Below are 190979 nucleotides of genomic sequence, written 5' to 3'. Positions count from 1 at the left end.
AGAACGGGGAGCATGAAGAGGCACTGTCGTTTCACTCGGCGATTCCCAACAACCCTGACCATAGCCGGCGAGTGCTGGCCTATGACGTGGCGATTGGGGCGGGAGAGAGCGTGGATGATGTGACGTTCTATGCGTATTTGTGTCGGGTGGCGGATTGGCGGTTGGATTGGGAGAGTACGGATGGTGGAGGGTATGAGGGAAAGAGTTCGGAGCAAGACCTGCCGGATGAGGCGGTAGAGATACTTTATCGTCATGAGGAGCCCAGGAATCTTGACCTGATTGACTCGACAGCAATGTATCGCACGAATGGTGAATTGCCGGCTGCTGTAAAGGACAAAATGCCCTCCCTGGTAGCTACTCAGTCTCTGGCGGGACGCAGAGCGGGCAACCCCGTCCGCTTTGGAGGGCCCGTCTGATGCGCAGCATGCTTAGGTACTGGTCTCTCTCCGGCTTGCTACTGACCAGCCCACTGATTCAGGCCGCCGAATCCCCACTGACATCCATTCGCTGCTTTGCCAGTTCGGCCACGCCCGTGACTGCTTATAGCTCGGCCAAGAAGGCTTCCACTATGACCGTTGAAACTCGCTACCGTGCACCCACTACTTCGCCTCGCTTGGAAACTTTGGATGTGCTCAGCATCGGCATGAGCCTGGATGTATTTCGGCAGGGGCAGACCTGGCAGGCTTTGCAAGAGCAGAGTGCGAAGCAAACGGAGTCACTGCATGTCGGCAGTATCCTGCCCATGGATCCAAAGAAGTACCCGGTAACTGCCAGTGATAAGGATATGGCTTGGGATAAACGCAAGGCGGATGCCTTGGAAATGGGATTGCGAGATTTTTTGGAAAAGTGGCCGATCCCCACCATCACTGTAGTAGGTGATTGGAGCCCTGAGACGCCGAATTTACGTTTTACGCCTGAAAGAACTCGGCGCAGTTTGTCGGTCATGGTTAATAACATGCGAACACCTGCTGGGCTGCATTGGCACCGTATTCGTAATTTCTCTGATGGAGTTGTCTGTAGTAATACCTCTGAGGAGTTGCTTGAAAAGCTTTTCCTAATATTCGAGCGTAATCCAGACTTGCCGGCAATATTGGTTTATAGCGCTGAAGGTCATAACATGACTTTTGCTCTTGCAAACAAGGATAAAAATACTTGGCCAATTGGTCAGGGAAATGGTCCTCGCTTACCTGACGAACTCACCGATTCAATGGTCGCCCTGGTCATCGGCCGCCCCGAGCGTGTCGAATGGCTGCGTTACTACGCACCCTTCACCAAGATCAACAAGAACAAGATCGATCCCGAGTTCACCGGCTGGGGTTGGCGTAAACCGGCCGTGGAGTTCCAACCTTCAGAGTTCATCCCCCAGCCCTGGACCGAACGCGCCTTCGAACAATGGGACGCCTTGCCGGTCCTGGCCCAGATCCATCGCCCGGTCACCGTTTCCCTGCAGCGCCCGGACAATGGCGAACGTCTCAAGCGCGAAGCCCTGAGTGCGCAACTGGCCGCAGGTTGGAAAAAAGCCATCGACGGGATTACCCCAACACCGGCCCGGCTGTTCTACGACGGCGGTTTGAACAGCGTGCCACTGGCCGAACTGATGCCGGCGCTCACCATTGCCCATAGCGCCCTGGACCTGCTGGACTCCCGTGAAAGCTACGACCTGACCCAACGCCTGGGCGATACCGGCGCAGCCTCACCTTTCGTCGGCATTGCCTTGGCCACCATGGCCAGTTACCAGAACGCCGACACCAGCGTGGTGATGCCCCTGCGTCGCAAGGACCAGGCAACGATCATTGCGGTCACCTCACCGACGCCGGGGAAAAAACCGCTCGACAACAGGTTCGGCGTCAACCTGATGCCACAAACCGCCAGCACTGACACTAAGCAACCCGCGCCCGCAAGCAAACCGGCAGCCCCTTCATTGGCGAAATTTGAGAACGACGATTACGCAATCGAAGAATTCGTGGCCAGCCTGAAACCCAAGGGTGACTGGATGGATGATTTGTAAGCCTCGGCCCCAGCACGCCAATACCCGGACGGCAAATGCCGTCCGCTCAGGACAAACGGACAGGCATGGCCATGGATAGCATTCGATTCGGCGACTCCACCACTCAAGGCAGAACGGTGATGCGTTCGGTATTCACCTGTTTGTCCATGGCTGGTTTGCTGTTGAGCAGTGGCGTGACTCTGGCCACAGAAGATCCGCTCACGCCTATTCGCTGCTTTGCCAGCCAGGCAACGCCTGTAGCTGCTTATCCTCTTGGCAAGAAGACGTCTGACATGTCAGCTGATACCCGCTACCGAGCTCCGACCACTTCGCCTCGATTGGAAACCCTGGATGTGCTCAGCATCGGCATGAGCCTGGATGTATTTCGTCAAGGGCAGACCTGGCAGGCTTTGCAAGAGCAGAGTGCGAAGCAAACGGAGTCACTGCATGTCGGCAGTATCTTGCCCATGGACCCGAAGAAGTATCCCCAGACTGCCGATGATAAGGATATGGCCTATGACAAGCGTAAGGCGGATGCTCTGGAGCTGGGGTTGCGGGATTTTATAGAGAAGTGGCCAATCCCCACTATCACAGTGGTTCGTGGTTGGAACTCTCAAACTCCTAACTTGCGTTTTAGGCCTGAAAGAACTCAGGAGATGTTGACCAGCATGGTGAACAGTTATCGTACGGACGCGGGTTTGCATTGGCATAGAATCCGTAATGTGCAGGATGGCACTGTTTGCAATGACACTCCCGAGGGCTTGGTAGAAAACCTGTTCCAATTGTTCGAGCTCAATCCAGACCTTCCTGCTGTGCTGATTTATAACGTCGAAGGCATCAGTATGTTAGGTGCGCTATCAAGTAAGGACGTTACTCTGAGATCGCTCGGGGCCGTTGCTGGGCCGCGTCAACCTGACAAATTAACTGATGCGATGGTCGCCCTGGTCATCGGCCGCCCCGAACGCGTCGAGTGGCTGCGCTACTACGCCCCTTTTACCAAGGTCAACAAGAACAAGATCGATCCCGAGTTCACCGGCTGGGGTTGGCGTAAACCGGCCGTGGACTTTCAGTCATCGGAGTTCATCCCCCAGCCCTGGACCGAACGCGCCCTTGAGCAATGGGACGCCTTGCCGGTGCTGGCCCAGATCCATCGCCCGGTCACCGTTTCCCTGCAGCGCCCGGACAACGGCGAACGTCTCAAGCGCGAAGCCCTGAGTGCGCAACTGGCCGCAGGTTGGAAAAAAGCCATCGACGGGATTGCCCCAGCACCGGCCCGGTTGTTCTACGACGGCGGTTTGAACAGTGTGCCACTGGCCGAACTGATGCCGGCCCTCACCATTGCCCATAGCGCCCTGGACCTGCTGGACTCCCGTGAAAGCTACGACCTGACCCAGCGCTTGGGCGATACCGGAGCTGCCTCACCCTTCGTCGGCATTGCCTTGGCCACCATGGCCAGTTACCAGAACGCCGACACCAGCGTGGTGATGCCCATGCGTCGCAAGGACCAGGCAACGATCATTGCGGTTACCTCTCCGACGCCGGGTAAAAAGCCTGTCGGTAATAATCCTTTCCGGGTGACGCTGATGCCGTAAACCCTCGGCAGTAGCAGTTGCAACTCAGTAAAACCAGCTCTGTGCTTACTGCCGCATCGCAGATGCCGTTCATGGAGGACCACACGCTGGAAGCGTTTCAGGTTGAGCTGCAACTGAAACAGAATTGGCTGGATGATTTGTAAGTGTGCAAAGGAGAGGTTATGGACATCGTTCGACTTGGCGACAGTACCAGCCACGGCGGCACGGTCATTGAAGCATTCAACCAGACCGACTTGAACGGCAAGCCCATGGCGGGAGTAGGGCACAAGGTCGTGTGCCCCTTGTGCAAGGGCGTGTTTGCTATTTCAGAGGGCAGTGCCCTGTTGGATGTAGGCGGTATTGCGGTGGCGCTTGATGGGATGAAAACCGCCTGTGGCGCCAGCCTGATCGCCAGTGGTCCCAAAGGCAGCGCGGCAAGTTAGTCAGGTGAAGGATGCTTCGCGTCACCCATCAACAACTGAACGACGAGCGAGGCCAAGGGGGCTGATGAACAGGTTTCATCGCGCCATGCTTGCCTGGCTCTGTCTGTACCTGGCTGTTCTGGCTCAGGCTGCTCCGCCTCAGTTCACCGACTGTGGTGATTTTTACTGATCGTTAGGAGGCGATTTGTTCGTTGGCCCTAAGGCCCGAGCGGGAGCCCCATCCGACCGGCTTGCCAGTGGATTATCTGCTGCCTGACGGCAAGTCATCCGTTGCTCGCTATCTCTTGCACTGCACGAACCCGGGTGATCCGTTTTTGTTCGAGTCGATGCGCCAGCACGGTGTCAATGTGCTACGGGAGGCAATCTATCAGCAGGCGATTTTCCGGCGGAGTACTGAAGCATGAAGAGTCGGATGTTTATCCGGTCTCCAGCACCCTCCTGGAGTTCTGCGAAATAGAGGAGGGCGGTGTGCGGCAAGTCGAGGATCCGGCGCTGTGCCTGGCTCGAAGAAATGCTCAAGATTGCCAGTCTCGCCCCCGAGTGGATTGGCCGACCATGCAGGTTGCTGGCCAGGCAAACCTACTGTCGATGAGTAAGGACCGGGCCGGGAGTATGGGGTGGCGAGCGCAGTCGGCATTTGAATAATCTCGGGAATAATGCTGTGATTGCGCCCGTGACGCCCCCGAGTTACTGGTCTAATCCGGCAAGCAAGGCCGGCGAGCAGTCCTGCCTTTTTCAGAGATACGCCGAAATGGATAGCCAAGAAACGACAACCCGGATGTCGCTGTCGCCGCACCGCGATGACAGGCTCAAGTGCCTGGAGAGGATTGCCGCCAATACTGCGCTGGTGCTGGAGACCAACAATCTGCGCGGCGGCAGTGATGCCGTGGCGGCTTTGAACAGCCTCGAACGGCTGATCGCCCGGTTGGCCCGCCAGAGTGTGCCAGCACCAGCCTTTGCCCAGTGGGTCATTACCCACGACGGCCTCGACCTGCAGGCGCGCCAGGCGCTGTGTACGTTGGCCGGGCGGGCGCTGGACTTCGTCGAAATCGATGCGCGCACCGGCTACTACGATGCCAAGAATGTCGGCTTCGACTGTGTCGACCAGGCGCGCTGCGAGTATGTGGTTTTCGCCGATGCCGATTGCATCCCCTGTGCCCAGTGGCTGGAGCAATTGCTCGCGCCGTTCGCCCAAGCCGATGCCCCGGTGGCGGTCGCTGGGCGTACCAGTTATGCGCCAAGCGTCACCGGCAGTGCCCTGACCGCCATCGACTTCATGTATTTCCCCAGCCCGTTGCGCCACGGCGCCACGCGTAACTTTTATGCCAACAACGTGGCTTTTCGCTGTGACACGTTCGAGCAGTACCGCTATGAGCCGCTCGATGGCGTTTACCGCGCCCATTGCCAGGTCATGGGCCTGCGTCTGCAAGCCGCCGGCGTGGCGGTTGCCTATGCACCGGGCGCGCATACCGAGCATCGCCTGCCCGACAGCCATGGCGAAGTGGTCAAGCTGCGCTGGCTCCGCGGCGGCGACAGTGTCGACCTGACGCCTTACCTGGTTCGCGCCTATATGCCGGGCTGGCTGCAATGGCTCGGGCGCAGCGGGCCACTCGGGCCGTTGTGCGTGATGGTCGGGCGACTGGGCTACAGCCTGCGCGCCCTCAACCATCAAGACTTGCCGCCGCTGCGCGGACTGCGGCGCCTTGGGGCGACGGCCATCGTCATCGGCATGTCGTTGCTCGATACTGCCGGCGCGGTGGTTCGTGGCTGCGGCCTATCCGTCGGTCGCAGCAGCGCCCGGCACAGTGAAGCTCTGTCCTATCACCGCAACCTGGATTGATCCGTGTCGCGCCGCATCGTCGCACGCCAGTTGCGTGCCTACAGGAAGTTCCCATGAAAACATCTTCGTTCGCCTCGTTCGGTTACTCCATGGCGTGCCTGGCGTTGCTGGCCCTGAGTGGCCAGGCCAGCGCCGCGGCCGCCGAGTTCAGCGGCCGCGGGGTGTATCACTTCGCCTCGACCAGTGGTTGCGCTGAAGCGCTCACCCGCAGTGCCGACAGTAACTGCAACCGCATCGCCCTGGACGTGGCGGATGCTTCGGCCAGTGTCGATCCGCAAGCCCACGCCATCGTGATTGGCAGCGACGCCAACCACGGCAGCAAGACCGTGATCGGCGACGTGCTGCTACACGGCAGTGGCATCGCCGCCGATGGCCAGCGTGTGCCTCTGAGCTTGCAGGTGCTGCTGCGGCGTTCGGGCAAAGAGTGGAAGTCCGATACCTATGTGCACGCACCCGTGCGTGGCAAGTTCAGTGACATTGTCCTTGACCCTTATCAGATCAGTGTTCGCGAAGGCCACGGCGAGCGCGTGCTGTTCAGCGCCGAGCAGGCGCGCAAGGTCTTGGCGCAGCCGTCCATGGCTGCACGGGTGGCCAGCTATTTCGTCGTGGTCCGCCCCAGCGATGAGCAGAACCCTAGCGCCGATGACATCACCATCGCCCTGGGCGTTGGCCGGGTGTCGAAGGCGTTGATGCGCGCCAGCTTCACCTCGGCACAAGCGGACAATACCGAGTTGGATCAACTGCTGGCCAAGGGCACCTGGAACCTCGATCTGCAGGCCCTGAGCAGTCAGATCCCGGTGTGGGTGGTGCAGCGCCAACTGTTTGTGTTTGGCCTTGAGCACAGCCCGCTGCTGCAGGACGTGCGCCAGCGCGGTTTGAACAAGCACGACAGCCTGGAGTTGGGTGCGGTCAACGGTAAGGGTTACCTGCGTTACAACGGTCGTGAAGAGGCCTTTGCCACGGCTCCGGCCGCCGGCTCTGCGTTCATGCGCGACAGCTTCATCGGCCTGATCCTGGCCTGGCACCGTAGCTCACAGGCGGCACCGGCCTCCGTTGTGACCGACTCTACCCAGCAGCCGCGGCAATGAGTGTGAGCGAGCACCACGCGAGCGCGGTGGATTTCAGTTGCCTGAGCATGCCCAAGGCCCAGGGCCTGGGTGCCGTGCAAGCGCGCCTGGTGGACCGCATCAAGCGCGCCGCGCTGCAGCGCCTGCACCGCAGTCCGCGCGGCGAGCGGTTGTTATTGCGCATGTACCTGGCGGGCGAAGACGCCACCGAGCGCGCGTTGCTGGAGCAGTTGCTGCCGCAGTCGCCGTCCTGGCTCGAACGCCAGGTTGAACAGCACCTGGCCGATGAGCGTCGGCACGTGGCGATGTTTGCCGAGGCCTTGCAGCTCCTGGGCGATGATGGCGCAATCCGCCTGCAGCCGGACTGGCTCAGCCGGCGCAAGATCCTGCGTTGGCAACGCCTGGCACGTCGCTACGCGGCGCATTTCGAGCACGGCCTGCTGGTGCCGGCCTACGCGACGGGGCTGTGTGCCGAGCAGATGGCCGAGCGGGTATTGAGCCGCCACTGTGCGGTCATCGGCGCCGGGCATGGGCTGTATCCGTTGTTGTCACGGGTGCTGAACGATGAGAAAGCCCACGTCCGCCTGTGCGAGAACACCCTGCGGCGCATCGTGGCGCCGCATGAAACGGTGCACCTGGCCCCGTTGCTCAAGGACATTCGCCGCGTCGATGCGAGTTTTGGCGTGACCGGTGCACTGGCGATGTACCTCGCCGGCTGGGTGTTTGGCGGCCTGGGTGGCACTGCCCGATGAGTTCACGGATTCTCTACCTGGCCACGGCCGATGCGCGTGGCCACTTGATGCGCGCGCAACTGCTGGTGCATGCACTGCGTGAGGCCGGGGCACAGGTCGAGGTACTGACCACCTCGGAGCAGGGACAGCGTTTTCTCCAGCCCTTCGGCATTGAGGCCGAGTTGCTCTCGCCGCACTATGCGGTGCAGTTCGACAGCGAGCAGAACATGTTGCGCAAGGCCACCAATCGGAATGTCGCGCATTACCTGTTTCGCCCAAGCCGGATGCTGCGGGACATCCTGCGCCTGGGGCGCCGACTGCGCAGCGCCGACCTGGTGATCAATGACTCCTTCCACCCGGCGTTGCTGTACATGGGCATGCTGCCCGGTTGGCGGCGCAAGGTCGTGCATGTGTACGGGGCGAGCCTCAAGGTCGCGCTGCTGAACAATTTTGATGGCATGTGGCCGCGCCAGTTCGGGCGGCTGTTCGGCTGGATCGTCGGCCGCCAGATAGGCGCGGCGCGTGCCTGCATCGAGCATGATTTCGCCTATGAGGTCGATGATGCCAACGCCCCGGCCTTGTATCGCCTGCCCACCCCGGTGGCCTTGGCCTCCACGTTGCCGGCAGCCGCCGATGGCGCTGCGGTGTACCTCAACCCGCATTTCAGTGAGCCCAGCCTGGCCGCTGCCTTGAGCGCCGGCCTGACGGATGCCGGCCTGGCCGCGCATTTGGTGGGGGAGGGCTACGCCGGGCGCAGTGGCTGGCTTGCGGTTGATCCGCTCTGGGCCAGTCGCGCGGCGCAGGCGCAACTGCTGGTGTCGGCACCGGGCATGGCTGCACTGTCGATCGCCCAGGTCTATCGGCGACCGATCATCCTGGTCCTCAGCGATCAGCCCGAACAGGCCAGCAATGCCGCGCGCGCCGCCCAGTTGCAGCTGTTGCACCGGGTGGTGACCTGGCGCGGCGACGCCGCTGATTTTCGCCGTCAGGTGGCCCAGGCGGCGATGCAGTTGAGCGCAGTTGCCGCGCCTGAGCCCACCGGCGCGCCGGGCAGGGCGTGCGCCCAGGCGCGGATCGACGCCTGGGTCAGCCGCTTGCTCAGCCTGTGAGTGCGCCGACATTCATCCACCCGACAAGCGAGCCGCCATGGGCAAGCCCTTGCAGCACCTGACCCCGGGCCCCAATTATCGGCAGGCGCTGGTTGCGCTGCTGGGGCTGTTGCTGGGCCTGAGTATTTTCATTGGCCTGCAACGCCTGATTACGCCGCGCTACAACTGGGTCACGCCGCTGGATCAGCTGATCCCGTTCATTGCCCAGTCGTGGTGGGTGTATGTGCTGTTTTTTCCCTTGGTGCCGCTGGCGGCGGCCTACGCCAGCGCCGATGCCTTCAGGGCTTTCAGGAACGCCACCGGGATCGCTTTTGCAGTGGCGATCCTGTGTTTTTGGCTGTTTCCCGAGTTCATTCCCAGGCCGGACATCGGCTCGCTCGACAACGCCTTTGTGCAACAACGCCTGAGCCGCCTATGGCAGTTGGACCGGGCGTCCAATGGCTGCCCCAGCCTGCATGTGGCAGTGACTTGCCTGGCCTGTCGGGCACTCTGGCGTGTTCGCTACCGCTGGTTGGTCGGCCTCGGCGGCTTGCTGATCTGCCTGTCGACCCTGACCCTCAAGCAACACACGCTGATCGATGTCGCAGGCGGCGTGCTGCTGGCCCTGGCCTGCGCCCTGGCCACCCAAACACAAGGAAGCAGTGCCCGTGCCCCAGCCTAGATCTCGCGCCGGTGACAACCGGGGGTTGAATGCCTTTGTTCCCGCCGCCGAGCTGTTTGCCCTCAAACCCTGGATCAGCCTGCTGGCGCTGCTGGCCGACTGGATCTTGATCGCCGCCGCGTTCACCTGTGCCGCGCTCTGGCCGCATCCCGTGACCTACCTGTTGGCGGCACTGATCATTGCCCGCAGCCAGTTGGCGCTGGCGGTGATCATGCATGAGAGCGCCCATGGCGTGCTGCTGCACTCGCAGAAGCTCAATGACCTGGTCGGCCAATGGTGTGCCGCAGGCCCACTGTTTCTGTCGCTGCAAACCTACCGTGCCGGGCACCTGAAGCATCATCGCCACCCCATGGAGCATGACGACCCGGTGGTCGGGGTGTTTGGCCTGGGGGATTACCCGCTGCCCCGGGGCAAGCTGGCCACCCGGCTACTGGCGGACTTGTGTGGCGTGGGCTACTTCATCAGCGCTTTCAGGTTCGCCCGGGGCGACTATCGCGCAATCATGCCCAGGGTCGATAAAACCCGTGGCCAGGTGCTGGGGGAAGTCTTGTCGATGGTGGCTGGCAACGGATTGCTGTTCGGCCTGCTGAGCTGGAGCGGGCACCCCTGGTTCTACCTGGGGTTGTGGCTGCTGCCGGCGATCACCCTGCTGCCGCTGCTGGGCCGGGTGCGGGCAATCATGGAGCACGCCGGCATGCCTGTCAGCGCAGACCAGAGCCAGAATGCCCGCAGCATTGTGCGGGCGAACTGGCAGACCTTTGTGTTCGGCCCGCACGCCATCCACTACCACATCGAGCACCACCTCTATGTGCGCATGCCGTTCTACCACTTGCGCAGCGTGCATGAGCAATTGGCGGCCCGGCAGTTGCTGCCAGCCGCCAATCTCTACAACGGCTACGTTGGGGTACTGCGGGACGTTAGTTACCCGACGCGCAAAGCGCCCGCAGCCTGACGTCGGCCCGGCGTTTCAAGGCGCCGGGCGAGGCGTTGGCTCAGAAGGATCGCCGGCGCATCAGGCGATAGGCGGCCGGAAGGACAAACAGAGAAAGCAGTGGGGCGGTGATCATGCCGCCGACCATGGGGGCCGCGATACGGCTCATCACCTCGCTACCGGTACCGCTGCCCAACAGGATGGGCAAGAGTCCTGCAAGGATCACCGCCACAGTCATGGCCTTGGGGCGAACACGCTGTACCGCCCCTTCACGAATCGCCGCCAGCAGTCCGCTTTCAGTGCTGTCGCCGAGGTCTTCCCGTGCGGCCCAGGCGTTCTTCAAGTAGAGCAGCATGATCACGCCAAACTCGGCAGAAACACCGGCCAGGGCGATAAAACCGACCGCCGTGGCGACGGATAGGTTGAAGCCCAGGAGATATAGAAACCACGCTCCGCCAGCGAGTGCAAACGGCAGCGTGGCCATGATCAACAACGCCTCATCGAAGCGCGCGAAGGTCAGGTAGAGCAGCACGAAGATAATCAGCAGAGTGGCAGGCACCACCTGTTTCAGGCGTGCGTTGGCCCGTTCGAGAAACTCGAACTGTCCGGAGTAGCTCAGGCTCATGCCGGGTTGCAAGGTGACCTGCTCACTGACAACGCGACGCAGGTCGGCGACCACAGAGGCAATGTCCCGACCGCGCACATCGATGTACACCCAGCCTGAAGGTCGCGCATTCTCGCTTTTGAGCATTGGCGTTCCGTCGCTGACCTTGATCCTGGCCACCATGCCCAGGGTGATCTGGCTACCCAGCGGGGTATAGATCGGTAGTTGCTCCAGGGCCGTGAGCGAATCACGCCACTCACGAGGGTAACGCAGGTTGATCGGGAAGCGCGCAAGCCCTTCAATGGTCTCCCCGATGTTTTCACCGCCGATAGCCCCGGCCACGATGGATTGCACGTCAGCGATGTTCAGCCCATAGCGGGCGGCGGCCTGGCGGTCGATGTCTATGTCGATGTAACGGCCTCCGGTCAGTCGCTCGGCCAGAGCCGAACTGACCCCAGGCACGTCCTTGGCTGCTCGTTCGATGGCCTGGGTGACGGTATCTATATCCATGAGTTGAGTACCGGCAACCTTCACGCCGATGGGGCTCTTTATGCCCGTGGCCAGCATGTCGATGCGGTTACGAATCGGCGGTATCCAGATGTTGCTCAATCCAGGCACGCGCACCACCCGGTCCAGCTCTTGCACCAGCTTTTCCTGGGTCATGCCGGGACGCCATTGTTCATGTGGCTTGAACTGGATGGTGGTTTCGAACATCTCCAACGGTGCCGGATCAGTCGCGGACTCTGCGCGACCGGCTTTACCGAAGACGTGCTCAACCTCGGGTACGGTCTTGATCATCCTGTCGGTCTGTTGCAGCAGTTGTGCGGCTTTCTGTGCTGACAATCCCGGCAAGGCGGATGGCATGTAGAGCAGGTCTCCCTCATCCAGTGGCGGCAGAAATTCACCACCCAGCCGTGAGATCGGCCACAACGCACTGATGCAGACAAGTAACGCGACCAGCAGGGTGACTCCGGGCCGGCGCAGCACGGCGTCCAGGGCCGGCTGGTAGAGGCGGATCAACCAGCGGTTGAGTGGGTTCTGCTGTTCATTGGGGATCCGCCCTCGAATCCAATACCCCATCAGCACCGGCACCAGGGTCACCGACAGTCCGGCCGCCGCAGCCATGGCATAGGTTTTGGTGAACGCCAACGGACCGAACAGGCGTCCTTCCTGGGCTTGCAGAGTGAACACGGGGATAAACGACAAGGTGATGATCAAGAGGCAGAAGAACAGTGCAGGTCCCACTTCGGTCGCGGCCTCGGTCATTACGTGCCAGTGCTGCTCACCCTTCAGTACCGCTCCAGGATGGGCCAGATGCCAGGCCTCGACCTTCTTGTGGGCGTTCTCGATCATCACCACTGCCGCGTCCACCATGGCCCCGATGGCAATTGCGATGCCACCCAGGGACATGATGTTGGCGTTGAGCCCTTGCTGGCGCATGACGATGAAGGCGATCAGCACACCTACCGGCAAGGAGATGATCGCCACCAGCGACGAGCGCAAGTGCCAGAGGAAGATCCCGCACACCAACGCAACCACGATGAATTCTTCAAGCAACTTGTGGCTGAGGTTTTCCACCGCGCGGTCAATGAGCTTGCTGCGATCGTAGGTCGTGACGATTTCCACGCCCGCCGGCAGGCTGCTTTTCAGTTCATCGAGCTTGGCCTTTACCGCGGCGATGGTTTCACGAGCATTCTTGCCGCTGCGCAGGACGATCACACCGCCGACGGTCTCACCTTCACCATCAAGTTCGCTGATGCCACGGCGCATTTCCGGACCCAGCTGGACAGTGGCGACGTCACCCAGGGTGACCGGTACCCCCGCGCTGCCCAGCTTGAGCGGGATCGCTCGAAAGTCATTGAGGGTCTTCAGGTAGCCAGAGGCTCGCACAATGAACTCGGTCTCGGCCATTTCCAGCACCGCCCCTCCGGTTTCCTGGTTGGCCCTGCCGATAGCATTGCTTACCTCCGACTGGGTGATCCCCAGGTTGGCCAACTTCAGCGGGTCGAGTTGCACCTGATACTGCTTGACCATGCCGCCTATGGTTGCCACTTCCGCAACGTTCGGCAGGGTCTTCAGCTCGAACTTGAGAAACCAGTCCTGCAGCGCCCGCAGTTGCGCCAGGTCATGCCCACCGCTGCGATCCACCAAGGCGTATTGGAAAATCCAGCCAACGCCGGTGGCGTCCGGGCCCAAGGCGGGTTTGGCACTGGCTGGAAGACGACTTTGTACCTGGCTCAGGTACTCCAGCACCCGCGAGCGCGCCCAGTACATATCGGTACCGTCTTCGAACAGCACGTACACGAAGCTGTCGCCGAAAAACGAATAGCCGCGCACGGTTTTCGCTCCTGGCACCGAGAGCATGGTGCTGGCCAACGGGTAGGTCACCTGGTTTTCAACGATCTGCGGAGCTTGACCGGCGTAGGGAGTGCGGATGATCACCTGCACATCGGAGAGATCCGGCAGTGCATCGATGGGCGTGCTCTGCACCGACCAGACGCCCCAGGCGCTGAGGAACAGCGTGGCCAGCAGCACCAGAAAGCGATTGGCCACCGACCAGCGAATAAGGGCGGCAATCATGGTTGGCTCCCAGAACGCTGCAAGCGCTCGACACGCAAACCGTCATCGGTTTGACTGACCGCGATCCGCACCTTATCGCCCGCCTTGAGATCCTGGGCCAGGGCTGGATTGGCCAGGGGCAAGGTCATGGTCATGCCAGGCATGCCCAAGGTTCTGAAAGGGCCATGGGCGAGAGTGACTTGTCTGTCGTCGATCGCGACAATCTGACCCTGCGCCTCATGCAGGGAAGGGGCGGCTGCAACGGACGGCAAGACTTCCAGCGAGTTTGCAACAATGCCTTTGAGACTTGCCTGCGAGTCGAGCAGGAACTGGCCGGAGCTCACCACCTGCTGGCCTTCTTCCAGGCCTTTCAAAATCACCGTCTTGCCGTCGTTGTCGGGCCCTGGCTGCACCTCTACCGGGCGATAGCGGCCAGCGTCTTCGGCCAGCATCACCAAGCTCCGCCGGCCCGTGCGAATGACAGCCTCACTGGGCACCCACAACACACTTTGCTCGGTTGAACGATGCAGACTGACCTGCGCGGTCATTCCCGGCCGTAGACGACCTTGTGGATTGGGCAGTTCGATACGCACGCGAAGTGTTCGGCTGTCAGGGTTGGTATCCGGGAGAATCGCACTGATGACACCCTTGATGGACTCTCCTGGAAACGCCGGGAAATGGGCTTCGGCGGTTTCTCCCATGGCGATGGATCCCGCTTGCGCTTGCGCAACGGCCACGGCCAGCCAGACACTGCTCAAGCCATTGACGCGGGCCAGTGTCGCTCCTGGGGCCACGGTCATGCCTTGTCGCACGTTCAGCTCCTGAAGCGCTCCCCCGATAGGGCTGGCAAGGGTCAGGATCGGTTGGACTCTGCCGCTGCGCTCGACCTGGGCGATCAGTGCTGCAGGCATCCCGCTAAGCTGCAATCGCTGGCGTGCCGCCGCCAGCAAAGCAGCATCGCCATGGCGCTTCAGGGCCAGGAACTCTTCCTGCGCCGCCGCCCACTCTGGTACCAGAATATCCGCCAAGGCGGCATTGGCCTTGAGTACATCGCCAGGGGCACGGGCATAGACCCGCTCAACAAAACCTGCAGCGCGGGCCTGAATGACGGCAACGTCTCGCTCGTTGAAGGTCAATACACCGGCCACCTCCAGGCTTGAGGAAAACCCGCCACGGGTGACACTCGCGCGGCGCATACCGAGATTCTGAGTCAGGCTCGGATCAATCTGCAGCGCCGCAGTGTCCGCCTTGGCGTCGGCGTACTGCGCAACCAATTGCATGTCCATGAACGGCGACTTGCCCGGCTTGTCGAATTTTTGCTGCGGGTACATGGGGTCATACCAATACAACGGCATGCGAGCGTTTGAGGGGAGTGGATTCGGTGCTTGTTCGCCCATTCGCGACGCTGCCCACCAGAGCCCCCCGGCGACTCCCAAGGCCGCCGAGAGCATGCACAGCGCAGCGCTTTGCCATTTTGCTGTGCTCATTGAGTGGGCTCTCCATAGGTGTAATACAGGCGAGCGCTGCTAAGCGCCTGCTGTTCTTCGACGTCAACCAGCTTGAGGCGCGTTTCGATGAGTTCGCGGCGGGCCGCGACCACTGCAATCAAGTCGCCTTTGCCGGCACGGTAGCTGGCCATGCTCAGTGCGACCTTTTCCCTGGCCAGCGGTACCAGGCTCTCCTGGCCTCTGCGCACGGCACGCTTGAGGCGTTCACTGTCCGCCAGTTGTTCCTCAAGTTGCTGGGTATGCTCGCGTAACAGGGTTTCGCGCTCGGCCTCAATCTGCCTGAGCTCGGCGTGCTTGGCGGCAATCCTGGGGTTCTGGCGGGAGCCGGGAAACAGCGGTAGATCCCATGAAAGCTGAACGCTGACCATATCGCCGAACTGCCGGTCTCGATGCTGATAGTCGAGCTCCCAACTCCAGTCAGACTGTTTTTCCGCCTCGGCTTCGCGAACCTTGGCCTGTGCTTCGCGGGTCATCGGAGCAAACGCTGCCAGTTCAGGGTGATGCTGCAGCTTATGTGCGTAGCCGGATGCTTCGACAGGCCACTCAGGCAGTCGGCCTTCAGGTCGATCATTGGCGGCCGGGCCAATCCAGCGCTTGAGAGCGGCCCGGGCTTGAGCTCGCTGGCGGCTCAGATCATCCTGCTGCTCCGCTAGTCGGGCCGCTTCCTGCCTGGGTGCAACCGCATCGGCAGGTTGCGCGCGACCCCCGGCAATCTGCGCGCGAACGGTATCGTTCAGTAGACGGTTTTCTTGGTAGAAGTCCTGGAACAGTGCATCTTTACGCTCAACGAAGTAACTGCTGATCCACGCCAAGGCCGCCGACTGGCGGACTTTCAAGCGTTCGACTTGCCGCTCGGCTGTCGCTCGATCAACGGCCGCATCGGCGACCTCGACGCGGGCTTTGCGCTTGTCACTGTTGGGCATCTCTTGCCGAACGCCGACCATCTGCATGGTCATGAAATCCTGGTTGATACTCCAGCGCTCGGGTCCGCCAATCGGATAATTCTGGACGCCCAATAACAACTTCGGATCAGGCAGTTCCCCGGCGGGAATGGCCGCGCTGCTGGCCGCCTGGATTTTTGCGTCTTGTGCGCTGAGCGACGGTGCATCGTTTTCGGCCAGCCGCAATGCTTCATTGAGTGTCAGCGCGGCGGCGAGTGTCGGCAATGCCAGCACGCTAGCCGCCAAGCCAGCCACGAGGGACCAGCCTGTGCAACAGCACTTGGAGTTCATGTCTACGATTCCTGTGATGAGCCACTGCGCGCGTCATGAGACAGGCGCACAGCCATGCCATCCCGCTGACGCGGAATGAGGTTCAGGGCGGTACAGGAATCAAACCCGCGGCGGTCGCCACACCCCTGGAGGGGTTTGCACGGGGAGGGCGTCGCTGAGTAGCGGCAACACGATTGGGCTGAACAGGCTGATGGGGGGCTTGATGAGGGAGACCTGAAGCATGCCACCGGTCTTGCATTCCTGGCCCGGCTTACAAGGCTTGCCGTGATCGGCAAGGCTTTTCATCTCATGGCAGCAGTCCATGCCCATGCCGTCCATCATCGACATACCCAGGGTTTTCATCGGGCACGGCTCTGTCGGTGCTTGCACGCCCGCCATCCCGCTGAGGGGAAGCGCCAGGCTGAGCATGAAGATCAGGCATAACCGCAGAATGCGTTTCATGGGCTGGAGTGTAGTCGTTGAAAGTGACTCTTGGCATGTGACATGAGTCGTGGATGGCGTGTCGAAGGGCTCAGTTCGTGTAATCAGGCTGAACTTGCATTAAGTCAGGATTATCGACCCGGAATATAGGCTTCCAACCCGCCGATTCCAAGGCTGCTCGTCGTCCGGAGCTGACCTCTGTGCCGTCAACCGAACGGCCTGTTCGATCTCGCCACCGATCAACTCGCTCAACGAAGCGGACCCGCCAGCACGGCGGGTCCGAGCGTGAATCAGAGCTTGGGCAACTGCCCGATACGGCCCATCATCTCGGTGACGATCTGCAGGTCGAGGAGGAACTGGTCGACGGTCTTGAACTCGCTGTCGGTGTGGCCGGTGTACTTGACCTCAGGCCGAGCCAGGCCGAACTGCACGCCATTGGGCAGTTGATGCACCGAGGTGGCGCCGGCGGAGGTGCCGAACTTGTGCGCCATGTCCAGGTTTTCACTGGCCACGGCCAGCAGCGCCTTGACCCATTCACCCTCGGGGTTGCGGTACATCGGCTCGGCGATGGAGGTGTCGAAGTTCACGGCGACGTGGGTCTGCTTGCTCCAGGCATCCAGCTTGTCGGTGATCTCGGTCTTGAGCACTTGCGGGGTCTTGCCTTTTGGCACCCGCAGGTTGACTGCCAGTTTGAACGCTTTGTCGTCCATGCCGACATAGGTCAGGGAAGTGGTCAGCGGGCCCATGAAGGTGTCGGAGAAGCCGATGCCCAATTTGCCACCCAGGTAGTCCAGGCCCCAGTTGTCGGCGGCGTAGCGGGCGGCGTCGGTGATTTCGTTGTGCTTGAGGGCAACCTTGCCGTCGAGGCTGTTGATCAGGTCCAGCGCACGGGCCACCGGGTTGACCCCAGTCTCGGGCTCGGAGGAGTGGGCGGAGACGCCGGTGACGGTCAGCTTGACCTCCTTGCCCACCACCTTGGCGCTGACTTCGAAGTTGCCGCCATTGCGCTTGGCATAGTCGCTGCCGGCTTTCTGCAGGCTGGCGGCGAGTGCGGCGGGCTGGTCGGTGACCAGGGTGGCCACCGAGGCCGACGGAATCTGGTTGGTGGCCAGGCCGCCGGTCAGCGCGGTGATCTCCGCGCCTTTACCTTCTGCGGGACGCCGGGCAAAGCTCGCCATCACCGTGCCGTAGCCTTTCTCGGCAATCACTACCGGGTAGCCGCCATCCAGCGCCAGGTTGTAGTTGGGGGTCGGGTTGTGTTCGAAGTAGTAGGGGATCGCGTCGCCGCTGGTTTCCTCGGTGGTGTCCACCAGCAGCTTGAAGTTGCGTGCCAAGGGCAGCTTTTCTTCCTTGATCACCTTCATGGCGTACAGGGTCACCACGATGCCGTTCTTGTCGTCCTCGGTGCCGCGGCCATACATGCGGTCGCCGATCAGCGTGACCTTGAACGGGTCGAGGCGGGTGCCGTCCTTCAGCACCCAGTTCTCCGGGGTTACCGGCACGACGTCGGCATGGGCATGGATGCCGACCAGCTCATCGCCTTTGCCGTCCAGGGCGATTTCATAGACGCGGTTGTCGATGTTGCGAAACTTCAGGTCGAAGGCCTGGGCCAGGTCCTTGATCTTGTCGGCGATCTTGATGAACTCGGGGTTTTCGTGCTGGGGCACACCCTCCACCTGGAAGGTCGGGATGGCCACCATTTCGCTCAGGGTCTGGGTGGCCGCCTTGCCGTACTTGATCCGGGTATACAGGCCCAGCAGGCGATGGATCTCGTTCTGCTGTTCGGCGGACAGGCTCTGGTCGGCGAGGAAGGCGTTGATCGTCGGCGCGAGATTGTTGGTCTTGGCCAGTGGGCTTTTGCCCAGGTCGCCGAGGAACTGGCGGAAGTCGCTGACCGAGGCGTCACTGAAGGTCTTGAGGATGGCCGCGCTCTGTTGCGGGGTGATGTTGGCCTGGGCGGTGCTGGTGAAGGACGACAGGCTGGCGAGCACCAGGGTGGCCGCAGCCAGTTGCTTGAGTGAGAAATCCATTGTAGAGGGCATTCCTTTGCAGGCAGTGGGTAGGAAGTGTCTGAGGAATCAGACAGAAACTTTCCCAAGCTAACACTACGAAGGAGTACTGCGGGAGACCCTGAAGTGGCAACTGTCGCACAGAAATGCAAAAGCGACGCACAAACGAAAAACTGCCCCGGGGCGGGGGAAGCCAGAGCGGTTCTGCAAGGCGCGAGAGCCCTGTGAAATGGCTGCAGTGAGCCGGGCAGGGGGTACCTGGAGCGGGGCGCGCCGATTCAGGCACGCCCCGCTGTGGCGGCTAGATCAAGGCGCGACGTCCCACGGACGGTCGCCGTGTTGGTCCTTGATCCGGGTTGGCAGGCCCATGAGGTCCAGTGCCTTGAGGAACGGCTTGGCCGCCAGTTCCTCGACGTTGACCATGCGCTGCACGTCCCACTCGCCACGGGCTACCAGCAAGGCGGCCGCGACTGGCGGCACGCCGGCCGTGTAGGAAATGCCCTGGCTGTCGGTTTCGGCGTAGGCTTCTTCGTGGTCGGCCACGTTGTAGATGAAGACTTCGCGCGGCTGACCATCCTTGGTGCCTTTGACCAGGTCACCGATGCAGGTCTTGCCGGTGTAGCCCGGGGCCAGTGACGCCGGGTCAGGCAGCACGGCCTTGACCAGTTTGAGTGGCACCACTTCCAGGCCTTCGGCGGTCTTCACCGGCTGCTCGGAAAGCAGGCCCAGGTTCCTCAGCACGTTGAACACATTGATGTAGTGTTCGCCGAAGCTCATCCAGAAGCGCACGTTGGGCACGTCGAGGTGCTTCGACAGCGAGTGCACTTCATCGTGGCCGGTCAGGTACAGGTTCTGCGAGCCTACGACCGGCAGGTCGTCGGTGCGCTTGACTTCGAACATGCTGTTGCTGGTCCACTGGCTGTTCTGCCAGCTCCACACCTGTCCGGTGAATTCGCGGAAGTTGATTTCCGGGTCGAAATTGGTCGAGAAATATTTGCCATGGGAACCGGCATTGACATCGAGGATGTCGATCGAATCAATGCGGTCGAAATGTTCTTGCTTGGCCAGGGCCGCATAGGCGTTGACCACGCCCGGATCGAAGCCCACGCCGAGAATGGCGGTGACGTTCTTCTGCTGGCACTCCTCGAGGTGTTTCCACTCGTAGTTGCCGTACCACGGCGGAGTTTCGCAGACCTTGCCCGGCTCTTCGTGAATCGCGGTGTCCAGGTAGGCCGCACCGGTATCGACGCAGGCACGCAGCACCGACATGTTGAGGAACGGCGAACCGACGTTGATGACGATCTGCGATTGGGTCTCGCGGATCAGCGTCTTGGTCGCTTCGATGTCCAGCGCGTCGAGGGCGAACGCGTTGATTGCTGTGGGCTGTTTGAGGCTGCCCTTGGCCTTGACGCTATCGATGATGGCCTGGCATTTGGAGATGTTGCGCGACGCGATAGCAATACGACCGAGTTCGTCGTTGTGCTGCGCGCACTTGTGGGCCACCACCTTGGCGACACCTCCTGCACCAATGATAAGAACATTCTTCTTCAATTTATTTACTTCTCCTCGTGTCTGCCCGCTCAGGAAAGGCTGGACAGATAGTCTTCGAAACCAAACTCGCGAACCACTTCGACACTACCATCGAGTTGTTTCACGACGATGGACGGCATTTTCAGACCGTTGAACCAGTTTTTCTTGACCATGGTGTAACCCGCCGCATCGACGAACGACAGTCGATCGCCGATCGCCAGCGGACGTTCGAATTGATACTCACCGAAGATGTCGCCGGCGAGGCAGGATTTGCCACAAATCATGTAGCTGTGCTCGCCGCTGCTCGGGGCCAGCTTGGCGTTCAGGCGGTAGATCAGCAGATCCAGCATGTGCGCTTCGATGGAGCTGTCCACCACCGCCAGGTGCTTGCCGTTGTACAGGGTGTCGAGCACGGTCACTTCCAGGGATGCGCTCTGGGTGATCGCCGCTTCGCCCGGTTCCAGGTAGACCTGCACGCCGTACTTCTCGGAGAAGCCCTTGAGGCGCGCGCAGAACGCGTCGACGTCGTAGTCATCACCGGTGAAGTGGATGCCGCCGCCGAGGCTGACCCACTCGACCTGGTGCAGCAGGTGGCCGAAGCGTTCCTCGATGGTGGACAGCATCTGGTCGAACAGAGCGAAGTCGTCGTTCTCGCAGTTGTTGTGGAACATGAAGCCGCTGATCTGCTCGATGACCGCTTCGACCTTGGCCGGGTCCCATTCGCCGAGGCGGCTGAACGGCCGGGCCGGGTCGGCCAGCAGGTAGTCCGAGCTGCTCACCTGGGGGTTGACCCGCAGGCCGCGGACCTTGCCGGCGCTGGCATCGGCGAAGCGCTGCAGCTGGCTGATGGAGTTGAAGATGATCTTGTCGCAGTTATCGAGCATGTCCTCGATTTCATCGTCAGCCCAGGCCACGCTGTAGGCATGGGCTTCACCGGCGAACTTCTGCCGGCCGAGCTTGAGTTCGTACAGCGACGACGAGGTGGTGCCGTCCATGTACTGCTGCATCAGGTCGAACACCGACCAGGTGGCGAAGCACTTGAGCGCCAGCAGGGCCTTGGCGCCCGACTGCTCGCGCACGTAGGCAATCTTCTGCATGTTGCCCAGCAGCTTCTGTTTGTCGATGAGGTAGTACGGCGTTTTGATCATTTCAGGACTCCGGCAGGGCCAGCCAAAAAGGTACGCATTGTGCCTTCAGTGCCTGCAGATCGAAAGGTCGGAAATGGATTTTCGCCCGCTAACCGTCTGCTTCCTTGTTTTCGCGGCCGATGCGTGGCCAGTGTTTGAGGGGCGCACCGCCCGGATACAGGCGGTGCGGCTGGGTTACACCGGTGAAAGCTGCGGGTCTGTGGCAGCCCCGGTCATGGGGGCCTGCGGATGGGGTGTCGCAAATGCGCGCTCGTAGGCCCGGCATACGCGCAGTACCTGATCGTCGGCGAATCGCGCGCCTACCACCTGCAGGCCGATGGGCAGTCCGGCCTTCGAGAATCCGCAGGGCAATGAAGCCGCAGGTTGCTGAGTCAGGTTGAAGGGGTAGCTGAAAGGCGACCACTTCATCCAGTCGTCGATTGCGCTGCCGGGCGGTGTGTCGTGGCCGGCCTCGAACGCGGTGATCGGCAGCATCGGGCAGACCAGCAGATCGTAGCGGCGGTGAAACATGTTCATGTGGGCCATCAAGACCGCCCGCGCTTCCTGGGCCGCGGTGAAGTCGGCGAGGGTGATGTGGCGGCATTCCTCGGTAACGCGCAGCAGGCCCGGATCGAGCAAGGCTTTCTGGGCCGCGTCCAGTTGCCCGGCAAGTGCCTGGGCGCCCGCGTAGATCAGGGTCTTGAACAGTTGCAGCGGGTCGTCGAATCCCGGGTCGATGGCTTCGACGGTCGCTCCCAGTTGCTCCAGCCGTGCAACGGCTTGTGCCACCTGGCGGGCGACTTGCGGATCGACCTGTACATAGCCGAAGTCTGCACTGAAGGCGATGCGCAGGCCCTTGAGGTCTGTGCTTTCAGGCAACCATGGGGTATGGCGCGGCGCGCCCATCAGCGCGTCTCGCGGGTCGGGGCGGGCGATGGTCTGCAGGAACAGCACGGCATCTTCCACGGTGCGGGTCATGGGCCCCAGGTGAGACACCAGGGTCGTCGCGCTGGCCGGGTATTGCGCAATGTAGCCGAAGGTCGGTTTGAAGCCGAAGGTGCCGGTGAAGCTGCTGGGGATGCGGATCGAACCACCGGCATCGCTGCCCTGGTGCAGCACGCCCAGATTGAGTGCTGCGGCCACCGCCGCGCCGCCGGAGGAGCCGCCGCTGGTCATGCGGGTGTCCCAGGGATTGCGCGTGATGCCATAGAGCGGGCTGTCGGTCACGCCTTTCCAGCCGAACTCCGGGCTGGTGGTCTTGCCTAGCACCACGGCACCGGCTTCTCGCATAAAGCTGGTGACGGGGGCGTCGACGTCCCAGGGGCCTTGCGCGCCAATCGTCAGTGATGCCTTGCGCGTGGGCATGCCCCGGGTGGGCGTCAGTTCCTTGATCGAGGTGGGCAGGCCGTCCAGCGCGCCGCAGGGCTGGCCCTTCAACCAGCGTTTTTCAGACTCGCGTGCGGTGCTCAGGGCGCCTTCGGGATCGGTGTAGCAATAGGCATTGACCAGCGGGTTGAAGCGCTCGATACGGGCCAGAGCGTCCAGGGTGACTTCCACGGGAGACAGGCGCTTGTCACGGTAATGAGTGAGCAGCTCGATGGCGCTCATGTCGGCGATGGCGGTAGCGTTTGGCATGGCAGTGTCCTGATGTGCGGGTGCAGGCCGGGCCTGCACAAAACCACGTGTGGGCGCCCGGGCCGGGCGCCCTCGACAACAACGCGCTTCAGCGCAAGTAGGCTTCGGCCAGCTCCACCCAGCACGCCGCGCCCAGGGGAATCAGTTGATCATTGAAGTCGTAGTGATCGTTGTGCACCGAGCAGCCGTTGAACTCCCCCGTGCCATTGCCCAGTCCGAAATAGCAGCCGGGTACCTCATCCAGCATCCAGGCAAAATCCTCGCTGCCCATGGCCCTGAATGACACCTGCTCCACCACGTTCTCGTCGCCCAGGGCCTTGCGCGCGGCGTCGAGCATCTGCTGAGTCTCGGCGACGGTATTGACCAGGACCGGTGCCAGCAATTGATAGTCGATCTCGGCGGTGACCCCGAATGCAGCGGCCTGGCCTGCGACGATGGTGCGGATCCGTTGCTCGACCTGTTGTCGGATCAGCGGGTCGACCGTGCGCACGCTGAGTTCCAGCATGGCCGATTCGGGAATGATGTTGGTGGCGGTGCCGGCGTGCACCCTGCCGATACTGATCACCACCGCATCGTTGACGCTGATGTTGCGCGAGACCACGCTCTGCAGGGCGCTGATGACGCCGGCCAGGGCCGGGATCGGATCGATGGCGCGCTCCGGCATGGCGCCATGTCCGCCTTTGCCGGTCAGGGTAATGCCGACCCGTTCGGACGAGGCCATGACGGCGCCGCTCTTGATGATCGCGTAGCCCACGGGAAACCCCGGCATGTTGTGGAAGGCGTACACCGCATCGCAGGGGAAGCGTCGGAACAGTCCGTCGGCCATCATTCGCTTGGCGCCGGTCAGGCCTTCTTCATCCGGTTGGAAGATCAGGTTCAGCGTGCCGTCGAACTCGCCGTGCAGGGCCAACTGTTCGGCCGCTGCCAGCAGGGTGGCGGTGTGGCCGTCATGACCGCAGGCGTGCATCACCCCGGCGCGCTGGCTGGCCCAGGGCAAACCGTTGCGCTCGATGATCGGCAAGGCATCCATGTCTGCCCGCAGGCCCAGGGTCCTGGTGCCCGAGCCGCGACGCAATACGCCGACCACGCCATTGCCGCCCACCCCGGTGTGGACTTCATAGCCCCAGCCTTCGAGCAGGCCGGTGACCAGGGCTGCGGTGTCCAGGGTGTCTTCACCCAGCTCCGGATGGGCGTGGATGGTGCGCCGGATCTTCACAAAGCGCTCGTTGCCGGCTTGCAGTTGGTCTTGCAGAGGGGTCATGTTCACAACGGATTCCTTGTTCCAGGTGGATGTACAGTTGCAGCTCGGATTCAGGGACGGCCCGGGTATTCCGGGTAGAAACGCAGGGCCACGCCACTCAGCACGATGGCGGCGCACAGATACCAGGCAGGTACCAGCGGGTTTGCGGTAACGGCGATCAGCCAGGTCACGATCAGTGGCGAGAAACCACCGAACAGGGTGACCCCGAAGCTGTAGACGATCGACAGCCCGGTGACTCGCTCGTCACGGGCAAAGGCTTCCATCAGCAGCGCCAGGCCGGCGCCGCCGCTGATGGCCATCGGCAGGATCAGCATCGACACCGCCACCAGGCACAGCAGGGTGCTTTGCAGGCCCAGCAGCATGAAGGCCGGGTAGGTCAGGATCATCTGCAGGCCACACAGCCAGTACAGCAAGGGCTTGCGCCGTGGCATGCGGTCAGCGAATCGCGAGGCCAGCGGGGGAACGACCGTCAGCAGGACGCAAGCGAAGGCCACCAGTGAAAAGGCGAAGCTGCTGGAGTAATGCAAGGTCCGGGTGAGGTAGGTCGGCATGTAGAACACCACCATGTAGGAGGTGACCGTCGAACTGGCCATGAGCAAGATGCCCAGGCCCAGCGTGCGCGCGTGCTTGCGCAGCAGGTCGCGAAGCGGCGTCGGGTTCTCCGGGTTCTGGTGGGTTTCATCCAGGTGCTTGCGGATGTACCAGCCCACTGGGCCGATCAGCAGGCCGATGATGAACGGAATGCGCCAGCCCCAGCTGTGCAGCGCCTGCTCCGACAGGACACTGGTCAGCAGCAGCCCGGAGAGCGCCCCGAGCAAGGCGGCGGCGCCCTGGCTCGCGCCTTGCCAGCAAACCATGAAGCAGCGGTTGTCAGTGCGTCCGGACTCCATCAGGAAGGCCGACGCGGCGCCGACTTCACCGCCTGCGGAAAAGCCCTGCAGCATCCGTCCGAACACCAGCATGACGGTGGCGAAGATCCCGATGCTGGAGTAGGTGGGGGTAAAGGCAATGATGCCCGTGCCCACGGTCATCAAGGCAATGGTCAGCGACAGCGCCTGCTTGCGACCGTAGCGGTCGGCCACCCGGCCAATCAGTACTGCCCCTAGCGGGCGGACGACAAAACCCAGGGCAAAGGTCACCAGCGACATCATCAACGATGCCAGTGGTGAGTCGGAGGGAAAAAACAGCTGGCCGATGATCACCGCGAAAAAGCTGTAGACGGTGAAGTCATACATTTCCAGCGCATTGCCCAGGGAGGAGGCGATGACCACCCGGCGCATGTTGCCGCGGGGTATCGCCGGCGCTTCGGACGGTGCGTATTGAAGCGGTAGCGAAGGAGCGGGGGTACTTTTCATGGCATTTTCCAAAGAGTGGCGATTGGCGCAAGGTCTGTGCCAGCCGCCAGTACGAGGTCCTGGCGCCACCTCGGCGAAGGCGCTGTGGTTCGAGCCGTTGTGACCGGCGTTCAGCGCACCCCACTCTGGCGCAAGGCGTTGGGCGTGAACTCGGCCTCCAGCGCCTTGACGCCAAACTGATAGTTGCTCTTCTCTTGGTTCTTCAGGCCCAGCACCAGATAGCGGCCGCTGACCATGTCATTCAGGGTCTCGGCGGTGTACCAGGGCACCTGGCTGTTGTAGTAGGACTGCTGATGGGCTTCGGCCACGCGCCACAGGGTATTGCGCCCGTCGTAGTGATCGATGACCGCGGCTTGCCAGGAGTCCTCGTCGATGTAGAAATCACGCTTGGCATACACATGGCGCTGGCCCGGTTTCAAGGTCGCGACCACGTGCCACACACGGTGCAGTTCATAGCGCGCCAGGTCCTGGTTGATGTGCCCGGCCTTGGTGATCTCGGCGTACTTGAGCGTGGGCGAATCGAGCTTGTAACTGTTGTACGGGATGTACAGTTCCTGCTTGCCCACCAGTTGCCAGTCATAACGATCCGGGGCGCCGTTGAACATGTCGTAGTTGTCCACCACGCGCTGGCCGTCGGTGCTGGCGGCGGGTCCGTCGTAGGCCACCTGCGGGGCACGCCGGACACGCCGCTGGCCGGCGTTGTAGATCCAGGCCTGGCGCGGTTCCTTGACCTGATCGAGGGTCTCGTGAACCAGCTCCACGTTGCCGGCCAGGCGCGCTGGCGCCACCACGGTCTGCTTGTTGTAGAACAGCACGTTGCTCGGCTTGGCCGGATCGTAGTCGGCGAGGCTCTCGCGCAACACATACTGGTGGGCAAAGGTCACGGGGGTGCCGTTGCCCTGGACATCCGGCACGATCTGCACCATCTGGCGTTTCACGCTGTCACCGCGATAACGGGTGATGTGGTTCCAGATCACCTCCAGTCCGTCCTTGGGGATCGGAAACGGAAAGGCCTTGGTGAAGTGCTCCAGGCCATTGCCGCCGGCCACCAGGGTGGTGTTCAGGGCGTTCTTGCGGGCCGCCTCGACGATGCTCGGCGGCACGTTGGCGCTGCGGTGAGTGGGGTAGATGTTCATCCGGTAATCGGGGTAGCGCTTGAACATCGCGACCTGGCCCGGGGACAGGCGGCCTTTGTACTGCTCGACGTTCTGCGGGGTAATGCTGAACAACGCGCGTTCGCTGGCATAGGGGTCGGCGAGAAAACCAGCGCTGTCGATCGCCCCGGCATTCTTCGCCAGGCCGCCCGTCCAGGCCGGGATCGTGCCTTCGGCATTGCCGGCGCGCTCCGCGCCCACCGGGGTCAACGTGGTATCGAGTGTTGCCGCCTTTTCGGGCGACACCGCGGCCATGGCCGACGTGCAAAGCAGCAGCGACAACGCACTGCCGTGAAACACCGACTTCGAAATTTTCATCGCACCTTGTCCTGTTCGATTGCTGATTGCGGATTCAAAAGCTCACGCCGAAGCTGAGGGCGACGAAGTCGCGATCAGTCGAAGTGTTGTAGGGACCATCGAAGAAATCGGTGTAGGAAAGACTCGCCGAGTAGGTATTGCTGAGGTCGGCATCCAGGGCCAGGCTGATGGCCTTGCTGCCTTGGTTGAAGTTGGGGCCGTAGCCTTCCACGTCATGCGACCAGGATAGGCTGGGCTTGAGGTTGATCCCGGCGATCAGGTTCTGATAGTCGAGGATGGCGCGGCTCCGATAACCCCAGGAATTGGCGGTGTAGAAACCCTTGTTGTTGCAGTTCTGCGGGTTGACCGGGTTGGCCATCAGCGCGCAATTGCGGTTGTCGGGCAGTTCGCCGTTGCCGAAGATACTGTCCCGGCCGAAGCGCAAGGCGTTGCTGTCGATAGCTCCCAGATGGTTGTAGCCAATCTCGGTAATCAGGGTCAGGCGCTCGGCGGCCCAGACCTGATCGATGAAATGGGTGAGGGTCATTTGCGCCTGGGTCACCGGCTTGCGCACATACCCGTGGAAACTCTCGCCGGGCACGGGCTGGGCAAAGCCGCTGGCGAAGATCGGGGCCCCGAGAGTGGCCGCCATCGGGCCGGCGAGCGCGGCAATGGTCACGTCGCTGCCATTGAGTGACAGTGGCATGTTCGGGCGGTAGCTCAGCTCACCGGAAACCGCCGTGGTGCCCAGGGTGGTGGCAAAGCTCAGGCCATAGAGGCGGATGTCTTCCGGGTATTCGATGAAGTACTCGGCGCTCGACGCCATGGTGCCGGGCTTGACCGCGAAGGGGGCGCTACCGACGGTGCCGCCCATGAACGGTGCGCGGCTGTGGTAGTTCAGGGCATACAGGCCGAATTCGGTGTTGTTCAGCGCCTCGACCTGCCAGCGCAGGGCCATCCCGAACTGGCCGCTGTTGCGTGCATCGCGGTCGCCGCCCCGGGTGAAGTGGTATTGGCCATTGGGGTCCCAGGGGGGCGAGAAACCCATGCGGGTATTGCAGCCATCGGCCATCACGTCGGAGCCGAAAAAGGTCCCGCAGTTGTCGACGACGGTCTGGTCCCACTCCAGTTGATAGAACAATTCGGCGGAGAGGTCCTCGGTCAGTCCCTGGGACAGGAACAGCATGTTGACCGGGATCAGGCCTTCCTTGATTTCCGCTCCCGGGCGCCGAAAGGCTGCGACATCCGTCGGGTTGATCACGTTGATGCCATTGCCGATAAAGGTACTTTCCCCCCAACTGACCACCTGTTTGCCCAGGCGCGCATTGCCGGGCTGATCGGCGATGAAATAGTTGTGATAGACAAAGGCGTCCAGCAGTTGCGCGCCCGCGGACTTGGCCGCCTCCTTGCGATGCTCATCACTGATCTGCACATAGCGCCGGCTTTCGTCCTTGAGCTCGAAGTCGTACCAGTACTTGCCCCTCAGGAACACTCCGCTATCGCCGTAGCTGAGCTGCAGGTCGTGTACGCCCTTGAAGATCTTCGAGAAGGTTTCGCCTTTGCGAAAGTTCAGCCGACCGTCGTCGGAGGATTGGCTTGAAGCGTGCCCTGCGTTCCACGTGCCGATGAAGGCCCGGTCCGGATTGCGCAGTGCCCAGCTGGAGCCAATGGACAGTGAAGAATCGAATTGCCCCTGGATCTCGCCGATGTCGAAGGAAGCCGCCTGGCTCGGTGCGCTGATACTCAGTGCAATCAGGGTCGGCAGGCTCAGGAAGCGAAATTGATCAAGCAGGAATTGGTGCGCCACAGAACTTCCCCATCGTTTTTTTTATTGGAGGCAGTACGTGTTGTCTGCCGGTCGATGCTGGTGGTGGAGAATCTTCTGGGAGCGTGTTAAGAGTGTCCAATGCAAAGATAGGGCTGGATTAATGCAGTGAGCGACTTAATCGATCTGAAGCGTGTGCGCCATCTGGTTTATCTGAGCGAGGAGCTGCATTTTTCTCGCGCCGCGGCTCGGGCCAATCTGTCGCAGACGGCGTTCAGCCGCAGCATCCAGTCACTGGAAAGCGACCTGGGGGTGCGACTCTTCGATCGTGATACGCGCACGGTGATGCTGACCGCTGCCGGGCAGCAACTGATCGGGCGTGCGCATGAGTTGCTCGGTTGCGCCAGGAAGCTGGTGGCGCAAGCCATCGATATTGCCGGTGCCGAAGGCGGTGAACTGCGCCTGGGCATCAACCCGATGGCGGCCACGCTCAACACTGTCGATATCCTCATCAGGTTGCGCAAACAGGTCCCCAGGCTGGTGCTCAATGTTCAGGTCGGGTACTGGAATCAGCTGTGCCACCTGCTGGAAACCGAGCAACTGGATTTCGTGGTTGCCAGCCTCAAGTCGGGCGAGGAAATCGACCCGCGCTTTTCCGTGACCCACTTGCCCCCTCAGCCGGCCTCGGTGTTCTGTCGCCGCGATCACCCGCTGGCCCTCCAGGCAGGCCCGATTTCCCGTGCACAGATCCTCGACTACCAGTGGAGCGGCGTGTCGGTTTCCAACGAAGCGTCGCTGTATGCCTTGTTCGATCTGGCGCCCGGCACATTGCTGCCCTGGACCCTGAGTTCCAACGATCTGAACCTGTTGCGTGAAACCACCCTGAGCAGCGACTCATTGCTGCTGACCTGGCGCTCGTGGCTCGACCAGGACCTGCACAACGAGCTGCTGGTGGACCTGGCACCGTTCATCCAACCGCCCTGGCCGGCGGATGTGCTGACCATCCGCTATGCGGTGGTGACCCATGCCGGACGCACGCTTTCGCCGATTGCCCAGCAAGCCATGGACATGATCGTCAGCGAGGCCCCGGGGGAGGCCGGGCTGTCGACATTCCCGGGCGCCTGAGCGGTGGGTGACGGGGCTCGCTCAGTCGGCTTGCCAGGGGCGTGCCAGGAGTTTTTGGCGACAGGCGCTGGGGCTTTGGCCGAACCAGCGATAACAGGCGCGGGTCAGCGAGCTGGGGTCACCGTAACCCAGCAGGAACGCGACTTCGGTCAGGGCAATCTGCGGGTGGGGGAGTAGCGACTCAAGGCGTTTGCGGCGCAAGTCATCGATGATCTCCTCGACGCGCAAGCCCAGGGCCAGCAGGCGGCGCTGGAGCATATGCCGGGGCATGCCCAGCTGGCCAGCCAGGACGGGCAGGTTGCAGTTGCCTGTCACCAACAGGCGCTCCGCCAGTATTTCCACCTGGCGCCCCAGGTCCAGGGGATGGCTCTGGATCAGGCGGCGGACAATCCGCTCGCTGGTCTCAAGTATTGCCGGGCTGGCGCTGGCCAGTGGTGTGCTCAGCAAGCCGGCGGGAAAGAACAGGGCGTTTTCAGCCTGGTTGACGCGCACTCGGCAGCCAAACAGGGCGCGATAGGCCTTGCTGTCGAGGGGGCTGTCATGCCTGAAGTTGATCTGCCATTGCTTGCCGGTGCTGCCGGTAACCCGACGCAGGAAGGCAAGTGCTATGCCATGCGCCAATTCGCTCAATTGCCGATCGCCCAGCCTGCTGACACTCGGGTCATGCTCCAGATGCCAGGCGGCATATTGGCCCTCGACGCTCAGGCTCATGTTCAGCCCGGGCGAGTGGTACGGCATGTAGCGAGCGACCCGCTCCAGGGCATCGGCAAGGTTGCTGGCGTGGAGCACGATCAAGGCCATCGGCCCGAGGATGGAAACGTCTTGCAGGCTCGCCAGGCGCGCGCCGAAATCCGCCATCGACAAGGTCTGCGAGGTGATCTCCAGCAGTTGCGCGACCTTCTCCAGGGGCAGGCTGAAATGGGCGTCGTCGAGCTGGGCCGGGGTCATGCCGACACGCGCCAGCAGGGCTTGGGCGTCACCGCCATGCTCGCTGACCAGTTGGCTGAAACCGGTCAGGGCCGGGGTCCTGACAAACAAGGGAGGGCGGTTCATTTTGTTCCAGGATGCCAAATGGTTGTTATCAAATGCCAAGTAACCTAACTCGCCTCATGCCAGCATCTCAAGTCAAGAAAATTCATCATTCGAGGTCTTGGAAATGCTTTGCGACTATAAGGACATTCTGCAGATCGAGGCGGGCCCTCTACCCTTTACCGACATAAACAGCACCTATGCGCTGATCGAACGCAGCGCCGGCCAATGGCCGCAGGCTCTGGCCCTGAGCTTCTTTCTGCGGGTCGAGGATCATGCGCAGCCGGTGCGCTGGACATACGCCGAACTGCTGGCGGACATCACTCGCGCCGCCAACCTGTTCCAGCGCTTGGGGGTGCGGCGTGGCGACGTGGTCGCGTTGATCCTGCCGAACTTGCCGCAAACCCATATTGCCATGTGGGGCGCGCAGACCGCGGGTATCGCCTTTGCGGTCAACGTCTTGCTGGACGGCGCGCAGATGGCCGAGCTGCTGGCGGCAGCCAAGGTCCGCTGGGTGGTCACGGTTGGCCCCGAGCCGGATGCGCAAATCTGGCAGCGGGTCGAGGGCGCGATTGCCCGTTTGCCCGGTCTGCAAGGTGTGCTGGCGATTGACCCGCTGCGGCATCTGCCGGGCCACACGCAGAGTGCGCCGCTGCCTGCCGAAGTGTCCGGGGTGCCGGTAATGGATTTCTTCGCCGAACTGGCCATTGAGCCAGGCGACCGCCTGCGGTTTGCACCGCCGGGCCTGAATGACGTGGCGGCTTACTATTGCACTGGCGGCACCACCGGCTTGCCGAAAATTGCCTGCCACAGCCAGCGCAATGAAGTGATCTTCTGCGGGCAGTTGGATACGGTGATCGGCGCGCCGGTCCTGCGGCCAGGCCGCACCGTGCTTACCTCGCTGCCACTGTTTCACGTCAATGCGCTGATCGGTTGCGGCCTGGCGGTATTTGCCCAGGGCGGTCATGTGCTGCTGGCGCCGCCGGCGGGGTTTCGCACACCGGGATTCATGTCGCGGTTCTGGGAGATCGTCGAAACCCATCAGGTCAGTAGCTATTCAGCCGTACCCACGGTCTACGCCGGCCTGCTACAGGTGCCCTGCGCCGGCTATGACACTCGCTCGCTGACGGTGGCGATCTGTGGCGCAGCGCCGATGCCAAGGGACTTGCTGCGCAAGTTCGAGCAACAGACAGGCCAGCGCGTTCTTGAAGGCTATGGCTTGACCGAGGGCTCGTGCGCGTCGTCGATCAATCCGGCGCGCGGCGAGTCGCGCATTGGCTCCGTCGGCCTGCGCCTACCCTGGCAGGACATGCGTGTGATGATCCTCGATGAGCGAGGCGCCTGGCTGCGCCATGCGCAAGTCGATGAGGTGGGGGCGATCTGTATCAGTGGTCCCAATGTCTTCATCGGTTATCTGGACAGCGCTCATGATCAGGGCATGTGGTTCGATACCGATGCTCCCGAGGGTGGGGCCGCACAGCGCTGGTTCAACACCGGGGACCTTGGACGCTGCGATGCCGAAGGTTACTTCTGGCTCACCGGGCGCAAGAAGGAGCTGATCATCCGGGGTGGCCACAACATTGAACCCCAATACATCGAGGAAGTGCTGGCCACCCACCCCGATGTCGCGCTGTGTGCAGCGGTGGGCCGACCCGACGCGCATGCCGGGGAAGTTCCGGTGGCCTATGTGCAGGTGCGTGCCGGAAGCGCTATCAGCAGCGCCGAGCTGCTGGACTACGCGACGCGGCATATCACTGAGCGTGCAGCGGTGCCCAAGGCAGTGATCCTGGCCGATGCGTTGCCCATCACCGGCGTGGGCAAGATCTTCAAGCCCGCGCTGGTCATGGCTGAAATCGAGGCTGTCATACGCCAGGAGGCGGCCTTGCTGGCCATCGAGCTGCAAGAGGTGAAGGTGGTGCAGAGGCCTAAGCAGGGCTTGGTGGCGAGCTATCGCTGCGCGGATGAAACCCAGCGACTGGCCGAGGCTCTGAGCCGCTACACCTTTGCCAGTGAGCGGAACTGAGCGTGGATTGCAGGCCGCGCACCTGAGCACCGGTTGACGATCTGCTTTGCTCCGGCGGCGTTGCACATGGCTGAACGTCGCTGGCTGCAGCGTGAGCCGGTTCTGGGTCCTGTCGATGCAGCGCCGGTGTGGTGAAATTGCACGGTCTGCGTGCTCCCGCGCTGCTTCGCTTTTTCTTATCCAGCGAGCACATTTTTAGTATTTTTCCTTCGTCGGCGTCTGTCGCACCATCTGCCCTATCCGATTCACACCCGGGTTCTGAACAGGGCGCCCAGCCCTTGGCTGGCGCCCATCGTCTCGCAGAAGGACACCGACATGACCGTAGAACAAATACAAGTGGATACCCTGGTGGTTGGCGCGGGCCAGGCCGGCGTAGCCATGAGCGAGCATCTGAGCAAGCTCGGCGTGCCGCACCTGGTGCTGGAACGCAGCCGGGTCGCCGAAGCCTGGCGCAGCGGACGCTGGGATTCGCTGGTGGCCAACGGGCCCGTCTGGCACGACCGTTTTCCTGGGCTGGAGTTTACGATCGAGCCCGATGCCTTCGCGGCCAAGGATCAGGTCGCGGATTACTTCGAAGCCTATGCACGCAAGTTCAATGCGCCGATTCGTACCGGTGTCGAAGTGCGCAAGGTGCAGCGCAATGTCGGTCGTCCAGGCTTCACCGTGGAAACCTCCGACGGGGTGATCCAGGCCAATCGTGTGGTGGCTGCCACCGGGCCTTTCCAACGCCCGGTGATCCCGCCGATTGCGCCCAAGGGCACGGCGCTTAATCAGTTGCATTCCGCCGAGTACCGCAACCCGCAGCAACTGCCCGAGGGCGCGGTGCTGGTGGTCGGCGCAGGTTCGTCCGGGGTACAGATCGCCGACGAACTGCAGCGCGCAGGCCGCCAGGTCTACCTGTCCGTGGGTGCTCATGATCGTCCGCCACGTTCCTATCGCGACCGCGACTTCTGCTGGTGGCTCGGGGTCCTCGGCGAGTGGGATGCAGAGATCGCCAAGCCAGGCCGCGAGCACGTGACCATCGCCGTCAGTGGCGCCCGCGGCGGCCAGACCATCGACTTCCGGGCCCTGGCCCAGCAGGGCATTACCCTGGTGGGGCTGACCCAGGCTTTCGACGGCGACCGGGTGACCTTCCGTGCGGACCTGGTGGACAACCTGGCCCGGGGTGACGAGAACTACCTGGCGCTGCTGGATGCTGCCGACGCCTATATCGCCCGCAACGGTCTCCACCTGCCGCTGGAGCCCGAGGCCCGCCAGCGCTTGCCCGATCCGGACTGCGTGACGCAGCCGATCCTGGCGCTGGACCTGCAGGCAGCCGGTGTCACCTCGATCATCTGGGCCACCGGCTATGCCGTGGATTTCAGCTGGCTGCAGGTCGATACCTTCACCGAACAAGGCAAGCCCCTGCATCAGCGCGGCGTGTCCCGCGAGCCGGGGGTCTACTTCCTCGGCCTGCCCTGGTTGTCGCGCCGCGGCTCGTCGTTTATCTGGGGGGTGTGGCACGACGCCAAGCACGTCGCCGATCACATCGCCACGCAGCGCAAATACCAAGCCTACAGCGACGCCCGGCAGCCTTCGGCCACGGCTGATGCGCCGGTGCTCAACCTCAGTTCCGTGGGAGCCCTCTGATGCCTACTCATACGCGTATCCGCATGTTCAACACCAAGGACACCTACCCCAACCAGTCCCTGGACAACGACCTGTGCCAGGCAGTGCGCGCCGGCAATACGGTGTATGTACGCGGCCAGGTCGGCACCGATTTCGACGGCCGGCTGATCGGCCTCGGCGACCCGCAGGCCCAGGCCGAGCAGGCGATGAAGAACGTCAAGCAACTGCTGGAAGAAGCCGGCAGCGACCTGTCCCACATCGTCAAGACCACCACCTACCTCACCGATCCACGCTACCGCGAGCCGGTGTACCAGGAAGTGGGCAAGTGGTTGAAGGGCGTGTTCCCGATTTCCACCGGTCTGGTGGTCTCGGCCCTTGGCCAGCCACAGTGGTTGATGGAGATCGATGTGATCGCAGTCATTCCTGAATGAAGCCTCTGCTGTTGATTGCGCCGGCGCCCAATCGTGCGCCCATGCGGCCCTTGTGGGCCAAGGAGTTGCCATGACTTTTTCAATCGTTGGCCGTTGTGCCGAAACCGGCCAGCTGGGCATTGCCATCAGCTCGTCGAGCATTGCCGTCGGCGCCCGTTGCCCCTGGGTGCGGGCCGGGGTCGGAGCGGTAGCGACCCAGAATGTGACCCTGCCGGCCCTCGGCCCGCAGATTCTCGACTTGCTGGAGAATCACCAGTTCGATCCCGCCGCGGCCCTGGACAAGGCCCTGGGCAGCAATGGCTGGAGCCAGTACCGCCAGGTGACCGTGATCGACGGCCAGGGGCGCACGGCGTTGTTCAGTGGCCAGCAAGCCCTGGGCACCCATAACGCAGTGGCCGGCGAGCAGTGCGTGGCCGCCGGTAATCTGCTGGCGAGCAGCGCGGTGATCGAGGCCATGGTCGCGGCCTTCGAGCGGACCCCGGGTATTCTTGTCGAGCGTTTGCTGGCGGCGATGCAGGCGGCGATGGCCGCCGGTGGCGAGGCGGGGCCGGTGCATTCGGCGGCGCTGATGGTGGTGGATGACCTGACCTGGCCCATCGTCGACCTGCGGGTGGACTGGGTCGATGAGGACCCTATCGACCAGTTGGCGGGTCTCTGGCAGGCCTATCGCCCGCAGATGCAGGACTACCTGACCCGGGCCCTGGACCCGACCGCCGCCCCCAGCTACGGAGTGCCGGGCAATGAGTGAACTCTCCAGCCGCGAGCTGCTGGCGCGGCTGGTGGGCTTTGCCACGGTCAGCCGCGATTCCAACCTGGAACTGATCGGCTTTATCCGCGATTACCTCGCCGAGCAGGGCGTGCCCTGCGAGCTGATCTACAACCCGCAGCGGACCAAGGCCAATCTGTTTGCCAGCATTGGCCCCGCGGATCGCGGCGGCGTGGTGCTGTCCGGGCACACCGACGTAGTACCGGTGGACGGCCAGGCCTGGAGCGTCGAACCGTTTGTCCTGAGTGAGCGGGAAGGGCGCCTGTATGGGCGCGGCACTGCCGACATGAAAGGTTTTATCGCCTCGGTGCTGGCCGCCGTGCCGAGCTTTACCCGATGCTCGTTGCGGCTGCCGATCCACCTGGCGTTCTCCTATGACGAAGAGGTCGGCTGCCTGGGCGTGCGGCCGATGCTTGAGCAACTGCAACAGCGCCCGCATCGGCCGGTGCTGTGCCTGATCGGCGAGCCCACCGAACTGCGCCCGGTGCTCGGCCACAAGGGCAAGCTGGCGATGCGTTGCCAGGTGCGCGGTGCCGCCTGCCATTCGGCCTATGCGCCGTATGGGGTCAATGCCATCGAGTACGCCGCGCGGCTGATCGGCAAGCTTGGGGACATTGGCCGCCAGCTGGCGCAACCGGAGAGGCATGACCCACGTTTCGACCCGCCGTTCTCCACGGTGCAGACCGGCACCATCAAGGGCGGTCGGGCGCTGAACATCGTACCGGCGGAATGTGAGTTCGATTTCGAGGTACGGACCTTGCCGGGTTACGACGCCCAGGCCGTGGTGGATGAATTGCAGCGCTACGCCGGGGAACAGTTGTTGCCGAAGATGCAGGCGATCCAGGCCGATACCGGCATCGGCCTGCAGCCCTTGAGTGCCTATCCGGGCCTGGCCACCGCGCCGGACAGCGAAGCCGCCGAGTTGCTGGCACTGCTCAGTGGCTCGCGGGAGTTCGGCACCGTGGCCTTCGGCACCGAGGGCGGCCTGTTCCATGAAGCGGGCATTGCCACGGTGGTCTGCGGCCCCGGCAGCATGGAGCAGGGGCACAAGCCGGATGAGTTCATCAGCATTGAGCAACTGGACGCCTGCGACGCGATGCTGATGCGCCTGGCGCAGTGGCTGCAGGCGCCTGCCTGATGTTTGCTGCTGGCTGATCCTGCCTCACGGCGCAGGTCACCGACCTGTGCCGCGCCTGGGCTGCTGCGCCTTGATCGCCAGCGCCAAGGCATCCTGCCTGCCCTTGGTTGAGCCTGCGCGCAACCCGGGGCGTCTGCGTTTGCACAGCCTTGTCCGCGGTATGGGTTGCAGAGCTTTTTCATGGGGTTCGAGCATATTTTTAGTATTTTTCCTCTTGCTCGCAGTGACGCACCATCCCTCCAGACCCAGAGAACAACCAGGCCGTATCAACGGTCGACGAGGGAGTGCAGCGTGTTCGATCTCAGTTACTGGCAGCAGCGAGCTGCCCGGCAAACATTCACTGACCAGGCGCTGATCGGTGGCCGTCATCTATCGGCCCTCAGCGGTGCCACCTTCGACGCCATCAATCCGGCGAACAACCAGTTGCTGGCTCGAGTCAGCGCCTGCGGCGAGGTCGAGGTCGACCTGGCCGTCGCTGCCGCGCGCCAGGCCTTCGAGCACGGGCCCTGGGCGCGCATGGCCCCGGTGGAGCGCAAGAAGGTGCTGTTGCGCCTGGCCGAGCTGATGCTCGTCCATCGCGAGGAACTGGCCCTGCTGGACTCCCTGAACATGGGCAAGCCAGTGATGGACGCCTGGAATATCGACGTTCCCGGCGCCGCCCACGTCTTCGCCTGGTACGCCGAAAGCATCGACAAGCTCTACGACCAAGTGGCCCCGGGACCGCGCAACAGCCACGCCAGTATCCGTCGTGAAGCCTTGGGGGTGATCGGCGCGGTGGTGCCTTGGAACTTCCCGCTGGACATGGCCGCCTGGAAGCTGGCACCGGCCCTGGCGGTGGGCAACTCGGTGGTGCTCAAGCCGGCCGAGCAGTCGCCGTTCTCGGCGCTGCGCCTGGCCGAACTGGCCCTGGAAGCGGGGATGCCGCAAGGTGTGCTCAACGTGGTGCCGGGCCTGGGCAGCGAGGCCGGCAAGGCGCTGGGCCTGCACCCGGACGTGGATTGCCTGGTGTTCACCGGCTCCACCGAGGTCGGCAAGTATTTCATGCAGTACTCGGCGCAATCCAATCTCAAGCAGGTCTGGCTCGAATGCGGCGGCAAGAGCCCGAACCTGGTGTTCGCCGACTGCCAGGACCTGGACCTGGCCGCCGAGAAAGCCGCCTTCGGCATCTTCTTCAACCAGGGCGAAGTGTGTTCGGCCAACTCGCGCTTGTTGGTACAGCGCAGCATTCATGACGAGTTTGTCGAGCGCCTGCTGGCCAAGGCGCGGGACTGGATGCCGGGCAACCCCCTGGACCCGGCCAGCCGTGCCGGGGCCATGGTCGACCGCCGCCAGACCACCAGCGTCATGGGCTTCATCGACGGCGCCCGGGAGCAGGGTGCCCACCTGGCTTGCGGCGGTCGGCAACTGAGCATCGATGGCAGCGACAACTACATCGAGCCGACCATCCTCACCGGCGTGCAGCCGCAGATGAGCATCGCGCGCGAAGAGGTGTTCGGCCCGGTGCTGGCGGTGACCCCGTTCGACGACGAGGACCAGGCCATCCGCCTGGCCAACGACAGTGTCTATGGCCTGGCCGCTTCGCTGTGGAGCGACGATCTCAACCGCGCCCACCGGGTCGCCCGGCAACTGCGCGCTGGCACGGTGTCGGTGAACACCGTGGATGCCCTGGATGTCACCGTGCCCTTTGGCGGTGGCCGGCAATCGGGGTTTGGTCGCGACCTGTCGCTGCACGCCTTTGATAAATACACCCAGCTCAAGACCACCTGGTTCCAACTGCGCTGAACGCTGTTGGGTGCCTGGCGAGCCGGCCTGCGGGTCAGCCACGGCGGCACGCGCCGGGATCGAGTCCGGGACGTGGCGCCGGCGTACCTGCCGAGTGAGCGGCAGGCCTACAACAATAAGAACAGGAGTGTGTGCCATGACTGCAAATGTCTCCATCGGGGCCGCAAGCCCCACACCGAACCGCGGCTTGCGCCGAGTCCTGGGCCTGGGATCGCTGGTCTCGGTGGCCGTCGGCCTGGTGGTTTCCCAGGGCGTGATGGTGCTGATGCTGCAAGGGGCGGGGATGGCCGGGCTGGGCTTCTTCATCCCGCTGCTACTGGCCTACCTGATGGCCCTGACCTACGCGCTGTCGTTTTCCGAGCTGGCGTTGATGGTGCCGCGGGCCGGTAGCCTGAGCAGTTACACCGAAGTGGCCATCGGCCATTTTCCGGCGATCCTCGCGACCTTCTCCGGCTACATGGTGGTGGCGATGTTCGCCCTGTCCGCCGAGTTGCTGCTGCTCGATCTGATCATCGGCAAGGTCTACCCCGGTGTGCTGCCGCCGATGTTGGTGGCCTATGGCGTGCTGGGCACGTTCACCGCGCTCAACCTGCTGGGCATCGACGTCTTTGCCAAACTGCAGACCGTGCTGGCGGTGGTGATGGTGGTGATCCTGCTGACCCTCGGGCTAGGGGCCATCAGCAGCCCCCAGGCGGATCTGCAATTGCCGCTGGATCAGGGCTGGAACCCCATGCAAGTCGGTGCGCTGGCCCTGGCGGCGATGGCCATCTGGGGGTTTGTCGGCGCCGAGTTCGTCTGCCCGCTGGTGGAGGAAACCCGTAACCCGGAACGCAACATCCCGCGCTCGATGATCATTGGCCTGAGCATCATCTTCCTGGTGATCACCCTGTACTGCCTCGGTGCGCTGTTGTGCATTCCCCGGGAGCAACTGGCGAGCAACCCGCTGCCGCATTTCCTCTTTGCCACCTCGGTGTTCGGTGAGGCCGGCAAGCTGTTCCTGGTGGGGGCGGTGATCACCGCTACTTGCAGTACGGTCAACTCGTCCCTGGCGGCGCTGCCGCGGATGCTCTATGGCATGGCCCAGAACGGCCAGGCCTTTCCCCAGTTCAAGCGCCTGAGCCCGCGCACCCGCACACCCTGGGTGGCGGTGCTGTTCATCGCGGCCCTGACCGGCCTGCCGATCCTGCTGCTGGGCCAGGACCCGGACTCTATCAGCCTGCTGCTGTTGGCTGCGGCCCTGGCCTGGCTGCTGGCCTACATCATCGTGCACATCGACGTGATCGCCCTGCGTCGGCGCTACCCCGATGCGCCCCGGCCGTTTCGTTCGCCGTTCTACCCCTGGCCCCAGGTGCTGGGCATGGTCGGCATGCTGTTTGCGATCTATCACGTCTCGCCGTCACCGGAGATGACCGCGCGGATTTTCGGCAGTGCCGGGGTAGTCCTCGGGGTGATCTCGGTGATCGCCGTGGTCTGGATCAAGCTGGTGATGCGCAAACCGCTGTTTGTCCCCGAACCACTGGTGCCCGCCACGGCGAGCACCAATGGCCCCGTTTCCCTTGAACCCACTTGCAGTGCAGGAGAATGACCATGAGTGCTTCCAATCGTCAGGACAACACCGCCGCGCCACGCAGCACCCAGGACTACCAGGCCCTGGATGCCAAGCACCACATTCACGCCTTTCTCGACCAGAAGGTGCTGAACGCCGAAGGCCCGCGGGTCATCGTCCGCGGTGAGGGCCTGCACCTGTGGGACAACGACGGCCAGCGCTACCTGGACGGCATGTCCGGCCTGTGGTGCACCAACCTCGGCTACGGGCGCAAGGACCTGGCGGCCGCCGCCAGCGCCCAGCTCGAACAGCTGCCGTACTACAACATGTTCTTCCACACCACTCACCCGGCGGTGGTGGAGCTGTCCGAGTTGCTGTTCAGCCTGTTGCCGGGGCACTACAGCCACGCCATCTACACCAACTCCGGCTCCGAGGCCAACGAGGTGCTGATCCGCAGCGTGCGCCGCTACTGGCAGATCCTTGGCCAACCGCAGAAGAAGGTGATGATCGGTCGCTGGAACGGCTATCACGGCTCGACCCTGGCGGCCACGGCCCTGGGCGGGATGAAGTTCATGCACGAGATGGGCGGGCTGATCCCGGACGTGGCGCACATCGACGAGCCTTACTGGTTTGGCCACGAAGGCAACCTGACGCCCGCCGAGTTCGGCCTGCGCTGCGCCCGTCAATTGGAAGAGAAGATCCTCGAACTGGGTGCCGAGAATGTCGCCGGGTTTATCGCCGAGCCGTTCCAGGGCGCAGGCGGAATGATCTTCCCGCCAGAAAGCTACTGGCCGGAAATCCAGCGCATCTGCCGCCAGTACGATGTGCTGCTGTGCGCCGACGAAGTGATCGGCGGTTTCGGCCGCACCGGCGAGTGGTTCGCCCACCAGCACTTCGGCTTCGAACCGGACACGCTGTCCATCGCCAAGGGCTTGACCTCAGGCTACATCCCCATGGGTGGCCTGGTGCTGAGCAAGCGCATCGCCCAAGTGTTGGTGGAGCAGGGCGGGGTGTTTGCCCACGGCCTGACCTATTCCGGGCACCCGGTGGCCGCCGCAGTGGCCATCGCCAACCTCAAGGCGTTGCGCGATGAAGGCGTGGTGACTCAGGTCAAGAACGACACCGGCCCTTACCTGCAGCAATGCCTGCGGGAGGTGTTCGGCAACCATCCGCTGATTGGCGAGATCCAGGGCACGGGCCTGGTGGCGGCGTTGCAATTCGCCGAGGACAAGGCCAGCCGCAAGCGTTTTGCCAATGAGAACGACATCGCCTGGCGCTGCCGCACCCTGGGCTTCGAGGAGGGCGTGATCATTCGCTCGACCCTGGGGCGGATGATCATGGCCCCGGCGCTGGTGGCGACTCGCGGCGATATCGATGAGTTGATCGACAAGACCCGGCGCGCGGTGGAGCGCACGGCGCAGGAGCTGGCGACGGGCAGCTTGCCGGTGGCCTAGAGCGCGGCACCGCGACGGAAAAAAAACACACCCCGCGAGGGCCTGGCCCTGGCGGGGGGTGTTTTTCTTGCATTGTTGGCTGACAGGGAATCCTTTCCTGCTGCAGCGTCCGGTTGGCGGCGGTTAGCCTGTGCCCAGGAGCTAGAACTTGCCGTTCAAGCCGATGCGGAACATGTCGCTGCGCTCATCGGAGCCAAGGGCTGTCTTGTAGGAGACGCCCAACTGCCAGGCACGTCCGAGGTCGAAGTCCAGGCCCAGGTCCAGGTCGGCGAAATCGCTGTCCTGGGAGTCGGGCTTGAGCCGGTACAGCAGGCCCTCGTCGCCCTGGTCGGTGTAGCGCATCTTGTAGTCGCTGGTGGTGCTGAAGTTATGGCCCCAGGCCAGGCCGACCTTGGGTGTCATCCTGCCGACCCGGGTCATGAAATCGTAGCCCGAGCGCAGGCCCAGGTACGACGTGAAGTTCTGCTGGCTTTGCTCGTCATAGGACAAACCGTAGAGGCCGCCGCCGCTCTCACGGAAGGCGTCCAGGCGGGTGCTGCTGGCATTCAAGCGGCTGTAGGGCGTCAGCGACAGTGGTCCCTGACGGTATTCGTAGCTGGCGGTGAGGGAGGCGAACAACTGGTCGGCATCCCGGGAGCCTCGGGCGTAGTCGTTGGTGCTGCCAGTGATGTAGCGGCGCGAGTCGAAACTGATGCGGTTATAGCCCAGCAGGCCGTCGATAAAGACCTGGGGCGCGAGGTTCAGGCTCAGGTAGGTGGCGATACCAATGGCATCGGCATCGCTGCGGGTCTTGTTACTGCCGATGTCGCTGCGGTCATTGCCGTAGCCGATCCCGATCCCGGCTATCACCGACGGCGACAAGCGATAGTCGGCACCGGCGCTCAGGCCCATGGTGGTGAAGCTGTTGTCCCGAGCGCCGCGGGCGTGGGTCGAGCCGACGTTGACGAAACCGTCGCTCCAGAAGGCCAGGGCCTGCTGTTTGCACTCATCTTGCTCGGCGGCTGCGGCCTCGCGCTGTTCCTGCTCGGTCTTGTGCGCCGAATCCCCGAGCTGGTTCTGCACGGCCTTGGCGATTTCTCCCAGGGGAACGTCTTGCCCTTGCTTGCGCAGGCTGGCGTTGAACGAAGTGCGGTCGCATTTCATCTGGTGCAACTGCTCCATGCGACGGTTGAAGTTGTCCATCTGCGTGCTGGCAAAGCGCTCGGCCGCGCGGGTCTGGGCGTTGAGCAGGCCGATGACTTCGGCGTCCTTGGTCGGGTCCGGGCGTTCCTGGATCATGAAGCTGACGGTGCTCGCGGCGCTGGAGCCGCTGCCGTTCTGCAGGCTGAAGCTGACGATCGCGGTGCCGGCGAAGGCGGCCGAGGGTATGAAGCGCATCGAGAAGCGGCTGATCATCATCGCCCGGCCGGCCGAGGCCGGAGTGACCGAGGCCAGGGTGGCTTGGGTGAACGGGCCGCCGGTGGCGCCCTGGGTCAGGTCGACGGTGGCGGACTGGCCGGCCGCGAGGATCTGGCTGGAGGCCGGCACGGTGATCGCCACGGCGGCGATGGTGATCGAGTAGGCCTTGGTGCCGGTGGCACCGTTGGTATCGGTGGCGGTGATGGTCAGGTTGCTGGTGCCGCTGGTGGTTGGCGTACCGCTGATCAGGCCGCTGGTGGTGTTCAGACTGAGGCCGGCCGGCAAGCTGCCGCTGCTGATGCTGTAGCTGTAGGGTGCCGTGCCGCCGGAGACACTGAGGGTTGCGCTATAGGCGCTGCCCGCCGTGCCGGCGCCCAGGGTCGCCGGTGTCACTGCCAGAGACGGAGCGCTGACGGTGATGCTCACCGTGGCCGGGCCGGACGTGCCGCTGATATTGGTCGCGGTGTAGGTGAAGCTGTCGGAACCGGAGAAGCCGGCGGTCGGGGTGTAGCTAATGCTGGTGCCGCTGGCGGTGGCGCTGCCATGACTGGCGGCGCTGGCCACGGCGACGCTGGTGGCGGCGCCACCACTGAGGTTCAGGGTAATCGGGTTGGCGCCGCTGTTGGCGGCAACTGTGGTGCTGACGGCGCTGGCGATCGGCGGCACGCCGCTGATGGTCAGATTGTAGGCCTGGGTTCCCGTGAAGTTGTTGGCGTCGGTGGCGCGCAGGGTAAAGGCGAAGGAGCCGATGGCGGTGGGTGTGCCGCTCAAGCTCCCGGTTGGGCTCAGTGTCAAGCCGGTTGGCAGGGCACCCGCGCTGACCGCGTAGCTGTAGGGTGCGGTGCCGCCCGATGCGCTGATGGTGGCGCTGTAGGCGTTGCCGAGAGTACCGCCGCTCAGGCTGCCCGGAGTGACGCTGATGCTGGGCGCCGTGACCGTAATGCTCACCGTGGCCGGGCTGGATGTGCCGCTGGCGTTGGTGGCGGTGTAGGTGAAACTGTCTGTGCCGGCAAAGCCCACAGTCGGAGTGTAAGTGATGCTGGTGCCACTCGCGGTGGCGCTGCCATGACTGGCCGCACTGGCCACGGCGACGCTGCTGGCGGCGCCACCGCTGAGGATCAAGGTGATCGGGTTGGTGCTGCTGTTGGCGGCAACCGTGGTGCTGACGGCGCTGGCCACGGGGGGCAGACCATTGATCAGCAGGCTGTAGGCGCGTGAGCCGGTGGCACTGTTGGTATCGGTGGCGGTGATGGTCAGGTTGAAGGTGCCGTTGGCGCTCGGTGTGCCGCTGATGACGCCGCTCGCACTCAAGCTCAGGCCGGTCGGCAGGGCGCCGGAGGTGACGGCGTAGCTGTAGGGCGCGGTACCACCGGAGGTGCTGAGGTTCTGGCTATAGGCGATGCCTTGAGTGCCGCTGGGCAGTGTGGTCGGGCTGAGGTTAATCGTCGGCGCGCTGACGGTAATGGTCACTGTGGCCGGGCCGGAAGTGCCGTTGGCGTTAGTCGCGGTGTAGGCGAAGGTATCGCTGCCGGAGTAACCGGCGGTTGGGGTGTAGCTGATGGTGGTGCCGCTGGCCGTGGCCGTACCGTGAGCGGCCGCGGTGGACACGGCCACACTGGTGGCCGCGCCACCGCTGAGGTTCAGGGTAATCGGGTTGGCGCTGCTGTTGGCGGCGATAGAGGCACTGACGGCGCCGGCCACGGGGGGCAGACCATTGATCAGCAGGCTGTAGGCGCGTGAGCCGGTGGCGCTGTTGGCATCGGTGGCGGTGATGGTCAGGTTGAAGGTGCCACTGGCGCTCGGCGTGCCACTGATCAGGCCGGTGCTGGTATTCAGGCTCATGCCGGTCGGCAGGGCGCCGGAAGTGACGGCGTAGCTGTAGGGCGCGGTACCACCGGAGGTGCTGAGGTTCTGGCTATAGGCGATGCCTTGAGTGCCGCTGGGCAGTGTGGTCGGGCTGAGGTTAATCGTCGGCGCGCTGACGGTAATGGTCACCGTGGCCGGGCTTGAAGTGCCGCTGGCATTGGTGGCGGTATAGGCAAAGGTGTCGCTGCCGGAGTAACCGGCGGTTGGGGTGTAGGTGATAGTGGTACCGCTGGCGGTGGCGGTGCCATGACTGGCCGCGGTGGACACGGTCACACTGCTGGCCGCGCCGCCACTGAGGCTCAGGGTAATGGGGTTGGCGCTGCTGTTGGCAGCGACCGTGGCACTGACCGGGCCGGCGGTAGGGGCTGGCACTGTGTAGGTATAACCGTTGGTCAGGGGCACGCTGCCATTGGGCGTGGTGACTACCACGTTGACCGGGCCGGCGGCATGGGCCGGGGTGGTAGCGGTGATGCTGGTGGCGTTGGTGATGCTGTAGCTGGTGGCCGCCACGCCGCCGAAAGTGACGGCGGTGGCGCCGTTCAGGTTGGTCCCGGTCAGTACCACCGAGGTGGCGCCGGCGGTGCTGCCGGAGTTGGGCGCCACCGAGGTCAGGGTCGGCGGGCTGCCCGCACTCACCACCAGGGTGTAAGTGGCGACACCGGCCTGGTTCAGGCCGTCATTCAGGGACACGGCGAAGGTGTAGGTACCGGCCGTGGTCGGTGAACCGGACAGGGTCGTGGTGGCGCTGCGGGGCGAATAACCGAGGGTCAGCCCCGGCGGCAGGCAGATCTGCGTGCCGTCATAGCTCGGATCGTCGATGTTACATTCGTACCAGCCGTCCAGAGGCAACGCGCCCCCTGTGGCGGTGATGGTGACGCTCATGAACTGGTTCACCGCCACCGGTGTCAGGGTGGTGCCCGTGGCCGGAGAGACAATCACCGGGCGTGCTGCCATCGCCTGGCTGGCCAGGGTCATCGCACAGAACAGCAGAAACAGCGAGACCAGTCTTTTTGCCAGCCAGCGACCTGAGGTGGTGAACGGTGTTCTCATTGGGGCTTCCTGCCATACGGCTACTGTTGTGAGCGTGTCCTGCTCCGTTGCGGGGCTGCGCACCGATGGAACCAAAAGGCTGACGCCAGTGGCTCCTGCGCTTCAATGTCATCTCGGGCTCAGAGGTGGCGCAGCGTCAGGGGTCCGCTGGCGTGCCGCCCAGGTGCTTGGGTTTCATGCTTCCAGGGCTTCCTTGTGCGGCGGCTGGGACCGGCCCACCGGCCGCTGCATTGGGGTATAGGGGCCGGCTTCGCCACAGACCTGAAAACCCAGGCGCTCATACAGGCGCCGGGCCGGGCTGCTGTGTTCGACGCTCAGGTGGCAGGCCAGGCCCTGGCTGTCGACCAGGTGCAGGACCGCGTGCAGCAAGCGGCTGCCGATTCCCCGGCCTTGCCACTGCGGCAGCAGGGCGATGTCGACGATGCGCACGGCGCTCGGGTCCTGGTCCACGCACAGACGGCCAATCGCAGTCCCCGCGTAGTCGACGATGAGAAAGGCCGCCTCGGGGTAATGCTGGTGGTAATGGCTGCGCTGCAGCTGTTCCTGGGACAGCAGGAACGCCCGGCGCTGCGCGTCGCTCCAGCCGGGCACGGCACTGACTTCGGCCCAGCGCCGCGACAGGTAAAGGTCGCCGAGCAGGGCCTGGTCATTGCCGGTCTGCAGGCGCAGACCGGGGTCGCTGCCCAGTGGCAGCATGGATAAAAGACCGCTGGAGACGTGCGTCATCAATATTTCATCGGGTACTCGCCATTGAGGCAGATGCAGTAGGCCAGGGTCAGGAACGGCTGCATGGTGTTGCGTATCGTGCCGCCCGCTGCGCTGGGGATACCCGCCGAAGTCAGGGTGCCGGGGGCCAGCGACGGGCTGCTGGCAGTCGGTGCAATGGTGCTGTACAGGTGCACGTTGCGCGGCTGCGCCAGGTAGGTCGCATCGCTGGGCAGGTCCACCGCGGAGGTGTTGTCGGTGCCGTCCCTGGCCTGCATTGCGTGGGTGTGTCCGGAGAAGTTGGCCGGCAGCATTTTCACCGCGTCGGCACCGTCCGTATCGCCTATCGACCTGTACGTCAGGTTCACGCCGCCCCCGGCGCCCATGGCCACCCGGCCATTGAGATTGGGCAACATGAAGTCCCTTCCCGGGTTGCCGCCATAGAGGTTGCCAATGATCGAGTAGAGGGCGGGGAACTGTTGCGTCAGCAGCACCGAGCCATCGCAATAGGCCCAGTTCTGTGGTGCGTAATTGTAGGGGAATAGCCTGATCTCGCCGGTGAATGCATCCATGATCGCTCAGTCCAGAATGAAGTAATGGGGAAAGACTAAGGCCGTGTCGGGAAGACGCCCGACAGGCAGATGATGTAGTTGATGGCCAGCGATCCCATCATGTTGTTATGGGCCAGGGGGGCTTTTTGCGCCGGTACCAGGGCCTCGGAGAGAAACAGCGGGCTCAGGCTGACCGGGCTGGCTGCCTGGGTGCTGTACAGCCCCTTGATCACGCCGGCACTGGCGAACTCACCGAAGGTCTGGCTCTTGGGCGCGGCGGGCGGATTGGGGGTGGCCGAGGTCGCCGGGTTCTTGCTGACGATGAATACATGGCTATGCGCAGGGGTGTTGGCGGCGGTCATGGTCACGGTTTCGCTGCCCGTGGTCGCCCCCAGGGTCCTGAGCCTGAGCCCGGCGCCTTGTCCTTGGCCGACGGGGACCCGCCCGCGATAGTCCGGCAGGCCGAAAGTGGTGACACCGTTGCCACCGTAGGTGGTGCCCAGCACGACGAACAAGGCCTCGTTGCTTTGAACTTGCAGCAAGCTTCCGTCACAGATGGCCCAGCCTCGCGGCGGATAATCACCTGCGAACATACGGATCTCGCCGAGGAATGCTTCAGACATATCAGTTTCCTTGCTTGAGGGTCTGTAGGGGGTGGCTACGGGCGTGGCGGATAGACGCCGCTGGTGGCAATGCAGAAACAACCGACAATCGAAGGCTGCATGTTTTCCATGGGCAGGCCCTGAGTGGGCAGCACCGAGCTGGTGTTCAGGCCAACAAGGTCGGTGGGTGGGGTCGTGGTGTTGGCGGCCACATAGGTGGGCTTGAACACCGCTCCAGCGGAGTTCGAACTGATCGCCGGAATGCCGCCTGCCGGGCCCGTGGTGCCAGCAGCGTCCGCGACATAGGCGGTATGGGTATGGGCTGGTAGCGCGTCGGGGCCCAGCGTCACCGTTTCGGTGCCCTTGGTGCTGGCCAGGGGGTGTACTTCGATGAACGGGTTGGTGGAGGCCACCGTGTTCACCCCCAGGGCTACTCGTCCGCGCAGGTCGGGCAGGCCGAAGGTGGTGCTGCCATTACCGCCAAAGCGAGTGCCCAGCAGGGAGGCCAGGGCGACATATTGTTGGAAGGGTAGAAGCTGGCCCTCGCAAACCAGCCAGCCTTGCGGAGCCCAGCCCCAAGGGAACAGGCGAATTTCACCGACAAAGGGATCCATGTTCTTTCCTCCATGAAAAAAGTTGGCGCCAGAAAGTTGTTTCCCCTCGGTTGGGGACGGCGCTGTTTGCACAATAAACAAAAGTTAATTTAGTGCGCAAATACTATTTTTTACAACTAGTCTCGCAACTACTGAAGCCTCTTGGTGGTTGCCTGGGCGCATTGCTTTCGAATGTCTTTGACGGTAACAAAAAGTCCATCTTTATCGGTAACACTCGACTAGGTAAACGGTTTTGGAATGCTGTGTGAAGCGCCGGGCCTGAACTTTTTCTTGAGGGTGGCACGGCTTTTTTTTCATAAGTCAACAGAACATGGTCATAGCCTAGACCATATTTTTACATTGGTCGGTTGCCTCGCTGAATGGTCCCCGGGGCGGCCCTGCAGAGGCCGCTGTGGCCTGTATTGGTTAGGTACAAGGTCGATGCCGGCGGGCTTTTCCGGTGCAGCTGGCTGTCCCTTGGGGGGGGGGCGCTGGCGAGCCCGGACATCGCTCGCGGCCGCTGGCCAGAGCTCTTGGTGTTTGTGTCGGGAGTATTACAACGTCGATTGGGTGATCTGGAACAAGTTTTGTGGGTTTTTTACAAGTGGCCTGGGTGGCCGTCGTCGGCCTGGCAAGGAAGTAGTTCCTGATGCTCTTAAGTTGCCCAAGTGAAAAAATATTAGGGTACTAACGAGTTGCCAGAAAAGTGCCTTTTACTGCTTCTGAAGTATGAGTTTCATGGGTGTTTTTAGAGCGGTCGAATGGGTGTTACCTGAATTCCCTCGGGTTGTTACCGGGGGTATAAGTTATTCCCAACTAAGGTGATAGGGTATTTCTTGGGGGCACGAAGTTTTGCTGTAGGACGCAGAGGTGGAAGGCGGGGCAGGTGCCGTGCCGACAAGGCACGGCGAGGGAGTTGCAGCTTGCCGCTGCAGCTCCCTGGGCAATGACTCAGAGCCCGGCGTTTTCTCCAGCCACGCTCTTCGGCTTGCCGTAATGCCACTCATAGACCACGAACTTGAAGTCCTTGAGGTCGCCTTTCTCGTCGAAGCTCAGGTCACCGGTGGGGGTCTTGAAGGTGCCCTTGTGGATCGCCTCGGCAACTTTCTCCGGGTCTTCGCTCTTCGCCGCGGCAATGCCCCCGGCAATCACTTCCACTGCCGAGTAGGACGGCAGCACGAACGGGCCGCTGGGGTTTTCCTTCTTGGCTTCGAAGGCTTCCACCAGGGCTTTGTTGGCCGGGTCCTGGTCGAAGGATTTCGGCAGGGTCACCAGCATGCCTTCGGAGGCGTCCTTGGCGATTTGCGAGATCGAATCGTTACCCACGCCTTCCGGGCCCATGAAGCGCGCGGTCAGGCCCTTTTCCTTGGCCTGGCGCAGCAGCAGGCCCATTTCCGGGTGGTAACCGCCGAAGTACACGAAGTCGACATTGGCCTGCTTGAGCTTGGCCAGGATCGACGAGTAGTCGCGTTCGCCGACGTTGATCCCTTCGAACATCGCGACCTTGATGCCTTCCTTGCCGAGGATCTCCTTGACTGAGCTGGCGATACCTTCACCGTATTGCTGCTTGTCGTGCAGCACCGCGACGTTGGCCGGCTTCAGACCGACGATGTAGCGCGCCGCCGCCGGGCCTTGGGCGTTGTCCAGGCCGATGGTGCGGAACACCATCTTGTAGCCCCGGGCAGTCAGCTCGGGGCTGGTGGCGGCTGGGGTGATCATCACAATGCCTTCGTCTTCGTAGATGTCCGACGCCGGCTGGGTGGAGCTGGAGCACAGGTGCCCGACCACGAACTTGACGCCGTCGTTGACCACCTTGTTGGCCACGGCTACCGCCTGCTTGGGGTCGCAGGCATCGTCGTATTCCACAGCCACCAGTTGCTTGCCGTCGACGCCACCCTTGGCGTTGATCTGCTCGATGGCCATGCGCGCGCCGCTGAACTGCATGTCACCGTATTGCGCCACCGGGCCGGTCTTGGCCCCGGCGATGCCGATCCGGATGCTGTCGGCTGCCAGGGAATGGCAAGCCAGGCCGGCAAGGATCATGGCGCTGAGCAGTTGGGTGGCTTTGTTATTGATACGACTCATGGGTTGTTCCACTCCTGTGGGTAACGATTCAAAGGGTATTGCGGGTGTTGCAGGTGTTGCGTAGATGCTGGCGGCGTCGCACGCAGCGCCGCAGCGGCAACTCGGGGTTGTAGACCGGGTAGGCCACGACGGTGCTGACCCAGCTCAAGGAAGGGCCTTGCCGATTCTGGCCACGGCCTCAAGGGCGGGTAGCGTTGCGGCCGGTTTGGTGCAGGCAGCCAGAGCCTGGGCGATGTCGGCCAGCAGATCGGTGATGTCTTCCAGGCCCACCGAGAGGCGCACCAGGCCTTCGGCAATGCCGTGTTCGGCGCGCTCTTGGGCGGTATAGGTGGAATGGGTCATGCTCGCCGGGTGCTGGGCCAGGGACTCGGCGTCCCCCAGGCTGACAGCCCGGCTGAACAGGCCCAGGGCATTGATGAAGCGGATGCCGGTGGCCAGGCCACCCTTGAGTTCAAAGGCGATCATGCCTCCGGACGATTTCATCTGCTGCGCGGCCAGCGCGTATTGGGCGAACGAGGGCAGGCCGGGGTAGGCCACCCAGGCCACGGCCGGGTGATCCTGCAGGTACTGGGCGATGACCAGGGCATTGCTGCAATGGCGATCCATGCGCAGCGCCAGGGTCTTGATTCCGCGCATCAGCAGGAACGCGTCCTGGGGCGACAGCACGGCACCGGTCAGGTCCTTCAAGCCTTGCAGGCGGATCCGCTGGGCCAGCGCCTGGCGGGTGACCACGATGCCGGCGATGATATCGCCGTGGCCACTGAGGTACTTGGTGGCCGAATGCAGCACCAGGTCGGCCCCCAGCTCCAGCGGGCGTTGCAGGTAGGGGGTGCAATAGGTGTTGTCCACCGCCAGGATCACATTGGGGTGCTGGCGGGCGATTTCGGCCACGGCGGCAATGTCCACCAACTGCATGTTGGGATTGGCCGGGGACTCGAAGTAGATCATCCGTGTGCTGGGGCCAATGGCGGCGCGCAGGTTGCCCAGGTCGGTCATGTCCACATGGCTGACCTTGACCCCGAACTCGGCGAGGCCGTGGTGCAACAGGGCGAAGGTGCAGCCGTACAAGGTACGGCCGACGATGATCTCGTCGCCGGGGCGCAGCAGGGTCCAGAAGGTCGCGGCGATCGCCCCCATGCCGGAGCCGAAGGCCACCGCCGCTTCGCCGTTTTCCAGGGCCGCCATGCGTGCCTCGAGCAACGCCAGGGTCGGGTTGCCGATGCGGGTGTAGAAATACCCGGGCGCTTCGCCGGCAAAGCAGCTGGCGCCGTATTCGGCGGTGGCGAAGGTGAAGGTGGATGTCAGGTAGATCGGCGGGATCAATGCACCTTGGTGCTCTTGCGGGTTGTAGCCGAAGTGGATGGCGCGGGTGGAAAAACCAAGATCATTGTTTTTATTGTTCATGGCGAATACTTCCAGATTTCCTACAATGCTATGCTCAAATTCGGCGCAATAAATTTCAATTTTCCTGGTTTCTCAGATCAAAATTGGAATAAATACCTATAAAAACAAGATAAAGAGGCAAAATATGCCCGCTGGTCTGGATCGCATCGATAGAGCCCTGTTGATCGCCCTGCAAGACAATGCCCGGCTGACCACCGCCGAGCTGGCTGACAGCGTCGCGCTGACCACTTCGCCGTGCTGGCGCCGGGTCAAGTTGCTGGAAGAGAGCGCGGTGATCACCGGTTACCAGGCGATCCTTTCGCCCAAGGCCCTGGGGTATGGGGTGACTGCTTTTGTCAGCGTGATGATGGAGTCCCACTCCCAGGAGACGGCCCGGGCGTTCGAGCAGCGGCTGCTGGAGATTCCGCAGATCATCGCCTGCCACAACGTCTCCGGACGCTACGATTTCCTCCTCGAAATATTGGCCAAGGACCTGGAGTCCTTTGGCGAGTTTGCTCGTGAAGTGCTGCAGACCCTGCCGGCGGTGAAGGAGATCTACTCCAGCTTTTCCTTCAAGTCGGTGAAGCCGGCGCGGCTGATTCCGGTGCTGCCCCCCGCCGGCTGAGTTCAGTGCAACTGCTGCGCGTCCAGGTACTGGTTCAGGCATTCGATGAACGCCTGGTGCTTGCGGGTATGGCGGCGATGGGCCGGGTAGATCACATGAATCTGCGGGCCGAACTGCTCCGGGTCGAGGGTGGCCTCGGGCAGCAACTGCACCAGCTCGCCGCGCCGCAGATAGGGGGCCGCGCTCCATTGCGGGCACAGCTGCAGGCCCAGGCCCGCCAGTAGCGCCCCGAACAGGAAATCGTAATTGTCGCTGGCCAGCCGGGGCACCGGTTGCGCCACGCGTTGGCGTTCGCCGTCCAGGGTAAAGCGCCAGAAGTGCGGGTTCAGCGCCGGGTGGCGGAAGATCAGCCAGTCATGCTCGGCGAAGGTCTCCGGGGTCACTGGCAGCGGCCGGCGCTGCAGGTAGCGCGGGCTGGCGCAGAGCAGGATGCGGTTGGCCGTCAGCGGGCGAGCAATCAGGTCCGGCAACTCTATTGGCCCGTCACGGACCGCCAGGTCATAACCGCCACCGAGCAGGTCGACGAACTCGTCGGTGAGCTGCACTTCCAGGCGCATCTGCGGGTACCGCTCGAGAAAGCCATAGCAGACGGCATTGAGAAACGCCGGGGCGAAGGAGGGCGGTGCTACCAGGCGCAGGGTCCCGCACATTTCCTGCTGCAACCGATCGATGTCCTCCTGGGCCTGTTGCAACTGGAGCAGTACCTGGCGGGCACTGGCCAGATAGATCTGCCCGGCTTCGGTCAGGGCGATGCGCCGGGTCGAGCGTTCAAACAGGCGGGTGCCCAATTGGCTTTCCAGGTGGGTTACCGCCTTGGTCAGGGCCGAGGTGGTCTTGCCCAGGCAGGCGGCAGCGCGGGTAAAACTGCCCTGGTCCGCGGTGGTCACGAACATGGTGATGGCGCCGAGCTGATCCATTTCAGTCTTGCCTCTTTGGAAAGGATGTCTTGCGCGAAGCAGTATTCTTAAGCCCTCGTGAATTGGCTAGCCTCTTGCGCATTCCGACCAAAGGGTGCGAACAACAATGAACAACGCTCTGACGATCACGCTGGCCTCGGCGCTGGCTTTGGCATCGATGCAAAGCCAGGCGGCAGTGGATTTGCTGCTGCACAACGGCAAGGTATTCACCGCCGAACAGGGCCAGCCGCTGCAGCAGGCGCTGGCGGTGGAACAGGGACGGATCGTCAAGGTCGGCAGTGATGCCCAGGTGCTGGCGCTGCAGGTCGCCGGCACCCGGGTCATCGACTTGCAGGGCAAGGTGCTGATGCCGGGATTCATCGACAGCCACAGCCATGCGATCTTCGGCGGCCTCAAGCTCAAGGCGGCGGATCTGGACAGCCAGCAGTTGCCCCTGGACGATCTGGAGCAGCGCCTGCGCGGCTGGCGCGATGACGGTAAGGCGCGCCACGGCGATGCCTTGAGCGTCGGCGGTTTTCCCTCGACCTACTGGAGCCAGGTCGATGAACTGGAGCAGCGCTTCAATCAGGGCGAATGGGCGGACACCGCGATCCTCTTCGTCGGCTGGGACTACCACACCGGTTGGGCCAACCGCGCCATGCTCAAGCGTGCAGGCATCGACGCGGCGCGGGTCAAGGCGCTGCAGGGCGAGGCCGTGGCTACGATCGGTCATCACCCCGACGGCACGCCCAACGGTTTTGTCGCCGATGCCGGGCTGTCGGCGCTGACCGCGCAATTGCCGGCACCGACCTTCGCCCAGTTGCTGGACGCCGGTCGCGCCGCCCGCGATCTCAACCACAGCCTGGGCATCACCGCGCTGATGGACCCGGCGGCCAACGCCTTGCCCAGCGATACGGTGTTTGCCATGCAGCCGACGGCGCAGACCGTCGGCGTGTTGCCGGTGTACAAGGCGCTAGCGGAGCAAGGCGAACTGGACCTGCGAGTCGCGGCGCTGATGGTCGCCAACCCCAAGAGCCGCCCGGCGGACCTTGAAGTGCTGGAGCAGGTGCGCCAGCAGTTCCTCGGGGTCGAAAACCTGAGCCTGCCGGGGATCAAGATCTTCGCCGACGGCGTGGCCGAGTTTCCAGCGCAGACCGCCGCGCTGCTCACACCTTATAAAAACTCGCAGAAGGGCGGCGAGTTGCTGATCGACCCGGCGCATTTCGGCGAGCTGGTCAGCGCCGCCGATGCCCGTGGCTGGCTGGTACACGTGCACGCCATTGGCGACCGCGCGGTGCGCGAGGCGCTGAACGGCATCGCGCAGGCGCGCCGCGACCGCCAGAGTGGCGTGGCGCATTCCATCACTCACCTACAGATGGTCAACCCCAAGGAGTTCGCCCGCTTCAAACCGCTGAACGTGATTGCCTCGATGCAACTGTACTGGGCATCGGCCGACGAATTGAGTATCGATCTGCTCAAGCCCTATATCAGCGCCATGCAGTTCCAGTTCATGTATCCGGCGCGTTCGCTGTTGAAGAACGGCGCGACCATTGCCGGGGCCAGCGATTGGCCGGTGAGCACCCCCGAGCCGTGGAAAGCGATTGCCCAGGCCATCAGCCGCAAAGGCCCAAAGGGCGTACTGAACCAGGACGAAGGCATCGACCGCGAGACCCTGTTCTACGCCTACACCCGCAATGCCGCGCAAGCCATCGGCCTGGAGCGACAGATTGGTTCCCTGGCTGTGGGCAAGCAGGCGGACCTGATCGTGCTGGACCGCGATGTGTTTGAGGTGCCTCAGGAGCAGTTGGCCGCTACCCAGGTGCTGAAGACGTATTTTGCCGGGCGCGAGGTGTACAGCCGGCCGTGATAGCGGTGTCGCCAGATCCTGGTTTTCTGCACACCACGGATTGACGCAACAGCAGTGATTCCCTATTCTTTGTCGACCGACAAAGAATAGAGAGCAACTCAATGAAAACCCTCAAGGGCCCCAGCCTGCACCTCGCACAATTCAGCGCCGCGACGGCGCCGTTCGACAGCTTGCCGGCCATTGCCCAGTGGGCCGCCGACCTGGGTTTCAAGGCACTGCAGATTCCCGCCTGGGATGAGCGGCTGTTCGACGTCGCCACGGCGGCCGAGAGCCAGGACTACTGTGATGACCTCAAGGGCCTGCTGGCCGAGAAGGGTCTGGTGATCAGCGAACTGACCAGCCACATCTTCGGCCAGTTGGTGGCGGTGCATCCGGCCTATGACGCAATGTGCGACAACTTCGCCCCCGAGGCGCTACGAGGCAATCCCCAGGCGCGCACCGCCTGGGCCATGGAACGGATGCACCTGGCCGCCAAGGCCTCGCGCCGCCTGGGGCTGGAGGACATGGGGACCTTCTCCGGATCCCTGGCCTGGCCTTACCTGTTTCCCTTTCCCCAGCGTCCTGAGGGCCTGATCGAGACCGCGTTCGCCGAGCTGGCACGGCGCTGGCGCCCGATCCTCGACACCTGCGACGAGCAAGGGGTGAACCTGTGCTACGAAATCCATCCCAGCGAAGACCTGCACGACGGCACCAGCTTCGAGCGTTTCCTGGAACTGGTGGACCACCATCCGCGCTGCAACATCCTCTTTGACCCCAGCCACTTCGTGCTGCAGCAACTGGACTACCTCAGCTACCTGGACATCTACCACCCGCGCATCCGCATGTTTCACGTCAAGGATGCCGAGTTCAATCCCACGGGCCGCCAGGGCATCTATGGCGGCTACAGCGCCTGGACTGAACGGGCCGGGCGCTTCCGTTCCCTGGGCGATGGCCAGGTGGATTTCAAGGCCATCTTTTCCAAGCTGGCGCAGTACGACTACCCAGGCTGGGCGACCCTGGAATGGGAGTGCTGCCTGAAGAACCAGGAAGACGGCGCCCGCGAAGGCGTCGAGTTCATCAACCGCCACATGATCCAGGTCACCGAACGGATCTTCGACGACTTCGCCGGTGCCCCCATCGACCGTCAGCAGATCAACGCCATGCTCGGCATCGCCTGAACCCTCCACTCGAGAACCACACCATGAATGCTTTTACCGACAACACCCTGGCCGAGGCCACGGGCCTGACCCATCGCTATGTGCGCATCGACGGCCAGCGCATCCACTGTGTCAGCGCCGGCACGGGCCGGCCGGTGCTCCTGATTCCCGGCTGGCCGCAAACCTGGTACGCCTGGCGGCAGGTGATCCAGGCCCTGGCCGCGCAAGGTTTTCAGGCAATCGCCGTGGACCCGCCGGGCACCGGGCAATCGGACCGGCCGGAACACGGCTATGACACCGGCCAGGTGGCCGAGGTGCTGCACCAGGTGATGGAACAGTTGGGGTTCAGCGAGTACGCCGTGGTTGGCCATGACGTCGGCATGTGGATCGCCTACGCCCTGGCCAGTGACCGCCCGCAAGCGGTGACGCGGCTGGCCCTCACCGAGGCAGTGATCCCGGGGCTGGCGGCGGCCCCGGAAATTTTCGTCGCCCCGGAACAGAACATCTTTCTCTGGCACTTCATGTTCAACCAGTTGCGCGATCTGCCGGAGGCGCTGATTACCGGGCGCGAAAAGGCCTACCTGAACTACATCTTCGATCACTGGTCGCACCGCCGCGAAGCGGTGGCCGCCGAGGTCTACATCGAGGCCTATGCCGCGCCGGGCGGCTTGCGCGCGGGGTTTGCCTACTACCGGGCGATCCCCGAGACCGTGCGCCAGAACCAGTTGCGTGCACTGCGGCCACTGTTGATGCCGGTGCTGGCCATTGGTGCCGAGCATGCGACCAACGATGCCCCGCTGCTGACCTTGCAAGGCCATGCCACTGACTTGCGTGGTGCCATCGTCGCGGACTGCGGTCACTTCATCATGGAGGAGGCGCCCGAGGAGTTTCTCGCGCACCTGCTGCCATTTCTGCAACAAGGGATCGACTAAAACCCCGGAGGTAGACGGCCCCGGGACACGGAAAATGGCCGGGGCCGGCTGAAATCTAATATCATTTCGTCGCGGTGCAGCTTGCCGAGCGGCAGAGCGAGCTTCACCGATCGCCTCCTTTTTCCTGACGAGATCCCTGACCCCCATGGCTGGAAGACCCCGCGAATTCGATCGCAACCAGGCGTTGCGCCAGGCACTTGAGCTGTTCTGGGCCCGTGGTTTTGAAACCACCTCCATGGCCGACCTGGTGGCCGCCCTGGGGATTGCCTCGGCGCGGATCTACGCAGCCTTCGGTTCCAAGGAAGCGCTGTTTCGCGAGGCCGTGGAACTCTACGAGGCCGATGAAGGCGGATTCGCCGACCTGGCCTTGCATGAGGCCTGTGCCCGGACCGCCATCGAACGGATGCTCAAGGACGCGGTGACGCTCTACACCCGTGCCGATCGTCCATGGGGCTGCATGGTGGTGTCTTCCGCGGTGAATTGTTCCAGTGACAACGACACTGTGCGTGAGTGGCTGGCCGAACATCGCCGTGCGCGTACCGCGAGCATCATCCAGCGCTTGGCAGCCGCGGTGCAGGCGGGCGAACTTGCGCCCGATACCGATGCAACTTCCCTGGGCGATTATTACTCTACGGTGCTTCATGGCCTGTCGGTTCAGGCCCGGGACGGAGTGACCCAGGCGCGCCTGCTCAATGGCGTGGCATTGGCCATGAGTGTGTTCGACGCCGCGGCCCGGAAAACTTGAGGGCCGTGCGCGGGTCGTGAGCCGCTGTAGCGCAAGCTGCGGATGGTGCGTGGTACGCCGCTGTTGGAGGCGACCGCCGGTTCTGGCAAGCGGTCGGCGGTCCTGGCCCAAGTTGTGCATTTTCTGTCGGGTCCTGGACCTGTTCCTTCATCGCAAGAGTAAGACGACCCTCACATGAGCAATACCGAGGCGACACCTCAAGGCAACTGGCAGCCGGTCATCGCATTGGCGCTGGCGGCCTTTGTCTTCAACACCACCGAGTTCGTGCCGGTGGGGCTGCTCAGCGCCATCGGCGCCAGCTTCGACCTGCCCACCGAGCAGGTTGGGCTGATGCTGACCATCTACGCCTGGATCGTGTCCCTGACCTCGCTGCCGGTGATGCTGCTGACCCGTAACATCGAGCGGCGCACCTTGCTCACGGTGCTGTTTGGCCTGTTCATCGTCAGCCACATCCTTTCCAGCCTGGCCAGCAGCTTCGGCCTGCTGATGCTCAGCCGCATCGGCGTGGCCCTGGCCCATGCGCTGTTCTGGTCCATCACCGCGTCGCTGGCGGTGCGCCTGGCGCCGCCGGGCAAACAGGTGCAGGCCCTCGGGCTGCTGGCCACCGGCACCTCGCTGGCGATGGTGCTGGGGATTCCCCTCGGGCGCCTGTTGGGCGAGGCCCTGGGCTGGCGCACCACCTTCAGTGTGATCGCCGGCATGGCCGGGCTGCTGGTGCTGTGGCTGATCCGCACCTTGCCGTTATTGCCCAGCCAGAACTCCGGTTCCCTGCGCAGCCTGCCGTTGCTGTTCAAGCGCCCGGCGCTGGTGGCGATCTATCTGTTGACGGCGCTGGTGGTGACCGCCCAGTTCACTGCCTACAGCTACATCGAGCCCTTTATCAAGGTCGCCGCCGGCCTTGGCGGCGACGTGGTGACCTTGATCCTGCTGGTGTTCGGTGGCGCCGGGATCATCGGTTCGCTGCTGTTCAGCTGGGTGCACCGCCACAGCCCACAAGGCTTTCTGCTGACGGCGGTGGGGTTGCTGGCGCTGTGCCTGAGTCTGCTGCTGCCGTTGAATGGCCACGTCTGGTCGCTGGTGCTGCTGAGTGTGGTCTGGGGCATGGCGATCATGGGGTTCGGCCTGGCCTTGCAGTCCAAGGTGCTGACCCTGGCGCCGGACGCCACCGACGTGGCGATGGCGATGTTCTCCGGGATCTACAACATCGGCATCGGTGGCGGTGCGCTGCTGGGCAGTTGGGTCGGCGGGCAGATCGGTTTCGCCTATGTCGGCGTGGCCGGTGGTGCACTGGCCACGGTTGCCTTGCTGCTCTATGGCTGGTCGATTTGGCGCATGGCGCGCGCTCCCGCGACCGACTGAGGCGCTCGTTGCGTGGCAACGGCGCGAGCCCTGGCCGCGGGCCGGTGTTGTGCTTTCTACTGAGTGAGCAGCGGCTTGCGGCGCTCCGGCCAGCAGGCCACCAGCAGCAATACCGCCGCTGCCAGCAGGTAGGGCAGGCGCGGTTCCACGGCATAGATCAAGGTCCCGGCCAGCGGCCCGACCACCACCCCCAAGCCTTGCGCCGCACCGATGGAACCGGCGGTCGCGCCTTGTTCGGCGGCGTCCACCGAATTGGTGGCCAGGGCGGCGAAGGACGGGAAGATCCAGCCCATGCCGGCCGCCACCACGAAGAAGCCCAGCCACAGTACCCAGGCATGCGCCGCGAGGATGCTCGCAACAAAACCCACGGCGGCCACCAGCGCGCCGAAGCGGATCATTCGCAGCGGCGGCCATTCCAGCTTGCGTACCAGCAGTTGCGAGGCGATCAGCGCCACGCCCACCAGGGTCAGGGCGATTCCGGCGGTCTGCGCCGCCTCGGCCGGGCCCATGCCCAGGCGGTCGAGGGCGAAGAAGCCCACGGTGATCTGCGCCATGGCCACGCAGAGCATCGAGACGAACGCCACCACCAACGGCCGGCGCAGGCGCGGATCGCCCAGGCTCACCGGTTTCGGCGGTTGCTTGAGGTGCAGTTCCTGGCGCGGCAGCCGGGCCCGCAGGTACAGCAAGCCCAGCAGTGGCAATACCGCCAGCACATAGAACGGCAGGCTCAGGCTATGGCGGGCCAGCAGCGCGGCAATTGCCGGGCCCAGGACCAGGGCACAGGCGTTGGCTGCCCCCAGTGAGGCCATGGCCCGGGCGCGGTGCTCGGGCTCGATGTTGTCGGCGATCAGGGCGTAGCCGCCCACTGGAATCGCCGCGTAGAACACCCCGATCAGGCCACGGCCCAGCAGCAGCCCGGCGAACGCCAGCAGCGCCGAGGGCAGGGCCTGCAGCGACAGGTCGATGAACACACTGAGGGCGAGAAACGCCAGGGTGAAGCCGCCGGTGCCCAGCAGCAGGATCCGCCGCCGGCCAAGGCGGTCGCTGGCCCGGCCCCAGGGCCGGGCCAGGAGCATCCAGATCACCCCGGAGACGGTCACCGCCATCCCGGCCTGCCAGGTGGCCAGGCCGAGAGTCCGCGCAATCGGGCCGATCAGCGAGACAAAGGCCATCATCGCCATGGTGCAGGCCAGGTTGGCCACCAGCAGTGGACGCAGGTCGAAGGCCGGGCTGGCCTGGGGCGTTTCCAGGGTATCGAGGGGCAACTGTTGAGCGTTGGTCATGGTTTATCCCAGGGCTGAGTGAAGGGGCAGGCGGCCATCGACCATCACCAGCGGTCGACCGCGCACCTGTTCCAGGCTGCCGTCAACACCATAGACGTCGCGCAGCAGATGTTCGTTGATCACCTCCAGGGCCGGTCCGGCGGCGGCCAGGCGCCCGTGGTGCAGAACCACCACCTGCTGGCTGAAACCCAGGGCCAGGTTGATGTCGTGGACCACCACCAGGGTGATCAACTGGCGCTCCTGGGTGGCCCGGGTAATGGCCTCCACCACTTGGCACTGGTGATACAGGTCCAGGGCGCTGGTGGGTTCGTCCAGCAGCAGGACCTTGGGCTGGCGCACCAGGGCCTGGGCCAGCCCCACCAGTTGCCGCTGGCCGCCGGAAAGGGCGTCGATCGGGCGGTCGGCCAGGGATGTCAGGTCGAGGTCGGCGAGCACCTGTTCGACGTTGTCGAGGACCGCCGGGCTCGGGCGCCCGGGGGCAAACCCGGCGCCGCGATGCCCGGCCATGGCGGCGCTGAGCACCGCTTCGAAGGCGCACAGCCGGGTGCGCTCCGGCAGGCTCTGCGGCAGGTAGACGATGCGCTGCGCGCGCTCGACCTGGGGCAGGCGATTGAGTTCGACGCCGTCCAGCAGCACCTGGCCAGAGGTCTTGTGCAGGCCGGCGATGCCCCGCAGCAGGGTCGACTTGCCCGCGGCATTGGGACCGATCAGCGCGGTCACGGTGCCGGCGTTCAGCGGCGGCAAGTCGACTCGGTCGAGTACCTGGCGGTTGCCGTAATGCATGCTCAGGTTGGCAGTGCTGAGCCCTGAAACAGCGCGTCCCGAAGTCGAGAGCTGCGGGGAGGATGAAGTTGCAAAGCTCACAAGGCACCTCGGCGGTTGCGCAGGACAATGGCCATGAAGAACGGAATGCCCACCAGCGCGGTGACGATCCCCACCGGCACCAGCACCCCGGGAATCAGCGCCTTGCTGGCAATGGAAGCCATGGACAGGATCAGCCCGCCGCTGAGCACACTGGCCGGCAGGAACAGGCGGTGATCCTCGCCCACCAACAGCCGGGCGATGTGCGGGGCGATCAGGCCGATAAAACCGATGGTGCCGACAAACGACACCGCCAGCGCCGACAGCAGGCTGATGCGCAGCAGCGACAGCAAGCGCAAGCGGCCGACGTCGATGCCGAAGCTGCGGGCCCGTTCCTCGCCCAGGGTCAGGGCGGTCAGGGCCCAGCTCTGGCGCAGGGAGAAGGGCAGGCACAGCAGCAGCGCCAGGGCCAGGATCGCCAGTTTTTCCCAGGAGGCCCGGGCCAGGCTGCCCAGGGTCCAGAACACCAGTTGTTGCAGGCTGTCCTGGCTGGCGACAAATTGCAGCAACGCCACCAGGGCGTTGAAGGCGAACACCAGGGCAATGCCGAACAGCACCAGGCTCTCGACGCCGAAGCCGCGCCAGCGTGCCAGCAGGTACAGCAGGGCCACCGAGGCCAGGGCAAAGAGGAAGGCGTTGGCCGAGATCAGGTACTGCGCCGGCACCCCGGGAATGCCCAGGCCGAGGACGATGGCCAGGGCCGCGCCGAACGCCGCGGCCGCTGACACGCCCAGGGTGAAGGGGCTGGCCAGGGGGTTGTCGAGCACGGTCTGCATCTCGGCCCCGGCCAGGGCCAGGGCGGCGCCCACCAGCACCGCCATCAGCGCGTAGGGCAGGCGCACGTTCCACACGATCACCGCCTCGACCCGGGGCATCGACGCCGGATCCCAGAGCACCTGCAACAGGCGCGACAGGCTCATCCCGGAGGGCCCGGTGGTGATGTCCAGCGCCAGGGACAATAGCAGGGCCAGGGCCAGCCCGGACAACAGCAGCACCCGCCGTCCATGGCGCCGGTGGTAGTGCTGCGAGGCGACGCTGCGCTCCACGTCAGTGGCCGCCTGGGTCATGGTTTCAGGCTCGTGGCGAACACGCCGCTGGCAGGAATCGGCATGAAGCGCTGGTACAGCTCGCGGCGGGTCTGGTCCGGGTCCAGGTCCTTGAACAGCTCCGGGTGCAGCCACTTGGCCAGGGCCTGGACCGCGATCAGGTGTTCCGGCGAGTCATAGAAGATGTGCCACAGGCCATGCACATTGCCTTCGCGCACCGCCCGCAGTTCGTTCAGTGGCGGGCGCTGTGCGGCCTGGCGCAGGCTGTCCCGGGCCTGTTGCGGGGTCGCCGAATAGCCCAGGGTCACGCCGCCCTGGCCGGCAGCGAAGACTCCGGTGGCCACGTACACATCCGGGTTGCTGGACAGGATGTACTCGACGTTGAGGCTGCCGATGGGCCCGGGGATGCGCCCGTCGGCGATGTTGTGGCCGCCGGCCAGCTTGATCATCTCGCCAAAGTTGCCGGTGCCGGGCGAGCCACAGCAGTCCTGCAGCCCGGCGAGCATGTCGATGAAGATCGTTGGCTGCTGGACCTTGCCGGCCTTGGCCAACGTCTGGGTGACCCGGGCCAGGGACTGCTGGTAGAAGGCGATGAACTCTTCGGCCCGCTGTTCACGGCCCAGGGCCTGGCCCAGCAGGCGCATGCTGGGCACGGTGTTGCTCAGGGGGTGGTCGCTGAAATCGACGAAGATCACCGCCACGCCGGCGGCCTCCAGTTGCTTGACCGCCTCGCTGTCCGGACTCGGGCCATGGCCACCGCTCAGGGCCATGATCGCCAGGTCCGGGTGCACCGCCAGGGCTTTCTCGACGCTGAAGGTCTCGGCGGACGTGCCGCCTACCAGCGGTACTTGTTCCGCTTCGGGGAAGGCCTTGTGAAAGGCGCTGTAACCCTGCACGTCGAGGCCGCGAAAGTCGCCCTGCCAGCCGGCGAGGCGGGTAAAGGGATTCTTGCCTTCGAGCAGCGACAGGGAATAGATCATCCGGCCTTCACCCAGCAGGATGTGCTCGACCTTGTCCGGCACCTGGACCTGGCGTCCGGCCAGGTCGGTGAGGGTCGCGGCGCTGGCCGTCGCGGCCCAGAGCAGGCTCAGGGGCAGCAGGCCGAGCAGGAGCCCGCGCTGGGCGCGGCGCAAGAAATCACGGTGTGTCATGGGCGGTTTCCTTGAACGATTGAACGGCCCGGCGGGTGACGCGCTTGCGCCACCACAACAGCAGGCCGGTGATGTACAGCAGGGGTAACGAAATGCCGCAGAGAAAAGCCAGCCACGCGCCGGGCGTGCCCAGCAGCAAGTGGCCGTGAGCGGCGGAGAACAGCGGTTTGAGCACCATTGGCTGGGCGCCGAGCCCGGTGAACAGCTCGGGGCGGGCCAGCCAGACGCCACTGCCGGCGATCAGCAGCAACGGCAGGCACAGCCAGGCCGCCGCGACGTTGTGCCATTCCCGCAGGCGCCGGTTGCCCTGGCTGCCGCGGCGCAGGCTGGCGGCCTTCCACCAACTGCGCCGGCCCGGCCACCACAGGTACAGGCCGCTGCCCAGGGAGCCCAGCAACACCAGGCCGCACAGCAGCACCAGGTTCGAACCCCAGGCCGGCGGCAGCAGCAGGCTGCGATGCAGCGCCACCAGCTTGGCCAGCCACAGCTCCTCGAAGACGAAGAAGCCCCGGGGCGCGGCGCTGTAGGGGTCGATCATGGCGATGCCGGTGCCGGGGCGGTCCTTGAGGGCACCGAACACGATCACGTTGTCCGATTCGAGAAAGCCCTGGCGTGGTGGCGCCGCGCCGAAGACTTTGTGCAACTGCGGGTAGGCACTGGCGGCGGCGCTGATCCAGGCACTCTGCTCCAGGGCCGCGCCGTGTTCGCCGGGGGCCAGTTGCAGCATCGCTGCGCCCACCTCCCAGCGCAGGATCGGCCCCTTGAGCTCCAGCAGTGAACCACTGAGGCCCAAGAGCGCCAGGAACAACCCCAGGCCCAGGGCCAGCCAGCGGTGGACCCGAAGCCAGACTTCACGCATGCGCAGCATCGGCGGCCTACCAGCGGTAGCGCAGGCTGGCGATGACGCTGCGGTCATAACCTGCACTGCAACTGGTCAGGGAACAGCCTTCGTAATAGTGCTTGTCGGTGAGGTTGGTGGCGTTCACCGCCAGGCGCAGGCCCTTGGCCGCCGGGATCAGCTTGTCGAAGTCGTAGTGCACCGCCGCGTCCAGCAGGGTGTAGGAGGGCACGCTCTGGGTGTTGGCGGCATCGGCTTCGGTGGCGCCGATGTAGCGCACCCCGGCGCCAAAGCCGAGACCGCCCAGGGGGCCTTCGGGCAAGGTGTAGTCGGCCCACAGCGAGGCCATTTTTTCCGGGGTGTCGGTGGGGCGATTGCCTTTCTCCAACGGGTTGTTGCTCTTGCTCACCTCGGCGTCGTTGTAGGTCAGCGCCGCCAGCAGGTCCAGGCCCCGTGCCAGGCTGGCCTTGCCTTCGAGCTCGATGCCGCGCACGTTGATTGCGCCGGTCTGGATCTTGTTCAGGCGTTGGGCCGGGTCGGTGGTGAGAACGTTTTCCTGGGTCAGGTCGAACAGCGACAGGGTGATGTAGCTGTCGATGCCCGGTGGCTGGTACTTGACCCCCACCTCCGACTGCTTGGCGCTGGTGGGCTTGTACGGCGTGCCGTAGAAGTTGGTGCCCAGCACCGGGTCGAACGAGGTGGAGTAGCTGATGTAGGGCGCCAGGCCGTTGTCCGCCAGGTACACCAGGCCGGTGCGGTAGGTGAACTTTTCGTCGTCCTGCTTGCTGCCCTTGTCGTTGATGCGGTCCTGGGTCCGGGCGCTGGAGCGGTCCTGGCGGCCGCCGACGGTGAGTACCCAGTGTTCGTCGAAAGTGAACTGCTGCTGGGCATAGACCCCGACCTGGTCAGCGCGCTGCACGGTGTTGGTATAGGGCGTGCTGGGATTGAACACGCCGCCGTGCACCGGGTTGTAGATGTCGATGGGCTCTGCGGCGCCACCGCGCAGGTAGTAGTCCTCGCGGGTGCGGCGGTAGTCCACCCCCATCAGCGAGACCATCTGCGTGCTGCCCAGGTTCCAGCGGGCCTGGGCGTTGTTGTCCAGGGAGTAGGTGTCGCCAACGATGCGAAAGCGATAGGCGGCGCGGTTCAGGGTGCGCAGGTCCGGGGCCAGGGACATGCCGCTGGCGGTGTTGGTCAGCAGGTTGACATGGCCATAGCGGGCGCTGGAGTTGAGGCTCCAGACATCATTGAAGCGATGCTCCAGCAGGTAGCCCAGGGAGTACTGGGTACGGTCATTGTCCAGCCCCGGTTCGTCGAGGAAGACATTGTGCTTGACCTTGCCATTGGGGTTGGACAGCAAGGTGCCACGGGCCGGCAGGAAGACGCGCGGGGCACCGAAGGAGTCCTGGGTGTAGTCGGCCAGGACGGTCAGGCTGGTGTCGTCGTTGGGTTTCCAGGTGAAGGACGGCGCAACGTATTGCTTGTCGTCCTTGATGTGGTCGAACTGGGTGCCGCTGTCGCGCTCCAGGCCCACCAGGCGGTAGAGAAACTGCCCCTGGTCGTCCAGCGGGCCGCTGAAGTCGAACTGGCCCTGGGCGCGGTCGAAGCTGCCGCCCTGGATCTGCACTTCGTGGTAGGGCTGGTCCAGCGGGCGCTTGCTGATCTGGTTGACCACGCCGCCGGGGGAGTTCTGGCCGAACAGCACCGAGGCCGGGCCCTTGAGCACGTCGATGCGTTCCAGGCCATAGGCTTCGACCTTGGGCCAGGCCTGGGCGGTGTTGCCCTTGAGGCCATCGCGGAGCATGCCGGTGGTGACGTCGAAACCGCGAATCGAGATCGTATCGAAGCGCTGGCTGGCGGCGGTGGTGTTGGCCTGGACCCCGGCGGTGTAGCGCAAGGCCTCGCTGACCGATTGCACCTGCTGGGCGTCCATCTGGTCGCGGGTGACCACGGAAATCGATTGGGGAATTTCGCTCAGGGTGGCATCGGTCTTGGTCCCGCTGAGGCTGCGCTTGGCCACGTAGCCGCTTTGCTGGCCGGTGGCGGAGTCCGGCTGCGTGGTGCTGATCACGCTGGTGTCCAGGGTCAGTGGCTGTTCCGGGTCGTGCCCGGCACCGGCGGCCAGTGCAGCGCCCGCCTGGGTCAACGACAAGCCCAGGGCCAGGCCGTGGATCAGGCCGGCCAGCGGGCTGTGGCGCAGTGCCGGACGTGGGACCACGCAATCGACTGGCCAACCTGAGGTATTTCGGTGCGCAACGCTGGTGCCCATGCTTCCACTCCATGATGGGGATTAAATGAGAATGCAAACTTATCTCATTTGAGAGGGTGGGTTGCGGGCTAAAACTTTGGCTGCAGCGACCATTTCTTTCGTTTGCGGTACGGCGGGGGAAGGGCGCCCGGTTCAGTGGGCGCAGGACTCAGCGCAGGCTCTTGGGCGAGACCCCGAAGCGTTTGCGAAAGGCCGTGGAGAAGTGCGCCGGGCTGTAGCCGACCCGATAGGCCGCGCTGGAGACATTGGTCTCGCCGCTGGCCAGCAGGCGATAGGCCTCGCCCAGGCGCTGTTCCTGCAGGTAGGCATAGACGCTGGTGCCGAATACCTGGCGAAAGCCTGCGGTGAGCTTGCGCGGGTTGAGGCCGACCTGGCGCGACAGTTCGGACAGCGACGGCGAGGCTTGCAGTGAATTGAGCAGCAGGTCGCGGGCCGCGTGGATGCGCTCGATGTCCGCCGAGTTGTAGGGGGGCTCTTGCAGCGGCCGGGATTCGGCTTGGGCAAGAATCCCCTCGACCCCCAGGGCGGTGAGCTCCAGGGCTTTGCCCCCGAGGTAGAAGGAGCGGGTGGGGCCTTGCAGCGGGCAGGTGAAAATCTGCTGGGCCAGGGCCAGCAGCGGCTTGCTCGCCGGCTGGCAGAACAGCATCGGTCCGCCACCACGTTGGTCCAGCAGGCGCTCGGGCTCCAGGCCGACCTTGCGGATCGAGGGGAAGTCCAGCTGCACCGTGGTGTAGCGCACCGGCACGCCACTGGCGAACAGGTGGTCGCCGCAGTGCTCGCCCTGGTTGGCCACGGCGCACAGGGTTGGCCCGCGAATCTCCACTTCACGCTGGCCCTCGACCCGGCAATTGAGCTGGCCGCTGAGCACCAGGATGATTTTCAGGCCTTGCCAGAGCGGTTCCTGCATCCACATCTGGCTGTCCATCAGCACGGTGCCGGTGGACAAGGTGATTTCCGGCACCACGGCCGCCGCGCCGGCGTTCTGCGGGTTGGGGAAGTGCAGGGTGGAATCCCTTCTGACAGGCTGCGGCGCAGCGTTGGGGCTGAGCATGGCGAACTCCCTGTGAACCTGAAAACGAGGGCATACGCTAGCAGGAAATTGCCTTCATGTAATTAAGAATGATTATCCTTTAGCTTTTGCAGCCGGCCTGCCGGGCCTGCGCCGCGCAATCAAAAGAAAAAGCCGCGCAAACGAATGTCCTGCCGATTGCCGGGCCCTGGAAATTGCTTATTAATAATCACTCTCATTTCCAGGTGTGGCAGCCCTCCATGGACCAACCCTCCCGCAGTAACGCCACCGGCCAGCCGGTGCGCCTTCGTACCCGCCACGCCTGACGGCGTTTTTCAGAATTTCCAGGGGGCTGATGTTTCAGCTCCGGGGCCGCTTTTTGCGTAAAAAAACTCAGGAGACAGCATGTCCACTTTCGATGATCTGCAGGATTGCCCCTCTTGGCCTGAAGCCTTTGCCGAGCGTTATCGCCAGGCCGGTTACTGGCGCGACGAGACTTTTGGCGACCTGCTGCGTGGCGCCGCCCGGGCCTTTGCCGAGCGCGAGGCCCTGACCGATGGCGAACTGCACCTGAGCTATCGCCAGTTGGACCAGCGGGTTGACCAACTGGCCGCCGGCCTGCAGCGCCTCGGGCTGCGGGCCGGCGACAACGTGGTGCTGCAACTGCCGAACTGCGCCGCCTTCGTCGAAGTCTGCTTTGCCCTGTATCGCCTCGGGGTGCGGCCGATCTTTGCCTTGCCGGCCCATCGTCACCTGGAGATCGGGCGTTTCTGCGAGTTTGCCCAGGCCCGGGCCTACCTGTGTGCCGATCACGACGGTGGCTTCGATTTCCGCACACTGGCGCGCCAGCTCAAGGCCGGCCAGGCGCATCTGCAGTGGGTGATAGTCGCCGGTGAGGCCGAAGAGTTCACGGCCCTGGAAGACCTCTATGACGAGGTTGCCGTGCAGCCGTTGGCGGTCCCCCGGGCCGATGCGGTGGCGTGTTTCCAGCTGTCCGGTGGTTCCACCGGGATTCCCAAGCTGATCCCGCGTCGGCACCACGAATACCTCTACAACCTGCGGGCCAGCGTCGAGCGCTGCGGCCTCTCCAGCGCCAGCGTGTACCTCGCGGTGCTGCCCATGGCCCACAACTTCCCCATGTGCTGCCCGGGGTTTATCGGCGCCTTGTCGGTGGGCGGGCGGGTGGTGTTGAGCCGTTCGCCAAGCCCGGAGGTGTGCTTCGAGTTGATCGAGCGTGAGGCAGTGACCCATACCGCCCTGGTGCCCCCTCTGGCCCTGGTCTGGATGGAGGCGGCCGAGGCGCGCGGGCGTGGCTTGCCGCAGTTGCAACTGCTGCAAGTGGGCGGCGCCAAGCTCAGCTACGAGGCGGCGCGGCGCATCGAGCCGGTGCTGGGCTGCCGGCTGCAACAGGTGTTCGGCATGGCCGAAGGGCTGATCTGCTACACCGACCCCGAGGACCCGCCTCAACGGGTGCTGCACACCCAGGGCCGGCCCCTGTCGCCGGCCGATGAAATCCTCGTGGTGGACGAGCAGGACCAGCCCGTGGCATCGGGGCAGGTGGGGCAGTTGCTGACCCGTGGTCCCTATACCATTCGCGGTTATTACCGCTACCCCGAACACAACGCCCAGGCCTTCACCGCTGACGGTTTCTACCGCACCGGCGACCGGGTACTGCTCACCGCCGACGGCTACCTGATGGTCGAGGGGCGGGACAAGGACCTGATCAATCGCGGAGGCGAAAAGATCGCCGCCGAAGAGGTGGAGAACCTGCTGCTCAGCCACCCGGCGGTGGCCGACATTGCTCTGGTGGCAATGCCCGATGCCTTCCTCGGCGAGCGCACTTGCGCCTTCGTCATTCCCCGGGGCGCCGCGCCTCGGGCTCCGGAGCTGCTGCGCCACCTGCGCGCCCAGGGGCTGGCGGCGTTCAAGCTGCCGGATCGTTTTGAATTCATCCCGGCGTTTCCCCAGACCGGGGTGGGCAAGGTCAGCCGCAAACACCTGCGTGAGGCGATCCAGGCCCAGTACTTCGGCGCTCAGGCCGAACCTCTGGAGGGAAGTGGCGCCCGTGGCTGAACGACAAGGATTATCCGACCTCCTGTACCCGGTGCGCGGGCGCCTGCTGGCGGCGATGCTGCTCCAGGCCCTGGCGGCCCTGATGGGCCTGCTGCCGTTCATTGCCGTGGCGGAGTTGGCGCCACTGCTGCTGGACGGCGCGCTGGATTCAAGCCGCGCGCAGTTCTGGCTGCTGGCTGGCGCAGGGGCCTTGCTCCTGCGTCTGCTGGGGCTGGCGGCGGCGTTGCAGATCACTCACCTGGCGGACAGCGACCTGCAACGGCAGCTGCGCCAGCGTATCGCCGCGCACCTGGCGCGGGTGCCCCTGGCCTGGTTCGGCCGCCAGCGGGAAACCGCCGAGCGGGTGTTGCTGGACGATGTCGGCGCCTTGCATCAATGGGTGGCTCACCTGCCCAACAACCTGGTGGCCGCGCTGGTGGTGCCCCTGGCCAGCCTGGTCTACCTGCTGACGGTGAGCGGCCCGATGACCCTGGTGGTGCTGGTGCCGCCGCTGGTAGCCCTGTGGCGCCTGCGGGTCATGCGCACGGCGGCCTATCGCGCCGAGCGCCAGCGCCTGGGCGGCGCCTTGGCAGGGCTGTCCACGGCAACCCTGAACTTTGTCCAGAGCATCGCCATGGTCAAGTCCTTTGGCCGGGTGGAGCGGGTGCAGAACGACTTCTTCAGTGCGGTGCAGGATTTCGGGCGTTTCTTCTCCCGATGGGTCGAGCGCTGGGCCGGGCTGGGCGCCAGTGTCGAGGTGTTGTTGTCGCCACTGTTGGTGCTGGCCCTGGTGCTGGTGGCCGGGGTGCCGCTGATTGCCTGGGGCGGCCTGCAGCCGGCGCAGTTGCTGCCGTTCGCCCTGTTGGGCCCGGCCCTGGCGGCGCCGGTGGCGGCCTTGGGGCACGGTGCCGATGCGCTGGTGCAAGGCCGTGCGGCGGCGCAGCGGATCAGTCAGGTGCTGGGCACCGAGGTGCTGGCGCAGCCGGCCTTCGCGCGGCAGCCCGAAGGGCACCAGGTGACCTTCGACGCGGTGGATTTCAGCTACCCCGACGGCACCCAGGTGTTGCGGGGCATCGACCTGCAGTTGCAGCCCGGCACCCTGACCGCCCTGGTGGGGGATTCCGGGGCCGGCAAGTCGACCCTGGCGACCTTGCTGGCACGTTTTGCCGATGTCAGCGGCGGGGCGATCCGCATCGGCGGCGTCGACCTGCGCGACATGGACAGCGCGACCCTGTATCGCCAGGTGGCGTTTGTCTTCCAGGAGGTGCGCCTGCTGCGCACCAGCGTCCTCGACAACCTGCGCCTGGGGCGGCCTGAAGCCAGCCTGGCCGAGGTCGAAGAGGCGGCCCGGGCGGCGCAGATCCATGAGCGCATCAGCGCCTTGCCCGAGGGCTATCACAGCGTGCTGGGGGCTGGCGTGCAGTTGTCCGGTGGCGAGGTCCAGCGCCTGGGGATTGCCCGGGCGATGCTCAGCCAGGCACCGATCCTGGTGCTCGACGAAGCCACGGCCGCCAGCGATCCCCATTCCGAGGCAGCGATCCAGCAGGCCCTGTCGCGCCTGGCGGCGGGGCGCACGGTGCTGGTGATCGCCCACCGTTTGAGCAGCATTCAGGATGCCGACCAGATCGCCGTGCTGCAGGGCGGGCAGTTGCTGGAGTGCGGTGCTCATTCGGCCTTGCTGGCACAACAGGGGGTGTATGCCGGGTTGTGGGCGGCGGAGCAGTTCAGCGCTGCGCCGCTGACGAGGGCCGAAGCATGATTGCCGCTCTGTTACGTAGCCTGCAGCCCCGGGAAGCCGGTTTGCTGCGCCGGGCCCTGGCGGCCACGGCCCTCAGCGCGCTGGTCCAGGGCGCCGCGCTGGCTCTGCTGCCGATGGCCTTTGCCGAGGTGTTCGAGGCGGCCTCGGGCAGTGCGTCCTGGCGTTGGGCCGGGGCCTTTGCCGGGCTGGCCGTGCTGTGCCTGTGGTTGCGCCGGCACGCGCAACTGGCCGGCTACCGGGCCGGTGCGGCAGCCGCGCAGTCGTTGAACCTGCGCATCGGCGAGCAGTTGGTGCGCCTGCCCCTGGAGTGGTTTGTCGAGCGGCGCAGCGCCGAACTCAATCGTTTGGTGACCCACACCGTGCTGCAGATCATGAGTGCCCCGGCGCACCTGCTGCAGCCCATGGCCAATGCCTTGCTGACGCCCCTGGCGTTGCTGGTGGCGCTGTTCTTCTATGACCGTTCGATGGCCCTGGCAGCCCTGGCCAGCGTGCCGTTGCTGCTGCTGTTCTATCACTGGGGCGTGCGTTGGGGTGGCCAGGCCGAGGCCTTGAGTGAAGCGGCGGCCAACGAGGCGGCGGCGCGGGTCCTGGAGTTCCTGCGCCAGCAGCCGCTGCTGCGTGCCAGCGGGCGCAACGGTGAAGGCTTCAGCTTGCTCACCGAGGCCTTGCAACAGCAGCGCCTGGCCCAGCGTCGGGCCCACTGGCGGACCTTTCCGGCGGCCCTGGGGCTGGCGGTGGTGCTTCAGGCCGGCTACACCGCGGTGCTTCTGTGCGGCCTGTATGCGGTGCTCGGCGGCAGCCTCGGTGCCGTGCAGTTCCTGGCCCTGGCGGTGCTCGCCACCTGCCTGGTGGAACCCATGGGCGCGCTGGTCAACCTGGGCACCACCTTGCGCCAGACCCGCCACGGCTTGAACCGCCTGCGCCAGTTGCTGCAACTGCCGGCGCTGCCGGAACCGAGCCAGCCCCGGGAGCCCGATGGCCAGCAACTGGACGTGCGCGACCTGGGGCTGATCCGCCAGGGCCAGCCGATCTTGCAGGGCATCAGTTTCACCCTGGAACCGGGCTCGCTGAACCTGCTGGTGGGGGCCTCGGGCTCCGGCAAGTCGAGCCTGCTGCGCTTGCTGGCGCGCTTCAGCGATCCCGATAGCGGCGCGATTCTGCTGGGCGGCGTCGACCTGCGCCAGCTGTCGGCCGAGCGCCGAGATGAGTCCATCGCACTGATGTTCCAGGACTGCCCGCCGCTGGCCGCCAGCCTGCTGGACAACCTGCGGCTGGGACGGCCCGAAGCCACGGACGAGCAACTGATGGCGGCCGCTCGCGCCACCGGCCTCGAGCGCCTGGCCCAGCGTTTGCCCCAGGGCTGGCAGACCCGGGTCGGCGAGGGCGGCGTCAGCCTGTCCGGTGGCGAGCGCCAGTGCCTGGCCCTGGCCCGGGTGCTGCTCAAGGACGCGACGCTGGTCCTGCTGGACGAACCCACCGCGGCCCTCGATGCCATCAGCGAAGCGCAGGTCAACCACAGCCTGTTGGCGCTGGCCCGCAAGCACACGGTGCTGCTGGTGACCCACAAGCCGACCCTGGCTCCCAGCGCCGGGCAGATCCTCCTGCTGGACCAGGGACAACTGGCCCAGCGCGGCAACCATGCCCAATTGATGGCGGCCCCGGGCCGTTATCGCGAACTGTTCCACGAGCGCGAGGCGATCAATCGCTGGCGCTTGCGACCACCCCCTTCCGTACCCCAAAGGAACGTCCACCATGACTGATAACCCAGCACTGGCACGCGCTCATCCAGCGGACGCCGGCCTGAGTGATTCCCCCCAAGGACTCTGCGAAGGCATTGCACGATTGTTGCACTACGCCGCCGAAGACCTGGAGCCAGATACCTCGTTGATCGAGCAGGGGCTCGATTCGGTGAGCATCATGCGCCTGCCGGCCCTGCTGGCCGCCGAAGGCGTGACCCTGGGCTTTGCCGAACTGATCCAGCAGCCGACCCTGCAGGCCTGGTGGGCGCTGATCGAGGCTCGGCGCGGCACACCTGCGCCGCGCCTGCAGGCCGTGGCCAGTGCCGAGCCGAGCACGGATTTCGGCCTGACCTCGTTGCAACAGGCCTACTGGTTCGGCCGCGATCCGGCCATGCCCCTGGGCGGCGTGGGCTGCCACCTGTACCAGGAACTGGATGGCCACGGCCTCGAACCCCAGCACCTGGAGCAGGCGCTGCGGCGCCTGTGCCAGCGCCACCCGATGCTGCGGGCCTGCTTCATCAGCGACACCTGCCAGCGCATCCTGCCCCAGAGCCCCTGGCCGGGGCTGACCGTGCACGACCTGCGCGAGGCTTCCTGCGTGGCCGCCGCCGAGGCCCTGGACGCGATCCGCGAACGGCTGTCCCAGCGTTGCCTGGACGTGACCCGCGGCGAAGTCTTCGATGTGCAACTGAGCCGCTTGCCCGAAGGTCGCAGCCGCTTGCACCTGAACATCGACCTGCTGGTGGCCGACGTCCTCAGCATCGGCATCCTGCTGCGCGACCTGGCGCTGATCCATGCCGGCCAGGAGCAGCAGTTACCCGCCCTGGACTGGGATTTCGCCCATTACCTGAAGGCGGAGCAGGCCGCGCGTGCGCCGCAACTGGCGGCAGCCCGGGACTACTGGCTGGCGCGCCTGGATGCATTGCCGGATGGCCCGCAACTGCCCCTGGCGCAAGATCCGCAGACTCTTGGTCGCCCGCGTTTCCAGCGCCTGGCGATGCGCCTCGACCTGTGCCAACTGCAGGCCCTGGAGGAGCGGGCCCGAGGTCACGGCCTGACCCTGGCCAGCGTTCTTGCCTGCGCCTATGCCCAGGTGCTGGGGCGCTGGAGCGCCAGCCAGCATTTTCTGCTCAATGTGCCGCTGTTCAATCGCCAGGAGCTGCACCCTTGCGTGCCCCATCTGCTGGCGGATTTTTCCAACCTGGTGCTGCTGGAAGTGGACCAGCGCCAAGCGGCGGACTTCTGCCAGCAGGCCCTGGCCTTGCAGGCCCAGTTGCACCGCGACATCGCCCACAGCGCCTGGCCTGGGGTTGAGGTACTGCGCGAACGCGCACGGTTGCGCCAGGGCGCGGGCCAGGGTGCGCCGGTGGTGTTCGCCTGCAACCTGGGCCCGGCGTTTGTCGATGAGACGTGCCGCCAGCAGTTGGGGGAACCCGGCTGGGCCCTGTCGCAAACCCCCCAGGTGTGGCTGGATCACCAGAGCTATCCGCTGGCCGATGGCCTGCTGCTGAACTGGGATGCGGTGCCGGCACTGTTCCCCGAAGGCCTGCTGGAGCAGATGTTCGATGGCTATCGGCAGTTGCTGCTGTGGCTCTGTGCCAATGACTGGCAACAGCCAGCGCCGCTGCCCTTGCCCGAGAGTCAGCAGCAGGTGCGCCAGGCGGCCAACCACACCGCCCATGCCAGCCCGGCGCAGCTGTTGCACCAGGGCTTTTTCCTCCAGGCCCGGCGGCAGCCCGAACGGGCGGCGCTGATCTGCGAGCAGGGCACCCTGAGTTACGCCGAGCTGGCCCGAGAGGCCCTGCAACTGGCAGGGGCCTTGCTGGACTGGGGCGTGCAACCCGGTGACGCCGTGGCGATCACCTTGCCCAAGGGCCGCGAACAGGTGATCGCGGTGCTGGGGATTCTCGCCGCGGGTGCGGTCTATGTACCGGTCGGGGTGGAACAGCCGGCGGCACGCCGCGACCAGATCTATCAGCGTGCCGGAGCGCGGCTGGTGATCACCGACGCGCCTCGACGCGAGGGCGGCGTGTGGCTCGCCGCACTGCAGGTGGTGACCCTGGCCCATGCCCGTACGGCAAGCGCCCTGGTCGAACCGGTGGCGCAGGCGCCGAGCGCCCTGGCCTATGTGATCTTCACCTCCGGCACCACCGGTGAACCCAAGGGCGTGGAGCTGTGCCACGGCGCGGCGATGAACACCGTCGAGGCGATCAATCGCCGTTATCGGGTCGGTGCCGAGGACCGGGTCCTGGCGGTTTCAGCCCTGGATTTCGACCTCTCGGTGTATGACCTGTTCGGCCTCCTGAGCGTCGGCGGCGCCCTGGTGCTGCCCGCCGATGAACGCCGCAAGGAGCCCCAGGAATGGCTGCGGCTGATCCGTGAACAGCAGGTGACGCTGTGGAACTCGGTGCCGGCGTTGCTGGACATGCTCACCCTGCAGGTGCGTGACGCTGGCGGGCTCGGGTCGCTGCGCCTGGCGATGGTGTCCGGCGACTGGGTCGGGCTCGACCTGCCGCGGCGCCTGCGCCAGGCCGCCGGCCGGCCGCTGCAATTCGTGGCCCTGGGCGGCGCCACCGAGGCGGCCATCTGGTCGAACGTGCAAGAGGTGGGCGAGGTCCCCGCGCACTGGCGTTCGATCCCCTATGGCCGGCCCTTGGACAATCAGTGCTTGCGGGTGGTGGACAGCCAGGGCCACGACTGCCCGGACTGGGTGCCCGGTGAACTGTGGATCGGCGGCGATGGGGTGGCCGCCGGTTATCGCGGCCTGCCGACCCTCAGCGCCCAGCGCTTTGTCGAACATGCCGGCCAGCGCTGGTACCGCACCGGCGACCAGGGCCGCTACTGGGCCGACGGCACCCTGGAGTTTCTCGGACGCCTGGACCATCAGGTCAAGGTCCGCGGCTTTCGCATCGAGCTGGCGGAAATCGACGTGGCCCTGGAACGCCACCCGGCGGTGAGCCGCGCCGTGAGCCTGATCCTGCCGGGTGCCGAGCGCCAGCTGGCGGTGGCGCTGGTGGGCTGCGAGACGTTGCCCGAGGCCAGCGCCATGCGCCAGTGGCTGGCCCAGTGGCTGCCGGAGCACATGCTGCCGGACAGCTGGCTGAACCTGCCGGAACTGCCCCTGAGCGCCAATGGCAAGGTCGACCGCGCCGCGCTGGCGTGGCTGCTGCAGGAGCAGCGCCGGGGCATCCAGCCCGACAACCAGCAACCCCCGCAAGGCCCCTGGGAAGAAGCCGTGGCCGCGCTCTGGGAAGAACTGCTGGAGGTGCCACGGGTGGGCCGGCACCAGGGCTTTTTCGCCCTGGGCGGCAACAGTTTGCTGGCGGCCCGGCTGATCGAACGCATCGCCCGGCAGTTCCAGTTGGAGCTGTCGCTCAAGGATTTTTTCAACGCGGCCACCGTGGCCCTGCAGGGGCAGTTGCTTGCCTCGCGCCGGGAGCAGCGGCCCGTCAATCAGAACGCAATGGTGGAGGGCGTGTTATGACGCTGCAAGAACTGCAACAGGACCTGCAACAACGGGGCGTGGAACTCTGGGAAGAACAGGGCCGCCTGCGCTACCGGGCCCCGGCCGGGGTGATGGACGAGGCGCGCCTGCAGCAACTGCGCGCACACAAGGACGCGCTGCTGCAGGCCCTGCAGGCGGCGCAGATGCCGACCCTGGAGGCCGACCATTCGGCCCGCGAAGAACCCTTCCCGCTGACCGACGTCCAGGCGGCCTACCTGATGGGCCGCACCAACGCTTTCAGCTACGGCGGCGTGGCGTGCCACGGCTACCTGGAATTCGCCCAGCAAGACCTCGACCCGGCACGCCTGGAGCGCGCCTGGAACCAGTTGATCGCGCGCCACGAAATGCTCCGCGCGGTGGTGCTGGAGGAGGGCTACCAGCGCATCCTGCCCCAGGTGCCGCACTACTCGATCCCGTGCCATGACCTGCGCGACGATGACGGCAGCGCCTTGCAGGCTCTGCGCGAGCGCATGGAACTGCGCCGCGCTACGCCGCAACAATGGCCCTTGATCGAATTGCGGGTGAGCCAGGGCCGCGAGCAGTCGCGCCTGCACCTTTCGGTGGACCTGCTGGTCTGCGACTACCAGAGCGTGCGCATGCTGTTGGCCGAGTTGCAGCAGCTGTATCGCGGCGAAGCCTTGCCGGCACCGGCGCAGATCAGTTTCCGCGACTACGTGCTGGGGGAGCGCCGCCTGCGTGAGCAACCGCGTTACCAGCGGGATCGGCAGTATTGGTGGGAGCGGATCGACGGCCTGCCGGGAGCACCGGAACTGCCGCTGCTGGGGGCGCCCAGCGGGCCGCGCTTCCAGCGCCGGGCCATGAGCCTGGAAGCCCGGGACTGCAACGCCCTGCGCTTGAACGCCGCGGCGGCTGGGGTCGGGGTGTCGGCGGCAATCCTCTCGGCCTACGCCGAAACCCTGGGGCGCTGGAGCCGGCGCGGGGATTTCTGCCTGAGCCTGACCTTGCTCAATCGCCTGTCGCTGCACCCCCAGGTGGATCGCCTGGTGGGCGACTTCAGTTCGGTGGAGCTGCTGCAAGTACAGACCCTGCAAGGCGGCAGTTTCGGCCAGCGCAGCCAGCAGTTGCAGGAACAGCTGTGGCAGGACATGGACCACCGGCTGTGCTCGGGCATCGAAGTGCTGCGCGAACTGGCGCGGCGCAAGGGCCAGGACGCGGCGCTGATGCCTTACGCCTTCACCAGCACCCTCGGGGCCGGTGGTGAAAGCGGCGGCGGGGCGTTCATGCCTGGCGCCGAACTGGTGTTCGGCATCAGCCAGACGCCCCAGGTGCTGATCGACTGCCAGGTCAGCGAGCGCGACAACGGCCTGGCGATCAACTGGGACATCCGCGAAGGGGTGTTCAGCGCGGCCTTGCTCGATGACCTGTTCGACACTTTCGAACGCTTGCTCAAGCGCCTGGCCCGGGAACCCTCGGCCTGGACCCTGGACGACTGCCTGGAGTTGCCGGCGGTGCAGCGCCTGCAGCGCGAACTGGTGAACCAGACCGCGCAAGCGCTGCCGAGCGGGTTGTTGCACCAGCCTTTCTGGCAACAGGCCGCCGCCGCGCCACAGCGCGTGGCGCTGATCCAGGGCGCCGCGCAGTTGAGCTACGGCGAACTGGCCGGACGCGCCGAAGCCGTGGCCGAGGCCCTGCTGGACGCCGGTTGCCAACCCGGCGAGCGGGTCGCGGTGTGCATGGACAAGGGCCTGGAACAGGTGATCGCGGTGCTTGGCATCCTCCGCGCCGGGGCCGCCTACCTGCCCCTGGACACCAACCAGCCCGAGGCCCGACGCGCGCTGATCCTCGACAACGCCGAGGTCGGCCGGGTGCTCAGCCAGTCCTGGTTGAGCGACAGCCTGGGCTGGCCGTCGCGGGTGACCCAGGTGATCGCGGTGGACCAGGGCCCGCGGGCGGCGCAACGGGCGTTGCCGAGCCTGAACAGCGACCCGCAGCAACTGGCCTACGTGATCTACACCTCGGGTTCCACCGGGGTGCCCAAGGGGGTGATGATCAGCCATCAGGCGGCCCTCAATACCATCGTCGACATCAACCAGCGCTTTGCCATCGAGGCCGATGACCGGGTGCTGGCCCTGGCCAGCCTGGGCTTTGACCTGTCGGTGTACGACATCTTCGGCCTGTTCGCGGTGGGCGGCGCCCTGGTGCTGCCGGAGCCACAACGCCGTGCCGATCCGTCGCATTGGGCCGAATGTGCCCGCGAACATGGCGTGACCCTGTGGAACTCGGTGCCGGCGCAGTTGCAGATGCTCACCCACTACCTGCAGGCGGTGCCCGCGGCGGCCCCGACGGCCTTGCGCCTGGCATTGCTGTCGGGGGACTGGATTGCCCTGAACCTGCCGGCCGAAGCCGCGCAGTGCCTGCCGGGCCTGCGCCTGATCAGCCTGGGCGGTGCCACGGAAGCAGCGATCTGGTCGATCTACTACCCGATCCAGCAGGTCAATCCCGAGTGGCGCAGCATTCCCTATGGCACGCCCCTGGCCAACCAGCGCTTCATGGTCCTCGACGAACAGGGCCGCGACCGCCCGCAAGGGGTGGCCGGCGAGCTGTATATCGCGGGCGACGGGTTGGCTCTGGGTTACCTCGGCGATGCGCAGAAAACCGCCGAGCGTTTTGTCGACCACCCGCGCAGTGGCGAACGCCTGTACCGCACCGGCGACCTGGGCCGCTACCTGGAAGACGGTTTGCTCGAGTTCCTTGGCCGCGAGGATTTCCAGGTCAAGGTGCGTGGCCACCGGATCGAACTGGCGGAAGTGGAAAGCGCGTTGCTCAGCCATCCCCATGTGGAGTCGGCGGTGGTGGTGGCCGCGGGTGAGGGCGCCTTCGACCGACGCCTGCAAGCCTGTCTGCGGGCCAGCCTGCGGGAGATGCCGATGCCTTGGCCGGCGCAACTGGAGGCGCTGACCCAGTCGGCCGCACAGGCCGTGCGCGGTGGCTTGAGCGATGCGTTGGTGAGCGAAATGTCGGCCTGCGTCGAGCGCGCCGCGTTGCTGTCCATGGGCCTGGCCCTGCAACGCCCGGGATTGTTCGAACAGCCGGGGCAGCGGCACAGCCTGGAACAGATATGGCGTCATTGCGACGTCGCCCCGCGCAACCAGCGGCTGATCCGCCGCTGGCTGCAGGCCCTGGCCCGTGAGGGGCTGGTGCACCATGACCGGGATACGGCCAGCTACTCGGACCTGCAGGTCGAGCGCGACGAATACCGCCAGCTCTGGCAGCGTATCGACAGCCTGGAAACCAGCGTCGGCTGGGGCGCCGAGGTCCTGCGCTACCTGCGCGAAAGCCAGGAGCAGTTGCCGGCGCTGATGAGCGACCAACTCGACCCGTTGCACCTGCTATTCCCCCAGGGCCGCACCGACACGGCCGAGGGTGCGTACCGCAAGAACCTCATCAGCCAGTACCTGAACCAGGCGGTGTGCGCCGCGGTGCAGGAGATCATTCGCCAGCGACCTGCGGGCCAGCGCCTGCGCCTGCTGGAAATCGGCGCCGGGGTCGGTGGCACCAGCGCCGACCTGATTCCGGCCCTCGACGGGCTGGCGGTGGATTACCAGTTCACCGACCTGTCGCAGTTTTTCCTCAACGAGGCCCGGGAGCATTTCGCCGCCTTCCCCTGGGTCAGCTACGGCCTGTTCGACCTCAACCAGGACCACTGGGCCCAGGGCGTGGCCGCCAACTCCCTGGACGTGATCCTCTGCGCCAACGTGCTGCACAACTCACGGCACGCCAGCCGGGTGCTGGCGCGGCTGCGGGAAATGCTCGCCCCGGGAGGCTGGCTGATCTTCATCGAAGCCACCCGCGACACCTACCAGATCATGGCCTCCATGGAGTTCAAGGAAGGCCTCAGCGCCTTCGAGGATTTCCGTGCTGAACTGGACACCACCTTCATCCGTCGCGAGCAGTGGCAGCAGCTGTTGCTGGAGGCCGGGGGCGAGACACCGTTGTGCCTGCCCAAGGCCGACGATGCGATGTCGCAGATCGGCCAGCACCTGTTCATCACCCGTTTCAAGAGCGAACGCCAGACCCTGGCGCCGGAGGCCCTGCGCGAGCACCTGGCCCAGCGCCTGCCGGACTACATGATCCCGGCGGACTGGCAGATCCTCGACGAGATGCCGCTGACCGCCAACGGCAAGGTCGACCGCCAGGCCCTGGCGCGCATCGGCAGTGCCGGGCCCGAGCAGCAAGTCAACAGCGGCGCGGCGCCGCTGGACGATCTGGAGCGCAGCATTGCCCAGGTCTGGCAGAGCCTGTTGCGGGTGCCGGTGGTGGGCCGGGAGCAGAGTTTCTTCGAGCTGGGCGGCGACTCCCTGCTGGTGGCGCAAGTGGTGGGCCGCTTGCGCGAAGCCTTGCCCCAGGCTCGGGACTTGCCCTGGAGCGACCTGCTGCGGCAGTTGATCAACCAGCCGACCGTGGCCGCCCTGGCCGAGTATCTGCGGGGGCAGGGAGTGGAAGCCGATTCGCCACTGGTGCGCATCAGCGCCAGGGCCCAGGGGCCGACGCGGATTTTCGTCCACGACGGCAGCGGCACCCTGGCACCGTATCGGGCGCTGTTTGCCGCCCTGGGCGAAGAGGCGGCCCTGGAAGGGCTGGTGCTCAACGATGTGCCGGCCTACCTGGCCCTGGAACCGGCCACCGCGATTCGCCAGTTGGCCGAGCGCTACGCCGACACCTTGCAGGCTGAGGGGCGACGCCAGGTGAGCATCGTCGGCTACTGCCTCGGCGGGCTGCTGGCCACGGAACTGGCGGCCTGCCTGGCGGCGCGCGCCATCGAGGTGCTGCAACTGAGCGTGATCAGCAGCTACCGGGTGCCATTCATGATCGAGGACGACTTGCTGGCCGAGTACGTGTTCGCCCGGGTGATGCAGGCCGATCCTCTGGCGTTGGGTTACCCCGCGGATGAACAGGCCATGGAACGCTGCATCGCCCGGGTCCTGGAACAGACCCCGGGCCGGGTGCCGCAGGGTTCGTTGCTGGCCCTGAGCGAGCAAGCCGACTGTGCTGCGGCCCTGGCCTGCCTGCAGCGCCTGGCGGAGAAATCTGCGGAGCAGCGTTTGCAGGCGATTGCCCAAGCCATGCGGCACGCCGGCTCCCAGCTCAGCGACCTGGACTGGCTGGGCGAGCAACTGCGGGTCTTGCGTCACAGCCTGGCGGCGGTGGCCCTGCACGAGGCCACGCCGTACCAGGGCGACATGCTGTTCATCCGGCAGAGCGGTGAAGTCCAGGTGTTGCCGGGCATGCACCGCGACATGAGTGCCTACTGGCAGGCCCTGTGCCTGGGCGAGCTGCGGGTGGTGGACGTGCCGGGGGATCACTTCAGCTGCATGCAGAGCCCGCAGGTGGAGGCTGTGGCCCAGGCCTTCGATGCGCCAATCGAGGTGGCGGCATGAGGGGCAGGGTAATTGGCTTGGTCGGCGCCTACGGCAGTGTCGGGCGCCAGGTTGCGCTGCTGCTGGCCGACGCATGCCAGCTGCGCCTGGGTGGCCGCGATGCGCGGCAGGCCGAACAGTTGAATCAACAGCAACTGCGGGGCCGGGCCGAAGTGCGCGCGGTGGATCTGTGGGACGACCAGAGCCTCACGGCGTTCTGCGCCGGTTGCCAGTTGGTGATCAATTGCGCCGGCCCCAGCTACCGGATTGTTGACCGGGTGGCCCGGGCCGCGTTGGCGGCCGGCGCCGACTACCTGGATGTGGGCGGCGACGACCCGTTGCATCAGCGCTTGCAGGGCCGGCTGCCGGCCGGCCGCCGGGTGCTGCTGTCGGCGGGCATGCTGCCGGGGCTTTCGGGGCTGTTTCCCCAGGTGCTGGCGAGCCGCTTCCAGGAGGTTCGGGCGCTGCGCTGTTACGCCGGAGGCCTGGGGCGCTTGTCGGCGACCGCGGCCGAGGACTTCCTGCTGAGCCTGGGCAACGGCTTTGGCCAGGCCCAGTTCGGCTGGTCCGCGGGGCGTGCGGTGCGGTTGGCCGCGAGTGCCGCGCACGGTCTGCAACCTGACTGGCTGCCCGGCGTTGCGGTGCAGGCCGTGCCTTACCTGAGCACCGAGCAGCAGCGACTGTTCAGTGATCTCCAGGTCGCAAGCGGGCAGGGCTTCAACCTGTTCGAAGGTGGGCAACTGGCGGCGGCCCTGCAACGCATCCAGGGTTCGGATCCCAAGACTCGCCACAGCGCGCAAAACATCGCCGCGCTGGTCCAGGCCAGTACCCTGGACGTGGCCGGGCGTACCCCGTACCAAGTGCTGGCAGTGGAAGTCGAGGGCGTGCGCGACGGACGCCTGCAGCGGGCCCGTGGCTGGCTGCGGGGCAGTGATGGCTCGCGCCTGACCGGCAGTGTTGCGGCGTTCTGCGCCCTGCACTGGGCGCAACTGCCTACGGGCCTGCATTACGCCGCCCAGGTGCTGGATGCCGCGGCGTGCCTGGAACAGGTCCGCCATTGGTTGCCGGACACCCGGGTCAGCTGGCCTTGCTCAGAACCGGCCACCGCGGCCACCGTAGAAGTAGAGGAGGGTGTGTTGTGAGAAAGGCTCCTAGCGCATGGTTGCGGCGTTATCCGCAGCCACAGCCGCCGCGTTGCCGTCTGGTGTGCTTTCCCCATGCCGGGGGCAGCGCCGGCTTCTTCAATGACTGGCGTGGATTGTTACCGACGGACGTCGAGTTGGTCAGCGTGCAGTACCCGGGGCGTGAAGAGCGGCTCGACGAAACCTGGCCCGGCAGCCTGGAATGGATGGCGGGCACCATCACCCGCGCCCTGTCGGACCTGGTGGACCGGCCACTGGTGCTGTTTGGCCACAGCATGGGCGCGGCCCTGGCCTTCGAGGTGGCTGCGCGTCTGCAGCAGCAGGGCTCGGCGCCCCAGCGGCTGATCGTCTCCGCGCACCCGGCGCCCCATCGTCAGCGTCACAGCGAGCTGCACCAGGGACCGGATGCCGGGCTGCTGGAGGAGGTGCGGCGCCTGTCCGACGGTGCGCCGTCGCCCCTCGATGACCCGGCGCTGCGGGACTTGTACCTGCCGGCGCTGCGTAACGACTATCGGCTGATCGAGTCATATTACGGCGATATCAGCCGCGCCCTGGACCTGCCGCTGAGCGTGTGCCTGGGCGCCCGGGACCCTGAAGTCGACCCGGACGAAGCCTATGCCTGGGCCGAGGTCAGTGCTCAGGTGACCGATTACCAGACGTTCCCCGGCGGGCACTTCTACCTGCGCGAACAGCAGGCCGAACTGCTCAGGCACCTGACTCGCCTGCTGGCCGGGCACGGCGAGCAGGCGTGGCAGGCCTGGCCCTCGACTCCCTGAATCTTCACTTTGGCAGACACCGACATGAAAACACCTGAGCAGTGCAGCGATCTGCAAGACATCCGCTGCGGTATCGACACCCTGGACGAGCAGATCATCCAGGCCCTTGGCCAGCGCCTGGCCTATGTCAAGGCGGCGGCGCAGTTCAAACCCACAGAGCAAAGTATCGCCGCCCCGGAGCGGGTCAGCGCGATGCTTCCCCTGCGCCATCAATGGGCCGAACAGGCAGGCTTGGACCCGCTGTTCGTGGTGCCGTTGTTCGCCCAGATCATCCACTGGAACATTGCCCAGCAAGTGCGCCACTGGCGCGCCCGGCACGGCCTGGAGCAAGGAGCACAGCATGAATGAGTCCTGTCTGTCCGGGCTGACCCGGGCCCTGCGTGAAGGCGAGGCCCGAGCCCGCGGTGATGGCCGCGCGGTGCTGGTGGTATTCAGCCTGGCCGCCGAGCGCCTGGACCCGCTGCGGCTGTTCTGCGCCAACCGCCAGGTGTTCGGCCAGAGCCTGTTCTGGTCCAGTGAACAGGGGGCCATGAGCCTGGCCGGCTTTGGCTGCACCGAGGAAATCAGCCCGCCGGCCGGCGAACGTTTTGCCGCCAGTACCCAGGCCTGGCGCCAGTTGCTGGAGCAGGCCCATCAGGTGGGACCGCGACCGGCCTACCTGTGTGGTGGCTTCGCTTTCGACCCCCAGGGGCCGCGCAGCGCCCAGTGGCAATCCTTCGCCGCCACCTCCCTGGTGTTGCCGCGCATCCTGCTGTTGGGCGAAGGCGAGCAGCAGCATTGGCTGTTCAGCGTGTGGGTCGAACCCGGTGCCGACGTCGCCCACTGCGCCGCCAGCCTTGAAGCCGAGTGGAGCTTGCTGCAGACACGCTACGCCCACGCGCCGCGCCAGGAGAGCGTGGCGGGTATTGGCAATGCCACACAGCCCCTGAGCGCCGAGCAATGGCAGGCCATGGTCGCGGCAGCCATTGGCCAGATCAATGCCGGTGAGCTGAGCAAAGTGGTGCTGGCCCGGGAAGTCTGCCTGCAGGCGCCGCGCTGCATTCCCTGTGGCCCCTTGCTGGAGCATCTGCGGGCGGCCTATCCCCAGGCGTTCCTGTTCGCCTTCAGTCGCGGTGACAGCTGTTTCCTCGGCGCCACACCCGAGCGCCTGGTGCGGGTGGCCCGGGGCACCCTGAGCACCGTGGCTCTGGCCGGCACCTGCGCCCGTGGCCTGTATGAACAACAGGACGCGGAGCTGGGCCAGGCACTGCTGGACAGTGCCAAGGACCGCCATGAACACGCGCTGGTGGTGCAGACCCTGCGCGAGGCGTTGCAGCCGTATTGCGCGATGCTGGAGATTCCAGCGCAGCCGCAACTGCATCGTCTGGCCCACGTCCAGCACCTGCTGACCCCGGTGCTGGGGCGCCTGCGGCCCCAGGTCGACCTGCTGCAAGTGGTGGACGCCCTGCACCCGACCCCGGCGGTGGGCGGCCTGCCGCGAGGCAGGGCCATGGGCTATATCCGCGAACACGAACACCTGGATCGCGGCTGGTACGCGGCCCCGGTGGGCTGGCTGAACGCCGAGGGCGATGGCGAGTTTGCCGTGGCCCTGCGCTCGGCACTGATCCGTGGCAACCAGGCACACCTGTTCGCCGGCTGCGGCATCGTCGGCGAGTCGGACCCCGAGAGCGAGTACCAGGAGACCTGCCTGAAGTTGCGCACCATCGGCGAAGCCCTGCGCCCGCAACCGGACAGCACCTACGAGAAACGCGGCCTCTCCCTGTAGGAGCCGGCTTGCCGGCGAACCGCGCAGCGGCCAGTGGGCACGGTTCATGGCGAGGGAATGCGGCGATCTTGCGGGCCTCTTCGCTGGCAAGCCAGCTCCTACACAAGCCCGCTTCAGCTGGTGGGGATGGCGTTGGGTGTCGGGCCGGCGAGGTTGTGGCCGGGCTTGGCCCGCAGCAGGGCATTGATCGCCTGGCCATAGCCCTTGCCTGCCAGGCTCATGCTGTTGTTGTGGGTGCCACCAGGCACCAGCAGCAGTTTCTTCGGCTCTTCGGCCGCGGCGAACAGTGCCTTGCTCAGGCGTGGCGGTACGTAGTCGTCCTTCAAGCCATGCACCACCAGCAATGGCATGCCGATCTCGCGGATCTTGTCGATGGAGTCGAATTTCTGCGACATCACCCAGCGCACCGGCAGTGAGGTCTTGGTCACTGCTGCCGCAGCGTCCGCCAGGGTGGTGAAGGTGGACTCGACAATCAGCCCGCGGGCGGCGACCGGCGTATGGTCGCTGACGGCCTGGCGACCCAGTTCGGCGGCCAGGTCGATGGCCACCGCGCCGCCCAGCGAGTGGCCGTAGATCAGTCGCTTGCCGGCGTCGGGTTGCAGCACCTTGAACCGCTCCCAGGCAATTCGCGCATCCTCGTAGACGCTGGTTTCGGAGGGCAGGTCGCCGTGGCTCTGGCCAAAACCGCGGTAGTCGATGGCCAGCACCGAATAGCCCAGGGCATGCAGTTGCTCGATGCGAAACAGCTGGCCGGTGAGGTTCCAGCGCACCCCGTGCAGGTAGAGGATCGCCGGGGCATCGGCGCGTTGCGCCGGCCACCACCAGGCGTGGATGTTCTGCCCGGCCTTGAAGCTTTTCGGCTTGAGTTCCAACTCCTGCACCGTGCTCGGCAGGCCGCGATACCAGCCGGCGGTGCCGGGCTCGATGCGAAACACCAGCTTGCGTTCCTGGTGCTGGAGCACCGCGCAGCTAGCCGGCAGACCGACGATCAGCGCGGCCATGCACAGCAAGGGGAACCAGCGACGGCGCAGGCGCTGGAACAGGGTTGGGGACATGGAAGGCTTCACCACACAACAGTCGAGAGCGGGTTTTACCAGATGTGCCGCGACCGCCACAGGAATTTCGGCGCAACGGTCGGCGGCAAGGGTTAGCAAATGCTACGGGGGAGGGCGGCAAGCACCGTGGCCAGCCGCTGCCGGGGCGGGCCACGACGAGGTCGGGGTTTTAGAAGTCCCAGCGGGTGGTGACCATGACGTTGCGCGGGTCGCCATAGTAGGCCGAGGTGTAGAAGCCGATATTGGTGTAGTACACCTTGTCGAACAGGTTGTTGACGTTGAGGGTCGCCGACAGGTGTTCGCTGAGCTGGTAGCGGGCCATCAGGTCCACCAGCCAGTACGGGTCCTGGGTGAACTCTTCGGAACGCCGCTTGCCGCTGTTGTAGAGCGTCTGCCAGCCAGCGCTCTGCCAGCGTGCGCCGCCGCCGAGGGTGAGTTTGTCCAGGTCGCCCTTGAGCTTGTAGCGGGTGTAGAAGCTGACCTGGTCTTGCGGCTCCCAGGTCGAGACCTTCTGGTTCTCGGCATCGCGGGCGATCTTGTGGGTGTAGCCGGCCTGCAACTGCCAACCGGGGCTGAGTTCGCCGGAGATCTCTGCCTCATAGCCTTTGGTCTTGGTTTCGGTGCCTACATAGGCGCGGTCGTTGCCCGGAATCGAGTTGAACAGCGTGTCTGCCAGCGGCCGGTTTTTTTCATGCACTTCGAAATAGGCGAGGCTGGTATTCAGGCGGCCGTCGAAGAACTCGCCCTTGAGACCCAGCTCATAGTTCTTGCCTTCGTTGGGCTCCAGCATCTTGCCGGTCCGGTCCTCGTATTCGGTATGGGGCTGGAAGATCTCGGTATAGCTGGCATAGGTGGAGAAGTTGTCGTTGAGGTCGTACACCAGGCCGGCATAGGGGATCACCTTGCCGCTTGTCTGGCTGTCACGGGTACCGGTGACCTGGTAGTTGGCGAGCCGGGCGCCGAGCAACAGGTGCAGTTCATCCATCAGGCTGAAGCGCCCGGTGACGTATGAGCCGGTCTGGCGTGTGGTCAGGTCATTGATCTTGGTGGGTTGGTTCCACCGGGGTTCGATGGCTTCACCGTGCCATTGGTAGAAGTCGTAGGTGTTATCGAAAAAGGTGGGTCTGCCGTAATCCTTGCCCTTCCACTTGGCAATGGACAGCGACTGGCCGACCACCAGTTGGTGCTCGCGGCCGAGCCATTCGAAGGGCCCCGAGGCGTAGACATCCAGGCTGTCGGCGGTGGTTTCGCCGGTGTACTTCTGCGCCCAGATCGAACTTTCGGTGGCGCTGTCCTGGGAAATGTAGCCCAGGGGCGAGTCGTAGCCGTTGATCTGATGGTTGTACTGGCCCTTGGTCACCCAGCCGTTGGCAAAGCTGTGTTCGAGGGTGGCGAAGGCGGTGCGGCTGTATTGGGCCCATGAGCTCCATTTCGGGCCGTTGTTGAACGAGCGCGGCAGGTCCAGGCGATTGCCAACGGCATCGTAGACCGTGCGCGAGCCGGTCCAGCTGGAGCCTTTCGGGTCGCTGTCCTGGTAGTCGGCACCCAGGGTCAGCAGGGTGTCTTCGTCCAGGTCGACTTCGAGGATGCCGTAGTACACGCCGGTCTTGCGCGAGTAGTGATCGAGGAAGGACTTCTTGTCCTGATAGGCCGCCACTGCCCGGCCGCGTACGTTGCCGGTTTCGGTCAAGGGTCCGCTGACGTCGATCTGTGTGCGGTAGTTGTCCCAGGTCCCGGCACCCAGTTCGATGTGGCCCTGGAAATCGGCGGTCGGCTTCTTGCGAATCAGGTTGATGGTGCCGCCAGCGCCACCGGCGCCAGTGAGCAGGCCGGTGGCGCCCTTGAGGACTTCGACGCGGTCATAAATGGCCATGTCGGTCAGGGTCTGGCCTGCCGAGTACTGGGTGTCGCGCAGAGTCGGAATGCCATCGTATTGGAAGTTGACGATGGAGAAACCGCGGGAGTAGTAGTTGGTGCGCTCGGAGTCATAGGTCGAGACGGTGATGCCCGGGGTGTGGCGCATCACGTCGTCGATGGCGTTCAGGCCGAAGTCGTCCATCACCTGGCGGGTCACCACCGAGATCGACTGCGGGGTTTCCCGGGGTGTCAGCACCAGGCGGGTGGCGGTGGCGATGGTGCCCGGCGTATAGGAGCCGCTGCCTTCGGTGATGGTGCCCAACTGGTTGGCGCTGACCGTGGTCGCCCCTAGCTCGACCCGTTCGCTGCCGCTGGCCTGGACCACCCGATACCCCGCGCCCTCGGCCAGCGCTTGCAGGCCCAGGGGCGCCAGCAGCTGGTGCAGGCCTTCGCCAATGGCAAAGCGGCCGTTCAGGCCGTTGCTGCGCTTGCCAGCGCTGAGGCTGGCATCGACGGCGATCATGGTCGCGGATTGCTGGCCGAAGGCCCCCAGCACCTGATCCAGGTTGCCCGGGGCGATGGCGTAGTCGCGTTGCTGGCTGTCGGTCACGGCGGCGCGGGCTTCGGCGGCCAGCAGCGGCAGGCTGGCGCTGGCGATCGACAGGCCGATGAGTAGCGAGCGCAGGGCCGCGGCAAGGGGCGTGAGGCGAGTGTGCATAGAGAAAGTCCGTGGGTTGGGAAGGGTTGGCGCTGAGCTGTTTTTCAGCTTCTTCCCTGGTCTTGATGCACGAGATTGAAAAAACTGCCGCCGGCCTGGAAAAAAACCAGAAAAACTCAGGCGGCTTCCACCGAGGCCCAGTAACCCATGACTCGGCGGACACGAATCGGCAGGGTTCGGGCCAGCAAGTCGAGGCTGGCATCCGGCTGGTCCAGGGAGAACGAGCCAGAGACTCGCCACCCGGCGACCTCGCTGGCGCAGCGCAGCAGGCCCGGGCGATAGCGGTCGAGCTCGGCGATCACCTCGCCCAGGGGCTGGCGTTCGGCGATCAGCAGGCCCTGGGTCCAGGCGCTGGCCGAGGCGGGCACTGCTGCCAGGGCGCCGATCCGCTGCTGGCGGATGTCCACTTGCTGGCCCGGGCTCAACGCAGGGCGCTCGGCGCTACTGAGTGAGCCGCTGCCGGCCAGCACCTGCACCCGGGTGCCGTGGTTGCCCGGCAAGCCGACGCTGATGATCAGTTGCGACTGCGGCGCCAGAAGTATTCGCGCATCGGCGGTGACGATCCGCAGCGGCGCGGCGTTGCCCAGGGTCAACAGCAGGCGGCCACTGTTGAGCCGCAGTTGCAGGCCCTGGGGGCTGGCCTGCTGGTCGAGGCTGGTGCGGGTGTCCAGTTGCAGGCTGGCGCCGGTGGCCAGTTGCAGTTGCCGGCGCTCGCCGGTGGCGGTGTGGTAGTCGCTGAACAGCTGCGGCAACAGCCATCGCTCGCGCACGCTCCAACTGCTGGCGGCCACTACGCCGAGGCCGACGATGCCCTTGAGCAGGGTGCGCCGCCCGGGGTGGCTGCGGGCCTGCAGCAGCTGCCGGGCACGGTCCGCGGGCAGGCTGCGGGTGCTGTCGCGCAGGTTCTGGCCGATGCCGGCCAGGCGCTGCCAGGCCAGTTCATGCTGCGGGTCGGCTCGCCGCCAGGCCAGGCAGGCGGCCTGCTGCTCGGGGTTGCTGATGCCCGATTGCAGCAGCACCAGCCACTCCAGGGCCTGGTCCAGCACCCGCTGGTCCACGGCGCCCTGATCGTCCACCGGCTGAAAGGCGTTCATCCCGGGTACACCGCCGCGTAGCAATGACGGTAGGCCTTGAGCATGGCTTTCTGCACCACGTTGACCGAGAGCTGCAGGCGCTCGGCAATCTGCGGGTAAGTCAGGCCTTCGAGCTGGGACAGCAAAAACACCTCGTGCACCCGTGCGCCGAGGCCGTCCAGTACCTGGCCCACGGCGTCCAGGGCTTCGAGCACTAGCAGGCGGGTTTCCGGCGAGGGTTGGTGCTGTGGCTCCAACTGCGCCAGGGATTCCAGGTACGCCCGCTCCAGGGCCTGACGGCGGAAATACTGCCCGCACAGGCGGCTGGCCACGGTATTGAGGTAGGCCCGGGGTTCGCGCAGCTGCGGCAATTGTTCGCTGCGCAGGATGCGCAGGAAAGTGTCCTGCGCCAGGTCCATGGCCTGGTCCTGGTTGCCGAGCTTGCGCCGCAGCAGTTGCACCACCCAGTTGTGATGCTGGGCGTAGAGCTCGCCTACGGCGTGCTGTAGCGAAGAGTTGGGCACCATCGATGAGGGTTCCGGAGACGAGGTGGGCGAGAAAACGTTTATGGTAATGCTTCTCATTAGTGAGTGCTTGGGTTTTTATCGCTGCCGGTCAGGGCTTGCACTTCCCGCAGGTCAGGGCCTGAGCGCATCGGGCTTGTCGGTTAAATGGTTGTAAGCTACAACTAAATACCCACTGTGCGAGGTCACCCCGATGTCGAACCCATTCGTTGGCCTTGTTCCACAGTTGCGCCAGGCTTCGCGGCAGATGGTCCGTGAGCTGGGCTTCCTGCAGAACACCCTGGCCGCCACCGACTACCCGCCCTCAGCGGTGCATGCGCTGCTGGAGATCGGCCAGGGCAATGCCTTGACCGCCAGCGATCTGGTGCTGCTGCTGGGGCTGGAAAAATCCAGCGTCAGCCGTCTGGTGCGCAAACTGGTGAAGGCCGGCGAGATCAGCGAACAGGCCGATGCGCAGGATGCCCGCTCGAAGCGCCTGCAACTCACCGCCCAGGGGGCCCAGACCCTGGGCGGCATCGACCGTTTCGCCCAGGCCCAGGTGGCCGCGGCCCTGGCGCAGCTGAGCGGGCAACAGCAGCGGGGTGCCGCGACGGGCATCGCCGACTACGCCCGGGCACTGCGTGCCGTGCGCCTGGGCGAGGTGCTCGAACCGCCCAAGCCGCCCGAGTGCTGGTCCATCGCCTGTGGCTACCGGCCCGGAGTGATTGGCCGTATTGCCGAGATGCACGCCAGCTACTACGCCGCCCGGGCCGGTTTCGGGCAGCCCTTCGAGAGCCTGGTGGCCGCGGACATGGCTGAGCTGATGGGGCGTTTGCACAACCCGCGCAACCAGGTCTGGGTGGCGCTGCGGGGCGAGCGGATTGTCGGCTCCATCGCTATTGATGGGGAGGGCGCGGGCGGCGAGGCGATCCTGCGTTGCTTCATCCTCGATGATTCGGCGCGCGGTCAGGGGTTGGGCCGGCGGCTGCTGGTCGAGGCCCTGGACTTCTGTGACCAGTGGGGTTTTGCGGCCACCCGCTTGTGGACGTTCAAGGGCCTGGATGCGGCGCGCACGCTGTATGAGCAACACGGCTTTGAGCGGGTGCAGGAGCAACCGGGCGAGCAGTGGGGCGTGGCGGTGACCGAACAGTGTTTTGTGCGGGCCGGCGCAGCTTGATCGTGGCGGCTGGCCGGGGGCTTGCTTGAACTCACGGGTTGGCGCCCCGGCGGCAGCGGCAACAGAGAGTCGGCATCGGTGTTAGGGTGAGCCCCCTGGTAGGGTCGGCGCTCTGGGCGGCGGCCCGAAGAAGATTTTTGAACCCTGGAGAAGCATCCCATGCAAGCCATCAAGCTCAGCCTTCCGGCATCCCTGGACAACCTCAACGCGGTGACGCTGGCGGACCCTGGCCAGCCCGGCGCCGGGCAGATCCGTGTGCGCATCCATGCCTGCTCCCTGAACTTCCACGACTACGCGGTGGTGACCGGCGCGCTGCCGACCGCCGACGGGCGGATTCCCATGGCCGACGGTGCCGGGGTGGTGGAAGCGGTGGGCGAGGGCGTCAGCGAGTTCAAGGTCGGCGATGCCGTGGTGTCCTGCTTCTTCCCCCATTGGCACGATGGCGCCCCGGCGATTGCCGATTTCAGCACCACCCCAGGTGATGGGGTCGACGGTTACGCCCGTGAAGTGGTGATCCAGCCCAGCCACTGGTTCACCCATGCGCCCAAGGGCTACAGCCATGCCGAAGCGGCGACCCTGACCACCGCCGGCCTGACCGCCTGGCGCGCACTGGTGGTGGACGGCGCGCTCAAGGCCGGGGAAACCGTGCTGGTGCTGGGCACCGGTGGGGTGTCGATGTTCGCCCTGCAACTGGCCAAGGCCATGGGCGCCACGGTGATTGCCACGTCCTCATCGGACGCCAAACTGGCCAAGGTCCGCGAGCTGGGGGCCGACCACACCATCAATTACCGCACCCACCCGGAGTGGGGCGCTGAAGTGCTCAAGCTGACCGGCGGCCGCGGCGTCGATCATGTGGTGGAAGTCGGTGGCCCAGGCACCTTGCCGCAGTCCATCAATGCCTGCCGCATCGGCGGGCATATCGCCCTGATCGGCGTGCTCACCGGCTGGGCCGGACCGGTGCCGACGGCAGCGCTGATGGCCAAGCAACAGCGTCTGCAGGGTCTGATTGTCGGCAGCCGCCAGCAGCAGATCGAGATGGTCCGGGGCCTGGAAGCCACCGGTATCAAACCGATCATCGACAGCACTTTCGCCCTGGCGGATATCGCCAAGGCCTTCGCCCATGAAGCCTCGGGTGCACACCTGGGAAAAATCTGCCTGAGCCTCTGAGGCGTTGACCGCGGCAACGCCCGGGTGGGGCCGGGGGTTGCCGCAGCCCCAGGCAAGGTCGCGCGAGCCGGCGTTGCCGCCCCGGCTCAATGCGCCGGTTTGAGTTGCGCAGCAGCGTCGGCGCGGGCGATGACGGTGAGGATCGACAGCGCGGCGATGACCAGGCCAGGGGAGGTGGCCAGCAGGACGCCAGCGGTGCCGGCGCCGGCGGCGAGGATCTGCCCGGCGGCCAGGGGGCCGGCAACCGAGCCCAGGCGGCCGATGGCCACAGCTGCGCCAACGCCGGTGGCACGCACCGCGGTCGGGTAGGAGGGCGGTGCCAGGGCGTAGAGCACCAATTGTGCGGCCATCACGAACAGCCCCGCAGCAAACCCGGCCACGGCCATAGGCACAATGCCCACCGACAACCCAACCCCGGCCAGCGCCGCCAGCAACCCGGCGTACACAAACAGCACCACCTTGAGCCCGTTGCAGCGGTCCAGCAGCAGGCCGCCGAGCAACGAACCGAGGGCGCCGCCGATGTTGAACAGCATCTGCACCAGCCCCGCCTGGGGTTTGCTGAAGCCTTGTTCGAGCAGCAGCGACGGCAGCCAGTTGAGCAGCATGTACATCACGGTCAGGGTGAAGAAGTAACTCAGCCACAAGGCCAGGGTGGTGCGTGCGCGACCTTCGCCGAACAGCGCCTGGGCCGTGGAAGCTCGGCTGTGGCTGGCACTGGCGGTGTGTTGGCGAAAGGCACTGGATTCCGGCAGCAACCAGGCCATCAGCGGTACCACCAGCAACGGCGCCAGGCCGCCGATGATGAAGGTGGTCTGCCAATGTTCACTGGAGAACATCGCCACCACGGCCGCCAGCGCGCCGCCCAGGGGCACGCCGCAATACATGATGCTGATGGCCGTGCCACGGCGACGCTCGCTCACCGCTTCGGCGCACAGGGCGATCAGGTTGGGCAGCGCCGCGCCAAGGCCGAGGCCGGTCATGAAGCGCACCAGCAGCAGGCTCGAATAGCCCTCGACATACGCCGTGCACAGCGAGAACAGGCCGAACAGCAGCACCGCGCCGAGCAGAATTTTCTTGCGCCCGATACGGTCGGCGACCCAGCCGCCGAAGAACGCCCCGGGCAGCAGGCCGATGATCCCGGCGCTGAACACCCAACCCATCATCTTCGGGTCCAGGGCAAAGCTCTGGCGCAACCCGGCGGCGGCGGTGCCGGCCGCTTGCAGATCGAACCCCTCGATCAGCGCAACGATAAAGCACAAAGCAATGGTCAGCGTCGAGCGACGCGATGGACTGTCCATGGGCAAACCTCATTGTTGTTTTTGTTGTGGTGGCAAGTCAGGCGTCGACACGGAATGCGCCGGAGTCGCTGGCTGACAATTAAGATAACAAAGATAACTAAAAAATGAATAGCGCCTTAACTCCATCCAAAAAATTAATATAAACCTATATTAATCAGATGGTTAACCTATCAATCCAAATGCAACTAAAAAATAGATAATATTATTAATGTTCGATTATCGGTCATTTGCGGTTGACGGAAGGCTTTGGCTGTTTCCATTCTCTGTCCGCGACGTCGGCTGCAAGGCCCTCGCTCGACACCTAAAACAACAACAAAAAATGGACATCGAACATGCCAGATCTCCCATCCAACGCCGTTGCGGCTGCGTCAGCTTCCTGTGCGTCCAGTCTTCATTCGGGCCTGGCCCTGGCCTTGCTGGGCTTGAGCGTGTTGCCCGGCCAACTCTGGGCGGCGGGTTTTATCGACGACAGCCACGGCACCCTGACCCTGCGCAACTACTACATGAATCGCGACTACCAGGACGACGGGGCGAAGACGGCCGCACGGGAATGGGCCCAGGGTTTCATCATGAACGTGGAGTCGGGCTTCACCGCGGGCACCGTCGGCTTTGGCCTGGATGTGCGCGGGCTGCTGGGGGTCAAGCTCGACTCCTCGCCGGACCGCAGCGGCACCGAGCTGCTGCCGGTGTCGGCCAGCGACAAGCGCGCCGCGGATCAATACTCGCGGCTGGCACCCACCGCCAAACTGCGGTTGGCCCAGACCACGGTGAAGACCGGCGATGTTTCGATCTTCCTGCCGTTCGCCTTTGCCAGTCCGTCGCGCCTGCTGCCGCAGACGTTTCGCGGCACCACCCTGAGCTCCAAGGACATCGACGGCCTGACCCTCAACACCGGCTATATCGACCGCATCAACAAGCGCGACTCCAGCGACTACCAGGCCATGACCATTGCCTCGCCCAACCGGCGTTTCAATGCCACTGCCAGCACTTCGCACCTGGCGTACCTGGGGGGCGATTACCAGGTCAACAAGGACCTCAGCCTGCGGGCCTATCACGCGCAAGTGGCTGACCTCTACCAGCAGGACACCCTGGCCCTGCTGCACAACCTGCCCTTGGGCGATGGTGTGCTGAGCAGCGATCTGCGCAGCTTTTTCAGCCGTGAAGACGGCAGTGCCAAGGCCGGCAAGGTCGACAACCGCAACCTCTCGGCGCTGTTTGGCTACAAGTTCGGCGGGCACCGGGTCAGCCTGGGCTACATGCACGCCAGCGGCGACACGGCCACGCCCTACATCTCCGGCACCGAGTTGATGGGCATGAGCGAGCTGACCATGAGTTCGGACTTTCTCAACGCCAAGGAGCGCACCTGGCAGGCCATCTACGACTATGACTTTGCGGCATCCGGGGTGCCCGGGCTCAAGAGTCGCCTGCGCTATGTGCGCGGCGACCATATCGAACTGGCGGCCTTCAATGCCCAGGACCGCAAGGAGCGCGAGTTCCAGATGGAGTTGGGCTATGTGATCCAGAGTGGCCCACTGAAGGATGTCGGGCTGATTGCGCGCAAGTCGATCTACCGCAATGACTTCCCCACTGGCGCGGCGTTTCGCGATGAAAACCAGACCCGTTTCCTGGTGGTCTACAGCGTGCCGATCTGGTGATCCTGCGAGTGCGTTGAAACCGGCGCCGGCCGTTCCCTGGGAGCGGCCGGCGTCTTGCGTCAGGCCTGGTAGACCTTCTTCAGCAGCCGCAGCAGCTGTTCGCGCTCCTCGGTGTCGAGGGCTGAGGTGGCGTCGAGGTCACTTTGCGCGGCGATTTGCTTGAGTTCCTTGAGCAGGGCCTCACCGGTCTTGCTGAGGAATATCCCATAGGAGCGCTTGTCCGGTTTGCAGCGCACACGGACCGCCAGCGCCCGCTCTTCCAGTTTATTCAGCAGGGGCACCACTTGCGGCGGCTCGATAGCCAGGGCCCTGGCCAGGTCGGCCTGCATCAGCCCGGGGTTCTGTTCGATGATCGCCAGCGCCGAGAATTGCGCCGGGCGCAGGTCATGGGCCGAGAGCCGGCTGATCAGGTTCTGGAACAGTTTCAACTGGGCCCGACGCATGGCGTAGCCGATCAACTCGTCGAGGGCGGAGTCCAGCGGCGCCTGGATTTCGCCGCTGTCGACGGCGGACTCAAGGGCAGCGGCGCTCTTTGAAGGCTTGGCCATTGCAGGGAAATTCCTTGGGCTGGCGGTTAATAAGGCTATCTAGTTTGCCGAGGTTGGGCGGGGATAGCTACGGGAAGTCTCACACCCTGTGGCTTTGGCGAGGTCCTTGATGATAAATAAAATGGTTAATTCTATTAATAGTTAATTGACATAACTAGTTTGCCGGTTTAGTTTTTACCCATCGTCAAGCCAAGAACAAGAGAGCATCGCCATGAGCAATTACGAAGGTCGCTGGACAACGGTCAAGGTCGAAATCGAAGAGGGCATCGCCTGGGTCATTCTCAATCGCCCGGAAAAACGCAACGCCATGAGCCCGACCCTGAACCGGGAAATGATCGACGTGCTGGAAACCCTGGAGCAGGACCCGGCCGCCGGCGTGCTGGTGCTGACCGGTGCCGGTGAAGCCTGGACCGCCGGCATGGACCTCAAGGAGTACTTTCGCGAAGTGGACGCCGGCCCGGAGATCCTCCAGGAAAAAATCCGCCGCGAAGCCTCGCAATGGCAATGGAAACTGCTGCGCATGTACGCCAAGCCGACCATCGCCATGGTCAACGGCTGGTGCTTCGGTGGCGGCTTCAGCCCGCTGGTGGCGTGCGACCTGGCGATCTGCGCCGACGAAGCGACCTTCGGTCTCTCGGAAATCAACTGGGGCATCCCGCCGGGCAACCTGGTGAGCAAGGCCATGGCCGACACCGTGGGGCATCGCCAGTCGCTGTACTACATCATGACCGGCAAGACTTTCGGTGGGCAGAAAGCCGCCGAGATGGGCCTGGTCAACGAGAGTGTGCCGCTGGCGCAACTGCGTGAAGTGACCGTCGAGTTGGCGCGCAACCTGCTGGAGAAAAACCCGGTGGTGCTGCGTGCCGCCAAGCATGGTTTCAAGCGTTGCCGCGAGCTGACCTGGGAGCAGAACGAAGACTACCTGTACGCCAAGCTCGACCAGTCGCGCCTGCTGGACACCGAAGGCGGCCGCGAGCAGGGCATGAAACAGTTCCTCGACGACAAGAGCATCAAGCCCGGCCTGCAGGCGTATAAACGCTGAGCCCGGCTGGCGAACAGCGGGCGCATCCCGCTGTTCGCTGCGCCATGGCATTACTGTTACACCGCTGCGCTGCATTCCCGATAACGACAACAAGAGGAATCACCATGCTGGACGTGCCCCTGCTGATTGGTGGCCAGTCGCGCCCCGCCGGCGACGGTCGAACCTTCGAACGCCGTAACCCGGTGACCGGCGCGGTGGTGTCGCGCGTGGCCGCCGCGACCCTGGAAGATGCCGATGCCGCCGTGGCCGCGGCCCAGGCGGCATTCCCCACCTGGGCGGCCCTGGCCCCCAACGAACGCCGCAGCCGTTTGCTCCAGGCCGCCGAGCAATTGCTGGCGCGCAGTGGCGAATTCATCGCCGCCGCTGGCGAGACCGGGGCCATGGCCAACTGGTACGCCTTCAACGTGCGCCTAGCGGCCAACATGCTGCGTGAAGCAGCGTCGATGACCACCCAGATCAACGGCGAAGTCATCCCCTCGGATGTCCCCGGCAGTTTCGCCATGGCCCTGCGCCAACCCTGCGGCGTGGTGCTGGGCATCGCCCCGTGGAACGCCCCGGTGATTCTCGCCACCCGTGCCATCGCCATGCCCCTGGCCTGCGGCAACACCGTGGTGCTCAAGGCCTCCGAGCTGAGCCCGGCGGTGCACCGCCTGATCGGCCAGGTGCTGCAAGATGCCGGCCTGGGCGATGGCGTGGTCAACGTCATCAGCAATGCCCCGGCCGATGCCGCGGCCATTGTCGCGCGCCTGATCGCCAACCCGGCGGTGCGCCGGGTCAACTTCACCGGCTCGACCCATGTCGGGCGGATTGTTGGCGAGCTCTCGGCGCGTCACCTCAAGCCGGCCCTGCTGGAGCTGGGTGGCAAGGCGCCGTTGCTGGTGCTGGACGACGCCGACCTGGATGCGGCGGTCGAGGCCGCTGCGTTTGGCGCTTACTTCAATCAGGGGCAGATCTGCATGTCCACCGAGCGCCTGATCGTCGATGCTAAGGTCGCCGACGCCTTTGTTGCCAAGCTGGCGGCCAAGGTCGAGACCCTGCGTGCCGGCGACCCGACGGCCGAAGATTCGGTGCTCGGCTCCCTGGTGGATGCCAGTGCCGGCACGCGCATCCGGGCGCTGATCGACGATGCCCTGGGCCAGGGTGCGCGGCTGGTGGTCGGCGGGCAATTGGACGGCAGCATCCTGCAGCCGACCCTGCTCGACGGTGTCACCGAGTCCATGCGCCTGTACCGTGAGGAATCCTTCGGCCCGGTGGCGGTGCTGCTGCGCGGCAGCGGTGATGAAGAGTTACTGCGTTTGGCCAACGACTCCGAGTTCGGCCTGTCGGCGGCGATTTTCAGCCGCGACACCGGGCGCGCCCTGGCCCTGGCGCAACGGCTCGAGTCGGGTATCTGCCACATCAATGGCCCGACCGTGCACGACGAGGCGCAAATGCCGTTTGGCGGCGTCAGGTCCAGTGGCTATGGCAGTTTTGGTGGCAAGGCGTCGATCGAGCACTTCACCCAGTTGCGCTGGGTGACCTTGCAAAACGGTCCGCGGCACTACCCGATCTGAGGCCCGCTGCAGTCTCGGCGAGCGACTCTGTGAGACTCGCCGCCGGAGGCCGCGGGCAGGCACAACAATAATAAGGCAGCGCATCGGCTGCCACGCTGCGCCCGCTGTCGCCTCTGCACGGCGTGGCACCAGCGTGCCTTGATGGAGAGCAGACACGTGAGTTCCGAATTCAGATCGCCATTCCCGCCTCAAGTGAGCCCGGTGCCTTATCGCCGGGTGTCCATCGGCCACTCGCCGGTTGCGGTCAGCGAAGAGCATGGGGTGTTGCACATGCGTTCCCTGGAGCCCCTGGGCGAGTTGCCGCGGCGCTTGCTGGACCGCCTGCTGCATTGGGCCGCAGTGCGCCCGCAGCAGACCTTCATTGCCGCGCGCCAGGCCGGCGGCGACTGGCGCCGGGTCAGCTATGCACAGATGCTCGACAGCGTGCGGGCCATTGCCCAAGGCCTGCTGGGTTATGGCCTGTCTGCCGAAAGGCCTCTGGCCTTGCTCTCCGGCAATGACATCGAACACCTGCAACTGGCCCTCGGCGCGATGTACGCCGGCATTCCCTATTGCCCGGTGTCGCCGGCTTATTCGCTGTTGTCCCAGGACTTCGCCAAGTTGCGTCATGTCTGCGATGTGCTGCAGCCGGGGCTGGTGTATGTCAGCGAGGCGGCGGCCTTCGAGCGGGCGATCAACGCGGTGCTGCCAGCGGACGTGCCGTTGATTACCCTGCGTGGGCAAGTTACCGGCCGCACCCAGGTCAGTTTTGCCAGCCTGCTGCAACAACCCGGTGGCGCCGAGGCCGACGCGGCGTTCGCCGCCACCGGGCCGGACAGCATCGCCAAGTTCCTCTTCACCTCGGGCTCGACCAAGTTGCCCAAGGCGGTGATCACCACCCAGCGCATGCTCTGCGCCAACCAGCAGATGCTGTTGCAGACCTTCCCGGTGTTCGCTGAGGAGCCGCCGGTGCTGGTGGACTGGCTGCCATGGAACCACACGTTTGGTGGCAGCCACAACGTTGGCATCGTGCTCTACAACGGCGGCACCTTTTATCTGGACGACGGCAAGCCGACCGCCCAGGGTTTTGCCGAAACCCTGCGCAACCTCAAGGAAATCTCGCCCACCGCCTACCTGACCGTGCCCAAGGGCTGGGAAGAACTGGTCAGTGCCCTGGAGCAGGACGCCGAGTTGCGCGAGCGCTTTTTTGCCCGCATCAGCCTGTTCTTCTTTGCCGCTGCCGGCCTGTCGCAAAGTGTCTGGGACCGCCTCGATCGGGTGGCTGAACAGCACTGCGGCGAACGCATCCGCATGATGGCCGGCCTGGGCATGACCGAGGCGTCGCCGTCCTGCACCTTCACCACCGGACCGCTGTCCATGGCCGGTTACATCGGCCTGCCGGCGCCGGGCTGCGAAGTGCGCCTGGTGCCGGTGGACGGCAAGCTCGAAGGGCGTTTTCGCGGGCCGCACATCATGCCCGGCTACTGGCGCGCGCCGCAGCAGACCGCCGAGGTCTTCGACGACCAGGGTTTCTACTGCTCGGGTGATGCCTTGAAGCTGGCCGCCCCTGACGACCCACAATTGGGCTTGATGTTCGACGGGCGCATCGCCGAGGACTTCAAGTTGTCATCCGGGGTGTTTGTCAGTGTCGGCCCGCTGCGCAATCGCGCGGTGCTTGAGGGCTCGCCCTATGTGCAGGACCTGGTGGTGGCCGCGCCGGACCGCGAATGCCTGGGGGCCTTGGTGTTTCCACGGCTCTACGAGTGCCGCCGGCTCTCCGCCTTGAACAGCGGCGCCAGTGACGCTGAAGTCCTCGCCAGCAAGCCGGTGCGCCAGTGGTTCGCTGACTGGCTGCAACGCCTCAACCGCGATGCCAGCGGTAATGCCAGCCGCCTGGAGTGGATCGCCTTGCTGGATGAGCCGGCGTCGATCGACCGGGGTGAGATCACCGACAAGGGTTCGATCAATCAGCGCGCGGTGTTGCAGTGGCGCGCTTCGAAAGTCGAAGCGCTGTATCGCGGCCTGGAACCGTCGATCCTGCGGGCCGGGCCACGGCCGTGAACAGCCCGGGACAGTATTCGGCGTTTACCGATGTCGCGATCTTCGAGGCGGTGCGCACGCCTTGGGTTGATCTTGGTGGCGCCCTGGCCCAGGTGTCACCGATTGACCTGGGGATTCAGGTCGGGCGCGAAGTGCTGGCGCGGGCCGCGATTGACCCGCGCCAGGTCGACAGCGTGCTGGCCGGCTCCATGGCCCAGGCCAGCTTCGATGCCTACTTGTTGCCGCGGCATATCGGGCTGTACAGCGGCGTGCCGCAGGCGGTGCCGGCACTGGCGGTACAGCGCATCTGCGCCACTGGTTTCGAGCTGCTGCGCCAAGCCGCCCGGCAGTTGGATGACGGCGTGCAACTGGCGCTGTGCGTGGCGGCGGAATCCATGTCGCGCAACCCGATTGCCGCCTACACCCACCGCGATGGTTTCCGTCTCGGTGCCGGGGTGCAGTTCAAGGACTTTCTCTGGGAGGCCCTGTATGACCCGGCCCCTGGCATCGACATGATCGCCACGGCCGACAACCTGGCCCGGCGCCATGGCTTGAGCCGCGAGGCGCTGGATCGCTATGCCTTCGACAGCCATCGGCTGGCGTTGCAGGCCCAGGCCGAAGGTTGGTATCAGGCGGAATTGGTGACGCTGGTCAACCAAGATTTTGAACTGCCTGGCTACGTGCCGCGCAGCCTGCAATTGCCCCGTGGGGTGGACAGCGTTTCCCGCGATAGCCACCCGCGTCCCAGCGATTTGCTGGCCTTGTCGCGGCTGCGTGCGGTGCATGCCGATGGCGTGCAAACCGCCGGCAACAGCTGCGCGGTGGTCGATGGCGCGGCCGCGGCGCTGGTGGGGCGCGCGTCGGCGGCAACGCGTCCGGTCCTGGCGCATTTGTGTGCCAGTGCGGTGGTCGGTGTGGCGCCGGAGTACATGGGCATCGGCCCGGCCCCGGCGATCCAGCTATTGCTGCAACGCAGTGGCCTGGACCTGCGGGATATCGGCCTGCTGGAAATCAACGAAGCCCAGGCTGCCCAGGTTTTGGCGGTGGCCCAGGTGCTGGAACTGGATATCCAGCGCCTCAATCGCCGCGGCGGTGCCATCGCTCTTGGCCATCCGCTGGCTGCCAGCGGCCTGCGCCTGGTGCTGACCCTGGCGCGGCAACTGCGCGAACAGCAACTGCGCTACGGCATTGTTGCGGCGTGCGTCGGTGGTGGGCAGGGCATGGCGCTGTTGATCGAGAACCAGCACGGGCGCGGTTGAAGTCCTGTTCCGGCGGCTTGGCCGGACCTGCTGCATTTTCATTTGAAGAGGTGAGCCATGTGGAGCTATCAGGCGCCGCTGCGCGATATGCAATTTGTCCTTGAACACTGGCTGCAAGCCCCTGCGGCCTGGCGCCAGGCCCCGGCGTTCGCCGAGCTGGATCTGCCCCTGGCATTGCAGGTGCTGGAGCAGGCCGGGCGCTTCAGCAGTGCGCTGCTGGCGCCGCTGAACAGCAGCGGCGATCGTCAGGGCTGCCGCTTTGCCGACGGCCGGGTGACCACCCCGGAGGGCTTTGCGCAAGCCTACCGGGCGTATGTCGAAGGTGGCTGGCCAGCGCTGGCCTGTGCCGAATCCCTGGGTGGCCAAGGCTTGCCGCAACTGCTGGACGCCGCCTTGCAGGAAATGCTCTACGCCAGCAACCACGGCTGGGCCATGTACACCGGCATCGCCCACGGTGCCTACCTGTGCCTCAAGACTCACGCCGCGCAATGGCTTCAGCAACGCTACCTGCCACCGATCATCAGCGGCGAATGCCTGCCCACCATGTGCCTGACCGAGCCCCAGGCCGGCAGTGATGTCGGCCTGCTGCGCTGTCGCGCCGAGGCGCAGGCGGACGGCAGTTACCAGCTGCATGGCAGCAAGCTGTTCATCTCCGGCGGCGACCAGGACCTGACCGAGAACATCCTGCACCTGGTGCTGGCGCGAATCCCGGGGGCGCCCTCCGGCAGCCGCGGGATTTCCCTGTTCCTGGTGCCCAAGCGCCTGGATTCGGGGCAGGCCAACGGTGTGCGCTGTGACGCGATCGAACACAAGATGGGCATCAATGGCAGCGCCACCTGTTCCCTGGTGTTCGAGGGTGCCAAGGGTTGGTTGATCGGCGAAGCCAATCGCGGCCTGGCGGCGATGTTCGTGATGATGAATTCAGCGCGCCTGCATGTCGGCCTGCAAGGCCTGGGGCACACCGAGGCGGCCTGGCAGAACGCCCTGGCCTATGCCCGCGAGCGCAAGCAGATGCGCGCCCCGCAACGCCCGCCAGGGGTGGCCGCAGCAGAGGCCGACCCGCTCACCTACCACCCGGCCATGCGCCGTGTGCTGCTGGAGTTGCGGGTATGCAGCGAGGGCATGCGGGCCATCGGCTATTGGGCTGCGCACCTGCTGGATCAGGCTGAGCATGGGAGCGAGGAAGCGGCTCGCCAGCGTGCCGGGCAACTGAGTGAATGGCTGACGCCGGTGATCAAGGCGTTTTTCACCGAGCAGGGGTTTCGTCAGGCCAGTCATGCCTTGCAGGTGTTCGGCGGCTACGGCTACGTCCGCGAATTCGCCATCGAGCAGACCCTGCGCGACAGCCGCATCGCCATGATCTACGAAGGCAGCAACGAGATTCAGGCCAACGACCTGCTGCTGCGCAAGGTGCTGGGCGATCAAGGTCGAGCCTTTGGCCTGTTCCTGGAAGAGCTGCGAGAGGAGGCCGAGCAGGGCGTGCAATGGCCCGAATGCCAACTGTTCGCGGTGCAGTTGAACAGCTTGTGCGCCGCCCTTGAGGCGTTGCTGGGCGAAGTGCGGCAGCTGGCGCAGGAAGACCCGGAGTACCCTTATCGGGCCGCCGGGGATTTTCTCTATCTCTGTGGCCTGAGTTTGCTTGCCCTGGCTTGGGCACGAGCTGCCCGGGTGTCGCGGGTACTGCCACAAAGCGACCCGTTGCGTGCGCAGAAACTGCAAAGTGCGCAGTTCTTCTTCAGCTATCTGCTGCCCCAGGTCGAGTCGCGCATGGCCGCGGTGCGTGGAGCTCGGGCACCGCTGGCGTTTGTCTGATACCGCCTAGAAAACCAGGTCCCGCTTGCGGGTAAAGGCCGAGATCCGGCTGTAGCGCCCGTTGTCCAGGCCGATGTTCAGTTCACCGTTGAAGTCGGGGTAGACCACCCGCCCGCTGGACAGCGGCAGCAGGGCGACCTTGAGCTTTTCCACCGGGGTCGAGGTGAACCGCAGTTCCTGGCTGGTGGGCGCCATGTGGGGCAGGGCGTAGCGGGCGCGTTTCAGCTCGCCGACATAGGTGTAGATCATCGGCGTCTGGTAGTTCTGGCCCCAGGGGCGGTAGGTCGACGAGTAGCCGATGATGTTCAGGGTCCGGCCCTTGATGTGGGCAAACATGAAGTCCGGGGTGCTGTCGTTGATGCGGCTGCTGTCGTCCAACAGGGCGTTGGCTTCGCTGACGCTGAGCAGGTTGTTGTCTTCATAGCCATTGCGGTCATAAGCGTGAAAGCCATTGAGCTCGGTCATGGCGCGGATCAGCAATTCCTTCGATGGGTCCGGGTGCATCAGGCGCACGTTGGGCCCGCAGGCGCTCAGCAGTAGCGGCATGCACAAGGCCAGCAGGCAGCCTCTCAGGGCGCGGGTGCTCATGTTCGGTGATTCCTTTCAGGGGGAGTGAAACGCCAGGTTGCAGCCAGGGGCGGCCATGGTCGCCGAACAGGACAGGGTTGTCAGCCCGAGCCTGGATAGGCGGATCGTCAGGCAAATGCCCGGCTCAGTGGATCCATTGCCTTGAGTCTTCCGTAGCCAGGGGCCGAGACGCTCCGGCACAACCCTCAGGATCGATGATCGCTCGATAATCGAACACTATTCAATGCTCTCTCATTTTTTGAATAACTTATTGATAAATAACCAATATAGTTAAATTCACAAGGATTTTTAGCGTTTTTTGACGCGACCTGCCCGGCCGGCGTCGAGCCCGGTCTATTGTCTGTGGATCCATTAACTGATTGATTAGCGCCCTGGCGATGGCGGGAGTGTTCCTGGCCGTCCCCCATAAAAACTACAAAAAAGGGTTTCGTCATGAATGGCCTCTCCAGGCTACGGAGCGTCTCGGCGCCTGTACGCCGCCTGCCTGTGTGCATCTTTGTCTTCGATCCTGCGCGCCGGTCCGTGACCGGCCGGGAGGATCGCCCATGAGCCAGTCTCTGCAACAGCGTGTCGACCAGGGTGCAATGAACCGCTTCCAATGGCTGGCGGTGGGCATTTGCATCGTCCTCAACATGATCGACGGCTTCGACGTGCTGGTCATGGCCTTCACCGCGGCCTCGGTCTCGGCAGAGTGGGGCTTGAATGGCGCACAGATCGGCCTGCTGCTCAGCGCCGGGCTGTTCGGCATGGCCGCCGGTTCGCTGTTCATCGCGCCCTGGGCCGATCGCTTCGGACGCCGCCCGCTGATCCTGTTCTGCCTGTTGCTATCGGGCCTCGGCATGCTGCTGTCCGCCACCAGCCAGAGCCCCTTGCAACTGGCCCTGCTGCGCGGTCTCACCGGCCTGGGCATCGGCGGCATCCTGGCCAGCAGCAACGTGATTGCCAGTGAGTATTCCAACCGCCGCTGGCGCGGCCTGGCGGTGAGCCTGCAATCCACCGGATATGCCCTGGGCGCGACCCTTGGCGGTTTGCTGGCGGTGTGGCTGTTGAGCCATTGGGGCTGGCGCTCGGTGTTTGTCTTCGGCGGTGTGGTGACCTTGCTGGTGATCCCGGTGGTGGTGCTGTGGCTGCCGGAGTCGGTGGACTTTCTGCTGGCCCGACGGCCTGCCGATGCCCTGCTGCGGATCAACCGCCTGGCCCGGCGCCTGGGGCTTGCCGAACTGACCCGGCTACCGCTGGCCACGCAGCGCGAGCCGGGTGCAGCGCAAGGCTTCGGCCAGCTGTTGACCCCCGCCATGCGCCACACCACGTTGCTGATCTGGTTGTTGTTTTTCCTGGTGATGTTCGGTTTCTACTTCGTCATGAGCTGGACTCCCAAGCTGCTAGTGGCCGCCGGGTTGTCGGCGCAGCAGGGGATTACCGGCGGGGTGCTGCTGAGCGTCGGCGGGATCTTCGGCGCGGCGTTGATCGGTGGCCTGTCGTCACGCTGGCCGCTGACCCGGGTGCTGTCGCTGTTCATGTTGATCACTGCCGGGCTGCTGGTGCTGTTCGCCAGTGCCGGCTCGTCGATGGCGGCGGCCTTGGGCCTGGGGCTGTTGATCGGGCTGTTCGCCAACGGTTGCGTGGCTGGGCTCTATGCCCTGTCACCGGTGGTGTATGACGCTTCGGTGCGGGCCACCGGCGTCGGCTGGGGCATTGGCATCGGGCGTATCGGCGCGATTGTCTCGCCGACCGTGGCCGGGGTGCTGTTGGACAGCGGCTGGCAGCCGCTGCACCTGTACGGGGTGTTTGCCGTGGTGTTCGTGATTGCTGCCGGCTGCCTGTTGCTGTTGCGGCCCCGGGTGGTGCAGGGGCAACCGGCACTGGCTCAAGGCTGACCGTCGATGATCGCTTCGGCCACGGTGCGGCAGAACCAGCGCAAGGCGGCGGAGCTGTCGCTGTTGGGGTGCCAGTGCAGGGATACGTCGAACTCGCCCACGGCGAACGGCAGTTCCAGCGTCTGCAGGCCGCCGTCCTGGGTGAACAGTCGGGCGATCTGCGCCGGCAGCACGGCCAGCAGGTCGGTGCCGGGCAAGACCTTGGGCAGCACCGAGAAGTGCGGCACATGCAGGCTGATCCGGCGTTGCACGTTCATCTGCTGCAGCACGTCCTCGACGCTGCCGTGGCCGCTGGTGCGGGTCACGGTGATATGCCGTTCGGCGAGGAACTGCTCCAGGCTCAATTGCTGGCCGATACGCGGATGACGGTCGCTGAGCAGGCACACATAGCGCTCGCGGATCAGTACCTGGCTGCGGGTGCCGCTGATGTTCTTGCGGCAGATCACTGCGTCGACCTTGCCGCTGGCCAGCCATTCGTTGACCTGGTCCACCTGCAACGGCAGGACCTCGACTTCGGCCTCGGGGGCTTCGCGGTTGAGGCGCGCCAGGATCAGCGGCAGAAAGCCCATTTCGCCAAGGTCGGAGAGGGCGATGCGAAAGCGCCGCTCGGTGCAGGCCGGGTCGAAGTGGCGACTGCCGTGCACGGCGTTTTCGATGCGCGTCAGGGACTCGCGAAAGGTCAGGTACAGCTCGTCGGCCAGGCGGGTGGGCTGGATGCCGTCGCGGGTGCGGCTGAACAGGGCGTCGTCCAGCAGTTCGCGCAGGCGCGCCAGGCCGTAGCTGACCGAGGGCTGGGTGACGAACAGGCGCTCGGCGGCCAGGGTCACGCTGCGGGCTTCGTAGAGGGTGACGAAGGTGCGGATCAGGTTCAGGTCGATGTGGCTCATAGGGCCTCAGTGATATAGACAGGTTTTATTTTTAATAGAAATAGTATCGATTTGATCAATCTGATGGCGACTGCAAGAGTACTGCAAATTCTAAAAAGCAGCGGCAAAGGTCCTTATGAAAACCGTCCATAGCGCGTCCTACGAGATTCTTCGCCAACAGGGTCTGACCACCGTGTTCGGCAACCCCGGTTCCAATGAATTGCCGTTCCTCAAGGGCTTTCCCGAGGACTTCCAATACATCCTCGGCCTGCACGAAGGCGCTGTCGTGGGCATGGCCGATGGCTTCGCCCTGGCCAGCGGCAAGCCGGCTTTCGTCAACTTGCATGCGGCCGCCGGTACCGGCAATGGCATGGGCGCGCTGACCAATGCCTGGTACTCCCACAGCCCGCTGGTGATCACCGCTGGTCAGCAGGTGCGCTCGATGATCGGCGTCGAGGCGATGCTGGCCAACGTCGATGCACCGCAACTGCCCAAGCCCCTGGTCAAGTGGAGCCACGAGCCAGCCTGCGCCGAGGACGTGCCGCGGGCCTTGAGCCAGGCAATCCACATGGCCAACCAGGCACCGAAGGGGCCGGTCTACCTGTCGATTCCCTACGACGACTGGGCCCGCGCAGCGCCGGCCGGGGTCGAGCACCTGGCCCGGCGTCAGGTGGCCAGCGCCGGGCTGCCGGCCGCCGCGCAATTGCGCTCGCTGGTGCAGCGCCTGACGGCGGCGCGCAATCCGGTGCTGGTGCTGGGGCCGGATGTCGACGGCAGCCAGAGCAACCACCTGGCGGTGCAACTGGCGGAGAAATTGCGCATGCCGGCCTGGGTCGCGCCGTCGGCTTCGCGCTGCCCGTTTCCCACGCGCCATCCGAGCTTTCGCGGGGTGTTGCCCGCGGCCATCGCCGGCATCAGCCGCTGCCTGGCCGAGCATGACCTGATCCTGGTGGTGGGCGCGCCGGTGTTCCGTTATCACCAGTTCGCCCCGGGCGACTACCTGCCGGCCGGCACCGAGTTGCTGCACATCACCTGTGACCCCGGCGAAGCCGCGCGGGCGCCGATGGGCGACGCCCTGGTGGCAGACATTGCCGAGACCTTGCAGGCGCTGGTCTGGGCCTTGCCGGACAGCGACCGAGCGATGCCCCGGGCCTTGCCATTGGCAGAGCCGGTGGTGGAGCAGGGCGGCCTGCTGCGCCCGGAAACCGTGTTCGATGTGCTCGACGAGTTGGCGCCCAAGGACGCGATCTACGTCAAGGAATCCACGTCCACCGTCGGCGCTTTCTGGCAGCGGGTGGAGATGCGCGAGCCCGGCAGTTATTTCTTCCCGGCGGCCGGCGGCCTGGGTTTTGGCCTGCCCGCAGCGGTGGGGGTGCAACTGGCCAGGCCCGAGCGCCAGGTGATCGGGATCATCGGCGACGGCTCGGCCAACTACGGCATCACCGCCCTGTGGACTGCGGCCCAGTACCAGATCCCGGTGGTGTTCATCATTCTGAAAAATGGCACCTACGGCGCCCTGCGCTGGTTCGCCGATGTGCTGCAAGTCAGCGACGCACCAGGGCTGGATGTGCCGGGCCTGGACTTCTGCGCCATCGGCCGTGGTTATGGCGTGCACTCGGTGCAGGCCAATACCCGCGAGGAATTTGCCCAAGCCCTGAGCGAGGCCCTGGCGGGCAAGCGCCCGGTGCTGATCGAGGTGCCGACCCTGACCATCGAACCTTGAGTGCTTGAACAGCGCCGGGCCACGCGCCCGGTGTTGCCTACCGCGGCTTGCGGATACACCACAACAATAAAAAGAGGTGGTTATGAACACGACGTCCGTCACTGAAGTGCTGGATGCTGCCCCGCTTCAATCACGCTCGGGTCCCGCCAGTGCCGATATCGGCAGCTTGCTGGACCAGGGGCCTTACACCGCCATGCAGAAGATCGTGGTACTGCTGGCGGCGCTGTCCATCGTGATGGACGGTTTCGACGGCCAGCTCATCGGTTTCGCCATTCCGCTGATGATCAAGGAGTGGGGCATCACCCGCGAGGCCTTTGCCCCGGCAGTGGCGGCCGGGCTGATCGGCATGGGCATCGGCAGCGCCTGTGCCGGCCTGTTCGCTGACCGTTTCGGCCGACGCATGGCGGTCATCGCCAGTGTATTGGTGTTCGGCACCGCGACCTGCGCCATCGGCCTGGCGCCGGATGCGCTGACGGTGGCGGCGTTGCGCTTCATTGCCGGGCTGGGCATCGGCGGCGCCTTGCCCAGCGCCACCACCATGACCGCAGAATTCACCCCGGCGCGGCGGCGCACCCTGGCAGTCACGGCGACCATTGTCTGCGTGCCCCTGGGGGGAATGCTCGCGGGGTTCTTCGCTTCCCACGTGTTGCCGTTGTATGGCTGGCGCACGCTGTTCTTCATGGGCGGTGCGCTGCCCATCGTGCTGGGTTTTGCGCTGTTGGCGACGTTGCCGGAATCGCCACGCTTCCTGGCGCGCCGACCGCAGCGCTGGAACGAACTCAGCGCGCTGCTCGGGCGCATGGGGCGGCCAATGCCCGAGGGCACGCGCTACACCGACGCCGTGGAGCAGGCGAGTGAGCAACAAGGCGGCTTCCGGGCACTGTTCGCCAAGGGCTACGGACGTGACACGGTGGCGGTCTGGGTGGCGTTTTTCATGTGCCTGACGGCCGTCTACAGCGCCTTCAGCTGGCTGCCGACCATGCTCCAGGCCGAAGGTTTGCCACTGGCCGTCGCCGGCTCCGGCCTGACCGCCTATAACCTGGGCGGGGTGATCGGTGCGCTGGTCTGCGCGGTGGCCATGACCCGCTGGGGTTCGTTCTGGCCGTTGCTGATCTGTTGTGCCGGCGGTGCCGCCAGCGCCTTTGCCATGCAGGTGCTGGACGTCAACCAGAACACCAACCTGCTGATCTTCGGTTTCGGTGTGCATGGGTTGTTCGTCAATGCCGTGCAATCAACCTTGTATGCGCTGTGCGCGTTTATCTATCCCACTGGAGTGCGGGCCACCGGCACCGCATCGGCCTTGGCCTTTGGTCGCCTGGGGGCGATCCTCAGTGCCTTTGCCGGTGCCACGATCATCACCCGCGGGGGGGCCGAGAGTTACCTGACACTGCTGGGCTCGGTGATGCTGCTGGCGCTGATTGCGCTGGTCGTGGTGCGCCGACATATTCCCCGGCGACTGCCGGGCCTGTGATGAATCCGGCCATAGGCTGGGAGGGCAGGGCGATGATTCACTTCATTCACGCAACAAGCCAGGAGGCTCGATGAACATCAGTATTCTAGGGGCGGGCGCCATGGGCTCGCTGTTTGGCGGGCGGCTGGCGGAGAGCGGCCAGCAGGTCACGTTGCTGGATATCAACGAGGCCCATCTTGAGGCGATCCGCAGCCAGGGTTTGCGTCTGCAGACCGACAGCGGCGACCGGCGAGTGCCCGGGCTCAGGGTTTGCCGCCCGGAGCAGGCTACCGGCCAGCCTGACCTGTTGCTGGTGTTCACCAAGACCCAGCACACCGAGCAGGCGCTGCGCAGCGTTGCCACGCACATCGGCCAGCACACGCTGGTGCTGAGTTTGCAGAACGGCCTGGGCAACGCTGAGGCACTGTGCCGGCATCTCGCCAAGGAGCAGGTGATGATCGGCATGACCACCTGGCCCGGCGACATGGCCGGGCCCGGGCACGTGCACTCCCATGGCGAGGGCGTGGTGCGCACCTTCAGCGTGGACGGCGTCGAGCGCCCGGCCCACGCCGAAGTTGCAGCGGTGCTGGATGCCGCGGGCTTGCAGTGCGCATTGGACCCGAACATCTGGACCACCATCTGGGAGAAGGTCGCATTCAACGCGGCCTTGAACAGCCTGTGCGCCGCCACGGGTTGCACGGTGGGGCAACTGGACGCCAGGCCGGAAGGCCCGGCGCTGGTACGCGCGGTGGTCCTGGAGGTGCTGGCCGTGGCCCAGGCGCAGGGGATTGCGGTCGATGCCCCGCGCTGCCTGGGGAGTGTGTCCCATGCGATTGCTCATCATCGGGCGCACAAGCCGTCGATGCTGCAAGACGTATTGGCCGGCCGGCCCACGGAAATCGGTGCGATCAATGGCGAGGTCGTGGCCAGGGCGCGCGAGGTGGGTGTCGCCGTACCGCATACCGAAACCCTGCTCGGGCTGTTACGCCTGATCGAGGCACGTGCCGCCGCAGGTGCCGATGAGTAGTGCCGTACACCGCGCTCCTGGGCGGGTCGAACCCGAGCTCAGGCTTGCCGGTCAGAAGATGATTGAGGCCCAGGGCGCAAGCCGGTGCCTTCGCCAGCACTGCGGCGCTAGCGATTTATGAATCCCGTTCCTCGAGGAGTTTTGTCATGAGTGATTGCAACGCTGTCTACACCGATCTGCACCTGCAACCGATCGCCGGCCAGTGGCGTGCCGGCGCCGCCGGCAAGACCCTGGCGGTCAGCAACCCGTTCGATGGCGCATTGCTGCTGGAAGTGGCCCAGGCCAACCGCGCCGACCTCGACGCAGCCTATCGCCAGGCTGCCGCGGTGCAGCCGCAGTGGGCGGCCCTGGGGCCGTCGGCGCGAGCGCAAGTGCTGCATGCCGCGGTGGCGATCTTCGACCGGCGCCGGGATGAAATCGTCGACTGGATCATTCGCGAGTCCGGCAGTACGCGGATCAAGGCCCTGGCTGAATGGGGCGCGGCGCGGGCGATCACCCTGGAGTCGGCGTCCTTTCCGGCGCGGGTTCATGGGCGCATTGTCGAATCCGATGTGCCGGGCAAGGAGAGCCGGGTCTATCGCAGTGCCCTGGGGGTGGTCGGGGTGATCAGCCCGTGGAACTTCCCGCTGCACCTGACCCAGCGTTCCATTGCCCCGGCCCTGGCGCTGGGCAATGCGGTGGTGGTCAAGCCGGCCAGCGATACGCCGGTCTGCGGCGGCCTGCTGCTGGCGCGGATCTTCGAGGAAGCCGGGCTGCCGGCCGGGGTCTTCAGTGTGGTGGTCGGCGCGGGCAGCGAGATTGGCGATGCCTTTGTCGAGCACCCGATTCCGTCGCTGATCACCTTTACCGGCTCGACCCCGGTGGGACGAGGCATCGGCCGCATTGCCAGCGGTGGCGAGCATCTCAAGCACGTGGCCCTGGAACTGGGCGGCAACAGCCCGTTCGTGGTGCTGGATGACGCCGACCTCGAACAGGCGGTGAACGCCGCAGTGTTCGGCAAGTTCCTGCACCAGGGGCAGATCTGCATGGCGATCAACCGGATCATCCTCGACGCCAAGGTCTATGACGCCTTCGCCGAGCGCTTTGTGGCCCGGGTCAAGCAGCTCAAGGTGGGTGATCCGCAATCGATCGAGACGGTGATTGGCCCGGTGATCAACGCCAAGCAGTTGCAGGGCCTGCAGGAGAAAATTGCCCTGGCGCGCCGCGAAGGCGCGGAACCTTTGTACGAGGGCGGCCTGCAGGGCAACCTGCTGGCGCCCCACGTGTACGGTGAAGTGCGCGCCGAGATGGACCTGGCGCGCAACGAAATCTTCGGCCCGCTGGTGGGGCTGATCCGCGCACGGGATGAAGCCCACGCCCTGGAGCTGGCGAATGACAGCGAGTTCGGCCTGTCCAGCGCGGTGTTCACCGGCAACCTGGAGCGCGGGGTGAATTTTGCCCGCCAGGTGCGTGCCGGCATGACCCACATCAACGACGTGCCGGTGAACGATGAGGCCAATGCGCCGTTTGGCGGTGAGAAGAACTCCGGCCTTGGACGCTTCAATGGCGACTGGGCGATCGACGAGTTCACCCGTGATCACTGGATCAGCCTGCAACATCAGCCGCGTCAGTATCCCTTCTGATGTAGCCCCCTGAGTCACGCCCGGCCGCCCTGGCCGGGCTTTCGAGCAACCGTTGCCAGATGCGCCGTGAATGGCCTGTCGGGGAACGGCTGCGCCTATAAAAAGCGGAGAACAATAATAATGAGCAACCGTCACTCCTTCCTTGCGCACTCGCTGCTGGGCACCTCCTTGTCATTGGTCGGCTGTGCCTCGGCCTGGGCGGACGAGGGTGGCTTCCTTGAAGGCGCCAAGACCGACCTGCTGCTGCGCAACTATTACTTCAACCGGGATTTTCGCGACCACGATGGGCCCAAGGGGCTGGTCGCGGAGTGGGCCCAGGGCTTCACCCTCAAGTTCAGCTCCGGCTATACCCCGGGCATCGTGGGTTTTGGGCTGGATGCCATCGGCATGTTCGGCATCAAGCTCGATAGCAGCCGCCGGGTCAGTGGCTCCGAGTTGTTGCCGGTGCATGACGATGGCAGCGCGGCGGACAATTTCGGGCGGGCCGGCGCGGCGTTGAAGATGCGCCTGTCGCAGACCGAGCTGAAGGTCGGCGAGCTGTTGCCGGATGTGCCGGTGCTGCGCTATGACGACGGGCGCCTGCTGCCGCAGACCTTTCGCGGGACGATGCTGGTCTCGCGAGAGATCGCCGGACTGGGACTGCAGGCCGGGCAGTACCGCGCGGTGAGCCTGCGCAACTCATCAGACATGCAGGACCTGTCGGCCTGGGCTGCACCGGGGGTGAAGTCCGACGGTTTCAACTATGCCGGTGCCGAATACCGTTTCAACCAGCAGCGCACCCTGGTGGGCGCCTGGCACTCGCAACTGGAAGACATCTACCGCCAGAGCTACTTCAACGTGCAGCACAAACAGCCGGTGGGGGACTGGGTGCTGGGGGGCAACCTTGGTTACTTCATCGACCGCGACGATGGCAGTGCGCGCATCGGCAGGGTCGACAGTCACACTGCCTATGGCCTGTTTTCCGCCTCCACGGCTGGCCACACCCTATACCTGGGGTTGCAGAAAGTCAGCGGTGACAGCCCGTGGATGTCGGTCTATGGCAGCAGTGGCCGGACCCTGGGCAATGACATGTTCAACGGCAACTTCAGCAACGCCGGCGAGCGTTCCTGGCAACTGCGTTACGACTACGATTTTGCCGCCGCCGGCGTACCCGGGTTGCTGGCCATGGTGCGCTATGGCCACGGGGACAATGCCACCACCAAGGTCGGCAACGGCGGCACCGAATGGGAGCGCGATACCGAGATTGGCTACACCTTGCAGAGTGGCAGCCTGAAAAACCTCAGCCTGCGGCTGAACAACGCCACCAACCGGCGCAGTTTCAATCGTGACTTTGACCAGACGCGGCTGATCGTCAGCTACCCGCTGTCGTTCTGACCTGGTTGGCGGCCTGCAGCGGGTGCTGCGGGCTGCACATTCATTGCCTAGCAGCGCGTGAGGCATCGCCGCTGCAGTTGCGCCGGACCTTGCGGTACTATGGCGGCCCACGTTTTCAGGAAGCTGCCTGGATGAGTAAGCCCGGTCAAACGGTGCTGGTTGCGCTGCGCAAGATGATCGCCTCGGGCGAGTTGGCGGCGGGCGAGCGACTGATGGAAGTGCCCACCGCCGAGTTGTTCGGGGTCTCGCGCATGCCGGTGCGCATGGCCTTTCGTACCCTGGAGCAGGAAGGCCTGCTGGTGCGCTTTGGTGGGCGCGGCTTCCAGGTACGTTCGGTCAGTGCCGAAGAGATTGCCGGGGCGGTGGAAGTGCGCGGGGTATTGGAAGGCCTGGCAGCGCGCCAGACCGCCGAACGCGGGCTGTCCAGTGAAGCACGGGCGATCCTTGAGCGTTGCCTGGTGCAGGGTGACGGTTTGTTCGACAAGGGTTATGTCAGCGAAGAGGACCTTGAGGTCTATCACGACCTGAACATGCGTTTTCACCAGGTGATCGTCGCGGGCAGCGGCAACCCGGCCATCGCCGACGCCCTGGCGCGCAACGACCATTTGCCGTTTGCCTCGGTGACCGCCCTGGCGGTGGATCGCCAGGACCTGGCCCGCGAGTACCGGCGTTTCAACTACGCGCACATGCAGCATCACTCGGTGTTCGATGCCCTGGTCAATGGCCAGGGCGCGCGGGCCGAAGCGCTGATGCGCGAGCATGCCAACGCGACCCTGCGTTACGCCGAGACCTTCGGTTCGGCGCTGGCCGATGAGCGCATGAAATTGATCCTGCCGGCATCCTAGGGCTTCAGATGTCCAGCACCAGCAGCGGGGTTTTCGCCCGCGAGCAGCAGGGGGTGAACTGGTCGTTGCGGGCCTGCTCATCCTCAGTGAGGTACAGGTCGCGATGCTCCGGAACGCCCTCCAGGACCCGGGTCAGGCAGGTGCCGCAGATACCTTGCTCGCAGGAAATCGCCACCTCGATGCCTTGATCCTGCAGCACCTGGACCACGCTGCGATCCGCCGGGACCTGCAACACCTGGCCGCTGCTGGCGATCTGGATGGCAAAGCTGCCGTCGGCGCTGTGGTCGCTGGGCGCGGCGCTGAAGTATTCGCGGTGTAGGCAGGCTTCCTGCCAGCCCTGTTCCCTGGCGCTGTCGAGGATGTGCTGCATGAAGCCGCCGGGGCCGCAGACGTAAAGGTGCTGGTCGGCCCGGGGGCCGGCCAGGACCTGGGCCGCATCGAGGGCGCTGGCGGGCTGCTCGTCGAAATGCAGGAATACTCGGTCGGCGAATGCCGAGTCGCGCAAGCGCTGGACAAAGGCCGCGCGCGGTGCGGAGCGAGCGCAATAGTGCAGCTCGAAATCCGCGCCGCTGTGGGCCAGGCGCTCGGCCATGCAGAGGATCGGCGTGATGCCGATCCCGCCGGCGAACAGCAGGCTGCGCCGGGCGTCCGGTTCCAGAGGGAACAGGTTGCGCGGCTCGCTGATACGCAACTGTTCACCTACCTCGATCTGTTCGTGGAGGCTGCGCGAGCCGCCCCGGGAGTGGGGATCCTTGAGCACCCCGATCAGGTAGCGATGACGCTCCTCGGGGTGGTTGCACAGCGAATATTGGCGCACCAGGCCGTTTGCCAGATGCACATCGATATGGGCGCCGGCGCTGAAGGCCGGCAAGGGGCGGCCGTCCACCGCTACCAGTTCGTAGCTGCAAATATCCTCGGCTTCGTTGTGGCGCGAAGCCACCAGCACGTTGATCATCGTCGGTCCTCGGAGGGGCGCCAGCGCAGTGTTCACTGCGCTCTATCGGCAAGGCTGGGGGCGGATTACTGAGCGCGGGCGATCAGTGTTTCCGGGGGGTGGCATTCCTCGGCGATCAAGCGCTCGAGGATGCGCCGCGATTGCACGCCGCCGGCGTCGATATTGAGCTTGAGCAGGCTGCGCTGGGGGTGGCGCAGCAGGTTCTGCTGCTGGCGTTCGAGCATCTCCAGGTCTTCGCTGAAGATCTTGCCCTGGCCTTCGCGAATGCTCGCGGTGAGGGCTGCATCCTGCGGATTGAAGTGGCGTGCCATGCCCCAGAAGTACCAGATCGAGGTGTCGCTCTCGGGGGTGATGAAGTCGACCACGATGCTCGAGGCCTTGACCTCAGGCGCCGCGTCGTAGCCGCCTTGGCCTGCATGGGCCACGCCGACTTCGATCATTACATGGCTGGGCGGGCTGAAGCGGCAGATCTGCCAGCGGTCCACCGGCACATCGTCGGCCAGGTGATTGCCGCGCAGTGCCAGGCGCCAGAACGGCGGCGGCATGACGTTGTGCATGTGCCGGGCGGTGATCACCTGGTCGCCTTCGACGGTGGTGACTGGCGGTGCTTCGTCGATTTCCTTCTGGCCGATGCTGGACGCGTGGACGTAAGTCTCGTGAGTCAGGTCCATCAGGTTGTCGATCATCAGGCGGTAGTCGCACTGGATATGGAACAGCCCGCCGCCGTAGGCCCATTGCGGGTTGTCCGCCCATTCCAGGTGATGGATCAGTGCCGGGTCGGCCAGGGCCTGCTCGCCGGGCCAGACCCAGACGAAGCCATAGCGCTCGACCACGGCGAAGGTCTTGTTGCAGGGGAAACCGCGGACCCGTTGCCCGGGCATCTCCACGGTCTTGCCGTCGCTGCCCATCACCAGGCCGTGATAGCCACATACCAGGTGGCCGTTCTCGAGGTAGCCCAGGGACAGTGGGGCGCCACGGTGAGGACAGAAGTCCTCGACGGCGACTACCCGATCCTCGGGGCCGCGATAGAACACCATCGGTTCGCCACAGATCTGGCGACCAAGGGGCTTGCCCTGCAACTCATCGGGGGTGCAGGCAACGTACCAGGCATTCTTGGGGTACATGGACTCTCTCCAGGCAGATTTTGTTTTTATTTAATGGATCCATTAAATGGTCTGTGCGATAGAAAGGTCAACGAATGTGCCAATATTTTGTGCGATTATCGGATTGTTCGTGTGTTGGCTTTTACAATGGATCCATTTGTCGATTGGAAAAGCGTATCCCGTGCGGCCTGGGGGAAGGACGATGCGCGGTTCTCGGAGGAAGGGCAGGTGGCGCGGGCAGGCGAATTGCCGTTGCCGTGGTAGCTCCGGCAGGTTGATGGCGTTGGCCTGGTTCGAGAGGTCTTGCTGGAGGCGCTAGTGGGCGTTCGGCTGGCCTGGCAGGGACTGGTCGCTCTCCTCCTCGGAACAGCGATCAGCAAGGCGTGCTGCCTGGCCGTAACCGGTCAGGCAGCCAGCGGTGTCAGGTGAACGCTTCAGCGTTGCTGCAGGCTGTTCTCAAGGCGCTGGATACCTTCCTCCAGCAAGGCCCGTGGGCAGCCGAAGTTCAGCCGCACGAACTGCTTGCAGTCATCACCGAACTCCAGCCCGGGGCTGAGGCCGACCTTGGCCTGCTCAAGGAAGAACCCATAGGGGTCTTCCAGGCCCAGGCCGCTGCAGTCGAGCCAGGCCAGGCAGGTGGCTTGTGGCAGATGCATGCGCACGCCCGGCAGGCGGGTCTGCACGGCATGCAGCAGGTAGTCGCGGTTGTCCTGCAGATAGACCAGCAGGGCCTGCAGCCAGGGGCCGCCCAGGGCCAGGGCGGCCTGGGTCGCCTCCAGGCCCAGCGGGCTGACGCTGTCCACCATGCCGGCGCGGGCATTGTTGAAGGCCTGGCGTGTGGCCGGGTCCTGGATGATCGCGAAACAGGTTTTCATCCCGGCGATGTTGTAGGCCTTGCTGGCCGACATCAGGGTAATGGTGCGCCGGGCAATCTCCGGGCTCAGGGATGCGGTGGGAATGTGCCGACGCCCGTCGAAACACAGTTCGGCATGGATTTCGTCGGAGATGATCAGTGCACCCTGATCCAGGCAGGCAGTGGCCAGTGCCAGCAGTTCTTCCTGGGGGAAGACCTTGCCCAGCGGGTTGTGCGGGTTGCTCAGGAGCATGGCGCCGGCGCCTTGCAGGGCCTGGCGCAGAGTGTCCATGGGGGTGACGTAGGTGCCCTGGTCGGTGAGCTGGAACGGCACTTCGACCTTGCGCAGCTGCCAGTTGTCCGCGGCCATGCGCAGCGGGCGGTAGTTGGGGGTTTGCACCACCACCGATTGCTGCGGCTGGACGAAGGCGTGCAGGGCCATGTTGAAGCCGGGCTCGACGCCGGGGAGGAAGATCAACTCATCGGGCTGCACACGCCAGGCGTACTTGTGCCAGAGGTCGGCGACCACCGCGTCGCGCAGTTCATCCCGGGCCACGCTGTAGCCCAGCAACGGGTGCTCCAGGCGTTGTTGCAAGGCCTGGATAATCTCTGGCGCGACGGCGAAGTCCATGTCTGCCACCCACATCGGCAGGACATCTTCGGGGTAACGGCTCCACTTGGTGCTGCCGGTGCCATGACGCGGGTGCAGGGTGTCGAAATCGAAGCTCATGAGTGGGTCTCGTCGAGTCGCATGGGAAAGGTTGCGCTGATTCTAGCGCTCCCTGGCGGAGGTGGTTAACGTCTTCATCCGGGTTTCGCGCGACACGACCTGGGAGGTAGAGGTTTCCAGCAATATGCTGCTCTCGGCGTTCCTGGGCCTGGGGATGATCTCGGGGTGTGTGGTCTTTTCGGCCTGAAGCACTCGCAACAGGGCCAGCCTGCTCATCGAGCAGGGATGAGCGTTTCCCGCAAAGCAGCTTTTCCCTTGCCTGTGCTTCACAAAAACCTCGTTTCGCAATGCCCCGGGTTATGGAAACAATGACCCCCTGCATACGCCTGCTCGACTGCCCCGAGCGCTCCAGCGATGCACTGCCGATCGATTTGTTCTTCCTACAAAAACAACAGGGAGCAAGCGATGAACCGCCATTCGAGCATGACCTCGCCCGGTAACGCCGGACAGGTTGCCAACACACCCAACGAACGGGGCCACAGAGCCCGCAACGATGACGATCCGACTACGCGGCCTGTGCTGCGCAAGTCCGCACATCGCTGACCAAGACTCGTAGCGCCTGGTGCTGTACCGCCCGTGGATACGGTCGCTTCCAGGCTCTTGCTGTGCCGGTTCGTGCGGGCGAGCCGACTTTCTTGAGGATGGGTTTCATGTCCAACACCTTGCGTTGCGGCGTTGCGTTGTCGTGGGTTCTGTTGTGCGCCGGGGCTTCGGCCCAGCCGCAGAATCTCACTGTCATTTCTTTTGGCGGAGCCACTAAGCAGGCTCAGGAAAAGGCCTACTTCCAACCGTTCAACCAGAGCGGGGCGGCCCGGGTGGTGGCCGGTGAATACAATGGCGAGCTGTCGAAGATCAAGGCCATGGTCGATGTCGGCAAGACCAGCTGGGACGTGGTCGAAGTGGAGAGCCCGGAGCTGTTGCGGGGCTGCGACGAGGGCCTGTTCGAACCCCTGGACCTGGCCCGTTTCGGTGATCCCGCGCAGTACGTGCCGGGCACCCTGAGCGAATGCGGCGTGGCCACGTATGTCTGGTCCATGGTCATGGCCTTTGCCCCGCAGAAACTGGCCAAGGCCCCGGAGTCATGGGCCGACTTCTGGAACCTCAAGGACTTCCCGGGCAAGCGCGGCTTGCGCAAGAGTGCCAAGTACACCCTGGAAATCGCCCTGTTGGCGGACGGTGTGCCGGCGGCGCAGTTGTATCAGGTGCTCAACACCCCGGAAGGCGTGACCCGGGCGTTTGCCAAGCTCGATCAGATCAAGCCCTACATCCAGTGGTGGGAGGCCGGTGCCCAGCCGCCGCAGTGGCTGGTAGCCGGGGATGTGGTGATGAGCGCAGCCTATAACGGGCGCATTGCCATGGCGCAGAAGGAGGGGATGCAACTGAGTATTCTCTGGCCCCAGAGTCTTTACGATCCGGAGTACTGGGCGGTGGTCAAGGGCTCGCCGAACAAGGCCTTGGCCGAGGACTTCATCCTGTTCGCCAGCCAGCCTCAGGCGCAGAAGGTGTTCTCGGAAAATATTCCCTACGGCCCGGTGCATCGTCAGGCACTGGGGCTGTTACCTGCGGCGGTGCAGCAGCAGTTGCCCACCTTCGACGCCAACCTGAAGGGCGCCCGGGCTGTGGACGCCGCGTTCTGGGTCGACCATGGCGAGGAACTGGAGCAGCGCTTCAACGCGTGGGCGGCGCGCTGACCATGGCCGGGGTTGCCGGCACGGGCTGAGCGTTCGGCAACCGGGCCCTCGGGCCCTGTTGCCCGTCCTGGTGGGCAGTCAGGGCAGTGGATAGCTGCCGGGAACCAGGAGTCGCTGGTCGATCTGGCTAACGTCGGTATGGCCACACAAGGCCAGGGTCAGGTCCATCTCCTTGGCAATGATCTGCAAGGCCTGGCGAACCCCCGCTTCACCCAGGGCGCCGAGTCCATACAGGTGTGCGCGTCCGATCATCGCGCCCTGGGCTCCCAGGGCCAGGGACTTGATGACGTCCTGGCCGCTGCGGATGCCGCTGTCGAGCCAGACTTCGATTTTGCCACCGACGGCATCGACGATCGCCGGCAGCATGCTGATGCTCGATGGCGCACCGTCGAGTTGGCGTCCGCCATGGTTACTGACAATCAGCGCGTCAGCGCCACTTTCCAGCGCCAGGCGGGCATCCTCGACATCCAGAATGCCCTTGAGGATCAACGTGCCGCCCCAGCGTTGCTTGATCCACTGGATGTCGTCCCAGCTCAGGCAAGGGTCGAACTGCTCATAGGTCCACTCAGCCAGTTGGCGCAGGTCGTGCACTCCTTTGACGTGGCCCATGATGTTGCCGAAATGGTGGCGTCGGGTGCCGAGCATGCCGCTGATCCAGCGCGGCTTGCTCAGCAGGTTCAGCAGGTTGGCCGGGGTCAGTCGCGGCGGTGTACTGAGGCCGTTCTTCAAGTCCTTGTGGCGTTGCCCGCTCAGTTGCAGGTCGAGGGTCAGCACCAGGGCGTCACAGCCTGCGGCCTTGGCCCGGTCGATCAGGCGGCCGACAAAATCCCGATCACGCATGACATAGAGCTGGAACCAGAAGGGTGCGCCAGTGGCTTGGGCAACATCCTCCAAGGAGCAGATGCTCACGGTGGACAAGGTATAGCGGATACCTGCCGCCGCCGCGGCACGGGCCGCGAGGATCTCGCCATCGGCGTGGACCATGCCCGCCAGGCCCGTGGGAGCGATGGCCAGGGGCATTGCCATGTCGATGCCCAGGCGGCGGACCTGCAACGAGCGGTTGTCGATGTTGCGGGCGACCCGCTGGCGCAGCTTGATCCGGGCGAAATCGGCCTGGTTGTCGTGGTAGGTGCTTTCGCTCCAGGAGCCGCCGTCGACATAGTCGTAGAACATTCGCGGTACTCGGCGTCGAGCCAGTTGGCGCAGATCTTCGATACAGGTGATGACGGGCATGGGCCGCTCCTGATTGATGGACTGCAGCAGATTAATCCTCAGGCAGCACCGCGTTGCGGAAAACAATTCCACGGGCGTGAGCGTTTTTTTCTCACGCGCAGCGCTGCTGGCGATAAGCCTGCCTACCGAGGGCGGCTAGCACGGGCAGGTGCTGTCAGGGCAAGGTGTGGGCATTGCCTTGAAGCACCGCGTCGCGACAGACCTGGTGCAGCCAGCGGGCCAGTTCCAGGGCGGCGGCTGAGGGGCTGGGCATATGCAGGGTGTAGTGAAAGGAGGGCATGCTGCGTACCTCACCCAGGGCCAGCAGTTGTCCGTGCGCCAGCCAGTTCCTGGCCAGGGAGGGCCTTGCGAGTATTACGCCCTGAGCGCTGGCGGCGGCCTCGAGCAGCATGCCCAGATCGAGCAGCGCCGGTCCCTGGTCGGGTTCCGGCATGGCCAGCCCGGCCGCTTGCAACCACGGCTGCCAGGGTTCCAGGGGCGAACGCAGCAAGGGCAGGCGGGCAAAATCCCGGGGCAACTGCAGTGGGGCGAAGCGGGCCAGCAAGGCGGGCGCGGCCATGGGCACCAGGCGTTCATCCAGCAGGCGTTGGGCGGGAGGGGCATCGGGGCTGTCGCCGCAGATCTCGAGGTCCCACTGGCCACTGCCGGTGCGGGCCATGGGCGCTGACAGTTGAATCTGCAAGTCGATTTCCGGGTGCGCCTGGCTGTGTTCGCACAGGCGCGGTATCAACACCTGCCGGGCAAAGGTCGGCGGGCTGCAAAGGGTCAGGCGTTGCTGGCGCTGGACGGTGCGGCGGTGCTGGGGGATCGCCACCAGTTGTTGCAGCAGCGGTGTCACTTGTTCCAGATAGGCCGCGCCATGGGCGGTGAGGAGCAGGCTGCCGCCCTGGCGCTCGAACAGGCTCAGCCCGAGCAACTGCTCCAGTCCGGTGATCCGTTTGCGCAGGGCGCTGCAGGTCAGTGACAGGGCTTGCGCCGCCTGCTCGAAACTCTTCAGGCGTGCCGCAGTGTCGAATGCCAGCAACGCATCCAGGGACGGCAGACGGTAGTCGTTGAAACCCTTCATGGGGCGCTCCTGTGCAGCGAACCCGGCCGCAACGGCGGCCAATGGCGGAATCTTACGGGCTGCTGCGGCTGTGGGCGAGCACCAGAGCCGTGGGAAAAAACTTCCCTCGGGGTACGCACTTTATTCCACTTCACCGCGCGTTCGGTTGGTTAGCATCGTTGTGCTGTTCAACGCTGATGAGCGCGGAGCAGCGATTGTCAGTCAAGCCTCTTCAGCCGGCCACCTGCCGCTGAACACAATAAAAAGGAAAACAGGCCATGTTCAAGTCCCTGGTTGGCACGCTGTTGCTGACAATGCTCTGCACTCAAGTCCGGGCCGAGGCGCTGACGGTGATCTCGGTTGGCGGCCTGAACAAACAGGCTCAGCAGCAAGCTTTCTACGACCCTTTTACCCAGCAGTACGGCGGCACCCTGCGAGCCGGTGAATACAACGGTGAAATGGGCAAGGTCAAGGCCATGGTCGACACCGGGAGTGTGACCTGGGACGTGGTTGAAGTGGATCATGCGGAGCTGCAGCGCGGTTGCGAGGGCGGACTCTTCGAGCGCTTGCCACGGATACCGGGCATTGAGCCGGAGGATTTCGTCGAAGACGCGGTAAGCCCTTGTGGTGTGGGTATCTTCATCTGGTCGACCGCCCTGGTCTACGATCCCAAGCGCTTGTCCCGGGCACCTGAGCAGTGGGCCGACCTGTGGAACCTGAAGGACTTTCCCGGCAAGCGCGCCTTGCGCAAGGGCGCCAAGCTGACCCTGGAGATTGCCTTGATGGCCGATGGCGTGCCTGCCGATCAGGTGTATGCGCAGCTGCGCGACCCTGCCGGGGTGGACCGGGCGTTTGCCAAGCTGGACCAGATCAAGGCGCAGATCCAGTGGTGGGAGGCCGGTGCTCAACCGTTGCAATGGCTGGCCTCCGGCGACGTCAGCATGACCTCGGTGTATACCGCCCGGGCAATCAGCGCGCACCTGGAGGGCTACGACTTTCCCCTGGTGTGGAAGGGCAGTCTCTACGACATGGACAGCTGGGCCATCGTCAAGGGCAGTCGCCAGCAAGCACGTGCCTTGCAGTTCATTGCCTTTGCCAGTCAGGCACAGCAGCAGAAGGATTTTGCCGAGATCATGCACAACGGCCCGACTCGCCTGCAAACCCTGGCCCTGATCTCGCCAGAGGTGCAGGGCAACTTTCCCACGGCGCCGGCCAACCTGGCCCAGGCATTGAAGGTGGACAGCGATTTCTGGCTCGATCACGGCGATGAATTGGAGGAGCGTTTCAACGCCTGGTCTGCACGCTGACGGCTCGGGTGAGCGCGGCCTGGCGAGCGCCGGGCTGTCGCCAGGATCAGTCGTCCGCTGGTGAGCGACTGTGGGTCAACCAGTCGATGAACAGCGCAAACAGCTCGGCCTGGGAGCTGATCTCCAGCTTGGTATAAAGGTTCTTGCGGTGCATGCGCACGGTTTCCGGAGAGATTTCCAGCACCTTGGCGGTGGACTTGACCGAGTGGCCACGCAGGATCAAGTGGGCGATTTCGCGCTCGCGGGCCGTCAGCAGCGGGGTGCCGAAGCTCATGAAGGCGGCTTCGATCTGCTGATTGAGGTTGGCTGGCGCCAGGACCAGCGGCGTGCCCTGGGTGGCTTGCCGGAACAACTGCTGCAAACCGTCGGCGGTGCCGAAGCGGCGGATCAGCTCGCGCACCAGTGGCTCCACGGCGCGCAGCAGTGCCAGCGGGTCGCAGGCGAAGCATTCGCCGCTCAGGCCCTGGAACATGCACAGGGAAATCTTGCTCTGCGGGTCGAGGTCGACAATGTAGTAACAGTCCTCGGCGCCACCGGTCTTGAGGTAGTAGGTCTTGTAGTACTCACTGCTGAAAAAGTCGTCGGGAGCGATTTCCGAGAGGTGATAGAAACCTTCGGCCAAACCGTTTTCCACTGCCAGGCAGAACGGATCGAGGAGGTAGCCGCGGGAGAAGTAGCGGTTGATGATCTCGTCGCGGTACTCGCCGACTATGCCTTGCTCAAACAGCAACTGCGGCGGCAAGCCTTTGCGTTCCAGGCTGATCATCATCGACTCGATGGGCGTCAGGGCTGTCAGCGCTGTCGCCAGGTGACGCAGGAAAATGCCGTCGTCCACGGTATTGAATGCCTTGGACAGACCGGTATGCCACGCCTGCAGGCTCTGGAGGGTGAGGGGGGCGACCAGGGGATTCGACGGTGGGTTCATGCCCGGCAGTTTAACTGCCGGGCGCAGGCCGGGTAAGACCCCGAAGCGATGTTTCCTGTGCCCCGGCCCAGGCTCATCTGCCCTGGTACTGGCCGTCACGACGCAACTCGGCGGCAGCCTCGAGGATGCATTCACGCAAGGTGTCGACTATCTCGTCGATCTGTTGGCGGGTGATGATCAACGGCGGCGACATGACGTTGAGGTGGCCGATGGGGCGCACCAGCAGTCCTTTGGCCTGTGCTCGCAAATGGATGCGTTCGGCAATGTTCAGGGCTTCCGGCAGCAGCGCCTTGCTCTGTTTGTCGGCGACGAACTCAACGCAGGCCATTAGCCGCTTGCAACGCACATTGCCTACCAGGGGCAGCTCGGCCAGGGTCTGTAGGCGTTGCTCCATATAGGTCCCTACGTCCTCGACATGGGCCAGCAGGTTTTCCCGCTCGATGATCTCGATGTTCTTCAGCGCCGCGACGCAACTCACCGGGTGCCCGCTGTAGGTGAAGCCGTGGGTGAAGCACCGGCCTTTGCCCGGTTCGCTGATGACCTGCCAGATACGCTCGGAGAAAATGCACGCACCCAGGGGCAGGTAGCCCGAGGTCAGGCCCTTGGCGGTGGTGATGATGTCCGGCTGCATGCCGAATACCTCTTGTGAGGCGAAGAAGGTCCCCAGGCGGCCGAATGAAGTCACGACTTCGTCGGCGACGTATAGCAGGTCGTAGCGCTGGCAGATTTCCCACATGCGCCGGTGATAACCCTCAGGAGGAATGATCACTCCGCCGGAGCCCATGATCGGTTCGGCGAAGAAGGCCGCGACCTTGTCGGCGCCGATGGTCAGGATCTTGTCCTCGAACTCGGCCACGAGGAATTCAAGGAACTCTGCCTCGCTCATGCCGGCTGGAGCCCGGTAGTAGTTAGGGCAGGAGATGTGGTGAAACAGGTCGCTCATGAAGTCGAATTCGGGCGCCCGGTCAGCAGCCTTGTTGCCGATGGACATGGTCAGGAACGTCGAGCCGTGGTACGCGTTGAACCGCGAGATCACGTGCTTCTTCTCATGCTTGCCGCGACTGTTCTGATAGAACTGCACCAGACGGTAGGCGGTGTCCACTGCGGTGGAGCCGCCGGTGGTGAGGAACACATGATTCAGATCCCCCGGGGCCAGGCTCGCGAGCTTCTCACAGAGTTCGATGGCGCTGACGTTGGCCATGTCGCAGAACGGGTTGGAATAGGCCAGTTGCCGTACTTGATTGGCAATCGCCTCAGCCATTTCCTCGCGGCCCAGGCCAATATTGGTGCACCACATGCCACCGACTGCGTCGAGGTAACGATTACCGGCCGTGTCATAGATGTAGGCGCCGTCACCGGCGGCAATGTTCAGCGAACCCTGCTCGCGGTGTTCGTCGAACATATGGAAGCCGTGCATGTAATGCGCCTGGTCGGCGGCCACCAGTTTCGGGTCATCGAACTGTTGGAAAAACGATTTGGGTTGGATAGCCATGGGCTTCACCTCGGGTCGAAGCATTGGGTGGAAAGTCTGTGGAATTCGCGGGTGCGGCTCACTTGCCGATCTTCACCATGTTCCAGGTACGGGTGATCAGCCGGGTGCTGGCGGGAGACTGGATCTTCTGGGTGAACAGCCGCTCGCGGGTCTGGGCATCGGGGTAGATCGCCGGGTTGTCCCGCACCTCGGCGGTCAGCAGCGGCGTGGACTTGAGGTTGGCGTTGGCGTAGCGGATGTAGTCGCTGACCTCGGCCATTACCTGGGGTTGCAACAGGTACTGGATAAAGGCATGGGCGCTGGCCACGTTCGGCGCATCGGCGGGGATATAGAAGTCGTCGAACCAGATCAGCGAGCCTTCCCGGGGAATGAAATAGTCGAGCTTCACCGGTGCCCCGGCCTCGTTGGCCCGGGCCTGAGCGGTGGCGTAGTCGCCGGACCAGGTGGCGCTGACGCAAAGGTCGCCGTTGGCCAGGCCATTGAGGTAGCTGGTGGAGTCGAACTTGCGGATGTAGGGGCGCACCGCCATCAAGGTGTCCTGCGCTGCCTTCAAGTCCTCGGGCGCGGCGCTGTTGGGATTGCGCCCCAGGTAGGCCAGCACCAGCGGCAGAATGTCGGTGGGCGAATCCTGCAGCGTCACCCCGCAGTCGGCGAAGCGCGACACCACCTTGGGGTCGAAGAGCATGGCCAGAGAACCGATGGGTGCATCCGGCATGCGCTCGCGGACCTTGTCGACGTTATAGGTCACACCATTGCTGCCCCAGGTATAGGGCGCCGAGTACTGCACCCCCGGGTCGTAGCTTTCCAGGCTCTTGAGCACCTGCGGGTCGAGGTTCTGCCAACTGGGCAGCAACTGCTTGTTCAACGGCTGGAACACCCCGGCCTTGATCAAGGGCGGCACCAGCGCCGCATTGAGCACTACCAAGTCGTAGCCGGAGCGCCCGGGCAGCAGCTTGCCCTGGACGGTTTCGTAGGAATCGAAGGTGTCGTAGATCACCTTGATTCCGGTAGCCTTCTCGAAGCTGGCGAGGGTGTTCTCGCCGATGTAGTCCGACCAGTTGTACAGACGCAGAGTCTTGTCCGTGGGCTCCCCGGCCAGGGCCCATGCCGCCGTTGCCGCCAGAACCACGCCAAACATCGCAGGGAAAGTTGTACGCATACTTCAATTCCGCCTTGAACGTGATGGAAGGAGCCCGGGTCGAGCCGTTGTTGTTACTGTCCGCGAGCGCCCGGGCGTGTGCCATAACCCGAACGGGTAGGTGGGCTAGAAGGAGGAAGAAGGCGAGGGCGAGCTATCGCCCACGGTTTGTGTAATCATCCGGCCCGTTGCAGGCTTCGAGGCTCATGAATCGGTGGATTTGCTCAGTCCTGAAACCTGTAGAAACAGCCCGCTGGAAAAAAACTCGAATAGGAGTTGCCAGGAATGGAAAACGCGTCCATAATTGCGACCATTCCTCAGTGAGGAAACGGAAAAACTCTTTAGAAATCAAAGAGTTACGAGATTAAGTGGATCTCGTTAGCCGTCCCAGTTTGTATGTGTGCAGTGTTGTATTTCAGGCACTGGACACTTGGGGCCGAGTAGCAAAATGGTTATGCAGCGGATTGCAAATCCGCCTACGCCGGTTCGATTCCGACCTCGGCCTCCACTATTGAAAACCCCGTAGATTAACGTCTACGGGGTTTTTTATTGCCTTGGATTTGGGCAATTACTTCCGAAAATTTTTGGATCGCTTCCGCAATTAGCCTGTTTTTAGCGCTGAACTGAAGAGATTTTCCCTTCCCAGAGTGCGGGCTGGCGATGGTTCTCGGCTAAGATGTTTTCCCTTCGTTCCTACGGATCTTTCTGACTTGGCGATAAGGAATCGCGCTATGAAAGCACCAGTAGCTGCCGCAGTCGTACATCTCGACGGGAAAATTCTCATCACACGCAGAGCTCCAGGCCAGAAGCTAGCGGGCATGTGGGAGTTTCCGGGCGGTAAACTTGAGCACGGCGAAACACCGCAGGACTGCATCACCCGCGAACTACTTGAAGAGCTGGGTGTTGAGTCCGTCGCCGGCGAGATTCTCACTTCTTCGATTTACACCTATCCCGGCGGCACGATCGAACTGATCGCCGTCAGCGTCGTTTTGCAATCCATCCAATTCGTCCTGCAGGTACATGACCTGATCGAGTGGGTGCGACCTCACGAGTTACTGCAATACGACCTTGCTCCTGCTGATGTTCCAATTGCTGAAGAGATCATCCGAACATATGGTTAATTTTGTTCCTCCAGTCCCAGGCTCTAATCTCAATAACGACGATCTGACGCAGTTGTTTCAATGCAGTCCGCAAGGTGGGATGCGCCGCTCAAATCGTACTAACACCCTCGTCATCGTTTCGAACCATGTGGCGTCCATTTATGACGATCGTTGGGTTAATGATGTGCTGCACTACACCGGCATGGGGCAGCAGGGTGATCAATCTCTGGAGTTTAACCAAAACAGAACGCTGAACGAGTCCCGCGCCAACGGCGTATCTGTGCATCTGTTCGAAGTATTCACTGCTAAAACCTATACCTATATCGGTGAGGTGGCGCTGGCTGATGAGCCGTATCAGGAGAGGCAGCCTGACGTTGAGGGGCAAGAGCGCTTTGTGTGGGTATTCCCGCTACGCCTCAAGTCAGGTGCTCTGCCGGCCATACCAGATTCCACGCTGCAACAGCTAAACCAGGTGAAGGAGAAGCAAGCGCGTAAATTGAGTGATGCTGAGGTGGAGGCGCTTGCTCGGCGCCAGGGGCGGGTCAGTGTTGGGAAACGTAGTGCCAAAGTTACCCAACATCAACGTTCAGCTTGGGTGGCGGAGCATGCTAAGCGCAGGTCCAGGGGGCGATGTGACTTGTGCCAAGAGGTTGCACCGTTCAAAAAGAAGGACGGGTCCCCTTTTCTGGAGACGCACCACATCGTGTGGCTTGTAAAAGGCGGGGCCGATACGGTGGAGAACACTGCTGCGCTTTGCCCTAACTGCCACCGCAGAATGCATGTGCTGGATGATGATGCAGATAGGCAACTATTGACCGCACGTTTGAACGGTCTTTAATTCGGGAGTTGTGTATGGAAGAAGAAATTAGTTTTGAGTACGAAGGTACGACGTATACCAGCCACTACATTGTTCATGGAGACGACTTGGTCGTTTATCTTCCTGATGGCAGCCAGCGGACAACTACTCTTCGTGGTCTTGATCCTCAAATGGCTGCACTGACCCACTTGCGTGGTTTTGTACTGCGTTTGAATTAGCCTCAATTGGATACTATGTGATTACCCTTGTTGCTATGTAATGTCTTGGGTCTCTGGTCAGAGCAGCGATTCAGATCGCGTTGGGTCACCTCTTGCCCAGCGTAGGAGGGGGGCGAACATCTTAACTAAGATATGTGGCAAACCCATATCAGAAGGGCGATAGATAGTACGGGGATGGAAAGTGATATGGGGAGTAAGAAAAGCCGAAGCTGAGGCGAAATAGATAAGATTCTTAAGCAGGCAGCGAGGTGCTTTAACATTGGCCGGTACCCAATATTCAGAATTGAAGTTGAGTTCCCGGCGGATTCAAAGTTATCAGGCGATCAGCCTGAGGTAGATGAAGATCTGCCCTTACGCACCCTTATAAGGTTTGTCGGGCTTACGCCTTGGAAGGGTATTGATGTTAATCCCAGGCTCTTGGCTACGCAACTGGCGATAAAACTGAGCCTCATGTGTCGAGACTCATGCACTCCAGAGCAAAGGCTCTCATGGAGTGCATGGGGCAAAAATGGGGCAATCCATACGCCAAACAATGCCAAGCGACGATCTATCAAGCTTTGTCAAAAAAAGCCCTATAGCCCTTGTTCCTCGGAGCTATAGGGCTTTTTTGCGTTAATACCCGAGCACAATCGGCGTGTGCAGTGCTAGCGTCTATACGGAACTACATCACAGTCAGGTGTAGAAAGCCGAAGAGGCCAAAGCGAAAAACTCTTGGCCCAACGCCTGAAAGCGAAATGTCTACGTGTGTGATTAAAAAAGGCGACGCCTTAGGAGAAAATTAGGGCGGAAATGGGGCTGCAATAGGCAACGTCAAGCCTAGCTTGGCCAGCCCGGCGCCTCTAGATCGCCGATCTTGAGCGTAATAAGGTGGGGCAAGGGGTGTTTATGCTTACTGAAACAGAAGTTGAGAGTTTCGAAAACGTATTTCAGCAGTTTATCAAGTTGTTTCCTGAGCGACCATGGGCGAAGCGTGTGGATGCATGGCCTAAGGCGAGCGCTAAGAATCCTTTTCGAGCAGCGTTGATCAGAAAAGCTCAGCCCGTAGTTTTTGGTATAGCTGCTTGGGAAGAACGGTTTAAAACGGAAAATCAAGAAAATCCAAGTGACGAAATGTTGATTGGTATGTCTTTTGTTGCGCAGCTCGTAGAGCTGAATAAGGGAGGGGGTGGGCGAAATTTTTTATCCAGGGTTCGAGGTGCTTTAAATAAGTCCCATGATATGCGGGCCTTGTTGTTCGAGTTGCAGGTTGCAGTTCATCTATTTAGGCAAGGTTGCGCCATAAACTGGACGAATGAAAGTTCAGGGTCGAAGGTTTATGATATGTTGGTGGCACCAAGCTCTATGGCCGAGCTTGAAATAGAATGCAAATCTTTTTCGGTCGATAAGGGGGAGGAAAATACGGTCGAGGAAAGGCTTGCAGTACTGGATAAGGTTGTTCCTGTTCTTAAGGAAGTAATGCCACTTCACGCTGGATGCATTTGTGTTCTGCAGATCGAGTTTAAGGGGAAGATATCTAGGAGTGAGACTTTTTTAAATGATGCTGCGCGACAGATTATCAGTGCTGTTGGGGCTGGGGACTCCTTTGTAGGGGAGCTCTGCAACCTTAGATTCGATGTGTACGATGTTAGTGATGTCTCCTCGAATCAGTCGCTTTCAGCGGATGAAATAGGAAGGTTCCTAGAGCGCGTTAGTGGTAAGTCTAGCTGCGTTGTAATGAAGCAGACTGAGGGGGCGGGTTGGATGGCGTTCAGCGCAGTAAATGCGCGGGCTACTAGGCTGAAAAGAGCTATTCTAAAAGACGCAAAGTACGCAATATGAGAGCAGATGTCAGGGGGGCGCCCTGGTTGCTTGGCTATCCAGCTTGATGGGCTGCTAGGTAGCGAGATGGATGAGGTTTTTTATAATAAAAATAGTATGCTTCGCGACTTGGCTGTTGAATTATTTGATAACGTCAATCATCGCCATTTGACCATTATACTTTTTGCTAGCCGTCCATCGTTGAATGTAGTTGGAGAATATTCTCTGGCTGAGCAAGGCAAGGTAGCGGTTTACGAAAATCAGAGCGGTACGTATGTTGATTCAGGCTATGGTAATTTATTTGTGAGTGGTGTGGAGTGAATTGATCCGCATACTGCATTGTTTGAAGTGTGCACTAAGTGTTGTGGGAGGGGGTAGAAGTCTGTAGATGGTGGTGATCACAGGGTACTGATCTGCTAAAGACGTCAGCAAAATCAGTTCTGCAATTAAATTCATAACTCGCGTAGGTCGTGGGCTACAGCTTTTCTATGCTGTGCCACTTGCGGAACGGATTTGTCACTAACTAACTGAAGTTCATGAAATTTTATCTGGATTGAAAATCCGCATACGCCGGTTCGATTCCAACCTCGGCCTCCACTATTGAAAACCCCGTAGATTAACGTCTACGAGTTTTTTATTGCCTGCGTGAAAGTACCGGCGTACCAAAACTTTAAGGCTCGCGTAGCAAAACTTTCCTATTTCGTCGGGTTCGCGATGGCGCCGACGCGAACATAAATCTTCTTCGTAATCTCCTGTTTTGAGTGTCCGAGAAGCCGGCTTGCATCGTCCAAATCGAGAATTTCAGATGCTGCCTTCGGTCGGATATCCCGGAACTGAAAACCTGCAATTTTCTGGGCCAAGCCCTGGTCGCCATCGCTCGATGGCCTCCGCCACGGCTTTTGACCTGGCGTCGTCCCATCTCTGGCACAGCATGCGCTCGGAGACCTTCTTTCCTGACTTGTTCACGATCAAATAGCCAGAGTTGATTTTTTCGGTCTGGCAACAATTCTCTCGATGAGCAGGCCCAGGCTGTTTTTCTGACCATCGACCTCCATAGGGATCCGGATCTTTTTGGACGTCTTGCCTTGGCCAACGCGCAGATACACTCCCTCCACATCATCAGCGCGCATTAGCCGGACATCGGCTGGGCGCTGGTCCGTCAGGTAGGCAAGGTCCATCGCCTCCTGCAATTCGATCTCCCCTTTCTGGTAGACAGCCTTCCACACCACGTCGTTTGCGGAATAGTCGTGCGGCGTTTCCTTGTTCTTGCGAACGCCCTGGCAGGGGTTCTCTCTGGCGGTCAAACCCCATGCGTGTCTTCCACCCACCATCGCCGGCAGGCTCCGATTGTTGAGTGGGGCGTTTCAGATGGTGCTGATCGCCGCCGGTGTTGCGCCGTGGCACTGTTTCTGCGTTCGCCCGGTCTACGTCCTTGCCATCAGGGAAGAAGGTGACTGCTCCCCGGGCCGGGCGGACTCTTCACTTCTTGTAGCCGTCGCTGATGCGGTCGGCGATCCATTCCAGGCGCTCAGCCATTCCCCACATGTCGTTGTTGTCGCGGCGAGATACCAGCCGTAGGTCGCTGGCCAAGCACCTGGTGTATGCAGTGGAGATGAGAGGAAAGTATCGTATCCTTGGGCAAGCAGCAGCTGCGACTTGGTTGTTATAGCTCCGTCACTCAATATTAAGGATTGATCTTGTGCCGAACTCAGTGATTATCAAGAGAAAGGTATTGTTCGGCGACTGTGATCCGGAGGGGGTTGTTTATACACCTAGGTTTTCATACTTTGTTGTTGAGGCCGTTCATGATGCGCTTACAGTTTGGTTGTCCGGTCCCGGATTAAGAACCCTGTTAGGTTTTAATTTACTGCCTCCAGCAAGGGCCTTCACGCTAGAGTTTCTTCATCCGGTTACTTGGGATGACGAACTTTCTATTAAGGTAAGTGTTTCCAGTGTCGGGCTTCACTCGTTCACATTTCTAGTCGAGGGCAATCTAACGCCAGATGTTATGGCATTTACTTCTAGCCTTACACACGTTTGCATCTCACCGGTTACCAGAGAAGTTATTGAGGTTCCTTTGCAACTGAGGGCGCTACTCCAGTCTTGAGCGTTGTAGTTGCTTGGACGAGACAGAGTGGGCCTGGCGTTCTACCACCAGCAAGGATCGCCACTGACTGAGGTAGATGCGCCTCATGCCGCCACCTGCCGTTGTTCCTGGCGTAGCGCATGCTGACCGATCTCGGCGAGCACCTGGTAGTGCTGCCGAACGTATGCGCGGTTGTGGCTCATGATTATCTCCAGCCAGGCACTGCCCTCGGTGGCCGGTGGTGGCAATTTGGTTTGGGTTGCGGTATTGCAGCGGGCTCAATCTTGAAGGGATGCAAGCAATGCGTTTTTTAGTTGGCTGCTTGGCTCTTGCGGTGTCAGCAACGGCTTTCGCAACTGAAGATCAGATGAAGCAATGGGAAAAGATGGATCGCTGCTCGAATGCGGCATTTATCGCGGTCACTGTCCTGGAGAGCAGTGCGGATGGGTTCCAGCAAGAGCTTGCTCTCCATGGATCCATCACTGGGCTCAAAAAAAATACCAAAATGGGGGAGGCGACCCCCACGGAAAACGAAGTCCGCGGTGCTTACAGCATAGCGAGCAGAGTCTCAGTTGAAATGCCGCGACCGTTTTCCAAGCGAGATCATGATTGGCTGATCGCCCAGGCCGCCTCAGCATGTTCGCTATGGATTCCTGACGAGAAAGCCTAAGAACCTCGTTCTCTTTGGCAATTTGGTTTGGGTTGGGGTATTACCGGCGACTGGCATGGACCGGATCAAGGAGGCCTATCTGTGAAACTCAACTCTAATTGGATCGGTAATGAGGGAGCCTCTGTCGAAGCTTTGGACGCTCTTCGTTCTGCAGCGCCTCGAGATCTCCCTTCCGAGTACTACCAATTGCTCGAATACAGCAATGGCGGCGAGGGACCACTTCCCGACCCACTCTTCAACTTCTGCCTCGACCCAGCTGAAACAGCCTCGGACGCCTCACAGATAGACCTGTTTGCAGAGATTGCATCTGGCTTGTTTGTTTTTGGCGGCGATGGTGGTGGGCAGTTGTTTGCGTTCGATCTGCGAGGGGCTAGCCCATGGCCGATAGTTACCTTCGACGAGGTGGATCCAAGTGGGAGCGTGCTTACGGCGGCCAGCAGTTTTGCTGAGTTCGTAGCATTAATCGGATAGGCGCCGCCCTCTGTATCCGGATGCAGCGAGCGTTGATGTGATGGCTTATTGCAATTATGATCGCGCCCTTCTCAAAGGAGTGATTTGATGTTTCCTCGATATTTTCGCTGGATTTCGGTACTGGGCATCCTTGCTGCAGTTGTCGTCTTCGTATTTGCCAGCCTGCAAATATTTACCGGTATGGCGCCAGCAACAGACCTGATTCGGCCCACTATCGCAGCTGCCGCATTTGGCTGGGCTTTCACTCAGTCCACAAAGGTCTGAGCCTGGGCAAAAGGGTTTACTCAGCTTCGTGAATGCTCCGGGTGCTGCGAGTAGGGCGGGTTATTCTTCGCCGTCGTGTTCGGCGTTCATTTGGAGTGATTCGGTGAATCCCGCTTGCCGCAATTTGCGCGCTACGTTTTGAGTTATGTCGATTACGTGGCGCGGAATCTGGAGGAAACAAGCGGACTTCTCGGCAGCCAGCGAGTGGGCCTGTGCGATCAGTCACCAGATGGTCGGGCGATCTACCTCTTCGATACCGCTGTGTGCGTCTATTCGTTAGCGTCCAGATTGCCTGGCGTTTGCCGGTGGGTACTGGAAAAGGCCTGGAAAAAGCCCGATGCCCCTGGGCCAGACTGTCTGGCAGTAGTGGTACTGTCTACGCAGCACCCCTGGAGCCTGCTAGATGAATCGTCAAAGTCCACCTCTTCGCGTCGCAACGCCTCTAGCCGCACCAAGCATTGAAAACCCTGCCGCTCACCCACCTATTTGGCATCGCGACCCGGACTTACTGACCCTTGGCAGCACTGGGGCGGCCATTTTGGGTTTCTGCTTTACGTTGCTTATATTCTTACCGGCCTTAGGGTTGATGATATTTCTCCTTATCGGGCTCGAAGCGATGCAAGGTGTGCCGCGCAGCGATGGGTCGAGTTTCACAACGTCGTTGCTCATCCTGTTCCTGCTTGGTTTTGTTGTGCTCATGGGGCTGGTCTTTGCGTGGATTTTCTCTGCGCCTAGAGTGCTGGCCTTCACGTTTGACGAAAATCAGCAACTGCTTACCCTCACTGTCACCCGTCGCGCCCGTAAACCCAAAGAGGTGCATGTGCCATTTAGCGACATCATTTGTATCAGCCCTTACGTGCTCGCTTCGTATGACCGCGATGGCCATTTTAGCGTCGTGTGCCAGGGGCCGAGGGACAAGGAGTTCGTGTATCGATTGGCTGAGGGTACTTCTCTGGAAGAAATGGAGTTTCATGCTGCGTGGTTGCGAGGAATAATAGGCGAACGGATGCACGAACTACTGAATCTGGACAAATGAACGAAGCACGTCCATCTAACCACTAATTGTCGCTCGATCAGCTTCATATCCCGGTCCTGGTTAGCGTGCTTGCTCTTGAACGTGAAGCCGGACATGAAAAAGGCAGCCTTCGCTGCCTCCAGTTCTGCTTGGCGCTGTGCGCCTACGAGGATGTGATTGTCGGTCATAGTGCCTCCACTTGATCTGTATGGCGCTTTCACCGCGCTCCAAGTGGGCCCAGGTTGGTTCTTCCAGGCGTTCCGCCTCGGCCGCTTTCCCCGCGAAATGCTCCTGTAAGTCCAGCCAAGGCACCTGCTCTGTGCGCAAAGCGCGGCGAGCCCGGCCGCCGTTTCTACTGACAGCAAAGGCCGTGCTCTTAGGGTCTCCCACCTATCATTCCCTGGATGGATGGCAAGTGCCGCCTGGCCGAGCGCCTTATTCCTAGCTTCCCTTCCTGTGAGTGCTACGTTGAAGTCTTCGCCGACAGTGCCAAGTTGAACTTCCTGCGGTCCCAGTCTGCGCCAGTTGAAGTCCTCAACGACATCAACGGCGACCTGATGACGTTACACCAAACCTATCAAAACTTAGCGGCCCCCATTCTTCTGTGGGCGGCAATAAAATCTTGAAAGCTTTTAATAAAACCTCGTCTTATGTCAGGTAGTATTTTTTTTAGAATCAGAAAGTAAAGATAGATAGGTGTTGCATCGCCCGTCCCCTCATCTATCCAGCGCTCTTCTGTTTCAAAACAAAAAAGTACACAGCGTATGAGATTCGCAAAATTTTCATCTGATTTACGGTGCTGTTTCTCTACCTCCCAGAGCTCTAGCGCAAGCTTTCTCCGGAGATCTCCATCGTTTTCTATACGTTCTCGCAGGATGCTTTCTTCGATATATGGAATCAGCACTTTCAACTTCGGCTCAGAAACGCTAGCAAGTACACCGTGGTCAATCAGACTGAGCAAATAGCGAGCGTAGTGACGTGTCATTTCACCGAAAGTCACGCTCGCTTCAAGTAACGCCTTTTCAAGGTAATCGAACTCTTGAATCTCCAGGCTATCAATCATCATACAGCTCCATCTTTTACTCTTATCGTGCAGCAGCAATCGGCCTAAAGCGGCCTGTGCAGATTCAGGAAGGGGTTCGAATCCCTATTCTCGCTATCCTGGTTGCATTTGGCGAACTGGTTATTGGCTAGGGAGGCGAGGTCGTGGGGAAAAAATGAGGCAGTCCATATGCCAAACAATGCCATTTGATGCCATGCGAGGATCTGTCTGGATTTTTCGGAATGCCCTACAGCCCTTGTTATTCGGGGCTGTAGGGCTTTTTTGCGTTAATACCTGAGTACAATCGGCGTGTGCTTAGGGCGCGTCGGAAGATTTGGGGGGGTGGACTGCCCCCGGCACCGTAAACTTCTTCAGGCTCTGCTGTCGTCAGTGTGAAGATGCATTGCTTGTTTGCAGCTGTTTCGATCTGCATTTAAAGTGTGCTCAATCAGCTACCAAGGCCTCAAGCCAGTCATTTTCTAAAGGATTGCAAGTAAAGAATTATGGAAAATCAGTTTGTCGTGCAGCGCGTTATCGTTGCGTTCCTGATCATTATCGTTGCGTTGGGCAGTATCGCTTTCATTGGTTGCCTGGCCAGTCCTCCAGGCTTCGTTTCTGGTATCAGAATGATGCTGGCAATCATGGCCTTGGGGCTTACATGCCTGCTGTGCTATCCACTGGTCATTACCTACTGGATCGTCTCAGGGCGGCCAACAGGGATACGCGACCTATTGATTGTTCATAGCATCGTATTAGGTGGTTTTGTTGTTTGGTATCTGCTGCTTTTATTTGAATGAAGGCCGTTCATCAGCGCTGGCAAGTAGGTAAGGCGCACTGGATGTCAGCTTGAAATAACGGTCCTGTTTCTTCCGCTGGACTTGGCTACGTACAAGGCTTTATCGGCTGTGTTTATCAGGTCTGCGGGCGTTTCAAATTCAGCTCCGGAAAGTGTGCTAATACCAATGCTGATAGTGACCACGCCAAGTGGCGATTCGCTGTGCGGTATCTTGCTGTTTTCCAAATCAAGACGGATTCTTTCGGCTAGCAAGAAAGCTCCAACGTAATCTGTGTCGGTAAGAACGATGGCGAACTCCTCGCCACCGTACCGGGCGGCGAGATCACCGATTCGGTTGGCATTTTTCTTGATAATGGCGCCCACCGTTTTCAGGCACTCGTCACCCTGTACATGCCCGTAATGATCATTGTAGTTTTTGAACAGGTCGACATCGATCATTATTAACGCGGTACCGTCTAGCTTGCGTTTTGTTCGAGTAACTTCTGTATCTAGAAAAAAATCAAAATGACGGCGATTGGCGAGTTGTGTCAGTGCGTCTTCGAGAGCCATCAAGCCAAGGGATTTATTGACTTCGATATAGTTGTTCTGTTGCGCCTGTAGTTCTCTTTGTGCCTGAATTTGCTGACTCATCAGCCTGATCAGTCGATAGCCTATTATGCTAAGTATTATCAGCAGTATGGAGGACATGATCAGGCTGGCAAAAGACTCTTTGCGCCAGTCGGCGAGGATCTCGTTCCTATCAAAGGCGGCGATAATGACCAGTGGGTATCCACTAATGCGTCGAAAACCAATGACCCGCTCTACGTTATCGATATAAGACCTTATGGTTGCAGTGCCTGAACTTACATCAGGTTTCAGTAAAGCGAATACTTGACCTTTTGATATGTCGGTGCCGACATCTGAGTCGCGGAAGGGTTTGCGCACTACAATATGGCCGCTTGTACTCGCCAGACTGATCAGACCATTTTCCCCCATGTCTACGCCGTCATACAGACTGAGGAAATACTTAAGATAAATTGTAGCTATCGTTACCCCGGCAAAGCTCCCGTCAGGGTGATTGATTCGACGGGATATCGTCATGATCCACTCGTTTGTTGAGCGGCTCCGTATTGATGGGCCTAGATAAGGTCCTGAGTCGGAATGATCGCGGTGGTAAATAAAATAATCACGATCTGAATTGTTTGCTCCGGCTGGAATGACTCCATTTGAGTTGAGCAACCAGCGACCTTGCTCATCATAGATAAAAAAGCCATGTATTTGAGGCAGGCGCTGTTGTTGTATTTTTAGCAATTCTTCCAGTTTCTTCAAATCTTCCGTACTACCGCCTTCGGCTTCCAGGCGTTCCTTGATCACTAAAAGTACTGTGTCAGCCTGGGTTAAAGTGGCCTCGATGTTAGATGACAAAGTCTTGGAGAGATTTGACATCTCCGTTTCTTTGTCGTGAAGGTGGTACTCCAGAGAGTTGAAAATTCCCCAGGTGCTTATTGCAATTAATGAAATACATACCACCGCCACGAACAGGATGACATGGCCCACCTTGAGCTTGGCCTCGGCCCACTCGGTGGAAAAAATGGAGGCTTTTTTTAGTAGCATCACGCCCTTTCCTATGGCTATGAGTTGTTGGTGCTCTTGGCTGAGCGCGGACAGCGGATCGAGCGCAAACGTGGACTACTAGAGGCGGCAGGATGATTTTGTCGAGCCATGTTCACAGCATGACCATGACGCTTGTTACATCGGCAATAGTAAGAGGAGGCTTCGGCAGTATCCTGGAGGGCCCCGCCAGTAACCCAAAGGGCATCCAGGCTCTTGCTTTCACTCTTGCCGTTTACGGCACGCATTTCTGAATCACCATAGACCGCGATGATGACTCAGGCTAGTCGAGGTGGAGGTAACTGACACTATTGATCTGGCAGAATTTGCAATGATTTCTGCTCGCGGCTTGGCACATCACTCACGCTCGGGTGGAGCTAAAACCACGGGAGAGTCTTGGAATACCGTCTATTCGGCCTGTTCTTTATGTTGCAGGGGGACGGTCAATTCGCCGGCGGAGTGCAATTCGAAGCGACCAACAGTATAGGAGGGGAAGGGGAGAAGCGCTGGAGGTAGAGTTGCAAAATCGGTACTGCGGCAATGCATTGAATGCAACTGGAAAGTCCTGCGTGAGCAGGGCTCGCCAGCCTTTGGCATGACATCAAGGGGTTAAGCTTTAGTGTTTATGATCTCGCCGGTTATTTGCCCGCTGCCATTTACCACTCCAGAAGCCGGTGCTGCGGTGCTTGCAGTCTGGTGGTGGTGCTTTTGTATCAAGCGTTGAGCCTGGCGATCGCCATGTCCCGCCTCTTGAGCGGTTTGCGCCGCCGTCTCGGTGGCCTCTTTCAGCGCTGCTTCAACATTGCTGGTGGCCGTGGACGTGGCCTGAGTGGCTTTCGTCGTGGGCGGGTTCTGGGCAGAGCCTTGTCCGTTAATAGTCACAGGGTTTGAAGCTGATACTGCTCCGATGGACATAGATAACTCCTGACTGAGTAGGTTGCACCAATGCGTCTTAGTCTTTGCGATTACGTTAACGTTACCCGCTGAGTCCCTGTTTTCAGGACTGTTTTATCTGCCTCCCTAGATCAACCCATAACGGGGACTAGAGTAGGCGCGCAGTTGTAGCGCCTTTGTCAGATAAAGGTGAAAGCTTTGTGGTTTTGATGACGAGACTGGCGTTTTTACTGGGCATAGTTTGAGCAAGAAGCGCTGCTTCTGATGAAGCGCGCTGCTTGCATGCCCGGTGAGGCCCGAATCTTCCACCACGTAATCCATCATGTTGAGCGCCCCGTAGCACGACGGATAGTTGATCGCGGCAAAAGACAGATGAACAGAAGCTGCGCCCAACAGGCAGCGCGAGTCAGGTGGTGTCGGGTCTAGAAAGGAGTGAGTGCAGGACCGAGTTTCAGGGCGAGGTGATCGATAGGCGAAAGTGTCACTGAGTCAGCACAGGGCATTGGCTGGAGAAAGTACCGGCAGTGGTGGAAGGCTCATGTCGCGGATGGCGGCTTCGAGCTTGTCCTGGTAGATCGTCAAAATGGAGTAATCCAGCTTTTGGCTGATGTCGGCGCCATCTGCCGAGCTCGCCAGAAGCTCGTTCAGCGCCCCCGCCACCAGCTCGGCTGTGACTTGCAGGACGTTGATTCCAAAACCGCTATCTGCAATGAGCAGGTTCGTTAAGTCGTACATACAGCCTCTGTGGTCACTGTTCACATAAATAATGGCTATGAGCCATTATCAGGATAACCAAACTGCCTACTCGCTGTCATCGAAAAAAGATCAATGGAATGGGGGGAGACCTCAATGCAGAGTAGTGCTCAATCCGGGAATTGCACTCACACACCTGGAAAGCGCTCCAGGCTGAAATTTTCAGCAGCAGTGCCTTCAGTCTGTGTACCATTTTGACCCGCGAAGATAACCAAGGCCGATTTGCATGATGAGACTGACGAAGGGCGACAACCAGGGCCTGAGAGTGGGGCCGCGTTGGCCCTCTTCAAAGGTGCTGATGGAGAGGGAAGTATTTCTTCAACTGGTCGAGGTCCAGTCACGATTGCCACGTTCGGTGCAACTGCTGGTGACTCGGGGTTATGAGAACAGAAGCAGTTACCTGGGTTTTTTCAGAAGCTTGTCACGGTGGTTGGGTATCAAGTTGTTCTGCCTGTGTTATCCGCAGCGCAAACACGAGCTGGAGGATATCTTCGGCTCCAATGGCCATGATGTGGACGGCTCTCATGTCGACGTGTCGATTGTTCTCAATGGCAAGAGATTGCGTTTTCTGCCCCTGGGCGTATTTACCTCGCTTGTTTGTCAAGAACGGTTAAAAGCTCGGTATTCGGCTGTCGTGGATGAGGTCAAGGAAACGCTGAGGCAATGCGGTTTCGAGATTCATCGCAATCACACGGAAAGCCTGCAGATTCACTGCGATTACAAGGCTTGATGGCTGAGTGTTGATTCGTGCCAGTGATTGCTGTTGTGTCGCGGTGCCTATGGCGCTCACCAATGAAAGTAACAAGGATGTTGCGTGTTGCTTAACCTGTTGTTGCTGGTGCCGCTGTTTTGTGTGAGTGGCTGCATGGCTCTGATTGTACGAACGACTCCCGAAACCTGTCCCTACATTGGCGTTCGAATGGACTGGGCACTGGCGGAAAACAACAACGGGGTGCTGTGGCCGCTGCTGGCGCTGGATGCACCATTCTCTGCCGCGGTGGACACGTTGCTGTTTCCCTTTGAGTACCAGTACAGCTGCAAACTGTGAGGATGCTGTCGGATCAGCCCGCGTAGTCGGCGGTACCCGGGAGCTTCGATTGAGCACGGTTGAGACTGCAGCTTGCCTGGGCTGGAGCCTCAACCGAGTTCGACGGCGAAAATCCGCCGGCTTATTCCCAGCGTTTGAACAGCACGCTGGCGTTGACCCCACCAAACCCGAAGCCATTGGACAGTGCGTATTGCATGGCCACTTTACGTGCCTGGCCGCGAACCAGATCCAGGCCCTCGGCGGCCGCATCCGGGTTCTCCAGGTTGAGCGTGGCGGGAGCGATCTGGTCGCGTAGGGCGAGGATGGTAAAGATCGCTTCGATCCCCCCCGCAGCTCCCAGCAGGTGACCGGTGGCGGACTTGGTGGCGCTGATGGCCAGGTCGCTAGCGGTGCCGAATACGGTCTTGATGGCCGCCAGCTCACCTTTGTCGCCCACCGGAGTGGACGTGGCGTGGGCATTCAGGTGCTGGACCTGGGAGGCCTCGATACCCGCCTGGCGCAAGGCTTGCTGCATGGCGCGGCGGGCGCCGTCGCCGTCTTCCGGGCCGGCAGTCATGTGATAGGCGTCGGCGCTGGTGCCATAACCCACCAGTTCAGCGATGGGCTGTGCGCCACGGGCCAGGGCGTGTTCCAGGGACTCGATAACCAGCAGGCCGGCACCTTCACCCATGACAAAACCATCCCGAGCCTGGTCGAAGGGGCGTGAGGCGCGCTCCGGGGAGTCGTTGTACTCGCTGGACAAGGCTCTTGCTGCGGCGAAACCGCCCAGGCTGACGCGGTGAATCGTCGCCTCTGCACCGCCACAGACGGCGATGTCGATTTCACCCGCGCGAATCATCCGTGCCGCATCACCAATGGCTTGAACCCCGGCGGCGCAAGCGGTGACCGGTGTTCCCAGTGGTCCCTTGAGGCCGTGGCGAATCGACACGTGACCTGCGGCCAGGTTGCTCAGGAAGGATGGAATGGTGAACGGCGACAGGCGTCGTGGCCCCTTGCTGTCGGTGGTTCGCACGGCCTCGGCGATGGCCGGAAATCCTCCCACGCCGGTGGCAATGATGGTGGCTGTGCGTTCCTGGGCTTCGGTGGTATCCGGCTTCCACTGGGCCTGGGCCAGGGCCTCTTCTGCCGCTGCCAGGGCGAAGAGGATGAAGCGGTCCATCTTGCGTTGTTCCTTGGGCGCCAGCAGTTGATCCGGATCGAAGCCGGCCTGCGGGTCCTGGGCCAGGTCAGGCACCTGGCCGCCGATGGTGGTCGACAGCTCGCCGATGAGCTCCTCCGGCAACTGGCGGATGCCGGACTGTCCCGCCAACAGGCGCTGCCATATCTGCTCGACCCCACAACCCAGTGGAGTAATTGCGCCCATGCCGGTGACTACGATGCGTTTGCTCATGCAGGTCCTGCTCCTTCAGCTTGTTTGGGTGGGGAACAACACAACGAAACGTGGACGATACTATCATCATGAAAGTAACATCCGAATCCATAAATATTTGAGGTGCCGCGCGGGAGCCAGCCATGCAACGAAAAAGTCTGATTGACGCCGAATGTCCGATCGCTCGCGGTCTGGAGCGAGTGGGCGAGTGGTGGAGTATTTTGATCATGCGCGATGCGTTGCATGGCTTAAGGCGCTTCGATGAGTTTTCCCGCAGCCTGGAGATCGCCCCGAATATGTTGACGCGGCGCCTGAACTCCCTTGTGGAGGCTGGGTTGCTGGAACGCCAGGCCTACAGCCAGCGACCTTTGCGCTATGAATATGTGCCCACTGCCAAGGGCGAGGATTTCCGTGTCGTGCTCATGGCTTTCGTGGCCTGGGGCAATCGCCACTTCGCGCCTGAGGGCGAGAGTGTGCAGATTGTCCAGCGCGCGACCGGGCAGCCGGTGCAGACGGTAATGGTGGCTGTCGTCAATGGCCAGCTTGTGCCGTTGGAGGAGTGCACGGTGCAGGCGGGGCCAGCCGCCAGCGCCAGCATGCGCGAACGGCTGGCGGGCGTTGCCGATTAAGGACGAGACCCGGAGGGTTTGCTGCGGCGCCAGGCAGGGTGAAAGTGCCGCCAGTGAGGATCTTGTGCCGCGGCCAGCAACTCTCGGTCCCCCCGGGTGTCGCCCCAGGCGCGCAGGCGATATTGGCTCAGCGGGCCATAGACGCTTTCCAGGCGCAGCACCTTGTTTTCACACCGACAGTTGTGGCCGAGGATTCTCCCGCTCAGGACACCGTCGATCACTTCCAGCTCAGTGCCGATCAGTCTGACGCCGAGACGCGTGGCGAAGGGCTGCAGGACCAATGCAGGAGAGGCCGAGCACAGGGTCACCAAGGCCCCGGACTGGATCTCGCTGGCCACTGCCTGCAGGCCGCTCGGACGCATCAGCCGGGTCCAGGACTGTTGGCAGAACGCTTGCGCTTGCTGCTGGACCCACGTCACCTCCACGCCTTTGAGAAAGGTCGCGATCAACTGCGCCTTGAGCTGGTCACGGTCAACCCGGCGCGCCAGAAACCCCAGGCTCGGCAAGGCCAACCTGAGCATTCGCCGATTGAACTCGCGCTGACCAAATGCAAACCGCAGAAAGGGCACGAAGCTGTCGTGTCGGGTGAGGGTGCCGTCGAAGTCAAAGACCGAGAGCACTTGGAGGGCGTCGGAGCCCGGGTTGAGCGATTGCGTTTCACCGTGTTCAACCAAGGGCGGCGAAGCTGTGTCTGCAGCGGGAACTTCTGGCTGATGCGGATGGAGCGACATGATGATCTCGGTCGTTGTACAGATGTAATGCCTGCAGCTTACGCGCTCCAGGCCTGGAGGGCGCCATGCAGAGTCTTGCGTGCATGATTCACAGGCGCAGTATGAGCAGTGGTTTCCAGGGCGGGTCAGCGTCCTTGCCGGAGCGCTTCAGGGGGCGTCCTTCAAGATCCATTGGTGGGGAGGGAATCGTTGGCGATAGGGATGGCTGCGGACGCATTTGCTCGTGCCCTCTCGACCATTGCCATGATGGTTGCGCGCAGTTCGTCCTGGGCTTGGGCGGGAGTGATTTCTTCCAGGGCTGCGGCATGGGAAACAGCCTCGGCGGCACCGAGCATCGCCCGCAGTCCCGCGGTTGCAATGACCTGGCCGGCAGCGAAAGGCTCCAGGGTGTCGCGGCATTTTTTCAGGAAGATCTTCTGATACTCACCCTTGATGGCCTCAAGCTCCGGCGAGCTTGCCAGGGCGGCGATGACCCCGGGTATTTCGCGCCCCTGGAGCAGCACGCAGTCGACATAGGCGCTGGCGATCACGGTGGCGCGAGAGGCCAGGGTCGGCTCGCTATTTTGCAGGGCCTGATCCATCCGGGCGGTCTGGCGCTGATCGAAGTCCTGATACAGCGCCGCCAAGAGTACTGCTCGGGTAGCGAAATGGTCGTAGACAACAGGCTTGGTGACGCCTGCCTGCTCGGCAAGGTTGCCCAGGGTCAGCGCCTCGGTGCCGCGCTCACGGACAATCTGCCAGGCAACAGTCATCAGCTGTTGCAGGCGCTGTTCCCGGGACATTCGGCGTCGTTGTGCCGGATGAGAAGCGGTTTTCTCGCTGCTTGACATGGCTATATACCAAAAGTAACTTATAGGTCGTAATTTACTAAAAGTATATAAGTCCCCCATCATTCAGCGCAATCCGCTCGCAGGAGTATTCGCCGTGCATGCACTTATTGTTGTCGCCCATCACGATCCCCGGTCCCTCACTCAGCACCTTGCGCGGCAGATTGCCGAGGGGCTGCAGGTGGCCGACCCTCGAAACACTTCCGAGATCGCCGATCTCTGGGCGGAAGGATTCGATCCTTGCTTTGGTGCCGCCGATATCGTGGTCCATCGCATCCAGGCGCAGCCTCCTGCCGATGTGGTGGCGGAACAGGCACGAATTGATCGTGCCGATACCCTGGTCCTGGTCTACCCGGTGTACTGGTGGTCCATGCCGGCATTGCTCAAGGGCTGGATTGACCGGGTGTTCTCCAATGGCTGGGCCTTTGATTTCCAAGCGGACGCCAAGCTTGAGAAAAAGCTCGGACGGCTTCAGGTGCATCTCGTGGGTGTCGCCGGGGCTGATGCCGGTACCTATGAGCGGCACGGTTATCTTGCAGCCATGAGGGCCCAGATCGATCATGGGATCTTCGATTACTGCGGAGCTCGTGTCGTGACTTCGCAACTGCTGTGCGACTCGGAGGCAGGGGAGGCGGCGTCTCACCTGAGCCGTGCGCGGGATATCGGGCAAGCGCTCTGGAGTGGCAACAGGCTCGTCGAGCCGGCGTGAGATCGATCTAGCAGGATGGAGGGAAGAAGAGATATGTCGGGATCGTAGGGAGCTTTACCTTCGAAGGCAGGCTTGAGCCCTTACCCCCAGCAGCACCAGGCAAAGGTGGTCACGCAGAGCAGCAAGGGCAGGGTATCGAGAAAGTCATTCATACCAGCTCATTCCATTCAGGCAAGTGCCGGCAATTTAAGGTGAGTCCCAGTATCTGTCTGTTGCGATTGTGTGAATTTTCAGTGCGCTTTCGTTTAAGGCGCAAAAGGTTGCTTGGTGCAGCAAGGCACTGTGTTGCGAATCCAGATACTGAGTCTGGAAGACGCTGCCTAGAAAAAGTCAATACCTCAAAAAAAGTGTGAATAATTAATGACTTAGGTGATTTTATTTGCACTTTTTTCCTCAAAATATCTTGTTACAGAATGTACTGTTCCGTTACTATGGCCCTGCGTTCACCCACCACGGTTTATGCATTTTTAGCCCCAAGTATCCATCAGCTGCTTGGGCTTTTTTTTGCCTGGAATTTGTCCAGGTAGCCCCTCTTTGAATGATTTTCCTGCTCTGACAGCACTCGCGAATACCTGGCCTGCCGCATACGCCTGTTGCGCGTGCAAGGTGCTCAGTGGGAGCTCCAGTGTGCACCCACAGAACTGTTACAGTACGCACCTTTGATGCGACAGCAGTTTGTGTATTCACGGCGGGATGCTGATGAGCCAACATGATGGCGAAAGGGATGACAGTGAGAGCGGATTCAGGACGCTGGTACTCTCAATCGTGGGTATTGCAGTGGTTCTCGGGATCTACATTGTCCGGTTCAACGCTGAAACCGATAGGGAAAGAGCCGAGGCATTGGATGAGATCCTGCGCTGCCGGCAGCAGAACATGCCATTGCATCTCTCGGCGAGCGATCCTAACGGCCCGGTTGGCGAGTGCCGCTATCTAGAAGACAGCTATGTCAGAAGGTTTGGTTTTTCTCGCTGATTGAACGATTCGAGTCTCTTGCTGATAGGTTTTTCCATCTTTGCTGTGTGACAGCAGTGCAGAGCACTGTCACTGCTGCCCGAGGCTCACCGGGTAGCGCGTTTCAACCGTCAACGATTTGCAGTTCTTCATTTGCCTGTGGGGGTACGAAGTAGCGGCAGATCAGTTCGAATTGTTCTTCGCTGGTGGAGAAGGGATGGTCTCCCTGACGATTGCGCTCGTGTAGTCGCTTGCGGCAAGTGTCTTCATCGACATTCAGCAGGTGCAACTGATGTTGCACCCCGGCCCGGTCGGCCAAGGATCGTAGCCATGCCCGCTGGGCGAGGGTGTTGGCTGGGAAGTCCAGAACGACACTGGTTCCTGCGCGCAATGTGTCCACCACCAAAGGCTCCAACACACTTCCAAGCCGCTGGGCATACAGCAGGTAGTCCGCAATCGAATGGATGGTGTCTGGATACAGCTGCGCCAACCATTGATCCTCGCAGATCAATACGCTGCCGGGAGTCTGTGACAGTTGTTTGGCGAGTGTGGATTTGCCCGAGGCGATCTTGCCGCACAGCAGGTGCAAAACAGCGGGGGATGGTCGGTTCATGCTGCATCTCCTTGGTTTGAGGCCTCAGAAGAGCGGTCATGAGTCTCCGCCTCTGAGGCGGGTGCTGACTGGTTGAACAGCCGCTATCCCACCCGGTCGATGAGGTGGCTAATAATCGATGGGCAGTGAGATTTAGAGGACAGGTTCATCGCTTGAAACTTACACAGATCGCCGAAAAAAGCATAGCGGCATGAACAGCAGAAGAGTTGATTGGCTCTGTCTGCAGGTACTACCCAGTTACTGTCCCGATTCCGCTGCAGAACTGTGGAGCAGTTAACAGTCCCCTGAGTTTTTTCGACGCGTAGCGAACAGAGCTGGCCTATTCTTAAAGGGAAAAATCCACAAAATCCCTCACAAGCGAGAAAGCCATGCTCTCCACCCGCGAGCTATGCCACATACTGGAATCCGGCTTTCTCCCTCTTTCCTGTACTTGCAACACGAATCCCAATGGTTCATTGACCATCAAGATCTACGACGCCGAATCGGGTCGAGTCGATTTGTTGCTGACAGGCGTATCGACCGCCCATCTCACCAGCGTGCGGGACATCTCCAATCTGATTGGCGAGTTGCGTACCGAGCTTCGGGCCGGACGCAGGGCCTTCGCCGGTGGTTTTACCAACTATGCCGGTTGAGTGGTCATCCGATCATTGCTGACAGTTGAACATGTCATCCCGAGCGCATAGCGTTGGGCTGTTCGCCCGGTATCCATGACTCTTTACCGGTTCATGGATGGCGAGGTCATGTGTGCTGGGCGAACTCTTTTTCTGTTGCTGTGCGTTATTCTGGCGCTGCCTGTACTATCCCCTGGCTGTGTCACCATCGGTTTTAATGCCTGAATTAGCTATTTACGCCTCGACCTGTGTTAGCAGTCGACTCGAAATCAAGGAGGATCCCCATGTACCTGGGAAGCACGCCACCCCCTAATTACACCTATGCCCAACTATCGAAGGTACTGGAGCAAAACCGTACGGTTGCTCAAGTCAAAGGTGCCGAGGTTGAAGCTGAAGTAGAGAGGGATTTCTCCGCCCATCTGGACGCCGCACAGGCCCAACCTCAAGATGAGACGCTCAAGCTTTCGCTGGGCTTTGTCGCTGAGGCCTGAGCTTCATGGGCCGCCCCTCAAGATCGAAGGTTCCATGGAACGTGATTGAGTCAACCTCATTCGAGGTTGACTCAAAACAATAAGTCTTTAAAAATCAGTTGGTTGGCTAATTATCGCCATGTTAGGCTTGCCGCCTTGCCCAGTGGCTACGAGGGTGAGCAGTTCACACCGCTGAGAAGTGTCCAGATATTGTAGATCCATGATTTACAATGTTTTTTACGTTCGGTCCTGAGTGAGGAAGAAGGCATTTTTGCCGGACTCGACCTTGCTTCATAAGGGTTGGATGTATATATTCCACACCCTGCTTCAAGCACTGGACGGCTGAATGCCGATGGACTGTTCCAGTGTCGCGTTATCGCGCTACCGCCCGAATGGCGAAACTGGTAGACGCATGGGACTTAAAATCCCCCGCTCGTAAGGGCGTGCCGGTTCGATTCCGGCTTCGGGCACCATCTATTTCAAGGGCTTGCACGGTTTTTTTGAGTGAGCCTTATCCTGAACTGCTCCGCAATTTCAAATACTGCTCCGCAATTCACTTTGTGGGTGAGACCTTCTTGCCTTTGCGGTTGCGGATGTACTGCTCGGTCATCACTACGGTGGTATGCCCAAGTTGATTTTTGGCCTGCATGATATCTCCGCTCGATTCCGCCTTGTCTGTGCCAGCCTTGGCGCGCAAATCACGCATCTGGAAGTCGGATTTTTCAACTCCTGCGGCCTCTCTGGCCATATCAAACCTCCTGCGTAACATCGCCGCCGTCATCGGGGTGCCATCTTCTGTCACGATCAGCCGCGTCGAGCGGACTTTGTGTCCGGACTTCTGGGCCTTGATTCGATCAATCAAAACCATCAGTTCACCAGTTACTTCGATACGCCGCTTGGCTTTCGTTTTTCCCTGAAGCACCCAGATCTGGCCATCACGCACGTCTCGCTCATCCATGAGCCTGGTGTCTGTCACCCGCTGACCGGTCAAATAGGCTAAATCCATCGCATCGCGTAGCCCTGCTTCGGCCTTGTCGTGCACGCGCTTGAACAGTTCGTCCTCGACATAGGTGTCCCGTCCTGTTTCTTTATTGCCCTTGATGCCGGAACATGGGTTGGTCAGCGATGTGTAGTCGTTCATGCTTTTCTCCACGAGTGAGCCACCCTCACCGCAGTGGCGCGTATCAAGAAGGGCGGGGTACGCTACTTTGGCCAAATAGGCGTCTGGACTACTTCAGGGGAAATCATGGAAGCGCTAAGAGCAGAGTTTGCGAGGGCAATCGAAGAGGCCATCCAGGAGTGCAATAGGATCAAGTACAACCCGACCATATGGGAAAGGATGAACAGACAGCATGGGCCAGTCGAGGCGGCCATCAAGCTTGTAACCTCAGGCGATTTCCAGACTGGTCTCAAGCGATTGCTTGCAGAGAATCGACCTGAACTGACGGTTGAGTCTCACGTGTTGCAGCCAAGATTCTCGGCCCTATTTGATAGCCGATTGAAAGAGCTGGCCCAGTGGCGACTGGACAACGCACATAGGTAGCGCTGGATGGTCAGGCCAAGTCTGCGAGAGGAAGCGAAACCTGGGTTTGATCGACCGGCCCGGCAGGGCGAATGGTGTTGAAGCCTGTCTCTACCGCAGATAGAGCCTCGATCCAGTGACTTTCCCGCTGAGTGATGTAGGCCGCTCGATTGGTACAGTTTTGGGGATAGGCGATCGCCTCGATCACTGAGAATTCCCAGTCGGTGATGTCCGAGCTGCCCAGCGCCGAATGGAACTTGCAGGCGGTTGGATTGCTTAGGTGCTGCCACCACCGTAGCGTGAATGGCTGAGTGGTCTGGCCGACGTAGACCCGTCCGGTGGACTTCTGCCGTACCTGATAGATCACCTCAGGTGACCGCCCTTCGTTAACAAGGCGGAACTCCTGCACGTCACGGAACCGTGCGGCCTGCTTGCAGGCTTCCGTGCAGTAGTCGTGGCTGGTCGTTTCAGTGTTCGGATCGTTGTACTTGTCGATCAACTTGAACACCGTGCCGCACTCTTTGCAGGCGGTGTCTTCAAAGCGGCGGAGCAGGTACGTGTCATGTTCGTGCAGTTCCTGGATGTGCAGGAGGTAGGCGTGATCGCTCATGTCTGAGCGCAGAACGCGCATCGGGAACTGGCGTTCGTACAGCTCCTCGATCAGGGCCTTTGCCTCCTTGCGGGTTTCAGCGTCGACCATGCCGCTAAACACAGGCGGCCAAGCCCACTCAGCTTCGCGGTTTGGGCCGGCAGGTTGGCGGCCCTATCTGGTAGTAAAATTTTGCCATGGCTTCTTCCACGCGTGCATCGGCCTCCGCGATCAGCTGCGGTGGCGTGAGTTTGGTTTTTGGTCTATTGCTTGATGGCCTGGCATGGAGCCGGATCAAGGAGAAGTTTATGGTGGGAATTACCGAGCTAAAGGCGTTTCACCAGTTCAACCAGAAAGCACTTGAAATCCATCGGCGGTGGGATGATTTGGACGCCCCCGAACTTCTTCCTCTAGCAGCTTCACTAAAAGAGTCTGCGCAGCCTCTGAGCGATCTGGGCGGTGAGGAATGGCATCGAAAAAAGGATATGAGTCGCCACCTCACGTGTCTTGTGAACTACCTCAAAGACGACGATAAGGATAAATGCTGGACAGATATCAAGGATTTGATCTATGCCGACCTCCCAGCCCTTGGTTATCGACTACTCACGCTGGCTGATTCCCGGCTTTAAGTGCAGCGTTTGAGCTGATTGGTGAACTGCGTTGGCAGATTGTGCAGCGTCAGCGTGTCGCCAGCTTCGTCGAACTCAACCTTGGATCCAAGCAGGTGGGCTTCGAAACTGATGGACAGCCCCTCGGCCCGGCCCGTGAAGCGGCGGAACTGGTTGAGGGTGCGTTTGTCCGTGGGGATCTCCGGCGACAGCCCGTAGTCCTTGTTGCGGATGTGATCGAAGAACGCCTTGGGGCGATCCTCGTCGATCAGTTCGGACAGTTCCTCACACCTGCGCAACCGTCAGGCCCTGTTCCGCTATCCAGGCTTTGCACTTCTCGCTGTCGCCCGCGTCGAAGTCGGGCATATCTGGGTGTTGAAACGAACCCATCTCGTCGCGCACGACAAGCGCAGGCTGTATCAGTTTGATTTCTTCAGGCATGACTTCGTCCTTGGCCGCTATAGCGCTGACTTTGAAGGGGGGGGGATGAGGTTTTTGCGGGTGGAGTACAAGTGTACTCCTGTCGGGGTTTGGCGTTCAGGCGTCCGCAGCGCTTGCGGAACTCGTAAACCATGCCGCGCAGATCTACCAGAGACTCTTGCATAGGGCTACCAAGCCCCGCTGATCGGGCGTTAGTTCGCCCACGGCGTGCACGACTGCCTGAGCATCATCCTCGACTTTTACTGTCGCGAAATGGGCATCGACCTGGGCCAGTACGAGCGGGAAGACGGTTGGTGGGAGAGGGGCGGGAATCTGTACCTGGAGAACCTGCCGGCTGCCGGCTTCACGCAAGTCAGCGCGCCGCAGCACGGCGACATCGTGCTGATGCAGATCCGGTCGAAGGTGCCGAACCACGCCGTGGTATACCTGGCCGATGGCGTGCTTAAAACAGAGCCCCAGCACTTTCCTGCGCCCGGGTCGATCCTGCATCACCTCTACAACCGGGACAGCAAGCGGGACACCTACGGTGGGTACTGGCGAGAAGTTACAGTCAGCTACTGGCGGTACAAATACGTTTCTTCATAGTTGGCCCATGGAGTAGCTTGAGAATCCACCCTTTGTAAGATGGGTGACCTGCACCGATCCGCCGATGTAAACGCGATTGCTGGTTTTGCTGCTCTCTTGCAGAGTCTGCGCCTGCATTATGGCTGGAGCAGAAAGTGGAAAAGAGTTCCAGTCTATCCCCGACTTATCCATAAGCTCCGGTTTCACGCCAAGGCCATAATCTAAACGCTCGGATTTAAAGTCCGACACTGAACGGTAAGCGAATCCATGGACTGCTCCAGTATTGTCGGAAACCCCGAAGTGATAGACGGTTGCCGTCTGTTGACGGAGGGCGGGGAATTGAGCATTCAATTCGCCCCAGAGGGATTGAAGGGCCTTGGTCGCATGAGCATCGACCGCATCTACATTGATGGAAGCACCTTGGTAATTCACAAGGCCTCCCCAGCGACTGAAAAGCACAGCGGAGCCTGTCGCTGCAATGATCATGCGCAAGTGAGGGATAGCGATTGCCTTGCTCGTAAAGCCTGGAGCCGTATCGACGGAATAATGTAGAAGGGTGTCAGTCGCCACAATTACTTCGTTTTCGTCCGTGTAGAAGAGAAGTGACGACATGGTGCCTCCTGGCCAAATACAGAAGGCAAGAGGCTACTCTCGGTCCTGCACCGGACGTTACTGGCATTCCATCCATGCTGGATGCTCGATCAAGATCAGTTGTAGTAGCTTACGCCGGTGCAGTGGAGCGGTAGCGAAAGCCAGGGTAATGCCCTGAAAAGCCCGCCTGAGATGCTGCTTCTTGATCTTTTCGGTTCACGCGATGCTACTTCGGCTGCTTCTTGATCCACTAAGCGTTCGGTAGACTGCATCGGTTGACTGGATTGGTCAGTCATATTTTCAGATTTGGAATTATGGATAAAAGTGCACCTTTGGTACGGAATGCTTCACGCCCGGCACTGGTCACCTTCGCGGTGATCTACTGCCTATTCCTCACACTTAAAATTTCCTATTGGCTGGCTAGCGAAGGCTGGGACTTGGCCAGAATGGGCGATATTTGACCGATATGGATGCTAGCTCCTGTACTGACCTGCATCCTTTTGACCGCGGGCGGCCTATTGCTGTGGTGCCGCAGTGAAAAATCCTCACGGTGCTTATTGGGCGCACTGCTTCTGGGGCCCGTGTTGATCCCGAGCATGATGCCGGAAATTTTACGGGTCCCAGCAAGCATGTATGTGCAGGTTGCCTGGTACGTACTGCCGGCTACCCTGAAAGCAGCCCTGTTGATTGGCGTCTGGTTCTACAGCCATCAACTGCGCAGAACCGGCTACTTCAATTAGGATGCCATGCTCGAAGCCCAGCCCCGCGTTGGGCTTTTTTTGTATGAGCAGGCAGCGACAGGAGAGAGTTGGGGGCTATCAGTCGTTCTTTGCCTGTCGCGGCCGCCAGAAAGAGACCAGCATCCAGCTGGGCATTCTTCCTTCCTGTTGCGTCATCCTTTCAACGAGTACATTTTCTTCAGCTGCGCCGGCGTGAGTGGACGAAGCTTCTGCCTCCTGCTTACGTCGATCCGCTTCTTCTCAGGCTTCACGCCTGGCGGATAATAATTCGCGAAATACTCAAAGTTGCCTTCACAGGTCTGTACAAGCCATGTGCCGAGGCGAACGCCGTTGCTTCCAAAGGTGGATAGGTACTCGTCCAATCGACTCACACAGCCGTCTTGGAAATCTGCTTTTATCAGACGTGCCCATTCCTGGGAGATTTCGTCATCGGCAGCGCCGGCAGTTGATGTCAGCAGAAAGGTGAGGGCAAGAGCTATTCGGCTCAGTGGGGGCATGACAGCAAGTCCTTTGCGTCTACGGGGGAGGGGCAGGTATCCATTTAACATCAGATTTCTTGCAACACAAAACCTAGCCCTGAGCTGGGCTTTTTCGTTTCCGCCCCCTGGGTGCTATCGTCTGCCGATCTCACAAGGAGCGGAATTTATGCGAGTTTTGATAGGGGCGGTGGCTTTGGCGTTGCTGGCGGGGTGCATGGCGCCGACGATGAACTAAGCTCGCAAGGAAGGGCCCTACAAGGTGCTGACCTCGAAAAAGTCCGATGCCGTGCTGGCTAAATGCGTTCAATACGAATGGCAAAACCAACCAATCTTCGGCGGTACGCCGGGTGCGACGCTTCAGTCGGGACGCGACGCCGGATACACAGTGTTCACTGAGGGTTTTCAGTACTTCGTTGATATCCAGCCAAAGAGCTCAGGCTCTGAGGCAAAGTATTACGTAGTGGTTGGCAACTGGATTGCCAGCTAACGACTGACCGCGTTACAGGGCTGCCTTTAGCGGCACATTAAATTGTTCAGGGCTCGCTTCGGCGGGCCTTTTATTACCCGGAGAAAAGAAAATGGCGGCACTTGCCATCAATTATCAGCCCATGACTACGATCCTGCTCTATAGCCAACTCCGACAGTTTGGGCGGTCCTTCCGGATGGCAGTGAGGACGCCAGCCGAGGCGGTGAAAGCCCTGCCCAAGTTGATCTTTGGCTTGCATGATATCTCCACTCGATTCAGCCTTGGCGCGCATATCACGCATCTGGAAGTCAATTTTTTCAACTCCTGCAGCCTCTCTGGCCATATCAAACCTTCTGCGTAACATCGCCTCCGTCATCGGAGTGTCATCTTCTGCCGCGATCAGCCGCGTCGAGCGGACTTTGTGTCCGGACTTCCGGGCCTTGATTCGATCAATCAAAACCTTCAGTTCACCGGTTAACTCGATACGCCGCTTGGCCTTCGTTTTTCCCAGCAGTACCTAGATCTGACCATCACGCACGTCTCGCTCATCCATGAGCTGAGTGTCTGTCACTCGCTGGCCTGTCAAATAGGCCAAATCCACCGCATCGCGTAGCCCGGCGTCGGCCTTGTCATGCACGCGCTGGAGCAGTTCGTCCTCGACAAAGGTGTCCCGGCCCGTCTCGTTGTTGCCTTTAATTCCGGAGCAGGTGGGGGCTGGGACGTGTAGCCATCCTCGTCTGGCGTTCCTGATACGCGGCCTTGATATTTGACTCTCTTGAGCAGCATTTCATGTGTCAGCGCATGTGGTTTCATGGGCGAACGCATCCTTGGCCGCTGTAGCGGCTGACTTGAAGGGGGAGGGGTCAAGTATTGCTACGCGAGTAATGCAGGTTGTGATTTGCTGTGTTTATATACAGTCTTGTTGCTCGCAAGAGGTTCGCATCAATGCTCCACCACCTTTCAATTGGCGTGAAAGATCTAGATAAATCCGGGCGGTTTTACGATGCAGCTTTGGAGGCGCTTGGGTTCCGTAGGGTCTTCGAGGATGAAACCGCTATAGGGTATGGTGTCGAGGACGGGAAAGATAAGCTTTGCTTAAAGCTCTGTCCGAATGCGGTGGCTCCAGGTCCTGGTTTCCATTTAGCGTTCTCTGCTCTATCAAGAGGTGCTGTCGACTCGTTCCATCTAAGAGCTCTTAGCGCTGGAGGTACTGACAACGGAGCTCCGGGCTTGCGTTCGCATTATGGTGAGCGCTACTTGCTGTAGGCATTGGCACCGCAAATGTTGGGTTTTGGATACCCGGGTGCGTTTTTATGATCATTGGCTGGACGCAAGGATCTAAGGGTTGAGGCGTGCCGTCTCGTCGATGCAGGCATCAATAGCCGGGCCCAGATTCTTGCCGTACTTCATGATCCGATAGGGAGAGTGATATGGCTTGCGATGAATGTGAGGCGCTCAAGGGGCCAGGCGCAGAGGGCTACCCATATCCGCATTGGCATTTGACTGAACTCGATAGCTCAACCGTCAATTCCAGCGGACACCCGAAGATAATCATCACGCACTATCGATGCTCCGTGTGCCAAACATCATGGGTGTATACGGATGATCGAAACGACAGATTCAAATTCTGGGTTATGGCGTTGTAAGTGCAATAGGTGAGGGTGGGTCAGGCGATATCGCTATGACGATATCGGTCATGCGACTCGCTCAACCTTCACTGGAGTCCACTCCGAGAACCCAACCTTCGGTGCCTTCGTCTTCGGTTTTATGATCGGCTCGCCTTTGGCGTCGACCATCACTGACTTCGCCCCGATGTGCATGTTGCGGAACCTTAGGGGCTTGCGGGCCAGCTCAATGAACTGCTCGGCGTACTGCGGGGCGTCGAACATGGGCGAGAGCTGGCGAATCGTCCGCCCCATGATCTTCCCGGTGCGCTTTGCGAGCAGCTCCAGTCATTCAGCCTCTGGGATTGGCTCGATTCCGCCAGGGGCTTTTCTGGGTTCTTCCGGGTGCTGGCCGTTTTCTTGCGAGCCTCGGTCTTGGCGACATCGAGGGTCATACCAAACACTGCAAAGGTGCTCATGGTTTATCTCCGTGCAGCCTCTGGCCTCGCCAGGGTGGCGTGATATGGGTTTGTGGGCTAATGCTTAAGGGCAGATATAGAGCCGGATCCAAGGAGAAACTAATGACAGTTAATGCGAAAATCGACGCACTAGAACACTTGGTCGTAGCGCTGCTAAGAGAAGGGAAAAAGCGGCATGGAATAGAGCCGGACTCGATTTTTGAAAAAGCAGAAAGCTCCATCATGGGAAGCAACGGACCAGGGACAACTCATAAGGCGGAAGCAATGAAGGAGCTTAAGCATCTGAGATCGCTTCTCAGCTGATTTCTTTCGTCGCCTGCGGCGCTTGATGGCTGTGGTCGTTAGTGATCAGCCTTCAGCGCAATAGGTGAGGGCAGGTCAGGCTCGGCGAACTTCAAAGAAGCATGGCCTTGGCGCTGTCGAAATACTCTTCCGGGCGTTTAAAGGCCTGGTACTTCGCCTGGCTTCTGGTTGCGGCCCATACATTCTCAACGTGGTGTCTGGCGTCTCCGATATCGTGCGTCACGTCTAACCAGTCGTAGTAATTGACGGTCATGGCCCGCCATTGCTTCAGCGGCGAGTCTCGGCCAGCTCGCCGCACTGCATTTCGTGCGTCGGGTGGTAGTTGCTGATCCGCTTCTTCGAGTCTTCGTCCAGCACCACGCCGATGTAATGGTCGTGATCTGCCAGGATGACGCCAGGCTTAGCGTAGGCGATGACGTGGCGACCTACTTCGGCGAGCACCTGATAGTGCTGCCGGATGTATGCGCAGTTGTGGCTCATGAGGTGTTTCCAGTAAGGCGCCGCCCTCCAGACTGGATGCGACAAGGGGGGAGTGCTTTGTGGCTGGTCTTCGGGTCACGCAACTGGTGCGGACCCGAAGTGCTTCAGGTGTTTAAACTCGGATAATCTGCGTGACGTGCGGCTTGCCTTTAGTCGGTGCGTAGATTTCTACGATGGCTTTCCAGGATCCTGGCGAGCCCGGTAGCGTTGCTTCTGTTTGATAACGATAGTTGGTGCCATTTACGACTTGGCTCGAAACTTCTTTAGGGGTGTATTTCACACCAACGATTCCAGCTATCGCTTCCTCGAATACCTTCTTGTCCTCGGAAGTCAGTGGGTGGTAAGGGGTCCATCCACCAACGAAATGCTCTTGAGCTGTCATGAATTAAATCTCCATATTTAAATTCCTACTCGTCTGGCTTTTCGGAGTTCGCCCCGTTTATTCAATGGTTTCCGGAATCCATTTCCTGAAAAGTTTTCCGAGCATCCCTACTCCTATCTATTGTGAAACCGGGTGCTTGGGAAAACACCGATACGAGCCTACTGCCGGTCCGGGGGAGTGTAGATCAGGAGTTAGGAGGATCAAGTCAAGGAAGCGCAGAAACAAAAAATGGCCTTGATCTAGATACAGAGCATCGGCCCGATGCTATGGCTTTACTGCAGTTTCAATCTGGGGGGGGGCAGGCTATGAAGGCAAATCAGGTCAGTATCATTGGGCGGGGAACCATCACTGCTGCACTAGCATTCGCGGCGCTTGTGGTGGTTGCATCACGCTCGAGTCTGAGCGCGCCCATCCCCTCATACACAAAACTCTCCCCGCCTTCATCTCATCTGTCCAAGCATCACCAAGACTGTCCATAGATATGGCTCAGTGTCATCAGCTCAAGCACCACCACCATCACGCAGAATGCTACGAAGCCGCGAGTGAAGACACGACGAGGCTTTTCATAGGGCTGTAGATTACTGAGCCCGCTGCAAAGATTGCCCAGGAACTCTAGAAACTCCATCAAGTATCGGCCTTTGTTCGGGTGATTCGCTGAGCCTTCACCTCATCTGCATAGCGCGCCAGCTTGTCATCGGCTTCCTGAAAGCTCACCACGATCTTCATCATGTGGCGCACGTCATCCTCAAACCCGGCCTCAGAGACGCGAACAGCCATCTGCATGGCGCCTACGCCTGGTGACTTGAATTGGGCGGCAACGTTTTGTTGGTGCAGATTGGCGATGGGCATGGATAGGCTTCTATGCAGACTGTCTAGTCACTGGTCATACCGCTTGCCACCTGTGGACATCAGATAAAGCCACTCTGAGTAGGGAAGACGAGCGATGATTTTGGTTTTCTCAACCACCGCAGCCATCGTCATCCCTCGGCATAATAAGCTCACTCCACCCTGTATGCGTTCGCACATAGCGTCTGGACTGTCCACAAAATTGGTCTTGTTCAACCGAAGCATTACCACTGTACGACCTTCTGGTACCGCGCCTATTGGCGGCACGACGAACACCGTTAACTGGGTATAGATGGCAATTACGACTAGAGCGACTACTCCAGCAAGCACTAGTTTTTTCATGGATTCCATTCCTGTTTTTCTGGATTTGGTTAGTCGGGTTTGTCAGCGCGAGTACATCGCCCACCAGAACACATGGCCCAGGATCGAGATCTGTTGTTCCTGGATCTCGGCGAATGTGTAGTCCTCATCCGGGTGCTCATCCCGATTGAAGCTACGCAGGCGCAGGCCAGTGGGCAAACGGTAGGCCTGCTTCACGCGCAGCTGGCCATTGTGGTTGATCGCGTACATCTCACCGTCGACGACGTCCTTTAGGGCATTCTTCCCGACGTTCACGCCCACGGTAGCGCCATCGCGTAGCACTGGAATCATGCTGTTACCGCTGACGGCCACGCAGCTCGCGTTGCTGAACTGAACGCCGTTTTGGCGCAGGTCCTTTTTGAAGAAGCGCAGCCGAGCAGTGCCGCTCTCTTCGATCGCGAATCGGCCTGATCCAGCAGCCAACTCCACTTCCTGGAGGAAAGGAACATAGACCTCGTCGTCATCGAGCGGGGTTGTGTCGTCCCACGTCTCGATATTGCCTAATTTGATGCTGGGTTGGATGCGATCTTGCTGAACGTTGGCGACAGTGGAAATCAGTCGAGAACTAACCTCATTTGCGTCGAAGTTCAGCGCCTTTGCGAGCTTCAGCAGCGCCTCTACGTTCAGCGGCACCTTCCCGGTGGCGTATTGGCTGAACGCACTCTGTCCAGACCATCCGCATGCTTCGGCAACGTCCGCCTGGGTCAGGCTGTGCCCGGCAGCTTTTGCAGCTGATTTCCGCTGTTCATAGATACCCTTGAGCCTAACGCTCTCTACGACTTCTTCAGGGGTAAGGGGGCGGCGTATTTTCATGCGGACAAGAGTATTAGCAGAACTGATATTCGTACAAGCAGCGCTGCTATTAAATTTCCTGCGATAAAAATAAGCGCTGCTACTATTTGTTGAGGATATCAAGCCGTGGAGGTTCCATGAAAAAGATTCCTTTGAGCAAATACCTAGAAGAGCACGGTACTCAAGCCGTGCTTGCTGCTCTCGGCGTGAATCAGAGCGCGATCTCGCAAATGGTTCGAGCCGGAGTCCACCGGGAGTACCCGATCATCAAACCAGCCACCGCAAGCAAAATGGGATACGCCCGATGAGCAACGACGTCTCTTTCAAGCGAGCAGACTACATCGAAGTGTCGGATCGCTGGGCGACCGTCGGCGATATCTGTGCCGGTCAGTATCGTGTTGTTGCTCGGCTGCCCTGCATCAACGCACACGACAAGTCGCCTGAAAACCTTGACCGGAACAGCGCCCGGCCTGAGCTACCGCCATCCGCCGTCGTGCGGTTGTTTTGCCTGGTATTCACAAACCCGCCATTGAGCGGGTTTTTTATGAAGTATGAAAAGGAGTCACGACAGTGACAGTAAACACGATCGCCAACGCTGCAGAGTTTGTGACGAACGGAGTAACAACCCACTACCCGTTCTATTTCAAGTTTCTATTTAACGAGGACTTGGTTGTTACCTACATCGATCCGGCCGGTGTCAGCGCCATACTGACGCTAGGCACGCACTACACCGTCAATGGTGCTGGCAATGAACGGGGCGGAAGCGTTATCACCGCTATGGCTTTGGCTGGCCCCGGCCAGTTAGTGGTGGCTCGGGAGCAGAGGAGTGTACGAAACCAAGACAGGCACATGGAGGAAACCGATGAAGATGTATTCGATAAGCTGGCGGTGTTCATCCAACAGGGATTTGCAGCTTTTAAAAAGGCTCTAACTCGGCCGCTCGGGTGTGACTTTTTCTTTGCAGAAAACCAGCGTATCGCAGATATCAAAGATCCTGTTGACCCTCAGGACGTCGCGACCAAGAGCTGGTTGCAGCAGTACGTCGGTGGCCTTCTTCAGACTGGTCAGGGCCCTGTAAACAGTGCCGCCAACATTTTGTACGTTGCCAGCGATGGAGTTCCTGCTGTTCTGCAAGGGCTGGTCGGGCACATGATTGCAGACAACCTCACGATCAATGTTCCTGGCCAGTTCTCCGAGCCAGCGGCCGCCATGGACTGGCTACGCACAAAGACCATCGTCAATGGCGCCATGGTAACCATCAAGCTGGCCGACGGGACGATTACCCTGACAAGAGGTACGTCCCTCAACCATCCGCAGAACAGCGCTATTGAGCTGATCGGCAACATCTCCAGCCCGGCTTCCTGTCAACTTGTTGCGGTGGCAGGCTCGGTCTTTGATGCATTTACGTGTACGTCTGGTCGATTTCGGTTGATTGATGGGTTCTTTCTTTCTCGACCCAATAAGGCGGGTACCGGCTTTCTGGCGCTCGAGGCAGATGTCGAACGTGTTGGTCCCAACATCGAAACCAATAACTTCTATTACAGCTACGCCGCCCGTGATGGTGGGAGAATGCTTGCAAATGAGGCGGTATCAAGGAATGCCGGCGACGTTGGGTTCTGGGCATTTAACGGCGGTCACTTGACCTGCAAAAGAGCAAAGGCGTATGACGCCAATGATGCGGTCATTGACCTTGGTTTTGGTTTTCAGGCGGAGTACGGCGGCACGCTTGAATGCGACGGGGCGTATGCGACAGGTTGCAGAAAGGCTGGTATCGCGGCCCTCATCGGAGGGATTGTGAGGGCTCACGGTTCCACCTCTTCCAACAATATTGGCTCTGGTTATCTTTCCGGTCAGAAAGGGCATATCTCGGTTAACGATTCTGTAGCTAGCGATAACGGAGCCTGGGGTTATGAGGCTGTCGCCGACGGCACCTACAGTGGGGTTCGAGGCGGTATGGGAAATGCCCAGGCGATGCTAACGAAACCGGTCGCCTATCTAGATAATAATGTGTCCCAAGGGGGCGTAAGATCGATCACAGGGGTGCCGCTTCGAGTTGGTAGCAACGGCGGCGATGGGGTGATCATTGACGCGCAAGGGAGCGTCGGTTTTCGCGTAGGGACGCTGGCCGGATCATCTGGCGTCAATTACGGACAAGTAGACTCGGCGGCAACGGGCCAGCCAGTCGAGTACAAAGCCAGGGGTGCGGATCTAAATGTCGATATTTTGTTTTCGCCGAAGAACGCTGGCAATGTGCGAATTCAAGGAAGCGCCTGGAACACTACGCACTTTGTCCTTGGCGTTTATCATATCTGGGTCGATTCATCTGGAAGACTGCGCATAAAGTCGAGTGCACCTGCCAGCGACACGGACGGCACGGTAATTGGATCACAAATCTAAGCTGAAATCCGAGAGAGGAGCTCCCGGATTTCGCATCAAGTCTCTTGACCCCGAACGACGGAAGATTGCACTGGTTGATTTGAACCCTGACCAGCTCCCTACCGTAAACAGGATGGCCACGCCAAGAACGAAGAGCAGGTCTCTAAATAGGATGGCCCGCCACCAGCATTCCTTCCTCCCAGCCCTGGGCGATCAACCACTCGCAGGGGACCGACTTCAGGGCGGTGTAGAGTGCTTGGGAAAGGGCTTCAAATATGGGCAATCAGCTGCTGTTGATACCCGCTTTCATCGACTAGTGCAGGGTATCTGCTGTCATCGATCAAAGAGCGCAACTGCTGCGAATGACTAGATTGCCTGAGCGCAACCTGGCACTCGGCACCATCAAAAAATGCTCTCAGATGCGGCAGGGTCAAATGGAGTACCGCTGGCTCAATTTTCAGTGAGGCGGTAACGATGTCCAGTTGATCGGTTGGATCTCGATACAGATCGATAACCAGGAAGCTTTCATTCTCAGTGGATGGATAGATGTGGACGTCGCCGGCGCCAACGGGGGTGTCGTCAAAGTAGGCGTCGTACAGCTCAGTAATGTTGAGCATGATTCCCATAACGTTCAAAGCTGCTGCTAGATCTGCGTTAGGGATGTGTTCGTCTTCTATCCACGTGACGAAGTCGGGCATTGAGATACAGATGTCGAACTCATTGGCGCAGATGATCGGGCTCACTGTAAATAGATCCTGGTGGTGGCGGCCGGTAATCGTAACACCTTGATATGCGCTACCTCTCAACGCAGCTGTACAGCCACCAGTTGTGGCGCGGAGGAGGCGAGTGTGTGGTCTTCAGAAACCGTTGGCGATTGTCAGGGCCAATTGTTCGTCAGTCACCAGAGGTGGGATGTAGGTCGCATGATAGTGACGAACTGCCTGCTCAAACTGTGCGCCGCGGGTCCCTTCATCCGAGCCGATAAACGCGAGTGCGTTGGCCTTGGCGAGTTTGAAAAACATGGGGGCTTCTGTTGTCAGCACTGAGGTTCCTGCGGCGAGAAGGCTCGGTCCAACTGTAGTGATGAACAATGCATTATCGAAGGGGGTTGTGTTCCCCTCTGCGACAACCTGAGTGCTCAGCGACGCCAGGATGGCGCTCGAGAAAATTTTCCATGAGCCCATTGATCACCGCTTCCTTGCTGGCCAGTTGAAGAGGGCGACGATAACAGGCTGGGTATTTGCCAGAAACAAGAAGCCCGGCAATGGGCCGGGCTCTTGCATTAGTGGAGAGTCGTAATCCTGCGACTCTCTCCAATCCTGATCCGATCAAGCGCCCGGTTCAGGGCATCCAAGGCATTGAGGAGAGCTTGCGCCTCAGCTTCTCGACCATCCCCCCAAAGACGTTCTGCCATCTTATTCAAGGTCTGGATGGATCGCTCGATATCAGCAGCACTCGCTGCCTTGGTATCCGCCGACTGTTTCTTGGTCATTTAATAGCACTTCTGCAGGGCTTGAAGACTAACCCGAAAGGGGATTGGTCCCGGTTAAAGCTGCGCAGGCGAATCCCGTTGGGTAGCCGGTAAGCCTGTTTCATACGGAGCCGGTCATTGTGATTGATTGCCTACCTCTTCCTGCAACGTCCGTCATCGAATGGGGTGATTTCGCTCCATGTCTCAATGGAGGAAAGTTTAACACCTGGTTTGGTTGCCTTTGAGCATGTCGCCAACACCTTCCGCTAGCCACGTTGGCGCTACACCGCAAACGGAGGCCATTTGCGCATAAATGCAGTCGCCTTCGATTTTACACGCTTGAGGTCCGGTATTTCCCTGGACCGAGATGTCCGCGCAACCGAGGCGTGCGCAGCTGTTCAGAACCTCGGTATTTGTCGGGGCCTTTTCGCCTCTGGAGTACAGCAATACGGATCGCGCTAGACTGCGAGCCAGCGGAAAACTAGCCAGGGATGTCGTCATCATGAACAGAGGGTTCTACCGTGCGGATCAGCGCCTGCCCCTAAGCCCTTCGTATTCGTTGGCCCAAGGCCTGGTAAAAGTCTGCGGCGTTGTGGTGCTCAAGGAACCGCGGTTATCCCCGGTGGATGGCTTGCCCTGTGCGGGATACTCGCTGCAGATCCAGGAGAGCTACCGTGACAGAGCGGACAAGGACGCATGGCGGACGGTGTTTACCGACGCACAATGCAGTGACTTTGCCTTGAAGGATGCTCACGGCACGGTGGATATCCTCGCCGAAGGTATTGAGCTGTTCTCAGGCCAGGTACCGCAATTGGGCGACTACCGCTACACCGCAGGTCCTGGCCAACAGCAAGGTGAACTCCTGCTCAGCGAAGGCCTGGAGGTGGTGGTGATCGGTACAGTGATGTGGCGTAACGGCAAACCCGTGATTGCCCGGGGTGAGCACGCCGGTGCGGTGTTTGGTGTAGAACGGCTGCGCAATGTAAACAACCATCGTATTGCCGTCCCGGCGTGGCGTGCCCTCGGTTGGGGTAGCGCCTTGGTAGGGTTGTTCAGCTTGGCGCTGCTGGTTATTGATCCGGCGCAATGGGCGCAGTGGCAGTTGCCCAGCCGCGAGACGTTCCAGCAGATGGCTGCATTGGGCCCATTCCACGAATGGCTGGCGTTGCTGTATCAGCGCCAGGGTTCATCGTTGCCGTTGATGGCGGCTTTCGGCTGGACGGGCGTGGTTTTTGTGCTGATGTGTGCTGCCCGGTTGTTCCTCTATCGAGAGAGCCACAGGGTGGTGCAGCCCATACTTATCGCGTGGTGGGTGGTTGGGGTGATGGGGGGTGGTCTGGTGACCTGGGCACTGGTGATGCTTGAGTTCGATCCGTTCAAGATCTTTTTGATCTGGCTGAGCGTGATCGTCACGGCCCTGGTTTTCTCTATCTCCCAGCAACGGGCCTTGCGGGCACTGCTGGCAAGTATCCTCAAGACCGAGTCGCCCTAAGGAAACGCTCCCTCCCTGATCCATATCACCCAATAGCTAGATGCGGCAATTCGAAAGCTACCGCCGGCCCCTGACGCCATCCAACTGACCGGGCCGGGCGCTCTGGTGAACCACCGCTACTGATTATCGATTGAACCGCTCGACCAACGAGTACTGGGTCGCTGCGGTTCTGCTCAGCTCTTTGCTCAGGTCTGTCGATTGGTGCGCCTGTTCCGAGGTTTGATCGGCCAGTTGCGCGATGGTGGTGATGTTGCGACTGATTTCCTCAGCCACAGCGGTTTGCTCTTCAGTAGCCGCGGCTATCTGGGTGGTCATGTCGGTGATATGGGCCACGGCTTCACTGATGCCGATCAGGGCCTTGTCTGCCTCAAGCACCCAGGCCACTCCTTCTTCGGCCTGGCGCTGGCCGCTCTCCATGGTCTGCACCGCGTTGCCGGATGATGCCTGGAGCTTGGTGATCAGGTCATGGATCTGGGTGGTGGATTGTGAAGTGCGCTGTGCCAATTGACGAACCTCATCGGCCACCACGGCGAAGCCCCGACCCGTGTCACCAGCGCGCGCGGCCTCAATGGCGGCATTGAGTGCCAGCAGGTTGGTCTGATCGGCGATGCCTTGGATCACATCAACGACAGTTCCGATTTCATCGCTGTCCCTGGCCAGTTGTGCCACCGACAGGCCTGTCTCACCGACAACGGTGGAAAGACGCTCGATGGCTTCGCGGGTGTCTCTGGCGACATCGCGGCCGCGACCGGTCAGCAAGTTGGCTTGTTGGGTGGCATCGGCGGTGCGCTGGACGTGGCTGGCGACCTCCTGCGTGGTTGCCGCCATCTGGTTGACTGCGGCCGACACCTGTTCCGTTTCGACACGCTGGCGATCAATGCTGTTTGAGCTGTCAGTGGCCAACAGGTCGGATTGACCGGCCAGTGCGCTGAGTTGTTCGGCGGTGTCTTGCAGGCGTGTGAGGCAGGTCTTCAGGCGCGCGGCCTGGCTGATGAAGGCGGTGTCCAGGCGGGCCTGGGCCCCGCGCTGATCGCTGTACATCTGTGCGATCAAGGCGTCGGAGGTAGAGGGCTCGGCGCTCTGCAACAAGCGTCGGGTGCCGCGCTGGTGCCAGCGCGAGGAGAGCAGGCCGACCGGCACAGATACACCTGCGGCTATAGCCATTGCTACTGGAGTGCTAAAGAACACGTTGCTCAGGGTACCTGCCAGGCCCATGGCCAGGTACGGCAGGCAGTCTTGCAGCACAGGCTGCCAGCTATCGCGGCGGGGAATGGCCGGTTGGCCCTGGCTGATGCGCTTGTAGAGGGACTGCGCGCGGCGTATCTGATTCGCTGTCGGTTTGACCCTGACCGACTCAAAGCCCGTCACTTGGCGGCCATCGAATATTGGCGTGACGTAGGCATTGACCCAGTAGTGATCGCCATTTTTGCTGCGGTTCTTGACGATGCCCATCCATGGTCGGCCTTGCTTGAGTGCGCTCCACATATGGGCAAAAACGGCCGGGGGGACATCGGGATGACGGACGATGTTTTGCGCTGCGCCAATCAGATCGGCTCTATCAAAACCACTGATCTCGACGAAGGCGTCATTGCAGTAGGTGATGACGCCACGAGCATCGGTGGTCGAGATCAGTTGTTGTTGAGGTGCCAGTGAGATCTCGCGTTGGGTAACTGGCTGGTTATTTCTCATTCCGATTTATCCCTGGTTGCTTCAGAGGGTCATCGGCTGGCACTTGAGGAAAGTTAGTCTGTTTTTATAAAAAATACATATATAACAATGACTTGCATTAAGGTTTTGAGTTTTGCGAGGCGATCTGGCGGGAAGATTCAGATGAGCGAGGAGAGGGGGAAGAGGTTGCTGGAGTCGCTAAACACAGACCGTGTTGCGAACGCAGCGATCCATTTCGTTGGGCAATATGCGCTCTGCTTTGTGAGCAATTCGTGAAAAGTCTGTTGAGGGCTTGAAGGCGCTCTGTCACCTCTTGATCGAGCGCCAGGCCAGTCCCCCTTTCTGACTCGCGCAGGGAAAGCGCAGGATCCAGCCACTGCGTTCTTTGAGGGTGATAGGCCCGGCAATGGTTTTGTTGCGCGCGGGACAGGGGCGCAGGTCTTCATGGGCCTGGGCATCTACCCCGGTCTTTGGCAGTGGGCGCATGAGCAGGGCCGCCAGCAGGCTGATGAATGGCAAGGAGCAACTGATCAGCAACCATCTGGAGGCCGAGCGGCCGCGCCAGTTGGCGGCCAGCGCGGTCAGCCCAGTGCAGGATGAGCCAGAGAGAAAGAGGGATGCCTAAGGTCAGGTTCTGATGCTTGATGGTCGGGAGTGAGTCGTGCCTGGAGCATGCTATCGATTTTGTTGCCGGGCGCAGGATCAGCGTAGCCCCGGGTCGGGCTGCACCAGATGCCGCCAGGGGAAGATCTGCCGGGAGAAGTGTTGTACGTATCCGCCGGTAGTGGCCTGAATGACCATGAACTGCAGCCCGGGTCGAATGGCTTGTAGTGCTTCAAGCTGTTCCAGGCTCAGGCAGGTATTGCGCAAGCGCAGCACCCGCAGTGGCTCGCAGGCCGGGCTGGAGAACAGTTTTTCATAGGCCGCGAAGGGGGTGACGGCCTGTGTTTCGCGGTTGTTCGACCAGGTCTGCTGCAGTTCGCTCGACTCGGTGAAATCCAGGCTGATCAGCCCTGGAAGATTGTCCGAAACGGCCAGGTTATCGATGAAGCCCTGGGTATCGGAGCCGCCTGCAACACGCAGCAATGCAAGGTGCGGCAGATCGACCTGGAAGAAGCTTGAGTCGGGAGCATTGGGCAGGGTCAGTTCGCCCAAGTGAGGCGCCTTTGCCACGAATCGAGCGATCTCTCCTGCCTCCTCCATGATGCTGCCGGCCTTTTGGATCAACGAGACATTGTGGTCCTGCGGTTCGGTCGGGCGAATCGACAGTGACCTGAGCCTGGGGAAGGTCACGCGGCTTTCCAGCAGTGGAGTGAACTCCCATTCGCGGGTGCCGTTTGCACCTTCATCCGGCCCGCAGAAAGCCAGGGAACTGATGATACTCGCCACGTCCTGTTCCGCCAGGCAATCCAGGGTCCAGGCAAAGGGTTCATCCCATAGTTCGCCGTGAAACTCCACATGCAGTCCGTCGCGCATGGGGGCTAGGGCCAGGTAGTTGTAGTCACTGATCCACAGCGGCCCTGTCGGGTTGTCGAGATTGTCACCCCTGTCGCCTGCCTGAGTTCTGGTGAACTCATGAATGCGTTGCTGCAGAGCCAGCAAGCGCAGGTAACCGGGTGAAGACAAGGGGCTGGGCATCGGCTGAAATCCGCAGGAGGAGGTGTGGTCGGGCCGACGGCATGGTGCCGTCTGGGCGACGTTGGCAGAGACTGATGATAACCAATCAATCTGCTTGTGTCGGCTTCGGGCCAGCGTTGAGCCGTGGATGTTTTGATCGCCAGTAAAATTGTGTCTCATCACCCCAGCTCGCTCAATTGCCTCGACCTCCAATGTTCCGGATATTGGGACCCCCGGGCTCTGGTTCGCCGGCCGCTGGTGGGCCAGATGCGTGCCTCTGGACGGGGGGGCATTGCCCTCCGTACCACTCAGTCGAATACCGTGCGCAACCGCGTGGCTGTCAACGGAGTGGTTTACAAAGCCCCGGTCGGCCTGGAAGTCGGAGCCACAATCAAATGCAAATCCCTTGGGTGTGGCATCAATATTCAGGTGCGCAAATGCTCAGCGCGTTGTGCGGTGCCCGGCTCAATCGCGGTGTTGAGCCGAGCAGTGGATCAGCGATGGGTGACCGACAGCTGGCTGATGATGCAGATCGAGCCGTCGTCCGCCGGGGTGTTGGTGTTGAAGTCGATCTGGTTGTAGATCCCGCCATGGAAGTCGAAGACCTGGCCGCTCCAGGACGCATCAAGCGCCTGTGGCGGAGAGCTTGCCGACTTGCCGTTGCAACTGGCACTGACGCTGATGAGCCCACTGGAGGTGCTGTGGATACTCACTAGGAACAAGGCTCCGAGAGCTACGCCACTGAGCAGCAGGACTGGAGTCGGGTCGGCCCCGTTGAAGCTCTTGCGCAAGGCGAAGGTCAACGAAGCCTTGTCCCAGAACACCTTGACGGCCGGGTTCACGTCATTGCGCACATGCATTTGTGCAATCACCACTTTTTTCGCGGAGTTGACCTTGGTCAGGCTCATCTGTTGCTGGTTCCAATGATCCGAGGCGCTGCCTAGCGACCAGTAGCCGGACTCCTTCCATTCGCAGCGAGTTCGCTGGGTGCTCTTGCTCGAGGCTCCCCGGGTGGGAGCGCAAAGTTGTATCGAGCCATCTGACAGGCGAGTGATCACGCTTGGGCACTGAACCAGGGCCGCGTTGCCGTTCAATTCCAGGGCCACCGGGTTGGTGGTTGAAGTGGGCAGTGGGGTGGCGATATCGAGTGCGCTGATGTCTACAGTCATGACGGTCATCCTTGTAGTGAAACACGCTTGAGATGGACGTCTGGATGTTCTTGGTTCTTGGTGGGCGCTGTCAGTTGGAGGTTATTCCCAGGGCCGGGAGGGTGAGGGCCCTGTGCCGGGCCTGCCATGGGTACTGACCGGAAGGCGTGGCACGAGGTGCTCAATGCTCAAGATGCAGGTGCCGATACCTGAACTAAAAATAGCCTTGAAAGTCCCATGGGCATCATTTACGGACTTGAGGAAATACTGTGAAAACTCGTCTTGCAACGCTCTGCGCCGCGGCTCTGGCCTTGGCCTTGCCGATTCTCGCTGGGGCTGCGACCCAGGCCGCGGTGGCTGATCCGGCGTATCAAAGCCAGGTGGCGCGCTATCAGTGCGAGGGCAAGGTGCGTATCGATGCGGCCTACCTGAATATCGACAACGGCTCCTCGTTCGCCACGCTGTACTACAAGGATCAGCTGATCCCCATGCACATTGCCCGTTCGGCTTCAGGCGCCCTGTATGTGGCAGAGGATGAGCAACACAGCTTCCGCTGGCACACCAAGGGCAAGATGGCCGTGCTGTCGTTCATGGAGGCTGATCACACTGCCGAGGAACAAACGCTGCTCAAGGACTGCAAAGAGATCGATCCTCAGTAACTCTCCCGCATCGCGCTTTCTTTCAGGCAAAAAAAAGCCCGCGGGAGAGAGCGGGCGAACGTAGTTGCTTGAATGAGCAAAGTGACTATACACAGCTGGAATCGGCGCCTGGGTGAAAGAACTTTCATCTTCGCCCCAGGTGCCTCGGCGCGATTCAATACCGCTTTGTTCTGGCTATCCGGCAGCGGGTTGGCTCAGGCAAAAGGTTGCCCGTGAGAACCCCTGGACAGAGTTTTGTCGATAAACCCCGAGCCGGGTCGGATCTGTTCTAACCTGAAATGGCAAGTCAAAATCCCTTCAGGAAGAGAGGTGGGCATGGCAACACAACAGCAACGCCCTTATGAGCATGAACGCAGCGATGAAACGGCGCAGTGCGAGGTTGAGCACGAGGAGCCGCCACCGCAAACCTGGAAACATCCGGACGATGGCAAGAGCCTGTCGGAGCTCGACGAAGAACGTCCCCTGAAGCCCTGACCGACAGCCCCGCTCCCGAGCGGGGCTTGTCGTTTGTGACGAGTGCTGGCAGTCGCGATGGCTGAGCATCGCGGCGGCTCTGTTACCATTGCCTGCTTTTTCGCCTCCGCAAGTGGGGGCGGTCTGTCCATTCAAGGGAAACATTCATGATTGTCACCACCACCGCCCACATTGAAGGCCGGGAAATTGCTGCCTACCTGGATATCGTCAGCGCCGAGTCTGTGCAGGGGATCAACGTGGTCCGCGACCTGTTCGCCGGTATGCGCGATTTCTTCGGTGGCCGCTCCCAGACCCTGGAGCGCGCCTTGAAGGAGGCCCGGATCCAGGCCACCGATGAAATCAAGGCGCGCGCCCGTCAGTGCAACGCCGATGCGGTGGTTGGCCTGGACTTCGAGATCAGCATGCCTTCAGGGCGCGGCGGTATGGTGGTGGTGTTTGTCACCGGTACCGCAGTCAAGCTCAAGTAGTCTTCAACCCGCTACTGCTGTTCAGCTCCCCATCGGGGTGCACAGTTCCACCAGGGTGCCGTCCGGGCAACGTACATAGGACACCGTCTGCCCCCAGGGTTTGCTGTTGGGGGCGGCGAGCTCACGGGCGCCCTGTTGCAGCGCCCGGGCATGGGCGGCGTGAACGTCTTCGGTGACCAGTCCCAGCTCCATGCCCAAGGGTTGCGGCGAGGAGTGGGCGGCGACGTGCCCTGCCTTGAAGTTCATTTGCGCCAGGGCGTGGTCGGCGAAGGCCAGGGTGGTGCTGCCGGTTTCCAGCTCGCCATAGCTACCGGACTCGTGAAGAAAACGTCGCTTGAAACCGAAGGCCTGCTCAAAGAACCGCAAGGAGCTCTCGACCTCGGGAACATAGATGATGGTATAGCCGAATCGCATGGGTTGATCTTCCCTGTCTATTGATAAGAGGGCGAAAATCTAGCATGCATTCGTCGCTCGGGAAGGCCTTTGCTGTAAGGCCTTGTTTCATTGTCGATATTCCTCGAAGTGCCAGCCCTGCGCCGACCATTCCAGCCTGTAGGTCGGCTCCAGGGCCTGGAGAAAGTCCTGGTCGTGGGATGCCACCAGCAACGCCCCGGGAAAGCCGCGCAGGGCCTGTTCGAAGGCCTGCACCGACTCCAGGTCCAGATGGTTGGTGGGCTCGTCGAGCAGCAGCAAGCGAGCCGGATTGCCTCCCCACAACGCCAGCGCCAGGGCCGCTTTCAAGCGTTCTCCGCCGCTCAACAGCGCACAGGGTTGCTGCACTCGCTGTGCATCCAGCTGCAGGCGCGCCAGGCGGGTGCGCAAAGCGCCTTCCTCCAGCGTGCCGGTGGTGCCCAGTTGATCCAGCAACGAACGTTCGGGGTCCAGTTGCACCAGGTGCTGATCCAGGTAAGCGCAAGCCACCATTACCCGAGATGCTCCGCTCAGAGGTTGTAGCTGGCCGGCGAGCATCTTCAGCAAGGTGGATTTGCCACAGCCGTTGGGACCGACCAAGGCAATGCGTACCGGGCCGGTGACGGTGCAGGTCAGGTAGGACGCCGGCGACCGACTGTCCAGCCAGGGCAGTTGCGCCTGTAGCAGGTTGAACACCGGTTGGCCCGGGTGCAGGGTGGTCGCAGGCAGGGTGAGCAAGGTCGCTTGCTCAGGGGTGACTCGAGCGTAGGCGTTGCGTACCTGATCGTCGAGTGCGCTCTTGTGTAGCTGATGGCTGTGGCGCACCTGGCCCATGATGTTCCTGGCAGCGCCCAGTAGCTTGGCTCGCTCAAAACCGGAGACATTGGCGGTCTTGGCCGATTTGCGCGAAGCGGCGGCGTGGCGCTGGATGGTGTCGTGCTCCTGTTGCAGGCGCCGATGTTCGCGACTGCGCTGGTTACGGGCGTGCTCCAGAGCGGCTTGCGCCGCTTCGTTGTGGGCTTGGCGCTGGGCCTGGAACAGGGTGTAGTTGCCGCCATAGACCTGGGCACCCAAAGGGCCAAGCTCGACAATCCGTTGCACCTGCATCAGCAACTGCCGGTCATGGCTGACCAGGATCAGGCCGCGGTGCCAGTGGCGCAATTGCTCCATCAGCCAGCGGCGCCCGGCGCAATCCAGATGGTTGCTGGGTTCGTCGAGCAATAACAGGTCGGCGTCACTGAGCAGGGCGCCGATCAGTATCACCCGGGCCCGTTGCCCACCGCTCAGGGGCGCGACGGGATCGTCCGGCTCCAGCTGTTCCAGGCCGGCGGCATCCAGTGACTGGCGCAGGCGTTCGGCCAGATCCCAGCGCTCATCCACTTGCTGCAGATCCTCCAGGCTGGCCGTGCCGGCGGCCAGGCGTTCCAGTGCACGCAAGGTCGCGGCGACGCCCGCGAGCTCGGCGACACTCTGCTCGGAATGCGTCGACGAGTCCTGGGGCACATAGGCCAGGCGCGCGTTGCGGTTGATGCTGCCGGAAGAAGGTTGCAGTTCGCCGGCAATCAGCCGCAACAGCAGGGATTTGCCCATGCCGTTACGCCCGACGATGGCCGTGGGCTGGCGGTCGAAACTCAGGTTCAGGGTGTTGATCAGGATTTCGCCATCGGCGAATTGGTAAGTCAGCTGGTTCAGGGAAACCAGCGCAGGCAGCCGTGTGACGTGAGTCATCAGCACCTCCGGAAAATGTGGGGACAGGCCAACGAGCGCTTGCAGGGCTCGTCGCGGATACATTTTGGAAGGCTTAGTTGTTCACGTCGGCAATCATCCTGGGACGGGAAAGAAGGCGCGTAGCCTAACGCCGGGATGCGGCACCTGACAAGGGGCGATGTGTTTACGCGAGGACCGCCACCGCCTTGATCTGGGCCCAGAGCCGTTGGCCGGGATGCAGCTTGAGCTGGTCCCGGGAGTAGCGGGTGATACGCGCCAGCAATGGCGTGCCGGCGGCGTCCAGGCGTACCAGCACATGGGCGGCGTTGTCCGCCGGGATCTCGTCGCTGACCGTCACTGGCAGGCGGTTGAGGATGCTGCTGTGTTCACTGGCTTGCAGGCTCAGGCTGACGTCCCGGGCCTGGACCTTGAAGCGCAGGGACTTGCCTAGCGCCACGGGCCCATGGGCCACACGTATGTTCAGCTCGCTGCCAGGCAGTTGCAGGGCCAGCAATTGGTAGGCCTCGTCGTAGTGGCTGACCTGCCCCTCGACCACCACGCCGGCGTCATCACCCAGGGCCAGAGGCAGGTCCAGGCGTGCCAGGGTTTCGCCGATGGGGCCGCTGGCCAGCGCCCGGCCGTCGCTGAGCAGGACGATGTGGTCGGCCAGGCGCGCCACCTCATCCTGGGAATGACTGACGTACAACACCGGGATGTCCAGTTCGTCGTGCAGGCGTTCCAGATAGGGCAGGATTTCACTTTTGCGTTTTGAGTCCAGGGCTGCCAGGGGCTCATCCATCAGCAGCAATCGCGGACTGGTGAGCAGGGCTCGGGCGATGCCGATGCGCTGGCGTTCACCGCCCGAAAGGTGTTGCGGATGGCGTTGCAGCAAGTGGCCGATTCCCAGCAGCTCGGTGGCTTGGGCCATGTCCACCCGACGTTGTGCCCTGGGGATGCGGCGCAGGCCGAATTCCAGGTTGGCCTGTACGGACAAATGCGTAAACAGGCTGGCTTCCTGGAAGACATAACCCAGGGAGCGCTTGTGAGGCGGGACGAAGAGCTTGCGCTGGCTGTCTTGCCAGACTTCGTCGTTGACCTGGATCCGCCCGCGTCCGGCTGTTTCCAGGCCGGCGATGCAGCGCAGGCAGGTGGTCTTGCCCGAGCCCGAGTGGCCATACAGCGCAGTGACGCCGCGCCCCGGCAGTTGCAGATCGAGGTCCAGGGCGAAGTCGTGGTAGCCCAGCTGCAGTTTGACCTGAATACTCATCGACTCAGCTCCAGCCGGCTTTGGTCTTGCGGCTGGAGTACAGCGCCAGCAGCACCAGGAACGAGAACACCAGCATGGCTCCGGCCAGCCAATGGGCCTGGGCGTATTCCATGGCCTCGACGTGGTCGTAGATCTGCACTGAGACCACCCGGGTCTTGTTGGGGATGTTGCCGCCGATCATCAGTACCACGCCGAACTCGCCGACGGTGTGGGCGAAACCGAGGATCGAAGCGGTGATGAAGCCCGGCCGTGCCAGGGGCAGGATCACCGTGAAGAAGGTGTCCCAGGGATTGGCACGCAAGGTGGCGGCCACTTCCAGCGGGCGGCTGCCAATGGCGGAAAAGGCGTTCTGCAGCGGTTGCACCACAAACGGCATGGAGTAGATCACTGAACCCAGCACCAGGCCGCTGAAGCTGAAGGTCAGGGTGCCCAGCCCCAGGGACTGGGTGAGCTGGCCAAAGAAACCGTTGGGCCCGAGGGCCAGCAGCAAGTAGAAACCGATCACCGTGGGTGGCAGTACCAAGGGCAAGGCCACCACGGCGCCGATCGGGCCGCGCAGCCAGGAGCGGGTGCGCGACAGCCACAAGGCAATCGGAGTGCCGATGACCAGCAGGATCAACGTCGTCAGGGACGCCAGTTTCAGGGTCAGCCAGATGGCGGAAAAATCGGCACTCGACAGGCTCATTTACAGTTGGTAGCCGTAGGATTTGATGATCGCGGCGGCTTTTGGCCCCTTGAGGTAGTCAACCAGTGCCTTGGCGGCCGGATTGTCCTTGCCCTTGTTGAGGATCACGGCGTCCTGCTTGATCGGGTCATGCATCTGGGCAGGGACGATCCAGGCCGAGCCGCCGCTGACTTTGCCGTCCTTGTAGATTTGCGACAGGGCGACAAAGCCCAGTTCGGCGTTGCCGGTGGAGACGAACTGATAGGCCTGGGTGATGTTCTGGCCTTCAACGATCTTGTCCTTGACCTTATCGGTCAGGCCCAGCTTGGCCAGGACCTGGGTGGCGGCCAGGCCATAAGGCGCGGCCTTCGGGTTGGCGATGGACAGGTGCTGGTACTGGTTGTCCTTGAGCACCTGGCCTTGGCTGTCGACGTAACCGTCCTTGGCCGACCACAGGGCCAGGGTGCCGATGGCGTAGGTGAAGCGCGAGCCCTTGACGATGTCACCTTCGCTTTCGAGTTTTTGCGGGGTGCTGTCGTCGGCAGAGAGGAAGACTTCGAACGGCGCGCCATTCTTGATCTGGGTGTAGAACTGCCCGGTAGCGCCGTAGGCCGCCACCAGCTTGTGCCCGGTGTCTTTTTCGAAGTCGGCGGCGATTGCCTGGATCGGTGCCGTGAAGTTGGCGGCTACCGCCACTTGGACTTCATCGGCCTGGGCCGAGCCGAAGGCGAATAGGGCAAGCAGGGTAGCGAGGCAAGTCGGGGCAAAACCTGAGGCGCGAAGGTTCATCAAACAGCTCCATGGGGGAAAGGAAGCGTTGGGCAGTGAGTTATTGGAAGGAGGCTGCACCAAGGCGAGGGGGAATCGCTGTATATCGGAATATATAGCGAATTGCCGATGAACGGAACTCTGTTGCCGGCCTTCGTTGCAGGTGGCCGCGAGCGCCTTCGCGGCCACCTTGAATCAGCGTCTGCGCAGTTGCGCCAGGGCCTGTTCGGCCAGGCGCAGGGTCAGCTCGTAGCTCGGCAGCTCGACCCCCAGGCGCAATGCTTGCCCGGACCACAGATTGGCAAAGTCTGCCTCATCCTTGGCCCGCAGCGGCATCAGCGCGCCGCCGGCCCGGGGGAAGGCCGGAGCCAGTGGGCTGATGGGGCCGATTTCGCGCATCACCCGGTTGATGATGCCCCGGGCCGGGCGTCCGGTGAACAGGTTGGTCAGCGCGGTCTCGCTTTCCTTGGCGTTGCGCAGGGCCCGGTGATGGGCGGCACTGATTTTGGCTTCCGGAGTGAACAGGTAGGCAGTACCCAGTTGGGCTGCCGATGCGCCCAGGGCCAGCGCTGCGACAATGCCCCGGGCATCGCCGATACCGCCGGCGGCGATGACCGGCACGTTCACCGCATCGACGACCTGCGGCACCAGGGCCAGGGTGCCGACCTGGCTGTTGAGGTCATCGCTGAGGAAGATCGCCCGGTGGCCGCCGGCTTCGTAGCCCATGGCGATGATCGCGTCGCAACCACGCTCTTGCAGCCACAGGGCTTCATCAACGGTGCTGGCCGAGGACAGAATCTTGGCCCCGGTGGCCTTGACCCGGGCCAGTAACGTCGGTTCCGGCAGGCCGAAGTGAAAGCTCACCACCTCGGGCCGCAGCTCCTCCACCAACAGACAGCTGCTTTCATCGAAGGGCGCACGGGCGCTGACCGGGGTCGGTGCGTCGAAGTCGGCTCCCAGTTCGCGGTAATAGGGTTCCAGGGCGTTCTTCCAGCGGGTTTCCAGCTCGCTATCGACGGGCTGCGGCTGGTGACAGAAGAAGTTCAGGTTCAGCGGGTTGTGGGTGGCCGAACGGATGGCCTGCACTTCCTGGCGAATCTGCTCGGGGCTGAGCATGGCGCAGGGCAGGGAGCCCAGGGCGCCGGCTTGGGAGGCGCCGATCACCATGGCGGAGCCGGTGGCCCCGGCCATCGGTGCTTGAATGATCGGCAGTTCGATGCCCAGCAGATCGAGAAGGCGGCTATCAGTCCATTGGCTCATTTGAAATTACCCTCCGACGGCAGAATGAGACGGTGCAGCGCAGGGTTTTATCAGGAGAGGGCGGCTCAAGGCCAGCTGACTTTGCCCGGCCAGGCTAAAAAGAACGGCGGTTTGCCATTGACGGAAAGGGTCGCAGGGTAGCTGTCGGCAGCCCCCGTGTAGCGCTAGACTGCGGCGGATATTCTCACTCATTGCTGCATAAGGAAGGCTGACCATGGATGTAAAACTGCGCGAAGTGCTGCCTTTCAGCGTTGCAGGATTGCAAGTGCGTACCCGCAATGCGGCAGAGCAACAGGCGGACAGCGCGAAGATCGGGCCGATGTGGCAGCGTTTCTACATCGAGGACCTGTACGACAAGATCGCGCCCAGGCAGGCGGACTCTTTCGTCTATGGCGTCTACTCGAATTACGAATCCGACGCTTCCGGGCACTTCGATGTAACCGCTGGTGCGGCTGTAGAGGGTTCCTGCGCCGATTATCCTAATGTCGACATCCAGGGCGGCGACTACCTGATGTTCAGCGCCAAGGGCGCAATGCCCGATTGCGTGATCCAGACCTGGGGCCTGATCTGGGCCTATTTCCAGGACAACCCGCAGGTTCGCCGGGCCTTCGCCACTGATTTCGAGGTCTATACCAGCGCTGATTCGGTGGCGATCTACATTGGCGTTCAGCCTTCGGACGCGCTTTCCCGTTCCAGCAACTGACGTTTGCGTTCCACACCCCAGCGGTAGCCCGAAAGGTTACCGTCGCTGCGTACCACGCGGTGGCAGGGAATTGCCACTGCCAGGCTGTTGGCGGCACAGGCCTGGGCTACGGCACGCATGGCCTTGGGCGCGCCGATGCGCTGGGCGATCTCGGCGTAGCTGGCGGTGCTGCCGGCGGGAATGCTCCTCAGGGCCTGCCATACCCGTTCCTGGAATGCCGTGCCACGCAGGTCCAGGGGCAGGTCCAGGCCAATCGCCGGGGCCTCGATAAAACCCACCACCTGGGCGATCAAGCGTTCGAAGTCAGCATCGGCACCGATCAGGTTGCCCCGGGAGAATTTGTCCTGCAGTTGTTCCACCAGCTGGTTTGGATCGTCTCCCAGAAGGATGGCGCAGACCCCTCGGTCGCTCTGGGCTACCAGGATCGCTCCCAATGAACACTGGCCCACGGCAAAGCGGATATCGGTGTTATGACCTCCGGCGCGGTAGTCGCTGGGCTTCATGCCCAGCACCTGGTCCGCCGATTCGTAGAAGCGGCTGTTGGAGTTGAAACCCGCATCGTACAAGGCGTCGGTTACCGAGTGGCCGCGCTCCAGATGCGAACGGACCTTGCGTGAGCGCTGAGCGTTGGCGTAACCCCGAGGAGTCAGGCCGGTGGCGGCCTTGAACACTCGGTGGAAGTGATAGCTGCTGATGCCGGCGTGCTGCGCCAGTTGCTCGAGGCTGGGGGGCGTCTCGGCGTTCTCGATCTGTCGGCAAGCGGCTGCTACTAGCGCCGCATGTTGTGCCGCGACCTGGGTCTGATCGCTGGCCTGGCGCTTGCTCGGGCGATAGCCCGCCGCCTCGGCCTGTTCGGCATTGTCGAAGAACTCGACGTTTTGTGCCTTCGGCAGGCGCGACAGGCTGCTGGGGCGACAGTACACGCCGGTGGTCCTGACGCCGTAGACAAAAGTCCCGTCGGCGCTGGCGTCGCGCTTGAGCACGGCTTGCCAGCGGGGATCCTGTTCGATGCGGTGTTTGCGCGACGGGGCATTCATGATTGTTACTCGGCAAGCAAGGGTGGCCAGCTTAGGCTGGCAGTGGCTGATTCGCACTCCGGGCCTTGCGGTTGAACTCTAGGTTTCAGCCAGCCAGGCGAAATGTCAGGTTGATCCGCTGCTGGCCCAGTTGGGGATGATTGCCGTCCTTGAGCGGCAGCACCCCGTGATAACGCAGGCGATCCACGCCACCCCAGACCACCACATCACCGTGCAGCAGCGGCACGCGCTGGCTCTGGTCGCTGCGCTGCTGGCCGCCGAACAGAAAGATCGCCGGCAGGCCCAGGGACAAGGACACGATGGGGGCGTTGAAGTCGTGCTCGTTCTTGTCCTGGTGCAGGGACATCTTCGCGCCGGGTCGGTAGCAATTGATCAGGCAGGAGTCGGGGGTGAACCGGCTGAAGCCTGCGGCATCCGCTGCGGCCTCGGCCAGTTGCCGAAACACTTCGGGCATCGCCGGCCAGGGCCGCAGGCTCTGTGGGTCGATCCGGCTGTAGCGATAACCACTGCGGTCGGTGGTCCAGCCCCATTGTCCGCAACTGCTCAGCCCCACCGACATGCTGAAGCCGCCCGGCGTCACCATATGGCGAAACGGCGCTGCCGCCAGTACCTCGTCGAGTCTTGGCAGCAGGCGCTCGATCCAGGGCAGGGCAAACCCGCGCAGCACCCAGGCCTGAGGCCCCAGCGCGTCGCTGCGTGCTGGCTGCTGTAGGTCGCTTTCGCTGAACAGTCCGAGGCTGGAAGGCTCGGTATCGCTACAACGCATCGTGAAAAATCACTCCAAGGGTGTGGCGCCGGCCACTGAGTATGCGGCTGACACCATGGCGCAGGGTCACTCGATAGGGGCCGCGGGAACCGCTGACCGGTCGATGATGCACGGCGAATATCAGCCCATCACCCTGCTTCAGACCAATGACCTGAGGCCGTGATTGCATGCGTGGGCGTTGCTCGGTGAGCACCAGTTCGCCGCCGGTGAAATCCGTCCCAGGTTGCGACAACAAGAAGGCCGCCTGCAAGGGAAACACATGCTCGCCGTACAGGTCCTGATGCAGGCAGTTGTAATCCTCGGCGCCGTATTGCAGCAACAGTGGCGTGGGGCGTTGCTGTCCGGCGGCATGGCAGCGCTGGAGGAACGCCGGATGTTGCGCCGGGTAGCGTATATCGATGTGCATCGCCTGGTTCCAGCGGTTGGCCTGGTTTACCAGGCGCCGATAGAGCAACTGGCGCAACTCGGCCACCAGGTCCGGCAGCGGGTAGCGAAAGTACTGATATTCGCCGCGACCGAAACCATGGCGGGCCATGATCACTTTCGAACGGAACAGCTCGGGGTGCTGATACAGCTGGCTCATGGACTGGCATTCATCCACGCTCAGCAGGCCTTCGAGACGGGCGCAGCCGTCCTGGTCGAGGGCCTGCTCGATGCCTCCCCAATCCAGCTGTTGCAGGCGATCATGTAGCGAGAGTGCGGGCATGGCACGGGTGTCCTGGACAAGAAGCAATCCTGGCCAGTCTAGGTGCCAGGTGTCTGGTGAACACTCCGTTGCTTGCGCTTGAATCTGCCCCGAGTGGCGGACGCTTTACAGGGCCTTGCTGACGCTGACTTCGCTGATGACATCGCCGGATTGGCCATGCAGCGCTTCGAGGGCGGCCAGGGCTTCTTCCTGGGTGCCGGTTTCGAGTTGGGCGAATTCGAAGCGGCGCTCACCGTTGAGTTTGTATTTGATGACGTACTTGGTGGTGTGGGGCACGGGGATACCTGTTGTCGCGAAGAGGCTGGGGCTTAGCGCAGTTTCGAGCTGGAGCGCCGGATGATGCGGATCGAGTGCGTCAGGTTCGGCTTGCGAGTCACGCTGATGGGACGACGGTTGACGGTGTCGATGGTGATATTCCAGAAACCGGTGCTCGGTGCCGTGATCTTCGCCGGGAACTGGTCGAAAGCCCCGCCGTGATAGGTATGGCGGCCGCCGTTCTTGAAGCTGCGGAAGTTGGCATCGTTCATCAGACGAATGTTGCAGACCTGGGAGCATTCGATGACGACGATATCGTCTTCGTTCAGGTGCTCGCGCTGGTGGATGAATTTCATGGGCGCCTCCAGAAGGGCTATATCTACAAAAGCAAAAAACGTTTGCGTGGGCGATGGCGGAGTTTATCAGGCCCAAAGGGTTATTATTCGAACCCGGTGTCGGGCTTTGACAATTTAAAACAGTTATTTGGATTTTTATCGGCGATAAAGCCGGGCCTCCGGAGAAAAACAGCGCCTTTGCTGTCGGAAGGACTTTATTGGAGATTTCATATGAAACGGTGGGTATGGATTCTGGCCTTGGCAATCAGTGGCTGTGCGACTGTCTCGGACATCGACCAGACGCCGCCGACGCTGAGTGTCATTTCTGGCAAAAAGCCTCAGGAATACGTCACCTGCTTGACCGGGAAGCTCGCCGACAGCCGTGGCGCATTGCAAGTCGAGCCGCATAAAGATGGCTATCGAGTGATTGTTCCGCAGAGCCTGTCACCAGCTCCGGCGGCGGTCTTCTACATTGAAGGGCGCTCTAGTGGCAGCAGCATCAAGTTGCATGAGCAGATGTCCAACAACCCTTTGCGTCCTCAGGATGTGCGCAAGGCCGCAGAGGCGTGCATCTCTGGTTGAGTCCTGAAGCAATAGCACTGCCCCGAGCCTGCTGACGTACCGATCTTGAATGGGGGGTGTGTCAGCAGGCTTTTTGCTGCCCTGGAGAAACATTGCATTCAACGGCTTTCATTCAATGTAAAAGCGCCAATTTCGCGTTGTCGCCGTGGATCAATTGACCTACTATTTGTGTGCTTATATCAACTAGGTCTAAGCATATAACTAGAATAATGGAGTTCATATGATCCCACTGGATCGAATGCTATTGAGTGGCCTGATGCTGCTGTTTGTGCAAACTGCCCATGCCGTGGACGGGCAGAAAATCTTCACCCAGGGCGGCGCCCAGCCGGGTGCGACGGCCTGCCTGGCCTGCCATGGTGCGGATGGCATGGGCCTGGCGCCCGCCGGTTTTCCGCGTCTTGCCGGGCTGCCGGCGGCCTACCTCAGCAAGCAGTTGCACGACTTTCGCAGCGGTGCCCGCACCAGCCCGGTCATGCAACCTCTGGCCAAAGCCCTGAGTGAAGACGAAATCACTGCGGTGACCACTGCCCTGGCAGCCATGCCCGGGCCGAAAACCGCAACGGTCAGCCGCAGCCAGGCGGCCACCGGCGTCGGTGAGCGTTTGGCATTGCGCGGTGCCTGGGAGCGGCAGATTCCCGAGTGCGTCAGTTGCCACGGCCCTGGCGGCGTGGGTGTTGGCGAGGCCTTTCCGCCGCTGGCCGGCCAGCCTGCCACTTACCTGGTGGCGCAGTTGAACGCCTGGCGCGAGGGCAGCCGGCACAATGACCCCAATGACCTGATGGGGCATATCGCCAAATCCCTGAGTGCCGAAGAAGTTGCCGCAGTGGCGGATTACTTCGCGAGCTTGAATCAACCGGAGGCGCGACCATGAAACCATTGATTGCAGGGGCGCTGATGGCGTTGCTCGCGGTTCAGGTGCAGGCAGCCACCATCGTCATGGAAGATCAGTCGCAGATTCCGGCGCCAAATGCTCCCGCGCATGCCGACTACTTCAAGCCGCCGGCCGAGAGCGAGTTGCCGGACAACGCCTATGGCAAGTTGGTACGTGAGGGGCATGCGTTGTTTGTCGACACCAAGCGCCGAGCGCCACAGTACGTGGGCAACGGGCTCAACTGCAGTAACTGCCACCTTGATCAGGGGCGTTTGGCCAACTCCGCGCCGCTCTGGGGCGCTTACCCGATGTACCCCGCATATCGCAAGAAGAACGACAGGGTGAATACCTTTGCCGAGCGCCTGCAGGGCTGCTTCCAGTTCAGCATGAACGGTGGTAAGCCGCCGGCGGCAGACAGCCCGGAAATTACTGCGTTGTCGGTGTATGCCTATTGGCTGGCGAGCAAGGCGCCGCTGGGCGTGGAGTTGCCTGGGCGCGGTTATCCCGATGTGGCGCAGCCTGCCAAGGGCTACGACCTGAAACAGGGTGGCGCGGTGTATCAGGCGCAGTGCGCGGTTTGTCATGGCGAGCAAGGCCAGGGGCAGAAGGTGGGAGCGGATTACGTGATGCCGCCACTCTGGGGCAAGGATTCCTACAACTGGGGGGCGGGAATGCATCGGATCAACACCGCCGCGTCCTTTATCAAGCACAACATGCCGTTGGGCAAAGGGGGCAGCTTGAGTGATCAGCAGGCATGGGACGTGGCGGCCTTCGTCAACAGCCATGAGCGACCTCAGGATCCGCGCCTGGTGGAAGGCTCGATCGAGAAGACCCGCGTCAAGTTTCACGCCAATGACGGGGTGAATTTATACGGTCAGACGGTAGAAGGCGTGCTGATAGGCCAGGGCATCCGATAAACTGTCGCCTATCGTCAACGATGCCGCCCAGGCTTGCGCTTTGGCGGCGTCGTCTTTTTTGGAGAAAGCATGAAGCGGGAACACGTCAGGGAAAAGCATGCAGAGGGCTCGATCTCTGCCACCCATGTGATTCAGAACCCGGCCAATTCGGGGGAATGGATTGTGTTCTTCAAGAAAAGCGCTGGGCGCAGCTACTTCTTGGTGGATGAGAGCGACGAGGTGGAATCCTTTTCCCGTCTTGACGACCTGATCGAAACCATTCGCGGCCTGGGGATCAAGTTCGCCGAAATTCACATGTAGCGGGTGTTCGCCCTCTACTTGCAGACCACCACCACGCTACGACTTTTATAGTTGCCAACGTCGACTCCCAGGGTTTTGTCGCTCTCCTTGGGGGAGGGCGTGCCTTGGGTGCTGACGATCCGATAGCCGGTACCGGCGCAGGATGCCTCGGCTTTTTCGTAGCAACTGGCCCAGGAGCCGGCTTCTCCGGAGCAGTCGATGCTCAGGCCTGGCTCGCCGTTGGCCAGGTAGGTATTGGACGCGGTAGCGCATCCGCTCAGGGCCAGCACCGCAGTGACGGTGAGAAGTCTGTTCATGGGGGATTTCATCATCTTGGAGGAGGAAGCATTGGGGTCTGTCATCTAGTTGGCGATGCTATAGCCATTGGCCATTTCGGTACAGTGCATCACCTTAGTCAGCGGTGACTGCTGAAAAGTGCCGTGACCCCGGTGGCGCGGCACTTTGTCGGTGGCATTCTGGCCGCACCTTGTGCCCTGGGGAGTGCCATCAGTGGCAACAGGGATATAGCCTGAAAAACTACTTGAAAGGCTACTTTGCAAGCCTCTTCGAGGCGCGCCCTTGAGCCATTGGCGCGAGCGTACAGGCGCTGGTTTAAGGGGGCTGCGGCGTTTTGAAGGTTTACGCCGCAGGCTATCTGGTGGATGCTGCGGAACTATCTTGAGCTTTATTTCTCTATGATGGCAGCGGTTAGCTAGCGGGGGGCATTGTAAGGTGCACGCCGCCTGATTAGACTGCGCCGAAACTTGTACGCACAGCCTTTTTAAGGACTCATATGATCAAGAAATGCTTGTTCCCAGCAGCCGGTTACGGTACTCGCTTCCTGCCAGCGACTAAAGCCATGCCTAAAGAAATGCTGCCGGTGGTGAACAAGCCACTGATCCAGTACGGCGTTGAAGAAGCGCTGGATGCTGGATTGACTGAAATCTCCATCGTGACCGGGCGTGGCAAACGCGCCCTCGAAGACCACTTCGACATCAGTTACGAGCTGGAAAACCAGATCAAGGGCACCGACAAGGAAAAATACCTGGTCGGTATCCGCAAGCTGTTGGATGAGTGCTCGTTCTCCTACACCCGTCAGACCGAGATGAAAGGCCTGGGTCACGCGATCCTGACCGGTCGTCCGCTGATCGGTGACGAACCGTTCGCAGTAGTCCTGGCTGACGACCTGTGTGTGAACCTGGAGGGCGACGGCGTCCTGACCCAGATGGTCAAGCTGTACAAGCAGTACCGCTGCACCATCGTTGCGATCCAGGAAGTTGATCCGCAGGAAACCAACAAGTACGGCGTGATCGCTGGTGACTTGATTGGCGACGACCTTTACCGTGTGCGTAACATGGTCGAGAAGCCAAAGCCGGAAGATGCACCGTCGAACCTGGCGATCATTGGTCGTTACATTCTGACGCCGGACATCTTCAGCCTGATCGAGCAGACCGAGCCAGGCAAGGGTGGTGAAATCCAGATTACCGACGCCCTGATGAAACAGGCGCAGGACGGTTGCGTGATTGCCTACAAGTTCAAAGGCCAGCGTTTCGACTGCGGTGGCGCCGAAGGCTACATCGAAGCGACCAACTTCTGTTTCGAGCACTTCTACAAGACCGGCAAGGCTTACTGATAGTCGCTGCACGGGTTTGTCGGGAAAAGCCACCTTCGGGTGGCTTTTTCATTTGTCGCCCTTATGTCCATCCTCTGCGCTGACCCGATCGCCATCTGCGGTTATGCTTGTCAGCCTGCCTGGGAGAGTGAAATGGCCTACGATTTTGATCTTTATGTAATTGGCGCCGGTTCCGGTGGTGTGCGTTGCGCGCGATTCGCCGCAGGCTTCGGGGCGAAAGTCGCGGTTGCCGAAAGCCGCTATCTGGGTGGTACCTGTGTCAACGTTGGTTGCGTGCCAAAAAAACTCTTGGTGTACGGTGCCCACTTTGCCGAGGACTTCGAACAGGCCTCAGGTTTTGGCTGGTCGCTGGGTGAGGCGAACTTTGACTGGGCGACCCTGATTGGCAACAAGGATCGCGAAATCAATCGCCTCAACGGCATCTACCGCAATCTGCTGGTCAACAGCGGCGTGACCTTGCATGAGGGGCATGCCAGGTTGATCGATCCGCATCAGGTGGAGGTCAATGGCCAGCGTTACACCGCCAAGCACATTCTGATTGCTACTGGCGGCTGGCCGCAGATCCCGGATATTCCGGGGCGCGAGCATGCCATCAGTTCCAATGAGGCGTTCTTCCTCAAAGAGTTGCCTGGGCGTGTTCTGGTGGTGGGTGGTGGTTATATCGCGGTGGAGTTTGCCGGGATTTTCCATGGTCTGGGTGCGAAGACGCAGCTGCTGTATCGCGGTGATCTGTTTCTGAGGGGCTTTGATAGTGCGGTACGCAAGCACTTGCAGGAAGAGCTGACCAAGCGTGGCCTGGGGCTGCAATTCAATGCTGATATCGAGCGCATCGACAAGCAGGCTGATGGCAGCCTTGAAGTCACCCTCAAGGATGGCCGTAAGCTGTTGGCGGATTGCGTGTTCTACGCCACCGGCCGCCGGCCGATGCTCGACAACCTGGGGCTGGAGAACACCGGGGTCAAGCTCGACAAGCGTGGTTTTGTTGAGGTGGACGACCAGTACCAGAGCAGCGAACCGTCGATCCTGGCGATTGGCGATGTGATCGGTCGCGTCCAGTTGACGCCTGTGGCCCTGGCTGAAGGCATGGCGGTTGCTCGACGCCTGTTCAAGCCCGAGCAGTATCGTCCAGTGGATTACCAGATGATCCCGACGGCGGTCTTCAGTTTGCCGAACATTGGCACTGTTGGCCTTACCGAGGAACAGGCGCGTGAGGCGGGGCACAGGGTACAGATTTTCGAAAGCCGTTTCCGGCCGATGAAGCTGACCCTGACCGATTGCCAGGAGCGTACCCTGATGAAGCTGGTGGTGGATGCCGACAGCGACAAGGTGCTGGGCTGCCATATGGTCGGCCCGGACGCCGGGGAAATCGTTCAGGGCCTGGCGATTGCCCTGAAGGCAGGGGCGACCAAGCGCGACTTCGACGAAACCATCGGTGTGCATCCGACGGCCGCCGAAGAGTTCGTCACCATGCGGACCCCTGTCGCGGACTGATCACGAGTCCGCTGTTGCGTCTGGCTGGGCGTTGCTTATGGCAGCCAGGCGCAGCGCCTCAAGGCCGGTCTCGGCCTTGGTGGCGCGCAACTCCAGCTCCTTGCTCAGCCGGGTCTGTTGATCGGCCCTTTGCTTGAGTGTCTGAATTTCTTCTGAAGCTACGCGCAAGCGTTCCTGGAGTAGGGTGTTCTCGCTGTCCTGGCGAGCCAGCTGCTCGCTGAGTCGTGCCTGCTGGGCGGCGCTTTTGCTCGCGCCATCCTGGGTTTGTTTCAGCTCTTTATGGGTGGCCCGCTGTTCGCTGAGCAGGCGTTCGTTGTCGCGATGCAGTTGGGTGATTTCATCCTGGCGCAGCAGCGCGCTCTGCTGGGCCTGACGTAACTCCATCTGCGCCTGCTGCAATTGCCCTTCGTGACGGCGCTGTTCCTGTTCGCGCTGTTCCTTGCTGGCGGCGCGGTAATGTTCCAGGGCGTCCCGGGCGTGCAGGTGCTTTTCCTCCAGGGAGCGGATCTGCTGCTCCTTGTCTTCCAGGCGCAGGTGGCAGTCCTTGAGTGCCTGGTTGATTTCGGCGTTGCGGGTCTGCTCGCTCTGCAGCATGGAGCGGGTGTTTTGCAGTGCCGTGCTTTCACCCGCCAGGGCGCTGGCCTGGATCTGCAGTTGCCGTTGCAGCTGATCTTCGTTGCGCCGAGCTTCATTCAGCACTTGTTCCAGGGCCTGCTTCTGCTCTTCGAAGTGGGCGAGGGCCTGTTCCAGAGGCTCCTGGGCTTGCTCCTGCAGGCGTTGGGCCAGTCGTCCCACCAGCTCGCCCAATTCTTCGTCCAGCGCTACCGGCCCTGCGTCGCGGCGGGAGGTGCCGTCGTCGAGTTCTTTCAGGTAGCGGTGGATGGTGGTTTTCGAGCCGGTATTGCCCATTTCTATGCGTACGGCATCGATGCTGGGGTGTTCGCCGCGGGCAAGAATGGCTTGGCGCGCCTTCTTTACTACTGCCTTGTTTATGCCTCCACGAGCCATGCATCCTCCGACGATTTAGTACTGTGTTACGTGGTATGTAATTACTGATAATTGTACAGGAGGGTTCGAGCTTTCGATAGCAAGAATATAACCTGGGATATACTGGTATTACCCCGTGTCATAGCCTTCAATGGCTACTTTCGCCCATTCCCGCCCTGTACCTGCCTGAGTCGAGTCTCCATGAGTGAGCTGGATCGTTATCTGCAAGCCGCCACCCGCGACAACACCCGTCGCAGCTATCGGGCGGCAATCGAGCATTTCGAGGTGCATTGGGGCGGGTTCCTGCCGGCGACGGCGGACAGCGTGGCGCGCTATCTCGCAACCTATGCCGGGACGTTGTCGATCAACACCTTGAAGTTGCGCCTCTCGGCCCTGGCCCAGTGGCACAACAGCCAGGGCTTTGCCGATCCGACCAAGGCCCCGGTGGTGCGGCAGGTGTTCAAGGGTATTCGTGCGGTGCACCCGGTTCAGGAGAAGCAGGCCGAACCGTTGCAACTGCAGCACCTGGAGCAGGTGATTGCCTGGCTCGATGGGGAGGCCGCGACTGCCAGCGACGAGGGTCGTCAGGCCGACTGGCTGCGGGCCCGGCGTGACCGGGCGCTGATCCTGCTGGGATTCTGGCGCGGGTTTCGCAGTGATGAGCTGTGCCGCCTGCAGATCGAACACGTGCAGGCCAACGCCGGTTCCGGCATTAGCCTCTATTTACCGCGCAGCAAGAGTGATCGCGAAAACCTTGGTCGGACCTTTCACACCCCGGCCTTGCAGCGCCTGTGTCCGGTGCAAGCCTATATCGAGTGGCTCAACAGTGCAGCGCTGGTCCGTGGTCCGGTGTTTCGCGGTATCGACCGCTGGGGGCACTTGAGTGAGCAGGGACTGCATGCCAACAGTGTGATTCCGCTGCTGCGCCAGGCCCTGGAGCGCGCCGGGATCGCCGCCGAGCACTACACCAGCCACTCGCTGCGTCGTGGTTTTGCCACCTGGGCCCATCGCAGCGGCTGGGACTTGAAGTCGCTGATGAGCTATGTCGGCTGGAAGGACCTTAAGTCCGCAATGCGTTACGTCGAAGCCAGTCCATTCATGGGCATGGCGCGGATAGACGAAAAGCCGGTTCGGCAGTAGATACAGGTTTCTTCTATTAATACTGTGGGCTGATAGCAAAGCTCTATCGAAGGCATCGGCTTTACCAATGAGCCAAGCGGCGAGTCATTGGCTAGGATTCTCCCCATCAAGTTTCACCCAACATTTTCAACCACTGATGGAGAGTCAACGATGCCTATCATCAACAGCCAAGTTAAACCATTCAAAGCTACCGCATTCAAAAACGGCGCATTCGTCGAAGTGTCGGACGCCGATCTGAAAGGCAAATGGTCTGTCGTGTTCTTCTACCCGGCTGACTTCACCTTCGTCTGCCCAACCGAGCTGGAAGACCTGGCCGACAACTACGCCGAATTCCAGAAACTGGGCGTTGAGATCTACAGCGTTTCCACCGACACCCACTTTGCTCACGCGGCCTGGCACAACACTTCGCCAGCCATCGGCAAGATCCAGTACACCATGATCGGCGACCCGACCCTGGCCATCTCCCG

General features: G+C 62.1%; 170 protein-coding genes, 2 tRNA genes and 9 pseudogenes (1 of these 181 cut by a window edge). 94 read left to right on the top strand and 87 right to left on the bottom strand.

Translation table 11 applies throughout. The features are described from left to right. From GV819_RS17620 to GV819_RS17575, 10 genes and pseudogenes are all read left to right on the top strand, one after another. The coding region (locus GV819_RS17620) for an effector protein Tle3 domain-containing protein (protein WP_161757324.1) at window positions 1–416 on the top strand (416 nt) is incomplete at its 5' end. Further along, the gene (locus GV819_RS17615; protein WP_161757323.1) at window positions 416–2008 is read left to right on the top strand and encodes a type VI lipase adapter Tla3 domain-containing protein; all 1593 of its coding nucleotides are present in this window, start codon (window positions 416–418) and stop codon (window positions 2006–2008) included. The genes GV819_RS17620 and GV819_RS17615, both read left to right, overlap by 1 nt. A gap of 119 nt (window positions 2009–2127) precedes the next feature. Beyond that, window positions 2128–3722, top strand: a pseudogene (locus tag GV819_RS17610) (type VI lipase adapter Tla3 domain-containing protein). Between the two features lie 18 nt (window positions 3723–3740). Next, window positions 3741–4001: a PAAR domain-containing protein gene (locus GV819_RS17605; protein ID WP_161757322.1), complete on the top strand. Its 261-nt coding sequence runs from the start codon at window positions 3741–3743 to the stop codon at window positions 3999–4001. Window positions 4002–4779: 778 nt separating this feature from the next. Further along, a complete protein-coding gene (locus GV819_RS17600) occupies window positions 4780–5841 on the top strand; it encodes a glycosyltransferase (RefSeq protein WP_161757321.1) in 1062 nt (353 codons plus the stop codon). A gap of 53 nt (window positions 5842–5894) precedes the next feature. Then, window positions 5895–6929: a hypothetical protein gene (locus GV819_RS17595; RefSeq protein ID WP_161757320.1), complete on the top strand. Its 1035-nt coding sequence runs from the start codon at window positions 5895–5897 to the stop codon at window positions 6927–6929. Then, window positions 6926–7660, top strand: coding sequence for a diiron oxygenase (locus tag GV819_RS17590; RefSeq protein WP_161757319.1), 735 nt, complete (start codon window positions 6926–6928; stop codon window positions 7658–7660). Before GV819_RS17595 ends, GV819_RS17590 begins: the two co-directional genes overlap by 4 nt. Continuing rightward, window positions 7657–8748 carry a glycosyltransferase family 1 protein gene (locus GV819_RS17585; RefSeq protein WP_161757318.1) on the top strand — a complete coding sequence of 364 codons (1092 nt, stop codon included), beginning with the start codon at window positions 7657–7659 and terminating at the stop codon, window positions 8746–8748. The genes GV819_RS17590 and GV819_RS17585 overlap by 4 nt, the downstream gene beginning before the upstream one ends. 37 nt (window positions 8749–8785) lie before the next feature. Then, window positions 8786–9409: a phosphatase PAP2 family protein gene (locus GV819_RS17580; protein WP_161757317.1), complete on the top strand. Its 624-nt coding sequence runs from the start codon at window positions 8786–8788 to the stop codon at window positions 9407–9409. Further along, window positions 9396–10361, top strand: coding sequence for a fatty acid desaturase family protein (locus GV819_RS17575; protein WP_161757316.1), 966 nt, complete (start codon window positions 9396–9398; stop codon window positions 10359–10361). Before GV819_RS17580 ends, GV819_RS17575 begins: the two co-directional genes overlap by 14 nt. Before the next feature lie 40 nt (window positions 10362–10401). Here the strand turns inward: GV819_RS17575 and GV819_RS17570 are convergent, their stop codons facing one another. The 12 genes from GV819_RS17570 to GV819_RS17515 all read right to left on the bottom strand — a co-directional run bounded on the left by GV819_RS17570 (window position 10402) and on the right by GV819_RS17515 (window position 28838). Then, window positions 10402–13524 carry an efflux RND transporter permease subunit gene (locus GV819_RS17570; RefSeq protein ID WP_161757315.1) on the bottom strand — a complete coding sequence of 1041 codons (3123 nt, stop codon included), beginning with the start codon at window positions 13522–13524 and terminating at the stop codon, window positions 10402–10404. Next, on the bottom strand, window positions 13521–14990 hold the full coding sequence (locus GV819_RS17565; RefSeq protein WP_161757314.1) for an efflux RND transporter periplasmic adaptor subunit: 1470 nt from the start codon (window positions 14988–14990) through the stop codon (window positions 13521–13523). Before GV819_RS17565 ends, GV819_RS17570 begins: the two co-directional genes overlap by 4 nt. Continuing rightward, entirely contained in the window at window positions 14987–16243 is a 1257-nt protein-coding gene (locus GV819_RS17560; protein ID WP_161757313.1) for a TolC family protein, read from the bottom strand. Before GV819_RS17560 ends, GV819_RS17565 begins: the two co-directional genes overlap by 4 nt. Before the next feature lie 99 nt (window positions 16244–16342). Beyond that, on the bottom strand, window positions 16343–16684 hold the full coding sequence (locus tag GV819_RS17555; protein WP_161757312.1) for a hypothetical protein: 342 nt from the start codon (window positions 16682–16684) through the stop codon (window positions 16343–16345). 269 nt (window positions 16685–16953) lie between these two features. After that, entirely contained in the window at window positions 16954–18693 is a 1740-nt protein-coding gene (locus tag GV819_RS17550) for a dipeptidase (protein WP_161757311.1), read from the bottom strand. Window positions 18694–18978: 285 nt separating this feature from the next. Next, window positions 18979–20223 (bottom strand): saccharopine dehydrogenase family protein, encoded by a 1245-nt coding sequence (locus tag GV819_RS17545; RefSeq protein ID WP_161757310.1) that lies wholly within the window; start codon window positions 20221–20223, stop codon window positions 18979–18981. Window positions 20224–20252: 29 nt separating this feature from the next. After that, a complete protein-coding gene (gene nspC, locus GV819_RS17540; RefSeq protein ID WP_161757309.1) occupies window positions 20253–21350 on the bottom strand; it encodes a carboxynorspermidine decarboxylase in 1098 nt (365 codons plus the stop codon). A 174-nt stretch (window positions 21351–21524) separates the two neighbouring features. Further along, window positions 21525–22964, bottom strand: a complete 1440-nt coding sequence (locus GV819_RS17535; protein ID WP_161757308.1) for an amidase — start codon at window positions 22962–22964, stop codon at window positions 21525–21527. 88 nt (window positions 22965–23052) lie between these two features. Then, a complete protein-coding gene (locus tag GV819_RS17530) occupies window positions 23053–24225 on the bottom strand; it encodes an amidohydrolase (RefSeq protein WP_161757307.1) in 1173 nt (390 codons plus the stop codon). A gap of 50 nt (window positions 24226–24275) precedes the next feature. Continuing rightward, window positions 24276–25580 carry an MFS transporter gene (locus GV819_RS17525; protein WP_178126025.1) on the bottom strand — a complete coding sequence of 435 codons (1305 nt, stop codon included), beginning with the start codon at window positions 25578–25580 and terminating at the stop codon, window positions 24276–24278. A 110-nt stretch (window positions 25581–25690) separates the two neighbouring features. Next, a complete protein-coding gene (locus GV819_RS17520) occupies window positions 25691–27052 on the bottom strand; it encodes a DUF1329 domain-containing protein (RefSeq protein ID WP_161757305.1) in 1362 nt (453 codons plus the stop codon). A 34-nt stretch (window positions 27053–27086) separates the two neighbouring features. Then, window positions 27087–28838: a DUF1302 domain-containing protein gene (locus GV819_RS17515; RefSeq protein WP_161757304.1), complete on the bottom strand. Its 1752-nt coding sequence runs from the start codon at window positions 28836–28838 to the stop codon at window positions 27087–27089. A 126-nt stretch (window positions 28839–28964) separates the two neighbouring features. On the opposite strand from GV819_RS17515, the gene GV819_RS17510 reads away from it, so the two are divergent. After that, entirely contained in the window at window positions 28965–29921 is a 957-nt protein-coding gene (locus GV819_RS17510; RefSeq protein WP_161757303.1) for a LysR family transcriptional regulator, read from the top strand. Between the two features lie 21 nt (window positions 29922–29942). Here the strand turns inward: GV819_RS17510 and GV819_RS17505 are convergent, their stop codons facing one another. Further along, a complete protein-coding gene (locus tag GV819_RS17505; RefSeq protein ID WP_161757302.1) occupies window positions 29943–30974 on the bottom strand; it encodes an AraC family transcriptional regulator in 1032 nt (343 codons plus the stop codon). 103 nt (window positions 30975–31077) lie between these two features. On the opposite strand from GV819_RS17505, the gene GV819_RS17500 reads away from it, so the two are divergent. The 8 genes from GV819_RS17500 (at window position 31078) to GV819_RS17465 (ending at window position 41698) form a co-directional block, all read left to right on the top strand. Further along, complete coding sequence (locus GV819_RS17500) at window positions 31078–32973, top strand: acyl-CoA synthetase (protein ID WP_161757301.1); 1896 nt, start codon at window positions 31078–31080, stop codon at window positions 32971–32973. Window positions 32974–33288: 315 nt separating this feature from the next. Continuing rightward, entirely contained in the window at window positions 33289–34602 is a 1314-nt protein-coding gene (locus GV819_RS17495) for a flavin-containing monooxygenase (protein ID WP_161757300.1), read from the top strand. Then, window positions 34602–35012 carry a RidA family protein gene (locus GV819_RS17490; RefSeq protein WP_161757299.1) on the top strand — a complete coding sequence of 137 codons (411 nt, stop codon included), beginning with the start codon at window positions 34602–34604 and terminating at the stop codon, window positions 35010–35012. The genes GV819_RS17495 and GV819_RS17490 overlap by 1 nt, the downstream gene beginning before the upstream one ends. A 70-nt stretch (window positions 35013–35082) precedes the next feature. Next, window positions 35083–35760: a DUF1028 domain-containing protein gene (locus GV819_RS17485; RefSeq protein ID WP_161757298.1), complete on the top strand. Its 678-nt coding sequence runs from the start codon at window positions 35083–35085 to the stop codon at window positions 35758–35760. Then, window positions 35753–36916, top strand: coding sequence for an acetylornithine deacetylase (argE, locus tag GV819_RS17480; protein WP_161757297.1), 1164 nt, complete (start codon window positions 35753–35755; stop codon window positions 36914–36916). Before GV819_RS17485 ends, argE begins: the two co-directional genes overlap by 8 nt. A gap of 291 nt (window positions 36917–37207) precedes the next feature. Then, entirely contained in the window at window positions 37208–38698 is a 1491-nt protein-coding gene (locus tag GV819_RS17475; RefSeq protein ID WP_161757296.1) for an aldehyde dehydrogenase, read from the top strand. 136 nt (window positions 38699–38834) lie between these two features. Next, window positions 38835–40283, top strand: a complete 1449-nt coding sequence (locus GV819_RS17470) for an APC family permease (RefSeq protein ID WP_161757295.1) — start codon at window positions 38835–38837, stop codon at window positions 40281–40283. 2 nt (window positions 40284–40285) lie between these two features. Then, window positions 40286–41698, top strand: a complete 1413-nt coding sequence (locus GV819_RS17465) for an aspartate aminotransferase family protein (RefSeq protein ID WP_161757294.1) — start codon at window positions 40286–40288, stop codon at window positions 41696–41698. Window positions 41699–41839: 141 nt separating this feature from the next. Here GV819_RS17465 and GV819_RS17460 read toward each other — a convergent pair whose 3' ends face one another. From GV819_RS17460 to GV819_RS17430, 7 genes are all read right to left on the bottom strand, one after another. Beyond that, window positions 41840–46012, bottom strand: coding sequence for a putative Ig domain-containing protein (locus GV819_RS17460; protein WP_161757293.1), 4173 nt, complete (start codon window positions 46010–46012; stop codon window positions 41840–41842). 174 nt (window positions 46013–46186) lie between these two features. Further along, entirely contained in the window at window positions 46187–46738 is a 552-nt protein-coding gene (locus tag GV819_RS17455) for a GNAT family N-acetyltransferase (protein ID WP_161757292.1), read from the bottom strand. Next, complete coding sequence (locus tag GV819_RS17450) at window positions 46738–47289, bottom strand: phage tail protein (protein WP_161757291.1); 552 nt, start codon at window positions 47287–47289, stop codon at window positions 46738–46740. The genes GV819_RS17455 and GV819_RS17450 overlap by 1 nt, the downstream gene beginning before the upstream one ends. Before the next feature lie 35 nt (window positions 47290–47324). Continuing rightward, window positions 47325–47891, bottom strand: a complete 567-nt coding sequence (locus tag GV819_RS17445) for a phage tail protein (protein WP_161757290.1) — start codon at window positions 47889–47891, stop codon at window positions 47325–47327. 35 nt (window positions 47892–47926) lie between these two features. After that, entirely contained in the window at window positions 47927–48484 is a 558-nt protein-coding gene (locus GV819_RS17440) for a phage tail protein (protein ID WP_161757289.1), read from the bottom strand. 930 nt (window positions 48485–49414) lie between these two features. Next, entirely contained in the window at window positions 49415–50548 is a 1134-nt protein-coding gene (locus GV819_RS17435) for a branched-chain amino acid ABC transporter substrate-binding protein (RefSeq protein WP_161757288.1), read from the bottom strand. Between the two features lie 144 nt (window positions 50549–50692). Next, the gene (locus GV819_RS17430) at window positions 50693–51952 is read right to left on the bottom strand and encodes a methionine gamma-lyase (protein ID WP_161757287.1); all 1260 of its coding nucleotides are present in this window, start codon (window positions 51950–51952) and stop codon (window positions 50693–50695) included. A gap of 124 nt (window positions 51953–52076) precedes the next feature. On the opposite strand from GV819_RS17430, the gene GV819_RS17425 reads away from it, so the two are divergent. Further along, complete coding sequence (locus tag GV819_RS17425) at window positions 52077–52556, top strand: Lrp/AsnC family transcriptional regulator (RefSeq protein ID WP_161757286.1); 480 nt, start codon at window positions 52077–52079, stop codon at window positions 52554–52556. A 2-nt stretch (window positions 52557–52558) separates the two neighbouring features. On the opposite strand, the gene GV819_RS17420 is transcribed toward GV819_RS17425, so the two are convergent. Next, complete coding sequence (locus GV819_RS17420) at window positions 52559–53473, bottom strand: LysR family transcriptional regulator (RefSeq protein ID WP_161757285.1); 915 nt, start codon at window positions 53471–53473, stop codon at window positions 52559–52561. A 106-nt stretch (window positions 53474–53579) separates the two neighbouring features. On the opposite strand from GV819_RS17420, the gene GV819_RS17415 reads away from it, so the two are divergent. The 5 genes from GV819_RS17415 (at window position 53580) to GV819_RS17395 (ending at window position 59491) form a co-directional block, all read left to right on the top strand. Continuing rightward, the gene (locus GV819_RS17415; protein ID WP_161757284.1) at window positions 53580–55319 is read left to right on the top strand and encodes an amidohydrolase; all 1740 of its coding nucleotides are present in this window, start codon (window positions 53580–53582) and stop codon (window positions 55317–55319) included. Between the two features lie 101 nt (window positions 55320–55420). Then, window positions 55421–56476 carry a sugar phosphate isomerase/epimerase family protein gene (locus GV819_RS17410; RefSeq protein ID WP_161757283.1) on the top strand — a complete coding sequence of 352 codons (1056 nt, stop codon included), beginning with the start codon at window positions 55421–55423 and terminating at the stop codon, window positions 56474–56476. Between the two features lie 23 nt (window positions 56477–56499). Then, window positions 56500–57387 carry an alpha/beta fold hydrolase gene (locus GV819_RS17405; RefSeq protein WP_161757282.1) on the top strand — a complete coding sequence of 296 codons (888 nt, stop codon included), beginning with the start codon at window positions 56500–56502 and terminating at the stop codon, window positions 57385–57387. A gap of 145 nt (window positions 57388–57532) precedes the next feature. Further along, the gene (locus tag GV819_RS17400; protein WP_161757281.1) at window positions 57533–58132 is read left to right on the top strand and encodes a TetR/AcrR family transcriptional regulator; all 600 of its coding nucleotides are present in this window, start codon (window positions 57533–57535) and stop codon (window positions 58130–58132) included. A gap of 174 nt (window positions 58133–58306) precedes the next feature. Beyond that, complete coding sequence (locus GV819_RS17395; protein WP_161757280.1) at window positions 58307–59491, top strand: sugar transporter; 1185 nt, start codon at window positions 58307–58309, stop codon at window positions 59489–59491. A gap of 56 nt (window positions 59492–59547) precedes the next feature. Here the strand turns inward: GV819_RS17395 and GV819_RS17390 are convergent, their stop codons facing one another. The 7 genes from GV819_RS17390 to GV819_RS17360 form a co-directional block, all read right to left on the bottom strand. Continuing rightward, the gene (locus GV819_RS17390; protein ID WP_161757279.1) at window positions 59548–60774 is read right to left on the bottom strand and encodes an MFS transporter; all 1227 of its coding nucleotides are present in this window, start codon (window positions 60772–60774) and stop codon (window positions 59548–59550) included. 3 nt (window positions 60775–60777) lie between these two features. After that, complete coding sequence (locus tag GV819_RS17385) at window positions 60778–61638, bottom strand: ABC transporter ATP-binding protein (RefSeq protein ID WP_161757278.1); 861 nt, start codon at window positions 61636–61638, stop codon at window positions 60778–60780. Further along, complete coding sequence (locus GV819_RS17380) at window positions 61635–62702, bottom strand: FecCD family ABC transporter permease (protein WP_161757277.1); 1068 nt, start codon at window positions 62700–62702, stop codon at window positions 61635–61637. Before GV819_RS17380 ends, GV819_RS17385 begins: the two co-directional genes overlap by 4 nt. Then, on the bottom strand, window positions 62699–63832 hold the full coding sequence (locus GV819_RS17375) for an ABC transporter substrate-binding protein (protein ID WP_161757276.1): 1134 nt from the start codon (window positions 63830–63832) through the stop codon (window positions 62699–62701). Before GV819_RS17375 ends, GV819_RS17380 begins: the two co-directional genes overlap by 4 nt. Beyond that, window positions 63819–64700: a PepSY domain-containing protein gene (locus GV819_RS17370; RefSeq protein WP_161757275.1), complete on the bottom strand. Its 882-nt coding sequence runs from the start codon at window positions 64698–64700 to the stop codon at window positions 63819–63821. The genes GV819_RS17375 and GV819_RS17370 overlap by 14 nt, the downstream gene beginning before the upstream one ends. A gap of 7 nt (window positions 64701–64707) precedes the next feature. Beyond that, the gene (locus GV819_RS17365; RefSeq protein WP_161757274.1) at window positions 64708–66939 is read right to left on the bottom strand and encodes a TonB-dependent siderophore receptor; all 2232 of its coding nucleotides are present in this window, start codon (window positions 66937–66939) and stop codon (window positions 64708–64710) included. A gap of 148 nt (window positions 66940–67087) precedes the next feature. Next, complete coding sequence (locus GV819_RS17360) at window positions 67088–67990, bottom strand: AraC family transcriptional regulator (RefSeq protein WP_161757273.1); 903 nt, start codon at window positions 67988–67990, stop codon at window positions 67088–67090. A 363-nt stretch (window positions 67991–68353) separates the two neighbouring features. Between GV819_RS17360 and GV819_RS17355 the strand changes: the two genes are divergently transcribed. The 9 genes from GV819_RS17355 to GV819_RS17315 are packed head-to-tail and all read left to right on the top strand — an operon-like array spanning window position 68354 to window position 86064. Next, window positions 68354–70021, top strand: coding sequence for a (2,3-dihydroxybenzoyl)adenylate synthase (locus GV819_RS17355; protein WP_161757272.1), 1668 nt, complete (start codon window positions 68354–68356; stop codon window positions 70019–70021). After that, window positions 70014–71759, top strand: a complete 1746-nt coding sequence (locus GV819_RS17350) for an ABC transporter ATP-binding protein (protein WP_368668907.1) — start codon at window positions 70014–70016, stop codon at window positions 71757–71759. Before GV819_RS17355 ends, GV819_RS17350 begins: the two co-directional genes overlap by 8 nt. Continuing rightward, on the top strand, window positions 71756–73519 hold the full coding sequence (locus GV819_RS17345; RefSeq protein ID WP_161757270.1) for an ABC transporter ATP-binding protein: 1764 nt from the start codon (window positions 71756–71758) through the stop codon (window positions 73517–73519). Before GV819_RS17350 ends, GV819_RS17345 begins: the two co-directional genes overlap by 4 nt. Beyond that, on the top strand, window positions 73512–76982 hold the full coding sequence (locus GV819_RS17340) for a non-ribosomal peptide synthetase (RefSeq protein ID WP_161757269.1): 3471 nt from the start codon (window positions 73512–73514) through the stop codon (window positions 76980–76982). The genes GV819_RS17345 and GV819_RS17340 overlap by 8 nt, the downstream gene beginning before the upstream one ends. Next, complete coding sequence (locus tag GV819_RS17335; protein ID WP_161757268.1) at window positions 76979–82402, top strand: non-ribosomal peptide synthetase; 5424 nt, start codon at window positions 76979–76981, stop codon at window positions 82400–82402. The genes GV819_RS17340 and GV819_RS17335 overlap by 4 nt, the downstream gene beginning before the upstream one ends. Continuing rightward, a complete protein-coding gene (locus GV819_RS17330; RefSeq protein ID WP_178126024.1) occupies window positions 82399–83523 on the top strand; it encodes a saccharopine dehydrogenase NADP-binding domain-containing protein in 1125 nt (374 codons plus the stop codon). The genes GV819_RS17335 and GV819_RS17330 overlap by 4 nt, the downstream gene beginning before the upstream one ends. Further along, the gene (locus GV819_RS17325; RefSeq protein WP_161757267.1) at window positions 83520–84299 is read left to right on the top strand and encodes a thioesterase II family protein; all 780 of its coding nucleotides are present in this window, start codon (window positions 83520–83522) and stop codon (window positions 84297–84299) included. The genes GV819_RS17330 and GV819_RS17325 overlap by 4 nt, the downstream gene beginning before the upstream one ends. A gap of 24 nt (window positions 84300–84323) precedes the next feature. Further along, the gene (locus tag GV819_RS17320) at window positions 84324–84647 is read left to right on the top strand and encodes an isochorismate lyase (protein WP_161757266.1); all 324 of its coding nucleotides are present in this window, start codon (window positions 84324–84326) and stop codon (window positions 84645–84647) included. Further along, the gene (locus GV819_RS17315) at window positions 84640–86064 is read left to right on the top strand and encodes an isochorismate synthase (protein WP_161757265.1); all 1425 of its coding nucleotides are present in this window, start codon (window positions 84640–84642) and stop codon (window positions 86062–86064) included. Before GV819_RS17320 ends, GV819_RS17315 begins: the two co-directional genes overlap by 8 nt. A gap of 113 nt (window positions 86065–86177) precedes the next feature. Here the strand turns inward: GV819_RS17315 and GV819_RS17310 are convergent, their stop codons facing one another. The 4 genes from GV819_RS17310 to GV819_RS17295 form a co-directional block, all read right to left on the bottom strand. Further along, on the bottom strand, window positions 86178–87119 hold the full coding sequence (locus GV819_RS17310; RefSeq protein WP_161757264.1) for an alpha/beta hydrolase: 942 nt from the start codon (window positions 87117–87119) through the stop codon (window positions 86178–86180). 169 nt (window positions 87120–87288) lie between these two features. Continuing rightward, a complete protein-coding gene (locus GV819_RS17305) occupies window positions 87289–89694 on the bottom strand; it encodes a TonB-dependent siderophore receptor (protein ID WP_161757263.1) in 2406 nt (801 codons plus the stop codon). A gap of 116 nt (window positions 89695–89810) precedes the next feature. After that, the gene (locus GV819_RS17300) at window positions 89811–90788 is read right to left on the bottom strand and encodes a DUF4880 domain-containing protein (RefSeq protein WP_161757262.1); all 978 of its coding nucleotides are present in this window, start codon (window positions 90786–90788) and stop codon (window positions 89811–89813) included. Beyond that, window positions 90785–91294 carry a sigma-70 family RNA polymerase sigma factor gene (locus GV819_RS17295; RefSeq protein WP_161757261.1) on the bottom strand — a complete coding sequence of 170 codons (510 nt, stop codon included), beginning with the start codon at window positions 91292–91294 and terminating at the stop codon, window positions 90785–90787. Before GV819_RS17295 ends, GV819_RS17300 begins: the two co-directional genes overlap by 4 nt. 190 nt (window positions 91295–91484) lie before the next feature. Here GV819_RS17295 and GV819_RS17290 point away from each other — a divergent pair, with 190 nt between their 5' ends. Together GV819_RS17290 and GV819_RS17285 are read left to right on the top strand one after the other, a co-directional pair. Next, window positions 91485–92447 (top strand): bifunctional helix-turn-helix transcriptional regulator/GNAT family N-acetyltransferase, encoded by a 963-nt coding sequence (locus GV819_RS17290; RefSeq protein WP_161757260.1) that lies wholly within the window; start codon window positions 91485–91487, stop codon window positions 92445–92447. 159 nt (window positions 92448–92606) lie between these two features. After that, complete coding sequence (locus GV819_RS17285; protein WP_161757259.1) at window positions 92607–93614, top strand: zinc-dependent alcohol dehydrogenase family protein; 1008 nt, start codon at window positions 92607–92609, stop codon at window positions 93612–93614. Window positions 93615–93700: 86 nt separating this feature from the next. Here the strand turns inward: GV819_RS17285 and mhpT are convergent, their stop codons facing one another. Next, window positions 93701–94912 carry a 3-(3-hydroxy-phenyl)propionate transporter MhpT gene (gene mhpT, locus GV819_RS17280; RefSeq protein WP_161757258.1) on the bottom strand — a complete coding sequence of 404 codons (1212 nt, stop codon included), beginning with the start codon at window positions 94910–94912 and terminating at the stop codon, window positions 93701–93703. Between the two features lie 332 nt (window positions 94913–95244). Here mhpT and GV819_RS17275 point away from each other — a divergent pair, with 332 nt between their 5' ends. Then, window positions 95245–96567 (top strand): OprD family porin, encoded by a 1323-nt coding sequence (locus GV819_RS17275; RefSeq protein WP_161757257.1) that lies wholly within the window; start codon window positions 95245–95247, stop codon window positions 96565–96567. A 59-nt stretch (window positions 96568–96626) separates the two neighbouring features. Here the strand turns inward: GV819_RS17275 and GV819_RS17270 are convergent, their stop codons facing one another. Then, window positions 96627–97115: a MarR family winged helix-turn-helix transcriptional regulator gene (locus tag GV819_RS17270; RefSeq protein WP_161757256.1), complete on the bottom strand. Its 489-nt coding sequence runs from the start codon at window positions 97113–97115 to the stop codon at window positions 96627–96629. A gap of 211 nt (window positions 97116–97326) precedes the next feature. Between GV819_RS17270 and GV819_RS17265 the strand changes: the two genes are divergently transcribed. The 5 genes from GV819_RS17265 to GV819_RS17245 all read left to right on the top strand — a co-directional run bounded on the left by GV819_RS17265 (window position 97327) and on the right by GV819_RS17245 (window position 104800). Then, window positions 97327–98157, top strand: coding sequence for a p-hydroxycinnamoyl CoA hydratase/lyase (locus GV819_RS17265; RefSeq protein WP_046815496.1), 831 nt, complete (start codon window positions 97327–97329; stop codon window positions 98155–98157). Window positions 98158–98261: 104 nt separating this feature from the next. Beyond that, a complete protein-coding gene (locus GV819_RS17260; protein ID WP_161757255.1) occupies window positions 98262–99710 on the top strand; it encodes an aldehyde dehydrogenase in 1449 nt (482 codons plus the stop codon). Between the two features lie 156 nt (window positions 99711–99866). Continuing rightward, window positions 99867–101750, top strand: coding sequence for a feruloyl-CoA synthase (locus GV819_RS17255; protein WP_368668906.1), 1884 nt, complete (start codon window positions 99867–99869; stop codon window positions 101748–101750). Continuing rightward, window positions 101747–102988, top strand: a complete 1242-nt coding sequence (locus GV819_RS17250; RefSeq protein ID WP_161757253.1) for a thiolase family protein — start codon at window positions 101747–101749, stop codon at window positions 102986–102988. Before GV819_RS17255 ends, GV819_RS17250 begins: the two co-directional genes overlap by 4 nt. A gap of 57 nt (window positions 102989–103045) precedes the next feature. Beyond that, window positions 103046–104800 (top strand): acyl-CoA dehydrogenase, encoded by a 1755-nt coding sequence (locus GV819_RS17245; RefSeq protein ID WP_161757252.1) that lies wholly within the window; start codon window positions 103046–103048, stop codon window positions 104798–104800. A 6-nt stretch (window positions 104801–104806) separates the two neighbouring features. Here the strand turns inward: GV819_RS17245 and GV819_RS17240 are convergent, their stop codons facing one another. Further along, a complete protein-coding gene (locus tag GV819_RS17240) occupies window positions 104807–105388 on the bottom strand; it encodes a hypothetical protein (protein ID WP_161757251.1) in 582 nt (193 codons plus the stop codon). Between the two features lie 545 nt (window positions 105389–105933). On the opposite strand from GV819_RS17240, the gene GV819_RS17235 reads away from it, so the two are divergent. Then, window positions 105934–107265 carry an MFS transporter gene (locus GV819_RS17235; RefSeq protein WP_161757250.1) on the top strand — a complete coding sequence of 444 codons (1332 nt, stop codon included), beginning with the start codon at window positions 105934–105936 and terminating at the stop codon, window positions 107263–107265. On the opposite strand, the gene GV819_RS17230 is transcribed toward GV819_RS17235, so the two are convergent. Beyond that, window positions 107256–108152, bottom strand: a complete 897-nt coding sequence (locus tag GV819_RS17230; RefSeq protein ID WP_161757249.1) for a LysR family transcriptional regulator — start codon at window positions 108150–108152, stop codon at window positions 107256–107258. The genes GV819_RS17235 and GV819_RS17230 overlap by 10 nt on opposite strands. Before the next feature lie 115 nt (window positions 108153–108267). Between GV819_RS17230 and mdlC the strand changes: the two genes are divergently transcribed. The 6 genes from mdlC to GV819_RS17200 all read left to right on the top strand — a co-directional run bounded on the left by mdlC (window position 108268) and on the right by GV819_RS17200 (window position 116172). Beyond that, window positions 108268–109854, top strand: a complete 1587-nt coding sequence (mdlC, locus tag GV819_RS17225) for a benzoylformate decarboxylase (protein WP_161757248.1) — start codon at window positions 108268–108270, stop codon at window positions 109852–109854. An 82-nt stretch (window positions 109855–109936) separates the two neighbouring features. Further along, complete coding sequence (locus GV819_RS17220) at window positions 109937–111325, top strand: MFS transporter (protein ID WP_161757247.1); 1389 nt, start codon at window positions 109937–109939, stop codon at window positions 111323–111325. Window positions 111326–111395: 70 nt separating this feature from the next. Then, window positions 111396–112331, top strand: coding sequence for a ketopantoate reductase family protein (locus tag GV819_RS17215; RefSeq protein WP_161757246.1), 936 nt, complete (start codon window positions 111396–111398; stop codon window positions 112329–112331). 146 nt (window positions 112332–112477) lie between these two features. Continuing rightward, window positions 112478–113953, top strand: a complete 1476-nt coding sequence (locus tag GV819_RS17210; protein WP_161757245.1) for an aldehyde dehydrogenase family protein — start codon at window positions 112478–112480, stop codon at window positions 113951–113953. A 120-nt stretch (window positions 113954–114073) separates the two neighbouring features. After that, window positions 114074–115327, top strand: a complete 1254-nt coding sequence (locus GV819_RS17205) for an OprD family porin (RefSeq protein WP_161757244.1) — start codon at window positions 114074–114076, stop codon at window positions 115325–115327. Window positions 115328–115458: 131 nt separating this feature from the next. Beyond that, window positions 115459–116172 carry a GntR family transcriptional regulator gene (locus tag GV819_RS17200; RefSeq protein WP_161757243.1) on the top strand — a complete coding sequence of 238 codons (714 nt, stop codon included), beginning with the start codon at window positions 115459–115461 and terminating at the stop codon, window positions 116170–116172. Between the two features lie 4 nt (window positions 116173–116176). Here the strand turns inward: GV819_RS17200 and GV819_RS17195 are convergent, their stop codons facing one another. From GV819_RS17195 to GV819_RS17185, 3 genes are all read right to left on the bottom strand, one after another. After that, the gene (locus GV819_RS17195) at window positions 116177–117127 is read right to left on the bottom strand and encodes a PDR/VanB family oxidoreductase (protein ID WP_161757242.1); all 951 of its coding nucleotides are present in this window, start codon (window positions 117125–117127) and stop codon (window positions 116177–116179) included. Between the two features lie 65 nt (window positions 117128–117192). Then, complete coding sequence (locus GV819_RS17190) at window positions 117193–118251, bottom strand: aromatic ring-hydroxylating oxygenase subunit alpha (RefSeq protein ID WP_161757241.1); 1059 nt, start codon at window positions 118249–118251, stop codon at window positions 117193–117195. Between the two features lie 413 nt (window positions 118252–118664). Beyond that, window positions 118665–119813, bottom strand: a complete 1149-nt coding sequence (locus tag GV819_RS17185; RefSeq protein WP_161757240.1) for a MalY/PatB family protein — start codon at window positions 119811–119813, stop codon at window positions 118665–118667. Between the two features lie 650 nt (window positions 119814–120463). Here GV819_RS17185 and GV819_RS17180 point away from each other — a divergent pair. Beyond that, the gene (locus tag GV819_RS17180) at window positions 120464–121504 is read left to right on the top strand and encodes an ABC transporter substrate-binding protein (protein ID WP_161757239.1); all 1041 of its coding nucleotides are present in this window, start codon (window positions 120464–120466) and stop codon (window positions 121502–121504) included. A 78-nt stretch (window positions 121505–121582) separates the two neighbouring features. Here GV819_RS17180 and GV819_RS17175 read toward each other — a convergent pair whose 3' ends face one another. Together GV819_RS17175 and GV819_RS17170 are read right to left on the bottom strand one after the other, a co-directional pair. Next, on the bottom strand, window positions 121583–122737 hold the full coding sequence (locus tag GV819_RS17175; protein WP_161757238.1) for an alpha-hydroxy acid oxidase: 1155 nt from the start codon (window positions 122735–122737) through the stop codon (window positions 121583–121585). Window positions 122738–122891: 154 nt separating this feature from the next. Beyond that, entirely contained in the window at window positions 122892–123803 is a 912-nt protein-coding gene (locus tag GV819_RS17170; protein ID WP_161757237.1) for a LysR substrate-binding domain-containing protein, read from the bottom strand. A gap of 257 nt (window positions 123804–124060) precedes the next feature. On the opposite strand from GV819_RS17170, the gene GV819_RS17165 reads away from it, so the two are divergent. Beyond that, window positions 124061–125089 (top strand): ABC transporter substrate-binding protein, encoded by a 1029-nt coding sequence (locus GV819_RS17165; protein WP_161757236.1) that lies wholly within the window; start codon window positions 124061–124063, stop codon window positions 125087–125089. Between the two features lie 46 nt (window positions 125090–125135). Here GV819_RS17165 and GV819_RS17160 read toward each other — a convergent pair whose 3' ends face one another. The 3 genes from GV819_RS17160 to GV819_RS17150 all read right to left on the bottom strand — a co-directional run bounded on the left by GV819_RS17160 (window position 125136) and on the right by GV819_RS17150 (window position 128665). Beyond that, the gene (locus GV819_RS17160; RefSeq protein WP_161757235.1) at window positions 125136–126014 is read right to left on the bottom strand and encodes a response regulator transcription factor; all 879 of its coding nucleotides are present in this window, start codon (window positions 126012–126014) and stop codon (window positions 125136–125138) included. Between the two features lie 73 nt (window positions 126015–126087). Beyond that, complete coding sequence (locus GV819_RS17155; RefSeq protein WP_161757234.1) at window positions 126088–127506, bottom strand: aminotransferase; 1419 nt, start codon at window positions 127504–127506, stop codon at window positions 126088–126090. A 58-nt stretch (window positions 127507–127564) separates the two neighbouring features. Beyond that, on the bottom strand, window positions 127565–128665 hold the full coding sequence (locus GV819_RS17150; RefSeq protein WP_161757233.1) for a polyamine ABC transporter substrate-binding protein: 1101 nt from the start codon (window positions 128663–128665) through the stop codon (window positions 127565–127567). A gap of 413 nt (window positions 128666–129078) precedes the next feature. Between GV819_RS17150 and GV819_RS17145 the strand changes: the two genes are divergently transcribed. From GV819_RS17145 to GV819_RS17120, 6 genes are all read left to right on the top strand, one after another. Beyond that, window positions 129079–129152 (top strand) — tRNA-Cys (locus GV819_RS17145). Between the two features lie 223 nt (window positions 129153–129375). After that, window positions 129376–129765 (top strand): (deoxy)nucleoside triphosphate pyrophosphohydrolase, encoded by a 390-nt coding sequence (locus GV819_RS17140; RefSeq protein WP_161757232.1) that lies wholly within the window; start codon window positions 129376–129378, stop codon window positions 129763–129765. Further along, window positions 129713–130582: an HNH endonuclease gene (locus GV819_RS17135; protein ID WP_256667523.1), complete on the top strand. Its 870-nt coding sequence runs from the start codon at window positions 129713–129715 to the stop codon at window positions 130580–130582. The genes GV819_RS17140 and GV819_RS17135 overlap by 53 nt, the downstream gene beginning before the upstream one ends. Before the next feature lie 14 nt (window positions 130583–130596). Beyond that, entirely contained in the window at window positions 130597–130779 is a 183-nt protein-coding gene (locus tag GV819_RS17130) for a hypothetical protein (RefSeq protein ID WP_161757231.1), read from the top strand. Window positions 130780–131664: 885 nt separating this feature from the next. Beyond that, window positions 131665–132597 carry a hypothetical protein gene (locus GV819_RS17125; RefSeq protein ID WP_161757230.1) on the top strand — a complete coding sequence of 311 codons (933 nt, stop codon included), beginning with the start codon at window positions 131665–131667 and terminating at the stop codon, window positions 132595–132597. Window positions 132598–132663: 66 nt separating this feature from the next. Then, the gene (locus GV819_RS17120) at window positions 132664–132897 is read left to right on the top strand and encodes a hypothetical protein (RefSeq protein WP_161757229.1); all 234 of its coding nucleotides are present in this window, start codon (window positions 132664–132666) and stop codon (window positions 132895–132897) included. A gap of 647 nt (window positions 132898–133544) precedes the next feature. Here the strand turns inward: GV819_RS17120 and GV819_RS33810 are convergent. After that, entirely contained in the window at window positions 133545–133880 is a 336-nt protein-coding gene (locus tag GV819_RS33810; protein ID WP_434738434.1) for a hypothetical protein, read from the bottom strand. Window positions 133881–134275: 395 nt separating this feature from the next. Here GV819_RS33810 and GV819_RS17110 point away from each other — a divergent pair, with 395 nt between their 5' ends. The 6 genes and pseudogenes from GV819_RS17110 to GV819_RS33260 all read left to right on the top strand — a co-directional run. Next, window positions 134276–134683: an acyl-CoA thioesterase gene (locus GV819_RS17110; RefSeq protein ID WP_161757228.1), complete on the top strand. Its 408-nt coding sequence runs from the start codon at window positions 134276–134278 to the stop codon at window positions 134681–134683. Between the two features lie 280 nt (window positions 134684–134963). Then, the gene (locus GV819_RS17105; protein WP_161757227.1) at window positions 134964–135332 is read left to right on the top strand and encodes a hypothetical protein; all 369 of its coding nucleotides are present in this window, start codon (window positions 134964–134966) and stop codon (window positions 135330–135332) included. An 81-nt stretch (window positions 135333–135413) separates the two neighbouring features. Beyond that, window positions 135414–135803 carry an SMI1/KNR4 family protein gene (locus GV819_RS17100; protein WP_161757226.1) on the top strand — a complete coding sequence of 130 codons (390 nt, stop codon included), beginning with the start codon at window positions 135414–135416 and terminating at the stop codon, window positions 135801–135803. An 87-nt stretch (window positions 135804–135890) separates the two neighbouring features. Continuing rightward, a complete protein-coding gene (locus tag GV819_RS32955) occupies window positions 135891–136067 on the top strand; it encodes a hypothetical protein (protein WP_178124898.1) in 177 nt (58 codons plus the stop codon). A 403-nt stretch (window positions 136068–136470) separates the two neighbouring features. Further along, window positions 136471–137103 carry a hypothetical protein gene (locus tag GV819_RS17095; RefSeq protein ID WP_178126022.1) on the top strand — a complete coding sequence of 211 codons (633 nt, stop codon included), beginning with the start codon at window positions 136471–136473 and terminating at the stop codon, window positions 137101–137103. A 383-nt stretch (window positions 137104–137486) separates the two neighbouring features. Further along, a pseudogene (locus GV819_RS33260) lies at window positions 137487–137666 on the top strand (DNA adenine methylase); the annotation flags it as partial. Here GV819_RS33260 and GV819_RS17090 read toward each other — a convergent pair. After that, window positions 137660–138145 carry a hypothetical protein gene (locus GV819_RS17090; protein WP_161757225.1) on the bottom strand — a complete coding sequence of 162 codons (486 nt, stop codon included), beginning with the start codon at window positions 138143–138145 and terminating at the stop codon, window positions 137660–137662. The pseudogene GV819_RS33260 and the gene GV819_RS17090 overlap by 7 nt on opposite strands. Window positions 138146–138627: 482 nt before the next feature. Here GV819_RS17090 and GV819_RS17085 point away from each other — a divergent pair, with 482 nt between their 5' ends. Then, complete coding sequence (locus tag GV819_RS17085) at window positions 138628–138921, top strand: hypothetical protein (RefSeq protein WP_161757224.1); 294 nt, start codon at window positions 138628–138630, stop codon at window positions 138919–138921. Between the two features lie 44 nt (window positions 138922–138965). Here the strand turns inward: GV819_RS17085 and GV819_RS17080 are convergent, their stop codons facing one another. The 3 genes from GV819_RS17080 to GV819_RS17070 all read right to left on the bottom strand — a co-directional run bounded on the left by GV819_RS17080 (window position 138966) and on the right by GV819_RS17070 (window position 142139). Next, window positions 138966–140513 carry a sensor domain-containing diguanylate cyclase gene (locus GV819_RS17080; protein WP_161757331.1) on the bottom strand — a complete coding sequence of 516 codons (1548 nt, stop codon included), beginning with the start codon at window positions 140511–140513 and terminating at the stop codon, window positions 138966–138968. A 606-nt stretch (window positions 140514–141119) separates the two neighbouring features. Then, entirely contained in the window at window positions 141120–141425 is a 306-nt protein-coding gene (locus GV819_RS17075; RefSeq protein WP_161757223.1) for a hypothetical protein, read from the bottom strand. A 468-nt stretch (window positions 141426–141893) separates the two neighbouring features. Beyond that, complete coding sequence (locus GV819_RS17070) at window positions 141894–142139, bottom strand: hypothetical protein (RefSeq protein ID WP_161757222.1); 246 nt, start codon at window positions 142137–142139, stop codon at window positions 141894–141896. A 244-nt stretch (window positions 142140–142383) separates the two neighbouring features. Between GV819_RS17070 and GV819_RS17065 the strand changes: the two genes are divergently transcribed. Next, the gene (locus GV819_RS17065; RefSeq protein WP_161757221.1) at window positions 142384–142887 is read left to right on the top strand and encodes a hypothetical protein; all 504 of its coding nucleotides are present in this window, start codon (window positions 142384–142386) and stop codon (window positions 142885–142887) included. An 84-nt stretch (window positions 142888–142971) separates the two neighbouring features. Further along, a complete protein-coding gene (locus tag GV819_RS17060; RefSeq protein WP_161757220.1) occupies window positions 142972–143205 on the top strand; it encodes a YceK/YidQ family lipoprotein in 234 nt (77 codons plus the stop codon). A gap of 121 nt (window positions 143206–143326) precedes the next feature. Here GV819_RS17060 and fabF read toward each other — a convergent pair whose 3' ends face one another. After that, on the bottom strand, window positions 143327–144595 hold the full coding sequence (fabF, locus tag GV819_RS17055; protein ID WP_161757219.1) for a beta-ketoacyl-ACP synthase II: 1269 nt from the start codon (window positions 144593–144595) through the stop codon (window positions 143327–143329). A gap of 122 nt (window positions 144596–144717) precedes the next feature. On the opposite strand from fabF, the gene GV819_RS17050 reads away from it, so the two are divergent. Beyond that, the gene (locus tag GV819_RS17050) at window positions 144718–145203 is read left to right on the top strand and encodes a winged helix-turn-helix transcriptional regulator (RefSeq protein ID WP_161757218.1); all 486 of its coding nucleotides are present in this window, start codon (window positions 144718–144720) and stop codon (window positions 145201–145203) included. On the opposite strand, the gene GV819_RS17045 is transcribed toward GV819_RS17050, so the two are convergent. Further along, the gene (locus GV819_RS17045; RefSeq protein WP_161757217.1) at window positions 145200–145934 is read right to left on the bottom strand and encodes an HAD-IB family hydrolase; all 735 of its coding nucleotides are present in this window, start codon (window positions 145932–145934) and stop codon (window positions 145200–145202) included. The genes GV819_RS17050 and GV819_RS17045 overlap by 4 nt on opposite strands. Window positions 145935–146095: 161 nt before the next feature. Continuing rightward, the gene (locus tag GV819_RS17040; RefSeq protein WP_161757216.1) at window positions 146096–146764 is read right to left on the bottom strand and encodes a TetR/AcrR family transcriptional regulator; all 669 of its coding nucleotides are present in this window, start codon (window positions 146762–146764) and stop codon (window positions 146096–146098) included. A gap of 94 nt (window positions 146765–146858) precedes the next feature. Here GV819_RS17040 and GV819_RS17035 point away from each other — a divergent pair, with 94 nt between their 5' ends. Together GV819_RS17035 and GV819_RS17030 are read left to right on the top strand one after the other, a co-directional pair. Next, window positions 146859–147470, top strand: coding sequence for an NAD(P)H-dependent oxidoreductase (locus GV819_RS17035; protein WP_161757215.1), 612 nt, complete (start codon window positions 146859–146861; stop codon window positions 147468–147470). A gap of 699 nt (window positions 147471–148169) precedes the next feature. Next, the gene (locus GV819_RS17030; protein WP_161757214.1) at window positions 148170–148442 is read left to right on the top strand and encodes a hypothetical protein; all 273 of its coding nucleotides are present in this window, start codon (window positions 148170–148172) and stop codon (window positions 148440–148442) included. Between the two features lie 103 nt (window positions 148443–148545). On the opposite strand, the gene GV819_RS17025 is transcribed toward GV819_RS17030, so the two are convergent. Beyond that, window positions 148546–149034, bottom strand: a complete 489-nt coding sequence (locus GV819_RS17025; protein ID WP_161757213.1) for an AAA family ATPase — start codon at window positions 149032–149034, stop codon at window positions 148546–148548. A 368-nt stretch (window positions 149035–149402) separates the two neighbouring features. Here GV819_RS17025 and GV819_RS17020 point away from each other — a divergent pair, with 368 nt between their 5' ends. From GV819_RS17020 to GV819_RS17010, 3 genes are all read left to right on the top strand, one after another. Beyond that, a complete protein-coding gene (locus GV819_RS17020; RefSeq protein WP_161757212.1) occupies window positions 149403–149666 on the top strand; it encodes a DUF1652 domain-containing protein in 264 nt (87 codons plus the stop codon). 263 nt (window positions 149667–149929) lie between these two features. After that, a complete protein-coding gene (locus GV819_RS17015) occupies window positions 149930–150136 on the top strand; it encodes a hypothetical protein (protein WP_161757211.1) in 207 nt (68 codons plus the stop codon). Between the two features lie 365 nt (window positions 150137–150501). Next, a tRNA-Leu gene (locus GV819_RS17010) sits at window positions 150502–150588 on the top strand. Window positions 150589–150668: 80 nt separating this feature from the next. Here GV819_RS17010 and GV819_RS17005 read toward each other — a convergent pair. Next, window positions 150669–151247 (bottom strand): annotated as a pseudogene (locus tag GV819_RS17005) (tyrosine-type recombinase/integrase); the annotation flags it as partial. 421 nt (window positions 151248–151668) lie between these two features. After that, window positions 151669–152337 (bottom strand): GIY-YIG nuclease family protein, encoded by a 669-nt coding sequence (locus tag GV819_RS17000; protein ID WP_256667521.1) that lies wholly within the window; start codon window positions 152335–152337, stop codon window positions 151669–151671. 86 nt (window positions 152338–152423) lie between these two features. On the opposite strand from GV819_RS17000, the gene GV819_RS16995 reads away from it, so the two are divergent. Continuing rightward, window positions 152424–152855: a hypothetical protein gene (locus GV819_RS16995; RefSeq protein ID WP_161757209.1), complete on the top strand. Its 432-nt coding sequence runs from the start codon at window positions 152424–152426 to the stop codon at window positions 152853–152855. Here the strand turns inward: GV819_RS16995 and GV819_RS16990 are convergent. Further along, window positions 152852–153121, bottom strand: a pseudogene (locus GV819_RS16990) (nucleoid-associated protein); the annotation flags it as partial. The gene GV819_RS16995 and the pseudogene GV819_RS16990 overlap by 4 nt on opposite strands. After that, complete coding sequence (locus GV819_RS16985) at window positions 153120–153275, bottom strand: hypothetical protein (RefSeq protein WP_161757208.1); 156 nt, start codon at window positions 153273–153275, stop codon at window positions 153120–153122. The pseudogene GV819_RS16990 and the gene GV819_RS16985, both read right to left, overlap by 2 nt. 207 nt (window positions 153276–153482) lie before the next feature. On the opposite strand from GV819_RS16985, the gene GV819_RS16980 reads away from it, so the two are divergent. Beyond that, window positions 153483–153860 (top strand): NlpC/P60 family protein, encoded by a 378-nt coding sequence (locus GV819_RS16980; protein WP_368668905.1) that lies wholly within the window; start codon window positions 153483–153485, stop codon window positions 153858–153860. On the opposite strand, the gene GV819_RS16975 is transcribed toward GV819_RS16980, so the two are convergent. Beyond that, window positions 153855–154451 carry a hypothetical protein gene (locus tag GV819_RS16975; RefSeq protein WP_161757207.1) on the bottom strand — a complete coding sequence of 199 codons (597 nt, stop codon included), beginning with the start codon at window positions 154449–154451 and terminating at the stop codon, window positions 153855–153857. The two genes, GV819_RS16980 and GV819_RS16975, sit on opposite strands and share 6 nt — an antisense overlap. Before the next feature lie 871 nt (window positions 154452–155322). Further along, window positions 155323–155667, bottom strand: a complete 345-nt coding sequence (locus GV819_RS16970; protein WP_161757206.1) for an addiction module protein — start codon at window positions 155665–155667, stop codon at window positions 155323–155325. A 241-nt stretch (window positions 155668–155908) separates the two neighbouring features. On the opposite strand from GV819_RS16970, the gene GV819_RS16965 reads away from it, so the two are divergent. Continuing rightward, complete coding sequence (locus GV819_RS16965) at window positions 155909–156136, top strand: hypothetical protein (RefSeq protein WP_256667520.1); 228 nt, start codon at window positions 155909–155911, stop codon at window positions 156134–156136. 91 nt (window positions 156137–156227) lie between these two features. After that, a pseudogene (locus GV819_RS33255) lies at window positions 156228–156350 on the top strand (tail assembly protein); the annotation flags it as partial. Here the strand turns inward: GV819_RS33255 and GV819_RS16960 are convergent. Beyond that, window positions 156351–156830, bottom strand: a pseudogene (locus tag GV819_RS16960) (tyrosine-type recombinase/integrase); the annotation flags it as partial. It abuts the pseudogene before it with no gap. 230 nt (window positions 156831–157060) lie between these two features. On the opposite strand from GV819_RS16960, the gene GV819_RS33550 reads away from it, so the two are divergent. Then, window positions 157061–157381, top strand: coding sequence for a VOC family protein (locus tag GV819_RS33550; RefSeq protein ID WP_161757205.1), 321 nt, complete (start codon window positions 157061–157063; stop codon window positions 157379–157381). Between the two features lie 428 nt (window positions 157382–157809). On the opposite strand, the gene GV819_RS33250 is transcribed toward GV819_RS33550, so the two are convergent. After that, window positions 157810–158034 carry a hypothetical protein gene (locus GV819_RS33250; protein ID WP_161757204.1) on the bottom strand — a complete coding sequence of 75 codons (225 nt, stop codon included), beginning with the start codon at window positions 158032–158034 and terminating at the stop codon, window positions 157810–157812. A gap of 266 nt (window positions 158035–158300) precedes the next feature. Here GV819_RS33250 and GV819_RS16945 point away from each other — a divergent pair, with 266 nt between their 5' ends. Further along, window positions 158301–158501 carry a hypothetical protein gene (locus tag GV819_RS16945; RefSeq protein ID WP_161757203.1) on the top strand — a complete coding sequence of 67 codons (201 nt, stop codon included), beginning with the start codon at window positions 158301–158303 and terminating at the stop codon, window positions 158499–158501. A gap of 75 nt (window positions 158502–158576) precedes the next feature. Here the strand turns inward: GV819_RS16945 and GV819_RS33805 are convergent. The 5 genes and pseudogenes from GV819_RS33805 to GV819_RS16920 all read right to left on the bottom strand — a co-directional run bounded on the left by GV819_RS33805 (window position 158577) and on the right by GV819_RS16920 (window position 161382). Next, window positions 158577–158981: pseudogene (locus GV819_RS33805) on the bottom strand (hypothetical protein). A gap of 112 nt (window positions 158982–159093) precedes the next feature. Continuing rightward, window positions 159094–159363, bottom strand: coding sequence for a hypothetical protein (locus GV819_RS16935; protein WP_161757202.1), 270 nt, complete (start codon window positions 159361–159363; stop codon window positions 159094–159096). A 624-nt stretch (window positions 159364–159987) separates the two neighbouring features. Continuing rightward, window positions 159988–160212, bottom strand: a complete 225-nt coding sequence (locus GV819_RS16930) for a hypothetical protein (RefSeq protein WP_161757201.1) — start codon at window positions 160210–160212, stop codon at window positions 159988–159990. A 27-nt stretch (window positions 160213–160239) separates the two neighbouring features. Further along, window positions 160240–160551, bottom strand: coding sequence for a hypothetical protein (locus tag GV819_RS16925; protein WP_161757200.1), 312 nt, complete (start codon window positions 160549–160551; stop codon window positions 160240–160242). Between the two features lie 42 nt (window positions 160552–160593). Then, a complete protein-coding gene (locus GV819_RS16920) occupies window positions 160594–161382 on the bottom strand; it encodes an XRE family transcriptional regulator (RefSeq protein WP_161757330.1) in 789 nt (262 codons plus the stop codon). Between the two features lie 116 nt (window positions 161383–161498). On the opposite strand from GV819_RS16920, the gene GV819_RS33010 reads away from it, so the two are divergent. The 3 genes and pseudogenes from GV819_RS33010 (at window position 161499) to GV819_RS16905 (ending at window position 163758) form a co-directional block, all read left to right on the top strand. Next, complete coding sequence (locus tag GV819_RS33010) at window positions 161499–161669, top strand: Cro/Cl family transcriptional regulator (protein ID WP_218579760.1); 171 nt, start codon at window positions 161499–161501, stop codon at window positions 161667–161669. Continuing rightward, a pseudogene (locus tag GV819_RS33800) lies at window positions 161666–161836 on the top strand (DUF4055 domain-containing protein); the annotation flags it as partial. The gene GV819_RS33010 and the pseudogene GV819_RS33800, both read left to right, overlap by 4 nt. 95 nt (window positions 161837–161931) lie before the next feature. Further along, on the top strand, window positions 161932–163758 hold the full coding sequence (locus tag GV819_RS16905) for a hypothetical protein (protein ID WP_161757198.1): 1827 nt from the start codon (window positions 161932–161934) through the stop codon (window positions 163756–163758). Window positions 163759–164006: 248 nt separating this feature from the next. Here GV819_RS16905 and GV819_RS16900 read toward each other — a convergent pair whose 3' ends face one another. The 4 genes and pseudogenes from GV819_RS16900 to GV819_RS33235 all read right to left on the bottom strand — a co-directional run. Further along, window positions 164007–164480, bottom strand: coding sequence for a hypothetical protein (locus tag GV819_RS16900; RefSeq protein WP_161757197.1), 474 nt, complete (start codon window positions 164478–164480; stop codon window positions 164007–164009). A 114-nt stretch (window positions 164481–164594) separates the two neighbouring features. After that, a complete protein-coding gene (locus tag GV819_RS16895) occupies window positions 164595–164921 on the bottom strand; it encodes a DUF2388 domain-containing protein (protein WP_161757196.1) in 327 nt (108 codons plus the stop codon). A 98-nt stretch (window positions 164922–165019) separates the two neighbouring features. Continuing rightward, on the bottom strand, window positions 165020–165229 hold the full coding sequence (locus GV819_RS16890) for a hypothetical protein (RefSeq protein ID WP_161757195.1): 210 nt from the start codon (window positions 165227–165229) through the stop codon (window positions 165020–165022). 38 nt (window positions 165230–165267) lie between these two features. Beyond that, window positions 165268–165360 (bottom strand): annotated as a pseudogene (locus GV819_RS33235) (XRE family transcriptional regulator); the annotation flags it as partial. A gap of 350 nt (window positions 165361–165710) precedes the next feature. Between GV819_RS33235 and GV819_RS16885 the strand changes: the two are divergent. Further along, complete coding sequence (locus GV819_RS16885) at window positions 165711–166700, top strand: hypothetical protein (protein WP_161757194.1); 990 nt, start codon at window positions 165711–165713, stop codon at window positions 166698–166700. A 123-nt stretch (window positions 166701–166823) separates the two neighbouring features. On the opposite strand, the gene GV819_RS16880 is transcribed toward GV819_RS16885, so the two are convergent. The 4 genes from GV819_RS16880 to GV819_RS16865 all read right to left on the bottom strand — a co-directional run bounded on the left by GV819_RS16880 (window position 166824) and on the right by GV819_RS16865 (window position 171154). After that, complete coding sequence (locus GV819_RS16880) at window positions 166824–168389, bottom strand: methyl-accepting chemotaxis protein (RefSeq protein WP_161757193.1); 1566 nt, start codon at window positions 168387–168389, stop codon at window positions 166824–166826. A 285-nt stretch (window positions 168390–168674) separates the two neighbouring features. Then, window positions 168675–168887, bottom strand: coding sequence for a hypothetical protein (locus tag GV819_RS16875; RefSeq protein WP_161757192.1), 213 nt, complete (start codon window positions 168885–168887; stop codon window positions 168675–168677). A gap of 183 nt (window positions 168888–169070) precedes the next feature. Continuing rightward, a complete protein-coding gene (locus tag GV819_RS16870) occupies window positions 169071–170006 on the bottom strand; it encodes a hypothetical protein (RefSeq protein ID WP_161757191.1) in 936 nt (311 codons plus the stop codon). Window positions 170007–170479: 473 nt separating this feature from the next. Next, window positions 170480–171154 (bottom strand): polysaccharide lyase family 7 protein, encoded by a 675-nt coding sequence (locus tag GV819_RS16865; RefSeq protein ID WP_161757190.1) that lies wholly within the window; start codon window positions 171152–171154, stop codon window positions 170480–170482. A 248-nt stretch (window positions 171155–171402) separates the two neighbouring features. Between GV819_RS16865 and GV819_RS16860 the strand changes: the two genes are divergently transcribed. The 3 genes from GV819_RS16860 (at window position 171403) to GV819_RS16855 (ending at window position 172733) form a co-directional block, all read left to right on the top strand. Next, on the top strand, window positions 171403–171792 hold the full coding sequence (locus GV819_RS16860; RefSeq protein ID WP_161757189.1) for an MliC family protein: 390 nt from the start codon (window positions 171403–171405) through the stop codon (window positions 171790–171792). A gap of 315 nt (window positions 171793–172107) precedes the next feature. Beyond that, window positions 172108–172266 (top strand): hypothetical protein, encoded by a 159-nt coding sequence (locus tag GV819_RS32950; protein ID WP_178124902.1) that lies wholly within the window; start codon window positions 172108–172110, stop codon window positions 172264–172266. A 146-nt stretch (window positions 172267–172412) separates the two neighbouring features. Then, a complete protein-coding gene (locus GV819_RS16855) occupies window positions 172413–172733 on the top strand; it encodes a YbjQ family protein (RefSeq protein WP_161757188.1) in 321 nt (106 codons plus the stop codon). Between the two features lie 21 nt (window positions 172734–172754). On the opposite strand, the gene GV819_RS16850 is transcribed toward GV819_RS16855, so the two are convergent. From GV819_RS16850 to GV819_RS16825, 6 genes are all read right to left on the bottom strand, one after another. Next, window positions 172755–173147 carry a VOC family protein gene (locus GV819_RS16850; protein ID WP_161757187.1) on the bottom strand — a complete coding sequence of 131 codons (393 nt, stop codon included), beginning with the start codon at window positions 173145–173147 and terminating at the stop codon, window positions 172755–172757. Between the two features lie 87 nt (window positions 173148–173234). Continuing rightward, window positions 173235–174872 carry an ATP-binding cassette domain-containing protein gene (locus GV819_RS16845; protein WP_161757186.1) on the bottom strand — a complete coding sequence of 546 codons (1638 nt, stop codon included), beginning with the start codon at window positions 174870–174872 and terminating at the stop codon, window positions 173235–173237. Between the two features lie 163 nt (window positions 174873–175035). Continuing rightward, window positions 175036–176118, bottom strand: a complete 1083-nt coding sequence (modC, locus tag GV819_RS16840) for a molybdenum ABC transporter ATP-binding protein (protein ID WP_161757185.1) — start codon at window positions 176116–176118, stop codon at window positions 175036–175038. A gap of 4 nt (window positions 176119–176122) precedes the next feature. Then, window positions 176123–176803 (bottom strand): molybdate ABC transporter permease subunit, encoded by a 681-nt coding sequence (modB, locus tag GV819_RS16835; RefSeq protein WP_161757184.1) that lies wholly within the window; start codon window positions 176801–176803, stop codon window positions 176123–176125. Then, window positions 176804–177571 carry a molybdate ABC transporter substrate-binding protein gene (gene modA / locus GV819_RS16830; protein WP_161757183.1) on the bottom strand — a complete coding sequence of 256 codons (768 nt, stop codon included), beginning with the start codon at window positions 177569–177571 and terminating at the stop codon, window positions 176804–176806. Window positions 177572–177745: 174 nt separating this feature from the next. Further along, entirely contained in the window at window positions 177746–178810 is a 1065-nt protein-coding gene (locus tag GV819_RS16825; RefSeq protein WP_161757182.1) for an NAD(P)H-dependent flavin oxidoreductase, read from the bottom strand. A 214-nt stretch (window positions 178811–179024) separates the two neighbouring features. Between GV819_RS16825 and GV819_RS16820 the strand changes: the two genes are divergently transcribed. Beyond that, window positions 179025–179513, top strand: a complete 489-nt coding sequence (locus tag GV819_RS16820) for a GyrI-like domain-containing protein (RefSeq protein ID WP_161757181.1) — start codon at window positions 179025–179027, stop codon at window positions 179511–179513. On the opposite strand, the gene ada is transcribed toward GV819_RS16820, so the two are convergent. The 5 genes from ada to GV819_RS16800 all read right to left on the bottom strand — a co-directional run bounded on the left by ada (window position 179477) and on the right by GV819_RS16800 (window position 182633). Then, window positions 179477–180550 carry a bifunctional DNA-binding transcriptional regulator/O6-methylguanine-DNA methyltransferase Ada gene (gene ada / locus GV819_RS16815; RefSeq protein WP_161757180.1) on the bottom strand — a complete coding sequence of 358 codons (1074 nt, stop codon included), beginning with the start codon at window positions 180548–180550 and terminating at the stop codon, window positions 179477–179479. The genes GV819_RS16820 and ada overlap by 37 nt on opposite strands. An 85-nt stretch (window positions 180551–180635) precedes the next feature. After that, the gene (gene alkB, locus GV819_RS16810) at window positions 180636–181316 is read right to left on the bottom strand and encodes a DNA oxidative demethylase AlkB (RefSeq protein ID WP_161757179.1); all 681 of its coding nucleotides are present in this window, start codon (window positions 181314–181316) and stop codon (window positions 180636–180638) included. Then, window positions 181306–182022, bottom strand: a complete 717-nt coding sequence (locus tag GV819_RS16805) for a 2OG-Fe(II) oxygenase (protein WP_161757178.1) — start codon at window positions 182020–182022, stop codon at window positions 181306–181308. Before GV819_RS16805 ends, alkB begins: the two co-directional genes overlap by 11 nt. A gap of 105 nt (window positions 182023–182127) precedes the next feature. Next, window positions 182128–182298 (bottom strand): hypothetical protein, encoded by a 171-nt coding sequence (locus GV819_RS32945; RefSeq protein ID WP_368668904.1) that lies wholly within the window; start codon window positions 182296–182298, stop codon window positions 182128–182130. A 32-nt stretch (window positions 182299–182330) separates the two neighbouring features. Further along, window positions 182331–182633 (bottom strand): DUF1883 domain-containing protein, encoded by a 303-nt coding sequence (locus GV819_RS16800; RefSeq protein ID WP_161757177.1) that lies wholly within the window; start codon window positions 182631–182633, stop codon window positions 182331–182333. A gap of 210 nt (window positions 182634–182843) precedes the next feature. Between GV819_RS16800 and GV819_RS16795 the strand changes: the two genes are divergently transcribed. The 4 genes from GV819_RS16795 to GV819_RS16780 all read left to right on the top strand — a co-directional run bounded on the left by GV819_RS16795 (window position 182844) and on the right by GV819_RS16780 (window position 185282). Further along, on the top strand, window positions 182844–183194 hold the full coding sequence (locus GV819_RS16795) for a hypothetical protein (protein ID WP_161757329.1): 351 nt from the start codon (window positions 182844–182846) through the stop codon (window positions 183192–183194). A 220-nt stretch (window positions 183195–183414) separates the two neighbouring features. Further along, on the top strand, window positions 183415–184065 hold the full coding sequence (locus tag GV819_RS16790; RefSeq protein WP_161757176.1) for a c-type cytochrome: 651 nt from the start codon (window positions 183415–183417) through the stop codon (window positions 184063–184065). Further along, complete coding sequence (locus tag GV819_RS16785; RefSeq protein WP_161757175.1) at window positions 184062–184982, top strand: c-type cytochrome; 921 nt, start codon at window positions 184062–184064, stop codon at window positions 184980–184982. The genes GV819_RS16790 and GV819_RS16785 overlap by 4 nt, the downstream gene beginning before the upstream one ends. A 69-nt stretch (window positions 184983–185051) precedes the next feature. Beyond that, complete coding sequence (locus GV819_RS16780) at window positions 185052–185282, top strand: hypothetical protein (protein WP_161757174.1); 231 nt, start codon at window positions 185052–185054, stop codon at window positions 185280–185282. A 14-nt stretch (window positions 185283–185296) separates the two neighbouring features. Here GV819_RS16780 and GV819_RS16775 read toward each other — a convergent pair whose 3' ends face one another. Then, the gene (locus GV819_RS16775; RefSeq protein ID WP_161757173.1) at window positions 185297–185578 is read right to left on the bottom strand and encodes a hypothetical protein; all 282 of its coding nucleotides are present in this window, start codon (window positions 185576–185578) and stop codon (window positions 185297–185299) included. 476 nt (window positions 185579–186054) lie between these two features. Here GV819_RS16775 and galU point away from each other — a divergent pair, with 476 nt between their 5' ends. Beyond that, on the top strand, window positions 186055–186894 hold the full coding sequence (gene galU, locus GV819_RS16770; protein WP_161757172.1) for a UTP--glucose-1-phosphate uridylyltransferase GalU: 840 nt from the start codon (window positions 186055–186057) through the stop codon (window positions 186892–186894). Window positions 186895–187026: 132 nt separating this feature from the next. Further along, entirely contained in the window at window positions 187027–188385 is a 1359-nt protein-coding gene (gene gorA / locus GV819_RS16765) for a glutathione-disulfide reductase (RefSeq protein WP_161757171.1), read from the top strand. On the opposite strand, the gene GV819_RS16760 is transcribed toward gorA, so the two are convergent. Continuing rightward, entirely contained in the window at window positions 188386–189393 is a 1008-nt protein-coding gene (locus GV819_RS16760) for a DNA-binding protein (protein ID WP_161757170.1), read from the bottom strand. A gap of 180 nt (window positions 189394–189573) precedes the next feature. Between GV819_RS16760 and GV819_RS16755 the strand changes: the two genes are divergently transcribed. Further along, window positions 189574–190512: a site-specific integrase gene (locus GV819_RS16755; RefSeq protein ID WP_161757169.1), complete on the top strand. Its 939-nt coding sequence runs from the start codon at window positions 189574–189576 to the stop codon at window positions 190510–190512. 150 nt (window positions 190513–190662) lie between these two features. Next, window positions 190663–190979 carry the 5' portion of an alkyl hydroperoxide reductase subunit C gene (gene ahpC, locus GV819_RS16750; RefSeq protein ID WP_011061677.1) on the top strand. Its footprint extends 247 nt past the window's final position, so 317 of the gene's 564 nt are visible here — the first part of the coding sequence; the start codon lies at window positions 190663–190665; the stop codon falls past the right edge of the window.

The sequence above is a fragment of the Pseudomonas sp. Fl5BN2 genome, assembly GCF_009908205.1.
Taxonomy (GTDB): Bacteria; Pseudomonadota; Gammaproteobacteria; order Pseudomonadales; family Pseudomonadaceae; genus Aquipseudomonas.
The sequence above is the reverse complement of the archived record's forward strand: the minus strand, read 5'-3'. Positions and strand labels throughout refer to the sequence as shown.

What these genes read in the sequence shown, in the direction of transcription:
- GV819_RS16845 (WP_161757186.1), bottom strand. Translation starts at nt 174,872, where the DNA reads ATGACTCACGTCACACGGCTGCCTGCGCTGGTTTCCCTGAACCAGCTG.
- GV819_RS17580 (WP_161757317.1), top strand. Translation starts at nt 8,786, where the DNA reads ATGGGCAAGCCCTTGCAGCACCTGACCCCGGGCCCCAATTATCGGCAG.
- GV819_RS17140 (WP_161757232.1), top strand. Translation starts at nt 129,376, where the DNA reads ATGAAAGCACCAGTAGCTGCCGCAGTCGTACATCTCGACGGGAAAATT.
- GV819_RS16880 (WP_161757193.1), bottom strand. Translation starts at nt 168,389, where the DNA reads ATGAGAAATAACCAGCCAGTTACCCAACGCGAGATCTCACTGGCACCT.
- GV819_RS17220 (WP_161757247.1), top strand. Translation starts at nt 109,937, where the DNA reads ATGAACACGACGTCCGTCACTGAAGTGCTGGATGCTGCCCCGCTTCAA.
- GV819_RS17290 (WP_161757260.1), top strand. Translation starts at nt 91,485, where the DNA reads ATGTCGAACCCATTCGTTGGCCTTGTTCCACAGTTGCGCCAGGCTTCG.
- GV819_RS17210 (WP_161757245.1), top strand. Translation starts at nt 112,478, where the DNA reads ATGAGTGATTGCAACGCTGTCTACACCGATCTGCACCTGCAACCGATC.
- GV819_RS16780 (WP_161757174.1), top strand. Translation starts at nt 185,052, where the DNA reads ATGAAGCGGGAACACGTCAGGGAAAAGCATGCAGAGGGCTCGATCTCT.
- GV819_RS17400 (WP_161757281.1), top strand. Translation starts at nt 57,533, where the DNA reads ATGGCTGGAAGACCCCGCGAATTCGATCGCAACCAGGCGTTGCGCCAG.
- GV819_RS16865 (WP_161757190.1), bottom strand. Translation starts at nt 171,154, where the DNA reads ATGACTGTAGACATCAGCGCACTCGATATCGCCACCCCACTGCCCACT.
- GV819_RS17365 (WP_161757274.1), bottom strand. Translation starts at nt 66,939, where the DNA reads ATGGGCACCAGCGTTGCGCACCGAAATACCTCAGGTTGGCCAGTCGAT.
- GV819_RS16755 (WP_161757169.1), top strand. Translation starts at nt 189,574, where the DNA reads ATGAGTGAGCTGGATCGTTATCTGCAAGCCGCCACCCGCGACAACACC.
- GV819_RS33010 (WP_218579760.1), top strand. Translation starts at nt 161,499, where the DNA reads ATGAAAAAGATTCCTTTGAGCAAATACCTAGAAGAGCACGGTACTCAA.
- GV819_RS17355 (WP_161757272.1), top strand. Translation starts at nt 68,354, where the DNA reads ATGTCCACTTTCGATGATCTGCAGGATTGCCCCTCTTGGCCTGAAGCC.
- GV819_RS17395 (WP_161757280.1), top strand. Translation starts at nt 58,307, where the DNA reads ATGAGCAATACCGAGGCGACACCTCAAGGCAACTGGCAGCCGGTCATC.
- fabF (WP_161757219.1), bottom strand. Translation starts at nt 144,595, where the DNA reads ATGAGCAAACGCATCGTAGTCACCGGCATGGGCGCAATTACTCCACTG.
- GV819_RS17370 (WP_161757275.1), bottom strand. Translation starts at nt 64,700, where the DNA reads ATGCTGCGCATGCGTGAAGTCTGGCTTCGGGTCCACCGCTGGCTGGCC.
- GV819_RS17415 (WP_161757284.1), top strand. Translation starts at nt 53,580, where the DNA reads ATGAACAACGCTCTGACGATCACGCTGGCCTCGGCGCTGGCTTTGGCA.
- GV819_RS17565 (WP_161757314.1), bottom strand. Translation starts at nt 14,990, where the DNA reads ATGAGCACAGCAAAATGGCAAAGCGCTGCGCTGTGCATGCTCTCGGCG.
- GV819_RS16785 (WP_161757175.1), top strand. Translation starts at nt 184,062, where the DNA reads ATGAAACCATTGATTGCAGGGGCGCTGATGGCGTTGCTCGCGGTTCAG.
- GV819_RS16855 (WP_161757188.1), top strand. Translation starts at nt 172,413, where the DNA reads ATGATTGTCACCACCACCGCCCACATTGAAGGCCGGGAAATTGCTGCC.
- GV819_RS17520 (WP_161757305.1), bottom strand. Translation starts at nt 27,052, where the DNA reads ATGAAAATTTCGAAGTCGGTGTTTCACGGCAGTGCGTTGTCGCTGCTG.
- GV819_RS17295 (WP_161757261.1), bottom strand. Translation starts at nt 91,294, where the DNA reads ATGGTGCCCAACTCTTCGCTACAGCACGCCGTAGGCGAGCTCTACGCC.
- GV819_RS17085 (WP_161757224.1), top strand. Translation starts at nt 138,628, where the DNA reads ATGGAAAATCAGTTTGTCGTGCAGCGCGTTATCGTTGCGTTCCTGATC.
- GV819_RS17430 (WP_161757287.1), bottom strand. Translation starts at nt 51,952, where the DNA reads ATGAACAATAAAAACAATGATCTTGGTTTTTCCACCCGCGCCATCCAC.
- GV819_RS17155 (WP_161757234.1), bottom strand. Translation starts at nt 127,506, where the DNA reads ATGGCTATCCAACCCAAATCGTTTTTCCAACAGTTCGATGACCCGAAA.
- modA (WP_161757183.1), bottom strand. Translation starts at nt 177,571, where the DNA reads ATGAACCTTCGCGCCTCAGGTTTTGCCCCGACTTGCCTCGCTACCCTG.
- GV819_RS33550 (WP_161757205.1), top strand. Translation starts at nt 157,061, where the DNA reads ATGCTCCACCACCTTTCAATTGGCGTGAAAGATCTAGATAAATCCGGG.
- GV819_RS17595 (WP_161757320.1), top strand. Translation starts at nt 5,895, where the DNA reads ATGAAAACATCTTCGTTCGCCTCGTTCGGTTACTCCATGGCGTGCCTG.
- GV819_RS16975 (WP_161757207.1), bottom strand. Translation starts at nt 154,451, where the DNA reads ATGTCGTCACTTCTCTTCTACACGGACGAAAACGAAGTAATTGTGGCG.
- GV819_RS17285 (WP_161757259.1), top strand. Translation starts at nt 92,607, where the DNA reads ATGCAAGCCATCAAGCTCAGCCTTCCGGCATCCCTGGACAACCTCAAC.
- GV819_RS16800 (WP_161757177.1), bottom strand. Translation starts at nt 182,633, where the DNA reads ATGAAATTCATCCACCAGCGCGAGCACCTGAACGAAGACGATATCGTC.
- GV819_RS17235 (WP_161757250.1), top strand. Translation starts at nt 105,934, where the DNA reads ATGAGCCAGTCTCTGCAACAGCGTGTCGACCAGGGTGCAATGAACCGC.
- GV819_RS17230 (WP_161757249.1), bottom strand. Translation starts at nt 108,152, where the DNA reads ATGAGCCACATCGACCTGAACCTGATCCGCACCTTCGTCACCCTCTAC.
- GV819_RS17305 (WP_161757263.1), bottom strand. Translation starts at nt 89,694, where the DNA reads ATGCACACTCGCCTCACGCCCCTTGCCGCGGCCCTGCGCTCGCTACTC.
- GV819_RS16795 (WP_161757329.1), top strand. Translation starts at nt 182,844, where the DNA reads ATGAAACGGTGGGTATGGATTCTGGCCTTGGCAATCAGTGGCTGTGCG.
- GV819_RS17495 (WP_161757300.1), top strand. Translation starts at nt 33,289, where the DNA reads ATGACCGTAGAACAAATACAAGTGGATACCCTGGTGGTTGGCGCGGGC.
- GV819_RS17500 (WP_161757301.1), top strand. Translation starts at nt 31,078, where the DNA reads ATGCTTTGCGACTATAAGGACATTCTGCAGATCGAGGCGGGCCCTCTA.
- GV819_RS17550 (WP_161757311.1), bottom strand. Translation starts at nt 18,693, where the DNA reads ATGGATTTCTCACTCAAGCAACTGGCTGCGGCCACCCTGGTGCTCGCC.
- GV819_RS32955 (WP_178124898.1), top strand. Translation starts at nt 135,891, where the DNA reads ATGTTTCCTCGATATTTTCGCTGGATTTCGGTACTGGGCATCCTTGCT.
- GV819_RS17335 (WP_161757268.1), top strand. Translation starts at nt 76,979, where the DNA reads ATGACGCTGCAAGAACTGCAACAGGACCTGCAACAACGGGGCGTGGAA.
- GV819_RS17585 (WP_161757318.1), top strand. Translation starts at nt 7,657, where the DNA reads ATGAGTTCACGGATTCTCTACCTGGCCACGGCCGATGCGCGTGGCCAC.
- GV819_RS17375 (WP_161757276.1), bottom strand. Translation starts at nt 63,832, where the DNA reads ATGACACACCGTGATTTCTTGCGCCGCGCCCAGCGCGGGCTCCTGCTC.
- GV819_RS16870 (WP_161757191.1), bottom strand. Translation starts at nt 170,006, where the DNA reads ATGCCCAGCCCCTTGTCTTCACCCGGTTACCTGCGCTTGCTGGCTCTG.
- GV819_RS17245 (WP_161757252.1), top strand. Translation starts at nt 103,046, where the DNA reads ATGTGGAGCTATCAGGCGCCGCTGCGCGATATGCAATTTGTCCTTGAA.
- modC (WP_161757185.1), bottom strand. Translation starts at nt 176,118, where the DNA reads ATGAGTATTCAGGTCAAACTGCAGCTGGGCTACCACGACTTCGCCCTG.
- GV819_RS17095 (WP_178126022.1), top strand. Translation starts at nt 136,471, where the DNA reads ATGAATCGTCAAAGTCCACCTCTTCGCGTCGCAACGCCTCTAGCCGCA.
- GV819_RS17175 (WP_161757238.1), bottom strand. Translation starts at nt 122,737, where the DNA reads ATGCCCGTCATCACCTGTATCGAAGATCTGCGCCAACTGGCTCGACGC.
- GV819_RS17560 (WP_161757313.1), bottom strand. Translation starts at nt 16,243, where the DNA reads ATGAACTCCAAGTGCTGTTGCACAGGCTGGTCCCTCGTGGCTGGCTTG.
- GV819_RS17300 (WP_161757262.1), bottom strand. Translation starts at nt 90,788, where the DNA reads ATGAACGCCTTTCAGCCGGTGGACGATCAGGGCGCCGTGGACCAGCGG.
- GV819_RS17270 (WP_161757256.1), bottom strand. Translation starts at nt 97,115, where the DNA reads ATGGCCAAGCCTTCAAAGAGCGCCGCTGCCCTTGAGTCCGCCGTCGAC.
- alkB (WP_161757179.1), bottom strand. Translation starts at nt 181,316, where the DNA reads ATGCGTTGTAGCGATACCGAGCCTTCCAGCCTCGGACTGTTCAGCGAA.
- GV819_RS17105 (WP_161757227.1), top strand. Translation starts at nt 134,964, where the DNA reads ATGCGTTTTTTAGTTGGCTGCTTGGCTCTTGCGGTGTCAGCAACGGCT.
- GV819_RS16885 (WP_161757194.1), top strand. Translation starts at nt 165,711, where the DNA reads ATGAACAGAGGGTTCTACCGTGCGGATCAGCGCCTGCCCCTAAGCCCT.
- GV819_RS17215 (WP_161757246.1), top strand. Translation starts at nt 111,396, where the DNA reads ATGAACATCAGTATTCTAGGGGCGGGCGCCATGGGCTCGCTGTTTGGC.
- GV819_RS16825 (WP_161757182.1), bottom strand. Translation starts at nt 178,810, where the DNA reads ATGAGCCAATGGACTGATAGCCGCCTTCTCGATCTGCTGGGCATCGAA.
- mdlC (WP_161757248.1), top strand. Translation starts at nt 108,268, where the DNA reads ATGAAAACCGTCCATAGCGCGTCCTACGAGATTCTTCGCCAACAGGGT.
- GV819_RS17465 (WP_161757294.1), top strand. Translation starts at nt 40,286, where the DNA reads ATGAGTGCTTCCAATCGTCAGGACAACACCGCCGCGCCACGCAGCACC.
- GV819_RS17570 (WP_161757315.1), bottom strand. Translation starts at nt 13,524, where the DNA reads ATGATTGCCGCCCTTATTCGCTGGTCGGTGGCCAATCGCTTTCTGGTG.
- GV819_RS16930 (WP_161757201.1), bottom strand. Translation starts at nt 160,212, where the DNA reads ATGCCCATCGCCAATCTGCACCAACAAAACGTTGCCGCCCAATTCAAG.
- GV819_RS17015 (WP_161757211.1), top strand. Translation starts at nt 149,930, where the DNA reads ATGTACCTGGGAAGCACGCCACCCCCTAATTACACCTATGCCCAACTA.
- GV819_RS16890 (WP_161757195.1), bottom strand. Translation starts at nt 165,229, where the DNA reads ATGACCAAGAAACAGTCGGCGGATACCAAGGCAGCGAGTGCTGCTGAT.
- GV819_RS16850 (WP_161757187.1), bottom strand. Translation starts at nt 173,147, where the DNA reads ATGCGATTCGGCTATACCATCATCTATGTTCCCGAGGTCGAGAGCTCC.
- GV819_RS16945 (WP_161757203.1), top strand. Translation starts at nt 158,301, where the DNA reads ATGACAGTTAATGCGAAAATCGACGCACTAGAACACTTGGTCGTAGCG.
- GV819_RS17265 (WP_046815496.1), top strand. Translation starts at nt 97,327, where the DNA reads ATGAGCAATTACGAAGGTCGCTGGACAACGGTCAAGGTCGAAATCGAA.
- GV819_RS17605 (WP_161757322.1), top strand. Translation starts at nt 3,741, where the DNA reads ATGGACATCGTTCGACTTGGCGACAGTACCAGCCACGGCGGCACGGTC.
- GV819_RS17315 (WP_161757265.1), top strand. Translation starts at nt 84,640, where the DNA reads ATGAATGAGTCCTGTCTGTCCGGGCTGACCCGGGCCCTGCGTGAAGGC.
- GV819_RS17450 (WP_161757291.1), bottom strand. Translation starts at nt 47,289, where the DNA reads ATGGATGCATTCACCGGCGAGATCAGGCTATTCCCCTACAATTACGCA.
- GV819_RS33250 (WP_161757204.1), bottom strand. Translation starts at nt 158,034, where the DNA reads ATGGGGCGGACGATTCGCCAGCTCTCGCCCATGTTCGACGCCCCGCAG.
- GV819_RS17340 (WP_161757269.1), top strand. Translation starts at nt 73,512, where the DNA reads ATGACTGATAACCCAGCACTGGCACGCGCTCATCCAGCGGACGCCGGC.
- GV819_RS17160 (WP_161757235.1), bottom strand. Translation starts at nt 126,014, where the DNA reads ATGAACCCACCGTCGAATCCCCTGGTCGCCCCCCTCACCCTCCAGAGC.
- GV819_RS17525 (WP_178126025.1), bottom strand. Translation starts at nt 25,580, where the DNA reads ATGAAAAGTACCCCCGCTCCTTCGCTACCGCTTCAATACGCACCGTCC.
- GV819_RS17205 (WP_161757244.1), top strand. Translation starts at nt 114,074, where the DNA reads ATGAGCAACCGTCACTCCTTCCTTGCGCACTCGCTGCTGGGCACCTCC.
- GV819_RS17195 (WP_161757242.1), bottom strand. Translation starts at nt 117,127, where the DNA reads ATGATCAACGTGCTGGTGGCTTCGCGCCACAACGAAGCCGAGGATATT.
- GV819_RS17185 (WP_161757240.1), bottom strand. Translation starts at nt 119,813, where the DNA reads ATGAGCTTCGATTTCGACACCCTGCACCCGCGTCATGGCACCGGCAGC.
- GV819_RS17240 (WP_161757251.1), bottom strand. Translation starts at nt 105,388, where the DNA reads ATGAGCACCCGCGCCCTGAGAGGCTGCCTGCTGGCCTTGTGCATGCCG.
- modB (WP_161757184.1), bottom strand. Translation starts at nt 176,803, where the DNA reads ATGAGCCTGTCGAGTGCCGATTTTTCCGCCATCTGGCTGACCCTGAAA.
- GV819_RS17090 (WP_161757225.1), bottom strand. Translation starts at nt 138,145, where the DNA reads ATGATTGATAGCCTGGAGATTCAAGAGTTCGATTACCTTGAAAAGGCG.
- GV819_RS17190 (WP_161757241.1), bottom strand. Translation starts at nt 118,251, where the DNA reads ATGTACCCCAAGAATGCCTGGTACGTTGCCTGCACCCCCGATGAGTTG.
- GV819_RS17040 (WP_161757216.1), bottom strand. Translation starts at nt 146,764, where the DNA reads ATGTCAAGCAGCGAGAAAACCGCTTCTCATCCGGCACAACGACGCCGA.
- GV819_RS17410 (WP_161757283.1), top strand. Translation starts at nt 55,421, where the DNA reads ATGAAAACCCTCAAGGGCCCCAGCCTGCACCTCGCACAATTCAGCGCC.
- GV819_RS17445 (WP_161757290.1), bottom strand. Translation starts at nt 47,891, where the DNA reads ATGTCTGAAGCATTCCTCGGCGAGATCCGTATGTTCGCAGGTGATTAT.
- GV819_RS17260 (WP_161757255.1), top strand. Translation starts at nt 98,262, where the DNA reads ATGCTGGACGTGCCCCTGCTGATTGGTGGCCAGTCGCGCCCCGCCGGC.
- GV819_RS17045 (WP_161757217.1), bottom strand. Translation starts at nt 145,934, where the DNA reads ATGTCGCTCCATCCGCATCAGCCAGAAGTTCCCGCTGCAGACACAGCT.
- GV819_RS32950 (WP_178124902.1), top strand. Translation starts at nt 172,108, where the DNA reads ATGGCAACACAACAGCAACGCCCTTATGAGCATGAACGCAGCGATGAA.
- GV819_RS17120 (WP_161757229.1), top strand. Translation starts at nt 132,664, where the DNA reads ATGGATGAGGTTTTTTATAATAAAAATAGTATGCTTCGCGACTTGGCT.
- gorA (WP_161757171.1), top strand. Translation starts at nt 187,027, where the DNA reads ATGGCCTACGATTTTGATCTTTATGTAATTGGCGCCGGTTCCGGTGGT.
- GV819_RS16995 (WP_161757209.1), top strand. Translation starts at nt 152,424, where the DNA reads ATGGCTTCTTCCACGCGTGCATCGGCCTCCGCGATCAGCTGCGGTGGC.
- GV819_RS17485 (WP_161757298.1), top strand. Translation starts at nt 35,083, where the DNA reads ATGACTTTTTCAATCGTTGGCCGTTGTGCCGAAACCGGCCAGCTGGGC.
- GV819_RS17425 (WP_161757286.1), top strand. Translation starts at nt 52,077, where the DNA reads ATGCCCGCTGGTCTGGATCGCATCGATAGAGCCCTGTTGATCGCCCTG.
- GV819_RS17070 (WP_161757222.1), bottom strand. Translation starts at nt 142,139, where the DNA reads ATGTACGACTTAACGAACCTGCTCATTGCAGATAGCGGTTTTGGAATC.
- GV819_RS16985 (WP_161757208.1), bottom strand. Translation starts at nt 153,275, where the DNA reads ATGCCTGAAGAAATCAAACTGATACAGCCTGCGCTTGTCGTGCGCGAC.
- GV819_RS17050 (WP_161757218.1), top strand. Translation starts at nt 144,718, where the DNA reads ATGCAACGAAAAAGTCTGATTGACGCCGAATGTCCGATCGCTCGCGGT.
- argE (WP_161757297.1), top strand. Translation starts at nt 35,753, where the DNA reads ATGAGTGAACTCTCCAGCCGCGAGCTGCTGGCGCGGCTGGTGGGCTTT.
- GV819_RS17345 (WP_161757270.1), top strand. Translation starts at nt 71,756, where the DNA reads ATGATTGCCGCTCTGTTACGTAGCCTGCAGCCCCGGGAAGCCGGTTTG.
- GV819_RS17535 (WP_161757308.1), bottom strand. Translation starts at nt 22,964, where the DNA reads ATGCCAAACGCTACCGCCATCGCCGACATGAGCGCCATCGAGCTGCTC.
- GV819_RS16760 (WP_161757170.1), bottom strand. Translation starts at nt 189,393, where the DNA reads ATGGCTCGTGGAGGCATAAACAAGGCAGTAGTAAAGAAGGCGCGCCAA.
- nspC (WP_161757309.1), bottom strand. Translation starts at nt 21,350, where the DNA reads ATGATCAAAACGCCGTACTACCTCATCGACAAACAGAAGCTGCTGGGC.
- GV819_RS17490 (WP_161757299.1), top strand. Translation starts at nt 34,602, where the DNA reads ATGCCTACTCATACGCGTATCCGCATGTTCAACACCAAGGACACCTAC.
- GV819_RS17165 (WP_161757236.1), top strand. Translation starts at nt 124,061, where the DNA reads ATGTTCAAGTCCCTGGTTGGCACGCTGTTGCTGACAATGCTCTGCACT.
- mhpT (WP_161757258.1), bottom strand. Translation starts at nt 94,912, where the DNA reads ATGGACAGTCCATCGCGTCGCTCGACGCTGACCATTGCTTTGTGCTTT.
- GV819_RS17360 (WP_161757273.1), bottom strand. Translation starts at nt 67,990, where the DNA reads ATGCTCAGCCCCAACGCTGCGCCGCAGCCTGTCAGAAGGGATTCCACC.
- GV819_RS17470 (WP_161757295.1), top strand. Translation starts at nt 38,835, where the DNA reads ATGACTGCAAATGTCTCCATCGGGGCCGCAAGCCCCACACCGAACCGC.
- GV819_RS17390 (WP_161757279.1), bottom strand. Translation starts at nt 60,774, where the DNA reads ATGACCAACGCTCAACAGTTGCCCCTCGATACCCTGGAAACGCCCCAG.
- GV819_RS17440 (WP_161757289.1), bottom strand. Translation starts at nt 48,484, where the DNA reads ATGGATCCCTTTGTCGGTGAAATTCGCCTGTTCCCTTGGGGCTGGGCT.
- GV819_RS17420 (WP_161757285.1), bottom strand. Translation starts at nt 53,473, where the DNA reads ATGGATCAGCTCGGCGCCATCACCATGTTCGTGACCACCGCGGACCAG.
- GV819_RS17555 (WP_161757312.1), bottom strand. Translation starts at nt 16,684, where the DNA reads ATGAAACGCATTCTGCGGTTATGCCTGATCTTCATGCTCAGCCTGGCG.
- GV819_RS16895 (WP_161757196.1), bottom strand. Translation starts at nt 164,921, where the DNA reads ATGGGCTCATGGAAAATTTTCTCGAGCGCCATCCTGGCGTCGCTGAGC.
- GV819_RS17530 (WP_161757307.1), bottom strand. Translation starts at nt 24,225, where the DNA reads ATGACCCCTCTGCAAGACCAACTGCAAGCCGGCAACGAGCGCTTTGTG.
- GV819_RS17435 (WP_161757288.1), bottom strand. Translation starts at nt 50,548, where the DNA reads ATGAGTCGTATCAATAACAAAGCCACCCAACTGCTCAGCGCCATGATC.
- GV819_RS17030 (WP_161757214.1), top strand. Translation starts at nt 148,170, where the DNA reads ATGAGCCAACATGATGGCGAAAGGGATGACAGTGAGAGCGGATTCAGG.
- GV819_RS17275 (WP_161757257.1), top strand. Translation starts at nt 95,245, where the DNA reads ATGCCAGATCTCCCATCCAACGCCGTTGCGGCTGCGTCAGCTTCCTGT.
- GV819_RS17615 (WP_161757323.1), top strand. Translation starts at nt 416, where the DNA reads ATGCGCAGCATGCTTAGGTACTGGTCTCTCTCCGGCTTGCTACTGACC.
- GV819_RS17000 (WP_256667521.1), bottom strand. Translation starts at nt 152,337, where the DNA reads ATGGTCGACGCTGAAACCCGCAAGGAGGCAAAGGCCCTGATCGAGGAG.
- GV819_RS17505 (WP_161757302.1), bottom strand. Translation starts at nt 30,974, where the DNA reads ATGAACCGCCCTCCCTTGTTTGTCAGGACCCCGGCCCTGACCGGTTTC.
- GV819_RS16775 (WP_161757173.1), bottom strand. Translation starts at nt 185,578, where the DNA reads ATGAACAGACTTCTCACCGTCACTGCGGTGCTGGCCCTGAGCGGATGC.
- GV819_RS17020 (WP_161757212.1), top strand. Translation starts at nt 149,403, where the DNA reads ATGCTCTCCACCCGCGAGCTATGCCACATACTGGAATCCGGCTTTCTC.
- GV819_RS17405 (WP_161757282.1), top strand. Translation starts at nt 56,500, where the DNA reads ATGAATGCTTTTACCGACAACACCCTGGCCGAGGCCACGGGCCTGACC.
- GV819_RS16805 (WP_161757178.1), bottom strand. Translation starts at nt 182,022, where the DNA reads ATGCCCGCACTCTCGCTACATGATCGCCTGCAACAGCTGGATTGGGGA.
- GV819_RS17180 (WP_161757239.1), top strand. Translation starts at nt 120,464, where the DNA reads ATGTCCAACACCTTGCGTTGCGGCGTTGCGTTGTCGTGGGTTCTGTTG.
- GV819_RS17310 (WP_161757264.1), bottom strand. Translation starts at nt 87,119, where the DNA reads ATGTCCCCAACCCTGTTCCAGCGCCTGCGCCGTCGCTGGTTCCCCTTG.
- GV819_RS17200 (WP_161757243.1), top strand. Translation starts at nt 115,459, where the DNA reads ATGAGTAAGCCCGGTCAAACGGTGCTGGTTGCGCTGCGCAAGATGATC.
- GV819_RS17150 (WP_161757233.1), bottom strand. Translation starts at nt 128,665, where the DNA reads ATGCGTACAACTTTCCCTGCGATGTTTGGCGTGGTTCTGGCGGCAACG.
- GV819_RS16970 (WP_161757206.1), bottom strand. Translation starts at nt 155,667, where the DNA reads ATGCCCCCACTGAGCCGAATAGCTCTTGCCCTCACCTTTCTGCTGACA.
- GV819_RS17600 (WP_161757321.1), top strand. Translation starts at nt 4,780, where the DNA reads ATGTCGCTGTCGCCGCACCGCGATGACAGGCTCAAGTGCCTGGAGAGG.
- galU (WP_161757172.1), top strand. Translation starts at nt 186,055, where the DNA reads ATGATCAAGAAATGCTTGTTCCCAGCAGCCGGTTACGGTACTCGCTTC.
- GV819_RS17330 (WP_178126024.1), top strand. Translation starts at nt 82,399, where the DNA reads ATGAGGGGCAGGGTAATTGGCTTGGTCGGCGCCTACGGCAGTGTCGGG.
- GV819_RS16790 (WP_161757176.1), top strand. Translation starts at nt 183,415, where the DNA reads ATGATCCCACTGGATCGAATGCTATTGAGTGGCCTGATGCTGCTGTTT.
- GV819_RS17080 (WP_161757331.1), bottom strand. Translation starts at nt 140,513, where the DNA reads ATGCTACTAAAAAAAGCCTCCATTTTTTCCACCGAGTGGGCCGAGGCC.
- GV819_RS17025 (WP_161757213.1), bottom strand. Translation starts at nt 149,034, where the DNA reads ATGAACCGACCATCCCCCGCTGTTTTGCACCTGCTGTGCGGCAAGATC.
- GV819_RS16925 (WP_161757200.1), bottom strand. Translation starts at nt 160,551, where the DNA reads ATGAAAAAACTAGTGCTTGCTGGAGTAGTCGCTCTAGTCGTAATTGCC.
- GV819_RS17320 (WP_161757266.1), top strand. Translation starts at nt 84,324, where the DNA reads ATGAAAACACCTGAGCAGTGCAGCGATCTGCAAGACATCCGCTGCGGT.
- GV819_RS17460 (WP_161757293.1), bottom strand. Translation starts at nt 46,012, where the DNA reads ATGAGAACACCGTTCACCACCTCAGGTCGCTGGCTGGCAAAAAGACTG.
- GV819_RS17130 (WP_161757231.1), top strand. Translation starts at nt 130,597, where the DNA reads ATGGAAGAAGAAATTAGTTTTGAGTACGAAGGTACGACGTATACCAGC.
- GV819_RS17380 (WP_161757277.1), bottom strand. Translation starts at nt 62,702, where the DNA reads ATGACCCAGGCGGCCACTGACGTGGAGCGCAGCGTCGCCTCGCAGCAC.
- GV819_RS17455 (WP_161757292.1), bottom strand. Translation starts at nt 46,738, where the DNA reads ATGACGCACGTCTCCAGCGGTCTTTTATCCATGCTGCCACTGGGCAGC.
- ada (WP_161757180.1), bottom strand. Translation starts at nt 180,550, where the DNA reads ATGAATGCCCCGTCGCGCAAACACCGCATCGAACAGGATCCCCGCTGG.
- GV819_RS16935 (WP_161757202.1), bottom strand. Translation starts at nt 159,363, where the DNA reads ATGACAGCTCAAGAGCATTTCGTTGGTGGATGGACCCCTTACCACCCA.
- GV819_RS17125 (WP_161757230.1), top strand. Translation starts at nt 131,665, where the DNA reads ATGCTTACTGAAACAGAAGTTGAGAGTTTCGAAAACGTATTTCAGCAG.
- GV819_RS16920 (WP_161757330.1), bottom strand. Translation starts at nt 161,382, where the DNA reads ATGAAAATACGCCGCCCCCTTACCCCTGAAGAAGTCGTAGAGAGCGTT.
- GV819_RS16820 (WP_161757181.1), top strand. Translation starts at nt 179,025, where the DNA reads ATGGATGTAAAACTGCGCGAAGTGCTGCCTTTCAGCGTTGCAGGATTG.
- GV819_RS17170 (WP_161757237.1), bottom strand. Translation starts at nt 123,803, where the DNA reads ATGAAGGGTTTCAACGACTACCGTCTGCCGTCCCTGGATGCGTTGCTG.
- GV819_RS17590 (WP_161757319.1), top strand. Translation starts at nt 6,926, where the DNA reads ATGAGTGTGAGCGAGCACCACGCGAGCGCGGTGGATTTCAGTTGCCTG.
- GV819_RS17065 (WP_161757221.1), top strand. Translation starts at nt 142,384, where the DNA reads ATGATGAGACTGACGAAGGGCGACAACCAGGGCCTGAGAGTGGGGCCG.
- GV819_RS17075 (WP_161757223.1), bottom strand. Translation starts at nt 141,425, where the DNA reads ATGTCCATCGGAGCAGTATCAGCTTCAAACCCTGTGACTATTAACGGA.